At 75.8% G+C, this 230686-nt stretch carries 192 protein-coding genes, 1 tRNA gene and 11 pseudogenes (2 of these 204 cut by a window edge); 74 read left to right on the top strand and 130 right to left on the bottom strand.

Annotated features, from left to right (window positions below; all coding sequences use genetic code 11):
- Window positions 1-360, bottom strand: the beginning of a protein-coding gene (locus F1641_RS01740; RefSeq protein WP_194902756.1) for a hypothetical protein. Its footprint begins 528 nt before the window's first position; the window shows 360 of its 888 coding nt (coding positions 1-360); the start codon lies at window positions 358-360; the stop codon falls past the left edge of the window.
- 209 nt (window positions 361-569) lie between these two features.
- Here F1641_RS01740 and F1641_RS01735 point away from each other — a divergent pair, with 209 nt between their 5' ends.
- Window positions 570-794 carry a DUF3107 domain-containing protein gene (locus tag F1641_RS01735; protein WP_194902755.1) on the top strand — a complete coding sequence of 75 codons (225 nt, stop codon included), beginning with the start codon at window positions 570-572 and terminating at the stop codon, window positions 792-794.
- A 43-nt stretch (window positions 795-837) separates the two neighbouring features.
- Window positions 838-1641, top strand: a complete 804-nt coding sequence (locus tag F1641_RS01730) for an SDR family oxidoreductase (RefSeq protein ID WP_194902754.1) — start codon at window positions 838-840, stop codon at window positions 1639-1641.
- Here the strand turns inward: F1641_RS01730 and F1641_RS01725 are convergent.
- A complete protein-coding gene (locus tag F1641_RS01725; RefSeq protein WP_206690380.1) occupies window positions 1631-2311 on the bottom strand; it encodes a ferritin-like fold-containing protein in 681 nt (226 codons plus the stop codon). The two genes, F1641_RS01730 and F1641_RS01725, sit on opposite strands and share 11 nt — an antisense overlap.
- Window positions 2312-2512: 201 nt before the next feature.
- Between F1641_RS01725 and F1641_RS01720 the strand changes: the two genes are divergently transcribed.
- From F1641_RS01720 to F1641_RS01710, 3 genes are all read left to right on the top strand, one after another.
- Window positions 2513-4522 (top strand): DEAD/DEAH box helicase, encoded by a 2010-nt coding sequence (locus F1641_RS01720; protein WP_309225309.1) that lies wholly within the window; start codon window positions 2513-2515, stop codon window positions 4520-4522.
- Window positions 4523-4681: 159 nt separating this feature from the next.
- On the top strand, window positions 4682-5653 hold the full coding sequence (locus F1641_RS01715; protein WP_194902751.1) for a Rieske (2Fe-2S) protein: 972 nt from the start codon (window positions 4682-4684) through the stop codon (window positions 5651-5653).
- Window positions 5654-5707: 54 nt separating this feature from the next.
- On the top strand, window positions 5708-6553 hold the full coding sequence (locus F1641_RS01710) for an oxygenase MpaB family protein (protein ID WP_206690379.1): 846 nt from the start codon (window positions 5708-5710) through the stop codon (window positions 6551-6553).
- Window positions 6554-6575: 22 nt separating this feature from the next.
- Here the strand turns inward: F1641_RS01710 and F1641_RS01705 are convergent, their stop codons facing one another.
- The 3 genes from F1641_RS01705 to F1641_RS01695 are packed head-to-tail and all read right to left on the bottom strand — an operon-like array spanning window position 6576 to window position 9934.
- Entirely contained in the window at window positions 6576-7415 is an 840-nt protein-coding gene (locus F1641_RS01705) for a PD-(D/E)XK nuclease family protein (RefSeq protein ID WP_194903286.1), read from the bottom strand.
- Between the two features lie 38 nt (window positions 7416-7453).
- Entirely contained in the window at window positions 7454-8314 is an 861-nt protein-coding gene (locus F1641_RS01700; protein WP_194902750.1) for a PHP domain-containing protein, read from the bottom strand.
- A gap of 33 nt (window positions 8315-8347) precedes the next feature.
- Window positions 8348-9934, bottom strand: a complete 1587-nt coding sequence (locus F1641_RS01695) for a PT domain-containing protein (protein ID WP_194902749.1) — start codon at window positions 9932-9934, stop codon at window positions 8348-8350.
- Between the two features lie 167 nt (window positions 9935-10101).
- On the opposite strand from F1641_RS01695, the gene F1641_RS01690 reads away from it, so the two are divergent.
- The gene (locus tag F1641_RS01690) at window positions 10102-11637 is read left to right on the top strand and encodes an aminopeptidase P family protein (RefSeq protein ID WP_194902748.1); all 1536 of its coding nucleotides are present in this window, start codon (window positions 10102-10104) and stop codon (window positions 11635-11637) included.
- Between the two features lie 108 nt (window positions 11638-11745).
- On the opposite strand, the gene F1641_RS01685 is transcribed toward F1641_RS01690, so the two are convergent.
- Both F1641_RS01685 and F1641_RS01680 read right to left on the bottom strand, forming a co-directional pair.
- Complete coding sequence (locus F1641_RS01685) at window positions 11746-12267, bottom strand: general stress protein (RefSeq protein WP_194902747.1); 522 nt, start codon at window positions 12265-12267, stop codon at window positions 11746-11748.
- A gap of 31 nt (window positions 12268-12298) precedes the next feature.
- Window positions 12299-12865, bottom strand: a complete 567-nt coding sequence (locus F1641_RS01680) for a Dps family protein (RefSeq protein WP_194902746.1) — start codon at window positions 12863-12865, stop codon at window positions 12299-12301.
- 174 nt (window positions 12866-13039) lie between these two features.
- Here F1641_RS01680 and F1641_RS01675 point away from each other — a divergent pair, with 174 nt between their 5' ends.
- From F1641_RS01675 to F1641_RS01655, 5 genes are read left to right on the top strand one after another with little or no spacing between them, the layout of a single operon-like run.
- On the top strand, window positions 13040-14416 hold the full coding sequence (locus tag F1641_RS01675) for a magnesium transporter MgtE N-terminal domain-containing protein (protein WP_194902745.1): 1377 nt from the start codon (window positions 13040-13042) through the stop codon (window positions 14414-14416).
- Window positions 14409-15131: a DUF1003 domain-containing protein gene (locus tag F1641_RS01670; protein ID WP_194902744.1), complete on the top strand. Its 723-nt coding sequence runs from the start codon at window positions 14409-14411 to the stop codon at window positions 15129-15131. The genes F1641_RS01675 and F1641_RS01670 overlap by 8 nt, the downstream gene beginning before the upstream one ends.
- Window positions 15128-17203 carry an ATPase, T2SS/T4P/T4SS family gene (locus tag F1641_RS01665; RefSeq protein WP_309225308.1) on the top strand — a complete coding sequence of 692 codons (2076 nt, stop codon included), beginning with the start codon at window positions 15128-15130 and terminating at the stop codon, window positions 17201-17203. Before F1641_RS01670 ends, F1641_RS01665 begins: the two co-directional genes overlap by 4 nt.
- A 49-nt stretch (window positions 17204-17252) precedes the next feature.
- On the top strand, window positions 17253-18068 hold the full coding sequence (locus F1641_RS01660; RefSeq protein ID WP_194902743.1) for a hypothetical protein: 816 nt from the start codon (window positions 17253-17255) through the stop codon (window positions 18066-18068).
- Between the two features lie 33 nt (window positions 18069-18101).
- Window positions 18102-19304 carry a P-loop NTPase gene (locus tag F1641_RS01655; protein ID WP_255513951.1) on the top strand — a complete coding sequence of 401 codons (1203 nt, stop codon included), beginning with the start codon at window positions 18102-18104 and terminating at the stop codon, window positions 19302-19304.
- Between the two features lie 277 nt (window positions 19305-19581).
- On the opposite strand, the pseudogene F1641_RS23655 reads toward F1641_RS01655, so the two are convergent.
- From F1641_RS23655 to F1641_RS01595, 12 genes and pseudogenes are all read right to left on the bottom strand, one after another.
- A pseudogene (locus F1641_RS23655) lies at window positions 19582-19944 on the bottom strand (twin-arginine translocase TatA/TatE family subunit); the annotation flags it as partial.
- A 121-nt stretch (window positions 19945-20065) separates the two neighbouring features.
- Window positions 20066-20677 carry an RNA polymerase sigma factor SigE gene (gene sigE, locus F1641_RS01645; protein WP_309225307.1) on the bottom strand — a complete coding sequence of 204 codons (612 nt, stop codon included), beginning with the start codon at window positions 20675-20677 and terminating at the stop codon, window positions 20066-20068.
- Window positions 20678-20822: 145 nt separating this feature from the next.
- Complete coding sequence (locus tag F1641_RS01640) at window positions 20823-21545, bottom strand: O-methyltransferase (protein ID WP_194903285.1); 723 nt, start codon at window positions 21543-21545, stop codon at window positions 20823-20825.
- On the bottom strand, window positions 21545-23236 hold the full coding sequence (locus tag F1641_RS01635; RefSeq protein WP_206690377.1) for a M17 family peptidase N-terminal domain-containing protein: 1692 nt from the start codon (window positions 23234-23236) through the stop codon (window positions 21545-21547). Before F1641_RS01635 ends, F1641_RS01640 begins: the two co-directional genes overlap by 1 nt.
- A gap of 2 nt (window positions 23237-23238) precedes the next feature.
- Complete coding sequence (locus F1641_RS01630) at window positions 23239-23406, bottom strand: DUF3117 domain-containing protein (RefSeq protein ID WP_194902739.1); 168 nt, start codon at window positions 23404-23406, stop codon at window positions 23239-23241.
- A gap of 222 nt (window positions 23407-23628) precedes the next feature.
- The gene (locus F1641_RS01625; RefSeq protein WP_194902738.1) at window positions 23629-24891 is read right to left on the bottom strand and encodes a hypothetical protein; all 1263 of its coding nucleotides are present in this window, start codon (window positions 24889-24891) and stop codon (window positions 23629-23631) included.
- Window positions 24888-25352, bottom strand: a complete 465-nt coding sequence (locus tag F1641_RS01620; protein ID WP_194902737.1) for an SRPBCC family protein — start codon at window positions 25350-25352, stop codon at window positions 24888-24890. The genes F1641_RS01625 and F1641_RS01620 overlap by 4 nt, the downstream gene beginning before the upstream one ends.
- A gap of 1 nt (window position 25353) precedes the next feature.
- The gene (locus F1641_RS01615) at window positions 25354-25683 is read right to left on the bottom strand and encodes a DivIVA domain-containing protein (protein WP_206690376.1); all 330 of its coding nucleotides are present in this window, start codon (window positions 25681-25683) and stop codon (window positions 25354-25356) included.
- 249 nt (window positions 25684-25932) lie between these two features.
- Complete coding sequence (locus F1641_RS01610) at window positions 25933-26550, bottom strand: TIGR00730 family Rossman fold protein (protein WP_194902736.1); 618 nt, start codon at window positions 26548-26550, stop codon at window positions 25933-25935.
- 59 nt (window positions 26551-26609) lie between these two features.
- On the bottom strand, window positions 26610-26879 hold the full coding sequence (locus F1641_RS01605) for a hypothetical protein (protein WP_194902735.1): 270 nt from the start codon (window positions 26877-26879) through the stop codon (window positions 26610-26612).
- A gap of 108 nt (window positions 26880-26987) precedes the next feature.
- A complete protein-coding gene (locus F1641_RS01600) occupies window positions 26988-28445 on the bottom strand; it encodes an FAD-dependent oxidoreductase (protein ID WP_194902734.1) in 1458 nt (485 codons plus the stop codon).
- 95 nt (window positions 28446-28540) lie between these two features.
- A pseudogene (locus F1641_RS01595) lies at window positions 28541-30013 on the bottom strand (MFS transporter); the annotation flags it as partial.
- Window positions 30014-30024: 11 nt separating this feature from the next.
- Here F1641_RS01595 and F1641_RS01590 point away from each other — a divergent pair.
- Window positions 30025-30987, top strand: coding sequence for a LysR family transcriptional regulator (locus F1641_RS01590; protein WP_194902733.1), 963 nt, complete (start codon window positions 30025-30027; stop codon window positions 30985-30987).
- 18 nt (window positions 30988-31005) lie between these two features.
- Here the strand turns inward: F1641_RS01590 and F1641_RS20695 are convergent.
- Both F1641_RS20695 and dapE read right to left on the bottom strand, forming a co-directional pair.
- Window positions 31006-31827: pseudogene (locus F1641_RS20695) on the bottom strand (YihY/virulence factor BrkB family protein); the annotation flags it as partial.
- A gap of 109 nt (window positions 31828-31936) precedes the next feature.
- Entirely contained in the window at window positions 31937-33148 is a 1212-nt protein-coding gene (dapE, locus tag F1641_RS01585) for a succinyl-diaminopimelate desuccinylase (protein WP_309225306.1), read from the bottom strand.
- A gap of 173 nt (window positions 33149-33321) precedes the next feature.
- Here dapE and dapD point away from each other — a divergent pair, with 173 nt between their 5' ends.
- Together dapD and F1641_RS01575 are read left to right on the top strand one after the other, a co-directional pair.
- Window positions 33322-34368 carry a 2,3,4,5-tetrahydropyridine-2,6-dicarboxylate N-succinyltransferase gene (dapD, locus tag F1641_RS01580; RefSeq protein ID WP_194902731.1) on the top strand — a complete coding sequence of 349 codons (1047 nt, stop codon included), beginning with the start codon at window positions 33322-33324 and terminating at the stop codon, window positions 34366-34368.
- A gap of 48 nt (window positions 34369-34416) precedes the next feature.
- Window positions 34417-35421: a hypothetical protein gene (locus F1641_RS01575; RefSeq protein WP_375541457.1), complete on the top strand. Its 1005-nt coding sequence runs from the start codon at window positions 34417-34419 to the stop codon at window positions 35419-35421.
- A 220-nt stretch (window positions 35422-35641) separates the two neighbouring features.
- Here F1641_RS01575 and F1641_RS01570 read toward each other — a convergent pair whose 3' ends face one another.
- From F1641_RS01570 to F1641_RS01485, 18 genes are all read right to left on the bottom strand, one after another.
- Window positions 35642-36961: a citrate synthase gene (locus F1641_RS01570; RefSeq protein WP_194902730.1), complete on the bottom strand. Its 1320-nt coding sequence runs from the start codon at window positions 36959-36961 to the stop codon at window positions 35642-35644.
- A gap of 117 nt (window positions 36962-37078) precedes the next feature.
- On the bottom strand, window positions 37079-38257 hold the full coding sequence (gene dapC / locus F1641_RS01565) for a succinyldiaminopimelate transaminase (RefSeq protein ID WP_206690374.1): 1179 nt from the start codon (window positions 38255-38257) through the stop codon (window positions 37079-37081).
- Window positions 38257-38583, bottom strand: a complete 327-nt coding sequence (gene fdxA / locus F1641_RS01560; RefSeq protein WP_194902729.1) for a ferredoxin — start codon at window positions 38581-38583, stop codon at window positions 38257-38259. Before fdxA ends, dapC begins: the two co-directional genes overlap by 1 nt.
- A 56-nt stretch (window positions 38584-38639) precedes the next feature.
- Window positions 38640-40637 (bottom strand): VanW family protein, encoded by a 1998-nt coding sequence (locus F1641_RS01555; RefSeq protein ID WP_194902728.1) that lies wholly within the window; start codon window positions 40635-40637, stop codon window positions 38640-38642.
- 20 nt (window positions 40638-40657) lie between these two features.
- Entirely contained in the window at window positions 40658-41179 is a 522-nt protein-coding gene (locus F1641_RS01550) for a flavin reductase family protein (RefSeq protein ID WP_206690373.1), read from the bottom strand.
- A complete protein-coding gene (locus F1641_RS01545; RefSeq protein ID WP_194902727.1) occupies window positions 41176-43125 on the bottom strand; it encodes an AAA family ATPase in 1950 nt (649 codons plus the stop codon). The genes F1641_RS01550 and F1641_RS01545 overlap by 4 nt, the downstream gene beginning before the upstream one ends.
- 140 nt (window positions 43126-43265) lie before the next feature.
- Complete coding sequence (mshB, locus tag F1641_RS01540; protein ID WP_194903279.1) at window positions 43266-44219, bottom strand: N-acetyl-1-D-myo-inositol-2-amino-2-deoxy-alpha-D-glucopyranoside deacetylase; 954 nt, start codon at window positions 44217-44219, stop codon at window positions 43266-43268.
- A gap of 242 nt (window positions 44220-44461) precedes the next feature.
- Complete coding sequence (typA, locus tag F1641_RS01535; RefSeq protein ID WP_194902726.1) at window positions 44462-46369, bottom strand: translational GTPase TypA; 1908 nt, start codon at window positions 46367-46369, stop codon at window positions 44462-44464.
- Between the two features lie 220 nt (window positions 46370-46589).
- Window positions 46590-47597 (bottom strand): aldo/keto reductase, encoded by a 1008-nt coding sequence (locus tag F1641_RS01530; protein WP_194902725.1) that lies wholly within the window; start codon window positions 47595-47597, stop codon window positions 46590-46592.
- Window positions 47594-48481, bottom strand: a complete 888-nt coding sequence (locus F1641_RS01525; RefSeq protein WP_194902724.1) for an SDR family NAD(P)-dependent oxidoreductase — start codon at window positions 48479-48481, stop codon at window positions 47594-47596. Before F1641_RS01525 ends, F1641_RS01530 begins: the two co-directional genes overlap by 4 nt.
- Window positions 48478-49353, bottom strand: a complete 876-nt coding sequence (locus F1641_RS01520; RefSeq protein WP_194902723.1) for a fumarylacetoacetate hydrolase family protein — start codon at window positions 49351-49353, stop codon at window positions 48478-48480. Before F1641_RS01520 ends, F1641_RS01525 begins: the two co-directional genes overlap by 4 nt.
- A 58-nt stretch (window positions 49354-49411) precedes the next feature.
- A complete protein-coding gene (locus F1641_RS01515) occupies window positions 49412-50500 on the bottom strand; it encodes a PfkB family carbohydrate kinase (protein WP_206690371.1) in 1089 nt (362 codons plus the stop codon).
- Window positions 50497-51207, bottom strand: coding sequence for a bifunctional 4-hydroxy-2-oxoglutarate aldolase/2-dehydro-3-deoxy-phosphogluconate aldolase (locus F1641_RS01510; protein ID WP_194902722.1), 711 nt, complete (start codon window positions 51205-51207; stop codon window positions 50497-50499). The genes F1641_RS01515 and F1641_RS01510 overlap by 4 nt, the downstream gene beginning before the upstream one ends.
- The gene (locus tag F1641_RS01505) at window positions 51207-51959 is read right to left on the bottom strand and encodes an SDR family oxidoreductase (protein ID WP_194902721.1); all 753 of its coding nucleotides are present in this window, start codon (window positions 51957-51959) and stop codon (window positions 51207-51209) included. Before F1641_RS01505 ends, F1641_RS01510 begins: the two co-directional genes overlap by 1 nt.
- A complete protein-coding gene (locus F1641_RS01500; RefSeq protein WP_194902720.1) occupies window positions 51956-53008 on the bottom strand; it encodes a zinc-binding dehydrogenase in 1053 nt (350 codons plus the stop codon). The genes F1641_RS01505 and F1641_RS01500 overlap by 4 nt, the downstream gene beginning before the upstream one ends.
- A 76-nt stretch (window positions 53009-53084) precedes the next feature.
- Complete coding sequence (locus tag F1641_RS01495; RefSeq protein WP_194902719.1) at window positions 53085-53546, bottom strand: RbsD/FucU domain-containing protein; 462 nt, start codon at window positions 53544-53546, stop codon at window positions 53085-53087.
- Window positions 53547-53555: 9 nt separating this feature from the next.
- Window positions 53556-54452, bottom strand: a complete 897-nt coding sequence (locus F1641_RS01490; protein WP_194902718.1) for an amidohydrolase — start codon at window positions 54450-54452, stop codon at window positions 53556-53558.
- Between the two features lie 100 nt (window positions 54453-54552).
- Complete coding sequence (locus F1641_RS01485) at window positions 54553-55896, bottom strand: enolase C-terminal domain-like protein (RefSeq protein WP_309225305.1); 1344 nt, start codon at window positions 55894-55896, stop codon at window positions 54553-54555.
- 233 nt (window positions 55897-56129) lie between these two features.
- Here F1641_RS01485 and F1641_RS01480 point away from each other — a divergent pair, with 233 nt between their 5' ends.
- From F1641_RS01480 to F1641_RS01455, 6 genes are all read left to right on the top strand, one after another.
- A complete protein-coding gene (locus F1641_RS01480) occupies window positions 56130-56831 on the top strand; it encodes a FadR/GntR family transcriptional regulator (RefSeq protein WP_206690370.1) in 702 nt (233 codons plus the stop codon).
- A 134-nt stretch (window positions 56832-56965) separates the two neighbouring features.
- The gene (locus tag F1641_RS01475; protein ID WP_194902716.1) at window positions 56966-58213 is read left to right on the top strand and encodes a sugar ABC transporter substrate-binding protein; all 1248 of its coding nucleotides are present in this window, start codon (window positions 56966-56968) and stop codon (window positions 58211-58213) included.
- Window positions 58214-58262: 49 nt separating this feature from the next.
- On the top strand, window positions 58263-59201 hold the full coding sequence (locus F1641_RS01470) for a carbohydrate ABC transporter permease (protein ID WP_194902715.1): 939 nt from the start codon (window positions 58263-58265) through the stop codon (window positions 59199-59201).
- On the top strand, window positions 59191-60126 hold the full coding sequence (locus F1641_RS01465; RefSeq protein WP_194902714.1) for a carbohydrate ABC transporter permease: 936 nt from the start codon (window positions 59191-59193) through the stop codon (window positions 60124-60126). The genes F1641_RS01470 and F1641_RS01465 overlap by 11 nt, the downstream gene beginning before the upstream one ends.
- A gap of 58 nt (window positions 60127-60184) precedes the next feature.
- Window positions 60185-61561 (top strand): alpha-L-fucosidase, encoded by a 1377-nt coding sequence (locus tag F1641_RS01460; RefSeq protein WP_194902713.1) that lies wholly within the window; start codon window positions 60185-60187, stop codon window positions 61559-61561.
- Window positions 61558-63129 (top strand): alpha-L-fucosidase, encoded by a 1572-nt coding sequence (locus F1641_RS01455; RefSeq protein ID WP_194902712.1) that lies wholly within the window; start codon window positions 61558-61560, stop codon window positions 63127-63129. Before F1641_RS01460 ends, F1641_RS01455 begins: the two co-directional genes overlap by 4 nt.
- 88 nt (window positions 63130-63217) lie before the next feature.
- Here the strand turns inward: F1641_RS01455 and F1641_RS22755 are convergent, their stop codons facing one another.
- Window positions 63218-64819, bottom strand: a complete 1602-nt coding sequence (locus F1641_RS22755; protein WP_194902711.1) for an alpha-N-arabinofuranosidase — start codon at window positions 64817-64819, stop codon at window positions 63218-63220.
- 110 nt (window positions 64820-64929) lie between these two features.
- Between F1641_RS22755 and F1641_RS23650 the strand changes: the two are divergent.
- The 5 genes and pseudogenes from F1641_RS23650 to F1641_RS20670 all read left to right on the top strand — a co-directional run.
- A pseudogene (locus tag F1641_RS23650) lies at window positions 64930-65061 on the top strand (LacI family DNA-binding transcriptional regulator); the annotation flags it as partial.
- 62 nt (window positions 65062-65123) lie between these two features.
- On the top strand, window positions 65124-65549 hold the full coding sequence (locus F1641_RS20685) for a hypothetical protein (protein WP_194902710.1): 426 nt from the start codon (window positions 65124-65126) through the stop codon (window positions 65547-65549).
- The gene (locus F1641_RS20680; protein ID WP_255513833.1) at window positions 65476-66000 is read left to right on the top strand and encodes a LacI family DNA-binding transcriptional regulator; all 525 of its coding nucleotides are present in this window, start codon (window positions 65476-65478) and stop codon (window positions 65998-66000) included. Before F1641_RS20685 ends, F1641_RS20680 begins: the two co-directional genes overlap by 74 nt.
- A gap of 310 nt (window positions 66001-66310) precedes the next feature.
- Window positions 66311-66457, top strand: a pseudogene (locus F1641_RS22750) (MerR family transcriptional regulator); the annotation flags it as partial.
- Window positions 66458-67001: 544 nt separating this feature from the next.
- Window positions 67002-67976 (top strand): hypothetical protein, encoded by a 975-nt coding sequence (locus tag F1641_RS20670; protein WP_255514182.1) that lies wholly within the window; start codon window positions 67002-67004, stop codon window positions 67974-67976.
- On the opposite strand, the gene F1641_RS19560 is transcribed toward F1641_RS20670, so the two are convergent.
- The 7 genes from F1641_RS19560 to F1641_RS01390 all read right to left on the bottom strand — a co-directional run bounded on the left by F1641_RS19560 (window position 67957) and on the right by F1641_RS01390 (window position 77039).
- The gene (locus F1641_RS19560) at window positions 67957-69519 is read right to left on the bottom strand and encodes a substrate-binding domain-containing protein (protein WP_309225304.1); all 1563 of its coding nucleotides are present in this window, start codon (window positions 69517-69519) and stop codon (window positions 67957-67959) included. The two genes, F1641_RS20670 and F1641_RS19560, sit on opposite strands and share 20 nt — an antisense overlap.
- 5 nt (window positions 69520-69524) lie before the next feature.
- The gene (locus F1641_RS01415) at window positions 69525-70643 is read right to left on the bottom strand and encodes a dipeptide ABC transporter ATP-binding protein (RefSeq protein WP_309225303.1); all 1119 of its coding nucleotides are present in this window, start codon (window positions 70641-70643) and stop codon (window positions 69525-69527) included.
- Window positions 70640-71761 carry an ABC transporter ATP-binding protein gene (locus F1641_RS01410; RefSeq protein WP_219729463.1) on the bottom strand — a complete coding sequence of 374 codons (1122 nt, stop codon included), beginning with the start codon at window positions 71759-71761 and terminating at the stop codon, window positions 70640-70642. The genes F1641_RS01415 and F1641_RS01410 overlap by 4 nt, the downstream gene beginning before the upstream one ends.
- Window positions 71758-72765: an ABC transporter permease gene (locus F1641_RS01405; protein WP_194902706.1), complete on the bottom strand. Its 1008-nt coding sequence runs from the start codon at window positions 72763-72765 to the stop codon at window positions 71758-71760. Before F1641_RS01405 ends, F1641_RS01410 begins: the two co-directional genes overlap by 4 nt.
- The gene (locus F1641_RS22745; protein WP_194902705.1) at window positions 72762-74291 is read right to left on the bottom strand and encodes an ABC transporter permease; all 1530 of its coding nucleotides are present in this window, start codon (window positions 74289-74291) and stop codon (window positions 72762-72764) included. Before F1641_RS22745 ends, F1641_RS01405 begins: the two co-directional genes overlap by 4 nt.
- A gap of 178 nt (window positions 74292-74469) precedes the next feature.
- Entirely contained in the window at window positions 74470-75948 is a 1479-nt protein-coding gene (locus F1641_RS01395) for an ABC transporter family substrate-binding protein (protein ID WP_194902704.1), read from the bottom strand.
- A gap of 446 nt (window positions 75949-76394) precedes the next feature.
- Window positions 76395-77039: a VTT domain-containing protein gene (locus F1641_RS01390; protein ID WP_194902703.1), complete on the bottom strand. Its 645-nt coding sequence runs from the start codon at window positions 77037-77039 to the stop codon at window positions 76395-76397.
- A gap of 150 nt (window positions 77040-77189) precedes the next feature.
- On the opposite strand from F1641_RS01390, the gene F1641_RS22375 reads away from it, so the two are divergent.
- Window positions 77190-77960 (top strand): C40 family peptidase, encoded by a 771-nt coding sequence (locus tag F1641_RS22375; protein ID WP_194902702.1) that lies wholly within the window; start codon window positions 77190-77192, stop codon window positions 77958-77960.
- Between the two features lie 22 nt (window positions 77961-77982).
- Here F1641_RS22375 and F1641_RS01380 read toward each other — a convergent pair whose 3' ends face one another.
- Both F1641_RS01380 and ychF read right to left on the bottom strand, forming a co-directional pair.
- The gene (locus tag F1641_RS01380) at window positions 77983-79557 is read right to left on the bottom strand and encodes a methyl-accepting chemotaxis protein (protein WP_206690367.1); all 1575 of its coding nucleotides are present in this window, start codon (window positions 79555-79557) and stop codon (window positions 77983-77985) included.
- Window positions 79558-79671: 114 nt separating this feature from the next.
- Complete coding sequence (ychF, locus tag F1641_RS01375) at window positions 79672-80757, bottom strand: redox-regulated ATPase YchF (protein WP_194902700.1); 1086 nt, start codon at window positions 80755-80757, stop codon at window positions 79672-79674.
- A 65-nt stretch (window positions 80758-80822) separates the two neighbouring features.
- Between ychF and F1641_RS01370 the strand changes: the two genes are divergently transcribed.
- The 3 genes and pseudogenes from F1641_RS01370 to F1641_RS23645 all read left to right on the top strand — a co-directional run bounded on the left by F1641_RS01370 (window position 80823) and on the right by F1641_RS23645 (window position 85450).
- A complete protein-coding gene (locus tag F1641_RS01370; RefSeq protein WP_206690366.1) occupies window positions 80823-82298 on the top strand; it encodes a peptide MFS transporter in 1476 nt (491 codons plus the stop codon).
- A 103-nt stretch (window positions 82299-82401) separates the two neighbouring features.
- Window positions 82402-83622, top strand: a complete 1221-nt coding sequence (locus F1641_RS01365; protein ID WP_194902699.1) for a DNA recombination protein RmuC — start codon at window positions 82402-82404, stop codon at window positions 83620-83622.
- 9 nt (window positions 83623-83631) lie between these two features.
- A pseudogene (locus F1641_RS23645) lies at window positions 83632-85450 on the top strand (glycoside hydrolase family 15 protein).
- Between the two features lie 67 nt (window positions 85451-85517).
- Here F1641_RS23645 and F1641_RS01355 read toward each other — a convergent pair.
- Together F1641_RS01355 and F1641_RS01350 are read right to left on the bottom strand one after the other, a co-directional pair.
- Window positions 85518-85979: a hypothetical protein gene (locus tag F1641_RS01355; protein WP_194902698.1), complete on the bottom strand. Its 462-nt coding sequence runs from the start codon at window positions 85977-85979 to the stop codon at window positions 85518-85520.
- Window positions 85980-86903: 924 nt separating this feature from the next.
- On the bottom strand, window positions 86904-87947 hold the full coding sequence (locus tag F1641_RS01350; protein WP_206690513.1) for a 4-hydroxy-3-methylbut-2-enyl diphosphate reductase: 1044 nt from the start codon (window positions 87945-87947) through the stop codon (window positions 86904-86906).
- Between the two features lie 31 nt (window positions 87948-87978).
- Here F1641_RS01350 and xseA point away from each other — a divergent pair, with 31 nt between their 5' ends.
- A complete protein-coding gene (gene xseA, locus F1641_RS01345) occupies window positions 87979-89310 on the top strand; it encodes an exodeoxyribonuclease VII large subunit (RefSeq protein WP_309225301.1) in 1332 nt (443 codons plus the stop codon).
- Window positions 89303-89539 (top strand): exodeoxyribonuclease VII small subunit, encoded by a 237-nt coding sequence (locus F1641_RS01340; RefSeq protein ID WP_194902697.1) that lies wholly within the window; start codon window positions 89303-89305, stop codon window positions 89537-89539. Before xseA ends, F1641_RS01340 begins: the two co-directional genes overlap by 8 nt.
- 16 nt (window positions 89540-89555) lie before the next feature.
- Here F1641_RS01340 and F1641_RS01335 read toward each other — a convergent pair whose 3' ends face one another.
- Window positions 89556-90161 carry a DUF4245 family protein gene (locus F1641_RS01335; protein ID WP_194902696.1) on the bottom strand — a complete coding sequence of 202 codons (606 nt, stop codon included), beginning with the start codon at window positions 90159-90161 and terminating at the stop codon, window positions 89556-89558.
- 92 nt (window positions 90162-90253) lie between these two features.
- Between F1641_RS01335 and F1641_RS01330 the strand changes: the two genes are divergently transcribed.
- From F1641_RS01330 to F1641_RS01320, 3 genes are all read left to right on the top strand, one after another.
- Window positions 90254-91183: a carbohydrate kinase gene (locus F1641_RS01330; RefSeq protein ID WP_194902695.1), complete on the top strand. Its 930-nt coding sequence runs from the start codon at window positions 90254-90256 to the stop codon at window positions 91181-91183.
- A gap of 78 nt (window positions 91184-91261) precedes the next feature.
- Window positions 91262-91957, top strand: coding sequence for a carbonic anhydrase (locus F1641_RS01325; protein ID WP_206690364.1), 696 nt, complete (start codon window positions 91262-91264; stop codon window positions 91955-91957).
- Window positions 91958-92018: 61 nt separating this feature from the next.
- Window positions 92019-93440: an aspartate ammonia-lyase gene (locus F1641_RS01320; RefSeq protein WP_194902694.1), complete on the top strand. Its 1422-nt coding sequence runs from the start codon at window positions 92019-92021 to the stop codon at window positions 93438-93440.
- A 98-nt stretch (window positions 93441-93538) separates the two neighbouring features.
- On the opposite strand, the gene F1641_RS23640 is transcribed toward F1641_RS01320, so the two are convergent.
- The 9 genes and pseudogenes from F1641_RS23640 to mca all read right to left on the bottom strand — a co-directional run bounded on the left by F1641_RS23640 (window position 93539) and on the right by mca (window position 102003).
- A complete protein-coding gene (locus F1641_RS23640; RefSeq protein WP_194902693.1) occupies window positions 93539-94417 on the bottom strand; it encodes a hypothetical protein in 879 nt (292 codons plus the stop codon).
- Window positions 94418-94770: 353 nt separating this feature from the next.
- A pseudogene (locus tag F1641_RS23635) lies at window positions 94771-96109 on the bottom strand (PhoH family protein).
- A 65-nt stretch (window positions 96110-96174) separates the two neighbouring features.
- Entirely contained in the window at window positions 96175-96930 is a 756-nt protein-coding gene (locus F1641_RS01305) for an isoprenyl transferase (protein WP_194903269.1), read from the bottom strand.
- A gap of 97 nt (window positions 96931-97027) precedes the next feature.
- A complete protein-coding gene (locus tag F1641_RS01300; protein ID WP_255513831.1) occupies window positions 97028-98404 on the bottom strand; it encodes a hypothetical protein in 1377 nt (458 codons plus the stop codon).
- 56 nt (window positions 98405-98460) lie between these two features.
- Window positions 98461-98919: pseudogene (locus F1641_RS23630) on the bottom strand (thioredoxin domain-containing protein); the annotation flags it as partial.
- 45 nt (window positions 98920-98964) lie between these two features.
- A complete protein-coding gene (locus F1641_RS01290; RefSeq protein ID WP_194902690.1) occupies window positions 98965-99573 on the bottom strand; it encodes a hypothetical protein in 609 nt (202 codons plus the stop codon).
- 295 nt (window positions 99574-99868) lie between these two features.
- Entirely contained in the window at window positions 99869-100660 is a 792-nt protein-coding gene (locus F1641_RS01285; protein WP_194902689.1) for a LysM peptidoglycan-binding domain-containing protein, read from the bottom strand.
- Window positions 100661-100715: 55 nt separating this feature from the next.
- The gene (locus F1641_RS01280; protein WP_194902688.1) at window positions 100716-101102 is read right to left on the bottom strand and encodes a hypothetical protein; all 387 of its coding nucleotides are present in this window, start codon (window positions 101100-101102) and stop codon (window positions 100716-100718) included.
- 7 nt (window positions 101103-101109) lie between these two features.
- Window positions 101110-102003: a mycothiol conjugate amidase Mca gene (gene mca / locus F1641_RS01275; RefSeq protein WP_194903268.1), complete on the bottom strand. Its 894-nt coding sequence runs from the start codon at window positions 102001-102003 to the stop codon at window positions 101110-101112.
- Between the two features lie 175 nt (window positions 102004-102178).
- On the opposite strand from mca, the gene F1641_RS01270 reads away from it, so the two are divergent.
- Together F1641_RS01270 and greA are read left to right on the top strand one after the other, a co-directional pair.
- Entirely contained in the window at window positions 102179-102577 is a 399-nt protein-coding gene (locus F1641_RS01270) for a DUF4307 domain-containing protein (protein ID WP_194902687.1), read from the top strand.
- A gap of 161 nt (window positions 102578-102738) precedes the next feature.
- Entirely contained in the window at window positions 102739-103236 is a 498-nt protein-coding gene (gene greA / locus F1641_RS01265; RefSeq protein ID WP_194902686.1) for a transcription elongation factor GreA, read from the top strand.
- 70 nt (window positions 103237-103306) lie between these two features.
- Here greA and F1641_RS01260 read toward each other — a convergent pair whose 3' ends face one another.
- The 5 genes from F1641_RS01260 to F1641_RS01240 form a co-directional block, all read right to left on the bottom strand.
- Window positions 103307-104110, bottom strand: coding sequence for an ABC transporter permease (locus F1641_RS01260; RefSeq protein ID WP_194902685.1), 804 nt, complete (start codon window positions 104108-104110; stop codon window positions 103307-103309).
- Window positions 104107-105120 (bottom strand): ATP-binding cassette domain-containing protein, encoded by a 1014-nt coding sequence (locus F1641_RS01255; RefSeq protein ID WP_194902684.1) that lies wholly within the window; start codon window positions 105118-105120, stop codon window positions 104107-104109. Before F1641_RS01255 ends, F1641_RS01260 begins: the two co-directional genes overlap by 4 nt.
- An 81-nt stretch (window positions 105121-105201) precedes the next feature.
- Window positions 105202-106455 (bottom strand): threonine ammonia-lyase, encoded by a 1254-nt coding sequence (ilvA, locus tag F1641_RS01250; RefSeq protein WP_194902683.1) that lies wholly within the window; start codon window positions 106453-106455, stop codon window positions 105202-105204.
- 10 nt (window positions 106456-106465) lie between these two features.
- Window positions 106466-107722: an AI-2E family transporter gene (locus F1641_RS01245; protein ID WP_194902682.1), complete on the bottom strand. Its 1257-nt coding sequence runs from the start codon at window positions 107720-107722 to the stop codon at window positions 106466-106468.
- Between the two features lie 22 nt (window positions 107723-107744).
- Entirely contained in the window at window positions 107745-108920 is a 1176-nt protein-coding gene (locus tag F1641_RS01240) for a cystathionine gamma-synthase (protein WP_194902681.1), read from the bottom strand.
- A gap of 158 nt (window positions 108921-109078) precedes the next feature.
- Between F1641_RS01240 and msrA the strand changes: the two genes are divergently transcribed.
- Window positions 109079-109714: a peptide-methionine (S)-S-oxide reductase MsrA gene (gene msrA / locus F1641_RS01235; RefSeq protein WP_194903267.1), complete on the top strand. Its 636-nt coding sequence runs from the start codon at window positions 109079-109081 to the stop codon at window positions 109712-109714.
- 66 nt (window positions 109715-109780) lie between these two features.
- Window positions 109781-110410, top strand: coding sequence for a trans-aconitate 2-methyltransferase (locus F1641_RS01230; RefSeq protein WP_206690362.1), 630 nt, complete (start codon window positions 109781-109783; stop codon window positions 110408-110410).
- Between the two features lie 114 nt (window positions 110411-110524).
- Here the strand turns inward: F1641_RS01230 and F1641_RS01225 are convergent, their stop codons facing one another.
- On the bottom strand, window positions 110525-110695 hold the full coding sequence (locus F1641_RS01225; protein ID WP_194902680.1) for a hypothetical protein: 171 nt from the start codon (window positions 110693-110695) through the stop codon (window positions 110525-110527).
- A 156-nt stretch (window positions 110696-110851) separates the two neighbouring features.
- On the opposite strand from F1641_RS01225, the gene F1641_RS01220 reads away from it, so the two are divergent.
- Both F1641_RS01220 and F1641_RS01215 read left to right on the top strand, forming a co-directional pair.
- A complete protein-coding gene (locus F1641_RS01220) occupies window positions 110852-112288 on the top strand; it encodes a PLP-dependent aminotransferase family protein (RefSeq protein WP_194902679.1) in 1437 nt (478 codons plus the stop codon).
- 40 nt (window positions 112289-112328) lie between these two features.
- Window positions 112329-113969, top strand: coding sequence for a helicase HerA-like domain-containing protein (locus F1641_RS01215; RefSeq protein ID WP_194902678.1), 1641 nt, complete (start codon window positions 112329-112331; stop codon window positions 113967-113969).
- Between the two features lie 88 nt (window positions 113970-114057).
- On the opposite strand, the gene F1641_RS01210 is transcribed toward F1641_RS01215, so the two are convergent.
- From F1641_RS01210 to F1641_RS01165, 10 genes are all read right to left on the bottom strand, one after another.
- Entirely contained in the window at window positions 114058-115467 is a 1410-nt protein-coding gene (locus tag F1641_RS01210) for a cystathionine beta-synthase (protein WP_194902677.1), read from the bottom strand.
- 91 nt (window positions 115468-115558) lie between these two features.
- Window positions 115559-115879 carry a hypothetical protein gene (locus tag F1641_RS22740; RefSeq protein WP_194902676.1) on the bottom strand — a complete coding sequence of 107 codons (321 nt, stop codon included), beginning with the start codon at window positions 115877-115879 and terminating at the stop codon, window positions 115559-115561.
- A 20-nt stretch (window positions 115880-115899) separates the two neighbouring features.
- Window positions 115900-116724: a Bax inhibitor-1/YccA family protein gene (locus F1641_RS01200; RefSeq protein ID WP_194902675.1), complete on the bottom strand. Its 825-nt coding sequence runs from the start codon at window positions 116722-116724 to the stop codon at window positions 115900-115902.
- Between the two features lie 144 nt (window positions 116725-116868).
- A tRNA-Leu gene (locus F1641_RS01195) sits at window positions 116869-116942 on the bottom strand.
- A gap of 60 nt (window positions 116943-117002) precedes the next feature.
- Window positions 117003-118406: an NAD(P)/FAD-dependent oxidoreductase gene (locus F1641_RS01190; RefSeq protein WP_194902674.1), complete on the bottom strand. Its 1404-nt coding sequence runs from the start codon at window positions 118404-118406 to the stop codon at window positions 117003-117005.
- Window positions 118407-118532: 126 nt separating this feature from the next.
- Window positions 118533-119291, bottom strand: a complete 759-nt coding sequence (locus tag F1641_RS01185; RefSeq protein WP_309225296.1) for a uracil-DNA glycosylase — start codon at window positions 119289-119291, stop codon at window positions 118533-118535.
- Between the two features lie 210 nt (window positions 119292-119501).
- Window positions 119502-120662 (bottom strand): hypothetical protein, encoded by a 1161-nt coding sequence (locus tag F1641_RS01180; protein ID WP_194902673.1) that lies wholly within the window; start codon window positions 120660-120662, stop codon window positions 119502-119504.
- Window positions 120659-120991, bottom strand: coding sequence for a PadR family transcriptional regulator (locus tag F1641_RS01175; RefSeq protein ID WP_194902672.1), 333 nt, complete (start codon window positions 120989-120991; stop codon window positions 120659-120661). Before F1641_RS01175 ends, F1641_RS01180 begins: the two co-directional genes overlap by 4 nt.
- Before the next feature lie 254 nt (window positions 120992-121245).
- Window positions 121246-122088 (bottom strand): type II CAAX endopeptidase family protein, encoded by an 843-nt coding sequence (locus F1641_RS01170; protein ID WP_206690361.1) that lies wholly within the window; start codon window positions 122086-122088, stop codon window positions 121246-121248.
- 44 nt (window positions 122089-122132) lie between these two features.
- Window positions 122133-123131, bottom strand: coding sequence for a Ppx/GppA phosphatase family protein (locus F1641_RS01165; protein WP_194902671.1), 999 nt, complete (start codon window positions 123129-123131; stop codon window positions 122133-122135).
- A gap of 28 nt (window positions 123132-123159) precedes the next feature.
- Here F1641_RS01165 and F1641_RS01160 point away from each other — a divergent pair, with 28 nt between their 5' ends.
- Window positions 123160-124737 carry an NAD(P)/FAD-dependent oxidoreductase gene (locus F1641_RS01160; RefSeq protein ID WP_194902670.1) on the top strand — a complete coding sequence of 526 codons (1578 nt, stop codon included), beginning with the start codon at window positions 123160-123162 and terminating at the stop codon, window positions 124735-124737.
- A 4-nt stretch (window positions 124738-124741) separates the two neighbouring features.
- On the opposite strand, the gene F1641_RS22735 is transcribed toward F1641_RS01160, so the two are convergent.
- Genes F1641_RS22735 through F1641_RS01140 form a run of 4 tightly spaced genes read right to left on the bottom strand, consistent with a single transcriptional unit; the run spans window position 124742 to window position 129955 of the window.
- Window positions 124742-126781, bottom strand: a complete 2040-nt coding sequence (locus F1641_RS22735; RefSeq protein ID WP_194902669.1) for an ATP-binding protein — start codon at window positions 126779-126781, stop codon at window positions 124742-124744.
- On the bottom strand, window positions 126778-128382 hold the full coding sequence (locus F1641_RS01150) for a glycosyltransferase family 2 protein (protein ID WP_206690360.1): 1605 nt from the start codon (window positions 128380-128382) through the stop codon (window positions 126778-126780). The genes F1641_RS22735 and F1641_RS01150 overlap by 4 nt, the downstream gene beginning before the upstream one ends.
- Window positions 128379-129584: a HEAT repeat domain-containing protein gene (locus F1641_RS22730; RefSeq protein WP_194902668.1), complete on the bottom strand. Its 1206-nt coding sequence runs from the start codon at window positions 129582-129584 to the stop codon at window positions 128379-128381. The genes F1641_RS01150 and F1641_RS22730 overlap by 4 nt, the downstream gene beginning before the upstream one ends.
- The gene (locus F1641_RS01140) at window positions 129581-129955 is read right to left on the bottom strand and encodes a response regulator transcription factor (RefSeq protein WP_194902667.1); all 375 of its coding nucleotides are present in this window, start codon (window positions 129953-129955) and stop codon (window positions 129581-129583) included. Before F1641_RS01140 ends, F1641_RS22730 begins: the two co-directional genes overlap by 4 nt.
- 236 nt (window positions 129956-130191) lie before the next feature.
- Here F1641_RS01140 and F1641_RS01135 point away from each other — a divergent pair, with 236 nt between their 5' ends.
- A complete protein-coding gene (locus F1641_RS01135; RefSeq protein ID WP_194902666.1) occupies window positions 130192-131793 on the top strand; it encodes an ATP-binding protein in 1602 nt (533 codons plus the stop codon).
- 28 nt (window positions 131794-131821) lie between these two features.
- Here F1641_RS01135 and F1641_RS01130 read toward each other — a convergent pair whose 3' ends face one another.
- The 3 genes from F1641_RS01130 to eno all read right to left on the bottom strand — a co-directional run bounded on the left by F1641_RS01130 (window position 131822) and on the right by eno (window position 134367).
- Window positions 131822-132337: a DUF501 domain-containing protein gene (locus F1641_RS01130; protein ID WP_194902665.1), complete on the bottom strand. Its 516-nt coding sequence runs from the start codon at window positions 132335-132337 to the stop codon at window positions 131822-131824.
- Window positions 132334-132855, bottom strand: a complete 522-nt coding sequence (locus F1641_RS01125; protein ID WP_194902664.1) for a septum formation initiator family protein — start codon at window positions 132853-132855, stop codon at window positions 132334-132336. Before F1641_RS01125 ends, F1641_RS01130 begins: the two co-directional genes overlap by 4 nt.
- A gap of 234 nt (window positions 132856-133089) precedes the next feature.
- A complete protein-coding gene (gene eno / locus F1641_RS01120) occupies window positions 133090-134367 on the bottom strand; it encodes a phosphopyruvate hydratase (RefSeq protein WP_194902663.1) in 1278 nt (425 codons plus the stop codon).
- A 304-nt stretch (window positions 134368-134671) separates the two neighbouring features.
- On the opposite strand from eno, the gene F1641_RS01115 reads away from it, so the two are divergent.
- A complete protein-coding gene (locus F1641_RS01115; protein ID WP_194902662.1) occupies window positions 134672-135064 on the top strand; it encodes a phosphomannose isomerase type II C-terminal cupin domain in 393 nt (130 codons plus the stop codon).
- A gap of 97 nt (window positions 135065-135161) precedes the next feature.
- Here F1641_RS01115 and F1641_RS01110 read toward each other — a convergent pair whose 3' ends face one another.
- From F1641_RS01110 to F1641_RS01095, 4 genes are all read right to left on the bottom strand, one after another.
- The gene (locus tag F1641_RS01110; RefSeq protein ID WP_194902661.1) at window positions 135162-136475 is read right to left on the bottom strand and encodes a sugar transferase; all 1314 of its coding nucleotides are present in this window, start codon (window positions 136473-136475) and stop codon (window positions 135162-135164) included.
- Window positions 136476-136774: 299 nt separating this feature from the next.
- The gene (locus F1641_RS01105; protein WP_194902660.1) at window positions 136775-138031 is read right to left on the bottom strand and encodes a hypothetical protein; all 1257 of its coding nucleotides are present in this window, start codon (window positions 138029-138031) and stop codon (window positions 136775-136777) included.
- Entirely contained in the window at window positions 138028-138282 is a 255-nt protein-coding gene (locus F1641_RS01100) for a Wzz/FepE/Etk N-terminal domain-containing protein (protein ID WP_194902659.1), read from the bottom strand. The genes F1641_RS01105 and F1641_RS01100 overlap by 4 nt, the downstream gene beginning before the upstream one ends.
- A gap of 149 nt (window positions 138283-138431) precedes the next feature.
- Window positions 138432-139592, bottom strand: coding sequence for a glycosyl hydrolase (locus tag F1641_RS01095; RefSeq protein ID WP_194902658.1), 1161 nt, complete (start codon window positions 139590-139592; stop codon window positions 138432-138434).
- A gap of 417 nt (window positions 139593-140009) precedes the next feature.
- On the opposite strand from F1641_RS01095, the gene F1641_RS01090 reads away from it, so the two are divergent.
- The 4 genes from F1641_RS01090 (at window position 140010) to F1641_RS01075 (ending at window position 146123) form a co-directional block, all read left to right on the top strand.
- The gene (locus F1641_RS01090) at window positions 140010-142688 is read left to right on the top strand and encodes a cell wall-binding repeat-containing protein (protein ID WP_194902657.1); all 2679 of its coding nucleotides are present in this window, start codon (window positions 140010-140012) and stop codon (window positions 142686-142688) included.
- Window positions 142689-142927: 239 nt separating this feature from the next.
- Complete coding sequence (locus F1641_RS01085) at window positions 142928-144199, top strand: hypothetical protein (protein WP_194902656.1); 1272 nt, start codon at window positions 142928-142930, stop codon at window positions 144197-144199.
- On the top strand, window positions 144196-145185 hold the full coding sequence (locus tag F1641_RS01080; RefSeq protein ID WP_194902655.1) for a glycosyltransferase: 990 nt from the start codon (window positions 144196-144198) through the stop codon (window positions 145183-145185). The genes F1641_RS01085 and F1641_RS01080 overlap by 4 nt, the downstream gene beginning before the upstream one ends.
- The gene (locus F1641_RS01075; protein WP_194902654.1) at window positions 145182-146123 is read left to right on the top strand and encodes a glycosyltransferase; all 942 of its coding nucleotides are present in this window, start codon (window positions 145182-145184) and stop codon (window positions 146121-146123) included. Before F1641_RS01080 ends, F1641_RS01075 begins: the two co-directional genes overlap by 4 nt.
- Here the strand turns inward: F1641_RS01075 and F1641_RS01070 are convergent.
- Complete coding sequence (locus tag F1641_RS01070; RefSeq protein ID WP_194902653.1) at window positions 146092-147393, bottom strand: oligosaccharide flippase family protein; 1302 nt, start codon at window positions 147391-147393, stop codon at window positions 146092-146094. The two genes, F1641_RS01075 and F1641_RS01070, sit on opposite strands and share 32 nt — an antisense overlap.
- 53 nt (window positions 147394-147446) lie before the next feature.
- On the bottom strand, window positions 147447-148817 hold the full coding sequence (locus F1641_RS22725) for a glycosyltransferase (protein WP_194902652.1): 1371 nt from the start codon (window positions 148815-148817) through the stop codon (window positions 147447-147449).
- Window positions 148818-149110: 293 nt separating this feature from the next.
- On the opposite strand from F1641_RS22725, the gene F1641_RS01060 reads away from it, so the two are divergent.
- The 5 genes from F1641_RS01060 (at window position 149111) to F1641_RS01040 (ending at window position 153897) form a co-directional block, all read left to right on the top strand.
- On the top strand, window positions 149111-150136 hold the full coding sequence (locus F1641_RS01060) for an NAD(P)-dependent oxidoreductase (protein WP_194902651.1): 1026 nt from the start codon (window positions 149111-149113) through the stop codon (window positions 150134-150136).
- Window positions 150133-150684 carry a dTDP-4-dehydrorhamnose 3,5-epimerase gene (gene rfbC / locus F1641_RS01055; protein WP_194902650.1) on the top strand — a complete coding sequence of 184 codons (552 nt, stop codon included), beginning with the start codon at window positions 150133-150135 and terminating at the stop codon, window positions 150682-150684. The genes F1641_RS01060 and rfbC overlap by 4 nt, the downstream gene beginning before the upstream one ends.
- The gene (locus F1641_RS01050; RefSeq protein ID WP_194902649.1) at window positions 150681-151964 is read left to right on the top strand and encodes an NAD(P)H-dependent oxidoreductase; all 1284 of its coding nucleotides are present in this window, start codon (window positions 150681-150683) and stop codon (window positions 151962-151964) included. The genes rfbC and F1641_RS01050 overlap by 4 nt, the downstream gene beginning before the upstream one ends.
- Before the next feature lie 65 nt (window positions 151965-152029).
- Window positions 152030-153091 (top strand): glycosyltransferase family 2 protein, encoded by a 1062-nt coding sequence (locus F1641_RS01045; protein WP_194902648.1) that lies wholly within the window; start codon window positions 152030-152032, stop codon window positions 153089-153091.
- Window positions 153088-153897, top strand: a complete 810-nt coding sequence (locus tag F1641_RS01040; RefSeq protein WP_194902647.1) for a polysaccharide deacetylase family protein — start codon at window positions 153088-153090, stop codon at window positions 153895-153897. Before F1641_RS01045 ends, F1641_RS01040 begins: the two co-directional genes overlap by 4 nt.
- Here F1641_RS01040 and F1641_RS01035 read toward each other — a convergent pair.
- The gene (locus F1641_RS01035) at window positions 153805-154620 is read right to left on the bottom strand and encodes a hypothetical protein (protein WP_194902646.1); all 816 of its coding nucleotides are present in this window, start codon (window positions 154618-154620) and stop codon (window positions 153805-153807) included. The genes F1641_RS01040 and F1641_RS01035 overlap by 93 nt on opposite strands.
- 422 nt (window positions 154621-155042) lie before the next feature.
- Between F1641_RS01035 and F1641_RS01030 the strand changes: the two genes are divergently transcribed.
- Window positions 155043-156020 carry a glycosyl hydrolase gene (locus F1641_RS01030; protein ID WP_194902645.1) on the top strand — a complete coding sequence of 326 codons (978 nt, stop codon included), beginning with the start codon at window positions 155043-155045 and terminating at the stop codon, window positions 156018-156020.
- A 104-nt stretch (window positions 156021-156124) separates the two neighbouring features.
- A complete protein-coding gene (locus tag F1641_RS01025) occupies window positions 156125-157222 on the top strand; it encodes a hypothetical protein (protein WP_194902644.1) in 1098 nt (365 codons plus the stop codon).
- Here the strand turns inward: F1641_RS01025 and F1641_RS01020 are convergent.
- A complete protein-coding gene (locus F1641_RS01020) occupies window positions 157201-158130 on the bottom strand; it encodes a glycosyltransferase family A protein (RefSeq protein WP_194902643.1) in 930 nt (309 codons plus the stop codon). The two genes, F1641_RS01025 and F1641_RS01020, sit on opposite strands and share 22 nt — an antisense overlap.
- Before the next feature lie 139 nt (window positions 158131-158269).
- On the opposite strand from F1641_RS01020, the gene F1641_RS22720 reads away from it, so the two are divergent.
- Both F1641_RS22720 and F1641_RS01010 read left to right on the top strand, forming a co-directional pair.
- Window positions 158270-159658: a hypothetical protein gene (locus tag F1641_RS22720; RefSeq protein ID WP_194902642.1), complete on the top strand. Its 1389-nt coding sequence runs from the start codon at window positions 158270-158272 to the stop codon at window positions 159656-159658.
- Complete coding sequence (locus tag F1641_RS01010) at window positions 159655-160659, top strand: glycosyltransferase (RefSeq protein ID WP_194902641.1); 1005 nt, start codon at window positions 159655-159657, stop codon at window positions 160657-160659. Before F1641_RS22720 ends, F1641_RS01010 begins: the two co-directional genes overlap by 4 nt.
- 82 nt (window positions 160660-160741) lie before the next feature.
- On the opposite strand, the gene mfd is transcribed toward F1641_RS01010, so the two are convergent.
- The 9 genes from mfd to glmU all read right to left on the bottom strand — a co-directional run bounded on the left by mfd (window position 160742) and on the right by glmU (window position 173081).
- Entirely contained in the window at window positions 160742-164395 is a 3654-nt protein-coding gene (mfd, locus tag F1641_RS01005) for a transcription-repair coupling factor (RefSeq protein WP_194902640.1), read from the bottom strand.
- Window positions 164396-164462: 67 nt separating this feature from the next.
- The gene (locus tag F1641_RS01000; RefSeq protein WP_194902639.1) at window positions 164463-166262 is read right to left on the bottom strand and encodes a GMC family oxidoreductase N-terminal domain-containing protein; all 1800 of its coding nucleotides are present in this window, start codon (window positions 166260-166262) and stop codon (window positions 164463-164465) included.
- Between the two features lie 188 nt (window positions 166263-166450).
- A complete protein-coding gene (locus F1641_RS00995; RefSeq protein WP_206690358.1) occupies window positions 166451-167608 on the bottom strand; it encodes an alpha-hydroxy acid oxidase in 1158 nt (385 codons plus the stop codon).
- Window positions 167609-167615: 7 nt separating this feature from the next.
- A complete protein-coding gene (locus tag F1641_RS00990; protein ID WP_194902638.1) occupies window positions 167616-168452 on the bottom strand; it encodes a sugar phosphate nucleotidyltransferase in 837 nt (278 codons plus the stop codon).
- 189 nt (window positions 168453-168641) lie between these two features.
- Window positions 168642-168923: an isoamylase early set domain-containing protein gene (locus F1641_RS00985; RefSeq protein ID WP_194902637.1), complete on the bottom strand. Its 282-nt coding sequence runs from the start codon at window positions 168921-168923 to the stop codon at window positions 168642-168644.
- Between the two features lie 145 nt (window positions 168924-169068).
- Complete coding sequence (gene pth, locus F1641_RS00980) at window positions 169069-169704, bottom strand: aminoacyl-tRNA hydrolase (protein WP_194902636.1); 636 nt, start codon at window positions 169702-169704, stop codon at window positions 169069-169071.
- Entirely contained in the window at window positions 169701-170384 is a 684-nt protein-coding gene (locus tag F1641_RS00975; protein ID WP_194902635.1) for a 50S ribosomal protein L25/general stress protein Ctc, read from the bottom strand. Before F1641_RS00975 ends, pth begins: the two co-directional genes overlap by 4 nt.
- Window positions 170385-170616: 232 nt before the next feature.
- Window positions 170617-171597, bottom strand: a complete 981-nt coding sequence (locus F1641_RS00970) for a ribose-phosphate diphosphokinase (RefSeq protein ID WP_194902634.1) — start codon at window positions 171595-171597, stop codon at window positions 170617-170619.
- On the bottom strand, window positions 171594-173081 hold the full coding sequence (gene glmU, locus F1641_RS00965) for a bifunctional UDP-N-acetylglucosamine diphosphorylase/glucosamine-1-phosphate N-acetyltransferase GlmU (RefSeq protein ID WP_309225294.1): 1488 nt from the start codon (window positions 173079-173081) through the stop codon (window positions 171594-171596). Before glmU ends, F1641_RS00970 begins: the two co-directional genes overlap by 4 nt.
- Before the next feature lie 931 nt (window positions 173082-174012).
- Here glmU and F1641_RS00960 point away from each other — a divergent pair.
- From F1641_RS00960 to F1641_RS00950, 3 genes are read left to right on the top strand one after another with little or no spacing between them, the layout of a single operon-like run.
- A complete protein-coding gene (locus F1641_RS00960) occupies window positions 174013-174852 on the top strand; it encodes a CDP-alcohol phosphatidyltransferase family protein (RefSeq protein ID WP_194902632.1) in 840 nt (279 codons plus the stop codon).
- Window positions 174849-175268 carry an adenylyltransferase/cytidyltransferase family protein gene (locus tag F1641_RS00955; RefSeq protein WP_194902631.1) on the top strand — a complete coding sequence of 140 codons (420 nt, stop codon included), beginning with the start codon at window positions 174849-174851 and terminating at the stop codon, window positions 175266-175268. The genes F1641_RS00960 and F1641_RS00955 overlap by 4 nt, the downstream gene beginning before the upstream one ends.
- Window positions 175268-176464 (top strand): glycosyltransferase, encoded by a 1197-nt coding sequence (locus tag F1641_RS00950; protein ID WP_194902630.1) that lies wholly within the window; start codon window positions 175268-175270, stop codon window positions 176462-176464. Before F1641_RS00955 ends, F1641_RS00950 begins: the two co-directional genes overlap by 1 nt.
- 13 nt (window positions 176465-176477) lie before the next feature.
- Here the strand turns inward: F1641_RS00950 and F1641_RS22715 are convergent, their stop codons facing one another.
- Window positions 176478-178028 carry an AAA family ATPase gene (locus tag F1641_RS22715; protein ID WP_194902629.1) on the bottom strand — a complete coding sequence of 517 codons (1551 nt, stop codon included), beginning with the start codon at window positions 178026-178028 and terminating at the stop codon, window positions 176478-176480.
- A gap of 59 nt (window positions 178029-178087) precedes the next feature.
- Between F1641_RS22715 and F1641_RS00940 the strand changes: the two genes are divergently transcribed.
- Window positions 178088-179365, top strand: coding sequence for a hypothetical protein (locus tag F1641_RS00940; protein WP_194902628.1), 1278 nt, complete (start codon window positions 178088-178090; stop codon window positions 179363-179365).
- Here the strand turns inward: F1641_RS00940 and F1641_RS00935 are convergent.
- From F1641_RS00935 to F1641_RS00910, 6 genes are all read right to left on the bottom strand, one after another.
- Window positions 179292-180632 (bottom strand): O-antigen ligase family protein, encoded by a 1341-nt coding sequence (locus tag F1641_RS00935; RefSeq protein WP_194902627.1) that lies wholly within the window; start codon window positions 180630-180632, stop codon window positions 179292-179294. The two genes, F1641_RS00940 and F1641_RS00935, sit on opposite strands and share 74 nt — an antisense overlap.
- 146 nt (window positions 180633-180778) lie before the next feature.
- Entirely contained in the window at window positions 180779-184987 is a 4209-nt protein-coding gene (locus F1641_RS22370) for a PKD domain-containing protein (protein WP_194902626.1), read from the bottom strand.
- A 266-nt stretch (window positions 184988-185253) separates the two neighbouring features.
- Window positions 185254-185928, bottom strand: coding sequence for a hypothetical protein (locus tag F1641_RS00925; protein WP_194902625.1), 675 nt, complete (start codon window positions 185926-185928; stop codon window positions 185254-185256).
- Window positions 185925-187040: a DUF1972 domain-containing protein gene (locus F1641_RS00920; RefSeq protein ID WP_194903262.1), complete on the bottom strand. Its 1116-nt coding sequence runs from the start codon at window positions 187038-187040 to the stop codon at window positions 185925-185927. Before F1641_RS00920 ends, F1641_RS00925 begins: the two co-directional genes overlap by 4 nt.
- A 208-nt stretch (window positions 187041-187248) precedes the next feature.
- Complete coding sequence (locus F1641_RS00915; protein WP_194902624.1) at window positions 187249-188772, bottom strand: sugar transferase; 1524 nt, start codon at window positions 188770-188772, stop codon at window positions 187249-187251.
- Window positions 188773-188925: 153 nt separating this feature from the next.
- Window positions 188926-189180 carry a hypothetical protein gene (locus F1641_RS00910; RefSeq protein ID WP_194902623.1) on the bottom strand — a complete coding sequence of 85 codons (255 nt, stop codon included), beginning with the start codon at window positions 189178-189180 and terminating at the stop codon, window positions 188926-188928.
- 242 nt (window positions 189181-189422) lie between these two features.
- On the opposite strand from F1641_RS00910, the gene F1641_RS00905 reads away from it, so the two are divergent.
- The 5 genes from F1641_RS00905 (at window position 189423) to F1641_RS00885 (ending at window position 193825) form a co-directional block, all read left to right on the top strand.
- The gene (locus F1641_RS00905) at window positions 189423-190025 is read left to right on the top strand and encodes a TetR/AcrR family transcriptional regulator (RefSeq protein ID WP_194903261.1); all 603 of its coding nucleotides are present in this window, start codon (window positions 189423-189425) and stop codon (window positions 190023-190025) included.
- Window positions 190026-190076: 51 nt separating this feature from the next.
- On the top strand, window positions 190077-190565 hold the full coding sequence (locus tag F1641_RS22710) for a MarR family transcriptional regulator (protein WP_194903260.1): 489 nt from the start codon (window positions 190077-190079) through the stop codon (window positions 190563-190565).
- A gap of 99 nt (window positions 190566-190664) precedes the next feature.
- Window positions 190665-191969, top strand: a complete 1305-nt coding sequence (locus F1641_RS00895; protein ID WP_194902622.1) for a toxic anion resistance protein — start codon at window positions 190665-190667, stop codon at window positions 191967-191969.
- Window positions 191966-192949 carry a hypothetical protein gene (locus tag F1641_RS00890; protein ID WP_194902621.1) on the top strand — a complete coding sequence of 328 codons (984 nt, stop codon included), beginning with the start codon at window positions 191966-191968 and terminating at the stop codon, window positions 192947-192949. The genes F1641_RS00895 and F1641_RS00890 overlap by 4 nt, the downstream gene beginning before the upstream one ends.
- A gap of 9 nt (window positions 192950-192958) precedes the next feature.
- Window positions 192959-193825, top strand: a complete 867-nt coding sequence (locus F1641_RS00885; RefSeq protein ID WP_194902620.1) for a hypothetical protein — start codon at window positions 192959-192961, stop codon at window positions 193823-193825.
- 6 nt (window positions 193826-193831) lie between these two features.
- On the opposite strand, the gene F1641_RS00880 is transcribed toward F1641_RS00885, so the two are convergent.
- The 9 genes and pseudogenes from F1641_RS00880 to F1641_RS00840 all read right to left on the bottom strand — a co-directional run bounded on the left by F1641_RS00880 (window position 193832) and on the right by F1641_RS00840 (window position 206027).
- Entirely contained in the window at window positions 193832-195445 is a 1614-nt protein-coding gene (locus tag F1641_RS00880) for a hypothetical protein (RefSeq protein ID WP_194902619.1), read from the bottom strand.
- A 160-nt stretch (window positions 195446-195605) separates the two neighbouring features.
- Entirely contained in the window at window positions 195606-197462 is a 1857-nt protein-coding gene (locus F1641_RS00875) for an ABC-F family ATP-binding cassette domain-containing protein (RefSeq protein ID WP_194902618.1), read from the bottom strand.
- Between the two features lie 66 nt (window positions 197463-197528).
- On the bottom strand, window positions 197529-198527 hold the full coding sequence (locus F1641_RS00870; RefSeq protein ID WP_309225291.1) for a 4-(cytidine 5'-diphospho)-2-C-methyl-D-erythritol kinase: 999 nt from the start codon (window positions 198525-198527) through the stop codon (window positions 197529-197531).
- Window positions 198528-198579: 52 nt separating this feature from the next.
- The gene (gene rsmA, locus F1641_RS00865) at window positions 198580-199506 is read right to left on the bottom strand and encodes a 16S rRNA (adenine(1518)-N(6)/adenine(1519)-N(6))-dimethyltransferase RsmA (protein ID WP_206690499.1); all 927 of its coding nucleotides are present in this window, start codon (window positions 199504-199506) and stop codon (window positions 198580-198582) included.
- A gap of 29 nt (window positions 199507-199535) precedes the next feature.
- A complete protein-coding gene (locus F1641_RS00860) occupies window positions 199536-200651 on the bottom strand; it encodes a resuscitation-promoting factor (RefSeq protein ID WP_194902616.1) in 1116 nt (371 codons plus the stop codon).
- 311 nt (window positions 200652-200962) lie between these two features.
- Window positions 200963-201838: a TatD family hydrolase gene (locus tag F1641_RS00855; protein ID WP_194902615.1), complete on the bottom strand. Its 876-nt coding sequence runs from the start codon at window positions 201836-201838 to the stop codon at window positions 200963-200965.
- A gap of 200 nt (window positions 201839-202038) precedes the next feature.
- Window positions 202039-202578 (bottom strand): hypothetical protein, encoded by a 540-nt coding sequence (locus F1641_RS00850; RefSeq protein ID WP_194902614.1) that lies wholly within the window; start codon window positions 202576-202578, stop codon window positions 202039-202041.
- A gap of 547 nt (window positions 202579-203125) precedes the next feature.
- Window positions 203126-204923 (bottom strand): annotated as a pseudogene (gene metG, locus F1641_RS23625) (methionine--tRNA ligase).
- A gap of 267 nt (window positions 204924-205190) precedes the next feature.
- Complete coding sequence (locus F1641_RS00840; protein WP_194902613.1) at window positions 205191-206027, bottom strand: hypothetical protein; 837 nt, start codon at window positions 206025-206027, stop codon at window positions 205191-205193.
- Between F1641_RS00840 and F1641_RS00835 the strand changes: the two genes are divergently transcribed.
- Window positions 205987-206280, top strand: coding sequence for a hypothetical protein (locus F1641_RS00835; protein WP_194902612.1), 294 nt, complete (start codon window positions 205987-205989; stop codon window positions 206278-206280). The genes F1641_RS00840 and F1641_RS00835 overlap by 41 nt on opposite strands.
- A 17-nt stretch (window positions 206281-206297) precedes the next feature.
- On the opposite strand, the gene F1641_RS00830 is transcribed toward F1641_RS00835, so the two are convergent.
- A complete protein-coding gene (locus F1641_RS00830) occupies window positions 206298-207092 on the bottom strand; it encodes a hypothetical protein (RefSeq protein WP_194902611.1) in 795 nt (264 codons plus the stop codon).
- A 6-nt stretch (window positions 207093-207098) separates the two neighbouring features.
- Between F1641_RS00830 and F1641_RS00825 the strand changes: the two genes are divergently transcribed.
- Together F1641_RS00825 and F1641_RS00820 are read left to right on the top strand one after the other, a co-directional pair.
- Window positions 207099-207722, top strand: coding sequence for a hypothetical protein (locus F1641_RS00825; RefSeq protein ID WP_194902610.1), 624 nt, complete (start codon window positions 207099-207101; stop codon window positions 207720-207722).
- A gap of 128 nt (window positions 207723-207850) precedes the next feature.
- A complete protein-coding gene (locus F1641_RS00820) occupies window positions 207851-208786 on the top strand; it encodes a hypothetical protein (protein ID WP_194902609.1) in 936 nt (311 codons plus the stop codon).
- A gap of 75 nt (window positions 208787-208861) precedes the next feature.
- On the opposite strand, the pseudogene F1641_RS23620 reads toward F1641_RS00820, so the two are convergent.
- The 8 genes and pseudogenes from F1641_RS23620 to F1641_RS00780 form a co-directional block, all read right to left on the bottom strand.
- Window positions 208862-209932, bottom strand: a pseudogene (locus F1641_RS23620) (Gfo/Idh/MocA family protein); the annotation flags it as partial.
- Window positions 209933-209979: 47 nt separating this feature from the next.
- A pseudogene (locus F1641_RS23615) lies at window positions 209980-210814 on the bottom strand (ThuA domain-containing protein).
- 77 nt (window positions 210815-210891) lie between these two features.
- Window positions 210892-211644 (bottom strand): carbohydrate ABC transporter permease, encoded by a 753-nt coding sequence (locus F1641_RS00805; protein WP_194903257.1) that lies wholly within the window; start codon window positions 211642-211644, stop codon window positions 210892-210894.
- Between the two features lie 125 nt (window positions 211645-211769).
- Window positions 211770-212768: a carbohydrate ABC transporter permease gene (locus tag F1641_RS00800; RefSeq protein ID WP_194902608.1), complete on the bottom strand. Its 999-nt coding sequence runs from the start codon at window positions 212766-212768 to the stop codon at window positions 211770-211772.
- 11 nt (window positions 212769-212779) lie between these two features.
- Window positions 212780-214012 carry a sugar ABC transporter substrate-binding protein gene (locus F1641_RS00795; RefSeq protein ID WP_194902607.1) on the bottom strand — a complete coding sequence of 411 codons (1233 nt, stop codon included), beginning with the start codon at window positions 214010-214012 and terminating at the stop codon, window positions 212780-212782.
- Window positions 214013-214159: 147 nt separating this feature from the next.
- The gene (locus F1641_RS00790) at window positions 214160-215203 is read right to left on the bottom strand and encodes a LacI family DNA-binding transcriptional regulator (RefSeq protein WP_194902606.1); all 1044 of its coding nucleotides are present in this window, start codon (window positions 215201-215203) and stop codon (window positions 214160-214162) included.
- A gap of 142 nt (window positions 215204-215345) precedes the next feature.
- Window positions 215346-215870, bottom strand: a complete 525-nt coding sequence (locus tag F1641_RS00785) for a DUF427 domain-containing protein (RefSeq protein WP_194902605.1) — start codon at window positions 215868-215870, stop codon at window positions 215346-215348.
- A gap of 91 nt (window positions 215871-215961) precedes the next feature.
- Window positions 215962-216198 (bottom strand): hypothetical protein, encoded by a 237-nt coding sequence (locus F1641_RS00780; RefSeq protein WP_194902604.1) that lies wholly within the window; start codon window positions 216196-216198, stop codon window positions 215962-215964.
- Between the two features lie 258 nt (window positions 216199-216456).
- On the opposite strand from F1641_RS00780, the gene F1641_RS00775 reads away from it, so the two are divergent.
- Window positions 216457-217830: a UDP-glucose/GDP-mannose dehydrogenase family protein gene (locus F1641_RS00775; protein WP_194902603.1), complete on the top strand. Its 1374-nt coding sequence runs from the start codon at window positions 216457-216459 to the stop codon at window positions 217828-217830.
- A 14-nt stretch (window positions 217831-217844) separates the two neighbouring features.
- Here F1641_RS00775 and F1641_RS00770 read toward each other — a convergent pair whose 3' ends face one another.
- Complete coding sequence (locus F1641_RS00770; RefSeq protein ID WP_194902602.1) at window positions 217845-219563, bottom strand: glycoside hydrolase family 16 protein; 1719 nt, start codon at window positions 219561-219563, stop codon at window positions 217845-217847.
- A 268-nt stretch (window positions 219564-219831) separates the two neighbouring features.
- On the opposite strand from F1641_RS00770, the gene F1641_RS00765 reads away from it, so the two are divergent.
- On the top strand, window positions 219832-220788 hold the full coding sequence (locus F1641_RS00765) for a hypothetical protein (protein WP_194902601.1): 957 nt from the start codon (window positions 219832-219834) through the stop codon (window positions 220786-220788).
- A gap of 62 nt (window positions 220789-220850) precedes the next feature.
- On the opposite strand, the gene F1641_RS00760 is transcribed toward F1641_RS00765, so the two are convergent.
- Complete coding sequence (locus tag F1641_RS00760; protein ID WP_194902600.1) at window positions 220851-222044, bottom strand: aminotransferase class I/II-fold pyridoxal phosphate-dependent enzyme; 1194 nt, start codon at window positions 222042-222044, stop codon at window positions 220851-220853.
- Between the two features lie 41 nt (window positions 222045-222085).
- On the opposite strand from F1641_RS00760, the gene F1641_RS00755 reads away from it, so the two are divergent.
- From F1641_RS00755 to F1641_RS00745, 3 genes are all read left to right on the top strand, one after another.
- The gene (locus tag F1641_RS00755) at window positions 222086-223141 is read left to right on the top strand and encodes a glycosyltransferase family 4 protein (protein WP_194902599.1); all 1056 of its coding nucleotides are present in this window, start codon (window positions 222086-222088) and stop codon (window positions 223139-223141) included.
- 166 nt (window positions 223142-223307) lie between these two features.
- Window positions 223308-224609, top strand: coding sequence for a Wzz/FepE/Etk N-terminal domain-containing protein (locus F1641_RS00750; protein WP_194902598.1), 1302 nt, complete (start codon window positions 223308-223310; stop codon window positions 224607-224609).
- A 53-nt stretch (window positions 224610-224662) separates the two neighbouring features.
- Window positions 224663-226039, top strand: a complete 1377-nt coding sequence (locus F1641_RS00745; protein ID WP_194902597.1) for a hypothetical protein — start codon at window positions 224663-224665, stop codon at window positions 226037-226039.
- A gap of 33 nt (window positions 226040-226072) precedes the next feature.
- Here the strand turns inward: F1641_RS00745 and F1641_RS00740 are convergent, their stop codons facing one another.
- Window positions 226073-227524 (bottom strand): lipopolysaccharide biosynthesis protein, encoded by a 1452-nt coding sequence (locus F1641_RS00740; RefSeq protein WP_194902596.1) that lies wholly within the window; start codon window positions 227522-227524, stop codon window positions 226073-226075.
- Between the two features lie 387 nt (window positions 227525-227911).
- Here F1641_RS00740 and F1641_RS22705 point away from each other — a divergent pair, with 387 nt between their 5' ends.
- The gene (locus F1641_RS22705) at window positions 227912-230248 is read left to right on the top strand and encodes a family 16 glycosylhydrolase (protein ID WP_194902595.1); all 2337 of its coding nucleotides are present in this window, start codon (window positions 227912-227914) and stop codon (window positions 230246-230248) included.
- Between the two features lie 96 nt (window positions 230249-230344).
- Here F1641_RS22705 and F1641_RS00730 read toward each other — a convergent pair whose 3' ends face one another.
- Window positions 230345-230686 carry the 3' portion of a glycosyltransferase family 2 protein gene (locus tag F1641_RS00730; protein ID WP_194902594.1) on the bottom strand. It continues 585 nt past the right edge of the window, so 342 of the gene's 927 nt are visible here — the last part of the coding sequence; the start codon falls outside the window, past its right edge — the gene reads right to left on this strand; its stop codon occupies window positions 230345-230347.

Genomic DNA, 230686 nt, shown 5'->3' with positions numbered 1-230686 from the left:
GACCCGGGGGCGCGAGGCCGCCTCGGGGGCGGGGACGACGGCGGGGACGACGGCGGGCGCCGCCACCTCGGCGGGCGCGTCCTCGACCGGCGCGGTGGCCTCCGGGGCCACGGGGCCGACGGCGGCCTCGAGGGCCAGCGCCTCCTGGACGGCGGCGGCCACGGCGGCCTCGTCGGCGCCGGGCACGAGCTCGAGGCGGACCACGGCCGAGCCGTCGTCAGCGGGCTCGACGCGCACGCCGGTGACCCCGGGGACGGAGAGGGCGACCCTCACGACGCCCTCGACCCTGGCGCCGCCGTCGCCGCTGGTCCCGGTGGGCTCGTCGGTCACCTGGCGGTCCGTGGTCTGGCCGATCGTCACGTCGCCTCCTGGCGTCCGGGACACCCAGTGGCGGGTGCTCTACGGAGTGTCACAGACCGGAGGTGTCCACCGAGGGCGAACGCCGCAGTCGCCCGCAGGGGGCCGCGCGGGCGCTCGGTGCAGGATGGGGTCGCGCACCCCGGCACCTGCCGGCCCCGGTCCCGCCGGGGAGCGCCAGCAGCCCCACCACCGCAGCAGGAGGACGACCCGTGGAGATCCGGATCGGCGTGCAGAACAGCCCCCGCGAGGTGGTGCTGGAGTCCAACGACAGCGTCGCCGAGGTCAGCGCCGCCGTCAGCGCCGCCCTCAAGGGCGGCACCACCCTGAGCCTGCAGGACGAGCGCGGCCGCACCGTGCTCGTCCCGGGCCCCGCGATCGCCTTCGTGGAGATCGGCTCGGAGGAGAAGAGCCGGGTCGGCTTCGGCGCCCGCTGACCCACCCGGCCCGAGAGCGCCGAGAGCGCCGGGAGCCACCGCGGTGAGCCGCGTCGCCGTCGCGGGCGGCACCGGGACCGTCGGCCGCCTCGTGGTCGCCGCCCTGCGGGGCGCCGGCCACGAGGCGGTCGTGCTCAGCCGCGCCAGCGGCGTCGACCTGCTGGCCGGAGCGACGCCGGCGCTGCTCGCGGCGCTCGAGGGCTGCGACGCCGTCGTCGACGCCACCGGACCGACCTCGCTGGCCGCCTCCCAGACGGCCCGCGGCAGCCGCCGCTTCTTCGAGCGGACGACGACGGCCCTGCTCGAGGCGGGCCGGACGTGCGGCGTGGGGCACCACGTCGCGCTGTCGATCGTGGGGGCCTCCCGGGTCGACGCCGCCCTGTACGCCGGCAAGGCGCGCCAGGAGCAGCTGGTCTCCCAGCACGACGGCGGGTGGACGCTGCTGCGCACCACCCAGTTCCACGAGCTGGTGCCGGTGCTCGCCGGTCTCGCCCGCACCGGACCGGTGCGCCTGGTGCCCGCCTTCACGAGCCAGCCCCTGGCCGCCGCGGAGGCCGCGGACGAGCTCGCCCGGCTGGCCGCGGGACCCCCGCAGGGCGCCGTCGCCGACCTCGCCGGTCCCCTGGTCGAGCGGGTCCCCGAGCTGGCCCGCCGCTGGCTGGCCGTCACCCGGCGGCCCGGCCGCGTGGTCGAGGTGCCGCTCCCCGGCCGGTTCGGCACCGCGCTGCGCACCGGTCAGGCGCTGCCCGGTGCGGGGGCGCGGCTCGCACGCACCACCTTCGCGGAGTGGCTCGCGGGCCAGCGCCCCGCGGGGCCAGGGCGCCCCGGGGAGCCCGTCAGGCGGTGAGGCCGAGCCGGAGCATCCGGCGCACGTGGTTCTCGGTGATGCGGCTGAAGATCTTGCCGACGGCCACGAGGTCGGTGCCCGCTCCCCCGCCCGTGACGAGCAGCGCCGCGAGGGAGTCGCGGTCGGCGGCGACCCGCTGCGCCTGGCTGAGGGCCTCCCCCACCAGGCGGCGGCCCCACAGGGCGAGGCGGCCGGCGACGCGCGGGTCGCGGGCGGTGGCCTCGCGGACCGCGCCCACCACGAACTCCGCGCCGCTGGTCTCGTCGAGCAGGCGCAGCACGAGGTCGCGGGTGGGAGCGGGCACGTAGGCCGCGATCTCGCGGTAGAAGTCGGTGGCGATGCCCTCGCCGACGTAGGCCTTGACCAGGCCCTCCAGCCAGTCGTTGGGGGTCGTGCGCTCGTGGTAGGCGTCGACGGCCGCCACGAAGGGCCGCATCGCCGCCTGCGGGTCGGCGCCGAGCTCCACCAGGCGCTCGGACAGCAGCTGGTAGTGCTGGAACTCCTCGACGGCGAGGGTCCCCAGCTCAGCGGTCTGCACCAGCGTCGGCGCCGAGCCCGCGTCCTGCGAGAGCCGGAGGAACCCGGTGAGCTCGCCGTAGGCCAGCGCGCCCAGCAGGTCGACCTCGGCTTCGAGGGCGCCGTCGGCGCCGGACGGGGGTGCTGACGTCATGACCTGCACCCTAGGGCGGCGGCCGCGCCGGGACCGCGCGCGGACCGCCGGTATCATGGGTGCTGACAACCTCGGTCGACCGGTCGCTGCCACGATCGGCAGCCGAACCGCCGCGGGGCGGTCCCGTCGATGAGCGCCGTCGAACTGACCGGTGCCCGACGCCCGACAGCACGGCCCCGCCACCGAGACGTGAGGCCACGCGTGCCCGAGACCACGGACGTCCAGTCCGACACCACCCCCCAGCAGCCCGAGCCGACCGAGCAGCCGACCGAGCAGGTCGACCGCTCGGCGCTCCCCGAGGACGCGATCATCGACGCCGACGTCGAGACCCCCGCCCCCGAGGTGCTGGCGCAGAAGTCCTTCGCCGACTACGGCGTGCAGCCCGCGATCGTCGCGGCGCTCGACCGGGCGGGCATCACCCACCCGTTCCCCATCCAGGCGATGACGCTGCCCGTGGCCCTGGCCGGCCACGACATCATCGGCCAGGCCAAGACCGGCACCGGCAAGACCCTCGGCTTCGGTGTGCCCGTCGTGCAGCGCGTCGTCGGCCCGGGCGAGGAGGGCTGGGACGCCCTCGACCTGCCGGGCAAGCCCCAGGCGCTCGTCGTCGTCCCGACCCGCGAGCTGGCCGTCCAGGTCGCCCGCGACCTGGAGCGCGCCGCCACCGACCGCGCCGCCCGCGTCCTGGTCATCTACGGCGGCCGCGCGTTCGAGCCGCAGGTCGAGGCGCTGCAGCGCGGCGTCGAGGTCGTCGTCGGCACCCCCGGCCGTCTGCTCGACCTGGCCCAGCAGGGCCACCTGAGCCTGGCCGCCGCCCGCGCCGTCGTGCTCGACGAGGCCGACGAGATGCTCGACCTGGGCTTCCTGCCCGACGTCGAGAAGCTGCTGTCGATGACGCCGGCCGGGCGCCAGACGCTGCTGTTCTCGGCCACCATGCCCGGCCCCGTGGTCGCCATGGCCCGCCGCTACATGAGCCAGCCGACGCACATCCGCGCCGCCGACCCCGACGACGACGGCGCCACGGTCAAGGCGACCACCCAGTTCATCTACCGCGCCCACGCGATGGACAAGGTCGAGGTCCTGGCGCGCATCCTGCAGGCCGAGGGCCGCGGGCTGACCATCGTCTTCGCCCGCACCAAGCGCACCGCCGCCAAGGTGGCCGACGAGCTGATGGACCGCGGCTTCGCCGCAGCCCCGCTCCACGGAGACCTCGGGCAGGGCGCCCGCGAGCAGGCGCTGCGCGCGTTCCGCAACGGCAAGGTCGACGTGCTCGTCGCCACCGACGTCGCCGCCCGCGGCATCGACGTCACCAACGTCACGCACGTCGTGAACTACCAGTGCCCCGAGGACGAGAAGACCTACCTGCACCGCATCGGCCGCACCGGCCGCGCGGGCGCCACGGGCACCGCGGTGACCTTCGTCGACTGGGACGACCTGCACCGCTGGGGCATGATCGACAGGACCCTCGACCTGGGCATCCCCGAGCCGGTCGAGACCTACTCGACTTCCCCGCACCTGTACGAGGAGCTCAGCATCCCGGCCGGCACCAAGGGCCGGCTGCCGAAGTCCGCGCAGACCCGCGAGGGCCTGGACGCGGAGGTCCTCGAGGACCTCGGCGAGACCGGACGACGCGACGGCGGTCGCGGTGGCCGTGACGGCGGGCGTGACGGCGGTCGCGGCGGGCGTGACGGCGGCCGTGACGGCGGCCGCGACGGCGGCCGTGGTGGCCGCGACGGTGGTCGTGCTGGCCGCGGCGCCGAGGGCTCCGAGCGCGGCCCCCGCGCCGAGGGCTCCGAGCGCCCGGCGCGCGGAGAGCGCACGGAGCGCCCCGAGCGGGCGCGGCGCACCGAGGGCACCGACGGGGCCGAGGGCGGAGAGGCCGGCGGTGAGCGCCAGCGCCGCCGTCGTCGTGGTCGCCGCGGTGGCGGCGCCGAGGGTGCGGCCGCTGACGCGGTCGCGCCGGCAGAGGGCGCCGAGCCGACGAGCCTCGACCAGATCGCCCTGCCCGACCGCTCCGGCGGTGCGGGCGGGGCCGGCGAGAACGGCCCCGACGCCGGGGAGTCCGCGGAGGCCCCGCGCCGCCGCCGCCGTCGCGGTGGCCGCGGCCGCGGCCGCAGCCAGACCGCCGGTGATGGCACGGGCGAGGCGTCGGGCGAGGGCTCCGACGCTGCCGAGCAGTCCGCCCCGGCGGGCGACACCTCGGGCGACTGACCCCGCCTCCTCCGCGACGACCGAGGACGTCGGGCCCGCTCTCCGGGCCGGACGTCCTCGGTCGTCGTGGGAGCGGCGAGTGCCTGCGGCGGTGATCGGTTCGCCGGGGCCATCACCTCGGGGCAGCATCGACGCCATGCTCGAGCTGCGAGGCGCTCGATGAGCGCGACCCCCACCGACCGGTTCCCGGACCGCCCGGACCAGCGCCCCTCCGCCACGGCGGCGACGCGGCCGCTGCTGCTCCGGCTGCTCGACGCGCCGGTCCGCTGGAGGGCGCTCGACACCGTCGCCGCCCCGGTGCGCGACCTGGTCCGTGCCGCCGAGCCGCGCTGGCTGGCCGACCTCCTGCACGGCACCTGGCTGGGCCACCCCCTGCACCCGGTGCTGGCGCAGGTCGTGGTCGGGTCCTGGACGAGCGCGGCGGCCGTCGACGCGCTGTCCCTGGCCGGCCTCGTGCCCGACGACCTCGCCGACGGCGCCGACGCCACGTCCGCCGCCCTGGCGGCGGCCGGCATCGCGACCACCCTGCCCACGGTCGCCTCCGGGCTGACCGACTGGGCCGAGCTGCACCCCGACCAGCAGCGCATCGGCCTCGTGCACGCGGCCAGCAACTACGCAGCCCTCACCGTGTTCGCCGCCTCGCTGGTGCAGCGCTGGCGCGGCAGGACGACGAGCGCGCGGTGGCTGTCGGTGGCGGGCGTCTCCACGGCGACGCTGGGCGCCGCGCTCGGCGGGCACCTGTCCTACCGCTGGTCGGCGGGCGCCTCGCACGCCGAGCACGTCCCGCACGTCGCCCCCGAGGGGTGGCACCGGGTCGCCGCCTACGACGAGCTCGTCGTCGACGAGCCGGTGCAGGGGCACGTGGGCGACGTGCCCGTCGTCGTCGTGCGGACCGCCGACGGCGTCTCCGTGCTCGCCGACAGCTGCAGCCACCTGGCGGGTCCGCTCTCCGGGGGGAAGGTCACCCGCGAGGGCGGCGAGGCGTGCCTCGTGTGCCCGTGGCACGGCAGCGCCTTCCGCCTGGCTGACGGCTCGGTCGCCGCGGGTCCGGCGGTGGCCCCGCAGCCGGTGCTCGCCAGCCGGGTCGACGTCGACGGGGGCGTGCTGGCCCGCGTCGTCCCCGTCCCCTGAGGGACGCGCGACCCCCGGGTCGCGCGCTCCCCGGTGGCGGCGGACGCTGGTGGGGTGCAGGACGACGGCTTCTTCGGCCCGGACAGCGTGACGTGGCGCCTCCACACCGACCCGCTGGTGGGCCCCGCCGGCCTGCGGGCGCTGCTGCTGCAGGCGCTGCACCCCCTCGCGATGCACGTGGTGGCCACGCGGTCGCGGTTCAAGGAGGAGACGTGGGGCCGCCTGCACCGCACCGGTGAGTACGTCGACACCACGACGTTCGGCTCGCGGCAGGAGGCCGAGCGGGCTGCGGCGGTGGTGCGCGGCATCCACGCCCGGATCCGCGGCACCGACCCGGCGACGGGGCTGGAGTACGGCGCCGACGACGAGGACCTGCTGCTGTGGATCCACTGCGCGCTGGTGGAGAGCATCCTCGACGTCGTCTCGCGCGGCCGGGCACCGTCGCAGCCGCTGAGCAGCGACGACGCCGACCGCTACGTGGCCGAGCAGGTGGTCTCCGCCGAGCTGGTGGGCGTCCGCCGGGAGGTCGTGCCGGCGAGCCGCGGAGACCTGGACGACTACTTCACCGAGGTCCGGCCGCACCTGGCGGTCACGCGGGAGGCGCGCGAGGCGGCCTCCTACATCGTGGCGCCGCCCATGGCCCCGAGGGTGGTGCTGACCACGCCGGCCGTCCCGGTCTGGCTGGGCGTCTCCGGGCTGGCCATGGCCTCCTTGCCGGCGTGGGCGCGGCGGATGTTCGCGCTCCCCGAGCTGGCCACCGCGCCCACCGACGCCGCGACGACAGCGGGTCTGCGCGCGCTCCGCGCAGCGCTGCTGCGCTCCGAGGGCCGGGTGCCGGGCGTTGAGCCCTCCGAGCACCGCAAGCGAGCAGTGGCGCGCATGGCGGGTCGCGCCGCCTGAGGCGCCCGAGCGCGCGAGGCCCTCAGGCGAGGGGCTCGAGCGCCGCCCAGGTCTCCTTGGCGGGCGCCGACCGCTGCCCCGTTGGACACGACGGGCGGAAGTCGCACCAGGAGCACAGCGCCGAGGGCGTGGCGGGGAACGCCTCGTCGCGGTCGGCCCCGGCGTCCAGCGCCGCCTGCGCCCGCACGGCGTCGCTGGCGATCGACTCGGCCCGGCGCACGACGCGCTCCAGCGAGGCGTCGGTGTGCTCCGCCACCGCCACGGAGCCGGTCGGCACGTGGTGCAGCTCGACGCGCCGGCACCGGGCGCGCAGGGTGCGCGAGACCGCCACGGCGTACAGCCCCAGGGCCAGCGAGGAGCGCGCGTCGTCGTCGTCCGGGGCCCGACGGCCGAGCTTGTAGTCGACGACGACGGGCTCGTCGCCGTCACCGTCCTCGCGGGGGCGGCGGTCGATCCTGTCGACGCGGCCGGAGAAGGCGAGGCGCTGGGTCGGGGCGGCCACGGTCCGCTCGACGCCGACGGGCTCGGCGGTCGGGTCGAGGCGCTCGGCGTAGGCGGCCACCGCCTCCTGCGAGCGGCGGCGGTGCTCCTCGGACTGCGCGGCGTCGCGGAAGCCGGCCGTCGTCCACGGCGTCCAGGCGCCCGCCACCAGCTCCGCGGCGCGCTGGGGGGTGCGGCGGGCCAGCGGCTCGTCCCACCAGCGCGCGAGGGCGTTGTGCACGGCGGCGCCCACGCTGGTGTGGGCGAACGCCGGCCCCCGCGGCGGGCTCGGGCGGTCGAGGTAGCTGAAGCGGTAGCGGCGGGGGCAGTCCTCGAAGGCCGCGAGCTTCGTGGGGGTGCAGGAGAAGAGCCGCTGAGGCATGCCCGGCAGCACCCCCTGGCCGCCCTGGCCCGCCGCGCTCACGCCAGCGCCCCGAGCTCTCCGAACGGGCGGGTGCCCGAGGCCTGCGCGAGCAGGCGGTGCAGGTCGTCGGGGCTCGTGCTGTTCTCGGCGAGCCGGTTCTGCTTGCCCGTGCCGTGGTAGTCGCTCGACCCCGTCGTCACCAGGTCGTGGGCGCGGGCGAACCCCCGGAGCCACTCGCGGTCGGCCGCGGTGTGGTCGCGGTGGTCGACCTCCACCCCGGCCAGGCCGGCGGCGACCATCTCCTCCAGCACGTCCTCGCCGACGACCTTGCCGCGGGCGGCGGCCAGCGCGTGCGCGATGACGGGCACGCCGCCGGCGGCGCGCACCCGCTGCACCGCGACGACGGGGTGGGGAGCGCCGTGGTGGACGACGTACGGCGACCCGTCGGCGAGCAGCCCCGCGAAGGCCTCGTCGCGGTCGGCGACGACGCCCGCGGCCACCAGCGCGTCGGCGACGTGCGGGCGCCCCACCGTGGCGCCCTGCGCGGCCTGGGCGAGGACGTCCTCCCAGGTGATGGGGAAGTCGCGGCCCAGCAGCTCCGCCATGGTGCGGGCCCGGCTGAGGCGGATGTCGCGGGAGGCGGCCAGCGTCTCGGAGAGCACCGGCTCGGCGGGGTCGTGCAGGTAGCTGAGCAGGTGCACCGTCACCCCGCGGACGCGGCAGGAGACCTCGGCGCCCGGCACCAGCAGCACACCGCTCACCTCGGCCTGCTCCCCCGCCCGCGCCCAGCCGGCGGTGGTGTCGTGGTCGGTGATGGCCAGGGCCTGGACACCCGCCTCGACGGCGGCGACGACGAGGCCGGCGGGGCTGTCTGTCCCGTCGGAGGCCGTGGAGTGGGTGTGCAGGTCGATGAGCACTGAGGAAGCGTAGGCGCGATCACCTCCGGGCGCTCAGGCGCCGGTGTGCTCCTCGCGGGCCTCGCCGCTCGGCTGCTCGCAGGCGGTCGGGTCGGACGCGGCGTCGTGGTGGTCGTGGTGCTCGCCGTCGTGCGACGCGTGGTCCGGGTCGTCGGGGCAGCAGGACGGCGTCGAGGTCGACGATGGGTCGCCCGCCGCCGTGGCCTCCTGGGTCGGCTCGGCCGAGGGCTCACCGGACGGCTCGGCTGACGGCTCCACCGCCGGGCAGGCACTGGCAGTGGGCTCTGCTGCGGCCTCAGCGGTCGCCTGGGCCGTCGGATCCGCTGTGGCCTCAGCCGTGACCGTCGGCTCGGCCGTGGCCGTCGGCTCTGCCGTCGTCTCCGCAGTGGCGGTGGCCTGGGCCGTCGGCTCCGCCGCGGCGGTGGCCTGCGCCGTGGGCTCGGCACTCGCCGCAGCGGTCGCGCAGGCGGCGGCGGTCGGCTCACCCGTCGGCTCGGCGGTCGGCTCACCCGTCGGCTCGGCGGTCGGCTCACCCGTCGGCTCGGCGGTCGGCTCACCCGTCGGCTCGGCGGTCGGCTCACCCGTCGGCTCGGCGGTCGGCTCACCCGTCGGCTCACCCGTCGGCTCGGCGGTCGGCGCCGGGCACGCCTCCACGGGCGGAGCGGCAGGCTCCTCGGCCACCGGCGGCGCGGGCTCGGGAGCCGGGGCCGGCTCCGGCGCGGCGATGACGACCGGGTCGGGCACGGGAAGGGCGGGCAGCGAGGTGAGGCCCTCGCGGTACGCCTGGGCCCAGCCCATGACCGTCGCGGCGTAGGGGGCCGAGCGGTTGTAGCGCCACAGGGCGGCGAGCTGGCCCTCCGGCGTGGAGAGGTCCGCGCCGCTAGCGCAGAGGTAGCGGGCGGCGCCGAGGGCGGCGTCGTCGACGTCGTCCGGGTCGGCGATGCCGTCGCCGTCCGCGTCAGCGCCCCACGCTCGCCACGTGCCGGGCAGGAACTGCATGGGGCCGACGGCGCGGTCGTGGGCGGCGTGGCCGTCGAGGCTGCCGCCGTCGCTGTCGGTGATGACGGCCGTGCCCGAGAGGCTGCCGTCGAGGAGGGGACCGCGGATGGGCGTGGTGGTGCGTCCGTCGGCGTCGACCCGGCCGCCGGCGGCGTGGCCCGACTCCACCTTGCCGATGCCTGCCAGCAGCTCCCAGGGGATGCGGCAGCTCGCGTCGGTGACGGCGGTGCGGTCCGCGGCGGCGCGGTACGCGGCGAGCACGCGCTCCGGGACGCCCTTCGAGGCGCCCTGCGGCACGACGGGCCCGGGAGCCGGCCGCCCGTCGCCCGACGAGGTCGGCTCGGGGGTGGCGCTGGGCTCGGCGACGGTCGGCACGGGTGCGGCGGCCACGAGGGGCACGACCTGCTCGCTCGCGGGCACCTCAGCCCCGGAGGCCGACGACGCGGCGGGCGCGGACGCGGTGTCGGACGCGGGGGCCACGAGCACGACCTCGCGGCTCTCCGGCTCCAGCACCCCCGAGGCGGCCACCACCGACGTCGCTGCCACCGCCACCGCGCACAGGGCCGCGGTGGACCCCGGCCTGCGCGGCCCGGACGCGCGCGCGCGACCGCCTGACCTCATGCGACCCCCCTCGCACCTGCCGTCCCCCCTGCGGGGAGGAGCGGCGGAGGTCCCAGCATGGACGCGGACGAAGCGGGACACAACCGACGCCCTCGCGTCGAGCGGATGACGCCCGGGTGGCTCGGCTGCGTCTCGGTGGTGTCGCGACCCGGTGGGAGGATCGCCCCATGAGCGAGGCCACGAGCACCCCCGAGGCCGTCGACCGGCCCCTCCCGTCCGAGGACGAGGAGCAGCGGCTCGCCGACCGCGGCTCCAACCGCAGCCAGCGGCCCAGCTCCCAGGCCTTCCGCGACTTCATCGCCGGCGGCTGGGCCCCCCGTCCGGCGCCGCCGGAGCGCCTGGCCGCGGCTCCGTGGGCCGCGGCGCGCCGCGAGCGCGTCAGCGCCGCCTTCCCCGGCGACCGCCTGGTGCTGCCCGCGGGTCCGCTGAAGGTGCGCAGCAACGACACCGACTACCGCTTCCGCCCGCACTCGGCGTTCGCCCACCTCACCGGTCTGGGCGCCGACCGCGAGCCCGACGCGGTCCTGGTGCTGGAGCCCCTGGCCGGCGGCGGCCACGAGGCGCAGCTGTTCTTCCGTCCCCGGGCGGAGCGCACGGACGACGAGTTCTGGGCCGACGCCCGCTACGGCGAGTTCTGGGTGGGGGTGCGCCCGTCGCTGGCGGACCTCGAGGCTGAGCTCGGTCTGGCGTGCCGCCACGTCGACGGCCTCGCCGCCGCCCTCGTGGCGGCCCTCCCCGCCCCCGGCGGACGGGTGCGCGTCGTCCCCGGGGCCGACCCGGGGGTCGAGGCGCTGCTGGTCGGCGCCGACGTCCGCTCCCCCGACGAGGACGAGGCGGGTGACGCGGCGCTCGCCGAGGCGCTGTCGGAGCTGCGGCTGGTCAAGGACGCCTGGGAGGTGGAGCAGCTGCGCGACGCCGTGGCGGCGACCGCCTCCGGCTTCGCCGACGTCGTCAGGTCCCTGACGGCGGCGGTGCGGCACGAGCGCGGCGAGCGGGTGGTGGAGTCGGCCTTCGAGGGCGTCGCGCGCCGGGAGGGCAACGGCGTCGGCTACGAGACCATCGCCGCGGCCGGCCCCCACGCGTGCACGCTGCACTGGATCCGCAACGACGGCGCCGTGCGCCCGGGCCAGCTGGTGCTGGTCGACGCCGGCGTCGAGGCCGTCTCGCTGTACACCGCTGACGTGACGCGCACCCTGCCGGTCGACGGCGTCTTCACCGAGCCCCAGCGGCGCGTCTACCAGGCGGTCCTCGACGCCGCCGACGCCGCCTTCGCCGTCGCGCGGCCGGGCTCGCGGTTCCGCGACCTGCACGCCGCGGCCATGGAGGTCATCGCCGCGCGGTTGGAGGAGTGGGGGCTGCTGCCGGTGAGCGCCGCCGAGGCCCTCGACCCGGCCACGGGCGGGCAGCACCGCCGCTGGATGGTGCACGGCACGTCGCACCACCTGGGCCTGGACGTGCACGACTGCGCCCAGGCGCGGCGCGAGATGTACCTCGACGCCGAGCTGGTGCCGGGCATGGTCTTCACCATCGAGCCGGGCCTGTACTTCAAGGCCGACGACGAGCTGGTGCCCGAGGAGCTGCGCGGCACGGGCGTGCGCATCGAGGACGACGTGCTCGTCACCGAGGACGGGTGCACCAACCTGTCCGCGGCGCTCCCCCGGACCCCCGACGACGTCGAGGCGTGGATGGCGTCGCTGCGCTGACCCGCGCGGCGCCCCGGCCCGAGCGCCGGGGCGCCCGACGACGGAGGAGGCCCGGACCGCAGCTGCGGTCCGGGCCTCCTCCGTCGTCCGGCGTCGTCGAGGTGGTGCTCAGGCCAGGGGGCCGGCGTCGCGCTGCAGCGGACGCACGCCCTCCAGGCCCTGGAGCAGCTGGCGGGCCCGGCCCGCCTCGGCGTCGGCGCAGATGACCGAGTAGCGCGAGGCGAGGATCGCGTTGACCGAGCTGAAGTCGCGACGGCCCCGGGTGAGGGCGAAGCTCACGACCCCGAACAGCATGCCGAAGCCGGCTCCGATGAGCAGGGCCGCGAGGAACAGGTTCCCCGAGCCGCCCGGGAAGAGCACGAACAGCAGCCCGACGAACCCGCCGAACCACAGGCCCGACAGGGCTCCGGCGAGAGCGACCCGGGCGTACGACAGCCGCCCGGTGACGCGCTCGACGCTGCGCAGGTCGGTGCCGACGATGCTGACGTGCTGGACCGGGAACCCCTCGTCGGAGAGGTGGTCGACCGCCTTCTGGGCCTCCAGGTAGGTGGCGTAGGAGGCGACCTCGCTGCCCGAGGGCAGCGCCGGGATGCCGGCGCGGACGCCGGCCAGCGGGTTGGTGCCGGACATCAGGCGGCCTGCGGTGCGGCGGTCACGGGCGTCAGACCGTCTCGTCGGCGCCGGCCTCGGCCAGCACCGTGGCCTCGCGCTCGGAGTCCGCGCCCGAGGTCGACAGCTCGCCACCGGCGTTCTCGAGGTGGGCGCGCACGAACCAGTGGTACTGCTCGAGCTGGCCGGACTGGCCGATGAGCAGGTCCTCGGTGATCGGGTCGAGGTCACCGGCGAGCTCGATCGCCTCGCGGTGGCTGGAGATCACGCCCTGGTAGACCAGGTCGAGGGCGCCGAGGTGCTCGATCGCGCCGGCGCGGCCGATGGAGTACTCGTTCCAGGAGCGCTGCTCGACGAGCTTGCCGGGGGTCCCGATCGGAGAGCCGCCCAGGGTCGCGATGCGCTCGGCGACCTGGTCGGCGAACTCGCGGACGGTGTCGACCTGCGGGTCGAGCATCTCGTGCACCGCGATGAAGTGCGGGCCCACCACGTTCCAGTGGATGTGCTTGAGGGTCAGGTGGAGGTCGTTCAGGGCGTGCAGCCGGTCCTGGAGGGACTCGGCGACCTTCGCGCTGTCGCTCTCGCCGAGACCCGGGACGCCGTAGTGGTTGGAAGCCATGCGACCACGCTAGATCGACACACCCCACCTCGCAGGTCGGCGCTGGGCCGCCCCGGGGGCGCGCTGCGTCGCACCGCCGGCTGCACCCGTCCCAGCGACTTCCCACCCCCTCCGCAGCCGCCGTCCGGCGGCGCCCAGGACCGGGCGCCCCACCCGCGGCTACGCTCCGTCCACGTGAGCGGCGCACCGACCAGGGTCTTCGTCGCACGCCTGGCGGGCCTGCCCGTCTTCGACCCCGTGGGTGACCGCGTGGGGCGCGTGCGCGACGTCGTCGTCGTCCCCCGGGCGGCCCGCAGGCCCCGGGCGGCCGGCCTGGTGGTCGAGGTCGCCGGCAAGAAGCGCGTCTTCGTGCCCATGTCGCGGGTGACGAGCATGGACACCGGCCAGGTCATCACCACCGACGACCTCAACACCCGCCGGTTCGAGCAGCGCGAGGCCGAGGTCCTGGTGCTCACCGACCTGTTCGACAGGGAGGTCGAGCTGACGGGCGCGGCCGCGCGCGCGGTGCACGGGGGCGACGTCGAGGGCGCCGTCGAGGCGACCGTCGAGGACGTGGCGCTCGAGCAGGCCCGCAACCGCGACTGGGAGGTCACCCGCCTCTTCGTGCGCGAGGCCGTGCCGGGCAGCCGCAAGAAGGGCCTCGGGCGCCGCAAGGGCAGCACCGCCCTGATCGACGTCCACGACGCCGCCGGCCTGTTCGGCACGCCCCAGGAGCAGGGCGCCGTGCTGCTGGCCGCCTCGCTGCTGGAGATGAAGCCGGCCGACATCGCCGACATGCTCCACGACCTGCCGCGCAAGCGCCGGGTCGAGCTGGCCGCGGAGCTGGACGACGAGCGCCTGGCCGCCGTGGTCCAGGAGCTCCCCGACGACGACCAGGTGCAGGTGCTCGCGGCCCTGGGCCGCGAGCGCGCCGCGGACGTGCTGGCCGAGATGGAGCCCGACGCCGCCGCCGACCTGCTCTCCGAGCTCACCGACGAGGCCGCCGAGCAGCTGCTGCGCCTCATGGAGCCCGAGGACGCGCGCGACGTGCGCCGCCTGCTGGCCTACGAGGGCGACACCGCCGGCGGCCTGATGACCACCGAGCCGGTGGTCATGAGCCCGGAGGCGACGGTGGCGCAGGCCCTGGCCACCGTCCGGCGTCCGGACGTCCCCTACACGCTGGCCGCCGCCATCTACGTGGTGCGCCCGCCGACGGAGACGCCCACGGGCAAGCTCCTGGGCGTCGTGCACCTCCAGCGGCTGCTGCGCGAGCCCCCGCACGAGTCGATCGGCGGGCTGATCGACACCGAGATCGAGCCGCTGTCGGTGGACACGCCGCTCGCCGTCGTGACCCGCCGGCTGGCCACCTACGACCTGGTGTCCCTGCCGGTGGCCGACAAGAAGCGGCGCCTGCTGGGCGTCGTGACCGTCGACGACGTCCTCGACCACCTCCTGCCCGACGACTGGCGCGAGATCGACGAGGAGGACACCGTCGAGGCCCTCGACGCCACCGGACCGATCGCCGTCGTCACCGCGAAGGGCGACCGCACGAAGGGCCAGGGCCGTGGCTGAGGAGCGCGAGGGCCGCCGCCGGGAGTCCGCGCTCGACCAGCCCCGCGAGAAGCGCCGCCGCCTGGCCCCGCGCAGGCCCCGCGTCCCGAGGATGGACGCCGAGGGCTTCGGGCGCCTGTCCGAGGGCTTCGCCCGCTTCATGGGGACGCCGCAGTTCCTGCTGTACATGACGATCTTCGTCGTCGTGTGGCTGCTGTGGAACACCTACGCCCCGGAGTCGGCGCAGTTCGACCCCCGCGCCCTCAACTACACGCTGCTGACGCTGATCCTGTCGCTGCAGGCCTCCTACGCGGCGCCGCTGATCCTGCTGGCGCAGAACCGCCAGGACGACCGCGACCGCGTCGGCCTCGAGCAGGACCGCCAGCGCGCCGAGCGGAACCTCGCCGACACGGAGTACCTCGCCCGCGAGGTGGCCGCCCTGCGCCTGGCCGTCGGCGAGGTGGCCACCCGCGACTTCGTGCGCTCGGAGCTGCGGGCGCTGCTCGAGGAGGTCGAGCTGCTCGCCGCCGACGCCCGTCGGGACGACGACGACGGCCGCCTGGACCGCCCGGTCGAGCGCACCCGCGACCGGGCCCGCGAGAAGGGCCGGGGCAAGGGCCGCCCGCGCGGCGCGGGCCCCGAGCGGCCCGACCCCGAGCCCGAGGACGACGAGGAGCAGCACGAGCAGGCGGAGGGCTCAACCGGGCCCGTCCGCGTGCCGATGTCCCCGGGGTGACCCAGCACCGCCCCGCGACGGCGACGCTCTCGTCGCTGCAGTCCCTGCAGCGACGCCGCCTCGGCGACGTCCTCGTCGACGCCGGCGTCCTGACGCCCGCGCAGCTGTCCGACGTGCTCGCCGGCCAGCAGAGCGGCCCCCCGGGGCGCCGCCGCCGCCTGGGCGAGCTCCTGGTGCACAGCGGCATCGCCGACGAGCGCACCATCGCGCGGGCGCTGGCCGACCAGCTGGGCCTGACCGTCGTCGACCTGACGCGCATGGTCCCCGACCCCGAGGTCGTGCGCCTGCTGCCCCAGGCGGTCGCCGAGCGCACCCGCGTGGTGCCGCTGGAGCGCACGCGCACCGGGCTCGTCGTCGCCGTCGCCGACCCCACCAACGTGCTCGCGCTCGACGACGTGCGCCTCCACACCGGCTCGGGCGACCTCGTCGTCACGGTGGCCACCGAGTCCCAGGTGCGCGAGCAGCTGGCGCGGGCCTGGTCGCTCGGCCAGGACCGCTCCTCGGCCGCGGAGGTGGAGGACGCCGGGGCCGCCCTCGACCTGGGCTCGGCGAACCTCGAGTCCGACGCCTCGGTGACCGACGAGGACTCCCCCGTCGTCCGGCTCGTCAACCGGATCCTGTCCGACGCCGTGCGCGCCCGCGCCTCCGACATCCACGTCGAGACCCAGCGCGACGAGCTGCGGGTGAGGTTCCGCGTCGACGGCATGCTCCGCGAGGTCATGAGCGCCTCCAAGCGCGCCGCGGGCCCGGTCATCAGCCGCATGAAGATCATGTCGAACCTGGACATCGCCGAGCGCCGCGTGCCGCAGGACGGGCGCAGCCGCGTCATCGTCGACGGGTCCGCCTTCGACTGCCGCGTCTCGACGCTGCCGACGCTGCACGGCGAGAAGGTCGTCATCCGCCTGCTCACCCGCGGTGACGCGGTGCCCGACCTCGACTCCCTCGGCTTCGAGGCCGAGCAGCTCGACGTCTTCCGCCGGGCGCTGTCCGTGCCCCAGGGGCTGGTCCTCATCACCGGCCCCACCGGCTCGGGCAAGACGAACACGCTGTACTCGGCGCTGTCGGAGGTGCTGACGCCCGAGAAGAACATCGTGACCCTCGAGGACCCCGTCGAGGTGCAGCTGCCGGGCATCACCCAGGTGCAGGTCAACACCAAGACGGGCATGACCTTCCAGGCCGGCCTGCGATCGGTGCTGCGCCAGGACCCGGACATCGTGCTGGTCGGCGAGGTGCGCGACTCCGAGACGGCCGAGCTGGCGCTGAAGGCCTCGCTCACCGGCCACCTCGTGCTGACGACCCTGCACACCAACTCCGCCGTCGCGGCGCTGACCCGCCTGGTCGACATGGGGGTGGAGCCGTTCCTGGTGGCCTCCTCGCTGACCGCGGCCGTCGCCCAGCGCCTGGTGCGGCGCCCCTGCGGCGGCTGCGCCGCGCCCTACGACCCGCCGGCCGCGGTGCTCGCGGGCCTCGGCCTGCACCCCCACGACCTGGAGGGCGCGACCCCGCGGCAGGGCACCGGCTGCCCCGAGTGCGGTGGCACCGGCTACAGCGGCCGCACGGCCGTCTACGAGGTCCTCGAGGTCGACGCCGAGCTGCGCCGCGTCCTCATCGCCGACCCCCGCGAGGCCGCCGTCTCCGAGGCCGCCGCCCAGCGCGGCATGGTGTCGCTGCGCGAGTCCGCCGTCCGGAAGGCGATGGCCGGCCAGACCACGTTCGAGGAGGCGCTGCGCGTCACCGCCTCTGACGACGCCGCCCCGGTGGCGTGCCGCTCCTGCGAGCGCCCCGTGGAGGAGGGGATGGTCGCCTGCCCGTGGTGCGGCACCAGCCAGCAGCCCGAGGGGTGCACCTCCTGCCACCGCCCCCTGCGCGGGGAGTGGTCGTGCTGCCCGTGGTGCGCCGTCCCGGTGGCCGGTCGCGAGCTGCGACCGGCGCACCCGCCGCTGGACGTCGCGCCGAGCCCCCACCCCGAGGACCAGCCGGCCCCTCCGGCCGCGGTGCCGGCGACGCTGCCCGGCGTGCTGAGCTTCGGCCCGCCCGACGGCGGACGGGCCGCACCGGCCGGCTGGAGCTAGCCTCGACGGGTCCGCCGCCGCGGGGCGCGCGGGCACCGAGGGAGCGGGCGTGGCACCGAGCCGGTCGCAGGGAGCAGGAGCGCTCGACAGCGCCTCCGACGACCTCGACGGGCTCGACGGGCTGGAGGAGCTCGACCTCGACACCCCCTGGGAGCCACCGCCGCGGCGGCCCCGCTGGCGGCGCCGGTGGGTGGCCCTCGCCGTGCTGGGAGGGGCCGCCGCGCTGACCGGCGTCGTCGTCGCGGCCTCGTCGGCGCTGAGGACGCCCCAGGAGCGCCTCGAGGACCGCCTGGCCGAGGCCGTCCGCGCCTCCGGCGCCGAGCTCGCGTCCCCGGTGGAGCTCACCGCGGGAGCGGGGGGCGGGAGGTCGGCCCCCGGAACCGCCTCGGAGGCCGGGGACGGCGCCGACGTCGTCTGGACGGGGCGGCTCCAGGTCGTCGAGGCGGACGGCACCGCGACCGTCAGGGTGGCGCTGCGCCTGCCCCCGTCCGAGCCGGACGAGGTGGTCCCGTCCCTCTTCCCCGCCGTCGACTGCGACACCCGGTACCCGCTGACCTGGCCCGGTGACTCCGACACCAGCTACCGCACCACCCGCGCCGACCTGTCCGAGTGCGTCGCCACGGCCGACGGCGACGACGTGCTCGTCACCATCGGGTGGCGCGACGACGACGACGGCTGGTACGGCGGTGCCGGTGGCGGGGACGCCGGCGGGGGTGACCGGGCGGGCGTCGACCGCCAGACCTGGCGCACCGACGGTGACGGCGGGCTGGTGTGGCTGCGCAGCCGCGGCGCGGGCGAGGGCGGCCTGACCGCCGAGCAGCAGCGGGCGGTGGCCTCGGCCGAGGGCCTGCTCGCGCGGCTGTGAGCGGTTGCTGCCTACCCTCGTGGGGTGAGCTTCCTGCGCCGCCAGCCCGCTGCGCCGACGGTCCCGGCCCCCGCCGGCACCGGCGGTGGCCCGGGCAGCGGGTCCGCACCCGACGAGGCGGCCGTCCGCGCCGCGCTCGCGACCGTCCTCGACCCCGAGATCCGCCGTCCCATCACCGACCTGGGCATGGTCGGCGGCCTGGAGGTCTCCGCCACCGGCGCGGTGCTGGTCGAGGTGCTGCTGACGACGTCGGGCTGCCCGATGCGCGACACCCTCGAGCGCGACGTCACCGCCGCCGTCAGCACCGTCCCCGGGGTGCGGGCGGTCCGGGTCGACCTGGGCGTCATGGACGCCGAGCAGCGCACCCGCCTGCGCACCGTGCTGCGGGGCCCCGCGGGGGCCGACGGCGAGCGGGAGGTCCCCTTCGCGCGGCCCGGGTCGCTGACCCGGGTGTACTGCGTGGCCTCCGGCAAGGGCGGGGTCGGCAAGTCGACGCTGACGGTGAACCTCGCCGTCGCCATGGCGCGCGACGGCCTGCGCGTCGGCCTGGTCGACGCCGACGTCCACGGCTTCTCCGTGCCGGCGATGCTCGGCTGCACCACGCGGCCCACCAAGGTCGACGACCTCGTGATCCCCCCGGTCGCGCACGGCGTCAAGGTGATCTCGATGGGGATGGTGGTCCCCGACGGCCAGCCCGTCATGCACCGCGGCCCGCTGCTGCACCGCGCGCTGCAGCAGTTCCTCACCGAGGTGCACTTCGGCGACCTCGACGTGCTGCTCCTCGACATGCCCCCGGGCACCGGCGACGTCCCCATCAGCGCCGCGCAGCTCCTGCCGGGCTCGGAGCTGCTCGTGGTCACCACGCCGCAGCCCGCCGCGGCCGACGTCGCCCACCGATCCGGCGGCCTCGCCGCGCGCACCGGCCAGGGCGTGGTGGGCGTGGTCGAGAACATGAGCTGGATGACGATGCCCGACGGCTCCCGCCTGGAGCTGTTTGGCGCGGGCGGTGGCGCGGCCGTGGCCGAGCGGCTCTCCCGCGAGAGCGGCGCGGACGTGCCCCTGCTGGCGCAGGTGCCGATGGACGTGAAGGTGCGCGAGGGCGGCGACGGCGGCCTGCCCGTGGTGCTCGCCGACCCCGGCTCGGAGGCCGCGCAGGCGCTGTCCGCGCTGGCGCGCCGGCTGGGTCACCGCTCCCGGGGGCTGGCGGGCCGCCCGCTCGGCGTCGTCCCCGTCTGAGCCCGGTCCCCCGGGTCGCGCGGTCCCCCGCCCGCGGGGTGGAGGGTCCGGGTCAGGTGGCCTCGAGGTCGATCGCTGCGCCGGAGGACGTCCGGGCCTGCGGCACGGCAGGTGCCGCGGCGCCGTCCTCGGCGGGCGCCGCGGAGCCGCCTGCAGGCGCGTCCGCCGCGGCGCCTGAGGAGGCCTCCGCGGAGGGAGCGGTCGAGGGGTCGCTGGCGTCCGCGCCCTCGGCGGACCTGCCGACGGCCGCGGCCGCCGCCGGGGAGGCCGCGCTGGCGGGCCTGCTGCTCGCAGCGCCGGCCACCGCGCCGGCAGCACCGGCGCCGGCGGCCGCGGCGGTGGGCCCACCGCTGCTGACGGGCTTGGTGGCTGGCTCGTCGTCCTCGAGCGTGTCCGTCAGCGCCTCGCGGATGATGCGGCGCGGGTCGTACTGGCGCGGGTCGAGCTTGGTCCAGTCGACGTCGTCGAACTCCGGGCCCAGCTCGCCGCGGACCTGCTCCCGCAGGCCCATGGCCATCCTGCGGCCCTCGCGCACCATCTTGCCGAGCTGCTGGGCGTAGCCCGGGAGCCGCTCGGGGCCGACGACGATGAGGACGACGAGCAGCAGCACCGCGAACTCGCCGGGGTTGATGCCGAACACGCGGTTGCCTCCGCTCCCCGGGGCGCCGGACAGCGCCCACCACCCACCATCCTGCCCCCGTCGGCGACGAGGGCGTGCCAGACCGCGCACACCCGGCCCTGCCGGGAGGGCGTCGGACGCCTCAGCCGGTCAGCGGGAGGACCCGCCCGGGACCCCCGAGGACCCGCGGTGCCGGCCGCGCCGCGGGGCGGTGACCGCGCGGCTGCGGCGCCCGGTGCTCGAGGTGTCGGCGCAGCTGGGCGCGCGCCCGGGAGAGCCGCGAGCGGACCGTGCCCATCTTCAGGCCCAGCACCTCCGAGACCTCCTCGTAGGTGAGCCCCTCCACGTCGGCCAGCACGACCACCGCGCGGAAGTCGGGTGAGAGCCGGTCGAGCGCGGCCTGCACGTCGACGTCGAAGCGGCCGGCCTCGAAGGCCCGCTCGGGGCCGGCGCCGCGGTCGGGCAGGCGCGCGGCGATCTCCTCGGTGAGGGCGTCGAACCGCAGCCGGCGCCGCCGGCGCGCCTGGTCGAGGAAGAGGTTGGTGGTGATGCGGTGCAGCCAGCCCTCGAAGGTCCCGGGCCGGTAGGAGTCCAGGGAGCGGAAGACGCGCACGAAGACCTCCTGGGTGAGGTCGTCGGCGTCGTCGCGGTCGCCCGTCAGGCGGAACGCCAGCCGGCGCACGCGGGCCGAGTGCTCGCGCACCAGCGCGTCCCACGTCGGGGCCACCCACGCCTCTCCCGGCGCGGTGGGCACCGGGGGGTCCTGGGGTCCGACGTGCGCTGCCACTCCCCCACTGTGGCGCTCCCGGCTGCGAAGGGCCTGGGGAACGGGTGTGACCGCCGTCACGTCCAGCGGACGGCGGCTGCGCGACGGGTGCTCGACGGGTGGGCGGCGCGGCTCAGCGGCGGCGGGCCGCCACCAGCAGCCCCTCGCTGCTGGGGACCAGCGCGGGCAGCAGGTCGGGCGAGGAGCGCAGCGCGCGGGAGAGCTCGCGCACGGCGGTGGTGACCGGGTCGCGCTGGGCGGGGTCGCCGGCGCGGTCGGCGGACAGCGCACCGTGCAGCGCCACCACGCCGCCGGGGCGCAGCAGGCGCACCGCGCGCTCGAGGTAGGCGTCGGCGCCGAGCGGGTCGGCGTCCAGGAGCACCAGGTCGTAGCCGCCCTCGGTGAGGCGCGGCAGCACGTCGACGGCGCGCCCGGTGATCCCCCGGATGCGGCCGCTGCGGACGCCGACCTCGGCGAAGGCGGTGCGGGCGGCCCGCAGGTGGTCGGACTCGACGTCGATGGTGGTCAGCACGCCCTCGGGAGGCATGCCGCCGAGCATCCACAGCCCCGAGACGCCCGCCCCCGTGCCCACCTCGACGACGGCGCGCGCGTCGACGGCGGCGCAGAGGGTGGCCAGCAGCGCCCCTGCCCCGTTGCCGACGGCGCTGATGCCGAGCTCGCGGGCGCGGGTGCGGGCCCGCTCGACCGCCTCGGACTCGGGCACGAAGTGCTCGGCGTACTGCCAGCTGGTGGCCTTGGGGCCGCCGGTGGGGGCTCCCGGAGCGCGGCGGGGAGCCACCGGGGAGACCGGGGGCGGTGCCGCGGAGCGGGGGGCGGGCGAGCCGCCGCCGGGCATCACGGCAGGTCCTGCAGGAGGCGCAGGAGCACGCGGGCGCCCCAGCCGGTGGCGCCCTTGGGCACCTCGTGGGAGGCCGCGTCGGACCGGCCGACCCCGGCGATGTCGAGGTGGGCCCAGCGGCGGCCGCCGGTGAACTCGCGCAGGAACAGCGCCGCGGTCACCGAGCCCGCGCCCGGGGAGGGGCTGGAGGGCACGTGCCGCAGGTCGGCGACGTCGGAGTCGAGCCCGGCGCGGTACTCCTCGACCAGGGGCATGCGCCACACCCGCTCGCCGGTCTCCTCGCCGGCGGCGGCGAGGCGGTCCGCCAGGTCGTCGTCGGCGGTGTAGAGCGCGGCGTGCTGGCGGCCCAGGCCCACGGTGGCGGCACCGGTGAGGGTGGCGACGTCGACGACCAGCTCGGGGTCGAGCTCGGCGTCGGCCAGGGCGAGGGCGTCGGCGAGCACCAGGCGGCCCTCGGCGTCGGGGTTGTCGACCTCGACGGTGGTCCCGCCGAGGACGCGGATGACGTCTCCGGGGCGGTAGGACGCTGCGCCGAGGGAGTTCTCGGCCAGCGGCAGCAGCGCGGTGACGGGGCGGGGCAGGCCGGACTCGGCCGCGGCGACGACGGTGGCGAGCACCACCGCGGCGCCGGCCATGTCGGTCTTCATGGCGACCATCGACTCGCGGGGCTTCAGGGCCAGGCCGCCGGTGTCGTAGGTGATGCCCTTGCCGACGAGCACGGCGCGCCGGGTGGTGGTGGGCGTGCGGGGCGTCCAGTCGACGCGCACGAGGCACGGCGGGTGCTGCGAGGCGGCACCGACGGCGAGCAGCCCGCCCGCGCGGCGGTCGGCCAGGTCCTCCTCGTCGAGGACGGTCACCGACAGCCCGGGCGTGCCGGAGCACAGCGCGACGGCCTGCTGGGCCACCCAGGCGGGGGTCTTGGTGGACGACGGCGTGGCTGCCAGGTCGCGCACCCGCCAGGTGGCGGTGGCGGCCGTGGCGGCGGCGGAGAGGGCGTCAGCGACGTCGCGTCCGCTCCACGCGGGCTCGTGGGCGCCACCGGGCAGCGGCACCGTCGGGCGGCCGGTCCAGCCGAGGAGGCGGACGTGCTCGACGGCCGGAGGAGGCCCCTCGCTCGTCCCGCTGCGCGGCGGAGCCCAGGCGCCGAGGAGGACGCCCTCGGCGAAGGCACCCACGAGCGCGGGCTCGAGGCCGGCGACGGCGGTGGTCACGACGAGCTCGCTGCCGCGGGAGGTGCGGGCCAGCGCGGCGCCGGCGCGGCGCAGGTCGCGCGGCGCGCCCCTCCCGGTGCCGACCAGCACCAGGCGCGCTCCGCCGGGCAGCGCCGCGCCCGGGACGGGCAGCACCGAGCCGGCGGCGGCGCGCCAGTCGGCAGCGGCGCAGGTGGCGGTCAGGTCGAGGCCAGTGGCGGTCTCGACGCCGGCGGCGCCGGGGCCGAGCACGACGGCGGGTGCGGCGGGCGCACCTTCGGCGGCGGGCTCGCCCGCCAGAGCCGCACCGATGCCGAGCAGCAGGACCGCAGCGCCGTCGAGGGTGACCGCGTCGGCCCCGGGGGTGCCGAGGGGCAGCGCCGAGGTGCCCTCGAGCTGCGGCAGCGGCCGCTCCGGCCGGGGCCCGACCCGGAGGTCGGGCCCGCTGCCGGTGGCGACGAGCGGGGGCGGCGCCGAGGGGGGAGTCGCGCCGACCACGCTCAGCCCGCGGCGGTCTTGAGGGCGTCGCCGAGGGCGTTGGCCTCGGTGGGAGACATCTCCACGACGAGGCGGCCACCGCCCTCGAGCGGCATGCGCATGACGATGCCGCGCCCCTCCTTGGTGACCTCCAGGGGACCGTCACCCGTCCTGGGCTTCATGGCAGCCATGAGGCACACCCCTTCCGCATGCCGGTGCACGCGCTCGTTGGAGCGGGCGCCCGGGCGCCGACCGGAGAGTCGACAGGGCGCCCGCAGGCTCTGCCCATCATCCCATCGGCGGCCGACACGCGGTAACCGAGGCGTCCGAGCGGGGTACCGACGTGCTGGTGGAGGGCTATTGGAGGGCTGGTAGAGGGCCGGTGGAGCACCGGGCGCGGGGCGGGCGCGGGGTCACGGCGGCCAGTCGGCCGGCGGGTCGAAGCGCCACAGCCAGGCCACCCACACCACCTGCAGCGCCAGCCCGGCCACGGCCCAGGCCGCCACCGCGGCGCGCGAGCGCACCTGCAGGGCGACCAGCAGCGCCAGCGGCACCTGGAGCACCAGGTAGCGGAAGGTCGAGGTCCACGGGTCGAGCACCGCCAGGAGGTAGGCCTGCTGGGCGAGCACCCAGGCGGGCAGCTCGGGGCCCAGCGACCTCGCGGTCGGGCCGGTGCACCACCAGACCAGGGCGGCGAGCAGGGCCACGAGCACCACGGGACCCGCGACGTCGCCCAGCAGCTGCTGCGACACCCGGAACCACGGCGTGAACCACACGACGGACCCGTTGCGCCACGCCGCCTGCACCTGCGTGTAGGCGTCGGGGACGCCGGTGGCCACGCCGACCGCCACGGGCCAGGCGACCCCGGCCGCACCGCTGGTGGCCAGCAGGCCCAGCAGGGCCCAGCGGGTGCGCCGCGGCAGCGCGCGCCCCTCGGCGCGCCAGCGGGCGAGCGCGTGGACCGCCACGACCAGGGCGAACGGGAGGGCGATGACGCGCGTGGCTCCGAGCAGCACCACGGCCAGCGCGCACCAGGCGTAGCGGCGCTCGACGAGCGCCAGCAGCGCCAGCGCCAGCGCGAGCAGGGCGAGCGACTCGGTGTAGGCGTACTGGAACACGGCTGCCGCAGGGGCGCTGAACACCAGCAGCACCCCGGCGAGGGCGGCCCGCTCCCCCGCGACGCGGGCGAACAGGCGGCGCATCACCACCGCGGCCCCCGCGCCCAGCAGCAGCGCCGTGGTGGGGGCCACCGCCTCCCACGAGCCGCCGGTGAGGGCCATCAGACCCCGCACGAGCACGGGGTAGGCCGGGAAGAAGGCCCACTCGCTCTGCTGCGCGACGCCGGCGCCGTCCCGGGGCAGCGGGAGCGGGTACCCGTGCTCGGCGATGCTGCGGTACCAGCTGGCGTCCCACAGGTCACCGGCCATCACCAGGTAGCCGGGCGAGGCGGGCGTCCACAGCGACTCCACCTGCCGGCGGGCCACGGCGACGGTGACCACCGCGGTGAACAGGCGCGTGGCGGCGTACACCAGCAGCGCCTGGGCCCACCCGGGCAGCACCGAGAAGCGCGCTCCCCCGCGGGCCGCCGCGCCCGCGAGCGCCCGGCCGGCGCCGTCGCGGGCCGCGAGGGCGGTGGCGACAGCCCCCGCGACCGGGCCCCGCGGCCCGGTGGTCACCGCTGCTGCGCGGAGGACTCGGCCTCGGCGGCGACCTTCTTCAGCACGGCGCCGAAGGCGAAGCGGCCACCGACGGCCAGCGGCAGGGTGATGGCGCGCGACAGGCGGCGGTCGAGGACGGCGACGTCCTCGGTCCAGCGCAGCCGGCAGCGGTCACCGGGCAGCGGCACCACCTGCACCTCGGCGCTGCCGAGCACCACCCCGCCCTCCTTGCGCAGGGAGGCGGTGCCCGCGCGCACGGCCGTGGGCGGCTCCCAGCCGGTGACGACCATCGGGTCGTCGAAGGCGAGCGGTCCGACGCCGCTGCGGCCGGTGAAGCGGGTGCCGACGCCGCCGGTGTCCTCGGTGACGGTCATCCGGGTCAGCGGGACCCAGTCGCCGTGGCGGGACCAGTCGGTGACCAGGTCCCACACCACCTGCGCCGGTGCTGCGATCTCGCGGTGGGCGGTGAACCTCGCCACGTCAGTGCTCCTCGGGTCGGGTCGGGGGGGCCGCGAGCGCCGCAGGACCGGCGGCGACGGCCGCGCCCAGCTCGGCGAGGCGGCGGTCGCGCTCGGCGAGCTCGGTGCGCAGGCGGTCCAGGACGGCGTCGACCTCGTCGGCGCGGTAGCCGCGCAGCGCCACGGAGAAGCGCACGTCGTCGAGGTCCTCGGGCACCAGCTCGCGCAGCGGCAGCGGCCGGTGGGGGCTGCTGCCGACCGGCTCGGGCATGCCGGCGGGGGCGCGGCCGACGGCGACGGCCACCACCACCCCGACCACGGCCACCGCCAGCAGCAGCAGGACGAGGCTCACGCCGCGATGCTGCCAGACCCGCTGGAGACCGCAGTGCGAGGCGCTCCGGCCCGGCGGGCGCGGCGGGTACCGCCCTCCACCCGGCGCTCGGGCCCGGACGGGGCCGCTCCCCCCGGCACCGGCGGACGGCGTCCGCTCTCGGGGACCCCGCTGCGGAGGACCGTCCACAGCCACCGCGGCGCGCACCGGACGGCGTCCGCACCCGCCCGACCAGGGCTCGGACCGCGCCGGGGCCGGGAGCCCGGACGCTCAGACGCCGCTCTCGAGGCCCTCCTGCTCGCGGACCTCGGGTGCGGGCGCCGGCTCCGGGAGGTGCCGCGCGGCGGCCAGCCCGGCCTCGACGACGTCGAGCGCCTCGGCGGCGCTGGTGGTCCACGTCACGTCGGCCGCGGCGGCGGGCTGCACGAACCCCTGGTCCACCAGGTCGTCGACGGCGCGCCGCAGCCCGGTGAGGACGCCGGTGGGGTCGCAGACGACCACCGGCTTGGTGTGCAGCGCGAGCGCGCGGGCGCTCCACACCTCGATCAGCTCCTCCAGGGTGCCGAGGCCCCCGGGCAGCACCACGAAGGCGTCGGAGGCCTCGTCCATCAGCCCCTTGCGCTCGCGCATGCCGTCGGTGACGACCAGCTCGTCGGCGTACCGGTCGCCAACCTCCTTGTCGAGCAGGGCCCGCGGGATGACGCCGTAGGTGCGGCCACCGCCCTCGCGGACCGCGCGGGCGACGGCACCCATCATCGACAGGGACCCCCCGCCGGAGACGAGGGAGTGACCGCGGGCGGCGATCAGCGACCCCACCTCGGCGGCGAGGGCGACGTGGACGGGGTCGATGCGCTCCGAGGCGGAGCAGTACACGGCGATGGCGGGCACGGCCACACCCAACCACCCGTTCCCGACCGCGATCACCTCCCCCGGGAGGCGCGCCGGGCTCAGCTGGCGGCGGCGACCTCGCCGGTCGTCGGGCCCAGCGGCGGGCGCTGCGCGCGGGGGGCCGCGGCGACGGCCGCGTCGGTGAGGGCGCGGACCAGGTCGGCGGCGTCGGCCGGGTCGAGGCGGAGCGTGGTGGTGCACACGTCGCCGTCCCACAGCGAGAGCACCACGAGCCCGGCATCGGGGTGGGTGGTGACCCTGAGGGCGCGGGTGGAGCGGTCGCGGTCGCGCACGACCGCGCTGCGGGCGGGAGCCGGGACGACGCGCATGGCAGATGATCCCCCCTGCTCACAGGCATCCGCCAGCCCCCTCCCGGGTGGCGCCGGTGACTCGCCGGCGGCGCACCGCGTGTCGCGGAGGGCCCGCCGGGCGAGCCGTCAGGCGGGGCGCTGGCAGGCGGCCTCGACGGCCTGCGCGGCCTTGCGGGCGGCGATGAGCACCGGGTCCCACACGGGCGCGAACGGCGGCGCGTAGGCGAGGTCGAGCCCGAGGACCTCCTCGACCGTCATCGCGTTCCACACGCAGATCGCGAGGGCGTCGACGCGCTTGCCCGCCCCCGAGCGGCCGACGACCTGACCGCCCAGCAGCCGGCCGCTGCCCTCGTCGGCGACCAGCTTCACCCGCACCGGCTCCGAGCCGGGCATGTAGCCCGCCGTCGTCGTGGAGTCGACCGCGGCGGTGACCACCCGGAACCCGGCCTGCTCGGCCTCCTCGGTCGACAGCCCGGTGCGGCCGATCTCCACCCGGCACACCTTGGTGATGGCCGTGCCGACCACCCCGGGGAAGGTGGCGTACCCGCCGCCGAGGTTGATGCCCGCGACGCGGCCCTGCTTGTTGGCGTGGGTGCCCAGCGGCACGTGGACGCCGCGGCCGGAGACGCGGTGGCGCACCTCGGTGCAGTCTCCCGCGGCCCAGACGCCCTCGGCGCGGGTGCGCTGGCCGACGTCGACGGCGATGGCGCCCGACTCCCCCAGCGGCACCCCCGCCTCGCGGGCGAGCTCGACGCCGGGCTCGACCCCGAGGCCGAGCACCACCACGTCGCAGGGCAGCTCGCGGCCGCTCGCGGTGTGGACGGCGCGCACCCGGCCCCCCTGCGCCGGGGGCCCGAGCTCCAGGCCGCAGACCTCCTCGCCGGTGAGCAGGTGCACGCCCTCCCCGCGGACCGCCTCGGCGATGAGCTCGCCCATGTCGTCGTCCACGGTGCCGAGCGGGGTCGCGCCGCGCTGCACCACCGTGACGTGCAGCCCCCGCACGACGCACGCCTCGGCGACCTCGAGCCCGATGTAGCCCCCGCCCACGACGACGACGCGCTCCACCCGGTGCCCGGAGCTGCCGTCGAGGTCGGCGAGCAGGGCGGACCCGTCGTCGAGGGTCTGCACGCCGTGCACCCCCGCCTCGGGACCGGCGTCGAAGCCGGGGGCTAGCGGGCGGCGCGGCACGGCCCCGGTGGCGAGCAGCAGCTCGTCGAAGCCCTCGACGCCCTCGCGGGGGCCGTCGTGCCCGCCGTCCCGCCCGCCGTCGGTGCGGCGCCAGCTCACGGTGCGGGCGGCCAGGTCGACACCGACCACCTCGGTGCGCATCCGCAGGTCGACGCCGCGGCGGCGGTGCTCCTCCGGGGTGCGCGCGACCAGCTCCTCGCGGTCCCCTACGACGCCCCCGACCCAGTACGGGATCCCGCAGGCCGAGTACGAGGTCGCGCTGCCGCGCTCGAACGCGACCACCTCGAGGTCGCGCCCGCGGGCCGCGGCCTGCTGGAGCGCCTGCGAGGCGCCGGCCATGCCGGCGGCGTCACCGCCGACGACGACGAGGCGGGTGCGTCCGGCGCGGGCTGCCATGCTCGCGACGGTAGCGACGCGGCGGCGGCCCCGCCCGTCGCAAGATCGCCCGTCACGGCGGGCACCTGGGCCGTCGGGGTGACCGCCACCGCACCACCGCGGCGAGCGGCTCCGGCGGGAGCCGCTCGGCCGGCCCGCTCGCGGCGGACCACCACGGCTGCCACGACGACGGCGGCCACCGCGGGGACGAGCCCGCACACCGCCATCCCGACCCGGGGGCCCCAGGTCTCGGTGATGGCCCCCACCAGCGGAGCGCCCACCGGGGTGCCACCGACGAAGGCCAGCAGGTACAGCCCCATCACCCGGCCTCGCAGCGCCGGGTCGACCCACAGCTGCACCGAGGAGTTGGCCATCGCCTGGAAGGCCAGGTTCACGAGCCCGACGGCCACGAGGACCACGAGGAAGACCGCGACCGAGGGCGCCAGCGCCGCGGCGGCCTGGAGGAGCCCGAAGGCCGCGCAGGCGAGCACGATGAGGCGCAGCCGGGTGGTGGCCCTGCTGCCGGCCAGCAGGGCGCCCGCCGTCGACCCGAGGGCCAGCGCGGTGTTGAAGGCGCCGTACAGCTGCGGCCCACCGCCCAGCTCCTCGCTGGCCATCGCGGTCAGCACCACCGGGAAGTTCAGGCCGAAGGTGCCGACGACGCCGACCAGCACGATCGTCATCGCCACGTGGGGGCGCTCGCGGACGTGGCGCAGAGCGGCCCGGACGCCGCCGCGCTCGCGGCCGGCGCCACCCGCCGCTCCGCCTCCCCCGGCCGCGCCCGCGGGGCTGAGCAGGTCGGCGGGGCGCAGCAGCGACAGCGCGACGAGCGGGGCGGTGAAGCACGCGGCCGTGGCGGCGAAGGCCCAGCCGGTGCCGACCGTGCTGATGAGGGTGGCGGCCACGGCGGGGCCGAGCAGGCGCGAGGTCTGGAAGACGGCGGAGTTCAGGGAGACGGCGCCGCGCAGGTGCTCGGCGGGCACCAGCTCGCCCGCGAAGGCCTGGCGGGCGGGACCGTCGACGGCGGTGACGCAGCCGCCGAGCAGGGCCAGCAGCCACACCAGCTCGACGCGCGCGGCGCCGGTGAGGGTGAGCGCGGCGAGGGTGGCGGTGAGCAGCAGGAAGCACGCCTGGGTGATGAGCAGCAGCGTCCGCTTAGGGAACCGGTCGGCGAGCATCCCGGCGTGCAGGCCCAGGAGCAGCACGGGCGCGAACTGGCACGCCATCGTGACGCCGACGGCGGCGGGGCTGCCGGTGAGCTCGAGCACCAGCCAGTCGGTGGCGATGTTCTGCATCCACACGCCGGTGCTGGCGACGGCGTGGCCGCCGAGGTAGGTGCGGTAGGGGCGGTTGCTGAGGGGCGCGAGAGCGCGGGCCAAGGATCGGCCTTCCGGTGGCGGGGCGGGCGGTGGCTGGCGGCGGGTGCGCCGGAGCAGCACCGCAGCCGGCCGGGGCGAGGGGCTCGCCGGGACCGGTGGGCGCGCGCGGGCGACCGGGGGCAGGAGCGCTGACCCCTGCGGTGACCAGCCTCTCCCGACCGGGCGACCCGGCGCAGCATCATCGAGCCTGATCACCTGGATGACTGGCATCATGGTCTGTGATGAGTGTCGCTGAGACCCCGCCGCCCGCGGAGTACGAGACGGCGCAGCTGCGCTCGTTCCTCGCCGTCGCCCAGACGCGCAGCTTCACCCGCGCCGCGGCCCGCCTGGGCATCGGGCAGCCGGCCGTCAGCCAGCACGTGCGCAAGCTCGAGGCGGCCACGGGCCGGGTCCTGGTGCTGCGCGACACCCGCTCGGTGGCGCTGACGCCCGACGGCGAGGCGATGATCGGCTTCGCGCAGGCGGTGGTGGCCGCGCAGGAGCGCGCCGTCGGCTACTTCCGCGGCGAGCGCCCCCACGGCCGGCTGCGGATGGGCATGTCCGACGACCTCGCCCTGACGCGGCTGCCGGTGATCCTGCGGGAGTTCCGCCGCGAGAACCCCCAGGTCGACCTCGACCTCACCGTCGACCAGTCGGGCACCCTCCACCGCCGCCTCGCGGCCGACCGGCTCGACGTCTACGTCGGTCGCCGCCCGCTGGCCGGTGACCAGGTGATGGGCGGGCGCCACGCCACCGGCGCCGCCATCACCGAGCAGCTGGTCAGCCGCGAGCGCCTCGCCTGGGTGGGCACGCCCGCCACGCAGCTCGACCCGGGGGCGCCGGTGCCGCTGGTGGTCTACCCCGCGCCGTCGTTCGCGCGGACGCGCATGGAGGAGGCCCTGCAGCGGGCCGGCGTCCCCTACCGGACGGCGGCGCTGTGCCGGGGCACCAACGGGCTCATCGCCGCGGTGGCGGCGGGCATGGGCGTCTCGGCGCTGCCGCGCAGCCTCGTGCCGCTGCAGCTCTCAGCGCTGCGGACCGGGGGCCGGGGCGACGCGGCCGGCGGCGGGCTGGTCCACCGCCTCCCCGACCTGGGCACCACCGACCTGGTGCTGCTGACCAACCCCCGCACCGCCGACCGGCCCGCCTCCCGGGCCTTGGTGGCCGCCGTCCTGGCCAGCGGCCCGCCGGTCGTCGAGCGCTGAGGCCCACTCCTCGTTCACCAGGCCGCCCACGAGCACGACGGCGCTCGCGAGCCAGCCGAGCAGCAGCACGGCCACGAGGGCGCCGACGACGCTGGCGGCGGTCTGCACGGCCTCGTCGCCGGAGGTGGTGCTGGGCCCGGGCGAGCCGAGCACCGCGAGCGCCAGGCGGAAGCAGACGACGAGCCCCACCAGCGCCCCGGTCGCGAGCACCGCGCCGGGCACGACCGAGCGCCACGAGACGCGGTGCGGGGCGCCGACGCGGTACAGCAGGGCCAGCCCGGCGGCCACGACGAGCAGCAGCACGGGCCAGCGGCCGTAGCCCCACAGCGCGGCGAAGGTGTCGCCGAGGCCCGTCGCCGCCGCGATGCGCTGGCCGCCGCCCAGGAGCGGGCCGACCACGAGCACCAGCAGCATGAGCGCACCCGCGACGACCGCGACGGCGGTCAGGGCGATGGACAGCAGGAGCAGCAGCACGGGCCGGCGCTCCTCCACGGGGGTGTCGCCCTCGCGGAGCACCCGCAGCGCCGACCGGGCCACGCGGCTGCCGATGACCAGCGCCACGACGGCGCTGCCGACGGCGAAGCCCGTCTGCTCCTGGGCGAGCAGCTCGCGGACCAGGGGCGCGCCGAGGCTCTGCGCGAGGCGGGGGCTCAGCACCACCTCGAGCAGCTCCACGAGGAAGGCCTGCGCATCGGCGACGGCGGCCGGGTCGAGCAGGCGGCCGACCAGCCCGAGCCCCGCCCCGAGCGCCGTGACCAGGGGCACCACCGACAGCAGCAGGTAGTACGTCATCTCCGCGGCGCGCCCGCCGACCCGCAGCGACGACGAGCGCAGCGCCACCCGCGCGGCGACGGCGACGGGGTTGCGGCCCCGCAGCCGGGCCGAGGAGCGCTCGGCGGGCGCCTGCAGGCGCACCACGAGCCGGGTCGGTGGCACCTGCGGACCCCGGTCAGGCGCTCGGCGACGGGGGCGTCGTCACCGGCGGGACCAGCCAGTCCAGCAGCACCTCGCGGCACGCGGTGACCTCCGCCGTGGGGCACCACTCCCCGTCGGTGTGCGCGAGGAGCGGGTCACCGGGGGCGAAGTTCACCGCGGGCACGCCCAGGGCGGAGAACCTGGCGACGTCGGTCCAGCCGAGCTTGGCCACCGGGGCGCGGCCGCTGCGGCTCAGCACCCGCCGGACGAAGTCGGCCACGGCGGGGTGCCCCAGGCCCGGGCGGGCCCCGGGGGCGCTGTCGACGACGACGACCTCGGCGCCGACCTCCTCGTCGAGACCGGCGAAGACCTCCCGCACGTGCGCCTCGGCCTCCGCCTCGCTCCAGCACGGCGCGAAGCGGTGGTTGACCACCACGGTGCAGGAGTCGGGGACGACGTTGCCCGCCACTCCCCCGCGGATGCCGACCGCGTTGAGGCCCTCGCGGTACTCCAGCCCGTCGACCTCGATGCGGCGCGCCTCGTAGGCGGCCAGCCGGGCGAGCACCGGAGCGGCCAGGTGGACGGCGTTGACGCCCGCCCAGGACCGGGCCGAGTGCGCGGCGCGCCCGCGCAGCCGGACCTCGACGCGCAGCGTGCCCTGGCAGCCGCCCTCGATCCCCGCGCTCGTGGGCTCCCCGAGCACCGCGACGTCACCCGCGAGCCACTCGGGGTGGTTCCGCACGAGCCGGCCGAGGCCGTTGAGGGCGGAGTCGACCTCCTCGTGGTCGTAGGCGACCCAGGTGACGTCGCGGACGACGCGCTCCGCGCCGTCGGAGCCGCTGGCCAGGGCGTCGACGACGGCGGCCGCTGCGGACAGCTGCACCGCCAGGCCCGCCTTCATGTCGGTGGCGCCGCGGGCCACCAGGCGCTCGCTCGGTGCGCCGTCCACGTCGACGACCTCGCGGCGCGAGGGGACGTCACCACCGGCAAGGGGCACGGTGTCGAGGTGCCCGGCGAGCACCACGCGCTCGGCGCGGCCGAGGCGGGTGCGGGCGACCACGGCGTCGGCGTCGCGCAGCACCTCCAGGTGCTCCCCCGCGGGGTCGAGGCCCCGCAGCGCGGCCTCGACGAGGTCGGCCAGGGGCCCCTCGCCGCCGCTCACGGACTCCACGTCGCACAGCGCCGCCGCGAGGTCGACGACGTCTCCGCGCAGGTCGAGCGGCGGGTGGTCGGCGGCACGGCTCACAGCGCCGACCCTACGGCCCCACCCCCCACCACCCCCGTGATCATGGGATCCGAGCACGACCTGCACGGTGATCATGGGGTTCGCGCACACGCGGCTGCGCCCAGGTCCCATGATCACGGGCGGGAGTGCGGAACGCCGCCACACGCGCCACAGGCGCACCTACCCTGGTGGTCATGAGCACGGTCGTGAGCACGGACGCCTCCACCACCCCCGACGCCCCGGGCAGCACGCGCAGGGCCTGGGGCTACGGACTGGCGACGACCGCCGTCGGCGAGGGCGGCTCCGCCGGCCAGGTGCTCGACACCTGGTACCCCTCCCCCGCGCTCGGCGCCGCCCCGGCCGACGACAGCCCCTGCGCCGTGCCCGCCGCCCTCGCGGCGCTGGAGGGCGAGGACACCGCCCGCGGGGTGCGCACCCACGTGGTGCGCACCGAGGTCGACCTCGACGCCGCCCCCGCCGACGTCCCCGACGCCTACCTGCGCCTGCACCTGCTCTCCGCGCGCCTGGTGGCGCCGCGGACGATCGACCTCGACGGCCTGTTCGGCGTCCTCAACAACGTCGTCTGGACCGACCGCGGCCCGTGCGCCGTCGCCGGCTTCGAGCAGACCCGGCTGCGCCTGCGGGCCCACGGCGCCGTCCAGGTGCTCGGCGTCGACAAGTTCCCGCGGATGGTCGACTACGTGCTGCCCACCGGCGTCCGCATCGCCGACGCCGACCGGGTCCGTCTGGGGGCGCACCTCGCCGAGGGCACCACGGTGATGCACGAGGGCTTCGTGAACTTCAACGCCGGGACGCTCGGCGCGTCGATGGTCGAGGGCCGCATCTCCGCGGGCGTCGTCGTCGGCGACGGCAGCGACGTGGGCGGCGGCGCCTCGATCATGGGGACGCTGTCCGGCGGCGGCACGCAGGTCATCTCCGTCGGCGCGCGCTCCCTGCTCGGCGCGAACGCCGGCATCGGGATCTCCCTGGGCGACGACTGCGTGGTGGAGGCGGGCCTGTACGTCACCGCCGGCACCAAGGTGGTGCTCACGGGCGACCTCGCGGTGGCGCACGCACCCGACGGCTGGCAGCCCGGTGACGAGGCCGTCGTGGTGAAGGCCCGTGAGCTGTCGGGCCGGGACGGGCTGCTGCTGCGCCGCAACTCCACCAGCGGTGCCGTCGAGGCGGTGGCGCTGACGAAGGCGGCCGTCGTCCTCAACGACGCCCTCCACGCCAACTGACGCCGGCGCCCCTCGCCCGCAGCCCCCGGAGCAGCACCCGTGGCCACGATGCAGCAGCGCAGGCCGGCACCCCGCCGCCAGCCCCCGCCGCGCCGCCGCAGCAGCGCGCACGGCGCGGCGGGCCGGCTCGTGGGGGTCGCCGCGGTCGTCGCGGTGCTCGCCGGTGGGGCCTGGGTGGCCGTCAACGAGGTCGCCCCGTCGTCCACCGTCGTCGTCGAGCGGTGCACCGCCACCGCTGACGGCGGCGGGGGCACCGGGTACGACCTCGCCCCCGACCAGGCCGGCAACGCGGCGCTGATCACCGCCATCACCCAGCAGCGCGGGATGCCGGCGCGCGCGGCGACCATCGCCCTGGCGACGGCGGTGCAGGAGAGCAAGCTGCGCAACATCGCGTACGGCGACCGCGACTCCCTCGGCCTGTTCCAGCAGCGCCCGTCGCAGGGCTGGGGCACCGAGGCCGAGATCCAGGACCCGGTCTACTCCACCGGCGCCTTCCTCGACGTGCTCGCGAAGGTCGACGGGTACGCCGACCAGCCGATCACGGTCGTGGCGCAGCGCGTGCAGCGGTCGGGGTTCCCCGACGCCTACGCCGACCACGAGCCCGAGGGCCGCGCCTACGCCTCGGCGCTGACGGGGTACTCCGAGGCCGCGCTCACCTGCCGCCTGCGGCCCGTCGGCGACACCTCCGCGCAGGCCGCCGGGGAGTCGGGCTACTGGCCGCGGACGCAGCCGGTGGTCGACGCCTTCGCGCGCGAGCGGGGGACCGGCGTGCCGGTGGCCCCCGCGGACGAGGGTGCCGGCGTGCTCATCGGGTCGCCGGCGGCCGCGGGGGCCACCGCGTCGGAGGAGCAGCAGCGGGTCGGCTGGTCGGCGGCGCAGTGGGCCGTGGCGCACGCCGCGGACCTGCAGGTGGTGGCCGTCGGCACCGACGGGCTGCAGTGGCGGCGCGACAGGCCCGACGAGGGCTGGGTGGCCGTCCCGGAGGACGACGCCGCGCGCCTGGCCCCGGCGGGCGCCGCCGTGGTCCTCGTCGGTGGCGGCCGCGAGGAGTAGCCCCTCCCCCCGACCGCAACCAGGCGCTCGGCTGCGGTTCCGGACCCCACGCGAACCGCAAGCAGGCGCTCGGCTGCGACTAGGGACCCCACGCGAACCACAAGCAGGCGCTCGGCTGCGACTCGGCGGCCGAGGGGACGACGACGAGAGGCCCGCTCCCCGGGTGGGGAGCGGGCCTCGTCGTCGTCAGCTCGTCGTCAGCGGGCCGAGCGGGGAGCGGTCAGCGCTCGCCCATCGGCGTGTACGAGCGCTCGGCGGCGCCCGTGTAGACCTGGCGCGGGCGGTTGATCTTCATCGCCGGGTCGGTGACGCCCTCGCGCCACTGGGCGATCCACCCGGGCAGGCGGCCCAGGGCGAACAGCACCGTGAACATCCGCGGCGGAAAGCCCATCGCCTGGTAGATCAGGCCGGTGTAGAAGTCGACGTTCGGGTACAGCTTGCGCTCGACGAAGTAGTCGTCCTGGAGGGCGATCTCCTCCAGGCGCTTGGCGATGTCGAGCAGCGGGTTGTCAGCCCGGGCGAGCACCCGGTCGGCCGTCTTCTTCACGATGGCGGCGCGCGGGTCGTAGTTCTTGTACACGCGGTGCCCGAAGCCCATGAGGCGGACGCCGTCGCGCTTGTCCTTCACCTTGGCCATGAAGGAGTCGGCGTCGTCGTCGCCGCGGTGGATCGCCTCGAGCATCTCGAGCACGGCCTGGTTGGCGCCGCCGTGGGCGGGCCCGGACAGGGCGTGGATGCCGGCGGAGACCGACGCGAAGAGGTTGGCGCCCGAGGAGCCGACCATGCGGACCGTGGAGGTGGAGCAGTTCTGCTCGTGGTCGGCGTGCAGCACGAAGAGCAGGTCGAGCGCCTTGACCATCTCGGGGTCGGGCTCGTACGGCTCGGCGGGCCAGCCGAAGGTCATGCGCAGGAAGTTCTCGACCAGGCCCCGGGAGTTGTCGGGGTAGAGCATCGGGCGGCCGGTCGACTTCGCGTGCGCGTAGGCGGCGATGGTCGGCAGCTTGGCCAGGAGGCGGAAGGTCGACAGGTCGACCTGCGCGGCGTCCTTGGGGTTGAGCGAGTCCTGGTAGAAGGTCGACAGCGTCGAGACCGCGGAGCTGAGCACCGGCATGGGGTGCGCGTCGCGCGGGAAGCCGTCGAAGAAGCGCTTGAGGTCCTCGTGGAGGATCGTGTGGCGGTTGATCCGCGCGGTGAACGCCTCGAGCTGGTCGGCTGTGGGCAGCTCGCCGTTGATGAGCAGGTAGCTCACCTCGGCGAAGGTCGAGTGCTCGGCGAGCTGCTCGATCGGGTACCCGCGGTAGCGCAGCACACCCGCGTCGCCGTCGATGTAGGTGATGTCGCTCTGGCACGAGGCGGTGTTCACGAAGCCCGGGTCGAGCGTCACGAAGTCAGTGCGCTTGAGCAGGCCCGACACGTCGAGGCCGGAGTTGCCCTCGACGGCGGGGACCACCGACAGGGGCAGGCGGCCACCGGGGTGCTGCAGCACCACCTCGGAGGCCTCGGGCACGGCGGACAGCTGGCCGGTCGCGGGGTCCGTCATGGCTCGGCTCCTCGTCGTCGGGGGTGGTGGTGGTCGTGCGGGTGCGGGGCTGGCGGCCTGGTGTCGCAGGGGCAGCAGCCGGGAGCGGCGCACCGGTCGGGTGCGACGGTGGGGACGCTACCGGGCGCGAGCGCCCAGCCGTGCAGCGGCAGCGGCGATGCGCTCGTCCGAGGCGGTGAGCGCCACCCGCACGTGGTCGGCCGCGGACGGTCCGTAGAAGGCGCCTGGGGCCACGAGGACGCCGAGCCCGGCGAGCTCGTCGACCAGGGCCCACCCGTCGACGCCCGGTGCGGGGTCGCGGGTCCACAGGTACAGCCCGGCCTGGGAGGCCTCGACGACCAGGCCGGCGCCCTCCAGCGCCGAGCGCAGCACGGCGCGCCGGGCCCGGTACCGCTCCCGCTGGACGGCGACGTGCTCGTCGTCGGCGAACGCCGCGGTCATGGCGGCCTGCACGGGGGCGGGCACGATCATCCCGGCGTGCTTGCGCACCGCGAGGAGCGCGCCGACCAGGGCGGGGTCTCCCAGGACGACGCCGCCGCGGTACCCCGCGAGGTTGGAGCGCTTGGACAGCGAGGTGACCAGCAGCAGGCCCCGGTGGGCGTCGGGGCCCTCGCCGCAGACGCGGGGGTCGAGCAGGCTCGGGACCTCCTCGACGTCCCAGGCGAGCTCGGAGTAGCACTCGTCGGAGACCACCACCACGGGCGCCTCGGGCGTGGAGGCGGCGCGGGCGCGCTCGACGACGCCGCGCAGCTCCTCGACGCCGGCGACGGCTCCGGTGGGGTTGGAGGGGCTGTTCACCCAGACCAGGCGGACCTGCCCGGCGCCACCGCCGGGCTCGGCGAGCTGCTCCGCCGAGGGCCACCGCCCCGGCGCCACGGGCACGGCGCGGGCCCCGGCGATGCGGGCGCCGACGTCGTAGGTGGGGTAGGCGACCTCGGGGATGACGACGACGTCGCCCGGCCCCAGGTCGAGCAGGGTCGGCAGCCAGGCGACGAGCTCCTTGGAGCCCACCGTCGGCAGGACCGCGGCCGGGTCGAGGCCGCGGACGCCGCGGGTGCGCTCGGCCCAGCCGGCCACCGCCTCGCGCAGCTCGGGGGTACCGGCGGTCTGCGGGTAGCCGGGGGCGTCGGACGCCTCGCGCAGGGCGCGCTGGACCAGCTCGGGGGTCGGGTCGACCGGCGTGCCGACGGAGAGGTCGACGATGCCGCCGGGGTGGGCCGCGGCGCGTGCCTTGGCGGGCGCCAGCGCGTCCCAGGGGAAGTCGGGCAGGTCCGCGATGCGGCTGCCCCGCGCCATCAGTGGCCCGTCTCCTGCGGCGGCAGGGCTGCCACCAGCGGGGCGTCCTTGGCGATGACGCCGAGCTTGGCGGCGCCGCCGGGCGAGCCCACGTCGTCGAAGAAGACGGCGTTGTCCGTGGTGTAGTCGGCCCACTGGACCGGCACGTCGTCCTCGTAGTAGATGGCCTCGACGGGGCACACCGGCTCGCAGGCACCGCAGTCGACGCACTCGTCGGGGTGGATGTAGAGAGACCGGTTGCCCTCGTAGATGCAGTCGACCGGGCACTCCTCGACGCAGGCCCGGTCCTTGAGGTCGACGCAGGGCTGCGCGATCACGTACGTCACGCGCTCATCCTCCCACCCGACCTCGGCGGCCCACCACCCAGTGGCCCGCTCGGCGGTCAGTCCAGGGCCGGCGCGGGCGAGCCCGCGGGGAGCGCGCTCGCCGCGCACGTGACGGCGGTGCGGGGGGCGTAGGTGGTGGTGAGCTCGTCGACGGCGGGCTCCGCGGCCGCGGCGCCCTCGACGGGGACCGTGGTGGTGGTGCGGGTCACGGTGGTGGTGAACCCGTCCTGCCCGGGCTGGGGAACGCACTGCGGCGAGGTGTCGACGACCTGCAGCGCCGGCCGCGGGTCCGAGGCGGGCGCCGTCTGCAGGCTGACCGCGCGCCCCTGCCCGCCCCACACCTGCACGCGCAGGGAGCCGTCGACGACCTCGGCGCGCAGGAGGGCGCCGGTGGCCCCCGGCTCGCTGAGCGACAGCGGGGCGTCGGGACCGACGACGGCGTCGAGGCCGACCGGATCGCGGGGGTTCCACGACTCCGGGGCCGTGCGCGCGTCGACCTGGAGCCCGGCGGCGTAGGCGGCGGCCAGCACCGCCGAGGCCACCTGGGTGCTGCCCGCGGCGAGGGTGGTGGTGGCGCGGCCGTCGACCACCACGGACGCCGGCACGTACCCGGCCTCCGCCGTGGGCGCACCGATGAGCGCGGCGACGTCGAGCGAGCCGCCGGGGGCGACGAGCGCGCCGTCGAGGGCGCGCGCGGCGGTGGTGACGTCAGTGGTGCGGGCGGGGTCGGCGGTCAGCGGTGAGACCACCTGCCCGAGCAGCGCCACGACCCCCATCGCGGCGACGTCCTCGGTGGTGAGGGCGGGAGCGACGGGCCGGGTGCCGGTCTGCGCGGTGCGCCCCTCACCGGAGGCGAGCAGCGCCTGCTCCGCGGACGCGGCCAGCGCGTCGGGGTCGGGCTCGGAGCCGTCGGCCGAGGGCACCACGACCGGGGTCCCCGTGCTGGTGTCGAGGGCGGCGTCGACCGCGGGGACCCGGGTCGCGGGGTCGGCGGCCACGACGGCCGCCGCGAGCACCGCGCCGTCGACGTCGAGCCGCAGCGCGCCGTCGGCGGGGACCACCGACAGCGCCGGCAGCACCTGGGCGGGGGCGAGGACGACGCCGCGGCCGCTGACGGACACCGCGAGGGGGGCCGCCAGCGCCGGCTGCGCCTGCCGCGCCAGGGCGTCGGCGACCTCCGCGGAGGTCACCTGGGGGGCCACCTCGCGGCTGGGGAGCACGAGGGGGCGCTGGGCCTCGGCGCCGCCGGCGCCCAGCGGTGCGAGCCAGGCGCGGCGGACGAGCTCGGCGGCGGCCGCCCTGTCCACGGCCAGGCCCGGGACCGGCTCGGTGGGCGCGGGCTGGCCGGTGGCGAAGCTGATGGAGCCCTCCACCGGCGGCACGTCGAGGGCGACGGCGGCCCTGTCGACGGCTCCGGCGAGCGCCGCCGGGTCGGCGGTGACGGCGGGGGCGACGTCGCCTCCCCCGCGCAGCTGGCGCCACAGGGTGGTGGGCAGGCCCACGGGGCCGATGGCCCGCGAGACCGTCGCCGCGGCGTCGAGCTCGAGGCCGGCCCCGGCGGGGTCGATGCTGGCGGTGCGCTGCGGGGAGGCGGCACCCGCCGGAGCCGCCAGCTGCACGGGGAGCGGGGCCGAGAGCCGGGGCTGGAGCGCGGCCTCGACGGCGCGCGCGGCCTCGGCGCGGTCCAGGCCGCCGATCGGCGTGCCGGCGACCGTCGTCCCCTCGGGCACGCGGTCGGCCAGGAACGCCGAGGCGCCGGACCAGCACGCGGCCACCAGGCCCAGGCCGGCGACGGCGAGCAGCACCCGCGCCCGCGACCTGCCGTCGGCGCCCGCTGCCGCGGGCCCGGCGCCCGGTGCCGTGGACGGCGCAGCGACGGGGAGCGCGTCGGGGACGGGCGGGCCGGCGACCGCGGCCGGCCCGGTCACGGGCAGGTCGACGCGGGCCGCGCGGCGCGGCGCCGGGATCGCCGCGCGACGGCCGTGAGCGGCCTCGCGCTCGCTCTGGCGCTCGAGGATCTCGAGCAGCTGCAGGGTCCCGTTCGTCCCTCCCACAGCTGCGAGGCTAGGGAGGATCAGGCGAGCGCGTGGTACGAACGCCGGAACCTGACCAGCGGGTCCGCCCCGGCCGCGGGGTGGTCGAGCCCCACCACCTCGCCCACGACGACGACGTGGTCGCCCGCGGGGTGGGCCGCGGTGGTGCGGCACTCGAAGGCGGCCAGCGCCCCGTCGAGCAGCGGGACCCCAGTGGCGGGACCGGGGCGGTGGGGCACTCGGGAGAGCTGGCCGACGGCGGGGCGGCCCGGCGTCGCGAGCCAGCCGGCGACGGCGCGCTGGTCCTGGGCGAGCACGGACAGCCCCCACGCGCCGGCCTGCTCGACGGCGTCGAGGAAGCGCGCGTCCTCGTGCACGCACACCAGCAGCAGGGCGGGGTCGCGGCTGACCCACGTGTACGACGTGACGGTGATCGCGTGGTCGAGCCCGCGCCAGCGGGTGCTGGCGACGGCGACGCCGGCGGTCACCTCCTCGGTGGCCGCGGCGACGGCGTCGAGGTCGAGCGGCGCGCGGGTCAGCGGGTCGGGCTGGGGCTCGCTCACGCCTCGACGGTAGGCGAGGACGCGAGGGCCGTGTCCGGGAGCACCACCGCGGACGGCGCCGACGAGGCCGACGCCGATGCTGACGACGCAGCGGCGAGCACGTCGGTGATCTCGTGGCCGATGAGCTCGTGGCGCTCGAGCAGCGCGTCGCGCAGCGCCTCCACCAGGTGCTGGTGGGTGCCCAGCAGGTAGCGGACGGCGTCGCGCTGCGTGGTGAGCAGGTCCTCCAGCGCGGCCCGCGCGGGCAGGTCGTTCAGCACGCGGCCGACCAGCCCCTCCCCCACCGGCGAGGCCTCGGCGGCGGCGAAGGACACCAGGGACCCGGCCATGCCCGCGCTGCCGACCATCTGCGCGGCGACCCGCGTGGCGTAGGCCAGGTCCGACGACGGACCGGTGGAGACGTCGCCGAAGGCGATCTCCTCCGCCACCTGCCCGCCGAAGGCGATCTGCACGAGGGCGGTCAGCTCCGAGCGGGAGCGGGTCCACACCTCCTCGGCGTCGCCGTGGGCGAGCATCCCCAGGGCGCCGGCGCGCTTGACGATCGTCAGCACCTCCAGCCGCCGCTGCGGCGCCACGAGGTGGGCGACGACGGCGTGGCCGGCCTCGTGCGTGGCGATCAGCCGCGCCTCGCGCTCGGTGTACCCCACCGGCGAGCCGAGCCCCACGGACGTCACGAGGCGCGCGTGCTCGACGTCCTTCCAGGACATCGCGGGCGCGCCGCGGCGCACGGCGTTGACGAGGGCCTCGTCGAGCAGGTTCTCGATCATCACCGGGGTGGAGCCCGCCGTGATGCCGGCGAGGGCGTCGCGGCGCTCGTCGTCGTCCAGCTCGGGGTCGTGCGCCTTCTTCGCGAGGTAGTGGTCGAGCACCTCGCGGCGGCCCGCCTGGTCGGGGGCGTCGAAGGTGAGGCGGCGGTCGAAGCGGCCGGGGCGCAGCAGCGCCGGGTCCAGGCCGTCGGCGCGGTTGGTGGCCGCCACGAGCAGGACGTCGACGGGCTCCACCCGCGGCCGCGGCAGCTGGCGGTGCGCGGGGAGCAGCAGGTTGACGGCGTCGACCAGGCCGCCGAGCAGCTTCTGGGCTCCGGTCGGCTCGTCGAAGCTCTGCATCTGCACCAGCAGCTCGTTGACGACGCCGCCGACGCCCTCGCTGTTCATCGCAGACACCACCCGTCCGTGATCATGGGCGTCCGCCACCCCGGAGGCCCGCATCGGCAGCCCCTCGAGCCCCCCGCAGCACAGCGCGGTGCTCGCGAGGGCACCCGCGGGCGCCATCGCCGACCCCATGCCGCTGCGCACACCGCCGATCGCGTCGATCTCCTCGATGAACCCGATCGCGCCGCCCTCCTTGCGGGCCGCGGTGCGCAGCGCGCGGAAGTACGAGCGGATGCGCCGGGCGGTGGCGCCGTAGTACATCGACTGGAAGCTGGTGCCCGAGACGTAGAGGAACGGGACACCGGCCTCGCGGGCCATCGCCTTGGCCATGTGCGTCTTGCCGGTGCCGGGAGGCCCCTCGAAGAGCAGCCCGCGGCGCGGGGTGCCGCCCATCTCGCGGCGGAAGGTGCGCCCCGCGAGGAACAGGTCGAGGGAGCGCTGCACCTCCTCCTTGACCGGGCCCAGACCCTTGACGTCGTCGAGGGTGACGTCGATCTGCTCGGGCCGGTAGACCACGTGCGGGCTGCGCCCGGAGACGACCACCTGCGCCAGCAGCACCCCGATCATCAGCGCGAAGAAGACGCCGACCATCAGGTACAGCGGGTCGACGGCGGGCAGCGCCAGGTCGGAGGCCGAGACCGGGTCTCCGGCGAGCAGGCGCCACCAGAGGAACACCGCGACCGGGGCCAGCACGACGGCGATGCGCAGCAGCCGGCGCTGGCGGCGGCGCTCGCGGTTGCGGCCGACGTCGGCGGCGTCGCGGCGCGCGACGGGGGCCCCCTGCGGTGACGGCATGCTCACTCCCGGTCTCGGTGAGTGCTCATCACAGCCAGTGACCAGCACGCTCCGCAACCAGTGGTGCGCTCCCCGGAGTCAGCGACGACGCGCAGTGATGCCCGGTGACTCGAGGTGAGTCACCGGTGCACCTGCGGCGCTCAGGACGGCGGGGCGATCCCCGCGAAGAGGTCGCTCTCGCGACCGTCGTCGCGCTGGCCGTCCGGCGCCGCGACCCCGCGGGCCAGGCGGTAGGACTCGGTGGTCCACACCGGCTGCCAGCGGTCCTGGCTGACCATGAACTCGGGGGCCCCGGCGCCGCCCTCGCCCGCCAGCCGCACGTGCACCTGGCTGCGGTGGGCCCGCAGCGCCGCGGCCTTGGCGCCCAGCTGCTCGGGCGCCTCGACGACGGCGGTGACCTCGGCGTCGTCGACCACCATCGTCGGCCAGGACGAGCGGTCGCCGCCGAAGGCGCGCTCCGCCTCGGAGGCGGGCAGCACGCCCTCGTAGGACTTGGCGACCTCCCACGGGACGCCCCCCGCCACGAGCGGAGCGGCGGCGTCGGCGGCCAGCTCGACGGCGCGGCGGGCCACCTCGGCGGCGCGGACGTGGTCGGGGTGGCCGTACCCGCCACCGGGCTCGTAGGTCACCACGACCTGCGGGCGCACCTCGCGCAGCACGCCGGCCAGGCGGGAGGCGGCCTCGTCGAGGTCGGCGCGGGCGAACGCCGCGGGGCCGGTGTCGGGGGCGGCCACGGCGCGCATGCCCTCGCCCCAGGCCATGCCCGAGTCCTCGTAGCGGGCGGCCGCGGTGGCGGCCGGGTCCTCGCCGTCGAAAGGCGCGTCGTCGAGGAAGCGGTGGTCGGTGACGCCGAGCGCCTCCATCGCGGTGGCCAGCTCCAGCACGCGGTGCGCGGCCAGGGCGGCGTGGTCGCCCTCCAGGTGGGCGTTCTCCGGGTCGACCACCTCGCCGCGCTCCCCGCGGGTGCAGGTCACCAGCGTCACGCCCGCGCCGGCCGCGGCGTAGCGCGCCATGGTGGCGCCGTTGCCGATGGTCTCGTCGTCGGGGTGGGCGTGCACCAGCAGCATCCGCCGCGGGACGTCGAGGGCCTCCATCGCGGCGAGCTCCTCGGGCTCGAAGGCCCGCTCGGCGACGTCGTCGACGACGCTCGCCGCCTGGGACAGCACGTCGTCGGCGGGGCGCTCCGCCGTCTCGATCTCGTCGGGGCCGGGGCCGGGAGTGGTCGTCACAGCCGACCACGCTAGCCAGCCGGGCCCCGGACAGCGAGGGCGGAGTCCCGGGCCACCGCGCGGTCGGTGGTGGCCCCGGACTCCGCCCTCGCGGAGCGGTGCGGCGGTCAGCGCTTGGCGCGCGCTGCCTTGCTGCGCTCGGTCTGGTCGAGCACGACCTTGCGGATGCGCACGGCGTCGTAGGTGACCTCGACGCACTCGTCCTCGCGGCAGAACTCCAGGCACTGCTCCAGCGACAGCTTGCGGGCCGGCACGAGGCGCTCCAGCTCGTCCGCGTTGGAGCGGACGTTGGTCATCTTCTTCTCCTTGGTGATGTTGACGTCCATGTCGTCGGAGCGGGAGTTCTCACCCACCACCATGCCCTCGTACACCTCCGTCGTGGGCTCGATGAAGAGGGTGCCGCGCTCCTGCAGGGAGGTCATGGCGTAGGAGGTCGCCGCGCCGGAGCGGTCGGCCACCATCGAGCCGGACGGGCGGGTGCGCAGCTCGCCGAACCACGGCTCGTACCGCTCGAAGGTGGCGTGGGCGATGCCGGTGCCGCGGGTCTCGGTGAGGAACTCGGTGCGGAAGCCGATGAGGCCGCGCGAGGGCACGAGGAACTCCATGCGGACCCAGCCGGTGCCGTGGTTGGTCATCTGCTCCATGCGGCCCTTGCGGACGGCGAGCAGCTGGGTGACGGCGCCGAGGTACTCCTGGGGCACGTCGATGGTCAGGCGCTCGAGCGGCTCGTGGACCTTGCCGTTCACCTCGCGGGTGACCACCTGCGGCTTGCCGACCGTGAGCTCGAAGTTCTCGCGGCGCATCTGCTCGACGAGGATCGCCAGCGCCAGCTCGCCGCGGCCCTGCACCTCCCAGGCGTCGGGGCGCTCGGTGGGCAGCACGCGCATCGACACGTTGCCGATGAGCTCGCGGTCGAGGCGGTCCTTGACCAGGCGCGCGGTGACCTTGGCGCCCTTGACCTTGCCGGCGGTCGGCGCGGTGTTGGTGCCGATCGTCATCGAGATGGCGGGCTCGTCGACCGTGATCAGCGGCAGCGGGACGGGGTTCTCCGCGTCGGCGAGGGTCTCGCCGATGGTGATCTCCGGGATGCCGGCGACGGCGCAGATGTCACCGGGGCCCGCGGAGTCGGCGGGCTTGCGCTCGAGGGCCTCGGTCATGAGCAGCTCGGTGAGCCTCACGCGCTGCTGCGTGCCGTCGGCGCGGCACCACATGACGGAGTCGCCCTTGTGCAGCTCGCCCTCGTGGATGCGGCACAGCGCGATGCGGCCCAGGAACGGGGAGGCGTCGAGGTTGGTGACGTGCGCCTGCAGCGGCGCGCCCGGCGTGTACGTCGGCGCGGGCACGGTCTCCAGGATCGTGCGGAACAGCGGCTCGAGGTCCTCCTCGTCGGGCATGCCGCCGTCGGCGGGCTGCGTCAGCGAGGCGCGGCCGGCGCGCGCGGAGGCGTAGACCACCGGGAAGTCGAGCAGGGAGTCGGCGTCGGGCAGGTCGCCGGCGAGGTCGAGGAACAGGTCACCGGTCTCCTCGACGACCTCGCTGATGCGGGCGTCGGGGCGGTCGACCTTGTTGACCACGAGGATCACGGGGAGCTTGGCGGCCAGCGCCTTGCGCAGCACGAAGCGCGTCTGGGGCAGCGGGCCCTCGCTCGCGTCGACCAGGAGGGCGATGGCGTCGACCATCGACAGGCCGCGCTCCACCTCGCCGCCGAAGTCGGCGTGGCCGGGGGTGTCGATGATGTTGATGGTGACGCCGCCGGGAGCGCCGACCTCCGCCGCCGACGGGCCGGCGTACCGGACCGCGGTGTTCTTGGCGAGGATCGTGATCCCCTTCTCGCGCTCGAGGTCTCCCGAGTCCATGACCCGGTCGTCGACGTGCTGGTGGGCGCCGAAGGCGCCGGCCTGCTTGAGCATGGCGTCGACCAGGGTGGTCTTGCCGTGGTCGACGTGGGCGACGATCGCGATGTTGCGAAGGTCGGCGCGGGTGGCGAGCTTGCTCGCGTCGGGCGCGACGGACATGCGGAGACACTCCAACTGGGGGGTCAGGAGGCCGGCGGCGCGGACGCCCCCCGCACCAGCGGGGGTGTCGGCGCGACGGCGGGGCCGCCGACGATCCTACGGCCGGTGGCCACCCCGCCCCGCCGTCGTCACCCGGCAGCCGGCTCAGCAGCCCGCTCAACAGCCGGCGCAGCAGCCGGCGCAGCGGCCCGCGCACGGCGCCCGCGCGGGCCGCGCGCGCTCAGCGGCGGAGCAGGCCCCGGGCCGCGAGGTCGTCCCAGAGGGCGGTCCAGCCGCCCGCGGGCTCCTCGGACAGCAGGCCCGCGTTGCGGACCACCTGGTCGGCGGTCCGCATCCCGAGCACCGTGCCGACGACGGCGGGGTGGTCCAGCGCGAACGCGACCGCGGCGGCCGGGAGCGTGGTGCCGTGCTCGGCGCACAGGGCCGCCAGCCGGCGGGCCCGGGCGAGGAGCTCGGCGGGCGCCTGCTCGTAGTTCCAGTTCGCGTCGTCGGGGACGTCCTGGCGGGCCAGGAGCCCGGAGTTGAACACCCCCACGGCCACGACCGCCTTCCCCAGCTCCTGCGCCGCGGGCAGCACGTCGTCGAGGGAGCCCTGCTCCAGCAGCGTGTAGCGGCCGGCGAGCATGACCACGTCGGCGTCGGTCTCGCGCAGCACCCTCGTCAGCGGCGCGGAGTAGTTCATGCCGGCGCCGACCGCGCCGACCACGCCCTGCTCGCGCAGCTCCACGAGCGCCGGCAGCGCCTCGGAGATGGCCCGGTCGAGGTCCTCGGGGGCGTCGGGGTCGTGGACGTAGACGACGTCGACCCTGTCGAGCCCGGTGCGCGCCAGCGTCTCCTCGATCGAGCGCAGCACCCCGTCGCGGCTGTAGTCGCGCACGCGGCCGACGTCGCCCGGGACGTCGAAGCCCTCGTCGTCGCGGTCCACCGGCACGTCGCGGGGGCGCAGCAGGCGGCCGACCTTGGAGGAGATGACGTACTCGTCGCGGGGGCGGTCGCGCAGCGCCTCGCCGAGGCGCCGCTCGGACAGGCCGAGGCCGTAGTGGGGCGCGGTGTCGAAGTAGCGGACGCCGGCGTCCCAGGCGGCGTCGACGGCGGCGCGGGCGGTCTCGTCGTCCACCCTGCGGAAGAGGTTGCCGATGACGGCGGCCCCGAACCCGAGCGTGCTCAGGCGGACGCCCGTGGAGCGCACCTCGCGGGTGGGCAGCGGCTGCGCGGAGGAGGCGGTCATCGGGTCTCCCGGTCGGGCTGGTCGGTCTGGTCGGTCTGGTCGGTCTGGTCGGTCTGGTCGGTCTGGTCGGTCTGGGGTGGCTGCCGGGGCGGCAGGACGAGGCTGTGCGAGCCGCCGTCCACCTGCAGCACGCTGCCGGTGGTGGCCCCCGCCAGCGGGCTGGCGAGGTAGCAGACGGCGTGGGCCACCTGCTCGGCGCTGACGAGCCGGCCCGTGGGCTGGCGCGCCACGAGCGCCGCGAGGGCGGCGTCGGGGTCGTCGGCCTGCGCCATGAGGCGGCGCACCCACGGGGTGTCGGCGGTGCCGGGGGCCACGGCGTTGACGCGCACGCCCTCGCGGACCAGGTCGGCGGCCATCGCGAGCACCAGGGCGTGCAGCGCCCCCTTGCTGGCGTTGTAGGCGGCGCGCTGCACCAGGCCGCTCCACCCGCCGATGGAGCCGGTGCACACGACGGCGGCGGGGCTGGGGCGCCCCGCCGCGAGCGCCTCGGCGGCGCTGGCGCGCAGGTGCGGCAGCGCAGCCCGGACCAGGCGCGCGGCGCCGACGACGTTCACGTCGAGGACGCGGTGCCACTCGTCGTCGTCGACGTCCTCGACGCCACCGGTGGAGCCGATGCCGGCGTTGGAGACCACGACGTCGAGGCCGCCGAGCAGCTCGGCGGAGCGGGCGACCGCGGCGCGCACGGAGGTGTCGTCGCCGACGTCGCAGACGACCTCGGCGATGCCGTCCTCGGGCGCGGCCAGGGGGCGCAGGTCGAGGGAGGCCACCGCCGCGCCGCGCTCGCGCAGGGCGCGGGCGACGGCGCGGCCGATGCCGCTGGCGCCGCCGGTGACGACGGCGCGGACGCCCGAGAGCTCCTGCGCCGGCGGCGCGAGCTCGCTCACGCCTGGCCCATCACCGTGCGCTGCGTGCCCAGGCCCGTGATCGAGCACTCCACGACGTCGCCCTCGCGCAGGTACGGCTTGGGGTCGGGGTGGCCGAGCGCGACGCCGGCGGGCGTGCCGCTGTTGATCACGTCACCGGGGTGCAGCACCATGATCTGGCTCAGGTAGTGCACGAGGTGGGCGACGCCGAAGACCATCTGCGCCGTCGAGCCGTGCTGGCGCTCGGCGCCGTTGACCGACAGCCGCAGCTCCAGGTCCTGCGGGTCGGCCACCTCGTCGGCGGTGAGCACCCAGGGGCCGAGCGGGTTGAACGTCTCGCAGCTCTTGCCCTTGTCCCACTGGCCGGTGCCCTCCAGCTGCAGGGCGCGCTCGGAGACGTCGTGGCTGGTGGCGTAGCCGGCCACGCACGCGAGCGCGTCGTCCGGGGAGTCGAGGTAGCGCGCGGTGGCGCCGATGACGACGGCCAGCTCGACCTCGTAGTCGGTCTTCACCGAGCCGCGGGGCACCAGCACGGTGTCGCGGTGGCCGACCACGGTCCACGGGTCCTTCATGAAGACGACGGGCTCGGCGGGGGTCTCCATGCCCGACTCGGCGGCGTGGTCGGCGTAGTTGACGCCGATGCAGACGACCTTGCCGGGGCGCGCCACGGGCGACCCGAGGCGGACGCCGCCGCCGCTCGCGGCGTGCTCGGGGTCCCAGCCGTCGACGGCGGGGAGCCCGGCCACCCGCGCCCGCAGCGCGGCGAGCCGCCCGGGGGCCAGGGACGCGCCGTCCCAGTCGGTGACCAGGGAGGAGGCGTCGCGCAGGACGCCGTCGCCGTCGAGGACGCCGGGCACCTCCGCACCGGGCTCTCCGAAGCGCACGAGCCTCATCGCTGGTCCTCCGTGGTGGGTGCGGTCGTCGGCGTCGTCATGGTCTCGCTCGTCCCCTTCATCGCTGCACGTGGGCGGTGCCCCCGGCCGCCAGCGCCCGCACCTCGGCGAGCGTGGCGGCGCAGGTGTCACCGGGTGTGGTCATGGTGAGCGCCCCGGCGGCGACGCCGAGCGCCAGGGCCCGCTCCAGCCCGTCCGCCGCGAGCGGGGCGCCGGCCGCGCGGGCGGTCAGGACGCCGTCGAGCACCCCGGCGCTGAGTGCGTCGCCACTGCCGATGCGGTCGAGCACCCCGACGGCGTCGAGCCGGGGGCCGACCACCGCTCCGGTCGCCGGGCTCCAGGCGGCGGCGCCCCAGTCGTTGGAGCCGGCGGAGACCACGCGGCGCCACGAGCTGACGAGCAGCGGGGGCCCCTCGCCACCGGCGGCGTCCCACCGCGACCCGAGGTCGGCGAGCACGGCGCCCACGTCCTCCGGCGCAGCGAGCTCGCCGCTCGCGGGCGCCAGCTGGAGGGCGCCGAGGACGACGTCGGCCAGGCCCGCCAGGCGCAGGTCGACGGCGCGGGCCGCGTCCGCTCCCCCGCGCGAGCGCCACAGGCTCGGGCGGTGGTTGACGTCGTAGGAGGTGCTGACCCCGAGGCGCCGCGCGGCGCGCAGGGCCTCCTCGGCGAGCGCCGTCGTCGTCTCGGACAGCCCGGCGAAGACCCCGCCGGTGTGCAGGTGGGCCGCGCCGTCGAGGACGGCGTCCCAGTCGACGTCGCCGGGGGCCAGGCGCGAGGCCGCCGACCCGGCGCGGTCGCTGACGCCGAGGGCGCCGCGCACGCCGTGGCCGCGCTCCACGTAGTTCAGGCCCGTCCTGGCCCCGGCGTCGGCGCCGACCCAGCGCACCCGGGTCACGTCGACGCCGCCGGCGCGGACGAGGCCCTCCACGAGGTGCCCGACCGGGTCGTCGACCAGGGCGGTCACGACCCCGGCGCGGCGGCCGAAGGTGGTGGCGAGCGCCCGCACGGCGTTGTACTCCCCGCCGCCCTCCCAGACGGTGAAGGAGCGGGCGGTGGAGATCCGGCCCTCGCCCGGGTCGAGGCGCAGCATCACCTCGCCCAGGGCCAGCACCTCCACCGGCGCGGGCCGGGAGGGCGGACCGCTCACGGGCGCGCCCGGCGCGCCGCGGCCACGGAGGCGGCCACGAGCGCGGAGAGCGCCGCCGCCGCGGCCGAGGAGTCGTCGGAGCCGCCGCCGGTCACCCGCGCGACGAGGCTCGCGGGGGCGCACCAGCTGCCGCCGACGGCCGCGACCGCCGGGACCGCGAGGTAGTCGGCCAGGTCGCGCTCGCCGATGCCGCCGGTGGGCACGAACGCGACGTCGGGGAACGGGCCGGCCAGCCCCGCGAGCAGCGCCGTGCCGCCGACCGCACCGGCGGGGAACACCTTGAGCACCCGCAGGCCGGAGCGGCGCGCGAGCTGCACCTCGGTGGCCGTCGAGGTCCCCGGCACCGCGGGGATCCCCCGGGAGCGGGCGCGCGCGACGACGTCGGGGTCGTGCCCGGGGCTCACCACGAAGCGCGCGCCCGCGTCGGCGACCGCGTCGACCTGGTCGGGCTCCACCACGGTGCCCGCCCCGACCAGCAGCCCGGGCGTCCCGGCCATCTCGGCCACCACCCGCAGCGCCGACGGGGTGCGCAGCACCACCTCGGCCGCGGTGAGGCCCCCGGCGGCCAGCGCCGCCCCGAGGGCCGCGCCGTCGGTGCGCTCCCCCACCATCACGACGGGCAGCAGGGGGCAGCGGACCAGCGCGGCCCGCAGCTCCTCCGTCGACGGCTGCGGCGGCTGCGACGGCTGCTCGGTCTGGGCCGCCATCAGCGGCCCATCCAGCCGCCGTCGACCGGGAGCACCACGCCGTGGACGTACTCCGCGGCGGGGCTGCACAGGTAGACCACCGCACCGGCGATGTCCTCGGCGCGGCCCCACCGCCCGGCGGGGATGCGCTCCAGGATGGAGCGGGAGCGGTCCTCGTCGTCGCGCAGCGCCTGGGTGTTGTCGGTCGCGACGTAGCCCGGGGCGACGGCGTTGACCCCGACGCCCTTCGAGCTCCACTCGTTGGCGAGGGCCTTGGTGAGCCCCGCCAGGCCGTGCTTGGCGGCGGTGTACCCGGGCACGTTGATGCCGCCCTGGAAGCTCAGCAGCGACGCCGTGAACACGATGCGGCCGCTGCCGCGCTCGACCATGGCCCCGCCGACGGCCTGCGCGAGCACGAACTGGGCCGACAGGTCGACCTCGAGCACGTGGTCCCAGTCGTCCAGGGAGTGCTGGGCGGCCGGCGTGCGGCGGATGGTGCCGCCGTTGGCCACGAGCAGGTCGACGCCGCGCTCGGCGAGGTCGGCGCCGAGCGCGCGGACCGCGGCCCGGTCGGACAGGTCGCACGCCAGGGACGTGAACGACCGGCCCGTGGCGCGGACCGCCTCGGCGACGTCGTCGCCGGGGCCCCGGGTGGAGCACCCGATGACGTCGGCCCCGGCCTGCGCGAGGGCCACGGCGACGGCCGCGCCGATGCCCCGGCTCGCGCCGGTCACCGCGGCGACGCGCCCGGTGAGGTCGAAGGGGCCGCTCACGCCTGCTCGCCCCCGTCAGCGGGCTGGCACTCGACGAGCACCTTGACCGCCCCGCCGCCGGCGAGGGCCTCGAAGGCCTCCCCCACCCGGTCGAGCGGCACGACGCTGCTGATGAGCCGCTCGGCCGGCACGTCGCCGGAGGCGACGAGCTCGACGGCCCGCGAGAAGTCCTCGCGCTGGTACAGGCGGGCGCCGAGCAGCTCCAGCTCGCGCCAGAAGAAGCGGTGCAGGTCGATGGTGCGCGGCTGGGCGTGGATGCCCACCTGGCACAGCCGGCCGCGGACGGCGAGCACGGACACCGCGGTGTCGAGGCCGCCCTGCGCGCCGGAGACCTCGAACGCCACGTGGGCGCCCGACCCTCCCGAGCGGGCCCGGGCCAGCTCGGCGACGTCGGTCTCGCGCGGGTCGACCGTCGCGAGGCCGAGGTCCTCCGCGAGCGCGCGACGGGCGGCGTCGAGCTCGACGAGCAGCACGTCGGCGCCGGCCTGCGCGGCCACGAGGGCGATGAGGATGCCCACCGGACCGCCGCCGACCACGACGGCGCACTCCCCGGCGGCCAGGCGCGAGCGGCGCACGTCGTGCACGGCCACGGCCGTCGGCTCCAGCAGCGCCGCGGTCCTCAGGTCGACGCCGTCGGGCAGGGCGACCAGGGTGTTCGCCGGCACGGTCCAGCGCTGGGCCAGGGCGCCGGGCGAGTCGATGCCGATGAAGTCCATGTGCTCGCAGACGTGGCCGTGGCCGGCCCGGCACGCGGAGCAGGTGCCGTCGGGCCGCAGCGGCACGACGGTCACCGCGTCGCCCACCGACCAGCCGGTCACGCCCTCGCCGACGGCGCTGACGCGCCCGGCGGTCTCGTGGCCGATGACGGCGGGCGTGGTCACCCGGGCGTCCATGTGCCCGGCGGCGATGTGCAGGTCGGTGCCGCAGATGCCCGTGTAGGCGGGGGCGACCTCGACCTCCCCGGGGCCGGGCGCGCGGCGCTCGACCTGCGCCACGTCGAAGGCGTGCTCGCCCAGGTAGCGGGCAGCGGTGTACGTGGGAGTCGTCATCGACCCTTCTCTCCTCGATCGGAGATCGCACCATACATATTACGTATGATGTTTGTCGACGACCGTCCCCCGATCGTCACAGCACCGCCGTCCCCGCGGCGGAGTCGGCCGCCGAGACGCCCTGCACCCCCACGGTGAGCAGCAGGTTGGCGTACTGGCGCACGTCGCCCGTGACGACGACGACGGCCAGGTCCTCGCCCTTCGCCGCCGCGTAGAAGGCGTGGCGGTCCAGCGCCTCCACCGGCACCTCGCCGTGCCGGGCCAGGCGCGCCCGGTGGGCCGTCACCGCGGCCGGGTCGGACCCGTCCGGCGGGACCATCACCGCGGCCGCCTCCACCGGGAGCGCGTCGAGGAGGACGTCGAGCACCGCGGAGGTGTCGAGCAGGCCGGGAGCCAGGTTGAGGTGGATGCGCTCGGCGTTCGGGCCGGCGGCCGTGGTGGCGGGGTAGTGCCCGTCGCAGAGCAGCACGGTCGCCCCGTGCCCCGCGGCGGCCAGCGCGGCGAGCAGGGGCGGGTGGACGAGTCGTCCGGCGATCACGCGGTCTCCTCAGGTGGTGGTGCGGTCGGTGCTGCCGGCCCGGTCGGCGAGCCGGTAGGTGCGGGAGGCGGTGGCGCCGAAGAGCGCGTCGCGGTCGGCGGCGCCGAGGCCGGCGGCGCGCCCGGCGACCAGCTCGGCCCACTGCGCCCAGGAGGAGGCGAGGGTGCAGACGGGCCAGTCCGAGCCGAAGGCCAGGCGCTGCGGCCCGAAGGCGTCGAGCAGGACGTCGAGGACGCGGCGCACGGCGTCGTCGTCCGCGCCGGACCCGCCCACCTCGCTGAGCACGCCCGAGACCTTGCAGACCGCGCCGTCGACGGCGGCGAGGGCGCGGACGCGCTCCTCCCACGCGTCGAGCGCTCCCGCCGGGGCGCCGCGGCGGACGTCGGGCTTGCCGGCGTGGTCGAGCACCACCACCAGGCCGTGCTCGGCGGCCCGCCGGGCGGCCTCGACGCCGGCGGCCAGCTGCGGCTCGCGGACCAGCAGGTCGTAGGCGAGCCCCTCCTGCGCGAGCACGCGCAGACCGCGCTGCACGTCGTCGCGCAGGACCCAGGCGGGGTCGGGCTCGCCCTGGACGAGGTGGCGCACGCCCACCAGCAGCTCGCCACCCGCCCCGGAGCGCAGGTCGTCGAGCTGGCCGAGCACGTCACCGGTCAGGTCGACCCAGCCGACGACGCCCGCCAGCAGCGGGTCGGCGGCGGCGGTGGCCAGCAGGGCGCGGCTCTCCCCGGGGGTGCACACCGACTGCACGACCACGGCGGCGCCCAGCGGGCGGCCGTCGACACCGCCCGCCGCGGCCGCGCGGAGGTCGTCGGCGGTGAACACGCGGTCGATGGCCGCGTGCCCGGGCTCCGCCAGCCAGTCCTGCCCAGGGTCTGCCGGGTCCCACAGGTGGTGGTGGGCGTCCACGGCCGGGACCGGACCCGTCAGCGGCGCTGGAGCGGGAGGCGGCTGGACGCCTCCCGCGGGGCCGCTCGCGCCGTGGGCGCCCACCGGCTCGGCGGGCCCGTCAGCGGGCGCCACGCGCCCGCCACTGGGGGCCGTCGGGGAAGGTGAAGTCGGCCACCGACGCGGCGTGCATCTCGCCGCCGCCGCCGGGTGCGAGCGGCGCGCGGTAGCGGCCGTGCTCGAGCTGCACCGGGGTCACGAAGTGCTCGTGGAGGTGGTCGACGTGCTCGACCACGCGGTCGTCCCAGGTGCCGGAGATCGCGACGAAGTCGGTCATCGACAGGTGCTGGACCATCTCGCACAGACCGACCCCACCGGCGTGCGGGCACACCGGCACGCCGTGGTGGGCGGCCATCAGCATGATCGCGAGGTTCTCGTTGACCCCGGCCACGCGGGCGGCGTCGATCTGGACGACGTCGACGGCGCGCAGCTGCAGCAGCTGCTTGAACACCACGCGGTTGGCCACGTGCTCGCCCGTGGCGACCTTGGTCGGGTGCACGGCGCGGCGGACGGTGGCGTGGCCGAGCACGTCGTCCGGGCTCGTGGGCTCCTCGATCCAGTACGGGTCGAACGGCGCGAGGGCGTGCATCCACGCGATCGCCTGGCCGACGTCCCAGCGCTGGTTGGCGTCGACGGCGATCCTGACGTCGTCGCCGACGGCGGCGCGCGCCACCTTCATGCGGCGCACGTCGTCGGTGAGGTCGGCGCCCACCTTGAGCTTGATCTGGGTGAACCCGTCGGCCACGGCCTCGCGCGCCAGGCGCTCCAGCTTCTCGTCGGAGTACCCCAGCCAGCCCGGGGTGGTCGTGTACGCCGGGTAGCCGCGCTCCAGCAGCAGCGCCTCGCGCTCCTCGCGGCCCGGCAGCGCGCGGGTGAGCACGGCCTTCGCCTCGGCGCGCGTCATGGCGTCGGTGAGCCAGCGGAAGTCGACCAGGTCGAGCAGCTCGTCGGGGTCGAGGTGGGCCAGGTGCTGCCACAGCGGCTGCCCGGCGCGCTTGGCGCGCAGGTCCCACGCGGCGTTGAGGACGGCGCCCACCGCCATCTGCACGACGCCCTTCTCCGGACCGAGCCAGCGCAGCTGCGGCTCGTGCACCATCTCGCGGGAGAAGGCGCCCAGGTCGTCCAGGACCTCGTCGACCCGGCGGCCCACCACCCACTGCTCCAGGGCCCTGATCGCCGCCGACTGGATGTCGTTGCCGCGCCCGGTGGTGAAGGCCAGCGCGTGGCCCTCGTGCCCGTCGCCGGCGTCGGTGTGCAGCACCGCGTAGGCGGCGGAGTAGTCGGGCTCGGGGTTCATCGCGTCGGAGCCGTCGAGGTGCTCCGAGGTGGGGAAGCGCACGTCGTGCACCTCGAGGGCGGTGAAGCGCGCAGCGGACGACGGGCCTGCGAGCGGGTCGGACGGCACGGCGGACCTCCAGGGCGGTGGGCGGTGGGCGTACGGCGCACGGCGGGCGGACGACCCGGTGCTGGTGGACTCGTGTGCGCGGCGTCCCCCTCGACGCGCCACCGACGCTATCCACTCAGTCATCCGATGTCTAGACGCCCAAACATCAGACGTGCAGAGTGGAGGGGTGGTGAGCGGACGCTCCCGCGCGAGGCCCGGCGCGAGGCCCGGCCCGAGCACCCGGAGGTGACGCGGTGGCAGCCCCCCTGACCGATGCGGCGATCGAGAAGGTCCGCGACCTGATCCGCGGCGGCGACCTCGAGCCCGGCCAGCGCCTGCCCGCCGAGGCCGCGCTGTCGGCGCAGCTCGGCGTGAGCCGCTCGAGCCTGCGCGAGGCGGTCCGCGCGCTGGCCACCGCCGGCGTGCTCGACGTGCGCCGCGGCGACGGCACCTTCGTCACCGCGCTCACCCCGGCCCAGCTCTTCACCGGCATCGGCGAGGCCGTCGACCTCATGGGCGACGAGTCGCTCCTGGAGCTGATGGAGTGCCGCCGCCTCGTAGAACCCCAGGTCACAGCCCTTGCGGCGCTGCGCTGCCAGGAGGCCGACCTCGAGGAGGTGCTGCGGCACCTGCAGCTGATGGAGGCCGCCACCGACGAGCAGGACCTCATCGCCCACGACGCCGACTTCCACGCCGCCATCGCGGCCGCCAGCCGCAACACCGCCCTCGCCGAGATCCTGCGCGGCATCTCCGGGGTCACCCTGCGGGCGAGGGTGTGGCGCGCCCTGACCGAGGCCGACTCCTCCCGGCACACCATCGACGAGCACCGCGCCATCTACGACGCGCTGCGCGACGGCGACGCCCAGCTGGCCCAGGCGGCCGCCCTGCTGCACGTCGCGAACGTGGAGACGTGGATGCGCCGGGCCCTCGCGCCGAAACGCCGCCGGAGCGCTTGACACGGGCACCGGGGGCGGACGAAGGTTCACAGTCATCGGATGTATGGCCGCCCCGGGCACTGCTGCCCCCGGCGACCGGCACCCGACGCGCACCATCCGTCAACCGCTCGACGACGTCGTCACGGAGGCTCCCGATGGCACCCCACCTCTCTCGCCGGCAGCTGCTCGGACTCGGTGGCGGCGCTGCCGCCGCCCTCGCCCTCTCCGGCTGCGGCGGAGGCTCCTCGTCCTCCGGGAGCGCCAGCTCCACCGACCTCAGCTGGTTCATGTGGAGCGCCTCGACGGCCGAGGTCGACGCCTGGAAGAAGGTCGCCGACATCGCCGGCGAGGCGTCGGGCTCGACGATCACCTTCCAGACCGCCGCCTGGAACGACTACTGGACCAAGCTGACCTCGCAGGCCGCGAGCGGCCAGACCGCCGACCTGGTGAGCGTCCAGTCGCTGCGCGCCCCGCAGTTCGCCCAGCTGTTCACCGACCTCGGCCCGAAGCTCTCGGACATGGGCGTGACCGAGTCCGACTTCGACTCGGGGATCCTCGACGCGCTCAAGGTCGACGGCAAGCTGCTGGCGCTGCCCTACGACTTCGGGCCCCTCGTGGTCTTCTACAACAAGACCGCCTTCCAGGAGGCCGGGTTGCCGATGCCGGCCATCGGCTGGACCCAGGACGACTTCCTGGCGGCGGCCAAGAAGCTGACCACCGGCAACACCTACGGCTTCTTCGCCGGCGCGGTGCCCGACAGCATCATCCCGTTCGCGATGAGCCAGCACGGCGTCCAGGCCGTCACGGCCGACGGGAAGCTCGACATCGACACCGACGAGTGGCGCGACACGCTGAACTGGTACCGCGACCTGGTGGTCAGCGAGAAGGTCGCCTCACCGCTGCCGGCGGCCGGGTCCCAGGCCGCGGCCACCAACCAGTTCCTGGCCGGCAACGCCGCGATGAACATCGACGGCCCGTGGAGCCTGATCAACGCCAAGGCGACGGCGAGCTTCGAGGTGGGCATCGCCCCGATGCCCGTCGGCGGCAGCGGCTCCAAGACCGTCAGCGCCGGCTCCGGCTTCGGGGTGTCGGCGAAGGCCGCCAACCAGGACCTCGCCGCCAAGGCCTGTGCCGGCCTGGTCAACGTCGACTCCGAGACCTACCTGGGCCAGTCGGGCCGCGCGTTCCCGGCGCGCACCGCGCAGCAGTCGGCCTGGTACGAGGGCAACGGCCTGCAGGACGCGCAGGAGGTGATGGACGCCATGATCGCGGCGGCCGAGGGGTACCGCACCACCGCCAAGTGGACCCAGGTCAACAACGAGTGGAACAAGTACGCCGTCCCCTGCTTCAACGGCGACACCGACGTCGACTCCTTCATCCAGCAGGTCCAGGCCCAGGCCTGACGGGCCCGACGGCGTCGGCACGAGCGATGACCAGCTCCGAGGAGGTCCCATGGCGCTGACAGGTGCCGTCCGCGTCACCGACGCCGTCGAGACCCCCGCGCCCGCGCGCGGGTCGAAGAAGGGCGACGGCCGCGCGGCCTCGGCCTTCCTGCTGCCGGGGGCGATCGGGTTCGTCGCCTTCACGGCGTTCCCCATCGTCGCCTCCCTGGTGATGAGCTTCTTCGACTGGCCCGTGCTCGGAGACCCGACCTTCATCGGCTTCGGCAACTTCGTCGAGCTCTTCACCACCGACCCGGTGTTCACCACGGCGCTGCTCAACACGGCGGTCTTCGTGCTGCTGTACGTGCCGGTCAACATCGTGGTGTCGATGGGCCTGGCGGTGTGGATCTCGCCGCGGATCGTCGGGCGCCGCTACTACCGGGTGCTCTTCTTCGTCCCCGCGGTGACGCCCATGGTCGGCAACGCCGTCGTCTTCGGCCTGCTGTACACGCCGCGGGGTCTCATCGACAGCGTCTTCCAGACGCTGTTCGGCGTGAGCGCCCCGAACTTCCTGGGGTCGAGCACGTGGGCGCTGCCCGCCGTCGTCCTGATGTCGGTGTGGCAGGGGTTCGGCTACAACCTGCTGGTCTTCTCCGCGGCGCTGGACGCCGTGCCGCCCTCGCTCACCGAGGCCGCGGCCATCGACGGGGCCGGCCCGGTGCGGCAGTTCTTCTCGGTGGTGCTGCCGCTCATGAGCCCGTCGCTGTTCTTCGCCACGGTGCTGACGCTGATCAGCTCGTTCCAGGTGTTCGTGCAGCCCTACATCCTCACCGGCGGCGGTCCGGGCAACAGCACCACGACGCTGGTCATGTACCTGTACCAGAGCGGGTTCCAGAACTTCCGGCTCGGCTTCGCCTCGGCGATCGCGTGGGTGCTCTTCGTGATCATCATGGGTCTCACCGCCATCCAGTTCCTCGGGCAGAAGAAGTGGGTGCACTATGACCAGTGAGGCCCTCGGGACCAGGTCGGCGGCGCTGTCGGCCGACGACGGCACCGGCACCCCCGGCACCCCTGGCCCCGGCGGCCCCGCGGGGGGCCTGGTCCCCCAGAACCGGAAGAAGCGCCCGCCCGTCGTCTCCCAGCTGCTGCTGACGCTGGCGCTGCTGCTCTTCCTCGCGCCGCTGGCGTGGATGGTGCTGTCGAGCCTCAAGAGCGCCGGGGAGATCTTCACCACGCCCCCGAAGCTCTTCGGCGAGAGCCTCCTGTTCAGCAACTACAGCGACGCGCTCGACTTCCTGCCCTTCGGCAGGTTCATGCTCAACACGGCCTTCGTGGCCGTCACGGGCACGGTCATCACGCTGGTCACGTCGGCGCTGTCCGCCTACGCGTTCGCCCGGCTCCGGTTCCGGGGCCGCGACTCGCTGTTCCTGGTCTACCTGGGCACGCTCATGGTGCCGCAGGAGGTCGTCGTCGTCCCGATGTTCCTGATCATGAACCAGCTGGGCTGGATCAACACCTTCCAGGCGCTGATCCTCCCCTGGGCGTTCACCGCGTTCGGCACGTTCCTGCTGCGCCAGTTCTTCCTCACCATCCCCAAGGAGCTCGAGGAGTCGGCGCGCATCGACGGCGCCGGGCACTGGCGCATCCTCACGCAGATCATCGTGCCGATCGCCGCGCCCGCCTTCGCGGTGCTGGCGGTGTTCACGTTCATCACCTACTGGAACAGCTTCCTGTGGCCGCTGATCGTCACCAACGACGTGACCACCACCACCGTGCCGCTCGGCCTGAACCTGTTCCTGGGCCAGAACGGCCAGGCGTGGAACCTGCTCATGGCCGCCGCCACCATCTCGATGGCGCCCACCGCCCTGCTGGTGCTGCTGCTGCAGCGCTACCTCGTGAAGGGCATCGCCCTGTCGGGCCTCGGCGGCCGCTGAGGCGCCGGGCCCCGCTCCCCGACCGGATCCGCACCACCCACCCGGAGGTTCCCACCCCGTGTTCTCCCACGACGCCCGGACCGAGCTCTACCAGCGCTTCGAGCGACCCGTGCCCGCCTGGTTCTCCGAGGCCAAGCTCGGCATCTTCATCCACTGGGGCGCCTACTCGGTGCCGGCCTGGGCCGAGCCCATCGGCGAGCTCGGCACCATCGAGCGGTCCACCTGGATGAAGCACAACCCGTACGCCGAGTGGTACTACAACACCATCCGCATCGAGGGCTCGCCCGCGGCGGAGCACCACCGCGAGGTCCACGGCGACGCCCCCTACGACGACTTCCTGGACGCCTGGAAGGCGGAGGACTTCGACCCCGACGACTGGGCCTCGCTGTTCGCCCGCGCCGGTGCCCGCTACGTCGTCCCCACCACCAAGCACCACGACGGCATCTGCCTGTGGGACGCCCCCGGCACCCCCCGCAACACCGTGGCGCGCGGCCCGCAGCGCGACCTGGTCGGCGACATCGCCGCCGCCACGCGCCGCGCCGGGATGAGGTTCGGCACCTACTACTCGGGCGGCCTCGACTGGGACGTGGCCGACTTCGGCCCGATCACCTCCGACATCGGCCACGAGCTGCGCCCGCAGGACGAGGGCTACACGGCCTACGCCAACGCCCACGTCCGCGACCTCGTGGAGCGGTACGCCCCCGACGTGCTGTGGGGCGACATCAACTGGCCCGACGCCGGCAAGCCCGACGGGCCGCTGTCGTTCGCCCGCGTGCTCGACGAGTACTACGCCGCGGTGCCCGAGGGCGTGGTCAACGACAGGTTCGGCGAGACCCACTGGGACTTCCGCACCAGCGAGTACCAGCAGGGGCGCGACCTGGAGTCCGGCGCGTGGGAGAACTGCCGCGGCATCGGCTACTCCTTCGGCTACAACCGGGTGGAGGGCCACGAGCACCACCTCACCGGCCCCCAGGCCGTCAAGCACCTGCTCGACGTCGTCGCCCGCGGGGGCAACCTGCTCCTCGACGTCGGCCCGACCGCCTCCGGCCAGATCCCCGAGCTGCAGCGCCGGTGCCTGGAGGGCCTGGCCGACTGGATGGCCGTCAACGGCGCCGCCGTGCACGGGACGACGACGGTCGACGACTCCGTGGCCCGTCCCAGCGGCCACCAGGGCCACGACGACGACGGCAGCGGCGCCACCTGGGTGCGCTGGACCCGCTCGGGCGACGTCCTCCACGCGGTCGTCGACGCCACGGGCGAGGTCGGCCTGCAGCTCAGCGCCGAAGCCGTCGACCTCGGCGCGGCCCGCCTGCTCGACGGCACGCCCGTCACCGCCCGTGAGGACGGCAGCGGCGCGGTCGTCGTCGACGTCCCCGAGCCCGCGGCCCAGCACGGGCCCGCCGTCGTCACCTTCCCCCTGGGAGCACGCGCATGACCACCACGTCCTCCGACCGCAGCTGGGTTCCCGCCCCGGTCGAGGTGCCCGACACCCGGGCGGCGCTCGCCGACGTCCGCGCGGTGATCGACGCCGGGCCGTTCACCGACACCTGGGAGTCGCTGGCCGGCTACGAGGTGCCGGGCTGGTTCCGCGACGCCAAGTTCGGGATCTTCATGCACTGGGGCGCGTACTCGGTGCCGGCCTTCGGCAACGAGTGGTACCCGCGGCGCATGTACCAGCAGGGCACGCCGGAGCACGGCCACCACCGCGAGGTCCACGGCGACCACGCCGAGGTCGGCTACAAGGACTTCCTGCCGCGCTTCACGATGGACCGCTTCGACCCGGCGGGCATGGCACAGCTGTTCCGGCGGGCGGGCGCGCAGTTCGTGGTCCCCGTCGCCGAGCACCACGACGGCTTCCCGATGTACGACGAGCCGCGCACGCGCTGGAACGCCACGAAGGTGGGGCCCCAGCGCGACGTGCTCGGGGACGTGCTCGGCGCCTGCGACGACCAGTGGATCGTCCGCGGCGCCTCCAGCCACCGCGCCGAGCACTGGTTCTTCTTCCACCCCGGGCGGGCCTTCGCCTCGGACGTGCGCGACGACCCGGAGTTCGCCGACCTCTACGGCCCCGCGATGCCGCAGGCGTCGGGCCCGAACGAGGCGTACCTGGAGGACTGGCTGCTCCGCACCGTGCGGATCATCGACGGCTACCGCCCGCAGGTGCTGTGGTTCGACTGGTGGATCGAGCACCCGGCCTTCGAGCCCTACCGCCGGATGCTCGCGGCGTACTACTACAACCGCGCTGCGCAGTGGGGCCGCGGCGTCGTCCTGCAGTACAAGTGGGAGGCCTTCAGGCCGGGCACCGCGGTGCTCGACGTCGAGCGCGGCGGCATGGCCGACGTGCAGGAGCGCCCCTGGCAGAACGACACCTCCGTCTCCCGCACCTCGTGGGGGTGGATCGAGGGCCACGAGTGGAAGACCCCGCAGGACCTGGTGGGCGAGCTGGTCGACGTCGTCGCCAAGAACGGGTGCCTGCTGCTCAACATCGGGCCCAAGCCCGACGGGACGGTCCCGGACGAGGAGGCGGCGCTGCTGGAGGGTCTCGGCGCCTGGCTGACCGTCAACGGCGAGGCCGTGTACGGCACCCGCCCGTGGCGCGTGCCCGGCGAGGGGCCGACGGCGGTGCCGGAGGGCTCCTTCACCGACGCCGCGTCGCTGCCGTTCACCCCGGCCGACCTGCGCTTCACCCAGCGCGCCGAGGTCGGGCAGACGTCGCTGTACGCGATGGGCATGGTCCGCCCGGACGACGGCGTGGTGCGCATCAGGTCGCTCGGCGGGGCGTCGTCCATGTCCGTGCGCGACCTCGGTGACGTCAGGCTGCTCGGCCACCCGGCGCCGCTGGAGGTGCGCCGCACCGACGACGCCCTCGAGGTGGTGCTGCCCTCACCGCTGCCGGCGGCGGTCGAGGCCGTGCCCGGCTTCGCGCTGGAGCTGGTCCTGCTCGACCCGGCGGCCCCGGCGCCCCGCGCGCTGCTGCTGCCCGAGGGTGAGGGCGGCGGCTGACCGCCGCTCCCCCGCACGCCCGTGGCCGGGTGCCCGTGATCGCGGTGATCACGGGCACCCGGCCACCGGCGCGAGCGGCGGGCGCGGGTCAGACCAGGGGCAGCGACACCGTCGCGAAGGAGTGCGCCGGCAGCTCGACCAACAGCACGCCGTCCTCCACCCGGGCGCCGTCGAAGGTCCGCGGCGCCACGGCGTCGCCCTGCTGCGGCGTGTTGTGCGCCTGCAGCGCGTCGGCGGTGAGCAGGCGGGCCGTCGGCTCCCCCACGGCCGCGCCGCGCAGGTCGATCCGCAGCACCACCGGAGCGCCGGCGTCCAGGTTGGTCAGCGAGACCAGCGCCGCGCCGTCCTTGGTGCTGGCCGACACCGAGACGGTGCTCAGCTCCACGTCGCTGCGGTCGAGGGCGTGCCCGCCCACGCCGACGACGCCCGCGACCGTGCGCGTCGGCGCCGCGCCGCGCAGGTGGACGGGCAGGTGGGCGGCGTCCTGGTGGCCCTTGTTCATCTCGAAGACGTGGTAGCTCGGCGTCAGCACCAGCGCGCCGGACTCCTCGTCGGTGAGGATCATCGCCTGCAGCACGTTCACCGTCTGGGCGATGTTGGCCATCACCAGCCGGTCGGCGTGGCGGTGGAAGGCGTCGAAGTGCACCGAGGCCACCAGCGCGTCGCGCAGCGCGTTCTGCTGGAACAGGAACCCGGGGTTGGTGCCCGGCTCGACGTCGAACCACGTGCCCCACTCGTCGAGCACCAGGCCCACGCGCTTGTCGGGGTCGTAGGCGTCCATGACCTTGGTGTGCCCGGCGAGCACGGCCTCGACGCGCTGGGCCTGCGCCATCGTCGCGTAGTACTCGTCGGTGTCGAACTCGGTGGCGCTGCCCTTGTGGTCCCAGGGCCCGGCCACCGTGTAGCAGTGGAAGGAGATGGCCTGGAAGCTGGAGTTGCCGTGGCCCAGCACCTCGCCGTCGCCCAGCGCACGGCCGAGCGCCTTCATGAGGACCTCGGTCCAGCGGTAGTCGGCGTTCGTGGCGCCGGCGGCGATCCGGTAGAGCTTGTTGTCGCCCATGTCGCGGCTGTACGTGGCGAACTGGCGGGCGAGGTCGGCGTAGGCCTCCGCGCTCATGTTGCCGCCGCAGCCCCACGGCTCGTTGCCCAGCCCCCAGTAGGTGACCTTCCACGGCTCGTCGCGGCCGTTCGCGCGGCGCAGCGCGGCCATCGGCGAGTCGTCGCCGCGGGTCAGGTACTGCACCCAGTCGCTGGTCTCGGCCACGGTGCCGGAGCCGACGTTGGCCGAGATGTAGGGCTCGGTGCCCAGCAGCTCGCACAGGTGCATGAACTCGTGGGTGCCGAAGGAGTTGTCCTCCACGACGTCGCCCCAGTGGGAGTTCACCATCCGCGGGCGCTGCTCGCGGGGGCCGATGCCGTCCTTCCAGTGGTAGTCGTCGGCGAAGCAGCCCCCGGGCCAGCGCAGGTTGGGGATGTCCAGGGCGCGCAGGGCCTCGACGACGTCCAGGCGGATGCCGCCCTCGTTCGGGACCTCGGAGTCCTCCCCGACGTAGAAGCCGCCGTAGATGCAGCGGCCGAGGTGCTCGGCGAAGTGGCCGTAGACGTGGCGGCTGATCCGGTGGCCCGGGAGGTCGAGGTCGAGGACGCCCTCGACGACGGCGGGCGTGCTGGACGGGGTGGTGGTGCTCACGGGGCTCCTCGGTGCGGCGTTGCGGAGAAGGGTGGTTTATCGATACAACCAAGGCCCTCGCGGGCTGTCAAGGCGCACCGCGAGCAGACTCGAGGTCCAGGAGGTGGCCCATGACCACGATGCGCGACGTCGCAGCAGCGGCCGGCGTCTCGCCGATGACCGTGTCCAACGTGCTCGCCGGCCGCACCAACGTCAGCGAGGAGACGCGCCGCCGCGTGCTCGACGTGGTCGAGCGCACCGGCTACCGCGTCAACACCGCGGCGCAGAGCCTGCGGCGCGGCCGAACGGGATCGTCGGCCTGGCGGTGCCCGAGGTGCACAGCCACTACTTCGGCCTGCTGGCCGCGCGGCTCATCGCGCGCCTGGCGCCCGAGGGCCTGCGCGTCGTGGTCGAGCAGACGGGCGCGAGCCGCGAGGGCGAGCTGGCCGCCATCACCGCCTCGCGCGTCAGCGCCTACGACGGCCTGGTGCTCTCCGCGGTGGGCCTCGACCCCGACGACGTGCTCGCCATCGCCGGCGACCTGCCCGTCGTCGTCCTGGGCGAGCGGCAGGACGTGCGCCGGTTCGACCACGTCGAGATGGCCAACACCGACGGCGCGGCCGCGGCGGGCGCGCCTGCTCCTCGACCGCGGGTGCCGCCGGCTGGTGGCGCTCGGCATGCCCGACCTGGACGCCCTCCCCGCGGGCGACGACGACGGGCCCCGCCCCCAGGGGCCCGGCCACCTCGGTGACGCGTTCCGCCTGCGCGCCCTGGGGGTCCGGGCTGCGGTCGGGGCCGTCCCGGGCGCGAGCGTCGTGGCCGTCAGCGGCGCCCGGAGCACGCTCGCCGGCGGCGCCGACCTCACCCGTGAGGCGCTGGCGCGAGAGCCCCGTCTCGACGGCCTGGTCTGCGCCACCGACACCCTCGCCATCGGCGCGCTGCGGGCCCTGGCCGACGCCGGCCGGCGCGTCCCCGACGACGTGCTCGTGGCCGGCTTCGACGACGTCGCCGACGCCGCCTTCACCGTGCCGTCGCTGACCAGCGTCTCCCCCGGCCACGACTGGATGGTCGAGGAGACCACGCGCCTGCTCCTGCGCCGCATCGCCGACCCGGCGGCGGCCCCCGAGCGCAGCACCAGCCCGTTCGCCGTGGTCGAGCGGGAGTCGACCCGTCGTCGTCGCCCCGGCGCGACCGCCACCTGACCGCGGTCACCTGCGGACCTGACCGGGGTCACCTGGCGCGCCACCGCCCCAGGACCCGGCACCGCCACCTGACCGCGGTCACCCGCGGACCTGACCGGGGTCACCTGGCGCGCCACCGCCCCAGGACCCGGCACCGCCACCTGACCGCGGTCACCTGGGGACCCGACCGGGGTCACCTGGCGCGCCACCGCCCCAGGACCTGGCACCGCCACCTGACCGCGGTCACCGCGGGACGTGACCGCGGTCAGCTGACACCATTCGGTAGCGCCACTATCGACAGTGGCACTATCGATGGGCTAGCGTCCCCTCCGTGCGCATCTCCGAGCTCGCCGAGCGCAGCGGCACGGCCCCGGCGACCATCAAGTTCTACGTCCGCGAGGGCCTGCTCCCACCCGCCGAGAAGACCGGCTACAACCAGGTCTCCTACGGCGAGGAGCACGTCCGCCGCCTGCACCTCGTGCGCGCCCTGGTCGACGTCGGCGGGCTGCCCATCGCCAGGGTGCGCGCCGTCGTCGCCGCCGTCGACGACCCCGCGGTCGGCCTCCAGGAGGTGATGGGCGCCGCCCAGCGGGCCCTGCCCGGCCGGGAGGGTGCGCCGCCGCCGTCGCCGTCCTCGCTCGCAGCGGTCGAGGAGCTCGTCAGCGCGCTGGGGTGGACCGTGGAGGACGGCAACCCCGGGGTGCTCCAGGCCGCCGCCGTGCTCGACGGCTGGGTCGCGATGGGTCGCAAGGACCTGTTCGACAGCCTCCCCGAGTACGCCCGCGCCGCCGAGGTGGTGGCCCGCGCCGACCTCGCCCGCGTCTGGCCCGACGCCGCCGACCGCGACCGCAGCGCCGAGACCGTGGTGGTGGGGACCGTCCTCGGCGACGCCCTGGTCGCCGGGCTGCGCCGCATCGCCCAGGAGCACGTGGCCCGCGCCACCCGCCCGACCCACCTCACCCGGAGCACCTCCACCAGCCCGTCCACCGGTCCGTCCACCAGCCCGTCCCCGAGGAGCCGTCATGACCGCGTCCGACCTGCGCCGATCCCCCCTGGTCTGGGTGGCCGCCGCGGTGCTGCTCCTCGCCGTGCCCACCGCCGCCCTCGCCGTGCTCGACCCGGTGCAGGTCACGGGCGCGAACGGGTGGGTCAAGCCGCTGAAGTTCGAGCTGTCGATCGCGCTCTACGCCGTCACCCTCGCGTGGCTCGTCACGCGGCTGCGCCGTGGGCGCCGCCTCGCCGGAGCGCTCGGGACGGTGGCGGGCGCGCTCCTCGTCGAGATGGCGATCGTCCTGGGCGCTGCGGCGCTCGGGACCACGAGCCACTTCAACACCTCCACGCCCGCCTACGCCGCGGCGTGGGCGGTGATGGGCGCCAGCATCGCCGCCGTCTGGCTGATCACGGCGGTGGTGGGCGTCCTGCTGTGGCGCAGCCCGTCCGGTGACGCCGCCTTCGACCTGTCGGTGCGCGCCGGGGTGGTGGTCGCCCTGGCCGGCATGGCGGTCGCGTTCCTCATGACCTACCCGACCGCGCAGCAGCTCACCGATGGCCGCGGCATCATGGGTGCCCACACCGTGGGCGCCGCCGACGGCGGGCCGGGCCTGCCGCTGCTCGGCTGGAGCACCGCGGCGGGCGACCTGCGCGTGCCGCACTTCGTGGGCATGCACGCGCTGCAGGCGCTGCCGCTGCTGGTGCTGGCCCTGTCGCTGGTGGCCCGCCGGTGGCCGGCGGCCGCCGCGGTGCTCACCCCGCGCGTCCGGTGGCAGCTGGTGGCCCTCGCCAGCGCCGGCTGGGCCGCGGCGCTGGGGCTGCTGACCTGGCAGGCGCTGGTCGGCCAGTCCGTGGTGGCCCCCGCGGGTGCGGTGCTCGTGGTCTCCTCGGCGGTCGCGGCGGGCCTCGTGGGGGCGGTCGCCGTCGTCGTCGCGCGGGCCCGTCGGGCGGCGTGCGGAGCCCGCGGGGGCGGGACCGCGCCGGCGCTCAGGCCCGCGGCTCCCTGAACAGGCCGGTGCCGGGTGGTGGCGCGGTGGGGTCGGTCGAACCGCGCACCACCAGGGTGCCGGGGTGCGCGACGACGCCGCCACCGTCGTCGCCGCCTGCAGCACCACCCGCGCTCACCACGGCGTGCAGGTCGCGCGCCGCTGCGGCACCCAGGGCGTCGAGCTCGATGTCGACCGTGGTCAGGTGGGGGTCGGACTCCAGGGAGAACGCCTCCCAGTCGTCGACGCCGGTGACGGCGACGTCCTCGGGCACGGCCCGACCGGCCGTCTGGAGCCCCAGCACCACCCCGTAGGCGATCTGGTCGTTGCCGCACAGCACGGCGTCGACGTCGGGGTCGCGGGCGAGGACCTCCTCGACGGCGAGCTGGCCCCACCGCTGCGACCACGCCCCCGTGAGCACCGGACCCGGGACGAGGCCGAGCTCCCAGCTGCGCCGCCGGAAGCCCTCGGCGCGCTCGACGACGGCCCGCACCCCCGCCGGCCCGGTGACGTGCGCGACGCGCCGCCGCCCCAGCGCGTGCAGGTGGTCCAGCGCGGTGGCCGCTCCCCCGCGGTCGTCGGGCACGTGGCAGCGGTCGCGGGGGTCGCCGGTCTCGCCGTGCACGTACACGACCGGCACGGAGAGCTCGCCGCGCAGCGACGGCACCGGCCGGTTGTTGTCGCCCAGCACGATGAGCCCCTCGACCTTGCGGGCCTGGTGGTGGAGCGCGAGCTCCAGCAGGCGGTCGCGGTCTCCGTGGGCGTCCGCGGTGACCATCGACAGCTGGGCCTCGTCGAGGGCCGCCCCGACCCCCATCATCGACGGCACCGCCCACCGCCGCGTCAGCGAGTCGATGACGAGGAGCGCGACCGTGCCGCTGCGCCCCGACAGCAGGCTGCGCGCCAGCGGGTTCGGGGTGAAGGCCAGCTCCGCGGCGGCCTCGAGCACCCGGGCGCGGGCCTGCGCGGACACCCGCGGCTGCGCGTTGATCGCCTTCGACGCCGTGGTGACCGAGACCCCGGCGCGCCGGGCGACCTCGGTGAGGGTCGCGGGGCGCTGGCTCGGCACGGGCCCGATGCTGCCAGCCGGTGCGGCCGCCGTCGACGGGCGCGCCGAGCGTCGCCCGGACGGCCGGTCCGCGGGTGGGCGCTCAGCCCGCGGCGTCCGCGGACTCCGCCAGCGCCTCGACGACGGCAGGTCGGCGGGGAGCCAGGCCACCCCGCTGCGCCAGTCGTCGCGGTCGAGCCACCGCAGCTCGTCGTGGTCCTCCAGGGGGGCGGGGGCGCCGTCGACGACCTCCGCCCACCACACCCGCAGCTCGCCGACGCCCGGCAGGGGCCAGCCGTCCGCCGGCCCACCGGCGATGAGCTCCTGCCCGAGACGCACCCCGACGCCGAGCTCCTCGCGCAGCTCGCGCACCAGCGCCGCCTCGGGCGCCTCACCGGGCTCGACCTTGCCCCCGGGGAGCTCCCAGCCGCCGGCCAGCGACGGCGGGGCGCTGCGCCGGGCGGCGAGCAGCCGGCGGGGCGCCGCGAGGTCGTCGACCAGCGCGGCGCCCACCACCAGGGTCAGGCCGCCTCCCCGCCCGCTGCGGCGGTGCTGCCGGCGCTGCCGGCGCTGCCGGCGAGCGGCAGCGACGTGCGCCCACCGGGGTGGCCGACGTCGGTCGAGGCGAAGTGGCACGCGATCTGGTGGCCCGCAGCCGCACCGGGCTTGGTCACCAGCGGCGGCTCCTCCGTGGCGCAGACGTCCTGCGCCTTCCAGCAGCGGGTGCGGAACCGGCAGCCCGACGGCGGGTTCAGCGGCGAGGGCACGTCGCCCTCGAGCACGATCCGCTCCTTCGCCGCCTCGCGCGCGACGCCGGGGTCCGCCGACGGCGCCGCGGAGAGCAGCGCCTGCGTGTACGGGTGCATCGGACGGTCATAGATCTCGTCCTTGGGGCCGATCTCCACGACCTTGCCCAGGTACATCACCGCGACGCGGTCGGAGATGTGGCGCACCACCGACAGGTCGTGGGCGATGAACATGTAGGCGATGCCGAGCTCGGCCTGCAGGTCCTCCAGGAGGTTGACGATGCCGGCCTGCACCGACACGTCGAGCGCGGAGACCGGCTCGTCGAGCACCAGCAGCTTCGGCCCGAGCGCGAGCGCGCGGGCGATGCCGATGCGCTGGCGCTGGCCGCCGGAGAACTCGTGCGGGTAGCGGTTGCCGTGCTCGGGCGAGAGGCCCACCAGCTGCAGCAGCTCGCGGACGCGCTCCTTGCGGGCGGCCTTGTCGGGGACCGTCCCGTGGATGACCAGCGGCTCGCCGATGATGTCGTTGACCGGCATCCGGGGGTTCAGCGAGGCGTACGGGTCCTGGAAGACGATCTGCAGGTCGCGGCGCACCGGGCGCAGGTCGCGCTCGGACAGGCCGATGAGCTCCTTGCCGTCGAAGCGCACCGAGCCCGACGTCGGCTTGTGCAGCTGGAGCAGCGCGCGCCCAGTCGTCGACTTGCCGCAGCCCGACTCCCCCACCACGCCGAGGGTCTCGCCGGCGTCGAGGCTGAAGCTCACGCCGGAGACGGCCTGCACGTGGTTGACCACGCGCTGGACGATGCCGCCGCCCCGCACCGGGAAGTGCATGACGAGGTCGCGGACGTCGAGCAGGTGGGTGTCGCGCTCGGCCTCGGTGGGCTGGGTGCTCACGGGGTGACCTCGCTCTCGGCGCGGAAGAAGCGGGTGGGGTCGTCGGCGGCGAGCAGCTCGTCGCTGTGGTGGCAGGCCCCGAGGTGGTCGGGGCTCACCAGCGGGAGGTTCCTCCCCGCAGCCCCGCCAGCCCCGGCGGCGGGCCCCCGGTGGACGAGCTGCGGCTCGCTGGCGCGGCAGTCGTCGCGGACCAGCGGGCACCGCGGCCCGAACGGGCAGCCCCGCGGCAGGGAGATCAGCGACGGCGGCGAGCCGGAGATCGGCCGCAGCCGCTCCCCCGCGCGGGTGCCCTCGGCCGACGGGGTCGAGCCCAGCAGCCCGGCCGTGTACGGCATGAGGGGCTTCCGGAAGACCTCCGCCGTCCCGCCGACCTCCACCGGCTTGCCGGCGTACATGACCAGCGTGCGGTCGGCGACCTGCGCGATGACGCCCAGGTCGTGGGTGATGAACACGATGGCGGCGCCGACGGCCTCCTTGACGGACATCAGCGTGTCGAGCACCTGCGCCTGCACGGTGACGTCGAGGGCGGTGGTCGGCTCGTCGGCGATGATGACGTCGGGGTCGTTGATGATCGCCATGGCGATCATCGCGCGCTGGCGCATGCCGCCCGAGAACTCGTGCGGGTAGGCCCGCAGCCGCGCCTCGGCCTGCGGGATGCCGACCAGGTCGAGCATCTCCTTGGCGCGCGCCATCGCCGCCTTCGGCGGGACGGCGCTGTGCGACCTGACGGCCTCCGCCAGCTGGTCGCCCACCGTGTAGACGGGGTTCATCGCCGTCATCGGGTCCTGGAAGATCATGCTGACCCGGCGCCCGCGCAGACCGCGCTGCTGTCGCCCGCTCATCCGGAGCACGTCCTCGCCGCGGAAGAGGATCCTCCCGGTGACCTGGGCGCTGCGGGGCAGCAGGCCCATGACCGCCATCGACGAGACGGACTTGCCCGAGCCGGACTCACCCACGATGCCGAGCACCTCGCGCGGCGCCACGGAGTAGCTCATGCCGCGGACGGCCCGCACCACGCCGTCCTCGGTCGGGAAGGCGACCGTGAGGTCCTCGACCTGGAGGACGGGCTCGTCGGCGGGCCGCTCGGCCCGCTGCCCGTCCTTCTGCGCGGGGCTCACGAGCGCACCCGTGCCTGGCGCGGGTCGAACGCGTCGCGCAGGCCGTCGCCGATGAAGTTGACCGACAGGGCGATCAGCACGATGAACAGGCCCGGCCACCAGAACAGCCAGGGCCGCGTGGTGAAGGCCGCTTCGTAGGTGCTGATGAGCAGGCCGAGGGAGGTCTCCGGCGGCCGCACTCCGAGGCCGAGGTAGCTCAAGGCGCTCTCCACGAGGATCGCGACGGCGATGGTCAGCGTGGCGGACACGATGATGACGCCGAGGCTGTTGGGCAGGATGTGCTTGAAGATGATGCGGCTGCTGGAGGCGCCCATCGCGCGGGCGGCCTCGACGAACTCCTTCTCGCGCAGGGAGAGGAAGTTGCCGCGCACCAGGCGCGCGAGCGAGGTCCACAAGACCACCCCCAGGACCGCACCGAAGAGGAAGATCGGCAGCGCGCCGAAGCGGCGGCCGAGGACGGCACCGATGACGATCACCGGGATGGTGATGAAGACGTCGGTGACGCGCATGAGCAGGGCGTCGACCCAGCCGCGGTAGTAGCCGGCCAGGGCACCGACGAGCGTGCCGATGACCGTGGCGACGATGCCGACGACGAACGCGATGATCAGCGACCGCTGGGCGCCGCGCATGGTCAGCGCGAAGTAGTCGATGCCGATGTTGTCCTGGCCGAAGGGGTGGTCGCCCCAGGCGAGGCCGTCGCCGTCGAGCCACGGGATGAGGTCGAGCGTCGGGCGCCCGCCGTTCTCGATGGGGCTGACCTGCGTGTAGCTGTAGTGCCACCAGCCGGGGACGGGCCCGAACCCGATCGAGGTGAACGACAGCAGCACCACGAAGAGCAGCACCGCCATGCCGACCAGGGCACCGCGGTGGCGCAGGAAGCGGCGGCGGACCAGCTGGCCCTGCGAGAGGGCGACGACGGCGAGGCCGGAGGCGTCACCGGTGTCACCGGCGGCGCCGGGGCCGCCGGGCTCGCCGGCGGTCGTGCGGGGGTCTGTGGTCGTCATGAGAGTCGGATCCTCGGGTCGAGGTAGGCGTACACGAGGTCGGCCACGATGTTCAGCAGCAGCACGGCTGCGGCGGCGACCACGAAGAACGCCATCACGGGGGGCGGGTCGACGGTGTAGATGCCCTCGATGAAGAGGGACCCCATGCCCCGCCAGCCGAAGATGCGCTCGGTGATCACCGCACCGCCGACGATGGCGGCGAAGTCGAGCGCCACCAGCGTGGTGACGGGGATCAGGGCGTTGCGGAACGCGTGGCGCATGATCACCGTGCGCTCGGTCAGGCCCTTGCTGCGCGCGGTGCGCACGTAGTCCTGGTTCATCGTCTCGAGCATGCTCGAGCGCGTGTAGCGCGTGTACTGCGCGAAGGAGATGAGCACCAGCGTCACGCTCGGCAGCACCAGGTGCGTGAGCGAGTCGAGCGTGGTCTCCCAGAGCGTGCCGGTGAAGTTGGGCGTGTTCGAGCCGATGGTCGCGATGGGGCGTCCGAGCGAGCTCGAGACGTACGCCGGCCAGGCGTACATGAGCCAGTCGACGAAGCTCAGCGCCGCGACGACCGCTGCCGAGAGGACGGCGGCGCGCGCGGCGCGCCCGCGGTCGATGCCGCCGACGCCGAACCCGACGCCACCGGCGAGCACCAGCGTGAGCACGAACAGGCCGATGAGGAACGGCCAGGTCGGGTCGAGGAGCACGCTGACGGTCGAGACGTAGATGATGATCCCGACCACGGCCCCGGCCAGCGAGGCGATGAGCACGCGGCGGTTGGCCAGGCCGGAGACCAGTGCGGTGATCCCGACCGCGGCGGCCAGGCCGAGCACCGAGACGCCGACCGGGCCGAGCGTCGGGCGGGCCAGGAAGTCCGTCTGCGACAGCACCAGCAGGACGGCCAGGACGACGACCGCGCCGACCGCGAACGAGACCCCGCGGCGCACCCAGGTGCGCCCCCCCACGAGGCTGACCGCGAACAGCCCGCCCAGCACGGCCAGCACGACCACCACCGGCAGCGGGACCACCGGGTCGCCCAGCCAGTCGTTGAAGGCGATCGCCCCGAACTGCTTGAGCAGCACCGCGGCCCAGAAGATCGGCAGCGAGAAGAAGACGAACGAGAAGAACGTGATCGTGTAGTCGAAGCTCGTGTACTGGCGCAGCGCCGACACGATGCCGACCGCCACGCCGGTCACGATGGCCAGCACGGTGGCCAGCACCACGAGGCGCAGCGTGCTGCCCAGCGCCAGGCCGAGCAGCGGCTCGATGGCCTGCCCGGTGCGGTTGACGCCGAGCGTCCCCTGCCCCCAGAGGAAGCTGAGCAGGCCGCCGAGCCAGTCGAAGTAGCGCTCCACGACGGGCGTGTTGAGCTGCATGATCTCGGTGCGCGACGCGATGCGGGCTGCACGGTCACCGGGGTCGGTGATGCCGTACAGGTCCTCCAGCGGGTCACCGGCGTTGGCGACCAGGAGGTACATCATGAACGTCGCGACGAAGAAGACGCCGATCGAGATCAGCAGGCGCCTCAGGACGTAAGCGACCACGGGCAAGGGCCCCTTCCACAGCGGGGAGAGCGGATCAGCAGGTCAGGGCCTCCTGGGCCCTGCGCCCCCGGGACAAGACTGCGCCTGGGGGCGGTCTGCGGGCGCACCGGGGGGGCCGCCCGCGCGCAGCGCCGGCCGGCGCCCTCCTCGGGGAGGGCGCCGGCCGGCGCGTGCGGGACTACTGCTGGGCCACGGTCCAGGTGTCGTCGTTCCAGGTCTGCTGGCTCTGGGCCGGCTGGAAGGACGGGCCGGTCACGTTGGTGGAGTTGGCCTGCAGGCCGGGGAACGTGAACAGCGGGATGGTGGCCAGGTCGCTCCACAGGACCGACTCGATCTGGCCGATCGTGGTGTCCTGCGCGGAGACGTCGGTCTGCGAGAGCAGCTGCTTGGTCAGCTCGTCGACCTGCGGGTTGGAGTACTTGCCGTTGTTGTTGCCGCCGCCGGTGACGTAGGTCGACGCCTGACCGGAGACCAGCGGCGAGCCCGACCACGCGAAGAGCGCGACGTCGAAGTTGCCGTTGGCGAGGCCGCCGCCGAAGAAGTCCTGCTGGCCGGCGTCCTGGACGTCGAAGCCGGCCTGGTCGCAGGAGGCCTTGATCAGGGCGGTGGCGTCGGTGCGGCGCTGGTTGGGCGACTGGTAGCCGATGCGCACGGCGGTGCCGGCCGCACCCTTGCTGTCGAGGATCTGCTTGGCGGCGGCGATGTCGGGCTGGTCGTACTGGCCCTGGTAGGAGGCGGAGACGACCTGGTCGTAGCCCTCCTGGAAGGTCAGCTTGTAGCGCGAGTTCAGCACGGTGGCGTTCTCGTTCACCGGCTTGATCAGGTTGTCGACGATCTGCTGGCGCGGGACGCAGAGGGCGAAGGCCTTGCGCAGGTCGGCGTCCTTGAACGCGCCCTCGAAGTTGAAGTCGAGGTGCTCGAAGGTGTACTCGTCGCCCTGGTCGATCTTGACCGAGTCACCGATGGCCTGGAGCTGGCTCAGGATGTCCTGCGCGGGCTGGGGGCGGGCCACCTGGATCTCGCCGTTGGCGAGGGCCTGCGCCTGGGCGGTCGCGTCGATGAAGCGGATGACGATGGAGCTGGCCTTCGCCGGCGTGCCCCAGTACTCGTCGTTGGCGACCAGCGTGATCGACTGGCCGGCCTGCCAGGAGTCGATCTTGTAGGGGCCCGAGGACAGCCAGTTGTCGGTGTCGACGGTGCCCGGCGTGCCGATGAAGCCCGTGTTGTAGAACTGCGCGAGCTTGTTGACCTCGTCGGTGTTGTTGCTGGTCAGCGCACCGATCAGGTCCTCGACGCCGGCGCCCTGCGCCACCTTGTGCGCCGGGAGGATCGAGCCGGCGCCGAACATGCCGGCCCAGTCGGCGAAGGGGGTCGCGTAGGAGAGCTCGACCTCCTTGTCACCGGCGGCGCACTGCGGGGCGTTCATGTCCTCGTAGCCGGTGGTGCCGGCCGACGAGAAGCCCGACAGCGGGTTGCCCTCGGCGTCGGTCTCGGAGGAGGTGAACTTCCCGGAGTTGGCGGCCCAGGTGAGCATGAAGTCGTCGCAGTCGATCGGCTCGCCGTCGGACCAGACGGCGTCGTCGGCGAAGGTGTACTTGATCGTCAGCGGGTCGTCACTCGTCTTCTCGACGGTGCCGAACTCCTTCTCGTCGAGCACGCCGCCGTCGGGGCCGAAGTCCCAGAAGCCGCCGAGGACGTTGTTCAGGACGACGACGTTCTGGACGGCGTTCTGGTCGGCGGTGTTGTTGTTGTAGCTGTTGAACTCCTGCTCGTGCGCGGCCGTGATGGTCGCGTTGCTGGTGCCTGCGGAGCTGCTGGCACAGTCCCCCCCTCACCCCCGCGGTCGGCGGAGCATCCGGAGAGGACGAGCGCGCCGCCGGCCAGGAAGGCCAGTGCGGCAGTGGTTCTGCGCGAGGTGATCACGTGGGAGGGACCCTTCGTCGGGCGTCTTCACACGGGAGACCGCCGCAGGTCGTGCGGCGGAATCCCCCTGGACCCGCTCACTCCACCCCGGGGTGTCCCCCGCACGCAAGGCGCGGGAGGGCCCCAGCACCCGCCCGTTACCGGATCGCAACCCCGCGGCCACCCACCGCGGGCCCGTGATCACGCGCGGTGCGTGCGCCTGGCGGCCCGTGCGCGGGCCCTGCCGCGCAGCAGCTCGACCGCCACCGGCAGCACCGAGACCAGCACGATGAGGATGAGGATGACCTCGATGTTGTCGCGCACGAACGCCAGCCCGCCGAGCAGGTAGCCGAGCGTGGTGACCCCCGCTCCCCAGAGCACGCCGCCGATGACGTTCCAGCTCACGAAGGTGCGGTAGTCCATCTTGGCGACGCCGGCCACCACCGGCACGAAGGTCCGCACGACGGGCACGAAGCGCGCGAGCAGCACCGCGCGGCCGCCGTACTTGTCGAAGAAGGCGTAGGCGTCCTCGACGTACTGGGGCTTGAAGATGCGCGCGTCGGCGCGCCGGAAGACGGCCGGGCCGAGGCGGCGCCCGATGAGGTAGCCGCACTGGTCCCCGAGGACCGCGGCCAGCGGCACCAGCACCAGCGCGAGCCACAGCGGCACCGTCAGGACGCCCGTCGCGATGAGCAGCCCGCCGGTGAAGAGCAGCGAGTCCCCGGGGAGGAAGAAGCCGACGAGCAGCCCCGACTCCACGAAGACGATCACGAGCAGCCCCACGAAGCCGAGGCTGCGCAGGAGGGTGTCGGGGTCGAGCCAGTCGGGGCCGAGGGCGGGGATCACGCCGGCAAGGCTAGGCGGGGCGCGGGGCCCGGGGCGCCGGTTCGCCGCGGCACCCAGCCTGCTGCCAGCCGGCTCCCGGGATGGGAGCGCTCACGTCGCAATCGACCGATTCGCCGGACAGTGACCGCTCGCGCACGTAGCGTCGCGGCCGTGTCTCGCTCTGCACGCCACCGGGCTCCGGTGCGCCCCCTCGTCGACGTCAGCGCCGTGACCCGCGCGGTGGTGACCACGGGTGCGCTCGCCGCCGTCCCGGTCATCGCGACCGCCGGCGCCGCCTCCGCCCACGTGCCGGGCACCTCGGCGGGAGGGACCCCCGCGGTCAAGGCGGCCGCCTCGCTGTCCGTCGCCGCCGCTCCGCTGCCCGCCAACGGGGCGCTCGGCACCAGCTACACCGTGCGCTCGGGGGACACCGTCTCGAGCATCGCCCGGGCAGCCGGCGCCAGCACGCAGGCCGTGCTCGACGCCAACGGGCTCGGGTGGAGCTCGACCATCTACCCCGGCCAGGTGCTGGCCCTCCCGGGTGGCGGCGCCGCAGCGGCTGCCCCGGCCGCCGCCGCGGCGCCCGCTCCCGCGCCGGCCGCGTCGGCCGCCGAGACCGCCGTCTCCGTCGCCAGGCAGAGCGTGGGGCTGGCCTACCGCTACGGCGGCACCAGCCCGACCACGGGCTTCGACTGCTCCGGGCTGGTGCAGTACGCCTACGGCAAGGTCGGGGTCGACCTCCCCCGCACGTCGTCGGCCATGCGCAGCGCCGGGTACGCCGTGTCCGAGCCGCGCGTCGGCGACCTGGTGCTGTTCAACAGCTACGGCCACGTCGCGATGTACGCCGGCGACGGCAAGATCATCGACTCCCCCCGCACCGGGGAGAGCGTCTCGGTCCGCACCCTGTGGACCGACGACGTTCAGTTCCGCCGGGTCGTCTGAGGCCGGCCGCCCGGGCGGGCCGTCAGAAGGTGAAGGCCGCGACCTCGCGCCGCAGCGCCGAGGCGCGGTCGGCCAGGTCCGCGACGGCGGTGCGCGCCTGGCCCAGCGCCTCGCTGGTGGCCTCCGCCGCGGCGTTCACGGAGCCGATGGTGCTCGCGATCTGACCGCTGCCCCCGGCGGCCTCGGCCACCGAGCGCGACATCTCGCGCGTGGTCGCCGTCTGCTCCTCGACGGCCGAGGCGATCGTGGTCTGGAACGCGGCGATCTGCTCGATGACCGCCGAGATCTCCTCCACGGCCGCCACGGCGCCGCTGGAGCCCGCCTGGATGCTCTCCACGCGCCGGGCGATGTCCTCGGTGGCCCGGGCGGTCTCCCGCGCGAGGTCCTTGACCTCACCGGCGACGACGGCGAAGCCCTTGCCCGCCTCGCCCGCGCGGGCGGCCTCGATGGTCGCGTTCAGCGCGAGGAGGTTGGTCTGCTCGGCGATCGAGGTGATCGCGCGCACCACGTCGCCGATCTCCCGGCTTGAGGTGCCCAGGTGGGAGATGGCCTCGCTGGCCGACGCCGAGGCGGCCACCGCGGTGTCGGCGACCCGGGTCGCCCGCGCGGTGGAGCTGGCGATCTCGCGGATCGCCGAGCCCATCTCCTCCGCCCCGGCGGCGACGGTCTGCACGCTGGCGCTGACCTCCTGCGCGGAGCCCGCGACGGCGCCGGCCCGGGTGCTGGTCTGCTCGGAGGCGGCAGCGATCTGCGCCGTCGTGGCCGAGAGCTGCTGGGAGGCGCTCGCCACGGCGTCGGCCGAGGACACCACCGACGACAGCACCGTGCGCAGCGAGCCCAGGGCGCTGTCGAGGGAGGCGCCGGCGGCACCCAGCTCGTCGCGCTGGGACAGGCCGGTGGTGCGGGTCAGGTCGCCCGAGGCGAGGGCGGCGGCCGAGCCGGCGACCGCGCGCAGGGGCCGGACGACGGACCGCGTCACCGCGACCCCCAGGGCGACGAGCGCTCCGAGCGCGAGCAGCGCGGTGGCGGCCACCTCCGCGAAGGCCTTGCGGCGCTGCGACTGGACGTCAGCGGCTGCTGCGTCCGCGTGCGCGGTGACGGCGTCGCCCACGGTGGGCATCGCCTGCTCGAGCGCGGAGAACTGCTGCTGGAAGGCGTCGTAGTCCGCGAGCGCTGCCTGCGGGTCGGCGGTGGCGAGGGCGGCGGCGTCGGCCGCGGCCCCGAGGTAGGCGGTGACGGCGGGCCGCACGCCGTCGACGGCGGCGGCGACGTCAGCGCCCAGCCCGGCGGCGACGACGGCGTCGAGGTGGTCGCCGAGCGCCCGGGAGTGCTCCTCCAGCTCGGCGCTCGCCTCGGTGCGCTCGTCAGAGCCGGTGGCGACGAGCATGCGCAGCACGTCGCCGCGCACGGCGTCGTGCATCATGTCGGCCTCGAGGGCGGCCTCGGTCGCGCGACCGGCGGCGCTGAGGTCGTCGACCCGGTCACCGGCCTCCGCGAGCGCCGCGGCGCCGAGCAGCCCGACGGCGAGGGAGCCGGCGGCGCCCACCGCCACGAGGGTCGACAGCTTGACGCCGACCCGCAGGTCGGACCACCTCACCAGTGCCACGTCGACAGCTCCCGGGCCGGGGCCCGACGGGCCCGTTCCCCCGGGAGATCGACACCGGGGGCGCCGACTTGAGGCCCGGGCGGCGACCGGCGTCCCCCGAGGGGGTCACACGTTGAAGCGGAACTCCACGACGTCGCCGTCGGCCATCACGTACTCCTTGCCCTCGATGCGGGCCTTGCCGCTCTTGCGGGCCTCCGCGACCGAGCCGGCCGCCACGAGGTCCTCGAAGCCGATGACCTCGGCCTTGATGAACCCCTTCTGGAAGTCGGTGTGGATGACGCCGGCGGCCTCGGGCGCGGTGGCGCCGCGGCGCACGGTCCAGGCGCGCGACTCCTTGGGGCCCGCCGTCAGGTAGGTCTGCAGGCCGAGGGTCTCGAAGCCGGCGCGGGCGAGGATGTCGAGCCCGGGCTCCTCCTGGCCGACGCTGCCCAGCAGCTCGGCGGCCTCCTCGGCGTCGAGCTCGGCCAGGTCGGCCTCCAGCTGGGCGTCGAGGAAGACGGCCTGGGCGGGCGCCACGAGCGAGGCGAGCTCGGCGCGGCGGGCGTCGTCGACCAGCCCGGCCTCGTCGACGTTGAAGACGAACAGGAACGGCTTGGTGGTCAGCAGGCCGAGGGTGCGCAGCTGCTCCACGTCGATGCCCGCGCCCTTCGCGCCCGCGAACAGCGTGGTGCCCGAGTCGAGCAGCTGCTGGGCGGCGACCGCGGCGGCGAGCACGGCCGGGTCGGTCTTCTTGCCCTTGACCTCCTTCTCGAGGCGCGGGACGGCGCGCTCGAGGGTCTGGAGGTCGGCGAGCACCAGCTCGGTGGCGATGGTCTCGATGTCGGCCTTCGGGTCGACGCGCCCGTCGACGTGGATGACGTCGGGGTCGGCGAAGGCGCGGACCACCTGGCAGATCGCGTCGGCCTCGCGGATGTTGGCGAGGAACTTGTTGCCCAGGCCCTCGCCCTCGGACGCGCCGCGCACGATCCCGGCGATGTCGACGAAGGAGACGACGGCGGGCACGGTGCGCTCGCTGGAGAACACCTCGGCGAGCCGGTCGAGCCGCGGGTCGTTCAGGGGGACGACGCCCACGTTCGGCTCGATCGTGGCGAACGGGTAGTTCGCCGCCAGCACCGTGTTCTTGGTGAGGGCGTTGAACAGGGTGGACTTGCCGACGTTGGGCAGGCCGACGATGCCGATGGTGAGCGCCACGGTCGCAGGAGCCTACGCGAGCCCCGCCGTGCCGGGGCGCGCCCGCAGTGGCACCCTCGTCCGACGTGATCGCGCCAGCTCCTGCCCGCGGCGGTACCGGCACCCCGGACCGCGGCTTCCTCGGCCAGCCGCGCGGGCTCGCCCACCTGTTCGGCGTCGAGATGTGGGAGCGGTTCAGCTTCTACGGGATGCAGGCGATCCTCGCCTACTACCTCTACTTCTCCGTGGCCGACGGCGGCCTGGGCCTGCCCCGGGCGACCGCCACGAGCATCGTCGGCGCCTACGGCGGGCTGGTGTACCTGTCCACGATCGCCGGCGGCTGGGTCTCCGACCGGCTGGCCGGCCGCGAGCGCGTGCTCTTCGGCAGCGCGTGCGTCGTCATGGCCGGGCACGTCGCCCTGGCGGTCCTGCCCGGCCTGTCGGGCGTGGGCGTGGGTCTGGTGCTCGTGGCGCTCGGCAGCGGCGGGGTCAAGGCGACGGCGACGGCGCTGGTGGGCACCCTGTACACCGAGGGCGACACCCGCCGCGACGCCGGCTTCTCCCTCTTCTACCTGGGCATCAACGTCGGCGGGCTGTTCGGACCGCTCCTCACGGGGCTGGCGCAGGAGCGCTCCGGCTTCCACCTCGGTTTCGGCCTGGCGGCCATCGGCATGGCGCTGGGCCTGGCGCAGTACGCGTGGGGGCGGCGCGGCCTGCGCGGGGGCGACGCCTCCCGGGTGCCCGACCCGCTCCCCCGCGAGCAGCGGCTGCGGTGGGCGGTCATCGCGGTGGTGGGCGCGGCCGTCGTCGTGGTGGCGGCGCTGCTGGGGCTGCTGCAGCCCGCGCACCTCGCCGTCGTCGTCGCCTGGACCTGCGCGGTGGCGTCGGTCGCGTACTTCGCGTTCCTGCTGCGCAGCCCCAAGCTCGACGCCGTCGAGCGGCGCCGCGTGCTGGCCTTCGTGCCGATGTTCCTGGCCAGCGTCGCGTTCTGGTCGCTGTTCCAGCAGCAGGCGACCGTGGTGGCCCTGTTCTCGCAGAGCCAGCTGGACCGCGACCTGCTCGGCTGGACCGTCCCGGCGTCGTGGGTGCAGTCCATCAACCCGGTCCTGGTCATCGCGCTCTCGGGCGCCTTCGCCGCGCTGTGGACGCGGCTGGGCAGCCGCCAGCCGTCGACGCCGGTGAAGTTCGCCGCCGGGCTGGGCGTCCTGGGGCTCGCCTTCCTCGGGTTCCTGCCGATGTCGAGCCCGCAGCCCGCGAGCGCTCCGCTGCTGGGGCTGGTCGGGGTGCTGCTGGGCTTCACCGTGGCCGAGCTGCTGCTCTCGCCGGTGGGGCTGTCGCTGTCCACCAAGCTGGCGCCGCGGGCCTTCCCGACGCAGGTGGTCGCGCTGTGGTTCCTGTCCACGGCGCTCGGCACGGCGCTGGCGGGCGTCTTCGCCGGGCGGTGGTCGCCCGAGGGGCAGGCGGGTTACTTCACCGTGCTCGGGCTGGTCGCCGTCGCGCTGGCGGTGCTGCTCGCCCTGGTCGCGAAGCCGGTGCGCCGCCTGATGAGCGGGGTCGGCTGACGGTCCCCGGGGGACGCCCAGCCGGCGCTCCCCCGGCGCCGTGGCGGCGCGTCGCTGCGCCGTTCGGGCCCGGGTGTCGGTGGCGCGTGGCACGGTCGGAGACGTGGAAGCCCTCTCGCTGCTGGTGATGCTCCTGGCGCTGCTCGCGGGGGCCGCCGTCGGCGCCGTCGCGGCCTGGCAGGTCGCCACCGGCCGCGCCCGCCTCGAGCGCGCCCACGTGAGCGCCGAGCGAGACCTGCTGGCCACGCGGGTGGAGCAGCTGGAGGGCCAGCTGAGCTCCGAGCACGAGGAGGAGCGCGAGCTGGCCGCCGTCCTGGCGCCGGTGAGCAGCTCCGTGGCGCGCATCGAGCGGCAGGTCGCCCAGCTGGAGCGCGACCGCGCCGAGCAGTACGGGCGCCTCGGCGCGCAGCTGCAGCAGGTGGCCGCCTCCGGCGAGGCGCTGCGCCACCAGACCGAGACGCTGGCGGGAGCCCTGCGCTCCCCCAACGTCCGCGGCGCCTGGGGCGAGGTGCAGCTGCGTCGCGTGGTGGAGCACGCCGGGATGCTCGAGCGGGTCGACTTCGACGTGCAGGCCGTGGGCACCAACGCCGAGGGCGAGCAGGTCCGGCCCGACGCCGTGGTCCACCTCCCCGGCGGCAAGCACGTCGTCGTCGACGCGAAGGCGCCGCTCGCGGCCTTCCTGAACGCCCGAGACGGGCTGGCGCCGGGCGCCGTCATGGGTGAGCGCCGCGCCGCGGCCGCCGCCACCGAGCACGCCCGCGCGCTGCGCGGCCACGTCGACGCGCTCGCGGGCAAGCAGTACTGGTCGGCGTTCCAGCCCGCCCCCGAGATCGTCATCTGCTTCGTGCCCGGCGAGTCGTTCCTGGCCTCGGCCTGCGAGGCCGACCCGGCCCTGTTGGAGCACGCGATGGGCCGCAAGGTGGTGCTCGCGACGCCCACCACGCTGCTGGCGCTGCTGCGCACGGTCGCGATCACCTGGCAGCAGGCGGCGCTGTCCGACGGCGCGCGCGAGCTCTTCACCATCGGCCGCGAGCTCCACGGGCGCCTCGCCACCCTCGGCGAGCACACCGGCAAGCTCGGCCGCACCCTGTCGCGCGCCGTCGACGACTACAACAAGGTGGTCGGCACGCTGGAGACCCGCGTGCTGGTCTCCGCGCGGCGCATGGGGGCGCTCGACCTCACCGACGTCACCGTCCCCGACGTGCCCGTGGTCGAGGGCCTGCCCCGTCCGCTGACGGCTCCCGAGCTCGTCATCCCGCCGGAGGAGCGCTCCTCCCCCACCGACCTGACCTCCTGGTCGCTGCAGCGCCAGGGATCTCAGTAGCGTCAGGGGGTGCCAGAGCGCTACCTCCCGATCGAAGAGCACGGCGTCATCGGAGACCTGCGCACCACAGCGCTGGTCGGGACCGACGGCACCATCGACTGGTACTGCCCCTCGCGCTTCGACGCCCCGTCGCTGTTCGCCGCCCTGCTCGACGCCGACCGCGGCGGCTCCTTCAGCCTGCGGGCGCGCACGGCGACCCGGCCCAAGCAGCTCTACCTGCCCGACACGAACATCCTGCTCACGCGGTTCCTGGGCCGGGAGGCCGTGGGCGAGGTCATCGACTTCATGGTCCCCGAGACCAGCAGCGTCGCGGCCCCGCGCGACCTCCTGGTCCGCCGGGCGCGGGCCGTGCGGGGTCGCGCGGAGTTCGTGCTCGACTGCACCCCCGCGTTCGACTACGGCCGCGCGCGCCACCAGGTGCGCCTCGTCGACGGAGTGGGGGCTGTCTTCACCTCCTCCGCCGGCAGGTTCGTGCTGCGGGTGCAGCCCGGCGTCGCGCTGCGGCTGACCGACGGCGTGGACGGGGGCGCCGGCGGCCCCGGCGTCACCGCCGAGTTCGCCCTGGAGCACGGGGAGCAGGCCGACGTCGTCCTGGAGTGGCGCGGCGACGTGCGCCCCCTCGCCGAGGGCGAGGTCGACGAGATGTTCGACAGGACCAGCGACTACTGGCAGCGGTGGTCGGCGGGGTCGCGCTACCGGGGCCGCTGGCGCGAGGTCGTGCAGCGGTCGGCACTCACCCTGAAGCTCCTCGTCTACCACCCCACGGGCGCGCTGGTGGCGGCCCCGACGACGTCCCTGCCGGAGGCGATGGGCGGGTCGCGCAACTGGGACTACCGCTACGCCTGGCTGCGCGACGCCGCCTTCACGGTCTACGGCCTGATGCGGCTGGGGTACCTGGAGGAGGCCTCGGCCTTCATGGACTGGGTGCAGCGGCGCTGCGAGGCCGCCGACGCCGAGCGCGACGTCTCGATCAATGTACGCCGTCGACGGCAGCGAGCACATCCCCGAGCAGGTGCTCGACCACCTCGAGGGGTACCGCGGCTCGCGCCCGGTGCGGGTCGGCAACAACGCCGTCGACCAGCGCCAGCTCGACGTCTACGGCGAGCTCATGGACTCGGTGTACCTCTACAACCGCGAGGTCCCGATCTCGTGGGACCTGTGGACCACGCTGTCGCGCCGCCTCGACTGGCTCGCCGACAACTGGGACACCCCCGACGAGGGCGTCTGGGAGGTCAGGGGGCCCCGGCAGCGGTTCACCTACTCCGCGCTCATGACGTGGGTGGCCTACGACCGCGCCGTGCGGCTGGCCCGCTCGCGCGGTCTGCCGGCACCGACCGAGCGGTGGCGGCGCCTGGGCGCCAAGGCGTACCGGTTCGTGCAGGAGGAGTGCTGGGACCCCGAGCTCGGCGCGTACACGATGTACCCGGGCAGCCGGACCTTCGACGCGTCGCTGCTGGTCATGCCGCTGGTGAAGTTCGCCGGCCCGACCGACCCGCGCTTCCTGTCGACGCTCGACAAGATCGGTGACGAGCTCGTCGCCGACAGCCTGGTCTCCCGGTACGCCATCGACGGGCACGACGGCCTCGTCGACGACGAGGGCACGTTCAACCTCTGCTCGTTCTGGTACGTCGAGGCGCTCACCCGCGCCGGGCGCCTGCGCGAGGCGCGGCTGACCTTCGAGAAGATGCTGACCTACGCCAACCACCTGGGGCTGTACGCCGAGGAGATCGGCCCGTCGGGCGAGGCGCTGGGCAACTTCCCGCAGGCGTTCACGCACCTGGCGCTGATCAGCGCCGCGGTGAACCTCGACAGGGCCCTCAACAGCTGACCCCCCCCCCCCCGCGACGATCACGCACCTGAGCGCCACTCCCCCGCGACGATCACGCACCTCAGCGTCACCACGACCGCCGTCGGATCTTCGGCTCCACACCCAGCAGCTCTCCCACCGCTCGCTCGATCTTCATGTCCCACCCCAGGACGTCGCCCTTCCGCACCGCCCAGACCGTCCAGCCGTGGTCGCGGCGGAGCCTCTCGCGCCGGTCCTCGTCGTGGTCCTGGTCGTCCTCCTCGGAGTGGTCCTCCTCGCCGTCGTGCTCGACGGCGCGGCGCAGCTCGCGCCAGCCCATGTCGAGGCGGTGGGCGCCGGGGCGCTCCTCAGGCACCCAGATCTGCGGCTCAGGACGGGGGAACCCCGCGTCGACGATCCGGCGCCGCGTCCACGACTCCCCGTACGACTCGGTCTTCGGCTCGCACAGGTCGAGGGTCTGCTTGCCGCGCGCCATCCACCTCTGCCGCTCCGGCCACTCCTCGTACCGGGGCAGGAGGGCCACGGGGTCGATGAGCTCGGCGTGGGCCATCGCATCGACACGGCGAGCCCCATGTGCGGCGGGAGGAACCGGGCGACGTCGAGCGCGGTCCGCTCGACGGTGGTCACCGGGATGCCGTCGACCACCGCGGTGTCGCTGGTCGGAAGCCGGTCGAGGTGGGTGACCAGGCCGCGCCTGCGCGGCACCAGCAGGCCGCTGCGGGGGTCGGCCACGCACTCCAGCGGCAGGGGTGAGGCTCGCTGGTGAGGAGCCCGCGGGTCGAAGCCGTGCACCCAGGCGGCCGCGGACCGGGTGACGACGGCCCCTTCCGGCAGGGCCAGGGCGAGGACGCGCAGGCGCACGGCGTCGTCGTCGACCGACCGCGGGTCGGCGTACACGCCGCTGACCGGTTCGCACAGGAGACCCGCCGCGAGGTGGCGGTCGACCGTCCGCGCGCTCACGCCGACGTCGGAGAGGTCGCGCCGCGTGAACGGAGCCACGGGCTCTTGGGGCATCTGGCGTCGGCGAGGCACCCGACGAGCCTGTCGCCAGAGCGGGTCGGCGCGCTGGCGCTGTCGACCGGCCTGTGGACAGCGCCAGCGGAGTGGCGCTCAGGCGCGTGATCGTCGCGGGGAGGAGGGTCAGGAGGCGCCGTAGGCGCGGACGGCGGCGCGCACCGCGGTGAGCGCGGCCTCGTCCACCCGGTCGGGCGCGCGGCCGCGGACCCCAGGCGAGCCCCCACGACGTCGTCGGGCACGTCGACCGGCGCGCAGCCGCGCAGGCCCGCCTCCTCGCGGAGCACCGCCCACACGGCAGCGACCGCCTCCCGGGCGCGCTCGTGCTCCACCCCCGGGACGGCCTCGCGCACCACAGGCACCAGCCAGTCGGCGTCGAACGTCCCGGACGGCGGGCCGAAGACCCGCTCGCCGGAGACCCAGTCGCCGCCGAGCGGCCCCGCACCCGCCACGACGGGCCTCAGCTCGTGGAGCAGGCGCCGGCGGCGGGGCCGGAGCCGCCGGTCGGGGTGAGGCCCAGGCTGGTGCGCAGCTCGCGCGGCAGGGAGAAGACCAGGTCCTCCTGCGCGGTGCGCACCTCCTCGGGCTCGCCGTAGCCGCGGCGGGCCAGGTCGGCGAGCACGTCGTCGACGAGGATCTCCGGCACGGAGGCACCCGAGGTGACGCCGACGACGTCGACGCCCTCGAACCAGGCGTCCTGCACCTCGGAGGCCTTGTCGACGCGGTAGGACGAGGTGGCCCCGTTCTGCAGCGCCACCTCCACGAGGCGCACCGAGTTCGAGGAGTTCGCCGAGCCGACGACGATGACGAGGTCGGCGCGGGCGGCCACCTTCTTCACCGCGACCTGGCGGTTCTGGGTGGCGTAGCAGATGTCGTCGGAGGGCGGGTCGGCCAGCGCCGGGAAGCGCTCGCGCAGGCGGCGGACCGTCTCCATCGTCTCGTCGACGCTGAGCGTGGTCTGCGAGAGCCACACGACGCGCTCGGGGTCGGGGACGGTGATCCCGTCGACGGCGTCGGGCGAGTCGACGACGGTCACGTGGTCGGGCGCCTCGCCCGCGGTGCCCTCGACCTCCTCGTGGCCCTCGTGGCCGACCAGGAGGATCGAGTACCCGTCGCGCGCGAACCGGACCGCCTCGCGGTGCACCTTGGTGACCAGCGGGCAGGTGGCGTCGAGGGTCTCCAGCGAGCGGGCCGCGGCGGCCTCGCGGACCGCCGGGGAGACGCCGTGGGCGGAGAACACCAGGCGGGCGCCCTCGGGCACCTGGTCGGTCTCGTCGACGAAGACCGCCCCGCGCTGGGTGAGCACCTCCACCACGTGCTTGTTGTGGACGATCTCCTTGCGCACGTAGACCGGGGCGCCGTAGTGCTCCAGGGCCCGCTCCACGGTCTCGACGGCGCGGTCGACGCCGGCGCAGTAGCCGCGGGGGGCGGCCAGCAGCACCTGCCTGCGGCGCTCGCCGCCGGTGGGCGCGGCCCCGTCCACAGGGGCGGTCGTCGTCTCCAGCGCTGTCACCCCTCCATCGTAAGGTCGCAGCGTGGTGGAGGCCGGGGCCGAGACGGCCGAGCAGGGGACGCGTCAGGGGGCGCAGCAGACGACGCGCGCCCTCCCGCCCACGGCGGGCCAGACCAGCGCCGAGCACCCGTGGCCGGTGCGGCTGCTCACCATGAAGATCAGCGACTACGTGGCCAAGATGCCCCAGGTCTGGGTCGAGGGGCAGGTCGTGCAGGCCACGCGCCGTCCGGGCACCACCACGGCGTACCTGACCCTGCGCGACACCGACGTCGACATGTCCCTGCCGGTCAGCGCCCACGTGCGCCTGCTCGACGCGCTGCCCGGCGGCCTGGCCGAGGGCGCCCGCGTGGTGGTGCGGGCCAGCCCCGAGTTCTGGACCAAGCGCGGCGTGCTGCAGCTCCAGGCCACCGACATCCGCCCGGTCGGCATCGGCGAGCTGCTCGCCCGCATCGAGCACCTCAAGCGCGTCCTGGCCTCCGAGGGCCTGCTCGACGAGCACCGCAAGAAGCCCCTGCCCTTCCTCCCCCGCTGCGTCGGCCTGGTCTGCGGGCGGGCCAGCGCCGCCGAGCGCGACGTGGTCCGCACCGCCAGCGACCGGTGGCCCGGGGTGCGCTTTGAGGTCCGCCAGGTGGCGGTGCAGGGCGCGAGCGCGGTGAGCGAGGTCAGCGCGGCCGTCGCCGAGCTCGACGACGACGCCGGCGTCGACGTCATCGTGGTGGCCCGCGGCGGCGGCTCCCTCGAGGACCTGCTGCCCTTCAGCAACGAGGCGCTGTGCCGAGCCGTGGCCGCGTGCCGCACGCCCGTGGTCAGCGCGATCGGCCACGAGGTCGACAACGTGCTGCTCGACCTCGTCGCCGACGTGCGCGCCTCCACCCCCACCGACGCGGGCCGCCGCGTGGTGCCCGCCGTCGCGGAGGAGGTCGCCGGGCTGGAGTCCGCGCGCGGCCGGCTGCGCCGCGGCGTGCTGCGCCTGCTCGAGGCCGAGGAGGCGGGCCTGCGGGCCCTGCGCTCCCGCCCGGTCCTGGCCGACCCGCGCGCCCTGCTCGCCGAGCCCACCCGCACCGTCGCCGAGGCGCGCGAGCGAGGGCGCCGGGCCCTGGAGGGGCGCCTGCGCGAGCAGGCGGGGGTGCTCACCGGGCTGGCCGCGAGCGTGCGGGCGCTGAGCCCCGCCGCGGTGCTGGAGCGCGGGTACGCGGTGCTGCAGACCGACGAGGGCCAAGTGGTCCGCTCCCCCGAGGACGCCCCCACCGGGGAGTGGCTCCGGGCGCGGCTGGCGCGAGGGTCGATCGTGGTCGAGGTGGTCGACAACGAGGACGAGGACGACGAGCAGTTCGGAGACGACGGCGATGGCTGACGAGCAGGGCAGCACCGGCAGCACGGCGGTGGCCGACGAGGTCGCCCAGATGGGCTACGAGCAGGCGCGCGACCAGCTGGTCGAGGTGGTGCGGCGCCTGGAGGCGGGTGGGGCTCCCCTGGAGGAGTCGCTGCGCCTGTGGGAGCGGGGCGAGGCGCTGGCCTCCCGCTGCCAGCAGTGGCTCGACGGCGCCCGCGAGCGCCTCGAGGCGGCGCGCTCGCAGGGCTGAGCCGCGGTCCGCTCCGTCAGGAGCCGGCGGTGGAGGCGGCCGGGTCGGTCGCGGTGACGGCGGCGGTGGCCAGCTCCGTCAGGGCCTGGTCGCTGCCGCGGCTGGTGACGGCGAGCGCCGGGCCCTGCCCGGAGGTGGGAGAGCTGACCAGCGTCGTCCCCCGGGTCTGGTCGTTGGTCCACACCTGCCAGGTGCGGCCGGCCAGGTCGCGCGTGCCGTCCTCGACGGCGGGCTCCCCCGCGACGCCCTGCACCCAGGTCGGGGTGGTGGCGGGGGTGGCGCTGATGCCCCCGTACTGGCCCTGCGGGTCCAGGTAGCCGAGGTGGAGCGTGGGCAGCCCCTCCTCGGCGTCGGGCCCGAACCGGGCGTTGGAGGGCGCCCACCCCTCGGGCAGCACCGGCTCGGCCACGGCGACGCCGCCCTGGCGGGCCTGCTCGGTGACGCCGGCGACGTCGACGGGGGGCCGCTGCTCGACCTGCGGCCGCACGCCGAGGAAGTAGATGACCAGCACCAGGCCCATCACCACCACGACGGACCGGACCATGTCGCCCGCGGTCTCGAACCCGCGGGGCCGCTTGCGGGCGGGGGGTCGGTCGGCGGGTGCGGAGGGAGCCTGGCTCACCCGTCCATGCTCGCACCGCCGCGCGTCGCTACAGTCCGCTCCCAGCGCCGGCGGCGGACGTCGCCGGCAGTGCCCCGAGGAGGTAACACCCGATGAGCTCTGTGCTCGTGGTCGGTGAGGCGCTGGTCGACGTCGTCCACCGCCCGGACGCCGAGGTGCGCGAGTACCCCGGCGGCAGCCCCCTCAACGTCGCCATCGGGCTGGCGCGGCTGGGCCGGGAGGCCCACCTCCTCGCCCGCGTCGGCGACGACGAGCGCGGCGAGGCCGTGCTCGCGCACGCGAAGGCCTCCGGCGTGCACGTGGTCGAGGGCACCGTGCAGCCCGGCCCCACGTCGACGGCGCAGGCGACGCTCGCCGAGGACGGCTCCGCCACCTACGTCTTCGACCTGGAGTGGGAGCTGCCCGAGGGCCCCGCGCTCGACGCGGCGCTGCCGGACGACGTCGTCGCGGTCCACACCGGCTCGATCGGCTCCTGGTACGAGCCCGGCGCGGCCGCGGTGGGCCGCCTGGTGGCCCGCTTCCGGGAGACGGCCACCACGACCTTCGACCCGAACCTGCGCCCGGCGCTCATGGGCGACCCGTCGCTGGTGCGCGAGCGCATCGACGCGCTCGTCGAGCACTGCGACGTGGTGAAGCTCTCCGACGAGGACGCCGACTGGCTGCAGCCCGACGGCGACCACGAGGCGCTGCTGGCGGCGTGGATCGACCGCGGCGCCTCCCTCGCGGTGCTCACGCGCGGCTCGAAGGGCCTCGTGGCCCTGGCGCGCAGCGGCCGCGTCGAGTTCAAGGCCCCGAAGGTGGCGGTGGCCGACACGGTCGGCGCCGGTGACTCGGTCATGGGCGCGCTCGTCGACGGGCTCGCCGAGCACGACCTGCTGGGCGCTGACCGCCGCCAGGCGCTGCGCGACATCTCGCTCGACGAGATGCAGACGCTGCTCGCGCACGCCGCGCGGGTCGCGGCGATCACCGTGTCGCGTCCCGGGGCCGACCCGCCGTGGCGCCGGGAGCTGTCCGGCTCCTGAGCCCGCCGTGCAGCGCCGTGGTCCCCCGGTCCAGCACCGGGTGGACCACGGCGCCGCTGTCTGCGGCAAGATCTGGCCGTGCCCGCACTGCCTCCCTCGGTCCGCCCCGACAGCCCCCCGCCGTCCGCCTCGCGCCCGTCGACCCCGGCCCAGGCCTGGGCCGCGCTGGCCGAGGGCAACGAGCGCTTCGTGGTGGAGCGCGGCACCCCCGCGGGCAGCGCCTCCCGGCGCGCCGAGCTGGTGACCGAGCAGCGCCCCTTCGCCCTGGTCGTGGGCTGCTCGGACTCCCGCGTGCCGGCGGAGTTCGTCTTCGACGCCGACCTGGGCGACCTGTTCGTGGTCCGCACCGCCGGCCACGTCGTCGACGCGGCCGTGCTGGGCTCGGTCGAGTACGGCGTCGAGGTGCTGGGGGTGCCGCTGGTGGTGGTGCTCGGGCACGAGCGCTGCGGCGCGGTGGCCGCGGCCCTGGACGCGCTCGACGGCGGGTCGGTGCCCGGCGGGTACGTCCGCGACATCGTCGAGCGGGTGGCCCCGAGCATCCTCGTGGCGCGCCAGGGCCGCGCCCGCGACGACGACCCGGCGGTCGAGGCCACCGTCGTCGGCGCCGCCCACGTGCGGGCCACGGCGGCCCTGCTGCGCGAGCGCTCGACCGTGCTCGACCGCGCCGTCCGCGAGGGCCGCGCCGCGGTCGTGGGCACGGCGTACGCGCTGGGCACGGGCCGCGTCGAGCTGCTCGAGGGTGCTGACGACGTGGGGGCCTCGCCCACCGCCTGAGCCGCCAGCCCCTCCGGGGGCGGGCACCCGGTCGTCCCGGCCGTTCTGGGACGATCGGGTCATGGCGCAGACGCAGGTCACTGACGACGGCTCGGGCTTCCGCATCGAGCACGACACGATGGGTGAGGTCCGCGTCCCCGCGGCCGCCCTCTGGCGCGCGCAGACGCAGCGCGCCGTCGAGAACTTCCCCATCAGCGGCACCCCGCTGGAGCGCAGCCACATCGAGGCGCTGGCCCGGGTGAAGAAGGCCGCCGCGCTGGCCAACGCCGAGCTGGGCGTGCTGCCCCAGCCCGTGGCCGACGCGATCGCCGCCGCCGCCGAGGAGGTGGCCACCGGCGCCCACGACGACCAGTTCCCCGTCGACGTCTTCCAGACCGGGTCGGGCACGTCCTCGAACATGAACGCCAACGAGGTCATCGCGACCCTGGCCTCGCGCTCCCTCGGCGAGGCGGTGCACCCCAACGACCACGTCAACGCCTCCCAGAGCAGCAACGACGTCTTCCCGACGTCGGTGCACGTGGCCGCCACCAGCGCCGTCGTCAACGACCTGGTGCCGGCGCTGGAGCAGCTGGCCGCGTCGCTGGAGGCCAAGGCCGCCGAGTTCGCCGAGGTGGTCAAGTCGGGCCGCACGCACCTCATGGACGCCACCCCGGTCACCCTCGGCCAGGAGTTCGGCGGCTACGCCGCGGCCGTCCGCTACGGCGTCGAGCGCCTGCACGCGGTGCTCCCCCGCGTCGCCGAGGTGCCGCTGGGCGGCACGGCGGTCGGCACCGGCATCAACACGCCCGCGGGCTTCCCCCAGCGCGTCATCGAGCTGCTCGCCGCCGACACCGGTCTGCCGCTGACGGAGGCGCGCGACCACTTCGAGGCCCAGTCGGCCCGTGACGGCCTCGTGGAGCTGTCCGGCCAGCTGAAGACCGTCGCCGTCTCGCTGACCAAGGTCAACAACGACATCCGCTGGATGGGCTCGGGCCCGAACACCGGTCTGGGCGAGCTGCGCATCCCCGACCTGCAGCCGGGCTCGTCGATCATGCCGGGCAAGGTGAACCCGGTCATCAACGAGGCCGTGCTCATGGTGTGCGCCCGCGTCATCGGCAACGACGCCACCGTCGCGTGGGCCGGTGCCTCCGGCGCCTTCGAGCTCAACGTGCAGATCCCCGTCATGGCGCTCGGCGTGCTCGAGAGCACCCGCCTGCTCGCCAACGGCTCCCGCGTGCTGGCCACCAAGGTCGTCGACGGTCTCGAGGCCGACGTCGAGCAGGCCCGCCACTACGCCGAGGCGTCGCCGTCGATCGTCACCCCGCTCAACCGCGTCATCGGCTACGAGGCGGCCGCCAAGGTCGCCAAGCACGCCGTGGCCAAGGGGGTCACGGTGCGCCAGGCCGTCATCGACCTGGGCTTCGTCGAGCGCGGCGAGATCACCGAGGCGCAGCTCGACTCCGCCCTCGACGTCATGAAGATGACGCGCCCGCCGCAGGCCTGAGCCCGCAGCCCGCGCGCGACGAGGGCCGCCGACCCGGCTGGGTCGGCGGCCCTCGTCGTGCAGCCCGTCGCTGCCGCTCCGGAGCGGTCAGCGGCGGCTCAGTACCAGTTGACGGCCTGGCTGTGGGCCCAGGCGCTGCACGGGGTGCCGTAGACGTCGGCGATGTAGTCCAGGCCCCAGGCGATCTGCGTGGCGGGGTTGGTGGCCCAGTCGTCGCCGTGGGACGCCATCTTGGTGCCCGGGAGCGACTGCGGGATGCCGTAGGCGCTCGACGTCGGGTTGTCGGCGTGCCACTGCCAGCCAGACTCCTTGGTCCAGAGGCGGTCCAGGCACTGGAACTGCGAGCCGCCCCACCCGCGGTCGGCGGCCATCGACGCGCCCACGCCGCGGGGGTCGGCCTGCGCGGCGGCGAGGGCCTGAGCGGCCTCCTCCGCGGCGCGCTGGGCCTGCGCGGCCTCCACGTCGGCGCGGACCTGCGCCGCGGAGGTGCCGGCACCGCGCGCGGTGACCGCCGCGTCGGCGCGGTCGGCGCTCTCCTGGTCGACCAGCTCGCGCACCTGCTCGCGGGCCTGCGCGACGGGGTCGCCCGCCGCGTCGGCGGAGGTGGCGTCCGGGCCGGCCTGCAGCGCGTCGACGGCGGGCGCGGCCGCGGTGGCCGTCCGGTCGGCGGTGCGGTCCTGGCTGCGGCTCGCGCCGCCGCCGTCGCGCTCGCCGAGCACCTCCGCGGCCAGCGCGGCGTCGTCAGCGGCCACGGGAGCCGCCCCGGCGGCCAGCACGGACGAGCCCGCCGAGGAGTCGGCGGAGGAGTCGGCGGAGCGCCAGACGTCGGCGACGGCCTGCGCCGTGGCCTCGGCCTGCTGCGCCGCGACCCGCTCGCGCGAGTCCTGGGCCTGGCCGAGCGCCGCGCCCCCCGAGACCGACAGCGCCACGGCTGCCACGGCGGCGACCCCGGCGGCGGAGCGCAGGGCCGTCCCCACCCCCCGGGGCCCGCTCAGGTCGGCGCCAGCGAGGTGGCGACCGGGTCGACGGGCAGGACGGGGACGGAGCACGCAGGACCTTCCGGGCAGCGCACCTCGCACTCGGCGCGCGTGATCACCCCGGGCGGTCCGCTGGGGACCCGGGGGAAGGCGGGTCTGGTGCGAGGACGGGTCGGGAGGCGCGGCGCCTCGGCGGGCGCAGCCCCGGACCCGGAGTGCTGACGCGGCAGACAGTGCCATCCCGCACGGGGCCCTGTCCAGAACGCCCCGGTTCGCGCACGCCGGGTGCACCCGACCGGACGCAGCGTCGCCGCTGGCCACCGGACGGGTGCACCGGGCGCCCGTGAGGACGCTCACACGTCGAGGACGTCCATCATCTCGGTGACGAGCGCCGCCACCGGGGAGCGCTCCGACCGGGTCAGCGTCACGTGCGCGAACAGGGGGTGCCCCTTCAGCGCCTCGATGACCGCGGCCACGCCGTCGTGGCGCCCGACGCGGAGGTTGTCGCGCTGGGCGACGTCGTGCGTGAGCACCACCCGGGAGTTCTGCCCGATCCTCGAGAGCACCGTGAGCAGCACGTTGCGCTCCAGCGACTGGGCCTCGTCGACGATGACGAAGGCGTCGTGGAGGGCTGCGGCCGCGGATGTGCGTCAGCGGGAGGACCTCCAGCAGGCCCCGCGCCATGACCTCCTCGACCACCGCGGGGGCGACCAGCGCACCGAGGGTGTCGAACACCGCCTGCGCCCAGGGGTTCATCTTCTCGGCCTCGGAGCCGGGCAGGTACCCGAGCTCCTGCCCGCCGACGGCGTACAGCGGGCGGAAGACCATGACCTTGCGGTGCTGGCGGCGCTCCATCACGGCCTCGAGGCCGGCGCACAGGGCCAGCGCGGACTTGCCGGTGCCGGCGCGGCCGCCGAGGGAGACGATGCCGACCTCGGGGTCGAGCAGCAGGTCGAGGGCGACGCGCTGCTCGGCGCTGCGGCCGCGCACGCCGAACGCCTCGCGGTCTCCCTTGACCAGCCGCACCCCCTTGTCGGGCGCCACCCGCCCCAGCACGGAGCCGCGGCTCGACAGCAGCACCAGACCGGTGTGGCAGGGCAGGTCGCGGGCGGCGTCGAGGTCGAGGTGGCCCGCGTCGTAGAGGTCCTGGACCTGCTCGGTGGTGGCCTCGACCTCCACCACGCCCGTCCAGCCGGTGTCGACGGGGCCCGAGGCCACGTACTCCTCGGCGGCCAGGCCCACGGCGGAGGCCTTCACGCGCATCGGCAGGTCCTTGGAGACCACGGTGACCGAGCGCCCCTCGGCCGCCAGGTTGGCGGCGACGGCGAGGATCCGGCTGTCGGCGTCGCCGAGGCGGAACCCGTCGGGCAGCGACGACGGGTCGCTGTGGTTCAGCTCGACGAAGAGGGTGCCGCCGTCGTCGCCCACGGGCACGGGGGCGTCGAGGCGCCCGTTCTTCACGCGCAGGTCGTCGAGGAGGCGCAGCGCCGCGCGGGCGAAGTAGCCCAGCTCGCTGTGGTGGCGCTTGGCCTCGAGCTCGGTGACCACGACCACCGGGAGCACCACCTGGTGCTCGGCGAACCGCAGAGGGGCCCGCGGGTCGGCGAGGAGCACCGACGTGTCGAGCACGAAGGTCCGCACCGGCGAGCCGGTGGGGGCGGTGGTCGGGCGGCCTGCGGGCTCCTCGCTCACACGGGTGACGCTAACCCCTGCCCGTGACCGTGCGCGTCGGTACTGGTGACGACACCCGTCCGGCCTCAGCTGCCGAAGCGGCGCTCCCGCTCGGCGTAGGCGCGCAGCGCGCGCAGGAAGTCGACGCGGCGGAAGTCGGGCCAGTAGGCCTCGCAGAAGTAGAACTCGCTGTGCACGCTCTGCCACATCAGGAAGCCCGACAGCCGCTGCTCCCCCGAGGTGCGGATGACCAGGTCGGGGTCGGGCTGGCCGGCGGTGTAGAGGTGCTCGGCGATGTGCTCGACGTCGAGCACCTCCACGAGCTCGTCGAGGGTGGTGCCGCGCGCGGCGTGCTCGGCGAGCAGCGACCTGACGGCGTCGGCGATCTCCCGCCGGCCGCCGTACCCGACCGCCACGTTGACGTGCAGGCCGCCGCACCCCGAGGTGCCGCTCGCCGCCGTCTCGAGCGCCCGGCGGGTGCTCTCGGGCAGCAGGTCGAGGGCGCCCACGGGGTGCACCCGCCAGCGGCCGTCGCGGGCGAGGCGCTCGACGGTGTCCTCGATGATCGCGAGCAGCGGCTCGAGCTCGTGCGCGGGGCGGGCCAGGTTGTCGGTCGACAGCATCCACAGGGTGACGCGCTCGACGTCGGCCTGCTCGCACCACTCCATGAGCTCGAGCACCTTGTCGGCGCCGGCCTGGTGACCCGAGCGCGACTCGAACCCCGACGCCCGGGCCCAGCGGCGGTTGCCGTCGAGGATGACGGCGACGTGCCGCGGCGTGCGCGCGGTGTCGACGGCCGTGACGAGCCGGCGCTGGTAGATCCCCTCGAGGCCCGAGCGCAGGACGTGGCGCGCCGCGGTGCGGACCCGCGCCCCTGCGCGCCGGGCCACCTCGACAGCAGTCACCACCGTCCGCCTTCCGTCGCGACCGGACGCGAGCCTAGGACGCTGGGGGCCGCTCCCCTCGACCGGGCTCACCGTGCGCCACCGGCGGTCGACCCAGCGGTGATCGACCCAGCGGCGCGGACAGGGCCGCCTGCGCGACGGCCAGCCCCCAGCCGGCGGACAGCGGCGCGGACAGGGCCAGCGCCCCGGTCGCCGCCAGCACGGCCTCCGCGGCCGCCCGGTGGCGCGCCGACCCGGTGAGCGCCGCGAGGCCCAGCAGCGCCCCGGCGGTGGCGCTCGCCCCGGAGGGTCCCGCGCCGTCGAGGGGATCGGCGGGGCGCCCGAGGCGCACCAGGTGGGGGTCAAGGGCGTCGTGCGGGGTGTCGTGCAGCGCCGGGCCGTGCCCCTGGCGCCCGAGCCGTCCGGGCGGCCCGGCGGTGAACCGGACCAGCGCGGCGTCGAGCACGTCGCGGGCGGCGTCGAGCCAGCGCTGGTCGCCCGTGGCCCCGTGCAGCGCCAGCAGCCCGTCGGCGAGGCAGCCGTGGTCGTCGAGGGCCGCCGGGGCGCCGCCCGCGACGCCGTCCCGGCTCACGCGCAGCAGGTGGCCCGCGTCGTCGCGGTGCACCCGCAGGAGCAGCTCGGCGCAGCGCACCGCCGCCTCGACGAGGTCGGGCCGGCCGCACGCGGCGCCCACCTCCGCGAGCGCCACCACGGCCAGGCCGTTGGCCGCGGTGACCACGGCGTCGTCGCGGACCGGCTGCGGGCGCTGGGCCGCCGCGGCGCGGAGCCGCTCTCTCAGGGAGGTCCAGCGCGCGGCGTCGTGCGGGTCGCTCCAGGGGTCGTGGACCAGGCGCGGGGCGCAGGGCTCCTCACCGGTGGTGCCCAGCAGCGCCGCGGCCCACGCGCCGTCGTCATCGCCCAGGACGGTGGCCAGCTGCGCGGCGCTCCAGCGGCGGTCGGCCTCCTCGCCGTCGACACCGGCGCCGAAGCCGCCCTCGGGGGTGCGCAGGGCGCGCAGGAGCCAGTCGCAGCCGTCGACCGCCGCGCGCCGCGCCGCCGGCGCCCCCGTCAGCTGCCAGCGGTGCAGCTGGGCCCGGGCGACGACGGCCGCGTCGACCAGCAGCTCCTCGGGGTGGGGGACGGTCCCGGCGGCGTCGAGGGCCCCCCGGGCCGTGCCACCGCCCACCGGGTCGACGACGGCGGAGGCACCCAGCGCCGCCAGGGTCCGCTCGGCGAGGCCGAGAGCGGTCTGCGCGCTCGTGCGCGCAGACGCGCTCGTCCCGGGGGCGACGGCGTGGCGCAGCAGGAACTCGCAGACCAGGGCGTGCGGGGGCCGCAGCGCCCCCTCGGGCGCCCGGAACCCCCCGTGCTCGACGTCCTCCAGCTCCGCCAGCTGCGCGACGGCGGCCTCGAGGTCGCGCGGACCGGCCATGCCCGCCACCGGGGGGCGGCGGGCGGCCAGCGCACCGGCGACCGCGCAGCTGTCGCCTCGACCTCGGCCCGGCGCGCGGTCCAGGCGGTGCTCACGGCGTCGAGCACCTGGAGGAAGGACGGCGCACCGGGTGCGGGCTCGGCGGGGTAGTAGGTCCCGGCGTGGAACGGGTCGCCGTCGGGCGTGAGGAACACCGTCAGCGGCCACCCCGCCTGGCCGGTGAGGGCCGTGGCGGCCGCCAGGTGCGCCGCGGCGACGTCGGGGCGCTCCTCCCGGTCGACCAGGACCGCCACGAAGCCCGCGTCGAGCACGGCGCCGACGGCCGGGTCCGCGAACGACTCCCGCCCCATGGCGCGGCACCAGTGCGAGGCGGCGTACCCGACCGACAGCAGCACCGGGACGTCGCGGGACCGCGCGCGCTCGAAGGCCTCCTCGCCCCAGGGGTGCCAGTCGACGGGGTCGGCGGCGTGCTGGAGGAGGTGTGGGCTCAGCGAGCCCGCCAGGCGGTCGGCCACGCGCGCCCAGGCTGCCAGGCGCGGCCCGGACCGGCGACCGCTGGCTCAGCCGAAGAGGTCGTACTCGGCCCGCATGACGCTGAAGCCCCGTCCCGTCTCTGCGTTCTTGCAGGTCATCCCCGTCTTCTCCGTGACCGTGCAGGTCATGGCACCCATCGAGATGGAGCTGCCGTACGCGAGCTCCTCACCGGGGGTCTCGACCAGCGTGTCCGTCGCGCACAGGACGGCGGCCTCGTCGTCACCCACCCCGACGCTCCCGCGCGTACCGGCAGCCCCACCCCAGTCACCAGCGCACCCCGCCTCCGGAGGGTCGGCCGTCCAGGTCTTCTCCTTGATGTCGCACCGCGCGTACGGTCCACGCCCCTCCACCGGGGCCAGGTAGCAGAAGATGTTGTTGGACGGGGCGTGGAACGCGGTCATGGTCGTGACCACCTGCGCCGTCGAGCCGGCGCTCGGGTCAGCGGACGCGGAGGCGCCACCGGTGGCGGCAGCGCTCACGGCCGTGGACAGGGGTGCGGGTGCGGCCTCGTCCGCCGCCCCGCCGCTGCACCCCGCCAGCACCAGCGCCGCGAGCACCGCGGCAGCGGCCAGCAGGGGTGCGGCGCTCGACCGCCCTCGGCCGGAGCGGAGCGGGAGCGGGGATCGCGTGCGCACTCCCCCATCGTGAGCGCTGCAGCCCCCACCTGTGGGCGGTTCTCGCCGGCCGGCAGGACCCGCCACCCACCCCCTCCCCCGCGACGATCACGCACCTCAGCGCCACCTCGCCGCGGGTGGATGAGCGGATGTGGCGCGCAGGTGCGTGATCGTCACGGGAGGGGAAACCCCCAGGAGCACCAGACCGTCGGCGCTCCGCCCTCATCAACCGCGACGATCACGCACCTGAGCGCCACCTCGCCGCGGGTGGATGAGCGGATGTGGCGCGCAGGTGCGTGATCGTCGCGGAGGGGGGTCAGGAGCAGGTGCGCAGCACCAGGCCCGGGCGCACCAGGTCGGGGTCGGGGCCGACGGCGTCGGCGTTCCGCTCGTAGAGGGCGCGCCAGCGGGCGTCGACGTCGGCGTCCGTCGCCCCCTCGCCGAGCTGGCCGGCGGCGACGGACCAGAGGCTGTCGCCGCTGACCACCACCTGCTCGCAGACGGCCTGGGCTGCGGCGTCGCTGGGCAGCTGCGCCGGCGACGGCGGGGGCGTGGCACCGCTCTCCGGCTGGTCGGTCGGCTGCTGGGTCGACTGCTGGGTCGCCTGGTCGGTCGACTGCTGGGTCGGCTGCTGGCTCGCGGGGGCGGACGACGGCGCCTCGGTCGGCTGCTCCGTGGCAGGAGCCGTCGACGGCGTCGCGGCGGGCTCCCCGCCCTGTGAGCTCGTGTCGCCGGTGGCCAGGGCCGCGTCGTCCTCGGGGGCGGTGGCCAGCACGAGCACCGCGAGCACGGGAGCCGCGGAGAGCACCGCCAGCAGCAGCACGGCCTTGAGGGACACGAGCGCCCGCCGGCCGGGCTGGGGCGTCGCGCGGGGTGCGCCTGCGGCGGGCACGCTGACCACCACCGACGGGGCGGTCGGCGGGCGCAGCGCGGCGAGCGAGCCGAGCACCACGGCGCTGAGCAGCCCGGCCACGGCGAGGAGGCCCGTCAGCCGCAGCGCCAGCAGCCAGCCCCCCGCCAGGGAGTCGGCGCGCCAGGCGACCAGGGCCACCAGCACGAGCAGCGCGACCGCTGAACCTCCGGCCAGGCGCCACGCCCGTGCTTCCACGTCACCTCCGGGGACTGCGCTGACGGCCGCCGGCTCACCGCCGACGGCCGTCACTCTAGGTGGCGCGCGGTCCTGGCGTGCCCGGATCGTCCCGCTCTGGCACCTCTCGGGCCTCGCCGCGGACCACCTCGTGGCCCTCCGGCAGGACCCCGGCGTCGCGTCGCGGGTCGCCGTCGAGCTCGGGCCCGGCGGTGCCGTCGCGCTCGGCGGCCTCCCGGGCCTCCAGGAGCATCGCCCGGTGGCGCATGCGCCGCATGCGGCTCACCAGGTTGACGATCAGGAAGATCGACACGACGACCATGAAGGCCGTCGCGAGGAACCCGGCGACACCGGGGGTGACGTCGGTCGGGTCCAGGCCGCGGGGCAGCTCCCCCGGGCTCAGCGAGGGGCTGGGGGTCGCGGAGGGGGTGGCCGCCAGGAGCGCGGTGGCGAGGAGGCTCACCGGGCGCTCACGCGACGCGTCCGGTGGAGCTGGCGGTGGAGCTGCCGGCGAGGTGCTCGCGCACCCCGGTGAAGAGGTCGTCCTCGACCTCGTCGGGCCGCACCGGGCCGACCAGGTTGCGGGCGAGCTCGAAGTCTTCGGTGGGCCACACCCGCGACTCCAGCTCACGACCGGCGGCGAACCAGAAGCCGTCGGGGTCGATCTGGGTGGCGTGGGCCAGCAGGGCGGCGTCGCGCTGCTCGAAGAACTCGGCGACGGGCACCCGCGTGGTGACGGGACGCTCCTCGCGCTCCTCCCACCGCTTCATCCACTCCGTGTACGGCGACTCCCCGCGCTCGCGCAGGAGGTGCTCGTGCAGCGCGGAGATCCTGCCCCGCGACATGGTGTTGTAGTAGAGCTTCAGCGGCTGCCAGGGCTCCCCCTCGGCGGGGAAGGCCTCCGGGTCTCCCGCGGCCTCGAAGGCCCCGACCGACACCCGGTGGCACATGATGTGGTCGGGGTGCGGGTAGCCCCCGTTCTCGTCGTACGTCGTCATGACGTGCGGGCGGAAGCTCCGGACGACGCGCACCAGCGCCTCGACCGGCACGTGCAGGGGCTCCAGGGCGAAGCAGCCCTCCGGCAGCGGCGGCAGCGGGTCGCCCTCGGGCAGGCCGGAGTCGACGAAGCCCAGCCACTGGTGCTGGACGCCCAGGGCCGCGGCCGCGGCGGCCATCTCGTCGCGGCGGACCTGCGTGATGTCGCGCAGCACGCGCGGGTCGTCGGCCAGCTTGGGGTTGAGGATCGAGCCGCGCTCGCCCCCGGTGCAGCTGACGACCAGGACCTCGACGCCCTCGCTGACGTACCGCGCGCAGGTCGCGGCGCCCTTGCTCGACTCGTCGTCGGGGTGGGCGTGCACGGCCATCAGGCGCAGCGGCTCGCCGCCGGGCGCGCTCGCGGCGCCCGGGGAGTCGCTGCGCTGGATGCTGTTGCTCACAGGGGTGCCCTCCGGAGGTGCTGGGTGAGGGACAATCATCGCGCACCCCTGCGACCGGCCGCCCGGCCGCCAGCAGAGCACCGACCGTCTGGAGCACCTCCCCGTGACCGGCGCCCCCGTCCGCCCGGCCGACCGCTACGGCGACCCCGGCCCGCTGCGGCGCCGCCTGCGGCTCGCGGTGGTGGTCGGGCTCGCGGTGGCGCTGTCCGCGTGGGCGGTGTGGGCCGGCCTGGGGCTGGCCACCGACCGCATCGACGCCCAGGAGCAGAGCTTCGACGTCGTCGACGACTCGAAGGTCGTCGTCGTCTTCAGCGTCGCCAAGCGCGCCGACCAGGACGTCGTGTGCACCGTCGAGGCGCTCAGCTCGACGTCGGCGCGGGTCGGGGTCCAGCAGGTGCCGGTCGGCGCCGACGCCGGCGCGACCAGCGTGCAGACGGTCACCGTCCTCACGCAGCAGCGGGCCACCACCGGCGTCGTCAAGGGCTGCGCGCCCGCCTCCTGACGGCACCCGCCGGGGCGTGCGCGCCGGCCTCGTGAGCGGACGGGCCGCGAGCCGTTCGCTGATAACCTCGTCGTTTCCCCGCGCTCGACCCGGTCAGAGCTGACGCGTGCTCGACCGCGCAGTCGCCGCGCAGAGCCGCGCCGCACCCCCGAGGAGGCACCGTGTCCGAGACCAGCACGCCCACCACCTGGCTGACGCAGGAGGCGCACGACCGCCTCCAGGCCGAGCTGGCCCACCTGACCGGCCCCGGCCGCCAGGAGATCACGAAGCGGATCGACGCCGCCCGCCAGGAGGGCGACCTCAAGGAGAACGGCGGCTACCACGCCGCCAAGGACGAGCAGGGCAAGATGGAGGCCCGCATCCGGCAGCTCGAGCAGCTGCTCCGCGAGGCCCAGGTCGGCGCCGCCCCCGCTGCGGCGCCCGGCGTCGTCGCCCCCGGCACCGTGGTCTCGGCCACCGTCAACGGCAGCATGAAGATGCGCTTCCTCGTGGGCAGCCGCGAGGCCGCGGGCACCACGGACATCGACGTCTACAGCGAGAAGTCGCCCATCGGCGCCGCCCTCCTGGGCAAGAAGAAGGGCGACTCCGCCAGCTACACCGCGCCCAACGGCAAGGAGCTCTCCGTCGTCGTCGACGACGTCGAGGCCTACGCCGGCTGACCCAGCACCACGACGCCGAGGGGCGCCCCACCCGGTCCGGGTGGGGCGCCCCTCGTGCGTCAGCGGCTCGTCAGCGGGCGGCGGACCGCTTGAACTGGCGGGTGGCCAGCGGCACGAACACCGCCACCAGCACCACCGACCAGATCAGCGTGTAGAGCGCCGCGTGCTCCAGCGGCCAAGCGCCCGAGCCTCCCGCCAGGGAGGGGTTGCCGAACAGGTCGCGGCTGGCCTGCGTGACGGCGGAGACCGGGTTCCAGTCGGCGATGACGCGCAGCACGGTCGGGAAGCCCTGGGTGGGCACGAAGGTGTTGGCGATGAACGTGATCGGGAAGATTACGATGAAGCTGACGTTGTTGAACACCTCGGGGCTGCGCACCAGCAGGCCGACGAGCGCCATGACCCACGAGCAGGCGTAGGCGAAGAGCAGCAGCAGCGCGAAGCCGGCCAGCGCCTCCAGCGGCGACGTCGTGATGCGCCAGCCGACGGCGAGACCCGTCGCCGTCATGATGAGGACCACCAGCACGTTGGTGACGACGTCGGACGTGGTCCGCCCCACCAGCACGGCCGACGGCGCGATGGGCAGCGACCGGAACCTGTCGATGATGCCCTTCTGCATGTCGTCGGCGAGACCGCTGCCGGTGACGGTGGCCCCGAAGATCACGGTCTGGGCGAAGATGCCCGGCACCAGGAACTCCGCGTAGCTGGTCCCCTCCGGCACCGGGATGGCGCTGCCGAAGACGAAGACGAACAGCAGGATGAACATGATCGGAGAGATCAGCGTGCCGACCAGCAGGTCGGGGACCCGCTTGACCTTGATGAGGTTGCGCTGCGCGATCGTCGCGCCGTCTCCCAGCGCTGACACCCACGAGCTCATGACGCTGCTCCGTCCTTCTCGTCATCGGCGCCCGCAGGCCCGTCGGTCCGCTTGCCGGTGAGGGTGAGGAAGACGTCGTCCATGGTCGGGCGCCGCGTGCCGGCGTCGGACAGGTGCACGCCCCGCTCCTCCAGCTGCGCCAGCAGCCGCACGAGGACGGCGGCGCCGCCCTCGACCGGGGCGGTGAGGCGCCGGGTGTGCGGCTCGACCTCGACCTCCCCCACCGCGACCCGGCCCAGCAGGGAGCGGACCTCGTCGAGGTGGGCGGCGTCGTCGACCACCAGCTCGACGCGCTCGCCCCCGACCTGCGCCTTGAGCTGGTCGGAGGTGCCGCGGGCGATGGCCCGGCCGTGGTCGATGACGATGATGTCGTCGGCGAGGAGGTCGGCCTCCTCCAGGTACTGCGTGGTCAGCACCACGGTGGTGCCGCCGCGGACCATGCCCTGCAGCAGCTCCCACATGTCGGCGCGGCTGCGGGGGTCGAGGCCCGTGGTCGGCTCGTCCAGGAAGAGGACGGGCGGGTCGTTGACCAGCGCCCCGGCGAGGTCTAGGCGGCGGCGCATGCCGCCGGAGTAGCCCTTGACCGGGCGGTCGGCGGCCTCGGACAGGCTGAACAGCTCCAGCAGCTCGCGCGCCCGCGCCGAGGCCCGGCGCGACCCCTGGTGGTAGAGCTCGCCCACCATCCGCAGGTTCTCGAAGCCGGTCAGGTACTCGTCGACCGCGGCGTACTGGCCGGAGACGCCGATGCGGCGGCGCACCTCCTGCGGGTCGCGCAGGACGTCGACGCCGGCCACCTGCGCCTCGCCCGCGTCGGGCACCAGCAGCGTGGTGAGGATCTTCACCGTGGTGGTCTTGCCGGCGCCGTTCGGGCCGAGGAGGCCCAGCACCGTGCCCTCGGGGACGTCGAGGTCGACGCCGTCGAGCGCCGTCGTCACCCCGCCGCCGCGCCCGCGCGTCGACGGCCTGCCGTAGGTCTTGACCAGTCCCCTGGCCCTCACCGCGTCTGCCACGGGGGGACCGTATGCCCGAGCACCGACATCGGTCCGCCTGACGCTCCGGCGGGACCTCCCGGGACCCCGGACGTCCTCCGGTCAGCCCACCAGGACGTCGTGCCCGGCGGCCCGGAGGGCCGCGACGACGGCGCGGGCGTGCGCCGGCCCGCGGGTCTGCAGCCGCAGGTCGACCTCGGCCTCGTCGACGGCGGCGCGACCCGAGGTGCGCTGGTGGCCGATGTCGAGGACGTCGGCGCCCTCGTCGGCCACGACGGCGAGCAGCGCCACGAGCGCCCCGGGCCGGTCGGGGAGGCGGCGCACCCGCAGGGTGAGGAAGCGCTCGGCCGCCGCCAGCCCGTGGCGGATCACGCGCATGAGCAGCAGCGGGTCGACGTTGCCGCCGGAGACCACGACTCCGACCGGCGGCTCGAAGGCCTCCGGGTGCGCCAGCAGCGCGGCCACCCCGGCGGCCCCGCCCGGCTCGACCACGAGCTTGGCGCGCTCGAGGAGGAGCAGCAGCGCCCGGGAGACGTCCTCCTCGCTGACGGTGACGACGTCGTCGGGGGCCAGCAGGCGGGAGACGACGCCGAAGGGCACGTCCCCGGGCCGGGCGACGGCGATGCCGTCGGCCATGGTCGACATCCGGTCCAGCGCCACCGGGTGCCCGGCGGCCAGCGACGCGGGCCAGGCCGCGGCCCTCGCCGCCTGCACCCCCACCACGCGCACGTGCGGGGCGGTGCCGGACAGCCCGGCCGCCACCCCCGCCAGCAGCCCTCCCCCGCCGAGGCAGACGAGCACGGTGCGCAGCTCGGGGACCTGCTCGAGCAGCTCCAGCCCGACGCTGCCCTGGCCGGCGACCACGTCGGGGTGGTCGAAGGGGTGCACGAGCACCCCGCCGGTGGCCTCCGCGTGCTCCCGGGCGGCGAGGAGCGCCTCGTCGACGGTGCCCCCGACCAGCTCGACCCGGGCGCCGTAGCGCTCGGTGGCCTCCAGCTTGGGCAGGGAGACCCCGACGGGCATGAAGACCGTGGCGGGGGCTCCGAGCGCCCGGGCGGCGACGGCCACCCCCTGCGCGTGGTTGCCCGCGCTGGCGGCGACCAGGCCGCGGGAGCGCTCGGCCTCGGAGAGGCGGGCGGCGCGGACGTGGGCGCCGCGGACCTTGAAGGAGCCGCCCCGCTGGAGGTTCTCCAGCTTGAGGTGGACCGGGCCGCCGACGAGGTCGGACAGCGCCCGGCTGCGAACCACGGGGGTGCGGCGGGCCACGCCGTCGAGCAGGGGGCGTGCGGCGAGGACGTCGTCGGGGCCGACGTCCGCCACCCCGGCCGGGTCCCCGGCGGGGCCCGCTGCGCTCACGGGCGGCGGCTCAGGCGCGCTCGCCCACGGGACCCGTGGGCGGCGGCGCCCCCTCCTCGCGAGCTCGCAGCGCGTCGGACTCGTCGTCGGCGCGCCGCTCGCCGTCGGAGGTGAGCTCGTCGTCGTCGCCGTCGTCCTTCTCCTGGAAGTGCTGCACGAGGCCCTTCGGCAGGGCCGCGTCACCGCGCACGAGGTAGGAGATGACGGTGTTGGCCACGGCGATCACCGGCACCGCGAACAGGACGCCGGGGATGCCGGCCAGCGTGGCGCCCGCGGTGATCGCCACGAACACCGCCAGGGGGTGCACCGCCACGGCCTTGCCGAGGAGGAAGGGCTGGAGGACGTGGCTCTCCAGCTGCTGCACCAGCAGGACGACGACGAGCATGCCGAGGGCGACGCCCGGGCCCTGGGCGACGAGGCCGACGAGCACCGCCACGGCCCCGGTGACCACGGCGCCGACGATGGGGACGAAGGCACCCAGGAAGACCAGCACCGCCAGCGGCACCGCCAGGGGGATCTGCAGCACGGCGGCGCCGACGCCGATGCCGATGGCGTCGACGGCCGCCACGATGATCGTCGCCCGCACGTAGGAGGTCAGCGTGACCCAGCCGCGGTGCATCGCGGCGTCGAAGGGCGACTCGGCCGACGCGGGCAGCAGGCGGACCAGCCACGACCAGACGCGCCGGCCGTCCCAGGTGAGGAAGATCGTGAAGAACAGGACGAGGAAGCTGCCGGTCAGCAGGGTCGCGGCGGTACCGCCGACGGCCACGGCACCGCTGACGATCGAGTCGCTGTTGGACTGGAGCGCGCTGCGGGCCTGGGTGATGTAGTCGTTGATCTGGCCGCTCGACAGGCCCAGCGGCCCGCTGGAGAGCCATGTCTGCAGCTGGGATATGCCTGCCGAGGCCTGGTCGGCGAGGTCGTCGAAGCCGTAGACGATCTGCGTCACCACCAGGGTGAACAGCCCGACGATCAGCGCGATGCCCAGCAGCAGGCTGACCAGGGTCGCGAGCACGCGGGGCCAGCCGTGCCGGTCGAGGAAGTCGACGAACGGCACCAGCAGCGCCACGAACAGCAGCGAGACGAACAGCGAGATCGTCAGCTCGGAGAAGTAGGCCAGCACCTGGCCGAGGCCGTAGAGGACGAGAGCGACCAGGGCGATCCGCCACGCCCAGGCAGCGGCGACCCGCACCGGGAAGGAGACGGCGTCGGACGCCTCCCGCACCTGGCGGGGCGGGCGGGTCAGTCTGCTCTGGGGCGCGGGCACGCCCGCCAGTGTGGTGCCCGGGTCAGGCGAGCGCGCGGTCGAGGTCGCCGATCAGGTCCTCGACGTCCTCCAGGCCCACCGAGAGGCGCACCAGGTCGTCCGGGACCTCCAGCGCCGAGCCCGCGACCGACGCGTGCGTCATCGCGGCGGGGTGCTCGATGAGCGACTCCACGCCGCCGAGCGACTCGGCGAGGGTGAACACCCGGGTGCGCTCGCACACCGCCAGGGCCTTGTCGCGGGAACCGACGCGGAAGCTGACCATGCCGCCGCCGCGGCGCATCTGGCGCGCGGCGACCTCGTGGCCGGGGTGGTCGGGCAGCGACGGGTGCAGCACCTGCGCGACGGCCGGGTGGTCGGCCAGGAAGGCCACGACCGCCTCGGCGGAGTCGCAGTGCCGGTCCATGCGCACGGCGAGGGTCTTCAGGCCGCGCAGCACCAGCCACGCGTCGAACGGCCCCGCGACGGCGCCCATCGAGTTCTGGTGGAAGGCGACCTGCTCGGACAGCTCCTCAGCCCCGGAGCGCACCACCAGCGCTCCCCCGACGACGTCGGAGTGGCCACCGGCGTACTTGGTCGTGGAGTGGACGACGACGTCGGCGCCGAGCGCCAGCGGCTGCTGGAGGTACGGCGTGGCGAAGGTGTTGTCGACGGCGAGCAGCGCCCCGGCGTCGTGCGCGACCTCCGCGAGCGCGCTGATGTCGCCGACGGTCAGGAGCGGGTTGGTGGGGGTCTCGGCCCACACCAGCTTGGTGCGGCCCGGCTGCACCGCGGCGCGGACGGCGTCGAGGTCGGCCAGGTGCGCCGGGGTGTGGTCGACGCCCCAGCGGCCGAGCACGCGGGCGATGAGGCGGTAGGTGCCGCCGTAGGCGTCGTCGGGGACGACGACGTGGTCGCCCGGGACGAGCACGGTGCGCAGCAGGGTGTCCTCGGCGGCGAGGCCGGAGGCGAAGGCGTGGGCGGAGCCGCCGCCCTCGAGCGCGGCCAGGCACTCCTGCAGCGCGTCGCGGGTCGGGTTGGCGGAGCGGGAGTACTCGTAGCCCGAGCGGAGGCCGCCGACGCCGTCCTGCTTGTACGTCGTGGAGACGTTGATGGCGGGGATGACGGCGCCCGTGCGGGGGTCGGGGTCGGACCCGGCGTGGATGGCGCGGGTGGAGAACCCGGCCCGGGCCCAGCTGTCCGAGGAGTGCTGCTCGCTCACGCCCCGAGGCTACGGCCCGGCGGCGGGGCACCCCCGCCGACCTGCGCCCAGCGGGATGGATCGCGCGCGACGAGGTGTTGTGACCAGCAGACGCGCACGAGACCCCGACGCCTGGAGGAACACCCGTGGCCCTGTTCGGCAGCTCGATGAAGACCCGCATGGTGACCGCCGAGGAGGCGCTCCCCGGCCGCGACACCCGGCCCTACCCCGTCCCGACGCACCACGCCGTCCTCGGCACCCCCCTGGAGGGTCCGTGGCCCGAGGGCACGCAGGTGCTCTACGTGGCGATGGGCTGCTTCTGGGGCGCCGAGCGCACCTTCTGGCGCCAGCCCGGCGTGGTCACCACCTCCGTCGGGTACATGGGCGGCTTCACCCCCCACCCCTGGTACGAGGAGACGGTCACCAGCCGCACCGGCCACACCGAGGCCGTGATGGTGGCGTACGACCCGTCGCAGACCTCCGCCGAGGCGCTGCTCAAGGTCTTCTGGGAGGGGCACGACCCCTCGCAGGTGAACCGCCAGGGCAACGACGTCGGCACCACGTACCGCTCGGCGGTCTACTGGACCACCGACGAGCAGCGCGAGGCGGTGGAGCGCACGAAGGCCGCCTTCGAGCCGCAGCTGCGCGCCGCCGGCTACGGCCCGGTGGCCACCGAGCTGCGGTCGGCGCAGGACGCCGGCCCGTACTACCTGGCGGAGGACTACCACCAGCAGTACCTGCACAAGGTCCCCAACGGCTACTGCGGCCTGGGCGGCACGGGCGTGAGCTGCCCGGTGGGCGTCGTCGGCGCCTGACCCCGCGACCCCGTCCCGGACGCCCGTGATCACCGTGATCACGGGCGTCCGGTGCACCCTGGGACGGTGAGCGCCGACCACCGCGACCAGCCGGGGCACGACGTCGCGTGGTGGGACGCGGAGCACCGCACCCGTGGGGTCCACGACGAGGTGGACCCGTCGGTGCGCGCCGCCTGCCTGCCGCTGGCGCCGCGCACGGGCGCAGGCGCGGCCGTCGACCTGGCCTGCGGCACCGGGCGCCACGCGCGCTGGCTGGCCCTCCGGGGCTGGAGCGCCACCGGGGTCGACTCCTCCCCCGGCGGCCTCGAGGTGGCGGCGGAGGCGGCCCGGGCCCGGGGCGTCGAGGGTCGCTGCCGCTGGGTCGCCGCCGACGCGCGCACGTGGGAACCGCCAGCGGAGGTGGGTCTCGTCGTCGTGGCCTTCGTGGCCCTGCCGCAGCTGGTGGAGCGGGCCGCGGGGTGGCTCGCCCCGGGCGGACGCGCCGTCGTCGTCGGCCACGCCCTCGCGAACGCCGAGCGCGGCGTCGGCGGCCCCCGCGACCCGCGCCTGCTCCACGACGTCACGGCCCTGCGCGACGGCGCTCGGGCGGCCGGCCTGCGGGTGCGCCTGGCGGCGGAGGTGGAGCGCCCCGTCCGGTGGGACGACGGCGAGCGCCGCGTCCAGGTCGACGCCGTCCTCGTCGCCGACCGCCCCTGAGACCTCCCCGGGGCGACCCTGACGCGCCCTGACGCGTCGAAGGCCCCGCACCTCAGGGGGTGCGGGGCCTTCGACGTGCGCGGGGACCGGCGGCGCGGTGGCCGCCGGTGGGGGTCAGCGGTAGACCGAGGCCGGGGGCACCGACGGCAGCGCGACGCCCCAGCCGTCGTGGCTGCGGGGGGCCGGACGGCGGCCGTAGCCGTCAGCGTCGATGACCCGCACGACGGCGTACACCGCACCGAGGGCCAGCAGGGAGAGGGTCAGCACCACCAGGAGGATCGTCATGCATCCATCATCGGTGACGATTGGCCCTAAGGCACCAGGCCAATCAGCAAAAGGTGGCCTGAACTGCGCCGTTCGAGGTCATTGACCCCCCCTGGAGCCCACCGAGACCCCCGGCTGCCGCTTCCGCGACCAGGCCAATCGTGCAAGAGTGGCCTGGTGCCCACCTCGACGTCCGCCGAGCGCCTCGCCGAGCTGATCGGCCGCGGCACCCTGCACCCGCCGATGTACGCCAGCCTGGCCACGGGCATCCAGGGCCTGGTGAGCGACGGGCGCCTCGGCGTCGGGGTCCGCCTCCCCGCCGAGCGCGAGCTGGCCGCCGCCCTGGGCACCAGCCGGGTCACCGTGTCGGCCGCCTACGGCCGGCTGCGCGAGGCGGGCTGGGCCGACGCGCGCCAGGGCTCGGGCACGTGGACGCAGCTGCCCGCCACCAGCGGCGTCGTCGCGGCCTTCGTGCCGGGCGGGGCCCGCGAGGGCGTGCTCGACCTGTCCTACGCCGCCCCGCCCGGTCCCCCGGAGGTCGCCGAGGCCTACCAGCAGGCGATCACCGAGCTGCCGCGGCACCTGGGCGGCCACGGGTACACCCCGCTCGGCCTCAGCGAGCTGCGCGCCCGGGTCGCCGACCGGTACACCGCCCGCGGCCTGCCGACCACGCCCGAGCAGGTGCTCGTCACCTGCGGTGCGGGCGGCGCCGTCAGCTCCGCGCTCCGGGCCGTCCTCGGGGCCGGCGACCGGCTCGTGGTGGAGCACCCGGTCTGGCCCAACGCGCTCGACGTCGCCCGCGAGCTGCGGGCCCGCCTGGTGCCGGTCCCCCGCGACCTCGGGTCCAGCGACGGGTTCGTCACCGCCGCGCACCGCGCAGCGCGCCAGACGTCGGCGCGGGCGCTGTACGTGGTCCCCGACTTCTCCAACCCCACCGGCGCGACCCTCACCGAGGGCGACCGGCGCTCCCTGGTCATCTCCATGCAGCAGCAGGAGGTGGCGGTGGTGGCCGACGAGGCCCTGGTCGACCTCGCGCTCGACGGGCAGGAGCCCCTGGCCCCGCTGGCCGCGCACGGCCGCCCCGGGGCGGTGCTGAGCGCCGGGTCGCTCAGCAAGGCCGTCTGGGCCGGCGTGCGCGTCGGCTGGCTGCGCGCCGAGCCCGACGTCGTCGCACGGGCCGCCGCGGCGGCCTCGCGCGACCACGGGTCCTTCTCGCTGGTCGACCAGCTGGCCGCCTGCGCGCTGCTCGACGCCTACGACGGCATCGCCGCGCGCCGCCGCGTGCAGCTGCGCGCGCAGCGCGACGCCCTGGTCGCGGCCCTGGCCCGCCACCTGCCCGGCTGGGAGGTCCCGGTGCCGCCCGGCGGGCAGTCGCTGTGGTGCCACCTGCCCCCGGGCACGTCGTCGTCCGTGCTGGTCGACGCCGCCGAGCCGCTGGGCCTGCGCCTGGCCACCGGCTCGCGCTTCGGCGCCGGGCACGCCTTCGACGACCGGCTGCGCCTGCCGTTCACCGCCCCCGTCGCCGACCTCGAGCGCGCCGTCGAGCTGCTGGTCGAGGCCAGCAGCGCCAGCGCCGGGCGCTCCCCCGCCGCCCCCCGCCGCCACCTGGTCTGAGCGCTGGTCCGAGGGGTCCTGCGGGGCTACCGTCCGCCCCGTGACCAGCACTCCTGAGACCGCGGGGTTCCTCGACGAGGTCCGCGCCGCCTACGCCACCTCGGGCCCCGCGGTGCAGCTCGGCGCGCTCGTCGTCGACGGCACCGCCCACCCCGACGCACCCGTGCAGCTGCCGCTGTCCGTGCTCAACCGCCACGGCCTGGTGGCCGGCGCCACCGGGACGGGCAAGACCAAGACGCTGCAGCTCGTCGCCGAGCAGCTCAGCGCCCACGGCGTCCCGACGTTCCTCACCGACGTCAAGGGCGACCTGTCGGGCATCGCGCTGCCCGGGCAGGCGTCCGACCGGGTGACGTCGCGCGCCGCCGACGTGGGCCAGCAGTGGGCGCCGGCGGGCTGCCCCACCGAGCTGCTGGCCCTCGGGGGCATCGGCACCGGGGTGCCGGTGCGGGCGACCATCACGAGCTTCGGCCCGGCGCTGCTGGCGCGCGTGCTGGACCTCTCGGAGGTGCAGTCGTCGTCGCTGGCGCTGGTGTTCCACTGGGCCGACAGGGCCGGTCTGCCGCTGCTCGACCTGGCGGACCTGAGGGCCGTCATCAGCCACCTCGTCTCCCCCGAGGGCAAGGCCGACCTCGAGGGCCTCGGCGGGCTGAGCAAGCAGACGGCGGGCGTGCTCCTGCGCGAGCTGCTCGCCTTCGCCGACGGGGGCGCCGACGCCTTCTTCGGCGAGCCGGAGCTCGACGTCCACGACCTCCTGCGCACGGTGCCTGTCGACGGGCAGGAGCGCGGCGTGGTCTCGTGCCTGGAGCTGCCCGCCGTGCAGGGCCGCCCGGCGCTGTTCTCCACGTTCCTGCTGTGGCTGCTCGCCGAGCTCTTCGAGGAGCTGCCCGAGGTCGGCGACCTCGAGAAGCCGGAGCTGGTCTTCTTCTTCGACGAGGCGCACCTGCTCTTCACCGGTGCCAGCAAGGACTTCGTCGCGCAGGTCGCGCAGACCGTCCGCCTGGTGCGCTCCAAGGGCGTGGGCGTGGTGTTCGTGACGCAGAGCCCCACCGACCTGCCCAAGGAGGTCCTCGCGCAGCTGGGCTCGCGGGTGCAGCACGCGCTGCGCGCCTTCACCCCCGACGACGCCAAGGCCCTGCGCGCGACCGCCTCGACCTACCCGAGGAGCTCCCACTACGACACGGAGACCCTGCTGACCAGCGTCGGCACCGGCGAGGCCGTGGCGACGGTGCTGTCCGAGAGCGGGGTGCCGACGCCCGTGGCGTGGACGCGCCTGCGTGCGCCGCAGTCGCTCATGGCGCCCGCTCCGGAGGCCGAGCAGCAGCGCATCGTCGCGGCGTCGCCGCTGCAGGCGGAGTACGGGACCCCGATCGACAGGGACTCCGCCTACGAGCGCCTGACCCGCAAGACCGCCGCTCCTCCGCGCGCCGACCGCGCTCCGACGACACCGCAGGCCCCGCGGACGAGGCAGGACGACGACGCCCTGCCGACCGGCGACAGCTGGGACGAGCCGCGGCGGCCGTCGTCGTCGCGCCCCTCGTCCCGGCGCGGGGCCGAGCCCGAGGACCGCTCCGTGGTGGAGCAGGTGCTCGGCTCCTCGGCGTTCCGGAGCTTCGCGCGCTCCGCTGCCTCGAGCCTCGGGCGCGAGATCACCCGCAGCATCTTCGGCGTGCGCCGCCGCTGAGCGCCGGAACCGCAACCAGGCGCTCGGCTGCGATCCAGCACCACCCCGGAACCGCAACCAGGCGCTCGGCTGCGGTCCGGGGCGGGCGTCAGTGCCTGCTGGCGAGGTAGGCGAGCAGGTCGGCGCGGGTGACCACGCCGGCGGGCTTGCCCTCGACCGCCACGAGCACCGCGCGGTTGACGCGCAGCGTCTCGCGCAGGCCGTCGAGGGGCTCGCCCGCGCCGACGAGCGGCAGGGGCTCGGCCATGTGCTTGCTCACCGCGTCGGACAGCGACGCCGTGCCCGAGAAGACGGCCTCCAGCAGCCCCTCCTCGGTGACCGAGCCGGCCACCTCGCCAGCCATGACCGGCGGCTCCGCGCCGACCACGGGCATCTGCGAGACCTGGTACTCGCGCAGGATCTCGATGGCGTCGTGCACCGTCTCGGTGGGGTGGGTGTGCACGAGGTCGGGCAGGCGCCCGGACTTGCCGCGCAGCACGTCACCGGCGGTGGCACCACCCACCGCGGCGGCGCCGGGCGCGTCGACGTCGAAGCCGTACGAGCGCATCCACGCGTCGTTGAAGATCTTGCCGAGGTACCCGCGGCCGGAGTCGGGCAGCAGGACGACGACGACGGCGTCGGCGGGCAGCTCGCGCGCGACGCGCAGCGCCCCCACCACGGCCATGCCGCAGGACCCGCCGACCAGCAGGCCCTCCTCGCGGGCGAGGCGACGCGTCATGGCGAAGGCCTCGGCGTCGCTGACGGCGACGATCTGGTCGGGCACGGTCGGGTCGTACGCCGGGGGCCAGATGTCCTCGCCGACGCCCTCGACGAGGTACGGGCGCCCGGTGCCGCCGGAGTAGACCGAGCCCTCCGGGTCGACGCCGACGACGTGGACGCGGCCGCCGTCGTCCTCGGCGCGGTCGGCCGAGGTGTCCTTCAGGTACCGCCCGGTGCCGGTGATGGTGCCGCCGGTGCCGACGCCCGCCACGAAGTGCGTGATCCGGCCGTCGGTGTCCTTCCAGATCTCCGGCCCCGTGGAGGCGTAGTGGCTCGCCGGGCCCTCGGGGTTGGCGTACTGGTCGGGCTTCCAGCCGCCGGGGGTCTCGCGGGCGATCCGGTCGGACACGGAGTAGTAGCTCTCAGGGCTGTCGGGGGCCACGGCGGTCGGGGTGACGACCACCTCGGCGCCGTAGGCGCGCAGCACGTCGCGCTTCTCCGCGCCCACCTTGTCGGGACACACGAAGATGCAGCGGTAGCCCTTGCGCTGGGCGACCAGGGCGAGGCCGACGCCCGTGTTGCCACTGGTCGGCTCCACGATGGTGCCGCCGGGCCGCAGGGCGCCGGAGCGCTCGGCCGCCTCGATCATGCGCTCGGCGATGCGGTCCTTCACGGAGCCGCCGGGGTTGAGGTACTCGACCTTCGCCAGCACGGTGGCGGCGATCCCCTCGGTGACGCGGTTCAGCTTGACCAGCGGGGTGCCGCCGATCAGGTCGACGATGCTCTCGGCGTACTGCACCCGGCCATGGTCCCACCCCCGGCGGGTCCCCCGCCCGGCCTCCGCCCTCCCGGTCGCACTCTCCGCCCAGAGGGCTGTGGGAGGGCGGGGCTCAGAGGGCTCGGCGCAGGGCCTCGAGGCGAGCGGTGGCGCGCTCGAGCGCGGCGTCGTCGCCGACCCCCAGCAGGTCGCGGCCCAGCACGGCGAGCTGGTCGCCCAGGGCCCGCCCGGCGAGCACGGGGACGGCGCGCGGGGACCGCCCCTCCAGCGCCGCGGCGTCGTCCGCGAGCTCCTGCAGGGCGGGTCGCACGACGTCAGCCGGTGAGGGGCCGCCGCCGTCGGCGGGCCTGGACAGACGAGACGGGCCGAGCGCCGCCAGGCGGGTCAGGACCCGCCCGAGCTCGCGCTCGGCCCGTTCGCGCGGTGAGGTCACCGCGTCATGCTGCCAGCCGGTCAGTCGCCGCCCGCCATGGAGCGCAGGATCGACAGGATGCGCAGCAGCTCGATGTACAGCCAGACCAGCGTGACCGTGAGGCCGAACGCGGCGGTCCAGGCGTAGCGCTGCGGGATGCCGTTCTTCACGCCGGTCTCGATGAAGTCGAAGTCGAGCACCAGCGAGAGGGATGCGAGCACCGCGCCGATGGCGCCGACCGCGAGGCCCAGCGGACCGGCCCAGAGGTTCAGCCCAGCGCCGAACAGCGCGAAGACGAAGTTGATGAGGCAGAAGACGGCGTACCCCAGCACCGCGCCGATGAGGATCCGGCGGAACTTCGGCGTGGCCCGCACGGCGCCGCTGCGGTAGAGCACCAGCATCACGGCGAACACCGCGACGGTGGCGATGACCGCCTGCAGCGCGACGCTGCTGCCCGCGTACTGCACGTCGATGAACTTGCTGATGCCACCGATGAACAGACCCTGCAGGGCTGCGTAGGCCAAGATCAGCGCGGGGCTGGGCTCGCGCTTGAAGGAGTTGACCAGGCCCAGCACGAGGCCACCCAGCGCGCCGACGATCATCAGGAGCGGGTTGCCGAGCAGGTAGCTGACGCCACCGAGCACGACGACGGTCCCGAGCGTCATGCCTGCGCGCAGCACGACGTCGTCGTACGTCATGCGGCCCGTGTGCGAGGCGGTGGCCGTCGGCCCGTTGTACATGTCCTCGAGGGACCGGGCGTCGTGCGGGGCCGTCGGCGCGCCGCCGCGGGGCGCGGCGTCGAAGCCGGCGTAGCCACCGCGCTTGAACTGCGGCGCGTTGCGCAGCGCCGGGTTGTTGCTCTCCATGCGAGGCCCTCCGGGGAACGCTGACCGCGGCGGTGCGCCGCAGGATCTCCCCAAGAGTAATGGGTGGGTAAAGGAGTCGCCGCGCTGGCGCGCTGTGAAGCACCTGAGAGGCTCATCGACGAGCGGTCTCCGGTGCGCCCGGGGTGCCCCCGGCGGGGTTCGAACCCGCACTGAGGCGCTTTTAAGGCGCCTGCCTCTGCCGGTTGGGCTACGGGGGCCGAAGAGGACGACGGCGGGGCCGGTGCGCGTGCACCGGCCCCGCCGTCGGCGTCAGGTCCTCAGCTCTTGCCGGGGAACGGGTCGCCCACGGGGCGGGGCGCCGGCGGCTTGGCCCCGGCGGCCACGAACTCCTCGCGCGGGCGCGCCTGGCGGCCGATGGCCACCATGTCGCGCGTGACGCCCATGCCGGAGGCGGCCCAGCCGAGGGCGATGCGCACCTTCCGGTCGAGGGTCGGCATCGCGTACAGGTGGTAGCCGCGGTGCATGAGCCACGCCGGGAAGCCCTTGACCTTGAGGCCGAAGGTGTTGGCGACGCCCTTGCCGATGCCGAACGACGCCACGGTGCCGATGTACTTGTGGCGGTAGTCGGTCAGCGCCTCGCCGCGCAGGGTGGCGACGATGTTGGCGGCGAGGGTCTTGGACTCGCGCACGGCGTGCTGGGCGTTGGGCGGGCAGAACTGGCCCGGCTCCTTGGTGAGGTCGGGGACGGCGCACGCGTCGCCGGCGCCCCAAGCCCCGTCGACCACGCCGTCGTCGCCGGCGACCCGCAGGTCGGCGCGGACGGTCAGGCGGCCCAGCTTGTCGAGCGGCAGGCCGGTGGCGGCGAGCACGGGGTTCGACTTGATGCCGGCGGTCCACACCACGGTGTCGGTGTCGAACTCGGTGCCGTCGGAGAGCACGGCGTGGCCGCCCTCGATCGACTTCAGCTGGGTGTCGAGGCGGATGTCGATGCCGCGCTCGCGCAGCTGGCCCAGCGACCACAGGCCCATCTCGGGGCCGACCTCGGGGAGGATGCGGCCGAGGGCCTCGACCACGACGAAGTTGATCTCGTCCTGGGAGATGCCGGAGTGGTTCTTCACCGAGGCGCGGACCAGGTCCTCGAGCTCGGCCATGGCCTCGATGCCGGCGTAGCCGCCGCCGACGAAGACGAAGGTGAGGGCGCGCTTCTTGGCGGCCGGGTCGGTCATGACCGCGGCGGCGTCGAGGCGGTCGAGGATGTGGTCGCGGCAGGCCGTGGCCTCCTCGACGGACTTGAAGCCGATCGCCTGCTCCATGAGGCCCGGGATCGGGAACACGCGGGAGACGGCGCCGAGGCCCACGACCACGTGGTCGTAGGAGATCTCGACCTGCTCGCCCTCCTGGGGCTGCACGAAGGCGACCTTGCGGGCCGGGTCCATGCCGGTCACGGTGCCGGTGACGACGTCGGCGCCCTTGAGCGCCTGGCGCAGGGAGACCACGACGTGGCGGGCCTCGATCGAGCCGCCGGCCACCTCGGGCAGGAACGGCGCGTAGGTCATGTACGGGCGCGGGTCGACGACGACGACCTGCGCCTCCCCCGCCTTGAGCTGCTTCAGCAGGTGACGGGCCGTGAGGAGGCCCACGAAGCCTCCGCCGAGCAGCAGGATCCGGGGGCGTCCAGCCGCGGCGGGCACGGGGGACTCCAGGGAGGCGGGGGCGGTCATGCAGCCAAATCTAGGGTTCGTCCGGGCACGACCGGTAACGGGGCCACCGACTCCACCGTCGGGAGGCACCCGCTGGGGTGAGGCGGAGATCATCACCTACAGACCGGTCGCGGGCGACCCGACACCTCACCGAGCGGCCGCTGCGTCCTCCGACCGGTCCAGCGCCGGCAGCCCGGCGAGCGCCGCGGCCATCCCCACGGCGTCGTCGAGCATGGCCTCGGTCAGGCGCCCGGTCGAGGTGTTCTGCTGGCTGACGTGGTAGCTGCCGACGAGGTGGACGACGTCGCCGCCCGCTCCCCCGCGCCGCAGCTCGGCGCGGGCGGCGTGCCCGAAGCGCGGGCGGGGCCGCGGGACCTCCCACCCGAGCCGCCGGGCGCAGGCCAGCGACGCGTCCCAGGCGATGCCCCCCAGCGCGAGGAGCACCCGGGGGCGCACCAGCTGCACCTCGCGGTCGAGCCACGGGGCGCACGCCGCTCGCTCGTCGGTGGTCGGGAGGTTGTCGGGCGGGGCGCAGCGCACCGCGGCGGCGATGCGCGCGCCCACGAGGTGCTGCCCGTCGCCGGCGTGGTCGCTGCGCTCCTGGGCGGCGAGGCCCGCGCGGTGCAGGGCAGCGAAGATCCAGTCGCCGGAGCGGTCGCCGGTGAAGACGCGCCCCGTGCGGTTGCCCCCGTGCGCCGCGGGCGCGAGACCCACCACGAGCAGCGGGGCGTGCGGGTCGCCCCAGCCGCTGATCGGCCGGCCCCAGTACGGCTGGCCGAGGTAGGCGCGCCGGGCGGTCGCGGCGACGTCCTCGCGCCAGGCGACCAGGCGGGGGCACGCCCGGCAGACGGAGACGCGCGCGTCGAGCTGGCCGGTGTCGCGCGACGACGCCGCGAGCGCCTCCACCTGGGCGGGGTCGCGGGCGACGCGGCTGCGCGGCGCGGGCCGGGTCGCCGGGCCACCCGGTGCCCGGCGGGACCGGGGAGGGGTGGAGGTCCCCCGTCACCGGGTGCGGCAGCAGCACCGGCCGGGGAGGTCGCTGCGCGGGCACCCCACGACCCTGGCGCCGACCTCCCCGCGCCGCCACCGGGTGGGCGGCCCGGGTGCGTGCTCGGGTCAGCCCGCTGCGACGGAGGCGGTCGGGGTGGGCGCAAGGGTCCCCTGAGCCGGGGGCGCCTCGGCGGTGGCCCCGGAGAGGGGCTCCCGCACCCCGGCCGTCGCGGTGGCGCTCGGGGTCGCTGTCGCGAGCTCGGTCGGCGTCGCGCTCGCGCTGGGAGCGCCGGCGGTCGGAGCAGCGCCTCCTAGCAGCGGCGCGAGCGTGGGCTGCGGCAGGGAGGGCTCCACGGGGGCTCCGCCGTCGACCCTGACCTGCAGGGGGTAGGCGTTCCAGCGCACGACGCCCTCGGCGTCGACCACCGGCACCAGGGGGCTGGGTTCCTGGAAGGTCGTCCAGTCCTGAGCTCCCCCGGTGGTGGTGGAGACGGGCTGGCCGTAGTCGTCGAGCAGCTGCACCCCGGTCAGCGGCCGGCCCTGGGCGTCGTAGGGGTACAGGTTGGTGACCTGGCGGCCGTCGACCCAGACGCCCGTGGACGTGTCGGGGCCGCTGTTCACGTAGCCGCTGTCGACGTAGACGGTCTGCGGCTGGGCCAGTGAGAGCAGCGCGAAGGGGGCGACCAGCACCGCCAGCACGTTCCCGGCCAGGACCAGGGACCTCTTCCACGGCACCACGGGGCGGCGGCGGCCCACCTCGACGCTGGCCGCGGCGCCGGCGAGCACGACGAGGATCCCACCGAGCGTCTGGCCCCAGCCCCAGAGGGCCCCGACGACCAGCCACGCCAGCAGCGCGCCGCGCAGCGCCCACCACGCAGGGCGCAGCAGCACCGCCCGCTCCACGGCACCCGGCCACCACCGTTGAGCGCGCAGGTGTGTCGCGGCGTGCTCGACGTCCTCCCGGACGCCTTCGGTGGCGCGGGCCCAGAGCCCGGAACCACCCGCCCCGCCGCGCACCCGAGGCGCCAGGCCTGCGGCGGAGCGCAGCTCGGCGGCGTACCCGCGGGGCGGGCCGAGGCGCTCGGCCAGCGGGGTGGACGACTCCGCCGCGAGGTCGGCGAGGTCGGCCTCGAGGCCGCCGGCGAGCTCCTCGACCACGTCAGAGGGCAGGTCGGACAGCTCGCTGCGGACGGCTGCGGCGTACCACCGGGCGTCCAGCGACGGGTCGCCGGTGGCGCCGCCCCCGTCGGGACCCGGAGCGGTCGGGACGGGCAGGGTCGTGCTCATCGGGAGTTCTCCTCGGGCGCGAGCAGGTGGTCGACGGTCTCGGAGAAGGCGCGCCAGCTCTTGCGCTGGGCCTCCAGCAGCTCCCGGCCGCGGGGGTTGATCCCGTAGTACTTGCGGTGCGGCCCCTCCTCCGAGGGCACCACGTAGCTGCTCAGCGCCCCGGCTGCGTAGAGGCGCCGGAGGGTGCCGTAGACGGAGGCGTCGCCGACCTCCTCGAGCCCGGCGCTGCGCAGCCTGCGCACCACGTCGTAGCCGTAACCGTCGTCGTCCTCGACGACGGCGAGCACGGCGGCGTCGAGCACCCCCTTGAGCAGCTGCGTCGCATCCACGCGACGGACAGTACTGCGCGAAGCGCGCTACCGTCGACGACGCCACACCGGGGAAGCAGATCCCGCCGCACCCGTCCTCACTCCCAGGTGACCGCGGTCACCCGGGGCGCTGACCGCGGTCACCTGGCGAGGTGGCTCCCTGGGCCGTCGACACGGCGACCGACCGCGGACACCTGGGGCGCTGACCGCGGTCACCTGGCGAGGCGGCGAGGCGGCGAGGCGGCGGGGCGGCGCGCCACCACCGGCGCGGGAGGTCAGTACAGGAAGAGCGGGAACCACTCCCGCGTGTGGGCGTGCACCAGCACCATGAACAGGATCGCGTCGAAGGTCAGGTGCACCGCCACCACGTAGCTGAGCGAGCGCGTCGTCGCGAAGGTGAAGCCCTGGATCAGCGCGAACGGGAAGACCAGCAGCGGCCCCCACTCGCGGAAGCCCAGCTCGTAGAGGAACGCGGTGAACAGCACCGCCTGCAGCAGGTTCGCCAGCCACACCGGGTGGTGGCGCCGCAGCAGCGTGAAGACGGTGCAGATGAAGAAGAGCTCGTCCCAGATGCCGAGCGCGTTCGTGCCCAGGAAGAGGCGGAACAGCTCGCCCCCGGTGCGCGCCGCCGGCCAGTTCTCGTACACCCCGCTGGTGACCAGGTAGAACGGCAGCGCCGTCCACCCGAGGACGACGACGGCCGCGAGCCACCACCACTCGAAGCGGCTCCAGCGGCGGCCCGTGGCCACCGGGAACCGGATGGCGTGGTCGCGGAAGGCCCACCGCGACAGCGCGTACGGCGCCCCCACGGCCACGACCATCGCGGCGCCCATCGAGGTCATGTGCGCCCACGAGATGTCGGTGGTGACGGGCACCAGGCTCATCACGGCTGTGCCCAGGACGGCGAGGGCGTGGTCGCGACCGAGCGAGGAGCGCTCGCGGCGCCCCAGGACCAGGGCCGCCACCAGCGCCGCCGCCAGCACCGCCCAGCCCGCGGGCCGCTGCTCCAGGGCGAAGACCAGCACCCCGGCGACCACGAGCAGCACCGACGGGACCAGCCGCAGCGCGCCGCCGGGACGCGCCGGGTCGGGGGGTGCGGCCGCCGTCGTCGTGCTCACCGGGCCGGCGGCGCCGGCAGCGCCGGTAGCGCCGGTAGCGCTCGTCACGGGGAGGCCACCGCCGCGCGGCGGGCCAGGTCGATCGCGGTGCCGTCGAGGATGTCGTGCTCGCTGACCAGGACCTCGGCGGTCCCCGTCAGGTCGGCCACCCGCGCGACCACCTCGCGCCACACCAGCGCGCCGGACCCGATGACGTCGACGCGCCCGGGGTGCATGAACCCCAGCGCGGCGCGCTGCTCGCGGGTCATCGCGACCAGCTCGTCGCAGGCGGCCAGGACGTCGGCCACCGGCAGCACGGCGCCGTGGATGCGCTCGGGCAGGTACGAGGGCAGGCCCTGCACGTGCGCCGCGACGGTGGTGACGGTGCCCGCGACCCCCACCAAGGTGCGCGTGCGCTCCAGCGGCACCTCGGCCGCGGCGAGGTCGAGGGCCGCGCGCACGTCGGCGCGCACCGCCTCCACCTGCCCCGGCGTCGGTGGGTCGGACAGCGCGTGCCGCTCGTGCAGGCGCACGCACCCGACGTCCACGGAGCGGGCGGCCTCCACGCCGCGGTCGCCGAGGACCAGCTCGGTCGAGCCCCCGCCGAGGTCGCAGACCAGGAACGGCCCGGCGTGCGCACCGTGCAGCTCGCCGGTGGCGCCGAGGAAGCTCAGGCCCGCCTCCTCCGACCCGCTGATGACCTCCGGGGCCACGCCGAGGAGCTCGCGGACGCCGTCGACCAGCAGGTGCGCGTTGCTCGCGTCGCGGCTGGCCGACGTCGCCACGAAGCGCACGTGGGCGGCGTCCAGCGGCACGCCGTGCTCCAGCAGCGCCTCGCGCACCCGGGCGGTCGCCGCGAGGGTCCGCTCCAGGGCCTCGGGGGCGAAGGCCCCGGTCCGGTCGACGCCCTGGCCGAGCCGGACCACCTCCATCGTGCGGACCACGTCGGTCAGCCGGGCGGACGCACCCTCGAGCACGACGTCGGCGACCAGCAGCCGCAGGGAGTTGGTGCCGCAGTCGACGGCGGCCACGCGCACGGGCCGGGGCTGTTCCACAGGGCCCATCGTCCCATCCGCGCCTAGCCTCGACGGGGTGAGCACTCCCGCGACCGGGCCCGGCGGACGCACCGAGGTCGACGTCGTCGTCGTGGGCTCCGGCCCGAACGGGCTGTCCGCTGCGGTGTGCCTGGCCAGCGCCGGCCTCTCCGTGGAGGTCCACGAAGCCGCCGAGGGCCCGGGCGGCGGGGCGCGCACCCTGGAGATGACGCTCCCGGGCTTCCGGCACGACCACTGCTCGATCGCCCACCCCGCGGGGGCCGCGAGCGCCTTCTTCCGCGCGTTCGACCTGGGGGCGTCCGGCGTGGAGTGGCTGCAGCCCGAGATCCCCTTCGCGCACCCGCTCGACAGCGGACGCGCAGGGCTGGCCCACCGCGACCTCGCCACCACCGCGGAGGGCCTCGGCGCCGACGGCCGGGCCTGGCGGTCGCTGCTGGGTCCGCTGGTGGAGCGCATCGAGGAGGTCGTCTCGCTGACCCAGTCCGACCTGCGCACCTTCCCCGCGGTGCCCCGCACGCCCGCGGGACTCACCGGCACCGCCGCCACAGCCGTCAGGCTGGGCCTGCGCGCGCTGGAGCAGGGCTCTCCGCTGTGGGACGCGCGCTTCCGGGACGACGCCGCGCCGGCGCTGCTCACCGGCGCCTCGGCGCACAACATCGCCGACCCGCGGACGCTGGCCTCGGCCGGCGCCGGGCTGTACCTCGCGGCGATGGCGCACGCCGGTGGCTGGCCGGTGGTGCGCGGCGGCACGCAGGCGCTCACCGACGCGCTCGTGGCCGAGGTCGAGCGCCTCGGCGGCCGGGTCGTGCTGGGGCACCGGGTCCGCGACCTGCGGGAGCTCCCCCGGGCTCGCGCCGTGCTGCTCGACGTCGCCCCGAGCGGGCTGCTCGAGCTCGCCGGTGACGCGCTGCCCGCGCCGGTGGCCGCCGCGCTGCGCCGCTACCGCTACGGCGGGGCGGTCTGCAAGGTCGACTTCGCCCTGTCCGGCCCGGTGCCGTGGACGGCGCCGGGGCTCGAGCGCGCGGGCACCCTGCACCTGGGCGGCACCCGGGCGCAGGTGCTGGCCAGTGAGCGGGAGGTCGCCGCGGGGCGGCACTCGCCGAACCCGTTCACGATCGTGGTGCAGCCCGGCGTGGTCGACCCGACCCGCGCCCCCGGCGGGGCGCAGACCCTGTGGACCTACGCGCACGTCCCGCACGGGTCCCGCCGCGACCTGGCCGAGGAGGTGACCGCGCAGGTGGAGCGCTTCGCGCCGGGCTTCCGCGACCTGGTGCTCCACACGACCACCACGACGGCCTCGATGATCGGACAGCAGAACGCGAGCATGCCCGGCGGCGACATCGCGGCCGGCGCGGTGACGCCGTGGCAGCTGGCGATGCGCCCCCTGCCCGCGTGGGACCCGGGCCGCGTGCGGCTGCGGCGCTCCGGCGGTGACGCGTCCGGGCTGCCGGAGGAGGTGCACCTGTGCGGCGCCGCCACGCCCCCCGGCCCCGCGGTGACCGGCATGAACGGGGTGCACGCGGCGCGGCGGGTGCTGCGGCAGCGCTTCGGCACCACCGCCGACCCGCTGGACCTGGTCCGCGCGGCGCGGGCCACGGCCGGCTCGGCGGCCTGAGCCCTCAGCCCGCGGGCGACAGCACGGGCAGGGGCAGCTCGACCCTCGCCGTCGTCCCCTCCCCCAGCACCGAGGTGATGAGCACCCGGCCGTCGTGGTGCTCCACCACGGAGCGCGCGATGGCCAGCCCCAGACCGGCGCCCGGGACCTCCAGGGCGCTGGCGTTGGTGGCCCGGAAGAAGCGGGTGAACAGACCGCCCTGCTCCGCCTCGGGGATGCCGATGCCGGTGTCGACGACCTCGACGACGGCGCGCGCGTCCTCGGAGCGCGCCCTCACCCACACCCGCCCGCCGGCGGGGGTGAACTTCACGGCGTTGGACACCAGGCCCGCCACGGCCCGCCGCAGCGACGCGGCGTCGCCGTGCACCTGCAGCGCGCCGACGAGCTCGGCGTCGAGGTCGATCTCCACCTCCAGCACCAGGCCGCCGTCCCCGGCGGCGCCGCGGTGCTGGGTCACGACGTCGCGGACCAGGTCTCCCAGCGCCACGGGCTGGTGCACCCCGCGGGGAGCGCCGTCCTCGACCTTCGACAGGGCGAGCAGGTCCTCGATGAGCACGCGCAGGCGCACCGTGTTCCGCTCGACCACCGCCAGCATCCTGTCGACGCCGTCGCTGACCTCCCCCGCCCCGCCCTCGCGCAGCAGCTCGACGTAGCCGGCGATGCTGGTCAGCGGGGTGCGCAGCTCGTGGGAGACGGTGGCCAGGAAGGTCGTCTTGCGCACGTCGAGCTCGCGGAGCCGCTCGACCAGCTGCTCGGAGTCGTGCAGCAGGCGGGCCACCACGGTGGCGCGCCCGAGGTCGGCGGCCACCGAGCGCAGCAGGGCCACCTCCTCGTCGGTCCAGGTGCGGGGCCCGTCGTGGCAGGTCACCACGAGGGCGCCCACGGCGGCCTCGCCGGCGCCGACCGGGACGACGACGGCCGCCCGGGCGCCGGTGCGCGCCAGGAGGTCGCGGGAGCCCGCGGAGGACTCGCCGCCCTCGCTGTGCGCGCGCAGGTCGTCGACCACGAACTGGCTCTGGGCGTCCCAGGCCTCCTGCAGCCAGCGACCCAGCTCCCCGGCGTGCCGGCCGAGGTCCTCGGAGACCGGCGGGAGGCCGGGACGGGCCCAGCTGGCGTGCAGGGCCACCGGGTCGTCGTCGGCGAGGCGCACCCACGCGCGGTCGACGCCGGCGCCCTCGCCGAGCAGCCGCAGCGCCTCGGCCAGCGACTCCTCCGGGGCCACGGGGTCCCGGGCGAGGCGCCCCACCTCCGTGGCCAGGCGGCGCAGCCGGCCGGCGCGCTCCTGCGCCGAGCGGGCGAGGTCGCCCTGGTCGGCGAGGGCGTTGACCCAGCGGGCCACGGCGCGGACCTCCGCGGGGCCGCGGTCGGCGACGGCGCGCCGGTCGTGGTCGCCGGCGGTGAGGCCGCCGAGCACCTCGGCGACGTCGGCCAGCGGCTCGACCAGGCCGCGGCGCACGCGGACGGCCAGCAGCAGCGTCAGCCCGAGCGCACCGGCGAGGACGAGGCCGACCACGGCCAGGGAGGCGCTGCGCGCCCCCTCCTCGCGCTCGTGCAGGGCGGAGGCCTCCTGCGCGACGGCGTCGACCAGGTCCTGGTGCGCGGTCAGCAGCGCCACCGGGCCCGCGCCGGGGCCGGGGCGCGACGCCCCCGCGGCCCCCGCGACCCCTGCGCCCCCCGGAGCAGCGCCCACGGCGCGCACCCAGGCACGGGCCTCGCCGGCCTCGCGCTGCACGGCGGCGCGCTCGGCGGCGCCGACGGCGAGCGCCGCGGCGGCGGCCGAGGCCTCCTCCACGCGCGCCAGCTGCGCCTCGCGCCCCCCGGCGGCGCCGGCGTCGGAGGCGGCCAGCACCAGGTCGGTGCTGGCGCTGGCCAGCGCACCGAGGCGGGCGGCCTCGGCGCTGTGCGCGTCGCTGACGACCAGAGCCGCGCCCCCGGCCCCGGCGACCGCCACGAGCAGGACGACGAGCACCGCGAGCCAGGACCGCAGGCCGACGGCGGCCGACCGGCCGCCGACGCAGCGCCGGCGGGTCCCCGCGCGGGTCACCTCAGGACCTCCGAGCCGGCGCGCCGGCGGACGGGGCCGGCCAGCTGCGCCGTGTCGGGGAGGCGCACCTGCGAGGGCGCGCCCGCCGCGGCGAGGCCCTGGCGGTCCATGGCGCCCCACACCTGGCGCTGGCCGCGCAGCAGCGACCACAGGCCCTGCACGCGCCACAGCGCGGTGAGCTGGCGGTGGCCGAAGTTCTCCAGCACCGCCGCCGCCAGGCCGCGGCCGAGGTCGCGCCAGCGCTGGGACCGGTGGAACGAGAGCTCCTCCACCAGCAGGGCCGCGACGGTGACGACGACGGCGTACCCGTAGCAGAGCGCCATGAGCAGCAGCGCGGCCTCCCACGGGACGACGCCGAGGCCCACCGCGAGCGGGGTGAGGACGACGCCGACCAGCTCGACGACCGGGGCCACCAGCTCGAAGAGCACGTAGTAGGGCAGGGCGAGCAGCCCGATGCGGCCGTAGCGGGGGTTGCCGACCATGCGGCGGTGTCGCCACAGGGTCTCGGCGAGCCCGCGCTGCCAGCGGCGGCGCTGGCGCGCGAGGACGGCCGCGGTGGCGGGCACCTCGGTCCAGCTGGCCGGCTCGGGGACGAACACGACGCGGTGGTCGCGGCCCGCCTCGCGCATGTACCGGTGCAGCCGCAGGGTCAGCTCGAAGTCCTCGCCGATGCAGGTGGCGTCCAGGCCACCGACCTCCACCAGCACGTCGCGGCGGTACATGCCGAACGCCCCGGAGATGAGCACCAGCGACTGCAGCCGCGACCAGCCGGCCCGGCCCACGCAGAACGCGCGCAGGTACTCGACCACCTGGAACCGCGCCGTCCACCCGCTGGGCATGCGGACGCCGACGACGCGGCCGCCGACCAGCTCGGAGCCGTTGACGGCGCGGACCGCCCCCCCGGTCGCGACGACGCGCAGCGGGTCGTCGGCGAAGGGGCGGCTCACGGTCAGCAGCGCGTCGGGGTCGAGCACGGAGTCGGCGTCGGTGATGCAGACCAGCTCGTGGCGCGCGGCGTTGATGCCGGCGTTGACGGCGTCGGCGCGGCCGCCGTTGTCCTTGCGGACCACGACCAGCGGGGAGCGCCCGCCGCGGGGCACGTGGACGCTGCGGACGGCGCCGCGCACCGGCACGTCGGCCGGCAGGCGCCGCGGGACCTCGACCAGGTCGAAGGCCTCGCGCAGCAGCGCGAAGGTCGCGTCGGTGGAGCCGTCGTCGACGACGACCACCTCGTGGCGGGGGTGGCGCAGCGCGAGCATCGCGCTCACCGAGCCCACCACGGAGGCCTCCTCGTCGAAGGCCGGCATGACCACGGACACCGACTGCGTCAGCGGGGACGCGCTCGCGTCCTCCACGCCGCGGATCCGCGCGCGCCGCAGGTAGCGGCCCATGTCGGCGCCCGCGAGGCCGATGAGCACGAGGTAGCTGGAGTTGATGGCGAGGACGTACAGCAGCACCGGCCAGGCCAGCAGCTGCACGAGCACCACGACGGTGCCGCGCACCGTGTGGCCGAACAGCCCCCAGGTGGAGGGCTCGGGCCGCAGCAGCGCCAGCGGGCCGGCCAGGTCGGCCAGCAGGCCGAGGACGTCGGCGCCGCTCACGCCGCCACCTCCGCGGCCGCCCCGCGGGAGGCCCGCGCGAGCACGTCGGCGAGGACGGCCTCGACCTCGGCCAGGCCGGCCGGCGGCATGACCTCCGCCGCGACGGCGCACGTCACCACCTCGTGGGCGCGCGCGACGGCCGCCGCCGAGGCCGAGGCCCCCTGCGACGACACCTGCGCGAGCAGGCGGACGCCCGGGGCGCCCAGACCGAGCAGGGCCGCGGCCGCCGCGTCGGCGACGCCGCCGTCGGCGTCGTCCAGCAGGCCCCACAGGCAGCGCAGGGACGACGGGTCGCCGACCTCCCCCAGGGAGCGGACGGCGGCGCGGCGCACCGCCGAGGCGGTGGCCGGGGTGGTCGCGGCGCGCAGCGCGGAGGTCGCCGACGGCACCCCGAGGCGGCCCAGGGCGGCGGCGGAGCGGACGCGGACGGCGTCCACGGGGTCGCGCAGCACGAGGTCCTCCAGGGCGGGAGCGGCGGTGGTGGCGCCCAGGCGGCCGAGCACCTCGGCGGCGGTGAGGCGCACGAGGGGCTCGGGCGCGGCCAGCGCCGCCAGGAGCGCGGGTGCGGCCGGGGTGCCGACGAGCAGCAGGGAGCGGGCGACGACGTCGGGCGGGGCCGCCGGCCGGGCACCCGCGAGCGAGGCGAGCAGCGCGGTGGCCGCAGCGCGCGGCGCCTCCTCGACGCCGGTGCCGACGGCGCCGGGAGCGCCGGCGCGCCCCAGGGCGCGGGCCGCCACGAGCCGCACCTCCGGGTCGCCGTCGCGCAGCAGCGCAGCGAGCTCGGCCACCGCGGGGGCGTACCCGGCGGCGCCGAGGAGCTCGGCGGCGGTCGCGCGGCGCACGGCGCTGCGGGCGGTCAGGTCGCGGCGGGCGCCGGCGACGACGCCGCGGGCCGCGAGCAGCTCGACCAGCAGCCGCTGGCCGTCACCGCGGACCTTGCCGAGCACCGCGAGGACCGCGGGCTCCACGCTGCGCCAGCCGGTGGGGTCCAGCGCCGCGAGCGCGGCGGCGGCGTCCTCGGCCTCGGGGCCCTCCCCCACGGCGACCTCCAGCAGCAGCGGGCGCAGCGGCTCGGCGACGGCGCGGGCGCGGGCGGCCCGGCGGGCGCGCACGGCGCGGACCACGGCGATCGCGACGGCCAGCGCCAGCACCAGGACCGAGACGAGCACCAGTCCGGCGGTGACGAGGGCGAGGGGGCTCACGCCCGGGCCCGCCCCAGCACGGCCTGGACGCGGCTGACCAGCTCGCGCGGGCTGAAGGGCTTGACCACGTAGTCGTCGGCACCGGCGGCGAAGCCGGTGGCGACGTCCTGGTCCTGCGCGCGGGCGGTGAGCATGATGACCGGCAGCTCGGCCGTGGACGGCTCGCGGCGCAGCTCGGCGCACACGTCCAGGCCGGACAGGCCCGGCATCATCAGGTCGAGCACCACCAGGTCGACGCCGCCGGCGCGGGCGGCGTCCAGCGCGGCCACGCCGTCGGGGGCGGAGCGCACCTCGTAGCCGGCCTGCGCGAGCTTGAAGGCGACGAGCTCGCGGATGTCGAGGTCGTCGTCCGCGACGAGGACGGTGGTCATGGGTGCCTCCGGAGGCGGTGTGGGGGCTGCGGCGTGGCGGCGACGGGTGAGGAGCGCGTTGCCAGCGCATCGGCAGCCCGACCGCGGACCTTGAGCCGATCGGGTGACGGCCCGGCACCTCGGCCGGGCCGCAGCCGGGCCCGGGGGACTCAAGAGGGGGACCCGCCCTGCCGATGCGCCCCGTGTCCGGGTCGACGGCCCGGTGCAGGTCGAGGTCCGGCCCGAGAGGAGGACGCGTGACGCCCAGTGCTGCAGGGCCGGCGGTCCGCGCGACCCCTCCCGCGCCCGCCGCCACCTCCGGGCCGACCGGTGACCGCGCCCCGGCCGCGCTCCTGCGCCGCGTGCGCGCCGCGACCGGGTGGCCGTCGGCGTCGCTGGAGCTGGTGGAGCACCTGCTGCCCACGTCGCTGGGCGCCCTCGCGCTCGAGCGCGGCAGCGCCGTGCACCTGCCCGACGCCGCGGCCCTGCCCGCCCTGGCCACCAACCCCTGGGTCGACGGGCGCCTCGCCCGCACCCGAGCGGTCGCCTGCGCCCCGGTGACCGGCGACGACGGCGAGGTCGTCGCCGTCCTCCTGGCCCGTGACGGGGCACCGCACCCTCCCTGCGCGGCGCGCGAGGAGGCCCTGGCCGACCTGGCCGACCTGGCCTCCGGGGTCGTGGCCGCGGCGCGGCGCGACCGCGCCCTGCACGGCCTGTCCGCCGCCGTGGCCGCTGCCGACGAGCGGCTGGCCCTGGCCGAGATCGGGCTCGCCGACCGCCACGACCTCCTGGAGGGGGTGCTGGAGACCGTCGACGTCGGCATCGTGGTGCTCGACGCCGGGGGGCGCGTGCAGGTGGTGAACCCCCGGGCGCGCGCCTGGGCCGGGCTCCCCGCCGGGCTCGACGCGACCGGAGCCGCGCGCGCCGCCACCACGGCCCTGTTCGCCGACGCCCAGGGCACGGTGCTGTCCGCCGTGCGCGGTCCGCTGCTGTCGGCGCTGGCCGACGGCGCGACCACCGAGCAGCAGGTGTCGTGGGCCTCACCCGGGGGCGAGGTCGTCACCGGGGTGTGCCGGGCGCGGCCCCTGCTGTCGGGCGGCGAGCGCACCGGAGCGGTGGCCTCGCTGACCGACGTGACCGCGGAGCGCGCCGCGCGCGCCGAGCTCGAGCGCTCCAACGCCGAGCTGGAGTCCTTCGCCGCCGTCGCGGCCCACGACCTGCGCTCGCCGCTGACCGTCGTCGACGGCTACCTCGAGCTGCTCGAGGAGGAGGCCGCCGAGCGCGGCGACGCGCTGGCGGCCGGCTGGTCGGCCACCGCCCGCCGCGGCGCAGGCCGCATGGCCTCGCTGCTCGAGGCGCTGCTGGCGCACGCGGCCGCGGGCTCCGCCCGGCCCCCGCGGCTCGAGCCCGTCCCCGCGGGCCCCCTGGTCGAGGCGGTGCTCGCCGACCTGGCCGTCCCCGGCGGGGCCTCGGTCCAGGTGCTCGGCACCGACCTCCCCGTGCTGGTGGGCGACCCGGTGCACCTGCACCAGCTGCTCACCAACCTCGTCGGCAACGCCCTCAAGTTCACCCGCCCCGGGACGCCCGCCCGCGTCGAGGTGGCCGTCCTGGAGTCGCCGTCGGCCTGGGAGCTGCGGGTCGTCGACCACGGCCCCGGCGTCCCCGCCGACCAGCGGTCAGCGGTCTTCCGCGCCTTCGACCGCGGCGCGCACACCGCCCGTCCCGCCGGTGGCCCGGCGGGGCACGGGCTGGGGCTCGCCACCGCGCAGCGCGTCGCTGCCCGCCACGGCGGGCGCATCGTGCTCGAGGACACCCCCGGGGGCGGGCTCACCGCGCGGGTGCAGCTCCCCCGCCCCTGACCGACCGGCTGACCGGCTGACCGGCGCCTCAGGCGTCGTCGACGCAGGAGCCCTTCGCCCACCACGGGCCCAGCGCCTCGCGCACCTCGTCGCCGAGGGGGTTGACCCCCGGGCCGGCGGCCAGCGCGTGCCCGAGCAGGGCGTGCAGGCACTTGACCCGGGTGGGCATGCCCCCCGCGGAGGTCCCCGCGATCTCGGGGACCTCCCCCAGCTCGCGCTCGAGCTCTGAGCGCCGGGCCAGGAAGTCGGCGTGGGCGGCGCCGTACGACGCGGCCAGCTCCTCGTCGTCCTCGAGCCTCGCGGACATCTCCCGCATCAGGCCCGACGCCTCCAGCGTGCCCACCAGCGAGGCCGCGGCCGGGCACGTCAGGTAGAAGGTCGTGGGGAAGGGGGTGCCGTCCTCCAGCCGCGGTGCGGTGGCGACGACGTCGGGCTTGCCGCAGCCGCAGCGGTGGGCGACGCCCACGGCCCCCCGCGGGGGGCGCCCCAGCTGCTGGCGGACGGCCTCGCGGTCGGCCTCGGACAGCGGCTCGGGGGCGCTCACGAAGCCACCGGGGTGGCCGTCGGCGCCGGGGCCCCGGTGGAGGGGGCGATGTCGGCGGGGGTGGGCGTGGGGGTGGGCTCGGACGCCCCGCCCAGGCCGAGGCCGCCGCGCAGCTGCTCCAGCAGGGAGGTGGGCTCCGGGGAGGGCGTCGCGGTGGCGACCGCGGCGCTCGGGGAGGCGCTGGCCGGCGCCCCGAGCACCGCGTACCGGGTCTCCCCCGGCACCACGTACTCCAGCCGCGCCCGGGCCTGGGCCGCCGCGTAGGCCGGGTCGTCCCAGCGGTCGGACTCCGCCTGCAGGGCGGCCACGTGCTGCTCGCGCTGCGAGACGTCGGCGCGCAGGTCGGCCAGGTCGGAGCGCTGCTCCACCCAGGCGCGCGCCGGGCCCAGCACGGAGCCGACGGCCACCAGGGCGACGACGGCGAGCGCCACGCCCCGGGCGGTGACCGCGGGCAGGCGGCTGCCCGCGCCCGGTCGGGCGGTGCGGGGGCGCGCGGCGGCGGCGGGCCGGCTGCTCACGGGCTCGCCGGCGGGACGCCCGTCACGGCGCCGCTGGCTGCTGCCCGGGCGCGGCGCGGGTCGCTGCGCACCCCGGATCGACGGTCTCGCGGAAGGCACGGGCCCCAGTCTCGCAGCCGCGGGGCGCCCCGCGAACGCCATCTGCCCGCCCCGGGCGCCGCCGGGAGGTCCTGGCGGCGCCCGGAGCGGGCAGACGGGGTGGTGCTGAGCGGCTGCTCGGGTGGCTGCTCGGCGTCAGGCCGAGTAGCGCGGGAAGGCGCCGCGGCCGGCGTAGCGCGCGGCGTCGTCGAGCTCCTCCTCGATGCGGAGCAGCTGGTTGTACTTCGCGACGCGCTCGGAGCGGGCCGGGGCGCCGGTCTTGATCTGCCCGCAGTCGGTGGCGACGGCGAGGTCGGCGATCGTGGTGTCCTCGGTCTCGCCCGAGCGGTGGCTCATCATGCTGCGGTAGCCGCTGCGGTGGGCCAGGGCGACGGCGTCGAGGGTCTCGGTCAGGGTGCCGATCTGGTTGACCTTGACCAGCAGCGCGTTGGCGGCGCCGCTGTCGATGCCGCGCTGCAGGCGGGCGGGGTTGGTGACGAAGAGGTCGTCGCCGACGATCTGCACCTTGCCGCCGAGCGCGGTGGTGATGGCCGTCCAGCCCTCCCAGTCGGACTCGTCCAGCGGGTCCTCGATGGAGACCAGCGGGTAGTCCTCGACGAGCTTCGCGTAGAACGCGATCATCTCGTCGCTGGTGCGGCCCTGCTTCTCGAAGGTGTACGTGCCGCCCTCGTGGAACTCGGTCGCGGCGACGTCGAGCGCGAGCGCGACGTCGGAGCCGAGGGAGAGGCCCGTGCCCTGCACGGCGGTGGCGATCAGGTCGAGCGCCTCGGCGGTGCCCGCGAGGTCGGGGGCGAAGCCGCCCTCGTCGCCCAGGCCGGTGGGCAGGCCCTGCTTCTTCAGCACGGACTTCAGGGAGGCGTAGACCTCCGCGCCCCAGCGCAGCGCCTCGCGGAAGGTCGGGGCGCCGATCGGGGCGATCATGAACTCCTGCACGTCGACGCCGGTGGTGGCGTGCGCGCCGCCGTTGATGATGTTCATCATCGGCACGGGCAGGGTGTGGGCGTTCGGGCCGCCGACGTAGCGGAACAGCGGCAGCGAGGCCGACTCGGCAGCGGCGCGCGCCACGGCCAGGGAGACGCCGAGGATCGCGTTGGCGCCCAGGGAGCTCTTGTTGTCGGTGCCGTCCAGGTCGATCATCGCCTGGTCGAGGAGGCGCTGCTCGCTCGCCTCGAAGCCCACGACCTCCGGGCCGATGGTGTCCAGGACGGCGGAGACCGCGCCCTCGACGCCCTTGCCGCCGTAGCGGCTGCCGCCGTCGCGCTTCTCGACGGCCTCGAACGCGCCGGTCGACGCGCCCGAGGGCACGGCCGCGCGGCCGATGGTGCCGTCGTCGAGGGCGACCTCGACCTCGACGGTGGGGTTGCCGCGCGAGTCGAGGATCTCGCGGGCGCCGACGGCCTCGATGCTGGCCACGGACTTCCTCCTGCTGGTCGGGAACGGGTCGGGGACCCACCGGACCGGGCGGACAGCGGTCCTGCCGGAGGCGGCGTCCGGCGACGACACTAGTCGTGCTCAGCGCCACCTCCACCACCGCGTGCGGGTGAACCGCGGCCCGGGAGGGCCCCGTCGGGGTGGTAGTGGTTCTCACCGGAGCGCGGAACCGGCAGAATCCGTCGCAGAACGTCACGCGCCGAGCACGGCGCGACCCCCCGGGGCCCGTCCGCGGAGCGCCGGCCGAGCAGCACCGCCACCAGCCAGCCACCGACCAGGAGGACACATGAGCACGGACACCGAGGCGCTGGAGACCGCCCGCCGCGAGGCCGTCTTCGTCGCCGAGCGCCCCTGGGGCCAGTTCCAGCAGTTCGTCCTCAACCAGGTCTGCACCGTCAAGCTCATCACCGTCGAGCCCGGACACCGCCTGTCCCTGCAGAAGCACGGCGAGCGCGACGAGATGTGGCAGGTCCTCGACGTCCCCCTGGACGTCCAGGTCGGTGAGAAGCAGTGGACCGCCGAGGTCGGGGAGGTCGTCTACACCCCCGCCGGGTCCCTGCACCGCCTGGGCAACTCCGGCACGAAGGCCGGGCGCATCCTGGAGATCGCCTTCGGCTCCTTCGACGAGGCCGACATCGAGCGCCTCCACGACGACTACGCCCGCCCCGAGCAGGACTGACCCTCCCGGCTTCGGACGCCACAGCGCCCCACCACCCTCGCGGGTGGTGGGGCGCTCCCGCGTCCGGGGCCCGCTGGTGGCGGCCCGTCAGCTGCGGTCAGCTGCCGGGGTGCCGGAACAGCGCGCCGACGGTGCGCAGCAGGATCTTGGCGTCGAGCCAGAGCGACCAGTTCTCGATGTAGTGGTTGTCGAGCATGATCCGCTCGGAGATCGAGGTGTCGCCCCGCAGCCCGTGGACGGCGGCCAGACCGGTCAGGCCGGCGGGCACGCGGTGGCGGCCGGTGTAGCGCGGGATGTGCGAGGAGAACTCGTCGACGAAGTGGGGGCGCTCCGGGCGCGGCCCGACGATGCTCATGTCGCCGCGCAGCACGTTCCAGATCTGGGGAAGCTCGTCGAGGGAGGTCACGCGCAGCACCTTGCCGACGGGCCCGACGCGCCTGTCGTTGCTGATGTTCCACTGCGTCTGCTGCTCGGTGTCGTTGACCGGCTTCATCGAGCGGAACTTGAGCATCGTGAAGGGGCGGCCGTCGAGGCCCACGCGGACCTGGCGGAACAGCACCCCGGGCCCGCCCTCGAGGCGCACGGCCAGCGCGGTGGCGGCCATGACCGGCGCCGCGACCACGAGCAGGGCCGCCGCGAAGGCGATGTCGAAGAGGCGCTTGACCTTCCACGCCGGGGTGCGGAACGCGGCGCGGCGCACGCGCACCAGCGGCATGCCGTGCACCTGCTCCATGTCGCCGTTGACGTGCTGCAGCTCGAACAGGCGCGGGACGAAGAAGAACTCGCAGTCGAGCCGGTCGCAGGTGCGCAGCACCTCGACCAGGTCGGCCTCCCGCACGCTGCTGAAGGCCACCACGACCACGTTGATGTGCTGCTCCTCGATCACCGCGGCCAGGTCGTCGACGGAGCCGAGCCACGTCACGCCCATGGTCTTGTCGGTGTGGATCGGGAACGGGTCGAGGACGGCGACGGGCAGCAGCCCGGCCTCGGGGTGGTCGTGCAGCCTGTCGAGCAGCGCAGCTCCGACGGTGCCGGCGCCCAGCACGAGCGTGCGGTGGGCGATGATCCGGCGGCGGCGCACGTACCGGACCACGCTGAGGGCGATGGCGCGGAAGACCAGGATGCAGGCGGCGAAGACCGCGGCGCGCACCAGGACGTTGAGGGTGGAGACGTCGGGCCAGCGCAGCTTGACGACCACGAGCGTGAGGATGAAGCCGCTGGAGCAGGCCACGAGGATCCCCGGCAGCTGGTCCAGCACGGAGGCCGTGAGGTGCGACTGGTAGAGGCGCTGGGCGGCCAGCGAAAGCGCGACCAGCACCACCATCGTGATCTCGAGGGTGTCACCGCTGTAGCTGATGGCCGCCGAGACGAGCCAGGCGAGCACGTCCGCGAAGACGAGGCAGCCCGTCATGCTCGCCCACCGCCAGCGGGTCGTCCGCTTCGCGCGGCGGTGGGGTCGCGAGAGCTCGGGACCTCCTGCGGTTGTCGTCGTCTGGGTCCCCACCCGTCCAGGCGTCGCCACGGAGTGCTCCTCGTCCTCGTCAGCGCCGTCGTGCGACGCGAATCCTGCCTCTTCCTGGGAGTCGCGTCCACCGGTTCCGCCGTCCGGGTGGTCGGCGGACGCCGGTGGACGCCGGAGCGGACGCACCCGGAGGAGCGGCGGGACCGGCAGGGCCCGCCACCACGACCAGGGCGTCCACCCCGACGCCGTCACCGGTCGGAGGCCCCGCTCACCACGGGTCGCTGGGGCGGCTTCGGCTGGGCCGCGCCCCCCGGCAGGGCCGGCGCGCCGGAGCCGGAGGCCGGGCGGCGCACCCCGCGGCGGCGGCGCGTCAGCACCGCGCCGTCGACCCGGCGGCCGGCGACGACCAGCCGGTCGCCCAGGGCCGTCCACGCCTCGGAGACCTCCTGGGCGGAGTCCTCGGCCGAGACGACCGCCACGACGGCGGCGCTGGCGCGCACGGCGGCGTAGCCGTCGGGGCTCGTGGACAGGGGGCCGCTGTGCAGCAGCACGAGGTCGTGCGCGCCGAGCAGCGTCGCGAAGACGCCGTCCAGCTCGCCGCCGCGCACCAGGCGCGGCGAGAGGCGCCCGACGCGGCAGCCGGTGCGCCCCTCCGGGTCGGTGACCCGCTGCGCGGGCACCAGGAAGGAGCCGGCCTCCGAGGCGCGCGACAGCGGCGCGGGCACCACGGGGACGCCGAGGCGGCCGAGCAGGGGCGCGGGGTCGGCGTCGAGGCTGATGACGGCCACCGAGCTGCCGCGGGCGACGGCGGCCGAGGCCAGCGCCACCACCACGTCGGCGGAGCCGGCACCGGCGCGCAGGTCGGAGACGAGGACCGGGCCGGGGGCGCGGTCGGCGGTGGCGAAGTCGAGCGAGAGCAGCGCGGCGCTCGCACCTTCCAGGTCGACGGCCGGGGCCGGGCCGCGGGGCGAGCCCGCGTCGAGGGCGCCGAGCACCGGCACGCCGGCCCCGCGCAGCATCGTGCGCGTGTCGGCCGGGCGGGAGCCGCGGCGCCAGAGCACCACGCCCGCCGCCAGCAGGGCGCCGACCACGGCGGCGATCAGGCCGTCGCGCAGCGGCACCGGCGAGGACGGGGTGGTCGGTGCGACGGCCTGGTCGACCGTCTGCACGCCGTCGTCGAACTGCGCCAGGCGGGCGTTGATCCCGCTCACGGTCGCGCGCTGCTGGTTCAGGCCGTCGTCGTTCGCGGCCGCCTGGCCCGTCGTCGCGGCGACCGCCGCGGCCGCCACGTTCGTGGCGTCGGCCTTGACGTAGGCCTGGTAGGCGGCGACCACGGCGTTGGCGCGCGCTGCGGCCTCGGCCCCGGTGTCGCCGCCCGCCTCGACGGTGATGACGCTGCCGTCCGAGGCGGCGGTCAGCTGCAGGTCCTCGGCGAGCTCGGCCGCGGTCGCGCCCACGCCCTCGGCCTGAGCGGCGGCGGTCAGCACGGCGCCGCTGCGCATCACGGCCATCTGGTCGGCGATGTAGCGCGTGGGTCGGGGTTCTGGTAGTCGCCCAGCGGGGCGAAGGGCCCGGCGCTGGACAGGACCACGGTGGAGCGGGCCTCGTAGTGCTCGGGCTGGGCGATGCTGGCGTAGTAGGCCACGGCCCCCAGCACGACGGCGCTGGCAGCGATCACGACCTTGCCGCGCCACAGGGCCGACAGCACCAGGGAGCGCGAAGCTCCCTCGGGTGCCCGGCTGTCGTTCTCGGACATGACGTCTCCTCTCGGACATGAGCATCGTGGCACGCAGGAGGCACCCCTCCCGTCGCACCGCAGAGGGGCTGCCCCGTTCGGGGCAGCCCCTCCACCGTCCGGGCTAGGCGCCCAGGAGTCCTCCCAGGCCGACCTGGGTCGGGCCCGGGTCAGCCCTGGGAACCGCCGAAGAGGTCCCTGAAGAGCTGCGAGGACTCGGGGAACCCGGTCATCAGGCGGTGCGGCCCCAGCTCGGTGTTGTCCACCTCGAAGTAGGCCTGGTAGGCGACGCCGTTGTCCGGGTCGGCGATGAATCGCGCCATCTGCTCGATGTAGTACGGGTCGTCTCCGCCGCCGGTGCCGTCGACGCGGTCCCACAGGCCCCACTCGGGCAGCGACAGCTTCTTGCCGTGCTCCTTGGCGAAGCCGCTCCAGAACTGCAGGCCGCGCTCACCGCCGTAGATGGCGCCGTCCCACGCCGCCTGGTGGCGCTCGAGCGCGCACTCGTCGGTGCAGCCGTCCGGCACGGGGTACGTGCCCTCGGCCCCGGCCACGTCGTACGCGTCGACGCCCACGTAGTCGACGACGTCGTCGCCCGGGTAGTAGTCGACGGGGTCGCCGATGCCGCCGCCGCCGTTGTTGACGTTCCAGTCGAACTCGAACTGCTGGCCCGGCACCGAGCGCATCGCCTCGACGACGCTGCGGTAGTACGCCTTCCACGCCTCGGCGTCCTCGGTGCTCCAGCGGCTGCCCTCGAGGTTGAACTCCCACCCCAGGCGCAGGATCGCGTCGGCCTGGCCCTCGGCCACGAGGCGCTGCGCGAACTCGACGTAGACGTCGTCGTAGGCACCCGTGGCGCCCTCCTCGACGGTGGCGCTGTCGTCCTCGGTGGGCAGCAGCGGGACGCCGATGGCCAGGCGCTGCGGCGCGTCGCGCCACCCGTCGAGCAGCCAGTCGGAGTTGCGGATGTCCTGCCAGGTGTCGCGCGAGCCGAAGACGACGGCGACGTCGACCTGGCGGCCGATCCACGCCTCGTACGCGGCGGTCTCCTCGGCGCTGTTGTCGCGGAAGACCCCGAACGGGACGGCCGCGAGCGCTCCGGTGTCCACGGGCTCCTGCGTCACCACCGGGGCGCTCGAGGGCGGCGAGACCGGGGTCTCGCCTCCCCCGCGGTTCCCGAGGAGGAGCGCGGTGGCGCCCGCCAGCACGAGCACGAGCACACCGGCGAGCACGCCGAACAGCGCCCGGCGCCGCGTGCGGCGGGGCCGGGGCCGCTGCGGGGAGGGCCCGGAGCTGGCCGGCGTGGTGGCCGTGGTGGGGGGCAGGGTCATGCCGCAGCCTCTCGTCGTGGGGGGATCGCCCCCGGTCTCTGGCGGCAGGACGACGGTAACTCGCAGATCGCCCCGCAGCGCCCTCGTGGAGCGCGCCGCCACCGGTCGGAGCAAGGGGCATTGGCGCTGGTTGCGCCCGTCGGGCGGGACTCGTGAGGCGCACGAGGTGGACCACTGCTCCGAGGGCGCACCCGTGGTCGACGGCACGTGATCACGCGCTCACCAGAGGTCACCAGATGCTCGTGGGGCAATCCGACCGTTTTGCCCGCACGCGCCGCCCCGCTCCCCCACAGTGGACGCGTCGGCGCAGAGGGTGACAACTCATGAGCCGACTGTCACGGCGACACGCCGGACAGCCGCTGACCGGCTGCCGGTGGACCTCGTGGCCTCCCCGCGCCCCAGCCCCAGGAGCACGCCTTGCCCACGCCCCCTCCCCCGTCTCCGCGCCGCGCGCGCTCCGCCGCGCGCACCGGTGAGCGAGCCGCGGCCCTGCAGGCCGCCGCGGGCCCCCGGGGCCGGCGCTCGGCGCAGACCACGGGGTCCGGCCGCTCGGCGCGCCGGGCGCTGGTCGCCGCGGCCGCAGCCGTCGCCGTCGCGGGCGCGGCCGTCGTCGTCGTCACCCGGCACGACACCGCCGCGGTGGCCCGCCCCGACGCCCGCCAGCCCGCGCGCGTCTCGCCCGAGGGCGAGGCCGTCGCCGCGAGCCGCATCATCGCCAGCGCCCAGGCGGCGCAGGCGACCCAGGACCCCTCCGCGAGCTCCGACCCCAGCGCGGAGCCCGCGGCGAGCGCCACCGCCGGCCGCGGCTCCGACGGCGGCGTCGCCCGCCTCTCGGGCGGTGACCGCGTCGGCACCGCCCTCGCCGTGGCCGCCGACCGGTTCCCGCAGGGCGAGGACACCGCCGTCATCGCCACCGACCGCGACTTCGCCGACGCCCTGGCGGGCTCGGCCCTGGCGCGCCTCCACAGCGCGCCCCTCCTGCTCAACCCCGCCGGCGCGCTCGACGACCGCGTCTCCCGGCACCTCGCCGCGGCCATGCCCGCCGGCAGCACCGTCTTCCTGCTCGGCGGCGAGGAGGCCCTGTCCGCCGAGGTCAGCGACCAGCTCATCGACCTGGGCCTGGTGGTCACCCGCATCGCCGGGCCCGACCGCTACGCCACCTCCGCCGCCGTGGCCTCCGAGGTGCTGCGCGACAGCGACGGGCCCTGCCACCTGGTGGCCGCCACCGGCACCGACTTCGCCGACGGCGCCAGCGCCGCCGGCTACGTCAGCGCCGACCGCCCCCTCGTCTACACCCGCGGCGACGCGTGGCCCGAGGTCGCCCAGAACGTGCTGAGCAGGTGCTCCGCGAGCGGCAGCGCCTCGGTCACCGCCGTGGGCGCCGACGCGGTCTCCGCGGTCTCCGGCGTCGAGGTCGACGGCAGCGCTCCGCAGGTGACCGAGGTCGACGGGCGCGACCGGTACGAGAACTCCGCCGCCGTCGCCGCCCTCGCGGCTGGCACCCCGAGCGCGGACGCCACCGACGGCGCCGCGGCCCAGACCACCGCCGCGGCGACCCCGGAGCCCTCGGCCTCTGAGACCTCCGAGGACTCCGAGACCTCCGAGACCTCCGAGACCGCTGCGACCGCCGGGGAGCCGGACGGCGGTGCCGGTGAGGCCCCCTCCGACGCACCCAGCGCCACCGCGACGGCGGCGACGGAGCCCTCGACCTTCGAGGACCGCGCCCGCGCGGCGGCCCAGGGCGGTGCGGGCTCGGTCGGCGTCGTCCTGGCCAGCGGCGACGACTACGCCGACGCGCTCGTCGGCGGCACCTACGGCGCCCCCGTGCTGCTCACGCCCCCCGGTGAGCTCCCGGCCTCCGTGGCGCAGGCCCTGGGCCGCCTCGCCGCCCAGGACCGCGCTGACGCCTCGTCGCTGCTGGTGGTCGGCGGCGACGCCGTCGTCTCCCCGCAGGTGGCGGCCGCGGCCCGCACCGCCCTCGACCAGGACGCGCCCGCCGCCGCGGCGGACGGCGCCTCTCCCAGCGGCACCCCCAGCGACACCCCCAGCGACACCCCCAGCAGCGCCCCCAGCAGCAGCAGCCCCGGCGGCACCCCGTCGGCGTCGGCGGCCGCCCCGAGCTCGTCGGCCCCGGCCGCACCCTCGGCGGCCCCCTCGACCAGCGCGCCCGCGCCGAAGGCCGCCGCAGCTCCCGCCGGCGCCCGCGCCGGGGTGCCCAACCTCTCGGGCCTGGCCTGGAACAGCGGCGTCTACGTCCCGGGCTCGAAGGAGTCGAACCAGAAGGCCTTCGGCGACTGGCGCGGCTCGCAGCCCGACGTCGTCGTCGACTGGGCCCCGCGGGCCAACTGGAACGACGTCGTCAACCCGACCTGGCTCTACGACGCCTGGAAGGGCACGAAGATGACCAAGGTCTTCGGCGTGGCGATGATCCCCGAGGACGGCAGCGGTTCCATCGGCGCCTGCGCCTCCGGCGCCTACGACGACAAGTGGAAGCAGTTCGGCACGAACATCGCGAAGGCCGGTCTGGCCGACACCACGATCATCCGGCTCGGCTGGGAGTTCAACGGCGACTGGTACGCCTGGAAGGCGTCCGACCCGGCGGCGTGGGCGAAGTGCTGGCAGAAGGTCCACACGGCGGCCGAGTCGACCGCGCCCGGGCTGCGCTGGGACTGGAGCGTCAACCGCGGCAAGGGCCAGAGCGTCGAGGACCCGACGCGCGCCTACCCCGGTGACGCCTACGTCGACATCATCGGCGTCGACTCCTACGACGGCTGGCCCGCCGCCAAGGACGAGGCCGGGTGGGCCCAGCACTACTCCGGCGCCTTCGGCCTGAAGTTCTGGAAGGACTTCGCGATCAGCCACGGCAAGGCGCTCTCGGTGCCCGAGTGGGGCGTCTACCCGGGCACCGCGTGGGCGGGCAACAACGGCGGCGACAACCCGTTCTACATCGAGAAGATGAACGCCTTCTTCAAGGAGGCCGCCCCCGTGCTGGCCTACGAGGCGTACTTCAACGAGGACGCCGGCTACTACGCCGGGTCGCTGTTCGGCCCCACCCAGAACCCGAAGGCGGCCGCGAGGTACGCGCAGCTCTGGTGAGCCCTCACCCGTCCGGCCCCCGCGCGGGGGCCCTGACGGGTGGACCGCACCGGTCGTCCCGCTCGGGACGGCCGGTGCGGTCGTGGGAGCGGGGATGATGTCCGGGTGCTGACCGACGCTCCCGGCCGCCCCGCCCCCGGGCCGCTCCCGGCCTCCGGCCCGCCGCCGACCGCCGCCCTCCGGCCGCGGCCGGTGCGCAGCGGGCCACGGCGGCGGGGCGCGTCCTGGCCGTCCTGGTGGTGCTGGTGCTGCTCACGCAGCGGATCGTGCTGCCGGTCGGGGAGACCGGCGTGCCGCTCGCCCTGGTGCTGCAGTACGCCGCGCTGGTGCCGCTCCTGCTCGTGCACGCCGTCCGCGCCGACCGGCTGCGCACCGAGCTGTACGCCGGCGCGGTGCTGCTCGTGCTGGTGGCCACGTGGGTCATCGCCGCCACCGGCGGCTCGCCCTCGCTGACCTCCCTGGGGCTCCTGGTGGTGCTGTACGCGGCGTGGGTCTTCCGCAGCCGCGACACCACCGGTGCCGACGCGCGGCTCGTCGGCCGCGTCTTCGTGTGGTCGATGGTCGTCATCGCGGCGGTCGGCGCCCTCCAGCTGCTCACGCAGCTCGCCGGGGTGTGGGCCTTCCAGGACTACCTCGCCCAGGTCGTCCCCCGCACCTGGCTCGCCTCGACCTTCAACTTCGGCAACGTGATCCAGTACGGCTCGCCGGTGGTCAAGGGCAACGCCTTCGTGCTCCTTGAGCCGTCGTTCCTGTCGCAGTTCTGCGCCCTGGCCGTGGCGGTCGGGCTGGTGCTGCGCGTGCCGATCTGGCAGCTGCTCGTGCTCCTGCTCGGCGTGGCCGCCTCCGTCTCGGGCACCGGCATCCTGCTGCTCGGGGTCGTGGGCCTGCTGGTCGTGGCCCGCTCCCCCCAGCTGCTGCGCCCCAGCTACCTCGTGGCCGGGGCGGTGGTGGTCGTCGTCGTGGCGCTGTCGCCGATCGCCGAGCTCCTGACCAGCCGCGCCGGCGAGACCTCCGAGGCCGGCAGCAGCGGCTACCTCCGCTTCGTGCAGCCGTACACCGAGGTCGCCAAGGGCCTGCTCGCCGACCCCCTGCGCTACTGGGTCGGCGCGGGCGCCGGCGCCTCGGAGCGCCTGCTGCTGTCCGACCGCGGCGGCGGGCAGGTCGGCGAGGCGGTCGTCTACACGATCGCCCCCAAGCTCGCCTTCGAGTACGGGCTCCTCGCCGCCGGGGTCTTCGTCCTGTTCCTCGTGCTCGCGATGCTCGACCGGGCCCCGTGGCCCGTGGTGCCCGGCGCCGCGCTCTTCATGATCTTCTTCCTGTCCGGCAGCCTGCTGCAGCCCCAGACGACCGTCCTCGCCTGGGCCCTGACCGGGGCGCTGGGCAGTGCGGCGGTCACGACGCGCCCGCGGCGCTCCCGCAGCCGCGTCCCCCAGCTCGCCCCCCTGCCGGCCGCGGCGGACCGCACGCCGCGCACCACCGGCCCGACGACCTCCGAGGAGCCCTCCACGTGAGTGCCGACACCCCGACCGAGCACCAGCCGCTGGGGGGTGGCGCCCGGGTCGGCGTCGTCGTCCCGTGCCGCGACGAGGTCGCGACCATCGCCACCGCCCTGCGCGCCCTGCGCCGGCAGCGGCCCGCGCCCATGCGCGTGGTGGTGGTCGACAACGGCTCCACCGACGGCAGCCTCGAGGTGGCCCGGGAGCTGGCCGACGAGGTGGTCGAGCTGCCGGGGGCGAGCATCTCGGCGCTGCGCAACACCGGCGCCCGCGCCGTCATCGAGCACGCGCGGGCCGCGGGCGACCCGCTCGACGTCGTCGCCTTCGTCGACGCCGACACCGAGGTCGCCGACGACTGGACCGCCGCCGGCCTGCGCGCCCTCTCCAGCGCCGACCTCGTGGGCTCCCGCTCGCAGGCCGCCGCCGACGCCCCCTGGGTGGCGCGCCAGTGGGCGCACGTCGAGGACGCGCTCGCGCACTCCGGCTCCCTCGCCTGGAGCCAGCACCTGCTGGTGCGGGCGGAGGCCTTCGAGCGGCTGGGCGGCTTCCGCGAGGACCTGCCCACCGGCGAGGACGCCGACCTGTCCGCGCGGCTGCGCGAGTCCGGCGGGACGGTCGTGCTGGACCCGGACGTCCGTGCCGTGCACCACGGCTTCCCCGGTGACCTCGCGGGGTTCCTGCGCCGCGAGCGCTGGCACACGCGGGCGCCGGGCTGGCTCGCGCGCATGTCGCCGAAGAGCCGCCTGCTGGTGCTCGCCACCGGCGGCTGGGTGGTCGCCGGTGGCGCCGCCGCCGGCCTCGCGGTGGTGGGGCGCACCCGCACGCCGCTGCTCGCGTGGCTGCTCGCCTCCGCCGCGGGGGTCCCCGCGCTGGGCTCCCTGACCAGCCGCCGCCCGGTCGCCGCCGCGCAGGACGGCGTGCTGGTGGGCCTGTGGGCGCTCGTGCGGGTGGCCCGGCTCCCCCGGGAGCTCGCGGCCCGCGGGCAGGAGGCGTCCCGATGACCGCGGCGAGCGGCCTGCCCGCCCTGGAGCTGGTGGTCGTCACCTACCGCAGCCGCGCGCAGGTCGAGGCGATGCTCGCCGGCCTGCCCGAGGAGCTGCCCGTGGTGGTGGTCGACAACTCCGACTCCGACGACGGCACCCGCGCCCTCGTCGAGGCCCGCCCCGCGGGCCGCTACCTGCGCGGCGGCGGGGTGGGCTTCGCCCGCGCCGCGAACGCGGGCGTGAGGGCCGCCAGCGCCGACGTCGTCGTGCTCGTGAACCCCGACACCCGCCCCGACCTTGCGGCGCTCGCCGCCCTCGCGGCGGACCTCGAGCGCGACCCCGCGCTCCTGAGCTCCGCGGCGCTGCTGGTCGACGGCGAGGGCCGCGGCGAGATGGGCGCCGGCGGCTGGGAGCCCAGCCTGCTGCGGACGGCGGTGCACGCCAGCGGGCTGCACGGCCTGCGGCCGTCGGCGGGCCTCTACGCCACCCCCCAGCCGGGCGCGCCCTGCCGCGTCGACTGGACCAGCGGCGGCTGCATGGCCGTGCGCCGGTCGACGTTCCTCGAGCTCGGCGGCTTCGACGAGGACTTCTACGTCTACGGCGAGGACGTCGCCCTCGGGCGCACCGCGCGCCAGCGGGGCCTGCGCCAGGTGCTGCGCACCGACGTGCTGGTGCCCAGCTCCTCGGGCGGGTCGGGCGCTCCCTCGCTGGAGATGATGCGGCTGAGGGGCGCGTCGTTCCGGAGGTACGCGGCCAAGCACCACCCCGCTCCCGTGGCGACCGCCATGGGCGCCGTCGCCGCGGCGGGCTACCTGGTGCGCGAGCTGCGCGCCCGCACGAAGGGCGACGCCGCGCTGGCCTCCCAGCACCGGGCCTGGGCCGTGGGCGCCCTGACCGCGCGGGCGACCGTGGCCGGCCGCGACGTCACCGGGCCCCTGCCGCCCCGCTCCCGCTGACCTGCTCGCCGACCTGCGCGGCGCGCTCGGCGTCGAAGCGCCGCAGCGCGCCGCGCAGGAGGACGACGTTCATGGTGCTGCCCACCACCTGGGCGACGGTGAAGCCCCAGGCGCCGCCGGGCGCCCCTGCGAGGTAGGCGCCCAGGGAGCCCAGGCCCAGCATCAGCGGCGCCTGCACGACCGAGACCCTCACCAGCAGGTCGGCGCGGGAGAGGCCCTTGAACACCATCACGGGACCCATGCCCAGGCCGGTGGCGACCAGGAGGAGTCCGGCGGGGAGCACCACGTGCCGCGCGCCCTCCCAGGTCTCCCCCATGAGCGCCTCGCCCCACGACAGGGGCAGCAGCGACAGCACCGCCGTGACCAGGCCCGCGGCGGCGACGCACAGCACCGACAGGCCCCAGGCGAAGCGGACCAGGCCGCGGCGGTCCCCCGCGGCCACCTGGCGCGCCGCCACCGGCAGCGCGAACGAGCTGAGCGCGCCGAAGAAGGTCTGCATCGGGCCCAGCAGCGTCTGCGCGGCGCGCAGCGCGCCGGTGGCCACCAGCCCGGCGATGGCGCCGAGCACGAAGGTGGCCAGGTTGACGGCGCCCATGTTGAGCACGTACTCGGCGGTCAGCCGCCCGCCCTGCGAGGTGTGGGTGCGCAGCCAGGAGACCGCGCTGCGCAGGCGCGGGGCGCCGCGCAGCCGCAGGGCGCCGTAGACGCCCGCCAGCACCGCGCCGACGCCCCAGGCGACCATCAGGGAGAAGACGCTGACCGCACCGAGGGCGCTCAGCAGAGCGGCTCCGCCGAAGACGCCGACGGCCCACAGCACGTCGCCCACGGCGGCCCGCCGCGGCTGGCCGGCGGCGAAGAACGCCTGGCGCCAGGCGTCCTGCACCAGCAGGAAGGGCAGGGCGATGCCCAGGGCGAGCAGCGCGGGGCCGAGGGGGGCGGGGAAGACGAGGTAGCAGACCGCGCCCAGCAGGAGGGTCAGCAGGCCCACGGCGAGCGAGGACCCGGCGCTGTCGAGGGAGGCGACCCGCCGCTCCTCCGGGTCACCGGCGCTGTGGGCGATGAGCAGCGGGGTCGTGACGCCGGCGCGCACCACGCCGATGACGAAGGAGAAGACCGCGAAGGCGATGCCGAAGGCGCCGAAGTCGTCGACGCCGACCGAGCGGGCGAGCAGCACGGTGAAGCCGAAGTTGGTCAGGCTCGAGACGGCCTGGCTGGCGAACGTCCAGATCACCAGCTGGCGGCGGCTGGGCATGCCGGCGTCCACGTCCACGCTGCTCGACGCTACCCGTCCGCGGTGCCGTCCGCGCCGGCCCGAGAGCGGGCTCACCGCGCCGCCCCCGCCCCGGCGGTGACGCCGTCGAGCAGGCGGCCCCAGCGCTCCGCGCCCGCCGCGGGGCTGAAGGTCCGCGCCACGTGGGCGCGCCCGCCCGCGGCCAGGCGGTCGCGCAGGGCGTCGTCGGCGACCACCTCGGCCGCCCTCCGGGCCAGGCCCGCGCCGTCGGGGGCGCCGAAGCGCAGGTCGGCCGGCAGCCCGGTGCCGTCGAAGGCCTGCGGGGTGCCGACCACCGGCAGCCCCGCGGCGAGGGCGTCGAGGACCTTCAGCTTGACCCCTCCCGGGTCCTGGAGCGGGGCCACCAGCGCGCGGCGCGACAGGGCCGCGCGCAGGTCGGGGACGAAGCCCTCGACCACGACCCCCGGCACCTCGAGCTCCGCCCGCAGCTCCGGCGGGCAGTGGCCCACCAGGTGCAGCTCCGGGGTCCGCTCCCCCAGGGCGCTGCGCAGGGCGGGCAGCACCTCGTCGCGGTAGACCCGCACCGCGTCGGCGTTGGGGCGGTAGTCGAGGCCGCCCAGGAACAGCAGGCCCTCGCCGGCGGGCACCGGCTCGTCCGGCACGTCGACGGCGGGGGGCAGCCAGGCCACCGGTCGCCCGGTGCGCTGCTGGAGCCGGCCCGCCTCCTCGGTGGAGACCAGGCTGACGGCGGCCGCGGAGCGGGCCAGCTCGCCCTCGCGCGCGGCGGCCCGGCGCGCCTCGAAGCCCAGCAGCGACGCCGCCAGGGCGGCGGCGGGTCCCCGCAGCGCGGGCGGGACCCGCTCGGCGGCGAAGCCCAGGACGTCGACGGGGGCACCGGCCCCGCTGCCGGCCCCGCTCCCGCGCGAGGAGGACCGCACCCGGTCGAGCATGCGGCGGTAGCGGTCGGAGAGGAGGTCGTCGAGGTCGACCACCACCCGGGCGCCCTCGAGGCGGTCGGCGGCGGTCGCGGTGCGCAGGCCGTCGAGCACGACGACGTCGGCCCCCGCCCCCGCCCGCGCCACCAGCCGGCGGACGCGGCCGTCGACGAAGAGGCACTCGTTGAGCGTGGAGGGCCGGGCCGGGCCGGGGCGCCTGCGCACGCGGCGCAGCGCCGGCTCGAGGACGGCGCGCACCGCCGAGGCGCCCGTCGACAGCAGGCCGGGGCTGGGCACGTGCGTGGTCGGGAAGCGCCGGGTCCAGGGCCCGTCGGCCGGGGCCTGCGGGGCGATGACGACGACGCGCACCCGGTGGCCCAGGCGCTCGAGGGCCGCGAGGTGGCTGCGCAGCACGACGACGCGTCCGGTGGCGCGCCCGCCGACGTCGCGGGTGCAGACCACGACCACCTCCAGCGGCGGTCGGGCCGTCGGCGCGGGGGCGTCGGGGGCGGAGGCTGCGTCGTGCACGCGGGTGCTCCCTGTCGGCGGGTCGCGGTCGGCGGTCGGGCTGCGCTCGCAGGGACCGGGTGGCCTCGGCTCGCACGGGAAGTATGAGCGGTGGTGCACCTGGTGCTCACGGGCACTGCTGCGACGGGTGGGCCGCTCGGGTGAGGCCCCTCCTCGTGCGGGTGCACCGGCGTGCGAGCGCAGGGCCCCGTCGCACCGCATGGGTATCGTCCGTGAGCGGGTCATCCGGGGAGACCCCGCGCCGTCGTCAGGACGGCGCCGCGCCTCCCCACCGCAGCGACGGAGGAGAACGCATGAAGGTCCTGGTGACGGGCACCGAGGGGTACCTGGGGTGCCTGCTGGCCCCGCTGCTGGTCGAGGACGGCCACGACGTGACCGGTCTGGACACCGGCTACTACAAGCACGGCTGGCTCTACAACGGCGTGACCAGCACGGTGCACACGCTCGCCAAGGACATCCGCGAGGTCCAGGTCGAGGACCTGCGCGGCTACGACGCCGTGGTGCACATGGCCGAGCTGAGCAACGACCCGCTGGGAGACCTGCTGGGCGAGGTCACCTACGAGGTGAACCACAAGGGCTCCGTGCGCCTGGCCCAGGTGGCCAAGGAGGCCGGCGTCGGCCGCTTCGTCTACATGTCCAGCTGCTCGGTGTACGGCGTGGCCGACGGCACGGTCGACGAGACGAGCCCGGTCAACCCCCAGACCGCGTACGCGATCTGCAAGGCCCGCGTCGAGCGCGACGTCGCCCCCCTGGCGGACGACACCTTCGCGCCGACCTTCCTGCGCAACGCCACCGCCTTCGGGGCGAGCCCGCGCATGCGCTTCGACATCGTGCTGAACAACCTCGCCGGCCTGGCCTGGACCACCGGCAAGATCGCCATGAACAGCGACGGCACCCCGTGGCGCCCCCTGGTGCACGGCCTGGACATCGCCCAGGCGATCCGCCGGGTGCTCACCGCGCCGGTGGAGGCCGTCCGCGGCGAGGTGCTCAACGTCGGCTCCGAGGAGCAGAACTACCAGGTCCGCGACATCGCCGAGAAGGTCGCCGCGGCCTTCCCCGGCTGCGAGCTGACCTTCGGCCCCGCCAGCGCCGACAACCGCTCCTACAAGGTGAGCTTCGACAAGATCAAGCGGGTCCTGCCGGACTTCGAGTGCCAGTGGGACGCCGCCCGCGGCGCCCAGCAGCTGCACGACGTCTTCGAGGCGATCCAGCTCGACGAGGCGACCTTCACCGGCCGCGGGCACACCCGCCTGAAGCAGCTCGAGCACCTGCTGGGCACCGGCCAGATCGACGCCGAGCTGTTCTGGACGAGCAAGTGAGGATCGAGACCACCCCCATCGCCGGGGTGGCCCTGGTCCACATCGAGCCGCACACCGACGACCGCGGCTTCTTCGCCCGCTCGTTCGACAAGCAGGCGTTCGCCGAGGCCGGGCTCGACACCGAGCTGGTCCAGGCGAACATCTCCTTCAACAAGAAGGCGGGCACCCTGCGCGGCATGCACTACCAGCTGCCCGTGGCCCCCGAGGCCAAGCTGGTGCGCTGCACGCGCGGGGCGCTGCTCGACCAGATCGTCGACGTGCGGCCCGACTCCCCCACGTACCTGCAGCACGTCTCGGTGGAGCTGACCGCCGACAACCACGTGGCGCTGTACGTGCCCCCGATGTTCGCCCACGGGTTCATCACCCTGGTCGACGACACCGAGGCCACCTACAACGTCTCCGCGCCGTACACCCCCGGCGTGGAGCGCGGCCTGCGCCACGACGACCCCGACCTGGGCCTGTCGTGGCCCGTGCCGGTGAGCGTCATCTCCGACAAGGACGCCTCCTGGCCGCTCCTGGCCGACAACGGCGGGAAGGCACCGGCATGATCATCCTCGACAGCGCCCTGGCGAAGCGCCAGCGCGAGGGCCGGCCCATCCGCGTCGGCATGGTCGGCGCCGGCTTCCAGGGGCGCGGCCTGGCCAACCAGATCATCAACAGCACCCCCGGCATGGAGCTGGTGGCGGTCGCCAACCGCACCGAGGCCAAGGGCGTGCGCGCCTACGAGGAGGCCGGGGTCGCGGCGAGGGTCGTCGACTCCCGCGCCGGGCTCGAGCGCAGCATCCGCGAGGGCGCCCCGGCGGTCATCGCCGACGCGCTCGAGCTGGTCGCGGCCGACGGCGTGGACTGCGTCGTCGACGTGACCGGCGCCGTCGAGCACGGCGCCCGGGTCACCATGGCGGCCCTGGAGGCCGGCACCCCCGTGGTGACCATGAACGCCGAGCTCGACGCCACCGTCGGGCCCGAGATCGCCCGGCGCTTCGCCGCGGCCGGCGTGATGTTCACCGGTGCCGACGGCGACCAGCCCGGCGTCGAGGTCAACCTCCTGCGCTTCGTGCGCGGGCTGGGCCTGACCCCCCTGGTGGCCGGCAACATCAAGGGCCTCCAGGACCCCTACCGCACCCCGACCACGCAGCAGGCCTTCGCCGAGAAGTGGGGCCAGGACCCCTGGATGGTCACGAGCTTCGCCGACGGCACGAAGATCTCCTTCGAGCAGGCGATCGTGGCGAACGCGTGGGGCATGACCGTGCCGAAGCGCGGGATGAACGGCTGGGACCACACCGGCCACGTCGACGAGCTCACGAGCCGCTACGACGTGGAGGAGCTGAAGGAGAAGGGCGGTGTCGTCGACTACGTCGTCGGCTCCAAGCCCGGACCGGGCGTCTACGTGCTCGCCACGCACGACGACCCCAAGCAGCAGCACTACCTGAACCTGTACAAGCTGGGCGAGGGCCCCCTGTACTCGTTCTACACGCCGTACCACCTGTGCCACTTCGAGGTCCCGAACACCGTGGTCCGCGCCGTCGACTTCGGCGACGCCGCCCTGGTGTCCGCCGGCGACCTCAAGGTGGAGGTGCTCACCACCGCCAAGACCGACCTGGCGGCGGGCACCACGATCGACGGCCTCGGCGGGTACCACGTGTACGGCCAGGCCGAGGACGCCGGCACCGCCCGGGAGCAGCGCCTGCTGCCCCTGGGCCTGGCCCCCGGGTGCGTCCTGAAGGTCGACGTGCCCAAGGACGGTGTGGTCACCTATGACATGGTCGACATCCCCTCCGGCCGGCTGGTCGACGAGCTGCGCGCCGCCCAGGACGCCCGGCTCGGCTGACCCGTCGGCCCCACCGCACGGCGCACCACCGCCCGCACCGCCCGCCCACGCCCCGAGGGACTCCCGTGACCGAGCCGCTGATCTCCGTCGTGATCGCCGCGCTCGACGCGGAGGACGTGCTGCCCCGCCAGCTCACCGCGCTGGCGGGGCAGCACGAGCCCGGGCCGTGGGAGCTGGTGGTCGCCGACAACGGCTCCTCCGACGGCACCCGCGAGCTGGTCGGGCGCTTCGCCGCCGACCACCCGCACCTGTCCGTCCGGCTCGTCGACGCCTCCGACCGGCGGGGCGCGGGGCACGCCCGCAACACCGGCGTGCGGGCCGCCCGCGGTGACCTGGTCGCCTTCTGCGACGCCGACGACCTGGTCGCCCCCGACTGGCTCCGCGCCGTCCGGGCGGGCCTGGTCGACCACGGCTTCATCGCCGGCACCTTCTCCAGCCGCGCCCTCAACGAGGAGTGGCTCCAGCGGGCCCGCCAGGTCGACCAGGTCGACGGGCTCCAGCGCTCCACCGCTCCGCCCCACCTGCCCCACGCCGGAGCCGGGAACCTCGCCGTCCGCCGCGACCTGTTCCTCGCCGTGGGCGGCTTCGACCCCGAGTGCCTGCACCTCGAGGACACCGACCTGTGCTGGCGCATCCAGATGTGCACCGGTGAGCCGCTGGCCTGGTGGCCCGACGCCGTGGTGCAGATGCAGCTGCGCGGCAGCCTGCGGGGCATGGCCGCCCAGGGGTACCGCTGGGGCGTCGCGGCGGCGTGGCTGCGAGCCCGCTACGCCGGCGTGGACGACCACAGCGGCGCCCACCGGCCCGCCGGGCGCCCCCAGCAGACGGCGCCGGCGGCCGCCGGCGGCGGGCACCCGTGGTTCTTCCCCCCGCGCCCCTGGGACGGCGGGGCCGTCGGCCACGTGCTGTGGCAGCTCGGGTGGCGCGTGGGACACCGGGTGCACCAGGTCGTGATGCCGCTCACCGGGCGCCGGCCCGCGGCGTTCCGCGCCGAGGACTGCAGCGGCGGGCTGGACGGGGCCGCCGAGCCCGGGCAGCGACCGGTCCAGGAGGCGTCCTCGGAGGCGGCCTCCCGGGCGTCGCAGGACGCGGGTCACCGGGCCCCGGAGCGCGGGGAGGTCGCGTGAGCGCCCGCCTGGTGCGCCGGCGCCACCTCGGGGGCTTCGAGGCCGCCGGCGCGTGCCTGCCCGCCCCCTCGCGCGGTGGCGCGCTGGGCGGGGCGGCCCTGCTGCGCGCGTCGTCGGTGCACTGCGTCGACCCCCGCCCGGGCGAGGGCGAGGTCGTCGCCCTGACCTGGGACGACGGCCCGCACCCCGAGCACACCCCCGCCGTCCTCGACGCGCTCGCGCAGGACGGCACCACCGCCACGTTCTTCGTGCTGGCGCTGGCCGCCGAGCAGCACCCCCACCTGGTCGCCCGCATCCTGGCGGAGGGCCACGAGGTCGAGCTCCACGGCGTCGACCACGCCCGCCTCACCGAGCTGTCCGACCGCCGGGCGGTGGCCCGCGTGCGCGAGGCCCGCGACCGGCTCGCGCAGGTCACGGGCAGGCCGGCGCGCTACTTCCGCCCGGCGTTCGGGGCGCACACCGTGCCGTTCGTCGTCGGCGTGCGGGCCCTGGGGCTGGTGCCGGTCCTGTGGTCGGCCTGGGGCCAGGACTGGCTGGACGACGACGCCGGCGCCGCGGCGCAGCGCGCCCTCGACGCGACCCACCCCGGCGCCGTCGTGCTGCTGCACGACGCCTTCGGCGAGGCGCTCACCGACCCGTCGAACCCGGGCCCCGACCTGGACCGCGGGGCCGTGGCCCGGCAGGTCCTGGCGGGGCTGCGCGAGCGCGGCGCGTCAGCGCTGCCGCTGGGGCGCCTCCTCGAGGGGCGCACGGCCGTGGTCACCGCGGGCGCCCCGCAGCTCGTCTCCCTGCGCTCGCGCGCCTGAGCGGCGCGGCCCCCGGGCGGCCAGCGGCGGGCGGGCCAGGTCCACGACGACGCCCTGCGGCGTCGAGCGCACCCGCAGCAGGGCCAGCACGGCCGCGAGCGCCACCAGCGCACCGGCCATCTCCAGCCCCTCCTCGAGGGCGTTGGAGAGCACGTAGAGCGTCGACTGCACGGGCACCTGGTCGCCCTGCCCCGGACGGTAGAGCGGGCCGGCGAGCACCTCGACCCCGAGCGCGCCGGCGAAGTAGACGACGCCAGCCGCCACCAGGCGCCAGCGCAGCGCGGGGGCCATCGCCCGGGCCGCGAACAGCAGCACGACGCCCACCCCGACCGCCACGGCCGCCCCGGGGACCACCCAGCCGAACGCGTTCGGGGAGCCCAGGTCGAGGCGCTCGCTGAGCAGCTGCAGGTCCTCGTGGAGCTGCGCCAGCTCGTCGAGCGACATCGCGGCGGCGACCAGCGCCGGGAGCAGGAGCGGCCACGACCGCTCGCCGCGCGCCCGCAGCAGCAGCCCGGTGACGGCGCACGCGGCGGCCAGGAGCGCCAGCAGCAGCGTCGAGAACCAGGTGGGGACGTTGGCCTCGGCGTCGAGGTCCACCAGGCGCGCACCGGCGGCCAGCCAGGTCTGCGGGAGGTCCGGGCGGTCGGCGACGGCGTCGACCGCCTTCCGCACCACGGTGCCGACGACGACCAGCACCAGGGCCACCACGGCGAGGGGGCGCACCAGGCGCACCGGGGACCACCAGCCGGCGGACGGTGCCGAGGGGTCCGGTCCTGGCGCGTCCGTGTGCCGTGCGCGGCTGGTGTTCACAGGCGGTGCCCCTCGTGCCGCCGCACCGTCTCGGCGCGGGCCATGGGCCGCGCGACAGCTGCACGGCTGTCCCATCGTGTCCCACGGGTGAACAGGGGGTGTCCTCGAGCCGCCCGGTTCATCCCTTCGCGCCAACCCCTCCTCATCCCAGTAACGGTGCGTGACCTGCAGTGACAGCGTGATCATCGCCCGTCGCTCCGTCCCCGACCCTGGCACCGGTGACCCGGAGACCCCCGACCAGCCGCTACGGTCGACGCGTCACCCGCTCGGAGCAGCCCGGGCAGCGGTGGCCGAGCAGCGAGCCGGAAGCGGCGGACGACGAGGAGCAGCAGAGCGTGACGACGGGTCGAGCAGTGCGGGTGGCGGTGGCGGCGCTCCTGGCCGTCGCGGCGGCGGCGGTGGGCGCCAGCCCCGCCACCGCGGCGGGACGACCGGGCGGACCGGGCTGGGTCAGCGGCGCCTTCCTGCCCGGCCACTCCGCGGCCGACTACGAGGCCTTCGGCACCTGGCGCGGCCAGCCCCTCGACGTCGCCGTCGACGCCACCGCCCGCGGCACCTGGCAGGACACCACCTCCCCGCAGTGGCTGCTGGGCAAGTGGAGCCGCTCGAGCGCGCCCCTGGTGGTGCTGAGCGTCGCCATGCTCCCCGACGACCCCAGCGCGACGATGGCCACCTGCGCCTCCGGCGAGGACGACGAGCACTGGGCCGAGCTCGGTCGCAGCGTCACCGCCGCGGGCCTCGCCGACCGCCTCGTCGTGCGCCTGGGGTGGGAGATGAACGGCGACTGGCAGAAGTGGTCCGCCACCGACCCGGACGCCTTCGTGGCCTGCTGGCGGCGCGCGCACGACGCCGTCGAGGCGCAGGCGCCCGCCGTCCGCTGGGACTGGAGCGTCAACCGCGGCGAGGGCCAGGGGCTCGCCGACGCCCGCCGCGCCTACCCCGGTGACGCCTACGTCGACGTCGTCGGCGTGGACTCCTACGACGTCTTCCCCGCCGTCGTCGACGAGGCCACCTGGGCCGAGCAGCTCGACGGCCCCTACGGGCTGCGGTTCTGGGCCGGCTTCGCCCGCGACCACGGCAAGGCCTTCGCCGTCCCGGAGTGGGGCCTCTACCCCGGCCCGGGCAACACCGGGCCCAACGGCGGTGACAACCCGCTCTACGTGGAGAAGATGCAGGGCTTCTTCCGCGAGGTCTCCGGCCAGCTGGCCTACGAGGCGTACTTCAACGAGGACGCCGGCTACAACGCCGGCTCCCTGTGGGGCCCGGCGCAGAACCCGCGGGCGGCCCAGGCGTACGCCGCCGGCCTGCGCTGACGCGCGCGGGCGGGTGACGGGCCGGCTGGGCCGGCCGGGGGGAGGACGCGCGCAGAGCACCCCGACCGCTCCAGGCCGGCGGCCGCGGTGCCGAAGCCACCGGTGTGGCTCCGCACCGCTCCCCCCTGACCCGACGCTCGGCCCTGGCCGCCTGCCTGGCCGGTGGCCTCGGCGCCGTCCTCGTCGGCGCCCCGGCCAGCAGCGCGCTCGCCGGGCCCTACGGAACGCTGCGCCGGAGCGCCGGTGACCTCCCCGGCACCTACCGCGCCGCCTCCGACGGCTCGGAGGTGACCCGCACCGCGGCAGCGGCCGCCGTCCTCCGCGGCCCCCGCTCGGGCCTGCCCTGGGTGAGCGGGGCCTTCACCGACCACGACACCGCCTCGCTCGCGGCGTTCGAGGCGGGGCGCGGCCGCAAGCTCGACGCCGCCTCCGTCTTCACGTCCCGCGAGAGCACCCGGGCCGGTCTGAACACGTGGTGGCTCGACCCCGCCCGCCCCGTGACCTCCGACGGGGGCTGGTTGCTGCTCGCGGTGCCGCTGTGGAACGACGACCAGACCGTCAGCAGCGACACCAGCGCCTTCTTCACCGGTCTGGGCACCGCGCTCGCGAGGGCGGGGGTCGCGCAGCGCACGGTGGTGCGCCTCGGGTGGGAGATGAACCTCCCCAGCTGGAGGCACCGGGTGACCCCGGGCAACCGCACCGCCTGGACCGCGGCCTTCCGCGCCGCCGCGGGCCGCCTGCGCGCCGCTGCGCCCGGCATCAGGGTCGCCTTCAACCCCAACGAGGGCGGTGACCAGACCGGCGTGCCGATGACCGGCCTCGCCACCGACCTCCTGGACAGCTACGACCTCGTCGGACCCGACTTCTACAACTGGTACCCGGTCGTCAACGACCAGGCCACGTGGGACCGCGTCTACGCGCGCCAGGGCGGCCTGCGGCAGTGGGAGGACTTCGCCCGCGCCAACGGCAAGGGCTACACCGTGCCGGAGTGGGGGGGCTTCCCGGGGGCGGACGCGGGCCGCGGCTCCGACGGCTCCTTCTACACCGCGCAGATGGTCCGGCGGTTCCGCGAGCTGTCGGGCTCCGGGACGACCGTGGTCGAGGCGCACTTCAACGAGCCGGCCTCCTACATCGCCAACTCCCTGTGGGCGCCGACGCAGATGCCGGCCATGGCGCGCGCCTACCGGGCGGCGCTGGCCTGACCCGCGAGCGCCCGCTCGCCGCGCGAGGGGTCGACCCGCCCGCGGGCGACGTCCACGACGCCCCGCAGGTTGCCGCGCAGCCGCTGCAGGCGCCAGGGGCGCTCCCCGCCCCGCAGGCCCGCGGCATTCGCGACCAGCGGCCGGAGCAGGCTCCTCAGGGCGTCCGCACGCGTCAGCACGCCACGGCGGTGCAGGTGCAGCGGGTGCACCACCTGCGCGTAGCCCAGCGGTGACTGGGCGGCGTCGTCGCCGACGTGCAGGCCCCGGACCACGAGCGCCGGAGCCGCCGCGTGGACCACCGCGCCGTGCCGGAGCGCCCGGCGGCCGAAGTCGACCCCCTCCAGCCACGCGCGACCCGGCAGCGCCTCGTCGAAGCGCTCGGGCAGCGGCTGGCCGTCCGCGGCGAGCAGGCGGACGGCGAAGGCGCTGGGGTACACGTCGTCAGCGGGCCGCGACGGCGGCTGCAGGGCGTCGGTGCGCGGGGCGGAGACCGCGGCGCGCGCCTCGTCCAGGCCCACGCGACGGCCGAGGGCGGGACCGTCCAGGAGCACGCGACCGGTGAGCGCGACCACGCCCGGGTGCTCGTCGAGGAACCTGACGACCTGCTCGACGTGGTCGGCGCGCAGGACCACGTCGTCGTCGGCGAAGACCACCGCCCGGGCTCCCGCGACCGCGTCGAGGGCGGCGTTGCGCCGCGCCGGGGCGCTGGCGCCGGTCACCACGAGCGCGTCCGCGGGCAGCGACGCCGGCCTGCCGGCGCCGGGACCGGTGCTCGGCAGCGCCACCACGAGGCGGTGGGCCCGCGTCTGGGCGCGGGCGCCCTCGAGCGCCTGGGCGAGCAGGTCGGCGTCGCCGTGCGCCATGAGCACCAGCGCGACGTCGTCCGGGGCGGGGAGGGGGGGCACCACCCGACCATCCTGGCAGCCGGTGGTGGGCCGCGAGCCGCGTCACCCGTCCGGCGCTCCCGCCGCGCCGGGGCCTGGGCCGGCAGGGGGTGCTGCTGCTGGGAGCAGGCGGAGCTCCCGTCCGCGCGTGCGAGAGTGCCGCGTGAGCACCGCCCCGACGAGCACCGCCCCGCCCCGGCCGAGCCGGTGGCGCTCGGCCGCGGGCCGCTTCGGCGGACGGGCCGGGCTCGGGCTGGCCGACCAGGCCCTGTCGGCCCTGACCAACGTGGCGCTGTCCGTGCTGGTCGCCAACGCGGTGGGGGCCTCGGGCTTCGGCGCCTTCGCCGTGGCCTTCCTGCTCTTCGGCGTCGCGCTCAGCGTGGAGCGCTCCGTGGTGGGGCAGCCGCTCAGCATCCGGTTCGCCGTCCAGGCCGGCACCCCCGCCTGGCGCGGCACGGCGGGCAGCGCGATGGGCGTGGCCCTGGGGCTCGGCCTGGTGAGCGGGGCGCTCCTGCTGGTCGCCGGGCTGATGGCCCTGGGCGTCTCCGACAGCGGCGTGGGCCCGGCGCTGGTCGCCCTGGCCGTGGTGCTCCCGGGCCTGGTGGTCCAGGACGCCTGCCGCATGGCCTTCTTCGCCCAGAGCCGCCCCGGGCTGGCCCTGGCCAACGACGGCGCCTGGGCGGTGCTCCAGCTCGGGGGCATGGCCCTGCTCGTCGGCGCCGGCACCAGCTCGGCGTGGCCGTTCGTGCTCGTGTGGGGCGGTGCCGCCACGGCTGCCGCGGCGTGGGGCTTCGTGCAACTCGGGGTGCTGCCCCACCTGCGCAGCGCGTGGGGCTGGGCGCGCGACCAGCGCGACCTCACCGGCTACCTGCTGCTGGAGAACCTCGTGGGCTCCGGCGCCTCGCAGGGGAGCATCCTCGCCGTCGGTGCCATCGGCTCCGTGGCCGACGTCGGGTCGCTGCGCGCGGCCCAGACGCTGCTGGGGCCCCTGGGCATCGTCGCCGGCGCCACGATGTCGCTGCTGCTGCCCGAGGTCTCGCGCCGGGGCCGCCTCGCCCTGCGACCGCGGCTGGCCATCGCCGGCGGGGTCTCGGCGGCGGTCGCCCTCGTCTCGGCCGTGTACAGCGCCGTGCTGCTGGTGCTCCCCGACGAGGTGGGACGCGCCCTCTTCGACGACACCTGGGACGGCGCGGCCGCCGTCCTGCTGCCCCTGTGCGCGTTCTCCGTCGCGAGCGCTGCGGCCCTGGGTCCCGCGGTCGTCGTGTACGCCTCGGGCCAGGCCCGCAGGACCCTGGGGCTGCACCTGGTCGAGGCGCCGCTGCTCGTGGCCGGCCTGGTCGGCGGGGCGGCCCTCGCCGGGGTGCGGGGCGCCGCGTGGGGCATGGCCGCGGCGACCGCCGTCATGGTGCCGCTGTGGTACTCCCAGCTGCTCGCGATCGCCCGCGCCGACGCCGCGGCGCCCGACGACCCGGCAGCCCCGGCAGCCCCGGCAGACCCCGGGGACGGCGCCGCCGTGACCGGCGCACGGGGACCTGGCGGGGTCTCGGCGTGACCGCCTACCGTGCCGCCGTGCACGACGAGCGGGTCATCAGCGTGGTCGTCGCCTGCTTCGACGCCGAGCAGGTGCTCCCCGACCAGCTGGCGGCGCTGGCCCGGCAGCGCGACCCCGGCCCGTGGCAGCTGGTGCTGGCCGACAACGGCTCCCGCGACGGCACCCGCGGCGTCGCCGACGCCTTCGCCCGCGAGCACCCCGAGCTCGACGTCCTCGTGCTCGACGCCAGCGCGCGCCGGGGCGCCGGTCCGGCGCGCAACGCCGGCGTCGCCGCCGCACGCGGCGAGGTGGTCGCCTTCTGCGACGCCGACGACGTCGTCGCCGACGACTGGGTGGCCCAGGTGCGCGCGGGCACGGCGCAGCACGCGTTCGTCGCCGGACGCTTCGACGAGGGCCGGCTGAACCCCGCGTGGCTGTCGCAGGCGCGCGGGGCCTCCCCCGACTTCGGCCTCCAGCGCGCCGTCGGCGCGCCGGGGCTGTGCTTCTCGGGAGCCGGGAACCTGGCCCTGGCCCGCGAGCTGTTCGAGGCCATCGGCGGCTTCGACCCGCGGTGCCTGGTGCTCGAGGACAACGACCTGTGCTGGCGGGTGCAGCTGTCCACCGGCGAGCCGCTGGTCTGGTGGCCCGGGGCGCTGGTGCACGTCAGGCTGCGCTCGACGCTGCCCGGGATGTTCCGCCAGGGCGCGGGGTACGGCACGTCCTCCACCTGGCTGCAGGCGCGCTACGACGCGCTGGGAGACCGCTCGGCCTCGGTCCCCGGCGCCGCCCCCACCGAGACCGGTGGACCCGGCGGTGCCACCGGGGCCGGTGACGGCCCGGCCGGGGCCTCCCGCGGCCGGCCGTGGTGGCTGCCGGAGCGGCCGCTGAGCCGCGCCGCGGCGGGCAGCGTGCTGTGGCAGCTGGGCTGGCGCGCCGGCAGGGTGCGGGGCCGCCTGCTCCTGCGGCGCCCGGGCCGCTCCCCCGAGCCGCTCCGGCTCGACGCCCTGCGCGCAGGCGCCTGACGGCGCCTGCCGGCGCCGGGCACCCGCGCGGGCCGAGCTCAGACCGGACTCAGACCGGACTCAGACCGAGCTCAGACCGAGCTCACGCCGAGCTGGCCGCCACCGCTCCCGCGGTCGCCGCGGGCTGCTCGACCGGCAGCACCGCGTCGAGCAGGGCCGTCGCCCACTCCAGCACCGCGCGGTCGCGCAGCGGCTGGCCGCCCACCCGCGCCGTCATCGGCTGCGGCACGAGCACCGCGCGCAGCGCCGACTTCACCAGCGTGCCCGGGTAGAGGCGCTGCACCCGCAGCTCCTGGCTCTCGCGCAGCTCCACGGGGGCGAACCTGATGTTCCTGCCCTGCAGGGACACCTCGCTGACCCCCGAGGCGCGGGCCCGGACCCGGAAGCGCGCCACGGCCAGGAGGTTCTCGACCTGCTCGGTCGGCTCGCCGTAGCGGTCGACGAGCTCGGCGCGCACGGCGGCGACGTCGTCGTCGGAGGTGGCCGCGGCCAGCTTGCGGTACGCCTCCAGGCGCAGCCGCTCGTGGGGGACGTAGTCGTGAGGGAGCAGCCCGTCGACGGGCAGCTCGATCTTCGCCTCGGGCAGGCCCTCCTCCTTCGGGCCGTCGCGGTACTCCGCCACGGCCTCGCCGACCAGGCGCACGTACAGGTCGAAGCCGACCCCGGCGATGTGCCCCGACTGCTCCCCGCCCAGCAGGTTGCCGGCGCCGCGGATCTCGAGGTCCTTCATGGCGACCTGCATGCCCGCGCCGAGGTCGGTGTGGGAGGCGATGGTGGCGAGCCTGTCGTGGGCCGTCTCGGTCAGCGGCCGGTCCGGCGGGTACATGAAGTAGGCGTACGCCCGCTCGCGCCCGCGGCCCACGCGGCCGCGCAGCTGGTGCAGCTGCGACAGGCCGAGCAGGTCGGCCCGCTCGAGGATGAGCGTGTTGGCGTTGGAGATGTCCAGGCCGGTCTCGACGATCGTGGTGCAGACGAGGACGTCGGCCCGCTTCTCCCAGAAGTCGACGATGACCTCCTCGAGGCGGTGCTCGGGCATCTTGCCGTGCGCCGTCGCGATGCGGGCCTCGGGCACGAGCTCGGCCAGGCGCGCGGCGGCCCTGTCGATCGACTCGACCTTGTTGTGCACGTAGAAGACCTGGCCCTCGCGCAGCAGCTCGCGCCGGATCGCGGCCGACACCTGCTTCTCCTCGTAGCCGCCGACGTAGGTCAGCACCGGGTGGCGCTCCTCGGGCGGCGTCGCCAGCGTCGACATCTCGCGGATGCCCGTGACGGCCATCTCCAGCGTGCGCGGGATGGGCGTGGCGCTCATCGCGAGCACGTCGACGTTGGTGCGCAGCGTCTTGAGGAGCTCCTTGTGCTCGACGCCGAAGCGCTGCTCCTCGTCGATGATGACCAGGCCGAGGTCCTTGGCGCGGTACTCCCCGCCGAGCAGGCGGTGGGTGCCGATGACGACGTCGACGGTGCCGTCGGCGAGGCCCTCCTTGACCGCCGCGGACTCCTTGGCCGTCACGAAGCGCGACAGGGCCCGCACGGTGACCGGGAACGGCGCGAAGCGCTCTGAGAAGGTCTCCAGGTGCTGCTGCACGAGCAGGGTGGTGGGCACGAGCACGAGGACCTGCTTGCCCTCCTGCACGGCCTTGAAGGCGGCGCGGACGGCGATCTCGGTCTTGCCGTAGCCGACGTCGCCGCAGATCAGGCGGTCCATGGGCACGATGCGCTCCATGTCGGCCTTGACCTCGTCGATGGTCACGAGCTGGTCGGGCGTCTCGACGAAGGGGAAGGCGTCCTCGAGCTCGCGCTGCCAGGGGGTGTCCGGGCCGAAGGCGTGGCCCTGGGTGGCCATGCGGGCGCTGTAGAGCTTGATGAGGTCGCCAGCGATCTCCTTGACCGCCTTGCGCGCCCGGCCCTTGGTCTTCGACCAGTCGGCGCCACCCATCTTGTTGAGGGCCGGCGCCTCGCCGCCCACGTACCGGGTGACCTGGTCGAGGGTGTCGGTGGGCACGAAGAGCCGGTCGCCGGGCTGGCCGCGCTTGGACGGCGCGTACTCGATGACCAGGTACTCGCGGGTGGCGCCCTGCAGGGTGCGCTGCACCATCTCCACGTACCGGCCGACGCCGTGCTGCTCGTGCACCACGAAGTCGCCCGTCTTCAGCTGCAGCGGGTCGACGGCGTTGCGCCGCACCCGGCTGGGCATCCGCTTGGCGTCCTTGGCGGACATCGGGCCCGAGGTGCCCAGCAGCTCGGCCTCGGTGAGCAGGGCGACCTTGAGGCCCTCGGCCACGAAGCCGGCGCCGATGCCCGCCGTGGTCACCTGCACCACGGAGGGGGTGAGGTCGTCGGGGCCGACGGCGTCGGCGCGGTGCGCGGGCACGTCGGCGTCGGCGAGGACCTCCGCGAGGCGGTCGGCGCTGCCGTGCCCGGCGGCGGTGGCCACCAGGCGCCACCCGTCCTTCACCAGCGCTCGCAGGTCGGCGAGGACGGCCGGCACGTCACCGGCGTGGCCCTCGACGGCCCGGGCGCCGACGGTGAGCACCACGGCGTCGTCGGCGCCGTCGTAGCTCGCCGGTCCGGCCAGCTCCTCGTCGGCGGCGAAGGACGACAGCGTCCACCAGGGCCGCCCCGTGGTCAGGGCGTGCGCGCGGGTGGCCGCGAAGGTGGTGTAGCTGGCCCGGTCGAGCCCGAGGTCGACGGGGACCTGCCCGCCCGAGGCGGCGTTCGCCCAGGCGGCGGCGAGGAACTCCTCGCTGGTGGCCACCAGGTCGTGGGCGCGGCTGCGGACGCGCTCGGGGTCGAGCAGGACGACGTGGGTGCCGGCGGGCAGGACGTCCAGGAGCGGCTGCATCCCGTCGACCAGGGCGGGGGCGAGCGACTCCATGCCCTCCACGGCGATGCCGCCGGCGATCTTGTCCAGCATCTCGGCGGCCCCGGGCAGCTGCTCCTTGAGGGCGGCGGCGCGGGCGCGGACCTCGTCGGTCAGCAGCAGCTCGCGGCAGGGCGGCGCCCACAGCCCCTCCGGGACGACCTCCAGCGAGCGCTGGTCGGCCACGGAGAAGGCGCGCACCTCGTCGACCTCGTCGCCGAAGAGCTCCACGCGCAGGGGGTGGTCGGCCGTGGGCGGGAAGACGTCGAGGATGCCGCCGCGCACGGCCACGTCACCGCGGCGCTCCACCATCTCGGTGCGGGTGTACGCGGCCGCCGCCAGGTCGGCCACGACCTGCTCGAGGTCGACGACGTCGCCCGCGCGCAGCTGGACGGGGCGCAGCTCCGACAGGCCCTGCACCAGGGGCTGCAGGACGGCCCGCACCGGCGCGACCACGACCCGGACCCTGGAGCCGGGCCCTCCGCCGGGCCCCTGCGGGGCGCCGGCCGCCTCGTCGGGGTGCGCCAGCCGGCGCAGCACCGCCAGGCGGCGCCCGACGGTGTCGGAGCGGGGCGAGAGCCGCTCGTGGGGCAGGGTCTCCCAGCTCGGGAACTCCACCACGGCGTCCGGGCCGAGGTAGCACCGCAGCGCCGCGGCGAGGTCCTCCGCCTGGCGGCCCGTGGCGGTGACGGCGAGCACCGTCCGGTCGGCGCCGCCGTCGGCCTCCGGGGCGGCCAGCGCGGCGAGCAGCGCCGGACGCGCGCCCGGCGGGACGGACACGTCGAGCAGCGGGACGTCGCCGGACCGCGCGCTCTCGACGGCCCGGGTGACGGCGCGGTCGGGCAGGAGGGCGGCGAGGACACCGGTCAGCGACACGGTGCTCAACGATACGTCCGACCGCCGACACCCGGGTCAGCGCGAGGGGCCGCCCGGGTGCCCGGCGTCAGACGGCGTGCGGCAGGTCGAGGTCGAGCGGGGGCGCGGTGCTCTCGAGCGGGTCCGGCAGGGGCGGCAGCGCCCCGGGGAGGGCGCGCGCGGCCAGCGGCACCTCGGCCGGGGCGGGCGCCGCAGCGCCGCTGATGAGGTCCGCCGCCTTCTCGGCGAGGACCATCACCGGCGCGTAGCTGTTGCCGTTCGGCATGAGCGGGATCGCCGAGGCGTCGACGACGCGCAGCCCGGGCAGGCCGTGCACGCCGAGCGTCGCCGGGTCGAGCACGGCGGCGTCGTCGTGGCCCATGCGGGCCGTGGACGTCGGGTGCAGGCCCGTGCGGGCGGTGCGCCGCACGAAGGACAGGATCTCGTCGTCGGTGACGACGTGCCGGCCCGGGACGACCTCGCCGCCGTCGTAGCGCTCGAAGGCGGGCTGCGAGAGGAGCTCGCGCACCGTGCGCAGGACGCGCACCCACGCCTGGCGGTCGCTCTCGGTCGAGAGGTAGTTGTTCCGGATCACCGGGGCCGCCGACGGGTCGGTGGAGCGCAGGGTGATGCTCCCCCGCGACGTCACGCGCCCGGGGTAGGCGTACAGCTGGTAGCCCGGACCGTCGACGACGGGCATGCCCGCCACGGGCCACACCAGCGACGAGAAGAACACCGTCGCCTCGGGGACCAGCTGGTCGGGGGTGGTGCGCAGGAAGCCGCCGGCCTCGATGTGGGTGCTCGCGCCGGGGCCGCTGCCCAGGGCCAGCCAGCGCGCGGCCGCGGCCAGCAGCTGCGGGCGCTGCCTGATGCGGCTGGCGCCCAGGGGCGCGGTGCAGCGGTGCTGCACGAAGGCGCCGAGGTGGTCCTGCAGGTCGCGGCCCACGCCGGGCAGGTGGTGCACGACGTCGACCCCCGCCGCGGCGAGCTCGTCGCGCGGGCCGATGCCGGACAGGAGCAGCAGCTGGGGCGTCGCGAACGCGCCCGCGGCGAGCACGACCTCGCCGGCGCGCACCTCCAGCTCGGGACCGGCGACGCCGTCCTCGACCACGCGGTAGCGCACGCCGACGGCGCGGCCGCCCTCGACGACGACCCGCGTGACCAGGGCGTGGCACTGCACGCGCAGCGCACCGCCGTGGCGGTCTCCGCGCAGGTGGGGGGTGAGGTAGGCGTCGGCCGCGGTCACCCGGCGGCCGTGCGACTGGGCCTTCTCGAAGGGGGCGACGCCGTCCTGGACCTCGTTCGGGTCGGAGGCGACGGGGTGCCCGGCCTGCTGGGCCGCCGCGAAGAAGGCCTCGTGGAGCGGGCCGCTGGCGGGGTCGGCGGTGAGGACGTGCGCCCCGGAGCGCCCGCGGGTCGGGCCGGCGCCGCGGCGCGTGGCCGCCTCCACGCGCTGGAAGTAGGGGACGAGGTGGGCGTAGTTCCACGAGCCGTCACCGGTGAGGGCTGCCCAGCCGTCGTAGTCGGCGGCGTGGCCGCGCTGGTAGAGCATCCCGTTGATGGCGCTGGAGCCCCCGAGGGCGCGCCCGCGGGGGTGCACGACGCGCCGGCGGAAGAGCCAGGGCTCCTCCTCGCCGGTGAACTTCCAGTCGTACCGGGCGTCGCCGACGGCGCGCGACATCCCCAGCGGCATGCGCACCGACACGTCCCAGGGGCGCACCGGCCCGCCGGCCTCGAGGACGAGCACCGACCCGGCACCGCGCTCGACCAGCCTGCCCGCGACGACGCTGCCCGCGGAGCCTCCGCCGACGACGACGACGTCGACGCGCTCGGCGCTGCCGCCGCTGCGGCGGGCGCCCGGGACGCGCGCGGGTCGGTGCACGGCCATCGGGACCTCATCTCGTCGAAGAAGTTGCTGGAGCAAACTACGTCGCCCTCAACGGTAGCGCTCCACCGATCACCCCGTCCGCAGGGCGCAGCCCGGTCGGACAGCACACCACCCGACCGGGCCAGAGATCCACCACGAGCGGTTAAAGACCTGGTCAAGACCTGGTCAAGACGCGGTCGCCGGCCGCGTCAGCGCCCGCTCGGGGCCACCAGGTCCGGGGTGATCCCGGCGACGGACGCGGCACCGGCGAGGGCCATGGCGTGGGCCAGGTCGGCCACCACCTCGGCGACGCACGCGGCCGCCGCGTCGGCGCCGCCGGCCGCCAGGGCCCACAGCACCGGCCGGCCCAGCAGCACCGCGTCGGCCCCCAGGGCCAGCGCCACGAGCACGTCGGCGCCGGAGCGCACGCCGCCGTCGACCAGCACCACCGGGCGCCTGCCGGCGGCCGGTCCGAGGGTGAGGGGCCCGTGGGCGCGCACGGCGGCCGCGACCTCCCGCAGCGCGAAGGCGCTGGGGACCGACCTGTCGAGCTGGCGCCCGCCGTGGTTGGACACCACCACCCCGGCGGCCCCCGCGGCCAGGCACGCCTCGGCGTCGTCCGCGCGCAGCACGCCCTTGACCAGCACCGGCAGGCCGGACACCTCGTTCAGCCAGGCGATGGTGCCCAGGTCGATCGAGGGGTCCTGCTCCGCGGCGGCGCGCTGCCCGGCGACGTCCACCTCGGCTCCCCCGGCGGCGGCCCGCTCCGCGAAGTGCGGGGCCAGGTTGACCAGGAACTGGTCGTCGGGCACCGCCAGGCGCGTGCCCGTCACCCGGCGCTTGCGGCCCACGTAGGGGGTGTCGCCGGTGAGCACGAGCGCCCCAGCGCCCGCGGCCACCGCGCGGCGCACCAGCGCCTCGGTGAGCGCGCGGTCCTTCATGACGTAGACCTGGAACCACCACGGGGCACCGTGCTCGGCGGCCGCCGCGGCGACCTCCTCCACGGCCCGCGAGGACCGGGTCGACAGGCCCAGCAGGCCCCCGCCCCGCCCCGCCGCCGCGGCGGTGGCGAGCTCGCCGTCCTGCGTGGCCAGCGCGTGGAAGGCCATCGGCGCGATGCCCACCGGGTGCGCCACCGGCACGCCCAGGAGCTCCGTGGCCGTGCTGACCGTCGAGACGTCGCGGAGCACCCGCGGCCTCAGGCGGTAGGACGACCACGCCGCCTGGCCCTCGCGGCGGGTGACCTCGCCGCCGGCCCCGGCGTCGTAGTAGTCGAAGACCTCGGGGGCGAGCCGCTGGTGCGCAGCCCGCCGCTGGGCCACCAGCAGCGGCAGCCCCGCGGCGGCGCCGGCGTCGGGCGAGCTCACGGCCGGCTCAGTCCTTCCAGGTCTTCCACTCCGCCCTGCCGGCGTCCCAGAGGCCGTTGAGCTCCTTCCAGTCGCGGAAGGTGTCCATGCCCAGCCAGTAGCCCTCGTGCTTGTAGACGCCCAGCTCGCCGTCGCGGGCCAGGCGGCCCAGCGGCGCGTGCTCGAGCATCTCCTCGGTGCGGTCGGCGTCGAGGTAGCCCTCCACGAAGGAGCGCTCGAAGAAGAAGAAGCCGCCGTTGACGTAGTCCGTCTGCGTGGTGGGCTTCTCGTTGAACTCCTTCACGGAGTCGCCCTCGACCTGCATCTCGCCGTAGCGACCGCTGGGGTGGACGCCGGTCAGCGTGCCGGTCTTGCCGGACGCGACGTGCTGCTCCAGCGCGGTGGACACGTCGACGGAGCCAATGCCGTCACCGTAGGTGAGCGCGAAGCGGGGCGCGTCGAGGTACTTCGCGGCGCGGGCGATGCGCGCGCCGGTGGCCGTGGTCAGGCCCGTCTCGACGAAGGTGATCTCCCAGTCCTCGTCGGAGGTGTCCGTGTGGAACTCCAGCGGCTTCGACCCGTTGGTGTGCAGCGTCAGGTCCGAGGAGCGGACGCGGCTGTCGAGGAAGTACGACTTGATCATGTCGCCCTTGTAGCCCAGGCACAGCACGAACTTCCGGAACCCGTGCGAGGAGTACAGCTTCATGATGTGCCACAGGATCGGGCGGCCGCCGACGTCGACCAGGCCCTTGGGGAGCTGCTCGCTGGCCTCGCGCAGGCGCGTGCCCATGCCGCCGCAGAGGATGACGACGGGGATCTCGGAGACCGGGACCCCGGTCGTGGCGGTCTGGTCGGCTGCGGTCATGGGGAAGCCCTCCGGGTGCGTGGCAGCTGCGGTGTCCTCAGCACTCTAGGCACGGAGCGTGACGACGCCGAGCGCGAAGGACCCGACCGGGCGACGCCCGGTCGGGTCAGGTGCGCGGTGCGGGCGGACGCGCGGTGCAGCGCGCAGCGCGCCGCGAGGGCCCTGCCGACCCTCCGCGGCGACCTGTGGTCAGACCTCGTAGGTGCTGCCCTGGCTGTCGACCACGGCGTCCTCGTCGTCGAACCAGTGGCCGTCGTGGCCGAGGTAGCGGAAGTGCACGGACGAGCCCTTGGGCACCATCACCGTGGCGGAGCGGCTGCCGTTCGAGCGCTTCTTCATCACGTGGGCGAAGGGGCTCCAGTCGTTGAAGTTGCCCACGACGGACACGGCCTCGCTGTAGTCGTCCTTGGACAGGGAGAACGTCACCTTGACGTCCTCCGACCCCTTGGTCGTCTTGGTGGTGATCGTCACTGTCGGTCTCCTCGCGCGGGTGCGTGTCGCCGGCTCCGTTCGAGTGGCGCTGTGGCGCACCGTACCGGAGGCCGACACGCCGTGGCACCTGCGCCGACGCGCTCCCCCTTGACAGGGGCGCACGGCTGGGCGGTGGTCACCCGGCTCAGCGCGCCGCGTGGAAGCGCTGCTGCGCCGCCTCGAGGCCCTCGGTGACGACCGCCTCGACGGCGTCGGCCGCGTCGGAGAGCAGGAAGGGCAGCTCCTTGCGCTCGACCGTCGAGAACCCGCGGAGCACGAAGTCGGCGGGGTCCATGCGGCCCGGGGGGCGTCCGATGCCCACGCGCACGCGGACGTAGTCCTTGGTGCCCAGGGCCTTGGAGATGTCGCGCAGGCCGTTGTGCCCGCCCTCGCCGCCACCGCGCTTGAGGCGCACGGCGCCGGCGTCGATGTCGAGCTCGTCGTGGACCGCGATGACGCGCAGCGGGTCGACGCCGTAGAAGCGCGCCAGGCCGGCGGTCGGGCCACCGGACTCGTTCATCCACGACGTCGGCTTCGCCAGCACCACCCGCTGGCTCGTGATCCCGGGCGGGCCGAGGCGCACCTCGGCGACGGCAGCCCGCTGCTTGGAGGCCTTGAAGCCGGTGCGCAGGCGGGAGGCGAGCTCGTCGACGACCATCGCGCCGACGGTGTGGCGGTCGGCCGCGTGCTCGGGCCCGGGGTTCCCCAGGCCCACCACCAGCCAGGGGCCGGCGGTGGGGAGCTCCCCACCGCCGGCCCCGGCGCTGCTGGGAGAGGTCACTCCTTCGAGGAGTCCTCGTCGGAGGCGCCCTCGGTGGAGCCCTCAGCGGCCTCGTCCTCGGGGGCGTCCTTCTCGATGCCGGCCTCGGCCTCGGCCTCGGCGAGCTCGGCGTCGAGCTCCTCGGCGGTCGGGGCGGCGGTGACGTTGACGACGCCGGCCTCGGCGTCGACGGCCAGCTCGACGCCCTGGGGCAGCTGCAGGTCGCCCGCGGTGATCAGGGTGCCGGCGGCGACGCCCTCGACGTCGACCTCGATGACCTCGGGCAGGTGGGTCGCCTCGGCGGTGACGGCCAGGGTGCCGAGCTCGACGGAGACGACGGTCTGCGGGGCGGCCTCACCGGTGGTGCGGACCGGGACCGAGACCTCGATGCGCTCGCCCTTGCGGACGATCACGAAGTCGACGTGCTCGATCTCGCGGCGGACCGGGTCGACCTGGACGTCCTTGACCACGGCCAGCTCGGTGGCGCCGCCGTCGAGCTTCAGGGTGACCAGCGCGTTGCGGTTCTTGCGCAGCAGCAGGAGCGTGTCGTGGCCCGGGAGGGTCACGTGGCGGGGGTCCTGGCCGTGGCCGTAGACGACCGCGGGGATCTCGTGGCCGCGGCGGATCTGGCGCGCGGCGCCCTTGCCGAAGGCGGTGCGGGTGCGAGCGGCGAGCTCGGTGCCGGTGCTGCTGGACGCCATGGGTGTCTCCTGGTGGCTCTGCGGGGTGGCCCTGTGCCGGGTCGGTCTGCCCACCGGCGCAGGAGCGCGTCGCAGACCGGCCCGGAGGCCGACCACCGCGTCGATCACGGAGCGCCCGGGGCCTGCTGGTGACCAGCGGGCCGGGCCTCCCTCGCCGAGGAGCGCCGGTCACTCTACCCGCTGAGGCGGGCCGGAGGTGACCGGCGCTCCTGCGGCCGGGCGGGGGGACGGGTCAGCTGTTGCCGTCGAAGAGGCTGGTCACGGAGCCGTCGTCGAAGACCTCGCGGATCGCGCGCGCGATGAGCGGGGCGATCGAGAGGACCTTGAGCGTGGGGAACTGGTGCGCCGGGGGGATCGGCAGCGTGTTGGTGACCACGACCTCGGAGATCGGGCTGTCCTTCAGGCGGGCCGCGGCGGGGCCCGACAGGATCGGGTGCGTCGCCGCGACGATGATCTCCTCGGCCCCGTTGTCCTTCAGCGCCTGCGCGGCCTGCACGATGGTGCCGCCGGTGTCGATCATGTCGTCGACGAGCACGCAGGTGCGGCCCTCGACGTCGCCGACCAGCTCGTGGACCTGCACCTGGTTCGGGCGGTTCGGGTCGCGGCGCTTGTGGATGATCGCCAGCGGGGCACCGAGCTTGTCCGACCACAGGTCGGCCAGGCGCACGCGGCCGGCGTCCGGGGACACCACCGTGATGCTGTCGCCGTCGGCGACGCGGCCGCGGACGTAGTCGGACAGCAGCGGCAGCGCCCAGAGGTGGTCGACCGGGCCGTCGAAGAAGCCCTGGATCTGCGCGGTGTGCAGGTCGACCGACATCAGGCGGTCGGCGCCGGCGGTCTTGAACAGGTCGGCCATGAGGCGGGCGGAGATCGGCTCGCGGCCGCGGTGCTTCTTGTCCTGGCGGGCGTAGCCGTAGAACGGGGCGACGACGGTGATGCGCTTGGCCGAGGCGCGCTTGAGCGCGTCGACCATGATCAGCTGCTCCATGATCCACTGGTTGATCGGGGCGCAGTGGCTCTGGAGCACGAAGGCGTCGCAGCCGCGGACGCTCTCCTCGAAGCGCACGTACGTCTCGCCGTTGGCGAAGTCGTACGCCGACGTCGGCACGAGGGCCGCACCCATCTCGGAGGAGACCTCCTCCGCGAGCTGGGTGTGCGCCCGCCCGCTGATGAGGACGAGGCGCTTCTCCCCCGTGGTGGTGATGCCGGTCATGCCCGCTCCTCCTGCTGGTCCTGCTGCTGGTCCTGCTGCGCGCGGGCGGCGGCGGCCGCCCGCGCCGAGGCGCTGCCGGCGCGCTTGCGCTCCGTCCAGCCCTCCACGTTCTTCTGCCGCCCGCGGCCCACGCCGATGGCGCCCGCCGGGACGTCGTCGGTGATGACCGAGCCGGCGGCGGTGTACGCGCCGTCGCCGATGGTCACGGGGGCCACGAGCACGCTGTCGCTGCCGACGAAGGCCGCGTCACCGACGCGGGTGCGGCTCTTGGTCTGCCCGTCGTAGTTGGCGAAGATCGTGGCGGCGCCGATGTTGCTGCCCTCGCCGATCTCCGCGTCGCCCACGTAGGACAGGTGCGGCACCTTGCTGCGCGCCCCGATCCTGGCGTTCTTGGTCTCCACGAAGGCCCCGACCTTGCCGCTCTCACCCAGGTGGGTGCCCGGGCGGAGGAAGGAGAACGGCCCGACGGTGGCGCCCGCGCCGACGACGGCCAGCTCGCCGTGGGTGCGCTGGACGACGGCGCCCTCGCCCACCTCGCAGTCGCGCAGCGTGGTGTCGGGGCCGACGACCGCCCCCTCGGCGATGCTCGTGGCGCCCAGCAGCTGGGTGCCCGGCAGCACGGTGGCGTCGCGGCCGACGTCGACGGTGACGTCGACCCAGGTGGTGGCCGGGTCGACCACGGTGACGCCGGCCCGCATGTGGCGCTCGAGGGTGCGGCGGTTGAGCGCCGCCCCGAGGGCCGCGAGCTGCACGCGGTCGTTGACGCCCTCGACCTCGCTGGTGTCGGCCACGGCCCGGGCTGCCACGCGGTGGCCCTCGGCGCGGGCCAGGGCCAGCACGTCGGTCAGGTAGACCTCGCCCTGGGCGTTGTCGCGGCCCACCCGGGGCAGCGCGGCGGCCAGGACGGCGGCGTCGAAGGCCCAGATGCCGGTGTTGACCTCGGCGACGGCGCGCTCGGCCTCCGTGGCGTCCTTCTGCTCCACGATCCGCTCGACGACCCCGTCGGCGTCTCGCAGGACGCGCCCGTAGCCGGTCGGGTCGGGCAGGACGGCGGACAGCACGGTGACGCCGTTCCCCTCGGCCTCGTGCGCAGCGGCCAGCTCCACCAGGGTCTCGGCGCGCAGCAGCGGGACGTCGCCGAAGGTGACCACCACGGTCCCCGCCAGCGGCGGGGCGCCGGCGCCGCGCTCGGCCGCGAGCGCGTCGAGGCCGCACTGCACCGCGCGGCCGGTGCCGGGCACGTCGTCCTGGTCGGCCACCAGGGCCCCGGGGTGCACCTCGAGGGCGTGGGCGGCGACGCGCTCGCGCTCGTGGCGCACCACCACGACGAGCCGCTCAGGCTCGGCGCCGCGGGCGGCGGCGAGGGCGTGGCCCAGCAGGCTCCGGCCCCCGATCGCGTGGAGCACCTTGGGGGTGGCTGAGCGCATCCGGGTGCCCTCCCCCGCGGCGAGGACGACGACGGCTGCCGGGCGGGTCGAGCTCACGCGCACGCGCTCCCTGCTCACGGGGGTGGGGTCGCCCTGGACACTACCGGGGCGCAGCCCGCTCCCCGGCCGCGCCCGTCTCCCGCGGGAGGCTCCCCGGACGCCGCTGCAGCAGCTCCCCCGCGAGGACTCGAACCTCGACATAGTTATCCAAAGTAACTAGTGCTGCCGTTACACCACGGGGGACCACGCAGTCGGAACTGCTCCGCAACACCCTGCCACGTCCCGACCAGCGGTCGGCAGGTGCGCGCGCCGTCACCCACGGCCACCGCGAGGCACCCCCCGGCGGGTCTCGCCGGCGGTGTGGCGCGGCGTCACCGGCGAGCGGCGACCCAGCGCAGGACGGTGGAAGCGGTGGGCAGAGCCGACCTGCTCCCCTCACGCCCCTGCGCAGGATCGACGTCAGCGGTCGGGTGGACCCGCAGACGGCGGTCTCCGCGCGGAACACCCCGGTCTGCTGCAGAGCCGCGACGAAGGTGCGGAGGGCCGCCGGGTCCCTGTCCGCCAGGGTGCCTTCCCGGGTCCGCCGCCACGGCTCGGCCCCGCCGCCCCGCGAGCCCGGGCAGCCTGCTCTGCGTGCTGGCGCGCCCGGTGCTCGTCGACGAGCCGGCGCCCGGGCGGTGCGCGACCTCCCCCACGGCCCGCCCCTCCGCGGCGCGGGGCCACCGCGCGCTCGCGGAGCTCGACGGGGTACCCGCACCGCTGCGGCGAGCTCCCTGGTCGCGGGCGGGACGCGTGGGGGGCGGGGGGACTGGTCGTCGTGGGTCCGTGCACCACCCACGAGCCGATGACCACGAAGACCACCGACAGCGCGGCGGGCCGATGACGCAGGGGACGCGCGTTCCCCCGTTCGTGTGACCGACCCCGCCTGACGGGTGGATCGCGAGCGCGACCGGGGACCGTCCGCAACCCTGCGTGCCAGCGTCCCCGTGTGACTTCCCCCCACGTCGCCCCGAAGCCGGCGCGCCCGGCACCCGACGGCGTCCCGGATCGCCCGACGTACCGCGACTCGCTGCGCCGCCTGCAGGCGGCGCAGAAGTCGGCGCAGGGCGCCCCGATCTACTCGCGCTTCGTCAACCGGCCGCTCGGGCGCCGCCTGGCCGCCGTCGCGCACGTGCTGGGGATGACGCCCAACCAGGTCACCGCCAGCTCGGCCGTCGCCACCGGGGCGGCTGTCGTCGCCGTCGCGGTGCTGCCGAGCGCGTGGTGGAAGGGACTGCTGGTCGCGGCGCTGCTGGTGCTGGGCTACGCGCTGGACGCCGCCGACGGGCAGCTGGCGCGCCTGCGAGGTGGTGGGTCGCTCGCCGGCGAGTGGCTCGACCACGTGGTCGACGCCGCGAAGACCGCGAGCCTGCACCTGGCCGTGGCGGTGGGCGCCTACCGCACCTTCGACGCCCTCGCCGAGGGGTGGCTGCTGGTGCCGCTGGTCTTCTCCGCCGTGGCCAGCACCTGGTTCTTCACGATCATCCTGAACGACCACCTGCGCCGGCTGGCCGGCACCCGCGACGTCCAGGCGACGGTCAGCGCGGGCGAGGCCCGGCAGCACTCAGCGCTGCGCTCGCTGGCGTCCGCGCCGGTCGACTACGGCGTGCTGTGCGTGGTGTTCGTGCTGCTCGGCTGGCCGCTGCTGTTCACCTGGGCCTACGGCCTGCTGGCACTGGCCTTCGCGGCGATCACCGCAGCCTCGATGGTGGCGTGGTTCCGCCAGGTCGACGCCCTCGGGAAGACCCGCAAGCCCCCCGCCCCGGCGTCCCCTGGAGCTCCCGCATGAGCGTCACCGGCTACGTGCCCGGCGTCTACGACATGTTCCACATCGGGCACCTCAACATCCTGCGGCGCGCCCGCGAGGACTGCGACGTGCTGGTGGTGGGTGCCGTCACCGACGACGTCGTGGAGCGGACCAAGGGCAGGCGGCCCGTGGTGCCGCTCACGGAGCGCATGGAGATCCTGGCGAGCATCGGCATCGTCGACCGCGTCGTGGCCGACGACTGCGGCAGCGACAAGATGCCGATGTGGCAGCGGCTGCACTTCGACGTCCTGTTCAAGGGCGACGACTGGAGGGGCACGCCCAAGGGCGACCAGCTCGAGGCCAGCATGGCGGCGGTGGCGGCGCGTGTCGTGTACTTCCCGTACACGGAGACGACGTCGAGCACGCTCCTGCGCGACCTCATCACCGCGCACGGCTGATGGCGGCGCGGACCGCGGGAGCTGCTCCCGTCGTCGTCGTGGCCCACCCGTCGGCCGAGCTGTACGGCTCGGACCGGCAGTGCCTGGAGACCGTGCGGGGGCTGGTGGACGCGGGCGTGCGCACGGTGGTCGCCCTGCCGGACGGTCCCCTGGCGGCCGCCGCTGCGGAGACCGGTGCCGAGGTGGTCGCCGTGACGGCCCCGGTGCTGCGCAAGTCGCTGATGACCCTCCGCGGTGCTGCTTCGCTGATCGCGGCGTCCGCTGCGGCGCTGCCCCGGCTGGTGCACCTCCTCCGCTCCACCGGCGCCGACGCCCTGTACGTCAGCACGCTGACGGCCCCCCTGTGGGTCGTCGCCGGGCGGCTGGCGGGCGTGCCGGTGCTCGTGCACGTCCACGAGGCCGAGGACGCGGTCGCCCGCCCCGTGCGGGCGGCGCTGGCCGCCCCGCTCCTGCTGGCCGACCGCGTGGTCACCAACAGCGCTGCCAGCCGGGAGGTGCTGCGGCGGTCTCTGGCGCCCTCGGTCGCGCGCGCCACCGTGCTGCACAACGGCGTCCCCGGTCCCGAGCACCACGTGCCGGTCCGTGCGGAGGTCGCCGGGCCCCTCCGCCTGGCGCTGGTGGGGCGCCTGTCGCCCCGCAAGGGCAGTGACGTCGCCGTCGAGGCCGTCGCCGCACTGCGCGACCGCGGCGTCGAGGTCCGCCTCGACCTCACCGGTGACGTCTTCCCCGGCTACGAGTGGTTCGAGCAGCAGCTCCGCGACCGCGTCGCGGAGCTGGGGATCGCGGACCTCGTCGCGCTGCGCGGGCTGGCGCCGTCGCCGTGGCCGGCGATGCAGGCCGCAGACGTCGTGCTGGTCCCGTCCCGGGTCGAGCCCTTCGGCAACACCGCCGTCGAGGCGATGCTCGCGGGTCGCCCGCTGGTCGCCGCAGCGGCCCAGGGGCTGCGCGAGGTGGTCCGCGACGGCGTGGACGGCGCCCTCGTGACCCCGGGCGACGCCGGTGCGCTGGCCGGTGCCGTGCTCGCCTGCGCCGCGGACTGGCCAGCGGCGGTGGAGCGGGCCGCGCGGGCCCGCTCCGCGGCCGAGCACCGCTTCTCCCCCACCACCTACCGCGAGCGGATCGCGGACGAGGTGCTGGCGCTGGTGGGCGGCCGCGCACCGTCCTCGGCGGGGTCTGCCGCTCGCCGGAGCGCCTGAGGAGCCGCGCCGCTCAGGCGCGACGGCGGAGCAGATGCGCGAGGGGGCGGCGCGGCGAGGAGAGCGGGCGGGCCAGGCGCGCCCGCCGCTGCCGGCGGTGTGAGGACGCCGCGGTGAGCAGGACGGCGCGCACGGGCGTTCCGTAGAGGTCCAGCAGCTGCGACGCCCGCCGCACCGCCGCCTGGGAGGTGCCCTTGCGCACCACGAGCACCGCGGCGTCGCTGAGGCGGGCCAGCACGGCGGGTACCCCGCCGCCCAGGAGCGGCTCCGCGTCGACCACCACGAGGTCGAACTCGGCCCGGGCGCCCTCGACGAGGGTGCGGAGGCGGGCGAGGTCGGCCGGGGTGTCGTCCCGGCCGCCGGCACCGGCGACCACCACGTGGACGAAGTGCGCCGGGTCGACGTAGCGCGGGACGGGAGCGACGTCTGCCCACTGCTCGGCGTCGCCGTAGAGGAGCCGGCGCACCTCGGCGCCGCCCGGGGACCGCGCTCCCAGCACGAGGCTGAGCGTGGAGCGGGAGAGGTCCGCGTCCACCAGGAGCACGCGGCGGCCCTCGCGGGCGGCGGCCGCGGCGAGGTTCGCCGCCGTCGTGGTGCGGCCCTCACCGCGGCGGGCGCTGGTGACCAGCAGCACGCCGTCGGCTGCGGTGACGACCAGCGCCGACGCGAGCGGCGTGTGCGTGGGGCCGGGGAGCCCCCGCAGCGTGCGCAGCGGCCCGTCGTCGCTGACCGTGCCGAGGGGGGCTGTTCCGCTGGCGAGGGCCGCGCCGTCCTCGTCCTCCACCCGCGGGTCGCGGTCGGCGCGCAGCCACGCGACCGCCGTCGCCAGGCCGAGGCCGACGACCAGTCCCAGTGCGACCTCGCGCAGGGGCGGGCCCGGAGCCGGCACGACAGCGGTGCGGGCGAACTCGACGCCGTCGCCGAAGACGGCGCGGTCGGTGCGGAGCTCGTTGGCCTGCTGGGCCAGCCCGGCCAGGGTGGTCGCGGCGGCGGAGGCGGCCGGTCCGGTTGGGACGAGCTGGAGCTGCTCGCGCTGCTCGTCGGCGCTCGCCTCCACCGCGCTGAGCGCTGCGTCGGTGAGGGCGTCGACCTGGGCGGTGGTCTGGGCCCGGTAGGCGTCCACGACCGCTCCGGCGATGAGCTCGGAGCGCTCGGGCGTCGCGGCGGCCACCCCGACGTCGAGGGTGTTGGAACCGGCCGAGGTCGAGACGGTCACGATCCCGCGCAGCTGCTGCACGGTGAGCCCACCGACCGCACCGACCACCTGCTCCAGCACCGGGTCGCTCTCGACGAAGGCGGCGCGCTGCGCGGTGTAGCGGGTGAGGGTCGCGTCGTTGGCGGACCCGGGTGCCAGCAGGTTGGAGCTGCTGGGAGTGCTCAGCTCGATGACGGCGCGCGCGGACGGTGCGGGGGCCAGCAGCACCCCGACGGCGGCGCTCGCGATCCCGGCGACCACGACGATGGCGGCCGAGGACCGGGCGTAGCGGCGCAGAGCGGTCAGCGGCCCGGTCCCCGTGCCCTGGCGCGCGCCGCTGCTCTGGGCGGGTGCGTCGGTCTGGCTCACCCGAGTGACATCGGCGGGGTGGGTCGGGTCCTGAAGGGTCCGGCCGCCACACTCGACGGGTGATCCTCGCCGCCTCGCGCACAGCAGCGCGCGCGGGCGCCGCCGCGGCGCGCGGCCGCCGTGCGGGCGGGGCCTTCGCAGCCCAGGCCAGCCAGGCCGCCGCGAGCCTCGCCCTGCAGGTGCTGGTGGCGCGGGAGCTGGGAGCCTCGGGCCTGAGCCGCTGGGCCCTGCTCTACGGCGGGCTGGTGCTGGTGACCGGGGTGATGACGGGGCTCGTGGGCGATACGCTCACCGTCGTCGACCGCCAGCAGCGCCCGGTGCGAGCGGCCCTGCAGCAGTGGACCCTCGCGGGTGCTGTCGTCCTGGCGACCGCCGTCACCGCGGTGGGCGCCGCACCCGCGGGCCTCGCCCTGGCCGGCGCCGCGGCGCTGTGGCTGTCCGTGGCGCTGTTCCTCCTCGAGGACACCTCACGCCGCCTGCTCATGGCGTGCGGCAGGTTCTGGTCGGTCGTCGTGGTCGACGGCGCCGCCCTCGCGGGGTCGATGGCCGTGGTCGGCGCCGTCGCCCTGGTGGGCGGCCCGCTCGACCTGACCACCTTCTTCTGGGCGCTCGCCGCCGGCCAGGGGCTCGCGTGCGGTGCCGCCGTGCTGCTCCTGCCCCGGCAGGAGCGCTGGCTCGCGGGGTGGCGCGGAGCCGACCGGCGCGTGGTGCTGGGCTTCGGGGCGTGGCGGGCCGCGCAGCAGACCCTGCGGCCGGGATCACTGACCCTGGCCCGCGTCGTCGTGGTCGCCGCCGCCGGGGCGGCCGCGTACGGCTCGGTCGAGGCGGCGAGGCTGCTCGTGACTCCGCTGGTGCTGCTGGTGGGCGGCGCAGGCAACCTGCTGCTCGTGCGCTTCGCGGGCAGCGGCTCCCAGGACCGCCGGGCGGCGCGCCGGACGGCCGACCGCGCCGCGGTGGCGCTCCTGGGCGTCTCGGTGGTCGCCGGCGGCACCGCGGTGGCCCTGGTGCCCCTGGTGGGAGACCTGGTCACCGGTGGCTCCTTCGCGGTGTCCCGGGCCGCCGTCGGCGGCTGGGTGGCCTACGCGGCGACGGCGTCGCTGGTCCTGCCCTACGCCACGCTCGCCGCCGTCCGCGGGCACCAGGCCAGCGCCTTCGCGCTGCGCGCCGTCGACTCGGCCGCCTCGGTGGGCCTGGTCGCCCTGCTGGTGGCGCTCGGGGCCGGGGCGTGGACGATGCCGTGGGCGCTGGCCTCCGGCTCGCTCGTCAGCGCGGCCGTGCTCCGGTGGCGGGTGCTGGCCAGCGGGCGGGAGCGGTCGGCGGACGCACCCGCGCGCTGAGGGTCGGCAGGTGCACCGGGGCGGGGCGCTGGAGGACGCCGATCCACCCGGCCACCACGAAGAGCCAGGTGCTGGAGAGCGTGGCGATGGCGCCGGGCCCGTCGTAGAAGATCCCGGCGATGACGATGGTCGCCGTCGAGCCCAGGAGCACCGGGGCGTCCACCACCGGACCTCCCCCATCGGGTCTGCGCACCGAGCGCACCAGCAGCCCGACCACGAACGCCGTCCACACGGCCAGCCCCACGAGGCCCACCTCGACGACCACGTTGATGACCTCGTTGTGGCCACCGCCCAGACCCGTGGCCTCGTAGAAGATGCCGCGCGGCGAGCCCACCCCGTACCCGAACAGGGGACGCCGCTCGACCGCCTCCACCGCCACGGTCCACAGGTCGGTGCGGGCGTTGAGGGTGGCCAGCTGCTCGGGGTCCTCACCACGGGTGACGAAACCGGTGATCCAGGTGCTGGCGGCGAACCCCAGCAGGCCCACGACCGGCGGCAGCGCCAGAGCCAGCTGCACCCGCGCACGCAGCGGCTGGTGCAGCAGCACCACGAGGGCGCAGCCCGCGAGGGCACCGGCGGCGGCGCCACGCGTCTGGCTCGCCAGGAGCGCGGCGGCGCACACGGCCGCGGCGGCGGCGTGGGCCGGCCGCCCCCAGCGCGGCCCCGGTGGCGGCGTGCGCGCGCTGAGGTGGCTGACGGCGATGACGAGCGCGAGCGCTGAGAAGACGCTCGAGACGTTCGGGTGGACGCTCAGCCAGGTGAAGCGCCCCACCTGCAGCGGGCTGACCACCGGGAACGGGAGGACCAGGCCCACGGCGGCCGAGACCACGACCAGCGCCACGAAGGCGTGGGCGACACCGTGCAGCTGCGCGCGCGACGCGTGGCGGCCCAGGGCAGCGGCGAGGGCCAGCACCACCAGCGCCTCCCCCGCCCTCACGACGGCGTACGCCGGGTACGGGGAGTAGCTGGCGGAGACCACCACGAGCCCGATGTAGCCGGCCCCGGCAGCCAGCGGGCCGCGCGGGGGGTGGCGCAGCGGGAGGTCGCGGCGGAAGGCGACCAGCAGCCCCAGGCCCACGGCCCCGAACAGGCCGATCTCCACGAGGTTGGCGAGGTCGAACGACCCCGACACCGCATCGGTCGGGTTGCGGACCCGCCACTTGTAGCTGCTGGCCACGATGATGAGCAGCACGCACGCAGCAGGCCAGTGCGCCGCGAGGAACGACCTGGGGCCGCCCCTGGCGCGCGCACGCGCTCCGACCGTCACCCCGTCCTCCTCGGCACGACGGGGCTCGCGCTGAACGCTGCCACCGCTCCTCCCACCCGTGCGCTCCAGCCACGACCGAGGGCCCCGGCCCCACAAGGAGGTGGCGACCGGGGCCCTCGCGCCACCCGTCAGGGGGCGGTGCCGCGTCAGGGACGGGTGACCTGGAACTGGCGGAAGGTGACCACCAGGGGCGCGCCCGTGCTGGAGCTGGACAGGTAGGTCGCCACACCGACGCTCCCGGCATCCTGGTAGCCGCTGGTCACATCGGTGGCGGAGGTCTGCCAGGTGGTCGGCTCCGCCGCCCCGGTGGCCCAGACCCGGGCCTGCAGGGTGGTGGTGCCGCTGCCGACGGCCTGGGCCCGCAGCTGCAGGCTGGTGGCGCCGGTGGCCGTCAGGCCCTGGACCACGCGCTCGCCGCCCACCACGGTCTCGCCCGCAGAGGTCCAGCGGGTCATGGCGATCGCGACCCGCCCGTCCGTCAGGAGCCGGACCCGGGCGCGGTAGTCGCCGGCGGAGGTGCGCCGCACGACCGCCGACAGCGACGTGGCACCGCCGGTGGCGGCCCGGTCGACCGCGACCGTGGTGGTCAGGTCGACGTCGGTGGCGCTGACGCCGGCGAGCACCTGGCCGTTGTTCGCGCCGGCGCGGGACACCGTGATGGTGGCCGCGCCGCCGTCCACGGCGTAGGCGGAGGCCGCCCCGTTCGTCGCCGTCCAGGCACCGCCGACCGCGGCGCTGCCCCAGCCGCCGGTGGTCGTGCGAGCGAAGTCGTCCTGGGCGAGAGCCGTGACCGGGGCCTGGGCCACCACCACCGACTTCGTCACCGTGCCGGTGGCTCCCTTGTCATCGGTCACCGTCAGCGCCACCTGGTAGGTACCGGCCGCCGCGTAGGTGTGCGACGCCGTCTTCCCGGTGCCGCTGGTGCCGTCACCGAAGGCCCAGGCGTAGGAGGCCACGGTCCCGTCGGCGTCGGTGGAGGCCGAGGCGTCCAGCGCCGCCGCCAGACCGGTCACCGAGGAGGTGAAGGCCGCCGTCGGCGCCGCGTTGGTCGCGGTCTGGGCCACCACCACCGACTTCGTCACCGTGCCGGTGGCTCCCTTGTCATCGGTCACCGTCAGCGCCACCTGGTAGGTACCGGCCGCCGCGTAGGTGTGCGACGCCGTCTTCCCGGTGCCGCTGGTGCCGTCACCGAAGGTCCAGGCGTAGGAGGCCACGGTGCCGTCGGCGTCGGTGGAGGTCGAGGCGTCCAGCGCCGCCGCCAGACCGGTCACCGAGGAGGTGAAGGCCGCCGTCGGCGCCGCGTTGGCGGTGCCCCCGGCGCCCAGCGCGTGGTGACGGGACACCTCGGTGGCGCTGAGGACGGTCGGGTAGACCGCGACCTCGTCGACCTTCGCGGCGATGAACCCGTTGGCGGTGCTGCCCCAGGAGGAGTCGCCGCCGACGCGCCAGTAGCCGTCGTAGCCCTGCGCGGACGTCTGGGGGTTGCTGCCCACCAGCGCGCCGTCGACGTAGAGCGCCATCCCGGCCGGCCCCTGCGTCGCGACCACGTGGTGCCAGGCGCCGTCGTTGTAGGCCTCGGCGCTGTCAGCCGTGTTCGGGGTGCCGGTCCAGGTGCCGAAGTGCAGCGTCCCGTCGCGGTCCATCCACACGTGGCGGTCGTAGCTGCCGCTGTAGCCGTTCGGCGAGCCGCCGAACCCGATCAGCTTGCCACCGTCGGTGGAGGTGGTGGAGAACCACAGCTCCTCGGAGTAGGTGCTGGGACCGGGACGCGGGGTGGTCGTGCCCAGGCCGTCACCGGCGGCGCCGCCGAGGGTGGCACCGGTGCTGCCCTTCAGCCCGGGCACGCCGGCTGCGCCGAAGGACACCGCGCCGCTGACCGCTCCCGGCGACAGCCCGTCGGGGCTGGAGTCGGCGGCCGTGGTGCCGGACGCCTCCTGGAGGCGCCAGTACAGGTCGGGCTGCGCGGCGTAGACGGCGGCGCCGTAGGCGTCGGTCGGCGCTGCGGCCGGAGCCGCGCCCGTGCCGCCAGCGGCGGTGAAGTGGCTGGCGACCTGGCTCTTCGTCAGCTCGGTCGGGTAGACCGAGACGTCGTCGATGGTGCCGGCGAAGGACCTGCTCGAGGGCGCCGAGGGCCACCAGTCGAGGTTGTCACCGCCGATGCGCCAGCGGCCGTCGAAGGGCTGCGCCCCGACCGCACCGGCGTCGCGGGCGGCGAGCGCGCCGTCGACGTAGAGCGACAGGCCCCCGGAGCCGGCCGTCATGACGACCTGGTGCACGGCGCCGTCGTTGTAGCGCTTGCTGGTGGTCGCGGTGCGCAGCCCGTTGCCGTTGGTCCCGGCCACGAGACGACCGTCGTTCGTCATGTAGATGTGGCGGTCGTAGCCGCTGCTGGCGCCGGTCGAGGAGTTGCCGAAGCCGACGATCTTGCCGCCGGTGGTGCTCTTGGTGGAGAACCACGCCTCGGTGGAGAACACCTGCGGACCGGGCTCGTCGGCCTGGGTGGCCGCCGGGACGTCCGCGGTGCCGGTGAAGGTGGTGGCGGTGTCGCCGTCACCGGTGGCACCCGCCACCGCCCGGGTGGCCGAGGGGTCCAGGACGAGGTCGGAGGCCCCGGCCGAGTCGTAGGCGGTGGTGCCGCCGGCCTCGTCGAGGCGCCACAGGTGCTGCGCCCCGTCGGCCAGGACGGCGTCGCGGTAGGCGCTGGCCGCCTGGGCACCGGTCGCCACGTCCACCGTGGAGGTCGAGCTGGCGAGCACGTTGCCCGTCGAGTCCTTCACGCGGACGCGGTAGGACTGGGTGCCCGCGGGCGCCGAGCGGTCGGTGAGCGCGACGGTGGGACGGCTCCACCAGGCGGAGGCCACCGTCGCGGTGGCGACCACCGGCGCCGTGGCGAGGTTGGTGCCGCGCAGCAGCTCGTAGGTGAGCGTCGCGTCGTCGCGGTCCCAGGCCGCACGCACCGAGGCGCGCACGGTGCCGCCCTGCAGCGACACGAGGGTGGGCTTGAGGTCCGCGGAGGTCGCGGTGGGGCCCTGCTTGTTCGGCGCCAGCGAGCGCACGGCGAAGCGCACCAGGCCCTGCTGGGCGGTGCCGTTGACGGCCGGGAACTCCCCGCCCATCACCACGTAGCGGGAGTCACCGGTCACCGACCAGGCCGCCTGGGCCTGGCCCGTGAAGGTGCCCTGGGACAGGGTCGGCAGCCACTGGACGACCTTCGCGCCCGGCAGCCCGTTGAAGTTGCCCCCGGAGTTGGTGGTGCCCGCGGCGGTCGTGAAGGCCAGCGCGCGCTGGAAGGTCCACGGCTCCTCCTGCGGGTGCCCGCCGACGGGCGCGCAGTTGTGCGCGTGCCCGGCCGTGTAGAGCACCCCGGCGGACGGGAAGGAGGAGTAGGTGTCGCCGTAGCAGCCGTTCACCCACTTCAGCGTCCCGCCGGCGGCGCTGGCCGCGTAGGTGTTCTCCAGGTTGCCGGAGCCGCCGAAGTTGTAGCCGGTGCCGTAGACGGTGTCGCCGTCGGTGGACAGGCTGTAGATGGCGGCCTTGGGGCCGTAGTCGTTGACGCGCTCCTGCACCGCCCAGGGCAGCGGGGCGCCCGTGGTGAGGTCCAGGGCCCCGGAGCCGAGCGCGCTCTGGCCGCCCAGGGTGGTGAAGCGCCCGGCGACCACCAGCTCGGCGGTGGAGCTGGGCAGGACCATCGCGTACGGCTCGGCGTCGGCGCTGGCCGTCCAGGGCAGCAGGGACCCGTTGCTGGCGCTGACCGCCGCGAGGCGGGTGCGCGCCTGGCCGGCGACGGCGGAGAACTCGCCGCCGAGGTAGACGGTGGAGCTGGTGGCCGCCACGGTCCGGACCCGGGAGTTGACGTTCGGGTTGAACGAGGTGATGAGCGCGCCGGTGCTGGCGTCCAGCGCCGCGACGCGGTTGCGGGTGGTGCCGTTCACGGAGGTGAAGGAGCCGACCACGTAGATGCGCTTGCCGTCGGGCGACGCCGCCAGGCCCAGGCCCGTGCCGTTCAGCGACGGAGCCCACGAGCTGATGAGCGAGCCCGTGGTGATGTCGTAGGCCAGGATGTTCGAGCGGGCGACCTCGTTGCTCCCGGCGGGAGAGCCGGCCGGGCGCGCCGAGGTGAACTGCCCCGTGGCGTAGACGCGGTCACCGACGACGACCTGCGACCACACGACGCCGTTGATCTGCACCGTGGGCAGCGCGTCGGCCGTGACCGAGGTGGTCGCCAGGCCCGCCGTGGCGGCAGCGGCGGCCTCGGCGGCCTGCGCCGGGAGGGCAGTGGCGCCGACGGTCGCGACGGCGGTCGCGGCAGCGGCGGCGAGCGCGAGGAGCCGCGCCCGTGCGGTGGTGCGTGTCATCTGTGCTCCTGCATCTCGCCACCCCCGGGCGGCCCCCGCACGGACCCAGGGGACCCTGGCCGTGCGGTGATCACGCTAGGCGAACCGACCACGCTCAGTCACCCCTCCTTGAGCCCGAGACCCCTGGAGGGGGTCAGGACAACCCGTTCTGCGTAACGGCCGGTCCTCTCAGCAGCGGGGACGTCGCAGGGCGGTACCGACAGCCGCGCTGGCGCTGACGCTGCGTCACAACCGCGAGGGGGTGGGACACGCCGCCGCTGGCCGTGTCAGAGCTGCAGGACGAGCGCGGAAGCAGAGCTGACCGAGGTCACCACCAGTGACGAGGCCGCGTCCGGCGACGCGGAGAAGACCCACGTCCCCCGGATCCGGGCGCCCGGGGCCAGGACTCCCGAGGGGACGTCGGCGGGCTCGCCGGTGAAGCCGTCCTGGGGCGTCCCGTCGCTGCTCGTGGCGGTGACGGTGACCCCGTCGAGCGAGACCGGTGACGGCGAGCCGTTCACGAGCTCGAGCAGCACGGCGGTGGCCGGGCCGGAGCGCTCCCCCGGGCCCGAGGCGGTGACGTCGACGGAGCTGCGCTCGACCACCTCGACGCTCAGACCGTCGCCGAAGCCTGCGACGGTCCCCTGCTCGACCGGCGGGAGCGTGGAGGCCCCCACCACCGGAGCGGTCGCCGGAGGAGGCCCGGTGTACGCGGACCGGCTGGGCGAGGGGGCCGTGGTGGTGGCCGCCGTCGTGGCGGTGCCCGTGGGGGCCGCCGTCGTGGCGCCGGGGGCCGAGCTCGCCGGAGCCCCGTCAGGCCCGGACGGGACTGCCGTGCAGCCGGCCACGACCGCGGTGGCGACGACCGCGCCGGCGAGGGCTGCGAGGACGACGCGCCGGGCGGGGATGCGCGCGGACCGGCGGACGGACCCGTCGAGGTGGCGAGGCGAGGGCGCGCTCACGAGCGGGCTCCGGCGGTGGCGCGCAGGAGCGCGAGGCGCTGGCAGAGCTCTTCGTACCCGTCCGCCACGAGGTCCCAGTCGTAGAGCTTGGCGCGGTCGGCGGCGAGCACGCCGCGCAGGGCGGTGCCCGCGGGATCGTCCTCGGTGCCCTCGACCACGGCGCGCACGTCGTCCGCCGTCCTCCAGTAGGCACCGGCGCTCTCCAGCACCTCGCGGTTGAACGACACGTCGAAGGCGGTGACCGCTGCGGAGGCGCCGATGGCGCGCAGCAGCGAGGGGTTGGTCCCGCCCACGGAGTGGCCGTGGAGGTAGGTGTGCGAGCCGGCGTAGAGCTGGTCGAGGAGGTCCTGGTCCCAGACACCGCCCAGGAAGGTGACGCGGTCGTCGGCGAGCGAGCGCACCCGCTGGGTGTAGGCGTCGGAGTAGGGGGCGGACCCCACCACGACGAGCGGCTTGCGCGCGCGGCTGGCGCTGTAGCCCTCGACGATGACGTCGACGTGGTTCTCCGGCTCGAAGCGGGCCACCACCAGGTGGTACCCGCCGGGCTCGAGCCCGACCTCGGCGAGGCGCAGCGGGTCACCGCCGCCCTCGACCACGGGCGCGCCGTAGGTGATGAGCGAGGTCTCCACGCCGAAGCGCTCGGTGTAGTAGTCCTGGATGCCCACGGCGTCGGCGATAAGGGCGTCGGAGAAGCGCACCGCGAGGGCCTCGGCACGGCGGTAGTAGTTCTGCCCCGTCTCGCCCCACTTCGCGCGCTTCCACTCGAGGCCGTCGACGTGGGTGGCCACGGGGATGCGGCGAGCGCGCAGGAGCGGCAGGTAGGGCGCGTTGGCGGCGTTGAAGACGAGCGCGACGTCGGTGGGGTGGCGCACGAGGTGGGCCACGGAGGCACCGGTGTGGCTCAGGGTCTCGAGCGTCCGGGACCGCATGGCGGGCAGGTGGACCAGCCGCATGCCGCGGTGGGTGGCCAGGCGGTCGTCGTCGTCGTCCTCGCTCGCGCGCCGGCAGTACACGACGACGTCGTGGCCGCGGTCGGCCAGGCGCGCACCGACCTCCTCGATGCAGGTCTCGAAGCCGCCGTAGTGCGCCGGCACGCCGCGCGTGCCGACCATGGCGATGCTCAGGCCGCGGCCAGCTCCGGCGGACGCCGGGTTCTGCTTGCGGTCCAGGACGCTCACTGGTCCTCCTCGGGTGCCACCGGGCAGCTGCTCCCCCGGTCCTTGGTCAGACAACGGTCCGGGTGCTGACCGACCTGAGTGCGGGCCGTCGGTCCTCACCCGGTCGGGTGAGGACCGGAGCCGCGCGGCCGGTCGTGGCGGGTCAGTACGCTCCGCGGCTCCGGAGGACGGCCCCGACCGTCTTCCACATGATCATGAAGTCGTACGCGAACGACCAGTTCTCGACGTACCGCAGGTCCAGGCGCAGCGACTCGTCCCAGTCGAGGTCGGAGCGCCCGTTGATCTGCCACAGGCCCGTCAGGCCGGGCTTGACGATGAGCTTGCGGCGCGCGTCGTCGCCGTAGACGGCCACCTCGCGCGCCAGCGGCGGGCGCGGGCCCACCAGCGACATGTCACCGCGCAGCACGTTGAGCAGCTGGGGCAGCTCGTCGAGGGAGAGCCGGCGGAGCACGGCGCCGACGCGGGTGACGCGCGGGTCGTGCCTCATCTTGAACAGGACGGCGTTGCCCTGGCTGGAGCCCGCGAGCGCCTGGAGGCGGGCCTCGGCGTCGACCACCATGCTGCGGAACTTCAGCATGGTGAAGCTGCGGCCCTCCAGGCCCACCCGCTCCTGGCGGAACAGGACGGGACCGGGCGAGTCCAGCCGCACCGCGAGCGCGGTCCCGAGCAGGACCGGGGCGAGGAGCAGCAGGGCGAGCGCCGCGCCGGCCCTGTCGACGGTGCCCTTGGCGACGCGCCGGGCGCCGGTGAGCTCGGGGCGCTCCAGGTGCAGCAGCGGCAGGCCGCAGACGGGCCGGATGGCGACGCGCGGGCCGACGACCTCGGTGACGGCCGGGGCGAGGTAGAGGGCCGCGTGGGTCTCCTCCAGCGCCCAGCCCAGGCGGCGCAGGAAGGCGCCGTCGACCTCGGGGGTGGGCAGGACGGCGACGGCGTCGACGCCCTCGCGCAGCGCGACGGCGGCGGTCTCGTCGAGGTCTCCGAGGACGGGGACGCCGAGGGCCGCCAGGCCCTCGAGCGAGGCCCGGCGCACGGGGGGCGGGACGCTGGCCGCGTCGGGCAGGCAGACGCCGGCGACGCGCATGCCGTGGTAGCTGGCGCTGCTCATCTGGCGCACCATCGCGACGACGCCCTCGTGGTGGCCGGCGACCACGACGGACTGCATGTGCAGGCCCTGACCGCGCTCGGCGTGCAGGCGCTGGCGCACCAGGTAGCGCAGGACGAGCAGCGCCACGGTGCCGGCGGGCACGGCGAAGAGCACGTAACCGCGGGCGATGTCGAGCTGGAAGGCCCACGAGGTGGTGGCGACGACGGCCAGCGTGAAGACGCTGGCGCGCACGACCCGGTCGTACTCCTCGCTCCCCAGGCCCAGGAAGCGGCTCTCGTAGGCGCGGTTGGCGAAGAGGGCGGCGAACCACACGGCGGGCAGGCCGACCAGCATCAGCAGGTCGCTGAGGGGGTCGGTCTCCACGCGGCCGAAGCGCACCAGGTAGGCCGCGACCGTGGACAGCGCCACCGCGACGGCGTCGCCCGCGACGACGCGGCGCAGGTTGGTGGTGGTCCAGTGGCTGCGGGGCGGGGGCACCCGGCGCAGGCGGCCCGGCGGCTCCGCGCGCAGCGGCACGACCGCCGCTGCCGCGGGGCGCGGCGCGGGGACGGCGGTGGTCATGGGGCTCCTCGAGGAAGGTCGTGCCGAGGCGGCAGGGGGGCCGCGCGGCGCGGTCGCCACGGTGGGGGGACGGCCGTCAGCGAGCTGCTGGTCCTAGATCACGCACGGGCGGCGGCCCGGTGAAGGCATCCACCCGCCGTTCACCCCGCCGCGTCATCCGTTCAGGGGCATGCCGTCACGCTGCGTCACCGTGAGTCCCAGGCGCACCGGGGCGGGGTCGGAGCGCCCGTCGAGGCGGCGCTCCGGCTCGGCGTCGTCCCCGGCGGCGCGCGCCTGCGCGCGGGCGGCCGCCCGGCGCTCGTGCAGCTGGCTGATCCTGTCGGCCCGGGAGATCGCGCGGCCGAGGACGGCGGCGGCGGCGAGGCTGGCCACCAGCCAGCCCCCCAGGGCGATGAGGGTGAGCGGCACGTCGTCCTCCGGCTGGTCTGCGGCTGGTCTGCTGCCGCCGGGGGGCTGCACCCCGGGGCCCTGCGCTGCCGGGCGCGGCGCAGGCCGCCCCGACGCCCGTCCATCGGCAGGTCGGTGCGCCGACCTGAGCCCCGGGACGCCGGACGCGCGGGCCACCACCCGTCCGGCGCAGCCCCGGCCCCGGTGAGCGCGGCCGCCGGGCGGCCCCCGCAGGGCATGATGGCGAGGTGAGCCGCACCCGCATGACCGGCGCGGAGCGGCGCGAGCAGCTCCTCGACGTCGGGCGCGTCCTGTTCGCGGAGAAGGGCTTCGACGGCACGAGCGTCGAGGAGGTCGCCGCCCGCGCGCGCGTCTCCAAGCCCGTGGTCTACGAGCACTTCGGCGGCAAGGAGGGGCTCTACGCCGTCATCGTCGACCGCGAGGTGCGGGCCCTGCTGAGCGCGCTGAGCTCGGCGCTCACGGTCCGCGCTCACCCCAAGGTGCTCCTGGAGCGCACCACGCTGGCGCTGCTGGGGTACGTCGAGACCAGCACCGACGGCTTCCGCATCCTGGTGCGCGACTCCCCCGTCGCGCAGACCACGGGCACCTTCGCGAGCCTGCTGGGAGACGTCGCCACGCAGGTCGAGGACATGCTGGAGGCCGAGTTCACGCGGCTCGGCCTGGAGGGCGGGGCGGCGCCGATGTACGCCCAGATGCTGGTCGGCATGGTCGCCCTGACCGGGCAGTGGTGGCTCGGCTCGCGCCAGCCCGACAAGGCCGTGGTGGCCGCGCACATCGTCAACCTGGCGTGGAACGGGCTCTCCGGCCTGGACCCGCACCCGCGGCTCACCCCGCACGCCGGCTGAGCCGCCGTGGAGCGCGAGCAGGTGGGCGGCGGAGTCGACGGGGGCGGGGTCGTGCCCGACGAGGTCGACCGGCTCGTCGCGGCGTGGGAGCGGGAGCGCCCCGGCCTCGACGCGGCCCCGCTCCAGGTGCTCTCGCGCGTCTCGCGGCTGGCCCACCACCTCGACCGGGCCCGCGCCGACGCCTTCGCCGCCACCGCGCTGGTGCTGTGGGAGTTCGACGTGCTCGCGGCGCTGCGCCGCGCCGGGGCCCCGCACGAGCTGTCGCCGTCGGCGCTGGCGGCCGCCACGCTGGTGACCAGCGGCACCATGACCACCCGCCTCGACAGGCTCACCGCGCGCGGCCTGGTGGAGCGGCGGCCCGACCCGGCCGACCGCCGCGGGGTGATCGTCAGGCTGACCGCCGGGGGCGTCGAGAAGGTCGACGCGGCCCTGGCCGACCTGCTCGCCCGCGAGCGCGGCCTGCTGGAGGTGCTGGGCCCCGGCGAGGGCGAGCAGCTCGCGGCGCTGCTGCGGCGCCTGCTCGCCGCCTTCGAGGGCTGAGCCCGGTCGGCGCCGCGGAGGACGGCCGGGGGGACGCGCCCAGGCTCATCGCCCATCATGGGTGGGGAGCACGACGACTCCCCTGGAAGGACGCCGCGGATGAGCCACCCGACCGATGGGCCCTCGGACGGCCTGCTGGACCTGGGCGGGCCGGTGAGCGGTGCGGGCGACCGGACGCCGCCGCCGGGGCTCGACCTCACCCCCGCTCCCCCGGTGGCCCCCGTGCCCGACGAGCAGGCGGAGGGGATGGTCCCCCTCGACCCGGCCACCCGCGCAGCCCTGGCCGAGCGCGCCCGCGCCTTCGTGGCCGACCTCGCCGGGCAGGACCCGCGCAGCCCGGAGTTCCAGCGCCGCATCGACGACGTCGTCAGGATGGGCGAGCGCGAGGTGCGCGCGTCGTCCGCGGTGCCGAACCGCATGCTGCAGCGCCCCTCCACGAGCCCCGCGGGCGCCGCGCGGTCGGCGGGGTCGGGCCCCGCCGCCGACGCCCAGACGCAGGTGGCGAGCACCCTCGCCGAGCTGCGCCGCACCGTCACCGAGCTCGACCCGGGCCGTGCCGACCTCAAGGGGCCCAAGAAGCTGCTGGGCCTGATCCCCACCCGCGCCCAGCGGCAGGTGACGGGCTACTTCGAGCGGTACCAGGACGCCCAGAGCCAGCTCGACGCGATCATCCGGGCGCTGGCCAGCGGCCAGGACGCGCTGCGCCGCGACAACGCCGCCATCGAGCAGGAGAAGCAGGACCTGTGGGCGACCATGGGCAAGCTCACCGAGTACGTCACCCTGGCCCGCGCGCTCGACACCGCCACGGAGGAGAAGGTGGCCGAGCTGCGCGCCACCGACCCGCGCGCCGCGGAGGCCCTCACCGCCGACGCGCTCTTCCCCATCCGGCAGCGCCACCAGGACCTGCTGACCCAGCTCACCGTCAGCGCTCAGGGCTACCTCGCGCTCGACCTGGTGCGCCGCAACAACGTCGAGCTGGTCAAGGGCGTGGACCGGGCGCAGACGACGACGGTCTCGGCGCTGCGCACCGCCGTCGTCGTGGCGCAGGCCCTGTCGCAGCAGCAGCTCGTGCTCGACCAGGTCAGCGCCCTCAACGCCACGACCAGCTCCACCATCGAGTCGACGTCGCGGCTGCTGCGCCAGCAGACGGCGCAGGTGCACGAGCAGGCGGCGAGCGCCACGGTCGACGTCGAGGTGCTCCAGCGCGCCTTCGACGAGGTGTTCGCCACGATGGACGCCATCGACACCTTCAAGCAGCAGGCGGTGGTCAACCTCGCCACCACGGTCGACGCCCTCGAGGGCCAGATGCGGCGCTCCCGCTCCTACATCGCTCGCGTGCGCGATGCCGACGCGCGCGAGGGCGGCGACCACGGCGGGCCGCCGAGGGTCGAAGGCCGGCCGTGACCTCGCCCCCTGGCGGCCCTGACCGCACGGCCGGCCCCGCCGGCCCGGCCGAGCAGCCCACCGAGCGCTCCGCCGAGCGGCCGGCGGTCGTGGCGCGCCGGGTCGGGCAGGACGTCACCCGGCAGGTGGGCCGGCACGTGACGACGGCGGCCCGCCGCCAGGGGTGGCGGGCCCGCACCTCGGCGTGGCTCCTCCTGCCCGTGGCGGGCCTGCCGTGGGTCGGCTTCGGGTACATCGCCTGGAAGGGCCGCCGGCCGGCCTGGGCGGGGGCCGCCGCGCTGCACCTCGGGGTCTCCGCCGGAGCGGTGACCGCGCTGCTGTCCGGGGAGTGGTGGACGGTGCTCGGCGTGCTCGCCGCCGGCGGCGGCTGGGGCGCCGGGGTGGTCCACGGCCTGAGCGCCAACCCCCGGTGGCTGCGCCTCCAGGCCGAGCGCGCGCCGTCGCCGTCGGCCCCCTGGCTCCCGCCGCTGGCCGGTCCGGCCGGAGCGGACGGCTCTGGTGCCGGCGCCCGGCGGCTCAGCGGGCCCGGCGCGCCGACCGACCCCGCCGAGCGCGCCGCGCTGGGCCAGCAGGAGGCCGCTGCGGCGCTGGAGGTCGCCGTGCGCGCCGGCACCGCCCTGCCGCCGGCCGCGCTGCCGCTGGTCCGGCAGGTGCACGACGCCGCGCTCCCGCTGCTCGCCCGCGGCGCGGGCCGTGGCGCTCCCCTGCCCGCGCTCGACCTGTACGAGGTGGAGACCGTGGTCGGCGAGCACCTGCCCGCGGCCCTCGCCCAGTACCTCGTGCTCCCGCCCGGCTACCCGCCCCCCTCGGGCGCCGCCGACGCCCCCTCCCCCGCCGAGTCGCTGCTGGCCCAGCTGCGCTCCCTGGTGGAGCTGCTGGCCGAGGTGACCGAGCGCGTCCACGAGCACGACGCCCGCCAGCTGCGCGTGCAGGCCACCTTCCTCGGCGACAAGGTCCGCCGGTCAGACCTGGAGCTTTGAGGGGCAGCCGTGAGCAAGGACGACAGGGACGACGAGAGCGCCGCTCGCGACGAGGCGCGCGACATCGAGCGCTACGACCTCGACGAGCGCGCGCTGACGCCGCTCGGCCTCGAGCTCCCCCGGGTGGGCTTCGTGCCCGACGTCGTGGTCAACATCGGGCGGTTCGTCTGGCTGGGGCTGTGGATCGCCCTCTTCCCCGCTGGTCAGACGGCGCTGGCGCTGGTGCTGATGTTCGGGTGGATCGCGGCGAACGGCGCGTACGAGAAGCACCGCAAGGCGCTCCGGCGCGAGCGCAAACGGCAGATCACGCAGCAGATCGCCGCGCGGCAGCTCGACGCGGGCCCCGGGAACCCCGAGGGCGCGGGAACCGGCGGAGCCGCCGGTGCCGCAGGGGCGGTCCCGGCGGCGCTGAGCAGCGCCGCCGCCGCGCCGTCGTCGCCCGCGCCTCCCGCGACCCCGGCGAGCCCCGCCGAGAAGGCGCTGGTGCGGACCCTGCGGCGCGTGGAGACTTCTGAGCGCTTCGAGCGGCGCGACGCGGTGCTGGTGGGCGAGCTGGCCGACGTCCTCTTCCCGCTGCTGGCCAAGGTGGCCGAGCCCGGCGCCGACCCCCTGGTGCGTCGCGACGTCGAGACCATCGCCAGCGACCACCTGCCCGACAGCGTCGACGCCTACCTCGCGCTACCCGCCGAGCACGCGAGGACCCACCGCAACTCCGCGGGTCGCACGCCGCTGGAGGAGCTGCGGGTCCAGCTCGACCTGCTCCTCACCGGCTGCGAGCAGCTGCAGGAGGCCGTGCTGCGCTCCGACGTCTCGCGCCAGCAGGCGCAGTCGCGCTTCCTCGAGGAGAAATTCCGCCCGAGCGGCCTCGACCTCTGACGGCCGCTAGGACGCCGACGCGGCGTCCGTTCGGCTCGCGGCGGGCCGAGGACGGTGCGCTCCCAAGGCAGCGCCGAGGACGAGCAGGGTCCACCCCAGAACGTACGTGGGCAGGTAGTACATGAAGTAGCTCGCCGGTGCCGCGACGAAGACGAGCAGCGCCTGCGCCAGCAGCAGCCCGGAGACGCTCGCCCACCACCAGCGGCGACGCAGAACGGTCACCACCAGCCCCCCGGCGAGCAGCAGCAGCACGGGGATCGCCGTCCACACGAGCGGAGCCAGCGGACCGGGGCGTCCGTCGGAGTCCACCAGCAGCAGGCCGCGGACCACCGAGGCGCGGAGGTCCCGGTCCCACGGCCTGGGGACGTCGCCCTGCGCCTCCGAGGTCGCCACCCGCTCGACGTGGTCGGGGCGCGGCACGTCGGTGTAGGTGGAGGCTCCGTAGACCTGCGCCAGGTGGCCGTCGAGGGCGTTCGTCGCGGCGAAGGTCTGCCACCGCGCTCGCAGGAAGGCCCCGGGGTTGTCCAGGACCAGCCGCGCGTAGGCCGCCTCGTAGCGGCCGGTCTCCGCTGCGGCGTCCGGCCTGACGGCTCCCAGCCAGTAGGCGGTGACGTCTGTGGCGTTGGGGTTCGCGCGGACGACGTCGAGGTCGACGGCGCTGTCGAGGTCCGCGAGCGTCCCGGCCAGGTCGTCTCCGCGCAGCGGCTCCTGGAGCATCACCGACAGCGGGTTGATGGAGGCGGTGTAGCGGTACTGCGGGTCCTCGGTGGTGTCGGCCAGCCAGAAGACCAGGCCGAGCGCGGTCGCGCCCGCGGCCAGCGCCGCCACCGCCCGCCACCGCCGCGGCCCCGTGCCGCGGAGCGACCGGTGCGCGCCCAGCCGGAGGACCAGGTACGGCACCGCGGCGAGCCAGAGGAAGCCCTCGGTCCGCCAGGTCGCCAGCACCGCCACGCCCGTCAGGAGCAGGGCGAGCTCGACGTGGGGGTGGCGCACCGCGTCGGGGCGCAACCGCTGGACCACCATGCGCAGCAGGACGGCCAGGGCGAGGTAGGAGTACGTGGTCAGGCGCAGCGGGTACAGGTTGTTCAGGAGGACGGGAGGGCTGAGCAGGAGCAGGGTGACGACGACCACCGGCCAGCGCCGGCGGCACAGCTCCCAGGTCCACGCCATCAGCGAGCCGCCGACGACGCTGGCGAGCACCACCTGGAAGACGACGACGACCGCGCCGCTCGGGACGAGGTCGGTCAGCGTGCTGAACAGCAGCGGGGTCAGCGACGACTGCCACGAGGGGAAGATCCGGTCGCGCACGTTCTCGACGGCGAAGTACTCGTCCCAGAGCCAGTACCCGGGCCAGGTGTTCAGGAGCACCACGAGGTTCACCGCGAGCAGCCCCCCGCTGGCGAGCAGCCAGGTGCGAGCGTGCTGCTCTCCACGGCGCACGCGCTGCGCCCACGCGACCGCGCCGGCGACCAGCAGGCCGGCGAGCGAGACGGCCAGCAGGCGCCCCACGGTGAACAGCACGCGGTCGACCGGCTTCTGCCCCGAAGGAGCTGACCACCCGGCGGTCAGAGGCAGGACGACAGCGGCCACGAGCACGGCGACGACGACCCCGGCCGCCACGGCCGCGGACGGTCGCCGGCCCCCCCGCGTCACGCGTCGACCCGCCACCGCGCCCTGTACCCCCACCTGGCGAGGGTGGACCACGGGCGCACGATCCGCCAGGGCCCGTCGACAGGCGCCGGGCTCCGCTGCTCCTCCGGTCCGGGAGGGGTGGCGGTGGTCATCCGGCGGCCTCGGCGGCCTCCAGCCACTCCTCCTCGAGCGCCTCCTTCTCGGAGAGCAGCTCGCGCAGCTCGGCGTCGAGCTTGGCCGCCGCGGCGTAGTCGGCAGCGCTGGCCGCGAGCGCGTCGTGGAGCTTCGCCTCCCGCTCCGTGAGCTTGGCGAGCTGCCGCTCCAGGCGCGCGACCTCCTTGCGGGCTGCCCGCACGTCGGCGGCCGAGGCCCCCGGAGCGGCGCTGTTCTGGCGCGGAGCCGCAAGATCGTCGCGGGAGGGGGTGCTCACGGAGCCGGAGCCGGTGGCGGCGGCGCCTGCGTGGCGCAGCGCCAGGTACTCCTCGACGCCCCCCGGGAGGTCGCGGATCGCGCCGTCGCCCAGCAGGGCCACCTGCCGGTCGGTGGTGCGCTCCAGCAGGTACCGGTCGTGGCTGACCACCACGAGCGTGCCCGCGAAGCCGTCGAGGACGTCCTCGACGGCGGCGAGGGTGTCGGTGTCGAGGTCGTTGGTGGGCTCGTCGAGCAGCAGCAGGTTGGGGCCGCGCACCAGCAGGCGCGCCAGCTGCAGGCGGCGGCGCTCGCCACCGGACAGGTCGCGCACGTGCGTCCACGCCCGGGCGGCCGGGAATCCGAGCCGCTCAACGACGGAGGAGGCCGTGAGCTCCTTGCCGGTGGCCACGTCGAGCACGCTGGTGGCCTCGCGCTCGACGGTCTCCAGCACGCGCTGGTCGGCGACGGCGTCGAGCTCGCGCAGGTCCTGGCTGAGCACGCCCGTCACCACGGTCTTGCCCAGCTTCACGCGGCCGGCGTCGGGCTGCACCTGCTGGAGCAGCAGCCTGAGCAGCGTCGTCTTGCCGGAGCCGTTGACGCCGACGATGCCGATGCGGTCACCGGGGCCGAGGCGCCAGGTGACGTCGTCTAGGAGCACGCGGCGCTCCTCGCCCTCACCCACGGCCAGGGACGCGCCCTCGACGTCGACGACGTCCTTGCCCAGCCGCGCGGTGGCGGTGCGCGAGAGGGCGAACGCGTCGCGCGGCGGCGGCTCGGCGGCGATGAGCGCGTTGGCCGCCTCGATGCGGAAGCGGGGCTTGCTGGTGCGGGCCGGTGCGCCGCGGCGCAGCCACGCGAGCTCCTTGCGCAGCAGGTTGTCGCGGCGCTCGGCGGTCACCGAGGCGATGCGGGCGCGCTCGGCGCGGGCCAGCACGTACGCCGCGTACCCGCCGTCGTAGGCGTCGACGACGCCGTCGTGCACCTCCCACGTCCGCTCGACCACCGCGTCGAGGAACCACCGGTCGTGGGTGACGACGACGAGGGCGCCCTGCGTGGGCTGCCACCGGGTGCGCAGGTGCTCGGCGAGCCACGCCACGCCCTCGACGTCGAGGTGGTTGGTGGGCTCGTCGAGGAGGAGCACGTCGTCGTCGCCGGCCATGAGGCGCGCCAGTGCCACGCGGCGGCGCTGGCCACCGGAGAGCTGCCCCACGAGCGCGTCGGCGCCCCCGGGGGCCGCGGCGGGTCCCTCGAGCATGTCGCCGAGCAGGCCGTCGAGCACGGAGCGGATGCGCGCGTCGGACGCCCAGACGTGGTCGGGCACGTCACCGACCACGGCGCGGCGCACCGTGTGGGCCGGGTTGAGGTCGTCGGTCTGCGACAGGACGCCGATCGTCGTGCCCCGGCTGCGGGTGGCCCGGCCGGCGTCGAGCGCCTGGGTGCCGGCGAGCACGCGCAGCAGCGTCGACTTGCCGTCGCCGTTGCGGCCGACGACGCCGGTGCGGGCGCCGTCGTCGAGACCGAGGGAGACGCCGTCGAGCACGGTGCGGGCGCCGTGGACGACGGTCGCGCCCTCGAGGTTCAGCAGGTGGGCCACGCCCCCATCCTCCCCGGCGCGGGGAGCGCTCCAGGACGGGCGGGTCAGCGACCGGCCAGCGACCGGTCAGCGGATGGTGTCGATCGGCCCGGTCGGCGGGGTGTTCGAGGGGTGGAACGGCGAGGTGGGCACCGGGTCGACCTGGCGGGCGCCGTGCACGGGCCCCGTCACGCGGCGCACGTCGGAGGCGAGGCCCGAGGCCGTCAGCGCCACCGCCAGCTCCAGCGCTGCGGACCTGTCGCGCACGAGCACCGCGACGGTGGGCCCGGACCCGGAGACCAGGCCGCCGAGCGCGTCGTGGTCGCGGCCCAGGTCGAGCACCCGCTGCAGCGAGGGCCGCAGGGAACAGGCCGCGGCCTGCAGGTCGTTGACCAGCGCCGGCCCCAGGGCCGCCGCGTCACCGGCGCGCAGCGCCTGGGCGAGCGGGGCGGGGACGTCGGGGTCGAGGGCCTCGGCGGGCGCACCGGCGGCCACCAGGCGGTCGCGCTCCCGGTAGACGGCCGGGGTGGAGAGGCCCTCGTCGGCCAGCGCCAGCACCCAGTGGAACTCGCCGCGGCCGAGCACGGGGGTGAGCCGGTCACCGCGGCCGAGGCCGAGGGCCGTGCCGCCCACGAGGGCGAAGGGGACGTCGGCGCCGAGCTCGGCGCCCATCTCGACCAGCTCCTCGCGGGTGGCGCCGGTGCCCCAGAGCAGGTCGCAGGCCAGCAGGGCGGCGGCGGCGTCGGCCGAGCCACCGCCCATGCCCCCGGCGACGGGAGCGGTCTTGCGGATCGACAGGGCGACGTCGGCGGGGACGCCCGCGCGCTCGGCGAGCAGCAGCGCGGCCCGGACGGCGAGGTTGGAGGAGTCCAGCGGGGTGGAGGCGGCGCCCGTGCCGCGCACCGAGACCGTCACGCCGGAGACGCCGTCACGCGGGAGGGTGGCGCTGACCTCCTCGAACACCGAGACGGCCTGGTACACGCTGACCACGTCGTGGTACCCGTCGTCCTCGAGGGCCCCGACGCGCAGCGCGAGGTTGATCTTCGCCGGCGCCCGGACGACGACCCGCTCCCCCGGCAGCGTCACGCGCCGCACACTACGGGACGGACCGGGCCGTCGGCGCCGCCAGGTCGGTGGGTCAGGCCCCGGGGGCCTGGCGGCCAGCGGCGGCCAATCGCGCGAAGCCCTCGACGTCGAGCCGCTCCCCGCGCAGCGCCGGGTCGATCCCGGCCGCGCGCAGCGCCTCCTCGGCGGCCGCGGGCGATCCGGCCCAACCGGCGAGCGCGGCCCGCAGCGTCTTGCGGCGCTGCCCGAAGGCGGCGTCGACGGCGGCGAAGACCTCCTCGCGGCTGGCCGTGGTGGTCGGGGGCTCGCGCCGCTCCAGCCGCACGAGCGCGCTGTCGACGTTCGGCACCGGCCAGAACACCTGCCGGCCCACCGACCCCGCCATCGAGGCCCGCGCGTACCAGGCGGCCTTGACGCTCGGGACGCCGTAGACCTTGCTGCCGGGGCCCGCAGCGAGCCGCTCGGCCACCTCGGTCTGGACCATGACGAGCACGGTCTCCAGCGAGGGCAGGCGCTCCAGCAGCGTCAGCAGCACGGGGACGGCGACGTTGTAGGGCAGGTTCGCGACCAGCTTGGTCGGGGCGCCGGCCGCGGCACCCGCCGCTCCGGCCAGCGCCGGCAGCTCGGTGACGTCCAGCGCGTCGGCACGGACCACCCGCAGGTGCGCCTCGAGCCCGCCGTCGGGGTCGTGGGCGAGGTCGGGACGGCGGGCGGCCACCGTCACCGGCAGCTCGGTGGCGAGGCGCTGGTCGATCTCGACGGCGACGACGCGCGCCCCCGCCGCCAGCAGCGCGAGCGTCAGCGACCCCAGCCCCGGGCCGACCTCGAGGACCACGCCTCCGGGGCGCACCCCCGCCTTGGCGGCGATCCGGCGGACGGTGCCGCCGTCGTGCACGAAGTTCTGCCCGAGGGACTTGGTCGGGCGCACGCCGAGACGGCCCGCCAGGGCCCGCACGTCGGCGGGGCCCAGCAGGCCGTCATCAGCAGCTGAGGTGTCCAGGGGGTCGAGGCTAGACGATCGAGGAGCGGTCAGCGCAGGCCGAGCTTGCGGGTGCAGGACGGCCAGGCGCCCCACCCCTGCGCGGCCTGGACCTTCTGGGCCACGGCGATCTGCTGCTCGCGGGAGGCGCTGCTCGCCGACCCGGCGCCGCCGTAGGCGCGCCAGGTGCTCTGCGAGAACTGCAGGCCGCCGTAGTAGCCGTTGCCGGTGTTGATCGACCAGTTGCCGCCGGACTCGCACTTGGCGATCGCATCCCACACGGAGCCACCGGCCACCGAGGGAGCGGCGGCCGCGGCCGGCTTCTCCTTGGTGCCCTTGAGCTGGACCTGGGTCACGGGCTGCGCGGTCACCGCGGAGCCGACCTCGGTCTTGGAGGTCTGCTGGCCGTCCGCGGTGACGACCTCGAAGGTCGTCTGCTTCGTGCCGGCGACGCCCTTGGTGGTCACCTTGGTCTCGCCCTCGTAGAGGTCCGCGGAGTCGGTGCTCTGCGTCTCGAAGGGGATGTCGGAGTCCTCGGTGACCGTGCTCTTCACGACGCGCACGACCTGGACGGCGGAGCCGTCGGTCACGGCGGCGTGGAGGGCGACGGACGTCGTGTCGTCGGCGCCGAGGGTGACGCCGGCGGCCTGGAGGACCTCGGCGTAGGTGGCGCTCGTGCTGGTGACGGGGAAGACGCCGCCGTCGACGGTCACGTCGACGGTCTTGGGCGTGGTCACCGTGAGGGCCATGCCGTCGCGGCCGAGGGGCTCGGAGCGGGAGGCGGAGACCGCTGCGCCCTCGGCGCGGACGTCGAGGTCGGCGAGCGCGTCGCCCACGGTCAGGGCGGTGGTCCAGCGCGTCTCGGTCTGGCCGTCGACGGTGAGGGTGATGGGCCGGGCGTGGCGGACGACGATCGTGTCGCCGTCGCTCACCTTCGAGTGCTCCGGCAGGGAGAGCTGGTCCTTGTCACCGAGCTCGACGTCCGCGGCGGCGAGGGCCGCGTCGACCGTGGTGCCGAACATGCGGACCTGCTCGGTCTGGCCGTCGACGTCCAGGTGGACGGTGGTGTCGTTGTGGGCCCACGCGGCGGTGCCGGCGACGAGGGCGGTGACGATGACGGCCTGGCCCGCGATGCGGGTGACGCGGCCGGACGGGGTGAGGCGCACGAGGTCCCTAGCTTCGGTGTCCCCGGGCAGAGGAACCGGACGGCGCTCACGGGCGGCAGCCGGGCGGCGAGGTGCACGCGCCGGCGGCTCAGCTCGGCGGCGCCCGTGGTGGCTGGGAAGCGGGGCGTGCTCGGTGCTGGAGTCGTCGTCCGGGTGGTGTCCCATCCCGGCTGTCGACTCTGGACGGTAGGCGGAGACGTCCGGAACGTCCATCCTCCGGCGTCGCTGCCGAGGAACGTTGACGGACTCTTTACCTTCCCACGCCCCTTCAGGGGCGCACCCGGGGGGAAGGGTGACGGTCGGTGTGGACATCACCACTCACCGTAGAGAAGGTCACTGCTCCGGCTCAGGATTTCCACAAGGTGTGTTTCGTCGTGTCGCCCCGCCTCCGCGATCGCCCGGACGGTGAGAGGCACGAGGTGGCTCGCGTTCGTGCGTCCGCGGAAGGGGACGGGGGTCAGGTAGGGGGCGTCGGTCTCCACCTGGAGCAGCTCCACCGGGACCGCCACCACCGCCTCCCGCAGGGCGTGGTTGCTCTTGAACGTCACCGTCCCCGCGACGCTCAGGTACCAGCCGTGCTCGGCGCACGTGCGCGCCAGCTCGAGGCCGCCGGAGAAGCAGTGGAAGACCGTGCGCTCCGGGGCCCCCTCGGCCAGGAGGACGTCGACGACGTCGTCGTGCGCGTCGCGGTCGTGGATCTGGAGCGTGCTCCTGGTGCGCTTGGCGATGTCGATGTGCGCGGCGAAGGAGTCGAGCTGGGCGCGCCTCGCGGCCGCGTCACCCCAGTCGGTGCGGAAGGAGTCGAGCCCGGTCTCCCCCACCACGCGGATCCGGTCGTTGGTGGTGACCAGCCGCTCCACCTCGGCGAGCGCGGCGTCGAGCTCGCCTCGCCGCGCCAGCTCGGGGGCCTCGTTGGGGTGCACCGCGACGCCACCGAGCAGCTGCGGCCAACGCCGCACCGCCCGGTCAGTCCAGGCGCGGGCCGCCGCGTCGCAGCCGATCTGCACCGCTCTCGGCACCCCCGCCGCGGCGGCGGCCGGCAGGAGCGCGTCGACGACGTCGTCGTCGAGGTGGTCGAGGTGGGTGTGGTCGTCGACGACACCCAGCCCTCCCGCGCCCAGGGCCAGTGGCTCCGGCAGCGGCGGGTACCCCTCGGGCGCCCTGGTGTGCTCATGCGCTCCAGCCACCCGCTCACCCTGCCAGGGGGCTGCGCCACGGCCTCCGCCAGCACCTACCGCCGCCGTGGCCCCACCGGCGCCGAGGTGGCCCGGTGGCGACTCGCGATGGGGCTAGAAGGGAGAGAAAGGGGCCACCAGAGCCACGGGGCCGTCCGGGCCCGCTCATGCGTCACCAGCGCAGACCCGCCCGGCGGAGCTCTGCGACGACCTCACGGACGACGGCGGCCGGGGTCGCTCATCACCTCTCGGGTGGTGACCACCACCGAGGTCCACCCGTGGCGCCGCGTCACCCGGTCCCGGACCCGGACGTCGCGGTCTCGCTGGGCGTCCTGGGAGTGGTGGGGGCCATCGACCTCGACGGCGACGCGCAGTGACTCCCACTGCAGGTCGGGCCACACCTCGGCGCGCCCCTCGCGCGGGATCGGAGCCGCGAAGTGGCTCGGCTCGGGCACCCCCGCCTTGATGAGGAGTAACCGGAGCCGCGTCTCGACCGGGGAGCAGACCTCGTACCTGACGAAGCGGAGGATCCGGCTGGCCCGGGCTCGCAGCTCCACCGGCAGCCGCCCCACCGCAGCGACCACCGGAGCCCGGTCGCCCTGGAGCCTGCGCAGCACCCCGTCCCCGAGCGCGATGCCGCTCTCGTCGTCCAGCTCGGCGCAGCGGATGGCCCAGAGGTCCTCGACGCAGGGCACCCGCACCCCACCCACAGCTCTCAACGGCGTGTTCGGGTGGAGGCGTTGCGGGCTCACCACCAGGCCCTTCGCACGCGGCGGCTGGATCCCAGGGAGCACCGCGACCACCACGTCCGAGTCCATCGGAGCCCGAGCACCGAAGGGCACCGGGAGCCGGTGCAGGTCAACGGCATCGTCACCGACGACGACGCTGCCGGCGGGTGCGACCAGCAGCGCGCACCTGGCACGCATCGCGGGGTTCCAGCCAAGGGCCCGACTGACACGGACGCCGAAGAAGGGAGCGCGGAGGTCGGACGAGCGGAGGCGCTTGCGGGTGACGCCGAGCTCACGCGCCTCCGCGACGGTGAAGGGCCTGTTCTGCAGCTGCGCCGGCAAGGGCGTCCTGACGTGGGGCATCCGCGCACCGTCCCGCAGGTGAGCTCCGCGCTGTCGGGCCACGCAAGCTGGCTGTGGACAACCCCGGCATGGGGACCGAGGCCGCCGTCGTCCCGACGCGGGCCGCACCACCGCCCGCGTGGCCCCCTCACTGCCGGTGTGGCCCCTTCGACGTCCTCGATGGGGCCACACGGGCGTCCAAGGGGCGCGGAGTGCGGCGCCCCGGGGGTCAGGAGCCTCCGCGCAGGCGGGCCAGCTCCTCCTCGACCACGGACTCGTCGAGCTTGGTGAAGATCGGCGACGGCGGGGCGACCGGCGTCCCGGGCACGACGTCGCGGGGCGCCCAGGCGGGCGGCGCCGAGTAGTCGCCGGTGATGATGGGGTAGCCGGGGCCGCCGTCGAGGTCGTCGACCTCGGCGATGACCGGTATCGGCTGGAACTCGCCCTCGCCGCCGAGCGCGCGGTGCACCAGCGACGACGAGTGCGGCAGGAACGGGGAGAGCAGCGTGTTCAGGTCGACGACGGCCTGCGCCGCCACGTGCAGCACCGTCTCCATGCGCGCCGGGTCCGTCTTCTTGAGCTGCCAGGGCGCCTGCGCCGCCAGGTAGCGGTTGGCCTCGCCGGCCAGGCGCATCGCCTCGGTGATGGCGGCCTTCTGCCGGTGCCCCTGGATCAGCCCGCCCACGGTCGCGAAGCCGCCGCGGACGCTGGCGAGCAGCGCCTCGTCGTCGTCGGTCAGCGGTCCGGCGGTCGGGATCGAGCCCACGTTCTTGGCGATCATCGACGCCGTGCGGTTGACCAGGTTGCCCCAGGTGGAGACGAGCTCGTCGTTGGTGCGGCGGACGAAGGCCTCCCACGTGAAGTCGGAGTCCTGGTTCTCCGGCCCGGCCACCGCGATGTAGTAGCGCAGCGCGTCGGGCTGGTAGCGGGCGAGGAAGTCGCGCACGTAGATGACCACGCCGCGCGAGGAGGAGAACTTGCCGCCCTCCATCGTGAGGAACTCCGAGGAGACCACCTCGGTGGGCAGCTCCAGCGCCCCGTACTCACCGGGCGAGCCGCCGCGCGCCCCGCGGCCGTCGTAGCCGAGCAGCTCCGCGGGCCAGATCTGCGAGTGGAAGGTGATGTTGTCCTTGCCCATGAAGTACGCCGAGCGCGCCTCGGGGGTCGACCACCACTTCCGCCACGCCTCCGGGTCGCCGGAGCGGCGGGCCCACTCCACCGACGCCGACAGGTACCCGATGACGGCGTCGAACCAGACGTAGAGCCGCTTGTTCGGCTGGTCGCGCCAGCCGTCGAGCGGCACCGGGATGCCCCAGTCGATGTCGCGGGTCATGGCGCGGGGGGCGCACGTCATCGAGCAGGTTGAGGGAGAACTTCAGCACGTTGGGGCGCCACGCCCCGGCGTCGTCGCGCCCGTGCAGCCACTCCCCCAGGGCCTCCGCGAGCGCGGGCAGGTCGAGGAAGAAGTGCTGCGACTCGACGAACTGCGGGGTCTCGCCGTTGATGCGCGAGCGCGGGTCGACGAGGTCGACCGGGTCGAGCTGGTTGCCGCAGTTGTCGCACTGGTCGCCGCGGGCGGAGCCGTAGGAGCAGATGGGGCAGGTGCCCTCGATGTACCGGTCGGGCAGGGTGCGCCCGGTCGACGGCGAGATGGCGCCCATGGTGGTCTGCTCGACCATGTACCCATTGCGGTGCACGGTGGCGAAGAGCTCCTGCGCCACGGCGTAGTGGTTGCGCGTGGTGGTGCGGGTGAACAGGTCGTAGGACAGGCCGAGGGCGACGAGGTCCTCGACGATGATCCGGTTGTTCCTGTCGACCAGCTCCTGCGGCGTGACGCCCTCCGCCTCGGCCTGCACGAGGATCGGCGTGCCGTGCTCGTCGGTGCCCGAGACCATCAGCACGTCGTGTCCGGCCATCCGCATGTAGCGGCTGTAGACGTCGGAGGGCACGCCGAAACCGGCGACGTGGCCGATGTGGCGCGGGCCGTTGGCGTACGGCCAGGCGACGGCGGACAGGACGTGGGTCATGGCCCGAGCCTATTGACCCGGCCGACGGCCTCCGCAGACCGCGACACGCGGATGTCGCGGAGGTCCCGCGCCGAGGCCCCTCGGACGGGCACGCTGGTGGGACGCCGGGTCTGCCGGCGTCCCGTGGGCAGCCGCGCCGCCCCGGGCGGAGCGAGCCGTGGAGCCTGGGATGCCGACCCGCCGCTCTCGGGCGCTCACCACGGGGCGCACCGCGGTGCCCGCCGTCGTGGCGGTCGTGGCGGGTCTGGCGCTGCTGGCCCCGCCGGCTCAGGCCCAGACCCTTGACACCAACGCCGCGGCGAGCCCGACGACGACGTCGGCCGCGACCCCCGACGGTGCGCTCATGACGGCCAGCGCCCCCGCGACCACCCCCACTGCCACCCCCACTGCCACCCCCACTGCCACCCCGGCGACGAGCACCGACGCCTCAGCGTCTGCTGCACCTACCGCGCCGCCGTCAGCGCTCCCGGTGGGCGAGACGCCGACGTCGTCGCCCACCGCCACCCCGGCACCGACCGGACCCACCCCACCGGCGAGCGGCACGCCGACGGCGACGCCGACCGGGACCCCCTCGCCGGGGACGTCGACGCCGACGGGGCTCCCCTCCGGCAGTCCCACGGCCTGCCCGACGGACACCCCCTCGACCCCTGCACCGCCGACCGCTGCGGCCCCCAGCAGCACGACGACGGCGTCGCCCGTCCCCTTCGACGCCCCCACCGCCTCCCCCGGGACCGCGGACGCGGGACCGACGCCCCCTGCGGCCGGCACCCCCACCGCCACTCCGACGGGAACGCGGGGGGCCTCCACCGCGACGCCGTCGTGCCCCGCGAGCGGTCCCACCCCCTCGTCGGGCGCGCTGCCGACGGGCGGCCCGGGCACCGCACCGCCGACCGGCAGCCCCTCGGCGACCTCACCGGCGACCTCGGGCCCCGCGCCCCGTCCCGTGGCCTCCGCAGCTCCGACCGCTCGGCGCGCGGTGGCCCTCCGAGCCGCCCGGACGGTGCGGACCGCAGCGGCCTCACCGGTCTCGGTGGCCGTCGCGGCGCTGACCGACCCAGCGGGGGTGCCCAGCCCCGCACCGACGGCGACGCTCCTCGTCGCCACCGACCCCGACCTCACCGCCGGCCCCGCCGTCGCGGACGGGGGCGGGGGCCCCGGCGCCCTCCTCCTGGGCGCCGCCCCGGTGCCGGTCAGCTCGCCGCAGGCCGCACCGGTGCCGACGGCCGTGGAGCCGGTCGCCTGGGTGCAGGAGGCCGCGGCGTGGGGGGCGCCCCTGGTGGTCGGGGGCGCGCTGCTGCTGGCGCTGACCGGTCCGTCGTGGCTGCGGCGGCTGCGGCGGAACCGCACATCGCTCTGACGACGGACCACCCGACGTCACCGCAGCCGAGGCGGCCCGGGGTCGGCGCCCCGTGATCGTCTGGCGACGGTCCCGGACTTCACGAACCAGGACGCATCGGGCACCATGAGCGGGCGTCGCCCCCCTGCGGCGCCCCAGCGGTGCGGGTCGGCGCCGACGACGACCCCGACGGGACACCGCCATGCTCGCCTGCCCCGGACGCCCCCGGTGACGCCCTCGGCGGCGCGGAGCGCCCGCGCCCTCGGAGCCGTCGGGCTGGCGGCCCTCGGGGTGCTCGGGATGCCGCTGGTCGCCCACGCCGACGAGCCGACGGCCACCACCTCGGCGAGCGCGTCGGAGACCTCCACCGGCAGCGCTACGCCCAGCAGCTCGTCGGCCGCTCCCCCGGAGGACACCGGGACGACGAGCGGGACGACGAGCGGGACGACGTCGAGCGCGGAACCCGCCCCCTCGACGCAGGCCCCCGAGCCCACCGCAGCGGACACGCCCACGAGCGCCCCCCTGGTCAGGCCCACCACCGCGCCCACCACCACGCCCGCGGTCACCCCCACGAGCGCCCTCGCGAGCAGCAGCCCGGCGGCGTCGCCCGCCCCGACCTCGTCGCAGCCGTCGGCCCCCACGACGTCGGAGCCCACGTCCTCGGAGCCCACGTCCTCGGCCCCCACCACGTCGGAGCCCTCCTCCGGGTCCTCGTCGCCTGCGGGCCCTCCGTCCGGGTCCTCGAGCGCGGGCGGCACGTCGTCGTCGAGCGCTCCCGACCGCGGGACCGCCGCTCCGGCCCCGGCGGTCTCCTCGGCGCCCTCGAGCAGCACGCCCTGGTGGAGCCCCTCGCCGGCCTGGACCGCCGCCCAGCCCCGAGCACCTCTCCGACCTGGGCGTTCGCGGCGCCCGCCGCGCCGTCGTCCTCGGCGTCCCTCACCAGCTCGGCCGCAGCGCTGCCGGGCGCGGGTGCAGCTGCCGCCCCGTCCGTGGCGGGGACCTCCACGGGCCTCGCCGCGGCCCCCTCGTCGACGACGACCAGCTCGACCATCGCGCAGGCCGGCGCCACTGGCTCGACATCCACCTCGGTGTCCACCTCGGCCTCCAGCGCCGCCCCCGTCGGCACGTCCAGCGCCTTCGCGACGTCGCGCCCCGCGTCAAGCGCGAGCGGCGTCCAGCTCCTGTCGGCGCAGGTCCCGAGCACGGCGTCCTCGCAGCAGCCCAGTCAGCTCGGCGACAGCCTCGCCCAGGCCAGCCTGGTCGGTGAGGTCGCGGCGGGGCCCCAGATGCAGACCAGCAGCGCGCTGGTCTCCTCCTCCGCGGCGTCCTCGAACGACGCGCTGCTGTTCACGGCCATGGCCGGCGCCGCCCTCGCACTGGTCGGGACGGCGTGGGAGGGGGCCCGCCGCCAGCGCGTGCGGGTCGCCACGGGCCGCACCCGCGGACGCCGCGCGCTGCGCTGACCCCCGCGGGCGGATCACGAGGCCGTCACAGAAGGACAGCGGACTTCCGTCTGCGCACGCGACGCGCGACCATGGCGGTGCACGGGTGGAGCGGTGAGCCGCCCCTGCACCGGAGGAGGGGACAGACCGTGGAGCACTGCCAGTCGACGATCGGCCCGCGCGCACGGACGGCGGCGGGTGTGCGGGGCCTCGGTGTCGCGACCCTGGTGGCCGCTGGGGTGCTCCTGGCCCCCGGCGCTGCGTCCGCGGCCACGGCCCCGTCGGGGGCGGCCTCCTTCGGCGCTCCCACCGGGTCGGGCTCCGAGGAGGCCCCGCAGGCGCGCGCCCAGGCGTTCGGCGCCCCCGGCTCCGAGGATGCGAGCCCCGTGGAGCCGTCGGCGGAGGCCCCCACCATCCGACCCACCCAGGCACCGGTCACCGCACCCAGCACCGCGCCGACCACCGCGCCCGCCCCGGAGCAGACGTCGGCACCGAGCACGGCACCGAGCACGGCCCCGGAGCCCAGCGCCCCGTCGAGCACCGCTCCGGCGGCGGAGCCGACGACCGCCCCGACCGGCGCTCTGGCCACGACCGCGCCTCCCGTCACCACGCCGACGGCAGCCGTCCCCGAGGTCACCGCCACCGAGCCCGCGGTGGTGGTCCCGGTCGTCCCCGCGACCACGCCGACCCCGCCGGTCGCCGTCCCCGCGACCACCGCACCGGCGGTCACCGCGCCGGCGCGCACCGCGGTCCGCTCCACCCCCCGGCCCACGCTGGAGCAGGTGGTGACCCGCGCCTCGGTGGTGCCCCTGTCCGATGCGGTCACCGTCCCCGACCTGGGCGCGACCGGCCAGCTCGCGCAGGCCGCTCCCCTGCCGGCGCTGCGCGCCGCTGACGCCGCCGCCGCGGGCGCCGAGGACGACCTGCGGGCTGCGGCGACGGCTGTCACCGCGACGTCGCCGACCTCCGCGCAGACCGCCGGTGACGTCGCGGCCGTGCTCGCGCCGCTGCTGGTCGGTGGTGCGCTGCTCGCGGGTGTCCTGGGCCTGTCGGCGCAGGAGCGCCGTCGCCGCCTCAGCCGCTGACCCACCTCCCGCGCAGCTGCGCCCCGCTCCCCGGGGGTCCGGGAGGCGGGGCGCAGCTGCGTCGAGGGTCGGCTCTCAGCGGGTCAGCGCGCCCCGCACGGAGGTCCAGCCGCGCAGCGCCTCGCGGACGTCGTCGCGGCGCTCCTCGGCCACGGCCTGCTCCCAGGCGCGGGTGAGCACGTCGTCCAGGGCCACGCGGGCCCCCGAGGCCGCCGACTCCACGGCCGCCTCGACCATCGCGAGGCTGAGCACGTTCTCGTGCACCTCGCTCTGCGGGGTGGTGCCGCTGCGCAGCGCGTCGACGAAGACCGCCAGCGCGCCGGCGATCCCGTCGTGCGGGAGCCGCGCCCCGGTCTCGGGCACAGCCGCGCCCTCGTCGGCGACGTCGACGGTCGGCTCGTGGTCGCCGTCCCACAGCGCGCTGCCCTTCTCGGCACCGCCGCGCCAGGAGCCGTTCCACGACGTCTCGGCACCCGGTGCGCACCAGGAGCCGTTGAAGACGTAGCGGGCGCCGCCGGTGAACTCGAACACCGCGGTGGCCGAGGCGTCGCCGGCGTACCAGCTCCACGAGGGGTTCCACGTCTCGCAACTCACCGAGACGGGCTCGGTGCCGAGGAGGAAGCGCGCCATGTCGAACTGGTGGATGGCCATGTCGACCAGCAGCGGGTGCGCCATCTCGTCGCGGAACCCGCCGAAGTGCGGGGCCTTGTAGAAGTCGGTCTGGAGCAGGCCGACAGCCCCGAGGCCGCGCAGCAGGTCGCGGTAGGCCCACAGCTGCGGGTTCCACCGGCGCGACTGGCTGACCATGAACAGCTCGCCGGTCACCTCGGCGGCCGCGACCAGCGACAGCGACTGCGCGAGGGTCGCCGCGCAGGGCTTCTCGCCCAGCACCGGCAGGCCCGCGAACAGCGCCGCCGTCGTCACGGGGTGGTGGGCGCCGGGCACCGTGATGTCGAGGACGGCGCGCGCGCCGGTCTCCCGGGCCAGCGCCACCGCGTCGGTGCCCACGGCCACGTCGGGGTGGCCGTGCTCGGCGAGGCGGTTGCGCGCGGCGTCGAGGTCGAGGTCGACCAGGCCGACCAGCTCGACGTCGGGCGACTGGGCGACCATGGAGATCCACGAGCCGCCCATGGCGCCCGCACCGACCTGGACGACCTTCACGGCATCGGCGTTCCCGGTGGAGCCGGCGCCGATCACGAACCCACCCGCGCGGACGGGTCGAGGGCGCCGGTGTAGTCGAAGCCCCGGTAGAAGTCCTCGGTGCTGTGGCGCAGGAGCACCGGCGTCTCGCGGCGGGGGGCGCAGCGTGACGGCCCACTCCACCGCGTTGGCGATGACCCGGCGGACGCCCGCGTGGAAGTACGTGGGGTAGTCCTGGTCGCCGGGGCGGAAGTAGAAGATCTTCCCGTGACCGCGCTTGTAGGTCATGCCCGAGCGGAAGACCTCGCCGCCGGTGAAGGTGGAGAGGAAGACCAGCTCGTCGGGGGCGGGCACGTCGAAGAACTCGCCGTACATCTCGTCCTCGTCGATGACCATCGGGTGCGGGACGCCCTGCGCGATGGGGTGCGTCGGGTCGACGGTCCACACCAGCTCGCGGTCGTGCTCGGAGCGCCAGCGCAGCGTGCACGTGGTGCCCATGAGCTTGGTGAAGATCTTCGACCAGTGGCCCGAGTGCAGGACGATCAGCCCCATGCCGTCGAGCACGTGGCGGTGCACCCGCTCGACCACCTCGTCGCTGACCTGGTCGTGGGCGGCGTGCCCCCACCAGGTGAGCACGTCGGTCTCGCGCAGGACCTCCTCGGACAGGCCGTGCTCGGCGTCGGCGTCGAGGGTGGCGGTGCGGACCACGGCCCGCTCCCCCAGCAGCTCCTCGATGCCCTCGGCCACCGCGCCGTGCATTCCGGTCGGGTAGCGCTCGGCCACCTCGGGCTCGTTGCGCTCGTGGACGTTCTCGCCCCACACGGTGACGCGGATGGCGCGGCCGGTGGCGGCGACGCTGGAGTCGGCACCGCGGTCGGGGCCGGTCACCGCGAAGCGGCGGCCGTCCTCCTCGCCGTGGTCACCGGTCTTCATCTCTGACATGGACGTGGGGCTCCCTGTGGTGGTCACTTGACGGCACCCCCGGTCACCCCGGCGGCGACGTACCGCTGGGCGACCAGGAGCAGGACGATGGCGGGCAGCGACGACAGGACGGCGGTGGCCATGATCGGCGACCAGTCGCTGACGTAGGTGCCGATGTACTGGTACAGGCCCAGGGTGACCGGGCGCACGTCCTCCGTGGTCGTGAGGGTGAGGGCGAACAGGAAGTCGCCCCAGGCGAAGAGGAACGTGAAGAGCCCGGCGGTGATGAGCGCGTTGCGGCTCATGGGCAGCACCACGGACACGAAGGCCCGCAGCTGGCCGGCGCCGTCGACGCGCGCCGCCTCGACGATCGACGGCGGGATGCTGCCCATGAAGGCGCGCATCACGATGATCGCGAACGGCACCCCCGCCGTCGAGTCGGCGAGGATCAGCCCGGGCAGCGAGTTGAGCAGCCCGATGTCGCTGAAGGCGCTGTAGAGGGCGTTCGCGACGACGATGCCCGGGATCATCTGCGTGATCAGCACGCCGAAGAGCACCCAGGTCGCCCACCGGATCTTGAACTGGGCCAGGGCGTACGCCGCCGGGGCCGCGATGATCAGGCTGAGGACGACGGAGCCCAGGCTCACCACCAGCGAGGTGACGAGGTTGCGGCCCTGGTCGTTGAACGCCTGCACGTACCCGTCGAGCGAGGGCGCAGCGGGGAACCACGGGGTGGCCACCGCCCCGCCGCCGCTCTGGAGGGACACGTTGACCATCCAGTACAGCGGGAACAGCATGAAGGCGATGATCACCACGCCGACCGCGGTGGAGATCCACCGGTGCGCGGCCGGCTTGGCAGCGTTCGTGACGGGCGCGCCGTCGTCGACCCCCTCGGCGGGGGCGGTGGAGATCGGCACAGCGCTCACTCGTCGACCGCCTTCCGGTTCAGGCGCAGGTACACCACGGCGAACAGCAGGGACAGCAGCACCAGCACGTTGCCGAGCGCGGCGCCCTGCCCGAAGTCGAACTCCTTGAAGGAGCGGACGTAGCTGAGGGTCGCGATGGTCTGCGTGGAGTTGGCGGGCCCGCCGTTGGTCAGGCCCAGGATGATGTCGAGCACCTTCAGTGTGTAGACCACGCCGAGCACGAGCACCACGGTGACCACCGGGCGCAACAGGGGCCAGGTGATGTGGCGGAACGCCCGCCAGCCGGTGGCGCCGTCCAGGGCGCCGGCCTCGTAGAGCTCCTCGGGGATCTCCTGCAGGCCGCCGTAGAGGATCGTGGCGTTGAAGGGGATGCCCAGCCAGATGTTCACGCCGATGACGGCGATCAGCGCCAGCGACGTGCTGGTCAGCCAGGCGGGGTTGCCGTCGACGAAGGGCAGCAGCTGCAGGGCGCGGTTGAGCGCGCCGTAGTCGGTGTCGAGGATCCAGCGCCACACCGCCGCGGAGGCGATGAGCGGAACGAGCCACGGCAGCAGCAGGAGCGCGCGCAGGACGTTGTTCAGCGGGAAGGAGCGCCGGAAGAACACCGCGATGGCCAGGCCGATGACGAACTGGCCCAGGATCGACCCGGCGGTGAACAGGACCGTGTTCAGCAGCGCCTTGTCGAACAGCGAGGAGCTCAGGACGGCGGCGTAGTTGTCCAGGCCGACGAAGGGCGCCTCACCGGTGAAGAAGGTCTTGGTCGTGTACGCCTGGAACCCCATGAGCAGGTTCTTGACCACGGGGTAGCCGAAGAACAGGACCAGGTAGACCAGGGCGGGGACGAGGAAGGCCAGCTCGGCGATGCGGGCCTTGGTGCGGGCGGACGACCGGCCGGGCCGGCCGCCCCGGGACGGCGGCTGGACGCCGCCCCGGGGCTGCCGAGCAGCCGCGTCGCTCGCGGACGCGAGCGTGCCCGCGTCTGCTCGTGTGCTCATCGGCTGACCGCTCAGCCGTTCTGCGCGTCGGCCAGGGCCTGCTCGGGGCTCTTGCCGCCGACCAGGGCCTCCTGCACCGCCGTGTAGATCTTCGTGGCGGCCGCAGGCCACTCCTCGCCGAGCTCGCCGGTGCGGGCGCGCAGGTCCGGGACCAGGTCGGCGAAGCCCTTCACGGCCGGGTTGGTCGCGCCGTACTGCTCGGCGATGGCCGTCTTGGTCGGGACCGTGTTGTTCTTCTCCGCCAGCAGCAGCTGGTTGTCGTCGGAGTTGATGCACTTGATGATCTCGGCGGCCTTGGCCTGCTTGTCGGCGTTGCCGGTCTCGGGCACGGTCCAGGTCTCGCCGCCCAGCGGCGAGACGGTGGGGGCGCCGGCGGTGGGCGCCGGGATCGGGACGACGCCGTAGTCGATGCCGCTCTCGGCCAGGCTCGGGAACTGCCAGGGGCCGTTGACCATCATCGCGGCGTTGCCGGCCTTGAACTGGTCGTTGACGTCGGCCTGGGTCCAGTTCACCGCGGACTGCGAGATGGAGCCGGCCTGGAACATGTCGACCCACAGCTGCAGGGCCTGTGCGGCCTCGGGGGTGTTGATGTCCTTCTCGTCGCCACCGGCCGACCAGAAGAAGGGCAGGAACTGCCAGGTGCCCTCGTAGGTGTTGATCGCCGAGAGCGCCAGGCCGTACTTGCCGTCCTTGGTGAGCGCCGCAGAGGCGGTCTTCAGCTCGTCCCAGGTGGTGGGGGGCTGGATGCCGGCGTCGGCGAGCAGCTGCTTGTTGTAGAAGAGCGCGATCGAGTTGGTGATCGGCTGCAGGCCGTAGAGCTTGCCGTCGTAGGTGCTCGCCTGGACGATGCCCTCGGCGTAGCCGTCGGTCGAGACGTCCCACTGCGACAGGTCGGCCAGGGCGCCGGAGGCGGCGATCTGCTGCAGGTCGGGGTTGTCGAGCATGAGGACGTCGGGCATCGTCTTCGACTGCGCCTGCTGGAGGACCTTGGAGATCAGGTCGGACCCGGGCACGTGGACGATGTTCAGCTCGACGCCGGCGGTCTCGGCGCAGGCGTTGTAGACGCCCTCCCAGACAGTCTTGCCCGGGTCGTCGTTGTAGTAGTCCTGGATCGTCAGGGTGCCGGCGTCGCCGCCGCTGCTGCCCTCGCTGGAGGAGCCGCCGCCGCAGGCGGCCAGGGTCAGGGGCAGCAGCAGCGCTGCCGAGGCCGCGAGGGTGGTCTTGAGGGCTCGACGTCGAGCCATGGGCCACATCCGTTTCTCCGCGTCATCGCGGTCCTTCGAGCGCTGTGCGCTCATCTCTGGTGACTTGCTGGTCCGTGGTGACCACGCCTGGTGGTCGATGCGTATCGATGATGGTCGGCGTTCCGCGGGCCCCCTCCCCGCGCAGGGTCAGGCCGCGGGCCGTCTGGCGGGCCGGGTGGTGTCGCGCCGCGTCACCCGCGGCGGCACGAGCTCGACGGCGCCATCCGGGACGGGCGCCCCGAGCTCGGGGTCGAGGAGCCGGAAGAGCGCCTCCACGGCCCGCCGCGACACGTCGCGGGGCTCCAGGGAGACGTTGGTCAGGGCGGGCTCGCTGGCCGCGGCCTCAGCGTCGGTGCAGACGCCGACGAGCGAGACGTCGGCGCCGGGCTCCAGCCCGCGGGCGCGCAGCGCGCGCAGCACCACGGGCAGGGCCTCGGTGTTCGGCACGAGGAGCCCGAGGCCCTCACCGCCGGCCACGCCGAGGACCGCGTCGAGGGCGGCGTCGATGCTGGCGCGGTCGACCTCCACCGGGGAGACCGGGTGGAGCGTCACGCCGAGCTCGGCGGCGCGACGCTCGGCACCGCCGATGAACCGGCTCACGTAGTTCAGGTCGCGCTGGGTGGTGACGGCGGAGTAGCCGAGCAGCGCGACGGCCGTGCAGCCGACGTCGACCAGCTCGTCGACGGCGAGGGCGGCCCCGTGGGCGAAGTCGAGGTCGATGCAGGGCAGGTCACCCGGCTCCTCCGGGACGCCGATGACGATGACGGGCACCCCGAGCCCGGCGGCGACGGCCAGGCGCTCGTCGCGGGCACCGACCTCCATGACGACGAGCGCGTCGACGATGCGCCGGCCGACCACGCGGGCCATGCCCTCGGCGCCCTCGTCGGCGGTGACGAGCAGCAGGTCGTGGTCGTGCTCGCGCAGGCCGCTGGCGATGGTCTCGACGAAGGGCAGGATCCCCTGCTGGTGGGTGGAGGCGCCGAACGGCGCCATGAGCCCGACGACGCGCGTGCGCTGCCCGGCCAGGGCCCGGGCCCCGGCGTTGGGGTGGAAGGTCAGCTGGGTCATCGCGTCCTCGACGCGGCGGCGGGTCTCCTCCGAGATCGGCCGCTTGCCGGTGAGGACGTACGAGACGGTGCTCTGGGAGACGCCGGCCAGCTTGGCGACGTCACGACTGGTGGGGACGGCCATGCCAGAGCACCTCCTTCGCTGCTCGTCGTCCGCTCGTCGTCGATACGGATCGATTGCGTGGAAGGTAGGACGCCCACCCCCCGCCGTGCAAGCCCCCGTGATGCAACCGTGACCTGCCCGACCCCCGGAGCGGCTGGCGCGGTCACCACCCCCCGGTGCCGGGGGCCCCCTTGAACGGCCCGACGACGTCGTCGGTGACCCACCCGGCGTAGAAGGAGCCCTCCTGGGGGCGGGCCACCTCGCCGTCGACCGAGCAGACCAGCCGCCCGGGGCGCAGCGAGAGCATCCCGGCGACCGCCTCGAAACCGCGCGAGGGCTGCTCGTAGCTCCAGGCGGCCGCCTCGAGCACCTCCCCCGCCGGGGTGACCACGTCCCAGTACGTCGCCCGGCCCTTGAACTCGCAGGTGGTCTGCGGGGCGGCGCTGGGACGCAGGCGCGCGGCGTCGACGTCCGCGCGCGGCAGGTACCACGTCGGGGGGTGGCTGGTCTCGAGCACGCGGACGGCGGACGACGTCGCCGCGAGCTCGCCCCCGCCGTCGTCGTCGGAGAACGCGACCACCACGCGCCGAGACGACGGGTCCACGGCCGGCGGGCGCGGGTAGTCCCAGACGGACTCCTGGCCGGGGCCTGCGGGCTCGGGGACGGGGCGGCTCGCGCGCGGGCTCATCCCGCGATGGTGCGGCGGCAGGCCCCGCGCTGCCAGACGACGCTGTCCGGCGCGCGAGGCCGCCGCCGCGGCTCGGGGGTGGTGGTGCGGGTCAGCCCTGGGCGAGGGCCGCGCGCAGGGCGCGGACCGGGCGCAGCGCGCGCGCCGGGGCCTCGGCGACGGTCTCTCCGCCGGCGCGGCGGGCGGCGAGCAGCTCGTCGGCCGCGACCAGCAGGGCGCCCCGGCGGGGGGCGCTCTCGGCCATCCGCGACTCCCAGACGCCCAGCGCCACGAGCCCGGCGACACCGGCGACGACGAGGACGAGGAGCGCGGCGGCGATCAGGATCACGAGGCAATCGTCGGCCGGTGCGAGCACCGGCAGGAACCGCTCGCGGCGTGTCGGGACCGTGTCGTGTCCACACCGTGACCGGTCGTGATCCGGCCGTGACAAGGCCCCCTCGGGGAGACCTCCCGGCGCTGGTAGGAGGCCCTGCTGGGGCCCTCCTTGGCTACCCGGGAGCGGACCGCGCCAAACGTGGTCCGTTGTCGGTGCGCAGACCCGCTGCGGTGGTCTCACAGGTCTTCCGGAGTCGGCCATGCTGTGGCCATGACCGCCACCACCGACGCCTCCCCCGCGCCGACCGACGCCGCTGCCACCGCAGCCCAGCGCGTCGGCGTGGTCGGCCTGGGGTACCTCGGCGCCGTCCACGCCGCCTGCATGGCCGAACTGGGCCACCACGTCGTCGGCTACGACATCGACCAGGCCAAGCTCGACGCCCTCAAGGAGGGCCGCGCCCCCTTCTTCGAGCCCGGCCTGCCCGAGCTGCTCACCCGCGTCTGCTCCGGCGAGGCCGACGGCGAGATCACCTTCACCACCGAGGTCGGCGACCTCAAGGCGTGCGACGTCGTCTTCGTCTGCGTCGGCACCCCCCAGCGCAAGGGCGAGCTCGCCGCCGACACCACCTACGTCCAGCGCGCCTTCGAGGCCCTGGCCGACGTGGTCAAGGGCCCGGCCTTGCTGGTGGGCAAGTCCACCGTCCCCGTCGGCACCGCCGCCCGCCTGGCCGACGTCCTCGCCGAGCGCGCCCCGCACCTCGAGCTGGCCTGGAACCCCGAGTTCCTGCGCGAGGGGCACGCCGTCACCGACACCCTCTCCCCCGACCGCTTCGTGCTGGGCACCACCAGCCCCCGCGCCGAGGCCCTGCTGCGCCGCGTCTACGCCCGCCCCATCGCCGCCGGCACCCCCGTGCTCATCGCCGACTACGCCACCGCCGAGCTGGTCAAGGTCGCCGCCAACGCCTTCCTGGCCACCAAGATCTCCTTTATCAACGCCATGGCCGAGGTCTGCGAGGCCGCCGGCGGCGACGTGAAGGTCCTGGCCGACGCCATCGGCCACGACGACCGCATCGGCCGCAAGTTCCTCAACGCCGGCGTCGGCTTCGGCGGCGGCTGCCTGCCGAAGGACATCCGCGCCTTCATGGCCCGCGCCGGCGAGCTCGGCGCCGACCAGGCCCTGACCTTCCTGCGCGAGGTCGACGGCATCAACATGCGCCGCCGCGCCAAGGTCGTCGACCTGGCCCGCGAGGCCTGCGGCGGCTCCTTCATCGGCCGCAAAGTCGCCGTGCTGGGCGCGGCGTTCAAGCCCCACAGCGACGACGTGCGCGACTCCCCCGCCATCTCCATCGCCGCTCAGGCCCGCCTGCAGGGCGCCGACGTCGTGGTGACCGACCCCGAGGCCGTCGCCAACGCCCAGCGCCTGTGGGGCGACCTGACGTACACCACCTCCACCGAGGAGGCCCTGTCCGGCGCCGACGTGGTGCTGCTGCTCACCGAGTGGCCCCAGTACGTCGGGCTCGACCCCGCCCACGTCGCCACCCTGGTGCGCGGCACGCAGGTCATCGACGGGCGCAACGTGCTCGACGCCGCCGCGTGGCGCGCCGCCGGGTTCACCTACCGCGCCCTGGGCCGCCCCAACGCCTGACGCCCCGTGCCGGTTCAGGTGTAGACGCGGACCCAGTCCACGTACAGGTCGGTGGTCTGGCCCGTCGCCGCGAGGTCGACGGGCCAGCCGCCGCCGGTGGCGAGGTCGAGCATGAAGAAGAACGGCTCGTCGGTGTGGCTGAGCTCGGCCAGCGACGCGACCCTCCGCCCGTCCACGAAGAAGTCGGCTCTCCCGTCCAGCACCCGCACCCCGTAGGTGTGCCACTCCGCGGCCCAGTCCAGCGGCTGCTCTCCGCACGCCTTCTGTCCGCCCTTGGCGGGCCCCCAGCTGTGGGTGGTGTGGCAGGTGGCGTCCGTGTCGTGGCCGTAGAGCTCGACGGCGTCGACCTCGGCCGCCGTCCCGTCGGCGCGGCCGGTGCCGCTGCTGCTGTTCAGCATCCAGAAGGCGGGCCACGCCCCAGGACCGGGGGCGCCGAGCATCCGCGCCTCGAAGTACCCGTGCTGGGCGCTGAACCCAGAGCCGCCGAAGCGCTGCGAAGACAGGATCCCGGCGGCGTGCTGCTGCCCCCACGTCTGCTGCGGCGCGAGCACCCCGATGGGCTGGGCCCGCACGCGCAGGTACCCACCGGGCAGGGTGGCGAGGGTGCCGGCGCCGCGGGCGGGGTCGGCGAAGAGCGCGTCGCCGAACTGCGAGCCGCCCCACGGCTCGGGCTTCACCGCGGCGTAGCGGGTGCCCCACCCCGACTCGCTGACCGACAGCGGGGCGTCGAAGTCGTCGGCGTACACCAGCGTCGTCCCCTGCGGCGGGCTCGACCCGGCGGGTGACGACGGCGTGGAGGCGGGCACCCCACCGCTGCGGAAGAGCTGCACGTACAGGGGCACCAGCTGCGGGCCGGCGGTGCCCGGGGCGGCCGTCACCTTGAGGGCGAACGGCCCCTGGGGCAGGCGGCGCACGTCGGCGGTCAGGACGGCGCGGCCGGAGGCGTCGGCGGTGGCCGTCGCGGCACGGCGCAGGGGCACCTGCCGCCCCGTGGTGCCCCGGGCGCCGCCGGTGACGGAGACCCAGGCCGTGAGGGCCGTGCCCGCCGGGGCGTTGACGACGACGGTCGCGGCGTCGCCGGTGCTCGACCCCGGCGTCGGGCAGGCCAGCGACAGACGGCCCGCGAGCGCTGGCGCGACGGACTGGGTGGGCGCGGTCGAGGTGGGGCAGGTCGCGGCCGCGGGGGTCGCGGCGTAGGTGGGCGAGCCTGCAGGGGCCGCCCACTGCGGCGGGGTGGAGCCGGCGTCGTAGGCGGTGAGCTCGCGCAGCGCGACGGGGGCGCTCCCGACCTGCCGCCGCAGCTCGAGCCGCACCGACGTCGTCGTGCGGGGGGTGAACGCGACGGTGGTGGGCATGCCGGCGCCCGCGGCGATGCCCGGGACGTCCACGGTCGAGCCGTCGGAGAAGCGCAGGACGCCGTAGAGGGCTGCGGCGGTCGACTGCGCGGGGTCGAAGGCGTCGGCCGAGGAACCGAACACCTGGACGCTCGCCGTGCGGCGCGCCGACGGGAACGTCAGCTGCACCCAGGGAGCGGTGTCGCTGGACGACGCCGACCACTCCGCCCCCAGCGCTCCGCGGGCGGGGTCGCCGTCGGCCAGAGCCGACGGGCTGCCGGAGGAGGCGGTGGCCGTCGCGCCCGCGGGGCCCGCGGCGAGGGCGGCGCTGTCGCCGGCCGTGAGGGGAGCGGCGAGCACGCCGGCGGCGAGCAGCGCGGCGAGCGCAGACCTCCTCATGGTCCGACCCTCGCCGAGGACCCGCCCCGTTCGCGGGAGGCGCGCCCGGCGCGTCGTCCGTCCTCGCCTCTCGCGAACCGCAACCAGGCGCTCGGCTGCGGTTCCGGAGGGGTCGAGAACCGCAACCAGGCGCTCGGCTGCGGTTCCGAGCGGGTCTGGAACCGCAACCAGGCGCTCGGCTGCGGGTAGGCAGACCCTGCACAGGCCCGCACACACCGTCGAGGCGAAGAACGCCCTCGGCGGGAGGCGCGTCACTAGCGTGATCTTCATGAGCGCGCAGGTGCACGACGCCCCGGACGCCACCCGCGTCCCGACCGCCGTCGGCCCGCTGGCCGGAGCCGGTCTCGGCGCCGTCGCCGCGGTGCTGGGACTGGTCCCGTGGCTGGTCACGGACAGGCGCCTGCCCTTGCAGAACCTGTGGGCGGTGCAGACGACGCCCGGCGACATGCCCGTGGTGCTGCTGCCCCTGAGCCAATACGCGCTGGTGCAGCTCCTGGGGCTGCTCGCGCTGGGGCCGGCAGCGGCCGGGCTCGTGCTGCGGGTGCTCCGGCACGTCCGGCAGGTGCAGGTGCGCCCCCGCGCTGCGCTGGGCGCGGCCCACGGGGTGCTGGTGGTGCACGCGGTGGTCGCCGTCCAGTCGCTGGGCGTGGTCGCCGGTGGTCTGACGCACCGCACGGCCTCGCAGGCGTACCTCGCCGTGCTCATGGCGGTGGTGGTCACCGGGGTTCTCCTGGGGCTGGCGGCGCTGGCGCTCCTGGCCGCCCGGGCGCGTGCTGCGCTGGTGCTGGGCACGGGCGTCGTCGCCCTGCTGGTCGGCCGGTGGGTGTACGCGCTCGCAGCACCGGTGGGGCTGCCGGGGCAGGACCACCTCTACGGCCTGGCGGCGTGGTGCGACCTGTGGCTGCCGCCCGCGCTCGTGGGGGCCGCGGTCGGCTGGGCGGGGGTGCGCACGGTCGGCCGGGTCGCGGCCGCCGCCGTCGTCGTGCTCGCGCTGTGGGCGGTCCCGGCGGTGTTCACCGCGGTCGACTCGGTGGCGGGCTACCGGGTCGCCATGCGCTACCCCGCCGAGCTGGCGGCGTACGGCGTCCAGGTGCTGCAGGCCGCGCTCACCGACCCGGTGCGGATCGGGACGCAGCTGCTGGTCGTCGCCGTGGTCGCAGCGGGGGTGGCCGCGGGGGTGGCCGTCGTCTCGCGCCGCGGCGGGTGGATCCGCGCCACTCCCTGACTGGCCCAGGGTGGCCCCGCACCAGTCCTGCTGGTGCGGGGCCACCCTGCGCCAACAGGGGGTCAGCCGAGCTTCGTCAGGCCCCGCTTGAGCTGGCGGGCGGCCTGGGCGATGCGCTGCTCGTTCTCGATGAGGGCGAAGCGCACGTAGTCGTCGCCCTGGGGCCCGAAGCCGACGCCGGGCGAGACCGCGACGTCGCAGTCCCTCACGATGAGCTTCGCGAACTCGATCGACTTCAGCTCCGCGTACGCCGAAGGGATCCGCGCCCAGGCGAACATCGTCCCCCTGGGCTTCTCGAGGTGCCAGCCTGCCCGGTCGAGGCCCTCGACCAGGGCGTTGCGGCGAGACTCGTAAACCGAGGACGTCCACTGCGGGTAGTCGACCTCCTCGTTGAGGGTGACCGTCGCGGCGATCTGGATCGGCTGGAACGTGCCGTAGTCGAGGTAGCTCTTCAGCTTCTGCAGCGCCGCCACCACCTCGCGGTTCCCGACCATGAAGGCCACGCGCCAGCCGGCCATCGAGAACGACTTGGTCATCGAGTAGAGCTCGACGGCGACCTCCGTGGCCCCCTCGCACTCCATGATCGACGGCGGCTGGTAGCCGTCGAAGGTGGTATCGGCGTAGGCGAAGTCGTGCACGAGCACCACGTCGCGCTCGCGCGCCCAGTCGACCAGGCGCTGCAGGTCGGCCTTGGACACCACGGCCGTCGTGGGGTTGTGGGGGAACGACAGGACGACGACGCGCGGCTTGGGCCAGCCGTACTCCCACGCCTCCATGACGTTGTCGACGTAGTCGTGGGCCTCGCCGTCGGCGCCCTTGGGGCCGATCGGCACCTGGCGCACGTCGGCGCCGGCGAAGTAGGGGCCCCAGATGTGGATCGGGTAGCTCGGGGAGGGCACCAGCGCGGCGTCACCGGCCTGCAGCAGCACCCACATCAGGTGGGAGAAGCCCTCCTTGGCGCCGATGGTGCTGATGATCTCGCTGTCCGGGTCGAGGGTGACCCCGAAGCGCCGCTGGTAGAGCCCGGCGACGGCCTCGCGCAGCTTGGGCAGCCCGCGCGATGAGGAGTAGCGGTGGTTGCGGGAGTTGTGCGCGGCCTCGGCGAGCTTCTCGACGGCGGTGGCCGGGGACGGCAGGTCGGGGTTGCCGAACCCCAGGTCGACCACGTCGCGGCCGTCGCGGCGGGCCTGCTGCTTCAGCCCGTCGATGATGGTGAAGACGTACGGGGGCAGCCCCTGGATCCGCCGGAACTCCATGGCGGCAGATCCTAGGCCGGGCATGGGCCATGCTGGCGGGCGTGCACGTCGTCCACGTCACCAACGACTTCCAGGACAACGGCACCGGCATCACCAACCTGGTGAGGACGCTCGCCGTGGCGCAGCGCGCCGCCGGGGTCGAGGTCTCCGTCGCGAGCGAGGTCGAGACCTCCGCCTACCACGTCGAGCTCGCCGCGCTCGGGGTGCGCTTCGTGCGGTTCGAGCGGGTGGTGGGCCCGCGGCGGGCGCGGGGCCTGGCCCGCCTGGTGGCCCGGCAGCGGCCCGACGTGGTGCACGTGCACACCGGCAGGACGGCGCTCGCCGTCCCCCTGCTCCCCCGCGCCCTGCGGCGGCGGAGCGTCGCGACCGTGCACAACGTGTTCCAGCGCTCCAGCGCGCTGATGGGGGCGTGCGCCGCGGTGGTGTGCATCTCGGAGTCGGCGCACCAGCGGTTCCGCCGGATGGCGCCCTGGGCGGCGGGACGGGTCAGCGTCGTCCACAACGCCGTGGACCTCGACCTGGCGACGACGGCGCCGTCCACCGCCGCGCCGTCGGCCCCGCCGCTCCCCCGCCGGTCCGTGGTGCACGTCGGCGGGCTGCACCACCGCAAGGGCGTCGACGTGCTGGTCGAGGCGGTCGGCAGGCTCGCCGCGGCCGGCGACCCGGTGCAGCTGTTCGTCTACGGCAACCGCGACCAGCCGTGGCTGGAGGAGCTCGCCGCTCCCCTCGTGGCCGCCGGGCGCGTCCACTTCGAGGGCTTCACCCGCGACCCGCGCGCCGCGATGCGCGCGGCCGGGGTGGTGGCGGTGCCCTCCCGCGACGAGCCCTTCGGCCTGGTGGCGGTGGAGGCCCGCGCCGCCGGCGCGGCGGTGGTCGCCTCTGACGTCGGCGGTCTGCCCGAGGCGCTCGACGGCGGCCGCGCCGGGGTGCTCGTGCCCCCCGACGACGTCGACGCGTGGGCCGCGGCGCTGCGCTCGGTGCTCGATGACGACGCCCTGCGCTCCGACCTGGTGCGCCGCGGCGGGGAGGGGCTCGACAGGTTCGCGCCCGCGGCCATGGCGGCGGCCTACGCCGAGGTGTACCGGTCGCTGCGGTGAGGCCGGACCCCCGCGAGGACCGGTCGGCGGGGAGGTCCGGTTGCTATCGTCGCCGCGCTCGGACGCGCCTCCCGAGCGCACGCACGACCGCCCCTCGACCGCCAGCGCCTCCGGCGCGCGCCCCGCGGCCCCGGCCCACCCCGGCCCCGACGTCTGGACGTGACCGTTGATCCTGCAAGACTACGTGCGCATCGTGCGCCGCGGGGCCTGGCTCCTCGTCGCGCTCGTGGTGGTCGGGGCCGCGGCGGGCTTCGCCTTCGCGGCGACCGCCACCCCCACCTACTTCACGCGGGCGACCGTGATGGTCTCGGCGACCGGCGACACCACGCCCGGCGGGCTGTCGCAGGCGAGCTCGTTCGCGGTGCAGCGCACGCCCACGTACGCCGGCCTCGCGCAGACCTCCGTGGTCCTCGAGAAGGCGGTGGCCCAGCTCGGTGACGGGACGACGCTCACGCAGCTGGCGGAGGCCGTCAACGTCTCGGCCCGCGCCGACAGCGCGCTGATCGACGTCGACGCCGAGGCCCCCTCGGCGGCCGCCGCGGCGAACCGCGCCAACGCGGTGGCCGCCGCGCTGCAGGAGGAAGCCCCCTCCCTCGACGCCCCGGGCGGCGGCGCGGAGGGCGCCGTGGTCCTCTCCACGGTGCAGGCCGCGCAGGTGCCGCTGCGCGCCGACTCCCCCCGGCCCCGCAACGACGTCATCTCCGGCGCGGTGGTGGGCCTGGCCCTCGGCGTGCTGGTGCTGGCGCTGCGCCACGCCCTGGACGACAGGATCCGCAGCGCCGCCGACGTGCCGCGCAGCCGCAGCCTCCGGGTGCTCTCGGTGCTGCCCCGCGGCCGCCGCGGCCGCCAGGACGAGGAGCGCAGCGAGGCCCTGCGCCGCCTGCGCTCGGTGCTGGCCGCGGCGTCGCCGGGCGGGGCGGGCAGGGGCTCCGTGGTGGTGGTGTCCGCGGTGTCGTCGTCGTCCGCGAAGGACGCCGACGAGGCCGCCGTCGGCCTCGCGCAGGCCCTGGTGGAGACCGGCTCCTCGGTGCTCGTGGTCGACCTGACCGCACCCAGCCGCCCCCTGGGCGTCCGCGGCTCGCGGCGCACCGCCGCGGGCTCGGCGCCCACACCCCCGCGCACCGACCTGGCCTCGCTGGCCGGGGAGGGCTCCGACATCGCCTGGCTGGTGCCCGAGGCGCTGGGCACCACCCCGGCGCAGCTGGTCGGCACCGAGGGCGGCCGCGCCGTCCTCGACGAGCAGACCGGCGGCTACGAGCACCGCGTGCTGCTGTGCCCGCCGGCGCTGGACCGCTCGGAGGCCTCCGTGGTGGGGGCCCGGGCCACCGCGACGCTGCTGGTGGCCGACGCCGGCCGCACCACCCGCTCGGAGCTGCAGCGCGCCGCCGGGGGCCTGACCGCCGCCGGCGTCCCGACCGTCGGCGTGGTGCTGGTGGGCGCGCGCCTCGACGAGGCCTGGGCCGGCTGAGCGCACCCGCGCGCTGCGAGCCGAGCGGCTGACAGACCGAGGGAGGGACCGGCATGACGACGCTGACGCTGGTCGCCCTCGCCGTCGTGGCCTGGGGGCTGTGGAAGCCCCACCGGTACGCCACGGCCCTCGCCCTCGGCGGGGCGACGCCCGCGGGGGCGGCCCTGGTGGCCGGCAGCACCGCGGTGCCGACCTTCTACTTCGTGGCGCTGGGGGCGCTGCTGCTGCTCGCGGTGCAGCTGGTGCACCGCTCCCACCAGCGCCGGCGCCTCGAGGAGGCGGCCACCCCCGGCATGACGCCCCTGCTGCTGCTCGCCCTGTGGGCCGTGGTGGTCACCGTGGCGGCGCCGCTGCTCTTCGACGGGATGACCGTCTACGCCTCGGGCGGCATGCCCAACGAGCTGCGCGCCGGCCAGCTCACCAGCTCCAACCAGGCGCAGCTGGTCTACCTGGTGCTGTCGGTGGCGGTGGTGCAGCTGCTGGCCCGCGGCGCGGGGGCCCGGGTCGAGGTGGTGGGGCTGGCCGCGGGCGCCACGGTGCTGCTGTCGGCGTGGGCCGTGCTCGGCCGCGAGCTCGGGGTGCCGTTCCCGTTCGGCTTCTTCGACAACTCCCCCGCCTTCGCCTACATCGACGGGGCGCCCGGCGGCGCGGTGCGCTACCGCGGCATCTTCTCCGAGCCCGCGGGCCTGGCGGTCGCCTGCCTGGTGGCCGTGGCGTACTGCACCGCGCGGCTCCCCCACGTGCGCGGTGCCCGGCGCGTCGGCGTGCTGGTGGTGCTGGCCGTCGCCGCGGTGCTCGGCGCGGCGTCGACCTCCACCACCTTCGTGGTGGCCGCTGCCGCGCTGGTCATGCTGGCGGTGGTGGTGTGGCTGGTCGAGGTGGTGCTGGCGCGCCGCGCGCTCACCCTGCCCGGGGTAGCGGGCGCCGCTGCGGCGGTGGCCGCGCTGCCGTTCGTGCTGCCCCTCGTGGTGCAGGTGCTCGCGGAGCAGGTGGGGGCCAAGGTCGGGACGTCGTCGTTCCGCGACCGCTCCGGCGCCGACAGCGACTCCTACCGCATCCTGCTCGACACCTTCGGCTTCGGCGTGGGCCTGGGGTCCAACCGGCCGTCGTCGTTCCTCGCCGGGATGCTCAGCACGGTCGGGCTCATCGGCACGGTGCTGTTCGCGGCGGTGGTGCTGGTGCTGCTGACGCGCACCTGGACGCTGCGCGACCAGCGCCCGGTGGTGTGGGCGCTGCTCGCCGCGCTCATCACCAAGCTCGTCAGCGGACCCGACCTCAACGACACCAGCGGCCTGCTGTGGCTCTGCCTGGGCGTGCTCGCGCACGCCGCGGCCCGGCGCCAGCAGCAGGAGGCGCTGGAGTCGACCCCGCGGGGCCTGCAGGCCAGGGCCGCCGCCGGCTCGGCGGACCCGGCGGCCGCACCCGGGTGAGCAGCGGGGTCAGCGGCGGGGTCAGCGGCGGGGTCAGCGGCGGGGGCCGCGGCGCAGGGGTGAGCGGGCCAGCAGCGCCCTGACCGCGCGGCGCCCCTCGGAGCCCAGCGCGACGACGTCGCTGCGGCGCGGCACCACGAACGCCGAGGCCCGAGCCCCGGTGAGGCGCGCCGCGGCGGCCACCGCGAACACCGACATCGCCGCGCCGCTGGCCACGGCGGCGATGCCGGCCCCCACCGCCCCGCCGCTGGGCACGAGCAGCACGAACCCGGCCAGGAGCACCACGAGGGCCACCACGAACGACGCCGACCGCAGCCCCGGCCGCCCCCACGCCCCCAGGCCCGCACCCGCCATCAGGCCGGGGACGTTGGCCACGGCCGCCAGCAGCAGCCACCAGGTGGGCGCCGTGGCGGCGGTGAACTGCTCGCCGAAGACGGGGCCGATCCACAGCGGCACCGTCGCGCCGATCACCAGGGCGCCGACCGCACCGACGAGCGTGGCCGACCGCGAGATGGCCATGAGCTGCTCGCGGTCGTCGACGCGGGCGCTGACGCCGAAGAGGGCGTCGCGCACCGCGGTGACCAGGATGAACAGAACGTCGGAGATGGTGATCGCCACCACGAGCAGGCCCAGCTGCGTGGTGCCCGCGAGCGGCGCGGTGAGCAGCTGGGCCACGCGGCCGGTGGCCATGCTCGCCACCGACCCGAGCCAGGTGCGGCTGCCGAAGGCGACGACGTCGGCGGTGACGGGCCGCTGCGGTCCCTCCTGCTCCCGCTCGCGCAGCAGGGGGTCGTCGGGGGGCAGCGGCGGGCGGCGTCGCAGCACGCGCCAGTAGACGAGCCCGGTGAGCACCGGCACGAGCGACATCGAGATGACCGCCACCCGCACGTCGAGCAGCCCCGCGAGTGCGAGCACGAGCAGGACGACGAGACGCAGCACCGACGACAGCACGCGGTCGGCGGCGATGGTGCCCCACATCTGCAGGCCAGCGGCCGCCCCGCGGAGCAGGCCGACGACCATCGTGGGCAGGGCCAGGGCGGTGCCCACGAGCATGATCCCGACCAACGAGGAGTCCCCGCCGGTGAGCGAGTCGGCGAAGGCCCAGCTGAGCGTCCAGCACAGGGCGCCGAGCAGCAGGCTGATGGCGGAGGAGCTGGCCAGCGCTCGGCGGGCGGCCTCGGGGCGGCGGGCCAGGTGGTAGGTCAGCGCCTCCGGCAGGCCGAGGGTGCCGACGGCCACCACCAGCGCGGCGGGGGCCATGGCGGCGGCCACCTCGCCTCGGCCCTCGACGCCGAGCGCCCGCGCGAGCACGGGCGCGCTGGCCACCCCGATGAGCGGCACGAGCATGCTCGTGGTGGTCATGAACGCCATCGCCCGGCGCATGGAGACCGGGGGCCTCTCGGCGGGGACGGTGTCCTCCGTCGGCACGGCGGGCTGGACGGCGGGCTCGGGGGCCGACCCGTCCGCGGTCGGCGGGGTCGTCATCGGGGCCGACTGTGGCACACGCCCGGCGGGCACCCGCCCCACCACCGGCGCTCCGGTGGCGCACGGGCAGCAGCGCCCGCGCAGGGCGGCGCCCTCCCCACGGGGTCGCTCCGCAGATGCGCCCCATCAGCGTGACCGCTCGGTCACCGCGAAGGGGCCCATCCGCGGAGCACCGCGCCCGGGTCACCGCGAGCGGCGTCCAGGGGCACCGGCAGCGGTCCGTCGAGGCAGCTCGAGGCAGCTCGAGGCAGCTCGAGGCAGCTCGAGGCAGCTCGAGGCAGCTGGGCCGGCCAGGTCCCGGTGCTACCGTCGCGGCGAGCCCGAGGCCCACCTTCCCCGCCCGCCTCCGCGCTGTCCGGACGCCCCCGCGGTCCCCCGTGGACACCCGTGGTCGTCGCAGCAGCGGAGGCCACGACGTCACGGAGCCCCGCACTGCCCTCGCACCCCACCGACGGCCCGCCCCCCGAGCCCGGCGGCGCCGCCGCTGCCACCGTCGAGGAGGCACCCGGCCGCCGCGCCCGCCCCCGCGCCGAGCGCCGCTCCCGGCAGCGCCGCGCGGTGGTGCTGGTGGCCGCGGCGACCGCCACCGCCGTGCTGGTGGCGAGCGGGGTGTGGGTGCTGGCGCACCGCACCGCGCCCCAGGCACCGCGCGTGACCGCCTCCAACGACAGCGCCACCGCCGACGCCACCGCCCTGGTGACCGAGGGCGGCTCCCGCGCGGAAGCGGCATGGGCGGCCAGCGGCGACCCGGTCGGCGCGTGGGTGCAGCTGCACTGGACCTCCCCGCGGACCGTCGACCGGGTCCGCCTGGTGCCCGCCGCGGGCGCTCCCCCGGTGACCTCCGGGCTGCTCACCCTCGACGGCGGCGCGTCGGTGATGGTCACGGCCGGGGCCGACGGCACGGCGGAGGCCTCCTTCCCCGAGCGGTCGGTGAGCACCGCGCGGTTCACGGCGTCCGGCGGGGAGTCCGGCGCGGGCCTGGCGGGCCTGCTGGTCGACGACGGCGGCGACCCGCCCGTCCTCGCGCTCGCGCGGACGTCCTCGGGCGGCGACTCCCCGCCGCTGGCGGGGGCGACCGCCACCGCGTCGAGCAGCGCCGACGGCACCGCCCCCGGGGCCCTGGTCGACGGCGACCTGCCGGAGCGCCAGACCGGCAGCGAGTGGCGCTCGGCGACCGACGACGACGCCCCCTGGGTCGAGCTGGCGTGGCCGCAGCCTCAGCTGCTCAGCGCGGTGCAGGTCTTCGGGCCCGAGCGCGCGGCCAGCGACCCGTCGGCCACCGGCGCCTCGCCGCTGTCGGGCCGCCTGTACTTCTCCGACGGCTCCAGCGCCGTGGTCTCCGGCATCGACGGCGGGGCCGGACAGCCGACCACGGTCGCCGTCGCCCCGCGGACGGTGACGTCGGTGCGGCTGACGCTGACCGAGAACTTCTCCTCGGCGCGGGCGGGGCTGCGCGAGCTCGCCGCCTACGGCGTCGGTGCGACGCCCGTGCGGTGGGACGGCGAGAGCACCGCCGAGCAGGACGGCGAGACGTACGCGGTGGAGCCGCCCGCGGCGCAGTGCGGCGGCGACCCGGTGGGCTCGGCGGCAGGCGGTGCGCTGGCGCTGGTGTGCCCCGCGGTGGGCTCAGTGGTCGGCGGCTCCGCCGAGGTCGTGGTCAGCGGGCAGCCGGGCGCCGTCGTGACGGCCACCACCGCGGCCACCACCGCCGGCAGCGCTGCCACGACAGCCAGCGCGGGCGCCGAGGCGGAGCCGGTCGAGGTGGCGAGCGCGACGGCGGACGCCGACGGGCGCGCCCAGCTCGTCGTCGACACGAGCGCCTTCCCGGCCGGGCCGTTCGCCCTCGACGTGACGCAGGCCTCCGGTGACACCACCCCGCTGCAGGTGCAGCTGGTGCACGGCGGGGGCCAGCCGACCGACGACGCCGGCCACGCCCCCGCCGGGATGACCCTCCAGTGGGAGGACGACTTCGCCGGGCCGCTGCCGGTCAGCGGCACCGGGGCGGGCGCCGTGTACGCGGCCACCAAGCCCGAGCACTGGGGCGGGGCGCAGTTCGGCGACGCGGTCTTCCCCGACCCGGCGCTGGGCGCTGACACCGTCGCGACGCTGGCCGGCGGCGACGCCCAGGCCGACTCCCAGGGCGGGTACCTGCGGCTGCGCGCCCAGCCGATCGGCGACCTCGCCGTCGAGAGGCCCTACGGCCAGCAGCACGCGGGCGGCATCCTCAGCTCGGCGCGGGTCGGTGCGGCGGGGTTCAGCGCGCAGTACGGCTACTTCGAGGCGCGGATGCTCTCCGGTGCCGGCAAGGGCACCTGGCCGGCGTTCTGGATGCTGAACAGCCAGTCGGCCACACCCGACAACAGCACGGCAGGCGAGGTCGACGCCGTCGAGCTGTACGGTCACGACACCTCGTTCACCTGCCACACGCTCCACGACTGGGGCGCCCCCGACGACTCCGGCTCCACGGCGTCGTCGTGCCTGTCGCCGCCGTCGCTGCCGGACTGGTCGCAGGGGTGGCACGACTTCGGGGTCCGGGTGACACCCGACGGCGCGACGTTCTACGTCGACGGCGTGCAGGTGGCCGAGCGGCGAGGCCTGGGGCGCTCCGACGAGCCGATGTTCTTCCTGCTCGACATGGCGCTCGGCGGCGGCTGGCCCGTCGACCTGGGCCCCACCGGCGGCACGAGCGACCTCTACGTCGACTGGGTCCGCGCCTACACCTGATCCCCCTCCCCGCGACGATCAAGCACCTCAGCGCCACTCGTTGTGGCGCTGAGGTGCTTGATCGTCGCGGAGGGGGGGTGGAGGAGTCGGAGGGGGTCAGGACGGGCCGTCGGGGGGCAGCTGCGCCATCCGCTCGGGGGTGAACCGGCCGCGGAGCACGTCGGCGGCGGCCAGGAGGTTGCCGCGCAGGCGCTGGCGGCGCCACCGGCGCTCGGGGCCCGCGAGCGCGAGCACGGCGTTCTTGGCGACGCGCCGTCCTCCCTCGTCGAGGGCGAGCAGCGGCGGGAAGCTGCCGTGCCGCAGGAAGTACGCCGGGTTCATGACCTGGGCGTACCCGAGGCGGCGGTGGGCGGTCCGACCGCCGGACTTCACGCCGCGGTGGACGATGACGCAGTCGTCGACGGAGGCCAGCGGCCCGTGGCGCAGCATGCGGCGGGC

This window comes from Quadrisphaera sp. INWT6, assembly GCF_015390235.1.
Lineage (GTDB): Bacteria > Actinomycetota > Actinomycetes > Actinomycetales > Quadrisphaeraceae > Quadrisphaera.
This window is presented reverse-complemented; position numbering and strand designations above follow the sequence as displayed.

Bases quoted from the DNA above. Each gene is read 5' to 3' on its own strand.
- F1641_RS01725 (WP_206690380.1), bottom strand. From the start codon at position 2,311: ATGACGTCAGCACCCCCGTCCGGCGCCGACGGCGCCCTCGAAGCCGAG.
- F1641_RS01715 (WP_194902751.1), top strand. From the start codon at position 4,682: ATGAGCGCGACCCCCACCGACCGGTTCCCGGACCGCCCGGACCAGCGC.
- F1641_RS01705 (WP_194903286.1), bottom strand. From the start codon at position 7,415: ATGCCTCAGCGGCTCTTCTCCTGCACCCCCACGAAGCTCGCGGCCTTC.
- F1641_RS01695 (WP_194902749.1), bottom strand. From the start codon at position 9,934: ATGAGGTCAGGCGGTCGCGCGCGCGCGTCCGGGCCGCGCAGGCCGGGG.
- F1641_RS01690 (WP_194902748.1), top strand. From the start codon at position 10,102: ATGAGCGAGGCCACGAGCACCCCCGAGGCCGTCGACCGGCCCCTCCCG.
- F1641_RS01685 (WP_194902747.1), bottom strand. From the start codon at position 12,267: ATGTCCGGCACCAACCCGCTGGCCGGCGTCCGCGCCGGCATCCCGGCG.
- F1641_RS01680 (WP_194902746.1), bottom strand. From the start codon at position 12,865: ATGGCTTCCAACCACTACGGCGTCCCGGGTCTCGGCGAGAGCGACAGC.
- F1641_RS01640 (WP_194903285.1), bottom strand. From the start codon at position 21,545: ATGCCCGGCGGCGGCTCGCCCGCCCCCCGCTCCGCGGCACCGCCCCCG.
- F1641_RS01630 (WP_194902739.1), bottom strand. From the start codon at position 23,406: ATGGCTGCCATGAAGCCCAGGACGGGTGACGGTCCCCTGGAGGTCACC.
- F1641_RS01605 (WP_194902735.1), bottom strand. From the start codon at position 26,879: ATGCGCGTCGTCCCGGCTCCCGCCCGCAGCGCGGTCGTGCGCGACCGC.
- F1641_RS01600 (WP_194902734.1), bottom strand. From the start codon at position 28,445: ATGGCAGCCCGCGCCGGACGCACCCGCCTCGTCGTCGTCGGCGGTGAC.
- F1641_RS01590 (WP_194902733.1), top strand. From the start codon at position 30,025: ATGAGTGTCGCTGAGACCCCGCCGCCCGCGGAGTACGAGACGGCGCAG.
- dapD (WP_194902731.1), top strand. From the start codon at position 33,322: ATGAGCACGGTCGTGAGCACGGACGCCTCCACCACCCCCGACGCCCCG.
- F1641_RS01575 (WP_375541457.1), top strand. From the start codon at position 34,417: ATGCAGCAGCGCAGGCCGGCACCCCGCCGCCAGCCCCCGCCGCGCCGC.
- F1641_RS01570 (WP_194902730.1), bottom strand. From the start codon at position 36,961: ATGACGGACCCCGCGACCGGCCAGCTGTCCGCCGTGCCCGAGGCCTCC.
- dapC (WP_206690374.1), bottom strand. From the start codon at position 38,257: ATGGCGCGGGGCAGCCGCATCGCGGACCTGCCCGACTTCCCCTGGGAC.
- F1641_RS01545 (WP_194902727.1), bottom strand. From the start codon at position 43,125: ATGCCGTCACCGCAGGGGGCCCCCGTCGCGCGCCGCGACGCCGCCGAC.
- mshB (WP_194903279.1), bottom strand. From the start codon at position 44,219: ATGGAGGCCCTCGACGTCCCGCGGCGGATGCTGCTGGTGCACGCCCAC.
- typA (WP_194902726.1), bottom strand. From the start codon at position 46,369: ATGTCCGTCGCGCCCGACGCGAGCAAGCTCGCCACCCGCGCCGACCTT.
- F1641_RS01530 (WP_194902725.1), bottom strand. From the start codon at position 47,597: ATGACCGCCTCCTCCGCGCAGCCGCTGCCCACCCGCGAGGTGCGCTCC.
- F1641_RS01520 (WP_194902723.1), bottom strand. From the start codon at position 49,353: ATGAGGCTCGTGCGCTTCGGAGAGCCCGGTGCGGAGGTGCCCGGCGTC.
- F1641_RS01510 (WP_194902722.1), bottom strand. From the start codon at position 51,207: ATGGCGGCCCAGACCGAGCAGCCGTCGCAGCCGCCGCAGCCGTCGACG.
- F1641_RS01500 (WP_194902720.1), bottom strand. From the start codon at position 53,008: ATGACGACTCCCACGTACACCGCTGCCCGCTACCTGGGCGAGCACGCC.
- F1641_RS01475 (WP_194902716.1), top strand. From the start codon at position 56,966: ATGGCACCCCACCTCTCTCGCCGGCAGCTGCTCGGACTCGGTGGCGGC.
- F1641_RS01470 (WP_194902715.1), top strand. From the start codon at position 58,263: ATGGCGCTGACAGGTGCCGTCCGCGTCACCGACGCCGTCGAGACCCCC.
- F1641_RS01465 (WP_194902714.1), top strand. From the start codon at position 59,191: ATGACCAGTGAGGCCCTCGGGACCAGGTCGGCGGCGCTGTCGGCCGAC.
- F1641_RS01455 (WP_194902712.1), top strand. From the start codon at position 61,558: ATGACCACCACGTCCTCCGACCGCAGCTGGGTTCCCGCCCCGGTCGAG.
- F1641_RS20680 (WP_255513833.1), top strand. From the start codon at position 65,476: ATGCCCGACCTGGACGCCCTCCCCGCGGGCGACGACGACGGGCCCCGC.
- F1641_RS20670 (WP_255514182.1), top strand. From the start codon at position 67,002: ATGACCGCGTCCGACCTGCGCCGATCCCCCCTGGTCTGGGTGGCCGCC.
- F1641_RS01405 (WP_194902706.1), bottom strand. From the start codon at position 72,765: ATGACGACCACAGACCCCCGCACGACCGCCGGCGAGCCCGGCGGCCCC.
- F1641_RS01355 (WP_194902698.1), bottom strand. From the start codon at position 85,979: ATGGCCCACGCCGAGCTCATCGACCCCGTGGCCCTCCTGCCCCGGTAC.
- F1641_RS01340 (WP_194902697.1), top strand. From the start codon at position 89,303: ATGGCTGACGAGCAGGGCAGCACCGGCAGCACGGCGGTGGCCGACGAG.
- F1641_RS01330 (WP_194902695.1), top strand. From the start codon at position 90,254: ATGAGCTCTGTGCTCGTGGTCGGTGAGGCGCTGGTCGACGTCGTCCAC.
- F1641_RS01320 (WP_194902694.1), top strand. From the start codon at position 92,019: ATGGCGCAGACGCAGGTCACTGACGACGGCTCGGGCTTCCGCATCGAG.
- F1641_RS01300 (WP_255513831.1), bottom strand. From the start codon at position 98,404: ATGGCCGGTCCGCGCGACCTCGAGGCCGCCGTCGCGCAGCTGGCGGAG.
- mca (WP_194903268.1), bottom strand. From the start codon at position 102,003: ATGGCCGTGCACGCCCACCCCGACGACGAGTCGAGCAAGGGCGCCGCG.
- F1641_RS01260 (WP_194902685.1), bottom strand. From the start codon at position 104,110: ATGAGCTCGTGGGTGTCAGCGCTGGGAGACGGCGCGACGATCGCGCAG.
- msrA (WP_194903267.1), top strand. From the start codon at position 109,079: ATGGTGACCGCCGAGGAGGCGCTCCCCGGCCGCGACACCCGGCCCTAC.
- F1641_RS01225 (WP_194902680.1), bottom strand. From the start codon at position 110,695: ATGACGATCCTCCTGGTGGTGCTGACCCTCTCCCTGCTGGCCCTCGGT.
- F1641_RS01200 (WP_194902675.1), bottom strand. From the start codon at position 116,724: ATGGAGAGCAACAACCCGGCGCTGCGCAACGCGCCGCAGTTCAAGCGC.
- F1641_RS01190 (WP_194902674.1), bottom strand. From the start codon at position 118,406: ATGACCGCCCCCGCCTCCCTGGAGTCCCCCGTGCCCGCCGCGGCTGGA.
- F1641_RS01180 (WP_194902673.1), bottom strand. From the start codon at position 120,662: ATGAGCACGACCCTGCCCGTCCCGACCGCTCCGGGTCCCGACGGGGGC.
- F1641_RS01165 (WP_194902671.1), bottom strand. From the start codon at position 123,131: ATGGGCCCTGTGGAACAGCCCCGGCCCGTGCGCGTGGCCGCCGTCGAC.
- F1641_RS01140 (WP_194902667.1), bottom strand. From the start codon at position 129,955: ATGACCACCGTCCTCGTCGCGGACGACGACCTCGACATCCGCGAGCTC.
- F1641_RS01115 (WP_194902662.1), top strand. From the start codon at position 134,672: ATGAGCACGGACACCGAGGCGCTGGAGACCGCCCGCCGCGAGGCCGTC.
- F1641_RS01110 (WP_194902661.1), bottom strand. From the start codon at position 136,475: ATGACGGGCTGCCTCGTCTTCGCGGACGTGCTCGCCTGGCTCGTCTCG.
- F1641_RS01100 (WP_194902659.1), bottom strand. From the start codon at position 138,282: ATGTCCGAGAACGACAGCCGGGCACCCGAGGGAGCTTCGCGCTCCCTG.
- F1641_RS01095 (WP_194902658.1), bottom strand. From the start codon at position 139,592: ATGACCCTGCCCCCCACCACGGCCACCACGCCGGCCAGCTCCGGGCCC.
- F1641_RS01075 (WP_194902654.1), top strand. From the start codon at position 145,182: ATGACCGCGGCGAGCGGCCTGCCCGCCCTGGAGCTGGTGGTCGTCACC.
- F1641_RS01060 (WP_194902651.1), top strand. From the start codon at position 149,111: ATGAAGGTCCTGGTGACGGGCACCGAGGGGTACCTGGGGTGCCTGCTG.
- F1641_RS01050 (WP_194902649.1), top strand. From the start codon at position 150,681: ATGATCATCCTCGACAGCGCCCTGGCGAAGCGCCAGCGCGAGGGCCGG.
- F1641_RS01000 (WP_194902639.1), bottom strand. From the start codon at position 166,262: ATGGCCGTGCACCGACCCGCGCGCGTCCCGGGCGCCCGCCGCAGCGGC.
- F1641_RS00990 (WP_194902638.1), bottom strand. From the start codon at position 168,452: ATGACCGCAGCCGACCAGACCGCCACGACCGGGGTCCCGGTCTCCGAG.
- F1641_RS00975 (WP_194902635.1), bottom strand. From the start codon at position 170,384: ATGGCGTCCAGCAGCACCGGCACCGAGCTCGCCGCTCGCACCCGCACC.
- F1641_RS00970 (WP_194902634.1), bottom strand. From the start codon at position 171,597: ATGACCGGCATCACCACCACGGGGGAGAAGCGCCTCGTCCTCATCAGC.
- F1641_RS00955 (WP_194902631.1), top strand. From the start codon at position 174,849: ATGAGCGTCACCGGCTACGTGCCCGGCGTCTACGACATGTTCCACATC.
- F1641_RS00950 (WP_194902630.1), top strand. From the start codon at position 175,268: ATGGCGGCGCGGACCGCGGGAGCTGCTCCCGTCGTCGTCGTGGCCCAC.
- F1641_RS22370 (WP_194902626.1), bottom strand. From the start codon at position 184,987: ATGACACGCACCACCGCACGGGCGCGGCTCCTCGCGCTCGCCGCCGCT.
- F1641_RS00920 (WP_194903262.1), bottom strand. From the start codon at position 187,040: ATGGTCGGCACGCGCGGCGTGCCGGCGCACTACGGCGGCTTCGAGACC.
- F1641_RS00915 (WP_194902624.1), bottom strand. From the start codon at position 188,772: ATGACCACCGCCGTCCCCGCGCCGCGCCCCGCGGCAGCGGCGGTCGTG.
- F1641_RS00905 (WP_194903261.1), top strand. From the start codon at position 189,423: ATGACCGGCGCGGAGCGGCGCGAGCAGCTCCTCGACGTCGGGCGCGTC.
- F1641_RS00895 (WP_194902622.1), top strand. From the start codon at position 190,665: ATGAGCCACCCGACCGATGGGCCCTCGGACGGCCTGCTGGACCTGGGC.
- F1641_RS00805 (WP_194903257.1), bottom strand. From the start codon at position 211,644: ATGCTGTTCCCGCTGTACTGGATGGTCAACGTGTCCCTCCAGAGCGGC.
- F1641_RS00800 (WP_194902608.1), bottom strand. From the start codon at position 212,768: ATGAGCACACGAGCAGACGCGGGCACGCTCGCGTCCGCGAGCGACGCG.
- F1641_RS00795 (WP_194902607.1), bottom strand. From the start codon at position 214,012: ATGGCTCGACGTCGAGCCCTCAAGACCACCCTCGCGGCCTCGGCAGCG.
- F1641_RS00790 (WP_194902606.1), bottom strand. From the start codon at position 215,203: ATGGCCGTCCCCACCAGTCGTGACGTCGCCAAGCTGGCCGGCGTCTCC.
- F1641_RS00785 (WP_194902605.1), bottom strand. From the start codon at position 215,870: ATGAGCCCGCGCGCGAGCCGCCCCGTCCCCGAGCCCGCAGGCCCCGGC.
- F1641_RS00775 (WP_194902603.1), top strand. From the start codon at position 216,457: ATGACCGCCACCACCGACGCCTCCCCCGCGCCGACCGACGCCGCTGCC.
- F1641_RS00770 (WP_194902602.1), bottom strand. From the start codon at position 219,563: ATGAGGAGGTCTGCGCTCGCCGCGCTGCTCGCCGCCGGCGTGCTCGCC.
- F1641_RS00765 (WP_194902601.1), top strand. From the start codon at position 219,832: ATGAGCGCGCAGGTGCACGACGCCCCGGACGCCACCCGCGTCCCGACC.
- F1641_RS00760 (WP_194902600.1), bottom strand. From the start codon at position 222,044: ATGGAGTTCCGGCGGATCCAGGGGCTGCCCCCGTACGTCTTCACCATC.
- F1641_RS00745 (WP_194902597.1), top strand. From the start codon at position 224,663: ATGACGACGCTGACGCTGGTCGCCCTCGCCGTCGTGGCCTGGGGGCTG.
- F1641_RS00740 (WP_194902596.1), bottom strand. From the start codon at position 227,524: ATGACGACCCCGCCGACCGCGGACGGGTCGGCCCCCGAGCCCGCCGTC.